This is a genomic window from Bradyrhizobium sp. BLXBL-03 (assembly GCF_051853015.1).
Lineage (GTDB): Bacteria > Pseudomonadota > Alphaproteobacteria > Rhizobiales > Xanthobacteraceae > Bradyrhizobium > Bradyrhizobium manausense.
In genome coordinates this window covers 4,619,954-4,842,383 of record NZ_CP182470.1, presented here as the reverse complement: position 1 = coordinate 4,842,383, position 222,430 = coordinate 4,619,954, and the positions used below count along the sequence as shown (strand labels likewise).

The window sequence follows — 222,430 nt, the reverse complement described above, 5'->3', positions numbered from 1 at the left end:
GCGGAGGAGGTTGCCGGCGAAGTTCGCGCTTTGGGGCAAAAGGCCGCGATCGTCAGGGGCGACATCTCCAGCCATGCAGACGTCCTGCACATCACGAAAACCTCCTTCGAAGCCCTGGGCGGCCTCGACATTCTCGTCAACAATGTCGGGGACATGGCGCTCGACCAGGTGTCCTGGCGCCAGTTCGACGAGAAGGTGATCGATCATACGCTCGCCGTCGACATCAAGGGGACGATGTTCATGATCCATGAGGTCGGTTCGCGAATGCTCGACGGAGCGGGCGGGGTCATCGTCAACATCGGGTCTCAGGTGGTGATCGCAGGAAGCCCGCGCGCGCCGCAATACGCCGCGGCCAAGTACGGCGTGATCGGCCTGACCAAGTCATATGCGCGAGCGTTGGCACCGAAGGTGCGGGTGAACACGCTGGGCGCGGCCTTCATGGAGACCGAGGCGCTGAAGAACCGGCACGACTGGAAGAACGGCCGCCGCGACGAGATCCTGAAGCAGACGCCGCTCGGCCGGATCGCGACGCCGGAAGACATGGTCGGCCCAACGCTATTCCTGGCAGGGGACGATTCGCGGCACATGACCGGACAATTCCTGCTCTGCAACGGCGGGCTTGCGATGGTGGGCGCCTAGCAAGGCGATTACTAGGCGGCAGTCGAACAGCAGAAATCGACGCCGCGAGGAAGCAACAAAGGAGGGAAACATGACGGCCGTGGACCGGGGAAGCGTGATCGAGACGTCGGTGCCAACCAAATCGTCGCCGGCTTTCAGGCGACTGGCGATCGCCTCGTCGCTTGGCTCGGCCATCGAGCACTATGACTTCTTCGTATACGCGTTCACGGCTCCCATCGTCTTCGACCGCTTCTTCTTCCCCAAGATGGACTCCGTCGCGAGCACGATGGCCGTCTATGCCACTTTTGCCGTCGGCTTTGTTGCGCGTCCGCTTGGAGGAATTGTCTTCGGCCATTATGGCGATCGCGTCGGCCGCAAGGCGATGCTGATGATGACCTTCCTGCTGATGGGCATCGCCAGCTTTCTGATCGGTTGCCTGCCGAGCTACGATTCGATCGGGCTCTTGGCGCCGCTAGGACTGGTGGCTCTTCGCTTCATCCAGGGCTTTGCGTTCGGTGGCGAATACATGAATGCGGTGTCTCTGACGCTCGAGAACGCGCCGTCGGCGCGGCGCGGCTTCTTCGCATCCTGGATCAATGCCTCGGGTCCCGTCGGCGTCGTTGCGGCCTCCGGCCTCATCGCTCTTCTCGGATTCATTTATTCGCCGACGGAATTTGCGAACTGGGTCTGGCGGGTGCCGTTCGCCCTGAGCCTGGCTCTAGTCCTGATCGGCACCTATGTGCGCGCTCAGGTGGATGAATCCGCGCTGTTTCTCGCGACCCGGGCCAAAGCGCAAGACGAGCGGACTCCTCTGCTGACGATTCTCAGGTCCTGGAAGAAGCCGGTCCTTCTGGCATGCCTCGTCAATATGGTGCACAGCTCGTTCAACTATATGAGCACGGTTTTCGTGCTCGGCTACGCCGTCAAGACCCTCGGCATGCCCCAATCGTCGATCACATCGGGCGTGACGGTCGCCAATATCCTGGAGATGTGCGCCGTTCCGTTGATCGCGGGGTTCAGCGACAAGCTCGGCCGCCGACCGTTTATCATGCTCGGCATCGTGGTCGCCGCCGCGTGGTATCCGATCTTCTTCCAGATATTGCTGACCAAAGAACCGCTGGCGATCGTGGCAGGCTTCGTCGTATCGCTCGGCCTGGTGCATGCGTTGATGTTCGCGCCAGAGGCGGCGTTCACCGCAGAGCTGTTTCCGACCAGGGTTCGCGTCAGCGGCAGCTCGCTGGGAAAGCAGCTCGGGATTGTGCTGGGAGGCGGACTGGCGCCTCTGATCGGAACCGCTCTGATGGGTTCAAGCACGAGCTTCACGCCGGTGATCCTGTACTTCGAGGTGATCGCCTGTCTGGCCCTGCTCGGCGTGTTCCTCGCACCCGAAAATTCGCGAAAAGCGTTGGAGTGAGCCGGTTTCTCGGAGCAAGTGTCCCGATGAACGGTCTCGGCCTGTCGCATCTGGTCGTGGACGGCATCGAGCTCTCGTTGACCGGTTTCGCGGAAGGTCTGACGCGGGAAGAGCTCCTCCGCGAGCTAAAAGAGCATGCGAAGGATGCCCCGGGGACCGGCGCGCGTCTCGAAAGTCCGTGGGTTGGCGAGCCTGCGTTGAGTCTCTCGTTCGGGACGACTGTAAAAAGACCGCTACTCGTTTGCGGTAGCGCTCATTGTTTTAGCGCAGCACGCGCGGTCTTGATGTAGTCCATGCATTCGGGCCAATCTTCCTCTCTCACCTCGTTCTCGGCACCGCCAAGCGCCTTGCGCAAGGTTGCCATCACCGGAGCCGGATGTTTTTTCCTGAGCTCTGCCTTGATCATCTCAAGACCTTTCTGACAATCGGATTTGCTGTCCGCCAGGACCGCGGTCGGGGTTATCATCACGGCTGCCAGTGCGACCAACAAGACTGAACGCAGCATATCTTCTCCTCCATTGCCTTTTGCTTGTTCGGCGGGCCAAGCTCGAAAGAGTCGGCCTGTCAGGCTACGATCCTTTTCGGGCTTTGTTCTGTTCGGCCGTGTGCATCCTCCATTCGGCAAACGGCAACCTGCCGGATCCATCGCAGGATGCAGCCAAGCTCGAGGGGACGAAAAAATAGGCCCCAGCTCGCGTGGTATCGGGGGGCATTGAGCTGGGGCCATTCGGGGTCGCCCTTGGGGAAGGGCATCGGGAAAACTCGGCAATAGCGGAGATGTTCCTGACCTCAACCGGCTTCCCGCGGTCGCTGGCGGCATCAAGCAGGGGGCGGCCTGTCGGCGCGTTTTGGCGCCCTTCAAGGGCGAAATCCGTACCCCGCCGGACTTCCCTTGGGCAGGGGCATGGCCTATTACGCTGCAACGCAAAATTCCCCCGAAAAGACCTCATGATCCGCCTCGACAACGTCAGCAAGCAAGCCGGCCACCAGATCCTGTTCATCGAAGCCTCCGCCGCCCTCAACAAGGGCGAGAAGATCGGGCTCGTCGGCCCGAACGGCGCCGGCAAGACCACTTTGTTCCGGATGATCGCCGGCGAGGAGCTGCCGGACGAAGGGCAGGTGTCGACCGATCGCGGCATCACGATCGGTTATTTCAACCAGGACGTCGGCGAGATGAGTGGCCGTAGCGCCGTCGCCGAGGTGATGAATGGCGCCGGTCCCGTCAGCGAGGTCGCGGCCGAGCTGCGCCAGCTCGAGGCTGATATGGCCGACCCCGACAAGGCCGAGCAGATGGACGAGATCATCGCCAGATATGGCGAGGTGCAGCATGCCTTCGAGGAGCTCGATGGCTATGCGCTGGACGGCCGTGCGCGCGAGGCGCTGTCCGGTCTCGGCTTCAGCCAGGAGATGATGGACGGCGATGTCGGAAAACTCTCCGGCGGCTGGAAGATGCGCGTGGCGCTGGCGCGCATTCTCTTGATGCGGCCCGACGTGATGCTGCTCGACGAGCCGAGCAACCATCTTGATCTCGAAAGCCTGATCTGGCTGGAAAAGTTCCTGCACGATTACGAAGGCACGCTGCTGATGACCTCGCATGACCGCGAGTTCATCAATCGCGTGATCTCCAAGGTGGTCGAGATCGATTCCGGCTCGCTGACGACCTATACCGGCAACTACGAATTCTACGAGCAGCAGCGTGCGCTGAACGAGAAGCAGCAGCAGGCGCAGTTCGAGCGCCAGCAGGCGATGCTTGCGAAAGAGATCAAGTTCATCGAGCGTTTCAAGGCGCGCGCCTCCCACGCAGCCCAGGTGCAGAGCCGGGTGAAGAAGCTCGACAAGATCGAGCGGGTCGAACCGCCGCGCCGCCGCCAGAGCATCGCCTTCGACTTCCCGCCGGCGCCGCGCTCGGGCGAGGACGTCGTGGCGCTCAAGGGCGTGCACAAGGGCTACGGCAGCAAGCGCATCTATGATGGCCTCGATTTCATGATCCGCCGCAAGGAGCGCTGGTGCGTGATGGGCGTCAACGGCGCCGGCAAGTCGACGCTGCTCAAGCTGGTCGCGGGCGCGAGCGAGCCGGACGAGGGCACCGTGGCGCTCGGGGGTAGCGTCAAGATGGGCTATTTCGCCCAGCACGCGATGGACCTGCTCGACGGCGAGCGCACCGTGTTCCAGTCGCTGGAGGACCAGTTTCCGACCGCGGGGCAGGGGAGCCTGCGCGCGCTCGCCGGCTGCTTCGGCTTCTCCGGCGACGATGTCGAGAAGCGCTGCCGCGTGCTCTCAGGCGGCGAGAAGGCGCGCCTGGTGATGGCCAAGATGCTGTTCGACCCGCCGAACTTCCTGGTGCTGGACGAGCCCACCAACCATCTCGACCTCGCCACCAAGGAAATGCTGATCAATGCGCTGTCGGATTTCGAAGGCACCATGCTGTTCGTCTCGCATGACCGGCATTTCCTCGCGACCTTGTCGAACCGTGTGCTCGAGCTGACGCCTGATGGCATCCACCAATATGGCGGCGGTTATACGGAATACGTGGCGCGTACCGGGCAGGAGGCGCCGGGATTGCGGAGCTAGGGCTGTTCGCGGATCCTGCAATGACGCAGCTCTCGCAGGGTGGGCAAAGGCGCGCGTCTTCGCGCGACGTGCCCACGTTCTGTCGGACTCATGGAAAGGTGGTGGGCACGGCGCAAGTGCGCCGATCGGTTTCCGTAGCCCGGATGGAGCGCCAGTGTAATCCGGGATCACTCGCCGCGTTCACCGAAATTGCCGGAGATTTCGCCGTTGCCACCCCAATCGGCGGGCAGGATGCCGTCACGAGCGTAGCGATGGAGCGACGAATGGGGCCAGTCGATCGGTGATGTGACGAGGCCGTGCTTGACGGGATTGAAATGGATGTAGTCGACACAGCGCTCGAAATCCGCATCGTTGCGAATTGTGTGCTCCCAAAATCGCCGCTGCCACAGCAAGGACTCGCCGCGATTATTGCGGGAGACAGTTGCTCCGGAAGCTGCCAGCCGGTGTGTGAAGACGCTCTTGATGCGCCTCCAACGACCCGAGAAGTCCGAGTCGTTGTCCGGGAGCTTCATGATGACATGCAGATGATCGGGTAGGATCACGATCGCATCGATCTCGAATGGTCGTTCGGCACGCGTTACGCGAAATGCATTGCGGAGCTTGTCGATATGATCGATCAGCACGGATGACCTTCGATCGTCCAGCGTGACGGTGAAGAAGAAGGTCCCTCCGAGAACGAAATTTCTCCGATAACGAACCATGTGAGAGGCTTTCCCGGATTACGCTTCGCTCCATCCGGGCTACAAGGAAGCAACGAACTCCGTAGCCCGGATGGAGCGTAGCGCAATCCGGGACTCGTGCAACAGCGGCTGACATGCGAGGAGTAGCCCCTGCAGGCGCTCTAATAGCTATAGAACATCCGCTGGATTTCCTTGGTGTCTGATGTCTTGGTCAGCGCCAGCATCAGCAGGATGCGCGCCTTCTGCGGATTGAGCGTATCGGAGACGACGAAGTCGTGCTCGTCGTCCTTGGCTTCGCCGTTGCGCGCGACGATGCCGTTGCCGACGCGGCTGCCGCGGACGATCACGACACCCTTCTTGCGCGCCTCGTCGAGCGCCGGCTCGACCGCGGGGCGGGCCAGGCTGCCGTCACCGACGCCGGCATGCACGATGCCCTTGGCGCCGGCGGCGACAAAGGCGTCGACCGCGACACGGTTCATGTTGGCATAGCCGTAGACGATATCGACCTGCGGCAGCGTCTCGAGGTTGGAGACGTCGAATTCGGAGTCCGCGGTGTGCCGGCGGGTCGATTGACGATAGAAATACGGCTTGTTGCCCTGCATGTAGCCGAGAAAGCCGAGCTCGGGCGTGCGGAAGGTGTCCGCGGTCGAGGTGTTGTTCTTGGTGACCTCGCGTGCCGCGTTGATCTGGTCGTTGAGAGCGACGAGCACGCCCTTGCCAACGGCCTCTTCACTGCCCGCCAGGATCACGGCATTGAAGAGGTTGATCGGCCCGTCGGCGCTGATCGCCGTCGACGGCCGCATCGCGCCGACGATCACGACGGGCTTCCTGCTCTTGACCACGAGGTCGAGGAAATAGCTGGTCTCCTCGATCGTATCGGTGCCGTGCGTGATGACGATGCCGTCGACGTCGTCCTGCGCGAGCAGCGCGTTGACGCGCTTGGCAAGCTTGAGCCAGTAGTCGTTGTTCATGTTCTCGCTGGCGATCTGGAAAACCTGCTCGCCCTTGACGTTGGCCACCGTCTTCAGCTCGGGAACGGCGTTGAGGAGGGTGTCGATGCCGACCGTCGCTGCGGTGTAACCGACCACCGTGGTGCTGCTGGCTCCCGTGCCGGCAATCGTGCCGCCGGTCGCCAGAACCATGACGTTGGGCAGACCAGGACTTCTCGCGTTCGCAACGTCGAGATTGATGAGCAGCACAAACAGCGTGCCCATCGTCACCATCATGTAATCACGCACTCGAAACCGCAACATCTCGACCACCCTTGGCTAGAATCTTCGTTGATGCGCCCCGGTTCGCTCAGCGCTGCATGATCCGCCAGCGGAGGCGTTCTGTCTAGGGTGGCGATGATCTGGCCTTACGCGCTCGGCGCGCGCAGGGCTGCGCTCGGCGAGGCGAAAGCCCTGAAACGCCAATGGCCGGGACATCTCGCGCGAAGACGCGCTTCTGCCCGGCCATGGCGGAGTTCGCTTGTTGATGGCTGGCGGAAAGCCGCCAACGCAGCGCCTTACGCGCCCATCTCGCACTTCTTCATAAAGCTGTTCTTGGCCGCGCCGGCGAGCGGCTTGCCATCGGAGCCGACGGCCTTGGGCGCGCAAGCATCTTCCTTGCACTTCTTCATGAACGAGGTCTTGGCCGCACCGGCGAGAGCCTTGCCGTCCTTGCCGACCGCCTTGCTTTCGCAGGTGTCGTCCGCAAGGGCCGAACCCGCCGCAAAGGTGGCAACGAGCGCAGCCAGGAAAATCCGTTTCATCATTGGGCGTCTCCCTAAACCAAAAATGGCGCATCGGATTGGAGCCCGGAATCATGGCGCAATCAAGCAGGATCGCGGCGCGGCATTGGTCGTCGCTTCATTTTTTCCAGCCGTTGACGATGGCAATGGCCTTGACGAGAGCGTCGTCCATCGCTGCCTGATTCCCGGGTGTGGACTGCCGCCGCGAGGACGGCTCGTCGAAACCATGGGTGGCGCCGGCGTAAACGGTGACGTCGATGGGACTGCCCGCCTGCCGTGAGCGGTCGGCAAAACGCAGGCAGCGCACCGGCGAGACCTCCTCGTCGTCGGCGCCGAGGAACATCGCAATCGGCGCCGTGTTCGAGATTTTTGATGCCAGCAGCGCGGACGGCCCGCAGCCCGGATAGAATGCGATGGCGCCGCGATAGCCCGCTTGGTTGCCTTGTTGATTTCCTTGCTGGTTGTCTTGCCGGATCATCACGTTGAGCGCGGTGCTGCCGCCATTGGACCAGCCTTGCAGATAGATCTGACCGGCGACGACGTCGTTGCGGCTATGCAAGTAAGCGAGTGCACCTTCGGCGTCGAGCGGGCGAACATTGGTCTCGTTGACGTCGGCGCGGTCAGGATCGCCATGCGTGAAGCGGCCAAAACCATGGGCCTTGCCGCGCGGGCCAAAGCTGTCCGGCAGCAGCGCGAGATAGCCACGCGCCGCCCAGTATTCGCCCCACATGGCGTGGCGCTTCGACAAGGTGTTCGCGTTGCAAGGCGAACTGGTGCCGGCGCCGACGAAGGTGCAATCGGCATTGACGTTGCTGGAATAAGGTCCGCCGCGCCCGTGCAGCATGACGATGGCAGGCCAGGGGCCCGGTGTGCTCGGCTCGAACACATAGCCCGTGAGCGCGGTCCGACCATCGGCGCTGTTGAAGTAGACGGTCTTTGCCGCCGCGGAAGCGGTTGCGACCGACAGCAGATTGGTCGCCACGCCGACAAGAATACCGATGACATGACGCGACACTTCGATCCGGCCGGTTGCAACGCGATCAGGCGCCGCGCGCCAGCAACGCGCCGAAATCCGTGCGTGCGCGCTTTGCTTCGGCGCGCGCTGCCTCCGAGGCATCGCCCATGCCGAAATAGCCGTGGATCAGGCCCGGGCCCTCGTGGTGCTTGACGCGCACGCCGGCGGCTTCCAGTGCCCGCGCATAGGCCGCGCCTTCGTCACGCAGCGGATCGAACCAGGCGGTGGTCACGACGGCCGGCGCGAGCCCGGCAAGCGATGCGGCGCGCAGCGGTGAAACCCGCCAGTCCGCGGCGTCAGCGGGATCAGCGAGATAGTGGCCGCAAAACCATTCCATCGTGGCGCGGGTGAGGAAGTAGCCGTCGGCATTGTCGGCACGAGACGGAAAGCGCGCGTTCTCGCGCGCGTCCGCGTAGCTGCCCACGGCGTCAACCACGGGATAGACCAGCAATTGCGCGGCGAGCTTGATGCCGGCATCGCGGCAGGCGATCGCGGTGGTGGCGGCGAGATTGCCGCCGGCACTGTCACCGGCAACGCCGAGCCGCCTGGCATCGCCACCAAATTCCGCGACGCGGTTGAAGACATCGCTCACGGCGCTGAAGGCGTCTTCGAACGCGCCCGGAAATCGGGTCTCCGGCGGACGCCGATAATCGACGGAAACGACGTCCGAACCGGTCTCGATGGCGAGATTGCGCGCCTGGCGGTCGTGAGTCTCCAGGTCGCCCGCGACCCAGCCACCGCCATGGAAGTACACCACGGTCGGCGCAGGCTTGGTGCCCACCCGGTAAACACGTGCATCGAGCGGGCCTGCGCCGCCTTTCACCTTGATGTCCTGGACTTCAGCGACGGGTGGTGGCGGCACGGCGGCGCGCGCGGCAGCCAGTGCGCGCAAGGAATCACGGGCGCTCTGTGGCGTCATGATCGCGGGATCGCGCATCGGCATGAGCGGAATGATCTGGGCGATGACGGGGTCGAGCGGCGCGGCCATCACAGCTCCTCCAGGATTCTTGCAGGGTTCTTGGTCTTGCTTGCGCCTTAGCATAGATTTCGCGCGCCGCATCGGCAACCGGTGCTGTTGCGGAGGACATCATGCGTTCCGACATCGTGCGCGAGGTCGCTGCGATTCCGGAAGACGAGGTCATCATGACCTGCGTTGCGATGGGTTATGCCACGACAACTTTGCCGCGAACGCCGTTCGTTCGGATCGCCAGGGTAACCACGGATTCGTGCGCCATGTCGGTTTCGCCGACTGAAAGCAGAGGCCGGAGGAGATTATTCCCCGCGCGATTTTTTTCGTGTGGAGTCATCGCGACCTCTTGCAATCTGCATCGTGCAGGAGGAACAATATACGGACTCAAGGGTTTGTTGCTGGCGCGAGGGAATTGACATGCGGCGGCTGGCTAGCCTGGTTCGATGGTTCTTCGGTCCGCGGATGCGGCACCCGATCGATGATGATCCCAGTCTTCCTTTTACCCCCGAAGAGTTCAGCAGGCTGATCCGCAGCGGCAAACGCGAGGATATGAAGCTGCTCGCCGAGGGACTGGCCTGTCGCTCGATCCCGCGCCGCATCAAATTCCGGGCGACGCACTAGAACGCGATGACCCGCGACGCGATTCCAGGCCGATGATCGTGCACGGGCTACCTTGAGAGTGCGACCTCCTTAAAGGAGGTGACCAGCGCCTTCTCGAGCTTTCCCGTCATCCCGCAGAGAATGTCATAGGCCTCGTTGCGCGGCATCGTCGGCTTGTAATGCCGGTGCTCGATCAGTGCGGCGAAGATGTCCGAGATCGTGAGAATGCGCACGATATCGTTGATGCTGTGTCCCGCCAGTGCGTCGGGATAGCCGCTGCCGTCGAGATATTCGTGATGGTGGCGGACCGCGTCGAGAATCTCCCGCGATATTTTCTCATGGTCCTTGAGAAAGTCGTAACCGGCTACCGGATGCGTCTCGATCATGGCGCGCTCGGCGTCGTCGAGCCGGCCCGGCTTGTCCAAAATGGCGAGCGGGATCCGGGCCTTGCCGATGTCATGGAACATGGCGGCCGAATATAGCCGCTCCAGGTCGGCTCGTCCGACGCCGAGGCTCAGCCCGAAGTCGATGGCCACGCCCGTGACCAGCAGGCAATGCTGGTAGGTTCCCTCATGGTGGCGCCGCACGGTCGTGAGCCATTCGGACAGGCCATGCTCGGTGATGCGATCGGCAATCCTGCGCCCGGCGTCCTTGGTGCCGTCGACGTCGAGCGGCTCGCCCATGGTGACGGCCGTGAACATCGACGCGATAGCGGTCGCCGCGGTCTCGACCGCGTTGTCCGGCTGCGTCGAGCAGCTGGCTGAATCCGCTGCCGGCTCGGCTGGCTCAGCCAGCGCGGCCAGCAGCCTGATCTTGTTGAGCGGGCCGGGAAGGACGAGGGTCGCGCCGAGCGCGTAGGCCTGCGAAACGCAGACGTGCGAGGGTTGCTCGACGAGGAAGATGCGCTTGGTGGCCTTTGCAAGCCTGGCGCTTCGCTTCTTGATCGCCGCGATGTTGTCGACGTCACGCAGCTCCGCGCGGATCACGATGGCGTAAGGCACCTGCGACAGCTTGGCTTCCGCGTCGAGCCGCTCGCCAGCAACGGCGAACCGCTGTTCGAGCACCGCGCAGATGCGGGACAGTTTGTCGGAGCAATCGGCCAGCACATGCACGAAAGGACGTGCCGATGCTGCCGCTCGATGGCGGTCGCCTTTGACGTAGCCGGTCATGGTTCGCGCGTTCTGCACGGAAGATCCGAACTATACTGGGGTTGAGCGAGCCTGATGATGTCTTGAGCCTTTGCTGCCTACTTGCTTTGCGCTACGGCGGCCGTCGCGTTCGCCGCTTTTCTCTTGGCGCCCGCGGTGACGAAGTGAACGCCGGCGGTGGTGCCGTCGATCCACACCAGCTCGCAGCGCCGATAGGCCAGCCCCGTGGACGACAGCACCAGGAAGAATTCCTTGGCTTGCAATACGTCGAGCGTGCCCTCGACCTCGAGCTTGGCGCCTGTTTGCGACACGTCGAGCAGCACGCAACTGCGCCGCCAGGTACCGTCCGAGCCCATCAAGTTGACGGGTTGTCGGTGGTCCATCTTCACGCGAGCGTTCTTGCGGCCATTTGATCTCATCGGCTATCTCCCCATTCCGGCGCCGCGATGTCCGGGATCGCGTGCGCTTGCGCTTGCTGCGATTTCGCCCCAACGCACCGTCCATTGGCTGGTCGACAGAAGAAGTGTCTCGAAAATATGTTGCGCGCGCTCCCGCTGGGCGAATGAGAGTCGCGTGCCGCCGCGGTTACTCAGGATTGCCAGCGTGGTCGCCCAGTTCAGGCGCGAGGCCCGACAAGCCATTACGAGGCCCTCGCAATCCTCGTCTCTCATGACATGCTCGACGATCTCGATGGGGGCGCCTGACAGCACTGATAAGGCCGTGAGCAGATTGGCGGTCTCGCCGCGGATCGCAAAACGGTTCACCGTTGAATCGTTGAGCCTTCCGACGCGGTTGAGGGCGACGATTTCGGGTCTTGCTTTCGCATAATCGTCTGCCGTGGGTAGCTTCAGCGCAACAGGCGCGGGGATCTGTGCCGGTGGCCCGGCGGAGGCATTGGGCTTGGCCGCAGCTCTCGGTCCGGGCGGAGCCGAGAGCAGCTTGCGCAAGACGTGGTCAGGCGTGCCCGGTCGGAGCGCCAGAAGCTTCGTGATTTCGTCGTCCGCCGCACCGGTCTCGACGAGCAGGGCGTAGACCGCTTCGGAAAATCTGGCTCGATCATTCTTGATCAGGGCGAGGCGAACCGCGCGCGTGCCGCGCGCGACGAGCGCTTCGGCTACGGCCCCTTCGATCCCATCACGGGTCGAGATCGCGAGTTGATGGGCTTCGCTGCATGACGTCGCGATCGCCGTGAGGTCGGCGGTCGAGAGCGCCTGCGATTTTCGCAGGAGCGGGCATGCGATGGCTGGATCATCATGCGATGCCAGATGTCGCAGCGTTTCTTGCGGTGCAACTTGCAGCGTCGCAAGAGCCTCACTCAGCTCCATCAGAGCGGCAGGCGCGACGCGCCCGGTCAGCCGGAGCAAGACGCCGTCGACCAGGTTGACCAGCAATTCCTGGGGCCTGTCGCGACCGGATAAGAGCAGGCGAACGATCCCTGCAAGGATACGGGCGCAGCGCTCCTGCGGGCAGGCCGCGACCGCTTCTTCCAACTCAACCAGGATATCGGCAGGCGAATTTGCCGTCATGGCAGGAGCCTGAACTCAAAAAAGACCTAAAAATATCAAACAGGGTCCATTGCAATCCAGAGATGTTAATTTAGATTTTATGCTTCGGTTTTGCGGGTATTCATGCACCACCTCGGAGGTAGGAAAAGATATCGAAATTTGGCGAGCTTTGACGGGCCGGCTTGTGCTTTCGACCGGACGCTCGCCAACTGGCCGAATAGGTCAGAATAATTCTTTCGAGCTAACGCGATACCTCAAAGGGGAGGATCGAGCCGGCACCGCCGCCGGACGGGCGTCGGTTTGGATGCGACCTTTCAAATTACCATGAACAGTATTGATGATGCGCCCGCGTTGGCTCTCAAGACATTTCGCTTCTCTGATGTCGATGAATTTCGAAGCGCCATACGGGGCCTGAATTTCGAGTTCACGCCTTTCGTCAGGCACATTTCGTCCGAGCAGACAATCCTGTCATTGCCGGGCTGCGACGTGAACGTGACGCGCGCGTTCCCTCGCGTTGTCGACGCACAGCTGGTCGACGACTGCACCGCGATCGGCTTCACGATGGACGACCTTGACGTGCCCATTTGCTTCAACGGTTCGCACCGCGCCCGTCCGGCCATCGTCATTGGCAGCAACGGCGCTGCCTACACCACGATCGAGGAAGTGCAGCGGCAGATTGCGTCGGTGATGTTCAGGCCGCAGGTGACGGGCCGCGGGTGGCCGGGCACGACATCGACCTTCAGGATCTACGAGACGACCGCAGCCAGCTTGAACCTGCTGCGTGATGTGGTCCGGGAGGTTTTGGCTGTTGCGACGGAACCGGTTGAGGCCGCGGCGATGCCGTCGAAGGCGGCGGCGATGAGGGAATCTCTGCTCGGCGCCGTCGACCAGGTGTTCGAAAACCTGGTCCCGGCACGATGGATCCTACGTCCGAACGATGAGCGCAACTTCAAGATCTTCCAGGACATCCGCGCGCTTCTGTCCGACGATTTGTCGCAGCCGATCTATAGCGAGGAGATCGCACGCAAGCTCGGTTTCTCCGTGCGCACGATGCATGACGTCGTCCGCCGCTATCGCGGCATGAGCCTGCATCGCTACTTGCGGGTCCACCGCCTGTGGCTGGTCCGCCGGCAGCTCCTCGCCGGCGCCGAGAGCGTGAAGGCCGTCGCGCTGGCCTTCGGCTTCTGGCATCTGTCAGATTTCTCCCGCAGCTATCGCGAACAGTTCGGCGAGACGCCGTCGGAAACGCTGGAGCGCGGACGCGGGCGATAGCACGATAAAGCGGCTGGGGACGGCCGCCGGATTCGTGCTAGCATGCCGCGATGAGCAACCGCATCCTCGTCCTCTACGGCTCCTACCGGTCCGACCGCATGGGCATTCGCCTGGCGAATTTCGTCATCGATCGCCTGCGCGGTCGCGGCGAGGACGTCGAGTTCATCGACGCCAAGGCCATCGGCCTGCCGATGCTCGATCGCATGTACAAGGAGTACCCCAAAGGCACGGCGCCGGAGGCGCTGGAAAAGCTGGCCGGCCAGATCCGCGGCGCGGACGGCTTCGTCTTTGTGACTGGCGAATATAATTGGGGCATCCAGCCCGGCTTGAAGAACCTCACCGATCATTTCCTGGAGGAGTGGTTCTGGCGACCGGCCGCGATCGTGAGCTACTCCGCCGGGCGCCTGTCGGGCGCGCGCGCCTCGACCGCGTGGCACGGCACGCTGTCGGAGATGGGCATGGTGGTGATCTCGAGCACCATCGGCGTCGGCCCGATCGCGCAGACGCTGTCTGCCGAAAGCGAGCCGATCGGTGAGGGCGGCAAGGCGCTGGAACGCTCCTTCCCGCGCTTTGCCGACGATTTGCTGTGGTGGATCGAGGCGGCCAAGGCGCAGCGCGCGCGCAAGGCGCCGCCGTATTAGGACGGCTCGGCGCCGGGCGCGGTTGCCCCCAGCGATCCGCTGGGCTAATCGTTCCGCACAATGGCCGTATATCGGGACACTGCATTTCTGCCGCGACTTGAAGCCATGCGCGGGTTTGCGGCCGTATCAGTGCTCGCGTTCCACGCCTGCATGCAGTCCTGGGAGACGATTGCAACCGGAATGGCGCCGGTCGTTGTCTTCTTCGTGCTCAGTGGTTTCCTGCTCTCGCGATCTCTGGATCGCGATCCTGATCCCCTCACATTCGTCCGTCACCGGCTGTTCAGGCTGCTGCCGGCGGCAATTGTGACCGTGCTGCTGCTGACGCTGGCGTATCGAAGCAGCGGCTTCCACGTGGGCTTCCTGCCCTCGTTCGACCCGCTCAACATTGTCCTTAATGCGCTTCTCATCAGGAGCGACATCAACGGGGTGATGTGGTCCCTGACCGTCGAATGCGTCGCAATTCCCGTGATCCTGATCTCGCATGCGCTGCTGAGGCGTCATGGCGCGACGCCGGTTTGGATGGTGGTCGGCTTTCTCGTCGCGATCTCGTTCTGGGGACCTTATGTTCACTTGTTGGGGGACTTCACCAATCTTGCGCCACTCTATGCATTCGTCGTCGGCTTGCTCACGCGATCGGGCGTCAACTTGCTTGTCGGACGAGTGCGACCGTCTCGGGCAAATGTCGTCGTCGCCACCGCTTTTGTCATGATGCTGGTTGTCGCGGTCCGGAAGCAGACTGCCGTAACGATCGCGTTCGAGACGCTCTGCGCGTCTGCGCTCGTCTGCTTTTCGGCCTTCGGCCCCGACAAGCTCGCAGCGCTGCGGCCGTTCGACTTCGATGTCGTCCGGTTGTACGGGCGAATATCGTACAGCTTCTATCTTCTTCACGCGATCGGACTTGCGATCGCTGTTCGCCTGTTGCCGTCCGACCTGCCGCCGACCATCCGCGCAGCGGCCCTGGCCGTGGTCGCCTTATTGATCACAACGCCGGCGGCATGGCTGATGTGGCGCTTTATCGAGGTGCCCTTCATCGAGTTGGGACGGCGACGGATGGTGGCAAAAGAGCGCCTGACGGATGGGCTGCTTCAGGCAGACCTGACTTCAGCGAGGAAGCGGTCGAACTGACCGGCGAGGTCGCGCGACTGCGTCGAGAGCTGCTGGGCGGCGCCGAGAACGTCCCTCGCAGCGCTGCCTGTATCACCGGCGGCGCGCTGCACGCCCGATATGTTGGCGTTGACCTCCTGGGTGCCGCGCGCGGCCTCCTGGACGCTGCGGGCGATCTCCTTGGTCGCCGAGCCCTGTTCCTCGATCGCGGCCGCAATCGCGGTGCCGATCTGGTCGATCTCGGCGATCACGTCGGCGACGTTGCGGATCGCGGCCACGGTCTCGTCGCTGGCGGTCTGGATCGCGGTGATCTGCTCGGAGATCTCGGTGGTGGCCTTGGCGGTCTGGCCGGCCAGCGATTTCACTTCGGATGCGACCACCGCAAAGCCGCGGCCAGCCTCGCCGGCGCGCGCGGCCTCGATGGTGGCGTTGAGCGCCAGCAGATTGGTCTGCTCGGCGATGCTCTGGATCAGGGTGACGACGTCGCCGATCTTCTGCGCGCCCTCGGCAAGCGCACGTGCGGTGTCGCCGGTGCGGCGGGCGTTGTCGACGGCGCGGGCTGCAATCTCGGTCGATTGCGCGACCTGGCGGCCGATCTCGGCGATCGAGGAGGTCAGCTCCTCGGTCGCGCTGGCGACCGTCTGCACGTTGGTCGAGGTCTGCTCGGAGGCGGCGGCGACGACCGCGGCCTGGCTGTTGGTCTGGGCCGCCGTCGAGGTCATCGACTGCGCGGTGGTCTCCATGGTGGAGGAGGCCTGCGATAGGCCGCCGACCAGTTCGCTGACCTTGGCCTCGAAGGCGCGGGTCAATTCGTCGAGCGCCAGGGCACGGCGCATCTTGCCGTCGTTCTCGGCCTGCTTCTCGGCGGCGAGCCGGTCGGCGCGGATCATGTTGTCCTTGAAGACCTGGACGGCGGCGGCCATCGCGCCGATCTCGTCGGAGCGTTCGGCGCCGGGAATGCCTTCGGCAACCTCGCCGTCTGCAAGTCGGGACATCCGGCTCGTCAGGCTGACGATCGGGGCGCAGACGCGGCGGCGGACAGTCACGATGAGACCTGCGCTGGCGATCAGCACGGCGAGCAGGCCGACGAGGGCGATGGTGAAGCTGGTGCGCGCGGCGGTAGACGCGCCGGCCAGAACCTGCTCGGCGTTGTCGTAGAAGGCGTCGCGGACCTCGATGATGGTGGCGAGACCGCGCTGCGTCGAGGCGAAGTAGGTCTCCATGTCGTGTTCGTACTTGCCGGTGACTGCACCGTCCTTCACGAGCTTGAGCTCGCGGCCGAACTCCTCGACATAGACCGCATTGAACTTCTCCAGCGCAGCGGCGACGTTGGCCGGGGTGGCCGGGTTGCCGCGCAGTTCCTGCAGCGACATCACGATCTGGTCGTTGCGGCCCTGCGAGCGGGCGATGTCGGCCTTCTCGGCGTCAGTCGCCGGCTTCTTGCCGCCGACGAGGTTCTTGTGCAGGCTGGAGTTGAAGCCGCCGACGTCGCGCAATGTCATGGCGATGTTGGCGTAGCTGGCCTGCCGGTAGGCGTCGCCGTTGAGGATCGCCATGCGGCGGACCTGCTCGTTCAGCAGCGCGGTGACGCCAGAGTTGAGCACGGCATTGTCGGCGACGATCTGCTTGGCCGCGTCCTTGCGCGCATCGGCCGGACCGCTCAGCGCCTTGTCGATGGCCTCGCGGAGCGACATGAACTTCGCATTGATACCGTCGATGTTGCTGCCGATGGTGGTGCCGTCATCGAAGGACGGAGGCAGCTCCCTGCGCAGCGCATTCATCCTGTCGCGGGCGCCGTCGGTCTGCTTGCGCAGCTTGTCCTGCTCGGCGAGCAGCGCGGGATCGATGGTCGCGGGCCCGTAGAGGATGTTGGTGGAAAAGCCGCGCTCGGGATTGAGATAACGCGGGATGTCGCTGACGGCGCGGACGATCGCGAGCCGGCCCTGTGCCTCGGTGATCCGCTCCATCGTCTGGTACTTCGTCACGGCGACATAGACGGCAAGGCCGCCGCCGACGGTCGAGAGCGAGACGATGGCGGTGGTCAGCAGCGTACCGATTTTCATGATTGTCCGGCAATGGGCGCGGGGAGAGAATGGTTTTCTCCGCGCAAAATAGGGGGAGCCTGTTAACCGCCGGTTTACGTTGCCACTTGCGCCGGTCAGGCCTTTCGATCGACAGCCGCCAGGATCTCCAGCGTCGAATCATCGCGCTTGCCCGCGAAATATCTGGCGAGCGCTTCGTCGAAGACGGGCTCGTCGGATACGGCGCCGAACAACGTCATCGACGAGCGGAATTTGGCATCGTCAGGCGCGCCGAGAATCGCGTTGATGGTTCGTCCCTGCACGGCGAGGACGAGGCGGGTGCATTCGATCAGGCGCGGACCGAGGACGGGGTGGGCGAGATAGGCCTGGGCCTCCGCCCGCGACCCGATCGCGTAACGCTGCGTCATGGCGCTGAAGCCGAGGCCGGCGATTTGCGGAAAAACGAACCACATCCAGTGGCTTTGCTTCCGGCCCTGGCCCAGCTCCGCCAAAACGGCGCGAAAAACCGGCTCCTGGGCCTTCAGGAAGCGCTCTAGATCGAAAGGATCGGTCATAAGATACCTCCAGAGGGCTTGCCGGCCGCGATTATGCCTAACTTTTGGCTCCCAATGTGGTAGCTGGTATAGAGAGTCTCCGGGTGGGGGTTGGGTCCCCCGGGGGTGTCGATTTGGGGATCTGATGGTTTCCGACCGCGTACGCGCCGACAGGCCGTTGTCGCGCCGCCGTATTGGGCGAGCCGAGACGGTACTGCTGTCCATGGCTGCGATCGCGCTGGCGCTGGGTGCCGCCGCGTGGGTCGCGGATATCGGCGTTTCGGATTCGGCCAACTCCAGCGCGCTGGTGACCGCCGCACTGCCGCCGGCCAATTCTCCTTCGTTCAATGATCGTTTCGCCTCGCTGTCCGGCAACAATCCGCCGACGCGCGAACCTGGCCTGCAGACCATGGAGCGCTCCGCCCTGAATGCGGTCCAGATCAAGCTGCGCGATGCCAAGGCGATGCTGGCCCAGAAGCTCCAGGGCGACGACTGGCGTTCGACCTTGATCGATAACGGGCAGCCCGCAACCGAAGAGACCGCAAAGCCCCCGCAGCGCGCCGATGCCGTGCCGATGCCGCGCTCGCGGCCGGTCCAGGCGGACTTCAGCGCGCAGATCGCCTCGAGTCAGGCCTATGCCGAGGCCAAACCCCGGGTCGACAACCGCAACTTCTTCGAGAAGTTCACCGACAAGATCAGGCTGGCCTCGCTGAACCCCGGCGACGGCCTGTTGGGCAGGGCGCCGGATCTCGCTGCGCTCGGCTACGATTCGAAGACGGCGGTCTACGACATCAAGGCCAAGGCGCTCTATTTGCCGAGCGGCGTCGCGATCGAGGCCCATTCGGGCATGGGCGCGCTGATGGACGATCCTGATCATGTCGACCAGCGCATGGTCGGTGCAACCCCGCCTGCGACTTACGACCTCAAGCCGCGCGAAAAACTGTTCCACGGCGTGCGGGCGCTGCGCATGACGCCGACCGACGGCACCAGCGCGCTCGGCCGCGTCGGCCTGCTCACCCACACCTACATGCTCGGCCCGCGCGGCGATTCCAATGGCTGCGTCTCGATCAAGGACTATGATCGCTTCCTCAAGGCTTACGACAATGGCGAGTTCAACCGCCTGGTCGTGGTGCCGAGCCTGAGCGGTGCGACCACCGCCTCGCAGCGCGCCAGCACCGACTCCTGACATTTGTCAGGTGCGGCCGGGCTGCCGTTTCCCCTTCGTTAAGCCGTTGTCGTTCAGAAGCAGCCCATGAGTGATCCACAGAGCTCCGAGACCCCGCTGCGCACGACGTTCAAGATCAAGCTGAACGGTGACACGCTGGCGATCGCGACCGTCGGCCAGGCCTATCAATTCCTCACCAACTTCAAATCGGTCGAGTGGATGGAATTCCGCTCGCTGCATGAAGAGGCCATCGCGGCGCTGGAGGGCGCTGCCGGCAACGCCATGCTCGCGGTCCAGGCGACCAATGCCGTGCGCGCCTTGTTCGTGAGCGCGAAGCTGCTCTGAGCGCTGCCTTCGCGGTCTTCGGTGCCCGGATGGAGCCAACGGGTCGGCGCGAAGCGCCGCCCGATGACAGGCTCCGCGCAATCCGGGACAGAGCATCGGCTAGCTCGAACCTGGATTACGCTCCGCTGAGCGATAGAAGGGCACGCCACCCTCGCTGTCGTAGGGTGGGCAAAGGCGCAAAGCGCCGTGCCCACGATCTCTCTCCGATCGCACGCGGAAGGTGGGCACGCTTCGCTTTGCCCACTCCACGGGTTTCGAGCGCCTGGCCCGGGCGCTCCTTCACGCCTCATCCACGTAACCCCACGGAGAATTAACCGGACATTAACCATATTGGCGGCATCGTTAACCATTCAATAACGGGGAACGAGTCGGCCACCATGGAGGCTGCAGCAAAAGTCCAACGCCAAATGGTGCGCCTGCGCGGGCGCTCCTACGTGGCCTTCGTCTTCGTGCCGACGGTTCCGATCCAGGACTGGCTCCAGGAAATCGACACCACCATCGCGCGCTCGCCAGGGTTCTTCGCCGGCCGGCCCGTCGTCATCGATCTGTCCTCGGTCGATCTCAGCCAGTCCGGCATCGGGCATCTGCTCACCAGCCTTCAGGACCGCAACATCCGCGTGCTCGGCATCGAGGGCGTGGAGGAGAGCCGGTTGACCCCGTCGATGCCGCCGTTGCTGTCGGGCGGGCGGAGCTGCGTGATCGAGCCGACCGCGCCGAAAAAGCCGCAAGCCAAGGTCGAGACCAAGCCGACCTCGCTGCTGCTCGAGAGCCCCGTGCGCTCCGGCCAAACCGTGATCTTCCCCGAAGGCGACGTCACCATTCTGGGCTCGGTCGGCTCCGGCGCCGAGGTCGTTGCCGGCGGCTCCATCCACATCTACGGCGCGCTGCGCGGCCGCGCCATGGCGGGCGTGAACGGACACACGAGCGCGCGCATCTATTGCCAGAAGATCGAGGCCGAACTGCTTGCGATCGATGGGTTTTATCAGACGGCGGACGACATCGACAGCGCCTTGCGCGGCAAGCCGGCCCAGGCCTGGCTGCAAGGCAACACCATGCGAATTACTGCGCTGAACTGACCAGAAGGAGAGATTTGAAATGGCCAAAGTACTGGTCGTGACATCAGGTAAGGGCGGCGTCGGCAAGACGACCACGACCGCCGCATTGGGGGCGGCGCTGGCGCAACGCGGCGACAAGGTCGTCGTCGTCGATTTCGACGTGGGCTTGCGCAACCTCGACCTCGTGATGGGCGCCGAACGCCGCGTGGTGTTCGACCTCATCAACGTGGTGCAGGGGGTGGCAAAGCTCCCGCAGGCGCTGATCAAGGACAAGCGGCTGGAGAATCTCTGGCTGCTGCCCGCCTCGCAAACCCGCGACAAGGACGCGCTGACGGAAGAGGGCGTCGGCAAGGTCATCGCCGATTTGCGCAGCCGGTTCGACTGGGTGATCTGCGACAGCCCCGCCGGCATCGAGCGTGGCGCCTCCATGGCGATGCGCTTTGCCGATGAGGCCGTCATCGTCACCAATCCGGAAGTCTCCTCGGTGCGCGATTCCGATCGCATCATCGGCATGCTCGATTCCAAGACGGTGCGGGCCGAGAAGGGCGAGCGCGTCGAGAAGCACATTCTCATCACGCGCTACGATCCCTCGCGTGCCGCGCGCGGCGAGATGCTGACCATCGACGACATCCTGGAAATCCTCGCAACGCCCTTGCTCGGCATCATCCCCGAGAGCCAGGACGTGCTGAAGGCCTCCAACGTCGGCACGCCGGTGACGCTGTCGAACGCGGAAGGCGCACCCGCGCGGGCCTATATCGATGCGGCGAGGCGGCTGTGCGGCGAAACGGTCGCCATGCAGGTGCCGACCGAGCGCAAGGGTTTCATGGATCGACTGCTGCGACGGAGGGCTGCATGAGCATGGGTCTGCTCCGGCTTCTCCGCGGCAACAAGGCGTCCGCACCCGTCGCGCGCGAACGGCTGCAGATCCTGCTGGCCCATGAACGCGGACTACGCGGCCAGCCTGATCTGCTCGGCGTGCTGCGTGAGGAAATTCTGGCTGTCGTCTCCAAGCATGTGAAGCTGGATCCGACCAAAGTGATCGTACGGCTCGAACGCGGCGACGAGGTCTCGACGTTGGAGGTCGATATCGAGGTGCCCAACGATTTCGAGCGCAAGAAAGTGGCGGTCGGGTAGGGGTGCCCGGCCGATGCCGCTCCCATTTGGGGTGGGTGCAAAGGCGGTCCGCTGGGCACAGCGGGCCGCCTTTGTCGTTCGCATGAGCGGAACGAGACGCGCTATTCGATCGTTGTCAGCAAGCCCGCGGAGCGCCGAGCCGCGCGCCGCGGTGTCCTCATGACGGGAGAACACCCATGATGTCCGAGGTCCAGGTCCATACCATCGCCCGGCAAATGCTGGAGCAGCATGGTTTCTCGGCGATCGCCAAGGCTGCCGAACAGGCGCAAGCCTGCGAGGGGCGTGGGGAGGCTGACGAGGCCAGGGAATGGCGTCACATCGCCGATGCCATGAAGATCATGCGCGGCCCGGCGCACAGCTGAGCAGCGTCAGCTCCTTCCGGTTCCATCCTTATGTCGAGGACGCGGCTCGCATGATCCGCGGCTCAGCGCTCGCCTTGCTCAGCGCCTTGCGGCGCCGGCTTGTGCTGGGTCTGCGGCTGCGCCCGCTCGCCGGTTTCCTTGCACGGAAGCGGCTCCCACGATCCGTTCGCTGCCTGCTGATAGGCGCTGCAGGATGAAGAAGTCGGTTTGTCCTCGCCCTTCTGGGCGTCGGCATTCTTCGCGACGGCTGGGGCGGTCAGCGCGGCGCCGATCGCGAGAGCACTTGCGAAAACAACATGGGCAATTCGCATGGGGATCTCCTGCTCGAAGACGCCGCATGCTGCCGAGGAATGTGACGATTATTTGCCGCGCCGGCAGTTCGGTCCAAGTTTCGTTAACGGCGCAATAGGGCCTAGCCGCCCTTGCTGCGGATCACACCGGCGAGGTTGGTCTTCTGCTTTTCGCACCAATTGCTCATGCCGAGCCGACGCTGGTCGAGGTCGGTCATCTGGGTTGCGACCGCGACCTCCGCCATGATGTCGTCGGCCTGCTTCTCGCCCATCTTGCCGCCGGTGTGCATCCAGGCAATCGCCTTGCGCACCTGCTCGGTGGTGCCGTCGGGCAGCTGCATCTGCTGGGCCTTTTGCACCAGATCCTGATAGACGACATCAGTACCAGGGCACTCGACCTTGGCGGCGAAGGCCTGCAAGACCATCGTCACATAGTTCGAGCGGGTGTGATCATCAGCTGCCCGGGCTGGAGCTGCGATGAGCAACAGGCCTGCCAACAGCAAAGCGGCGCGCATCCCTGGGTCCTCCTCGTTTTCCGGGGAGGCTAGCGTCCTGCGGGCCGCTCCGCAATGGTGGCGGGGCGCGATTGTCGCGTGCAGGTGCGGTGCAGACGCTTAGCGCCGCCAGGCCGGCACGGGATCGAGCGGGGTGCGATAGACCTCTTTGTGATCGCGATCGGTGACGCGCACCGAGCAACCTTTCCGCTGCAGCTCAGGCTTCACCTGCGACAGCTCGCTTGCGAGTTGAACGGCGCGATCGGAGGCGACCTCGATATCTTCGAGGATGATTCCGCCCTGGTTCTTGAACTCTTCACCGTCAACGAGATCGAAGGAGTAGTACGGCATCCGAATTCCCCGGTGTGACGACCCAAATCTTCACCAAGAAGGCTTCAACGGAAGTCTTCGACACAGGCTGGATCATAGCACTGAGTCGATCTCTAACCGAGAACGGAGCGCGCAATCTCTGTGCGTATGGCGCAGAAATGATGTGCAATGTTCGAACGCTTTAAGATTTTATTAAATATGTCCACATGATCATAAGGCATGGAATTGCAGCAGAACCGGGCTCCGGGAACCGGCAGCTGCAAGAGAAGGCCGGCGGCATAAATCCCGACGGCCTTTTCTCTTTTGGTTGAGTCGCGCATCCCCGTAGTTGCACGGACTCACATCATCACATCATCACATCGAACAGGATAGCTTGCATCGTTCGATTGGTGAGGCTCTCAAGCGCGATGAGGTCAGGATGAATCCTCATCATCATGCTTTAGCGCAGCGGCATCGGCGGACGTACGACGGGTCCGTCGTCATCGGCGACAGCTTGCGTCGTCGCGACCGGCGGTGCCATCGGTGGCGGCGGCACCGCGGCAGCCTGTGAAGGCGGCGGCGGTGGTGCCGATGGCGCGGGCGCATAAGCCGGCGCGTAGGTGTGCGATACCACGGGCTTCGGTTTGCGAACAGGCGGCATCGGCGCCGGAGCGCGCGGCGGTAGCGCCGACACGCGCGCGGGCGAGGTGACCGGTGGTTTCGCCTCAGTGATCGGCTTGGGCGCTGGCGGCTTCGCCATCTCGCGCACCATCTGTTCCTGACCTGCCTTCAACTCGGCGATGTTGGCCTTGAGCTGCTCGATCTGCTGCGCCATCGCGGCGATGTCGCGCGTCATCGATTCCACCGAAGACGCGGCATCGGTTGGTGTTGCTGCCGGTGCGGCACTTGCCGCCGGTGCGGCAGCGGCCGTCGCGACTGGCGGTGCAGCGGCTTGATCGGTTGCCTGATCCTGCGCGGCGGATGGCGCCGCCTGCGGGGCTGCGACCGGTGCTGTCTGCGCGGCTGCGACCGGTGCTGTCTGCGAGGTCGAAGGGAGCAGCGACATCAGGGCCGGTGTCCATTCGGCGAGCATCTGCGTCGCAGTGTCGCCGTGCCTCTCCCAGGCGATGGTCGCGGCGGCGCTGCCGCCCGCAAACAGAAACGTCACGAACGCGCCGCGCAGCCATTTGCCAGCCGCCGATCGCTTCGGCCTGATGTGATCATCTGATGCGGTGACGCGGACTGCGGTGTCGACCGAAGGTGCAGCTGCTTGGGGCGCCACTGCCGGCGGCTCCGAAACGGGGCTGAACTTCGGCTCGATCGTCAATTTCCGGTCCAGCGCGAATTTCGGCTCGGGGCGAGCCGTGAACTCCGGTGCCAGCGTGGGCGCCTGGCTGTTCACGCGCGATGCCCTGATCACATCGGGCGAAATCTGCACCGCATCATGCGGATCGTTGTCCTTGACCGTGTCCTTGACCGTGTCCTTCACGATCTCATCGACGATCTGGCGGCTGTTCAACGTCGCGAGCATCGCAGCTCCTCTGACCCCTTGGTCGTCCGCATTGGCGCGAGCCGATCTGTTGCATGAGCCCATCCGAGCTCCAGGCCCCACGAGTCCAGCCGGGTTTGACCAAAGCAAGGCGAGGCGATGGAGACATCGCGACCGTCTTCTGCCAGATGTGGTGATGGAACCTGATATGCCGAACACGGCCAATTGTTCCGCGTTGCCTTGTTTTCAGCACGATTTGGGCAGCATCTGAGGCTGCTGGGGGTGCTATCCGCTAATCGGGGGGCCGGCGGTGCCAAGATCTCTCCTCGTTTTGTTCGCCATTGCGCTGCTGCCGCTCGGCGGCTGCATGCAGACGACTCTCTCGCCATCGACGGATGCGAGCATGACCGCGCGCGACCGTCAGTTGCTCGCACACACGCCTTACGCCCAGGCAAACGTGCCCGAGCAATATCTCCGTCACATCGTCGATTATCCGCGCAAGGAGCAGCCGGGCACCATCCTGGTCGATACCAATGCGCGCTACCTCTACTACGTGCTGCCCGACGGCAAGGCGATCCGCTATGGCGTCGCGGTCGGCGAGGAGGCGATGGCCTTCTCGGGCGTTGCGCGCGTCGGCCGGCTGGCGGAATGGCCGGACTGGGTGCCGACCCCCGAGATCCAGGCGCGATTAGGGCCCTATCCGGCGCGCGTGCCCGGCGGTCCCGCCAATCCGCTGGGTGCACGTGGCATCTATCTCTATGTCGGCAACAAGGACACGCTCTATCGCATCCACGGCACCAACCAGCCGGAATATATCGGGCAGGCGATCTCGTCGGGCTGTATCCGGATGCGCAACGAGGACGTGATCGATCTGTTCGACCGGGTCAAGCTCAACGCGACCGTCGTGGTACTGCCGCCAGGCCAGAGCGCGCAGATCGAGTCGGGGCCGAGCTGGCACGGATAAGGCAACCGATCTGACCTGTCACGTCGGTCGGCATCACCGAAGCTTGATGGCCCGCCGGGCGAGGTGACTGCCGCAAGGGTGAATTGCTTCACAGGCGTTTTGCTGCAGTTGCGCTATGCCTCCATGGCTCGTTGCCATTGGAGGCATCATGCAGAATTTCATTGAGCAATTTGACGAGAACGATCGCCGCATCGTGCGCAGGTGGCGTTGGGCCACGCTCGGCTTCTACGGATCGATCCTGGCCGGACTGGTCGTCTACGCTGCGCTGCACTGGACGCCCGAGGTGAATTACGCCGCGGTCGATGCCACGGCTCACGCCAAGCTTGCGGGCGCGCCGAACGCTGGCGAACGCGCGCCGTTCGCGCCTTAATTGTCAGGCCGCGCTATGCGCCATTGCAGCGTCGTGGCGTTGCCGTTGACATCGCCCGGCGCCTTGTCGGCCGGTGACGTGTAGAGTGGGCGATAGCGGTACGCCCACATCTTGCTGCCGTCTGCACGATCGATCACGGTGAAATCGCCGATGGGCTTGGCTTCGGCGGTGGCGGCGAGCGGCACCCAATTTTCGGTGCACTTGCCGTTGCAGTTCGACGTCTTTCCATTGGTGTCGCGCTCGTAAGTGTAGAGCGTCATCCCCTTGAGATCGACGAGCTTGGGGCCCTGCTTGGTCAGGACCACCCTCGCGGGCGCCGTCGTCGCCTCGGCCTTCGGCGGAGGAGGGGCTTCGCCGCCGCCGTGCCCGTTCGCGAGCGCATGGCCGGCGGATAGCACGATGATTGCGGTCGCAATGACGAACCTGGACATCCGAAACTCCAAACGGCAAAGTTAATCGCGCGTTAAGCGCCGAATTGGCAGCGACGGTAGCAGCCGAAAGTTAGTTCCAGGTTTCGCCGCTCTGCGGCATCTACGTATTCCGGGAACTGGTCACGCCTTGAGATCGACCTCACGCAACGGGGCGCGGCTAAGCTCATTGCCGGCGGCGATGGCCTTGCGCAGCAGCCGCATCAGTTCCTCTCCTTCCCTGGCGCTGAGGCCGCGCAGCATGATCGCTTGGGCGGATTCAACCGCCGGCGTGATCTTGCGCAGCGTGCGCCGGCCCTCGTCGGTGATCTCCAGCGCGCGGGCGCGGCGGTCGCGGGGACTGGCGCGGCGCTCGACAAGGCCCTTCTGCACCAGGCGATCGACGACGCCGGTGATGGTGGTGCGGTCATAGGCGATCAGGCCGGCGAGCGTGACCTGGTCGAGTTCCGGATTGGCCTTGATGGTCGCAAGCGCCGCGTACTGCACCGGCGTGAGGTCGAAACCGGCTTCGCCGACCTCGGCCAAGAATACCGCCACCGCGATCTGCTGAAATCGCCGCGCCAAATGGCCGGGCATGTCGTTGTTGTCTTTCACCGAATTCTCCGTGAGGGCAGGGACGGTCGCGGATGATTGACGAGTATACTGATAGTCAGTATACTGATCAATATTGAACAAGTCGTCGACGGGAGAGGTGTGCATGCAATTCCATCTCAATGGATTCCAGCCGGGCGACCCTGAAATCGCCGATCCCGCCGAGCGCGTGCAGGCCGGAGGTGCCGAGGGCACCGTGCCAGGCGAGGTCGATGTCCTCATCGTCGGCTGTGGCCCTGCCGGCCTGACGCTTGCAGCGCAGCTCGCGCAGTTCGCCGATATCAAGACCTGCATCGTCGAACAGAAGCCGGGCCGGCTTACCGTCGGTCAGGCCGACGGCGTCGCCTGCCGCACCATGGAGATGTTCCACGCCTTTGGCTTCAGCGAGCGCGTGCTCAAGGAAGCCTATTGGGTCAACGAGACGACGTTCTGGAAGCCGGACCAGCACAGCCCCGAAAAGATCGTCCGCAGCGGCCGTGTGCAGGACGTCGAGGACGGGCTGTCGGAATTTCCGCACGTCATCCTCAACCAGGCGCGCGTTCATGACGGCTTTCTCGACGTCATGCGCAAATCTCGGGCCAAGCTCGAACCCCATTACAGCAGGCGCCTGCTCGACCTGCAGGTCGATCCGGCCGCAGGTCCCGCCGATCATGCGGTGACCGTGCGCCTTGAACGTGGCGATGCGGCGAACGAAGGCAAGGTCGAGACCATCAAGGCACGCTACGTCGTCGGCTGCGACGGCGCGCGCAGCACGGTGCGCAGATCGATTGGCCGCGAGCTGCATGGCGATTCCGCCAACCACGCCTGGGGCGTGATGGATGTGCTGGCGGTCACCGATTTCCCCGATATCCGCTTCAAGACCCTGATCCAGTCGGGGAAGGACGGTAGCCTTCTCATCATTCCGCGCGAGGGCGGTTATATGGTTCGCATCTATGTCGAGCTGGCAAAACTCGATGTCGGCGAGCGCGTCGCAAGCCGCAACATCACGGCTGACGACGTCATTGCGAAGGCGCAGCGGATATTGAAGCCGCACACGCTCGACGTGAAGGAGATCGCCTGGTGGTCGGTCTACGAGATCGGCCAGCGCCTGACCGACAAGTTCGATGACGTACCGGACGCCGAGACCGCGACGCGGCTGCCGCGCATCTTCATTGCCGGCGATGCCTGCCACACCCATAGTCCGAAGGCCGGGCAAGGCATGAACGTCTCGATGCAGGACGCCTTCAATCTCGGCTGGAAGCTTGCTGCGGTGCTGCGGAAGCAGAGCGCACCAAGCCTGCTGCATTCCTATTCGGCCGAGCGGCAAACGGTGGCGAAGGAGCTGATCGATTTCGATCGTGAATGGGCCGGGATATTGGCCTCGGCGGCGAAGGCCGGCGGGGCCGATGCGGCGAAGACGCAGGATTATTTTGTCAGGCATGGCCGCTACACGGCTGGCACGGCGACGCACTACGCGCCGTCGATCCTCACCGGCGCGGCTGCGCATCAGCATCTCGCGAAAGGCTTCGTCATCGGCAAGCGCTTCCACTCGGCTCCAGTGATTCGGCTCGGGGACGCCAAGCCCGTTCATCTCGGCCACGCGGCGCAGGCCGATGGCCGTTTCCGCCTCTATGCATTTTCTCCGGCTGAGAACCCTGCAATGACGGGGTCGGCTATTCATACCCTGTGTAAATTTCTTGCGGGGTCCCGGGAATCTCCGATCCGGAGATACACGCCCGTGGGCTCCGACATCGACAGTGTCATCGACCTGCGCGCAGTGTTTCAGCAAGGTCATCGCGAGCTTGCGATCGAGGCAATGCCAGCGCTGCTCCTTCCGCGCAAAGGACGCTACGGTCTGCTCGACTACGAAAAGATGTTCTGTCCTGACCTCAAGGGTGGCCACGACATTTTCGCCATGCGTGGCATCGACCGAAAGGCCGGCTGCATGATCGTGGTGCGGCCGGACCAGTACGTCGCGCAGGTGCTGCCGCTCAATGATTTTGCCGGGCTCGCCGGGTATTTCGACGGCTTTATGCTGCAAGCGAACTGAGGTCTTGCTCCGCTGATGAATGGCGGATGAATATTGAACTACGCCCAGCGCGGATCTCAATCTTTTGGCTGATGCGACGCTCGCGAGCGGAACGCTTTATTCCGCTTGCGCGTTCCGCCTCCCAGAGGAGGACTTCGCCATGAGACTGAAAACCGCTTTGATTGCCGCATTGCTGCTTGCCCCGACCGCTGTATCGGCCGCGCCTGGGATCGTCACCGTCTCGACGGGCTTGCGCGCCGGTCCGGGTGCGGGCTTTCCGCTGGTCGATCGCATCCCCGAGGGCGCCCGTGTCAACATCCATGGTTGCCTGCGCGGCCATGCCTGGTGTGACGTGAGCTTCTCGGACGACCGCGGCTGGGTGTCGTCGCAATATCTCGAATATCTCTATCGCAATCACTACGTCTATCTTCCTGATTATGCCGACGAGGTCGACGTGCCGGTCGTTCCCTTCGTGCTGAGCTCGTACTGGTCGAGCTACTACGAAGGACGTCCTTGGTATCGCCGCCATGCTTACTGGGATGGCTACTGGACGTCGCATGAGCGCTTCGCGACACGGATGACGATCGATCCGCGCGCCGCCCGCATCGGCCGCGCTGCGACGCGGGATGCTGCGATCGCGCTGGGCCGCGATGCGCACGTCAACGGCAATGTCGCGGTCTCCGGGCGCGACGCCGTGACGGCGCGGCATGATGCGACCATCGCCAAGCGCGAAGCTGCGGTTGGGATCGACCGGAATCGTACCGAACGAAGCCAGCGTATCGTCAATGAGCGCGCCGCCGTGCAGGCGCGCAATCCCCGCGACGCGCAGGCACGCATGATGCACGAACAGGCGGCGAGTCGTGCCGCGGTGCGTGCGCAGCCCATGTCGCGTCCACATGAAATGGCGCGTGCACATGAGGCGCCGCGCGTGGCAACTGCCCCGGCGGCGCGGCCCACGATGCCGCGCGTCGCTCAGCCGAATGTCAGCCATGGCGCGCCGATGAATGCGCACGCGCAGATGCCGGCGCCGCGAGCGGCCCCACCTGCGCCTGCGATGGCGCATCCCGGCGGCGGTGGTGGCGCTGCTCCGCACGTCAATGCCGCTCCCGCTCCACACGGTGGCGGCGCGCCGGGCGGCCACGAGAAACACTAGGCTCCGCTAACGAAAGCCCGGCCTTCGTGCCGGGCTTTCTTTTTGGCGCGGCTGGGGTTCCGGCCGCGTACAATTTAAGAAAGTTCTTCGCCCACAGATTTCATTGATCGTAATATCTCTATTCAAAGCTGTAAGCGTCCACTCGGGGCAGCGGGGCTACGGGAGGATGATGACGATGAGACAGAACCAGGCGGAGTCGCGCCGCCAAAGTGTCGCGAAGCGGTCGATGACGAGAGAGGCCAAGCAGCTGGCCGGCTTTATCGCCGGCTTGCGCGAATCCCTCGACGGCATCCACAAGGAACGGGCGAGCGCAAAACTATCCAGCGCGCAGATGGGTATGCTCGACGAGCGTCGCAACAATTTGCTGCTCACCATTGCGGCCCTGGACGACCGTCTATCGGCTGTGCAGGGTCTGATAGATCTCGGCCGGCCACATGTGATCCGCGTCCACTAAGGCGGAGCCCGGGTGCTATCGGTTCTGTCGCGGCGGCGATGGGCCAGCCCGGCTGGCAGCTTGGTACCTGCGCATCCGCGGGTGAGCCTTCGAACCGGCTTCTGGCAGGCAAAATCACATCACGATGCAGCACATCACGAGGCGCCCTCGCTCGGCTCGAGCAGGGCGGCTCACAATGCTGCCGCGGATGGCACCAAATTGCCACGCTCCCGGCGAAATGCCGCCAAAGGCGGCTGCCACGACGAGATCGGGTGCGGGGCAACGCTAGGGGGTGCACATTGGCCTATAAAATGATCGCAGAACGCGACAATGAGAAGTACAGTTTTGCCCGCGAGAGCCGATTGCTCATCGTGGCGAAGGCGAAGGTTTGGGCAAGCGAAGGGTGGCGCGTTGTCATCACCGATCAGGACGGCAAGGCCTACGCTCCGCCGGAGTTCGATCGATTGCTGGCGGCTTGACCACAGCACGGGCTGGGGACGACATTGAGATTGCTATTTCGACCGGGGCGCGAGGTCATCGCGCCTCTGATGATTCTTGGAATCTTTGCCGCGGCCGCCGCGGTGCTGACGACGCCGTTTGTCTCCGCGCAAAATCTCGATGCCGGCAAATCGCCCGAAAAGCTGTTCGCCGACGGCTGCGCGACCTGCCATCGCAGCCCCCGCGGGCTTGCCAAGGGGCGCTACACCCTGACGCTGTCCTGGTTCCTTCAAGATCATTATTCGGCCGGCCCGGATACGGCGAAGGCGCTCGCGGCCTATCTGGTGTCACTCGACACGCCGCCTCCGGGCCCTGCGGCGAAGCCCGGATCCAAGTCAGCAAAATCCAAACAGCGTCCGCCCAAGCCTGCCGTGCAGGGCCAATAGTCGCCTGAGTACTGGCGCTGATAGGTCTGTGCGATGAGGCGGTCGTGCACGGCGCGCAGATTGGCGTTGATGCGGGTCTGTCCGCCGCCGGCGTTACCAAGGGGGGTGTTTCACCATTTCGATTCGCCGGCATCAATGCGCCGTGGTCTGGGAGAACAGGTTGATGACGACGACGCCTGAGACGATCAGGACGATGCCGACGAACGCTGCGGCGTCCAGCATCTGGCGGAACAGCACGAACGAGACGGTGGCGGTCAGGATAACGCCGACCCCGCCCCAGATCGCATAGGCGATGCTCAAGGGGATCACCCGGATCGCGACCGACAGCGCATAAAACGAGGCGACATAGAACAGCACCATTGCCAGTGTCGGCCACGACCGCGTGAACTGCGCTGACTGCTGCAAAAAGGCCGATGCCGTCACTTCGAACACGATGGCGAGGGCAAGCGCAGCATAGGAGGTGAAAGCGGACATCATTGCGATCTCGAGCGTGCGCGGGAAAGATGCCTATGTTCGGCACGCGCAACATGGCTGTTGTGTCGAGAGCAGCTATCACGTGTGAATGACGAGCCTGCGACAAGGCGAGCCTGAAGGCCTCCGCGGCCGACGACACCAAGCCACCGCGCGACGAATCGTACGGCGGCTCCGGGATGCGCGATATGTTCGATGCGGTTCTAAATGATCCGCACGGAGAGCTCAACATCCTCTGCGAAGGGTGTGGACATGTAGCCGCTGCCGAGCGCGCGCACGCGCGCCAGATAATCGGGGCTGTCGTCGGCATTGTCGGCCACGATGATCGCGCCCGGCCTCAAGCGATCCTCGACCAGATCGAGGATTTCTGGATAGAGCGCCTTGGCGCCGTCGAGCAGCACGAGATCGATCTGCTCGGGTAAATCGACGCTCAGCGTCTTCAGCGCATCACCTTCGCGGATTTCGACCAGATCAATCAGCCCGCCGTCGCTGAGATTATCGCGGGCACGCGTGGCCTTGGATGGTTCGAATTCGCTGGTGATGAGGCGTCCGCCACCATTGTCGCGCAAGGCTGCAGCCAAATGCAGGGCCGAGATGCCGAACGAGGTGCCGAATTCGACGATCATCCTGGCGCGCGCGCTGCGCGCCAGCATGTACAGCAGGCTGCCCGTCTCGCGCGAGACGGCGAGTGGTGCGTCCTTCAGGCGGGCGTAGAGGTCGCGGTAACCCGTCTTGCTTCGCATCATCGTGACGCGTTCGGCGTCAGTCACACCGGCGAAGGCGGCTCGCAGGTCGCCGCGCGCTGCTTCGTCCTGGTCGAACAGACGATCCAGCAGCGGTGCCAGCGATATGATTGTCGGGGTGGTCATTTGGTATCTCCAGGTTCAGGGCAGGGCGCGTGCTTGCGTGCGAACTGAAATACGACTAATGCATCGCATTTCCTATTCGCATTCCCCTGGAAGCGTTGTGGCCGATCGTCGAAGCCGTTCAGTTTCCTCAAGAAAACAGCCGCAACAGGCGCGCTCCAACGAGCTCGTTGCGGCGATTCTCGATGCCGCGGTTCAGGTTCTGGCGAAGGAGGGCGCACAGCGCTTCACCACCGCGCGGGTGGCTGACAGGGCCGGGGTGAGCGTTGGCTCGCTCTATCAATATTTTCCCAACAAGGCAGCGATCCTGTTCCGCCTGCAAAGCGACGAATGGCGCAGCACGAGCGAGCTTCTGCGCGGCATTTTGGCTGATGGGACGAGGCCGCCACCGGCGCGGCTGCGCGCCCTGGTGCACGCCTTCATTCGCTCGGAATGCGAGGAGGCTGCGATCCGCGGCGCGCTCAGCGATGCCGCGCCACTCTATCGCGATGCGCCCGAGGCGCAGGAGGCGCGCGCGGCGGGCAAGGGCATCGTCGCGGCCTTCATGCGCGACGCGCTGCCAAACGCGCCGGAGGCAACGCGCGAGCTCGCCGGGGAGCTGATCAAGACGACGCTGACTGAAATTGGCAAGCGCTTCTCGGAGACATCACGCAGCGAGGCGGAGATCATCCGTCACGCCGACGGGCTGGCCGACATGTTCTGCGCCTACCTCAACGAGCTTGCGCACCGCGGAGGTCATTCCTGACATCCGTGGGTGCACTTGCCACCTCAGGCTTTTGATCTTACGGAGCTCTTGCATGCTCGTCATTTCGATTCAAAGCCAGGTCGTCCACGGCCATGTCGGCAACAGCGCGGCGGTTCACGCCATGCAGGCCGAGGGCGTGAACGTCGCCGCGGTGCCGACGACGCTGCTGTCGAACCATCCGCGTTACCCGACCTTGCGCGGGCGGGTGCTTGACGCCGAGCTGGTCGCCGATCTGCTGAGGGGCGTCGAGGAACGAGGCCTCGTCGATGAGGCCGCCGTGCTCGTCACCGGCTATCTCGGCTCACCCGACAACGCCGTCGTCATCGCCGATTTCGTCGAGCGGGCGCTGGCGCGCAATTCCAGGCTGGTCTATCTCTGCGATCCCGTGATCGGCGACGACGATCGCGTTTATGTCGCCGACGGAATCCTCGATGTGGTACGGCACCGCCTGGTGCCGGCGGCGCACCTGATCACGCCGAACCAGTTCGAGCTCGAGCTGCTCTCCGGCGTCAAGATTGCTGATACCGAGGGCCTGCGCGCAGCAGCGGCCGCGCTTGCAGGGCAACGCCGGATCGACGTCGTCGCCACCGGCTGCACGCTAGCGGACACGCAAGCGGGGCAGGTGGAGACGATCCTGTGTGCCGACGGGCAATTGTCGCGCTTTGCAAAGCCGCGCCTGCCGATCCGCCCCTATGGCACCGGCGATCTCCTGACCGGCCTGATCGCGGCGCGTCTTGCCAAGGGCACGGCGATCGAGGCGGCGGTGCGGCTTGCGGTCGAAACTATTTTTGCCGTGCTCGTTCGTACGCAAGCGGCAGGATCGGCGGAGATGCGTCTCGTGCCGCTGCCCGCATCAGGCACTTGAGGTCCGGATCAAGTCGTCCGCTTCCCGGCCGATTGCGCCGATTTTTGCGGTTTTGCAGAAGCCTTCTGCTCGCGTGCGGCCTGCGCCTTGGAGCGCTTGGCGCTCGCCACAACGCGCGCCTTTTTCGATTTGGTGTTGGCGGCCTCTTTGCGGTCGGTCGCGATGCCGCGCTTGGAGATATATTCCGGGCCATCGATCGGGCCGACATGCGGCGGATCGTGGTCGAGATAGGGCCGACCGATGCCGAGCGCCTTGCCGTTGGCGTCGACCCATTTCCACAGCACTTCCGTCGAGGTCCAACGCTGCGCGCGGTTGTTGCCCTTGGTGCTGACGATGTCTGCTGCGAGGCCGTGGCCGTAGCCACCGCGAAGGCTGCCGCCGTGATAGGAGCGGTTGGACGCCGCCTTCAGGCCGCTCGCAATCTCCTGGCGGTAATCGTCACGGAACGCGCTGGTGATGCCGGGCGACAGACCGGCAGCTTCCGCAGCAAGCAGCATGCGGAACAGCTTCTGCTTGAAGCTCTTGTCCATGCCGCCGATGACGTAATCCATCAGCGGCATCTTGGCGTGCTCGGCCGCCTTCGGATCCTTCCAGGCAAAATCCTCGTCGACGAGCTTCGTGAAGCTGCGCATCACGGTGACCATCTTGCCCCTGCGCTTGATGGTGACGGCACGGCGGTCCTCGACCTTGATCGAGTCTTCCTTCGGCGTGCGCTGATAAAGCGCCCAGAGATAGCGGTCGATGCAGGCATCCATCGAGAAGCATTCGTCGAGCACGGCCACCGTGTCGGCAGACGGCGAGGCCTTGCTCTCGGGCACGGGCCCGCTCGCGATGGCGGCGGGCGACAGCGTCTCCTGCGGCACGACGTCGCCGGGATCGGCAGAGGCGAGCTTGATTGCGGGCTCGGCCGCGGGTGCAGCCTCATTCGCGGTGGACGCGGCACCGTTGGTAACGGCCGCAGTTTCGTTGATGACGGCCGCAGCTTCGTTGGCGACGGGGGCTGGTTCGGGCGCGATCTGCGGCGCGGGCGAGGCTGCAGGCAGGACCTCGGTCGGATCGGCCGAGGCGAGTTGGACGGCGGGGGCGGGTGCTTCGGGCGGCGGCGGTTCGATGACCGCCAGGCGCGGCGTGGCAGCCGCGGCGATGTCGGCGGTCAGCGCGATACCATCGTCGATCGTTGCGGCGCGCGGGATGTCCGCAAGCTCGAGACGGGTGAGATCTTTGGCGCGGGAGACGGCGGCTGCATTGGCGCCGCTGTTCTCGATCAAGGCGGGGGCATAAGCAGAAAGGGAGAGCGCCAGCCAGCCGACCATCACGGCCGAGGGGCACGCAACAGCCACAAGAAGAGACTGCCGATCATTCATGATCCCTGCCTCCGAGGTTCGCGAACGAACCAGATTGCACAGAAAAGTACGCGGCGGCTCAATTGTTTGAGAGATGATGTGGCAGCGCAATGGCGCAAATCTCGCAGATCAGGCTTTTCAAGCCGGTGTTGCGCAAATGCAACTCGGGTTCCCCGAGGTTCCCGTGGCGCCGGGGCGTTGCGTCTCGATGCGCTGACTGAGAATTCCTCCGCGCAAAAATGTCTGGTCGCGCGCGACGTGTGTACCGCGGTTCAAAACGAGTGTGATCTGCTTAATAGTTGTTTTGCTGATCGCGGCGCTTGATGCGCGCGCCGCATATTGGCGGCCAAGAATCATTTTTCATAATGGAGCCGTCATGCCCGTTGCGCAGAAAGTCGTTGTTGCAGCCACCTCGCCGCGTGAGTTCATTGTCCGGCATCTCGCGATGTTCGCAGCTGCCGCGCTGTTCGTATTCGTGCTCAGCCTGACCTACGGGCTCGATCTAAGCCCCGGCTTCTTCTGAGCGCAGTCGACGACAGGCGCGTCAGAGCCAGTCTTTCACCCGGGGAAAGCAGGCCTGCTTGCGCGGGCTCCAGACATAGTCCGGTCCGCCGCAGGGCGGGCGTGGGCGCGTCGTGACAGGACATTCATTCCGGACCCGCGCGCCGGTCTCCCAGCCATCGACGACGCAGGCGCCGAACATGCTGGTGTGGCAGCCGGGACCGCAGAGGCCGTCGGCGCTGGCCGCGGTGACCGCGCCAAGCAGCAGCACTTGTGCCGCAGATGTCAGCAGGATTCGTCGAAAGATTGTCATGATGCGCTCCTCCGCCAGCCGGGCGGAGCTTAGCATCAAATCCGCCGGCCGAGAACGCCAGGGGGGTCCGCCTCAGGCCTTCTTCACGAACTCCGACTTCAGGTTCATGGCGCCGATGCCGTCGATCTTGCAGGCGATGTTGTGGCCGTCGGTGGCGTCCTGCAGACGGATGTTGCGGACCTTGGTGCCGCCCTTGACGACCGAGGACGAGCCCTTGACCTTGAGGTCCTTCATCACGATGACGCTGTCGCCATCGGCCAGAACATTGCCATGGGCGTCGCGCACGCCGGCCTCATCAGGCGCCTCCGCGGTGGCGCCGGGAAGCGGGCTCCATTCATGGCCGCACTCCGGGCAGATCCAGAGATCGCGATCCTGATAGGCGTGTTCGGAGCGGCAGGCGGGGCAGTGTGTCGAGGAGGTCATGGGCAGGCTCTTGGCGGGGAATCGGGTCCGATGTCTTGATGCAGGTCAATTTTCGCGAAAACAACCCCATGCACAGTAGAAACGGCTACGACTTTTCCGATTTCGGTAATGCAGAATATTTGTTGATCCGTCGGGCAAAACAGGCGTAGGATGGCAGGGTGGGCAGCTGCGACGGCGCGGCGGCTGTAGCCCGGATGGAGCGCAGCGCAATCCGGGGTTTTGTCCCAAGCCGCGCCCCTCCCGGATTTCGCTGCGCTCCATCCGGGCTACGGTTGCGGCTTACATGAACCGCGCCGTGCCCGATATCAGGATCGAGCTGCCTTTGGCCGGCCCGATCTCGGCGCGGATCAGCGAGCGCGCGCCCATGTCTTCGCCCTGGATGATGTCGATGGCGCCGCCATGCGGCCAGCCGATGTCGCGCAGATAGCCGGCGAACGCGGCGGCGGCCGCGCCCGTGGCGGGATCCTCGACCACGCCGCCGGCGGCAAAGGCATTGCGCACGTGGAACAGGCGCGGCGTCTCCACGTGCACCAGCGCGATGGTGATGAGGCCTTCCCGCGCCATCAGCGCGCGGCCGCGCTCGAAATCATAGGCCATGCGCGCCAGCGCCTCGCGCGATCGCAACGCCAGCAGGGCATGGTCGGCGCCGCCGTGGATTTTTGCCGGCGGAAGCTTTGGGTCGAGATCGGAGCTTGCGTAGCCGAACAGGTCGAGCAGTTCATCGCGCAAGCCAGGATCGAGCAGCGCGCTGCGCGTCGGCGGCGATTGCAGCGCGGCCGCGACGGTGCTGCCGTCGCGCCGGCCCGACACGGAGATCACTGAAGCATTCAGATGCAATTCGAACGTCCGGTCACCGAAGCGATGCGCGAGCGCGGCACCGAGCGCGATGGTGGCGTGGCCGCAGAACGGCACCTCCATGACAGGCGAGAAATAGCGGACGCGCCAGGCTTCGCCTTCGGGCGCGGCAAAGGCCGTCTCGGAGAAGCCGATTTCGGCCGCGATCGCCTGCATGGCAGCCGCATCGGGCAGGGCGTCGCCGATCCAGACGCCGGCGGGATTGCCGCCCCTGATGCCGTCGGAGAAGGCGGAGATGCGGAGGACCGTCATGAGGTGATTCCTGGTCTTGCGCGGGCTTCGTAGGGTGGGCAAAGCGACTTGTCCGCCGTAGCTCGAACAGCGAAGGCGGAAGCGTGCCCACGCATTCTTTGCGATCGAGAGAGATGGTGGGCACGGCGCGTTGCGCCTTTGCCCACCCTACGGCACTACGCCCGCAACTGCTATCGGGGCAAGCCTCGCATAAGCCGGCCTTGTGATAACGGCATCCGCACTCATCTTGAGGAGATTCTGCAAATGCCGATCGCGGGGCAAAAGCTGGCCTTTGTCATGGCCTCGTCCAACCACGGCACCATGATCGTCAACCGCTTCGACTATCGCATGGTCGGCCCCGACCGCGGTTACGGCGTCGGCTATCAGATCCTGGAAGCGGCGGCGTTCGATCCCGGCGAGGTCAAGATCGCGCTGGAGCTTTTGGCGTTGCGGCGCAAGCACCATGGCGACGGCCTCATCGCGATCGACTGCGGCGCCAATATCGGCGTGCACACGATCGAATGGGCATCCGCCATGACCGGCTGGGGCTCGGTGATCGCGATCGAGGCGCAGGAGCGGATCTACTATGCGCTGACCGGCAACATCGCCATCAACAACTGCTTCAACGCGCTGGCGGTGCACGCGGCGGTGTCGTCGGAGGCAGGCACGATGCAGGTGCCGAACCCGAACTATTTCACGCCGTCGAGCTTCGGCAGCCTGGAGCTGCGCCCGCGCCCCAGCAATGAATTCATCGGTCAGCTGATCGACTACACCAATAACACGGTGCTGGTGCGCAAGATGACGCTGGACGAGCTCAATTTGCCGCGGGTCGATTTCATCAAGATCGACATCGAGGGCATGGAGATGGAGGCGCTCGCCGGGGCGCGCGAGACGATCAAGAGCTATCGCCCGATCCTGCTGATCGAGAAAGATCAAGACGGATCTGAAGCAGCTCGAGCAATGGCTCGTGGACGTCGGCTACCAGCTGATGACGCTCGGCATCAACATTCTCGCCATCCATCAGAGCGATCCGTGCCTGAAGGAGATCAATGCCAGCCCGCAAACCCGCGCGGCTTAGGGGAAAACGAGGGTCTGGTGGAGCTGCGGTAGGGTGGGCAAAGCGTCCGCCGAAGCTCGCAGAGCGTAGGCGGACGCGTGCCCACGCATTTGATGTGACCGAGGGAGATCGTGGGCACGGCGCAAGGGCGCCTTTGCCCACCCTACGGCACTTCGCCTAGCCGCGATGAATTGACTTGCCTTGGCTGGCGTCCTTGCGCACTCTCGGCGGCAAAGGAGATCAACGCATGAAGATCATGACTGTCGCTTGTGCGCTCGGAACGGCGCTGGTGCTGCTTGGGGCGTCCGGCGCGGAAGCCCGCACACGGAAGGTCGTCGCCGTTCCGCAGGAGCGGCTCATCGTGACGGCGCCCGTGCTGAGGCCGACGCCGTGGGATTACAATGTCGTGCCGCGCTATCGTTATCGGCCCGAAGACGACAAGGTCGATCCGTATGGTCCGCCGTTTGTGCCGTCCTATGTTCGCTATGAGGGATGGCGTTGGCCGTATTGGTGGTAGGCCGAGGCACGCAGACGTGAGTTGCCGTGGCCGGATGGAGCGAAGCGCAATCCGGGACCGGTGGCCGGCAATTTCCCGGATTACGCTGCGCTCCATCCGGGCTACTTGATTTCGTGAGCAGTCTGAGAGCCGCGCGAACGGTTGCGTAGGGTGGGCAAAGCCACCGGGTCGCGCGAATGCGCGCCCGATGACAGGCTCCGCGTGCCGACGAATTTGATGTGACCGAGAGAGGGAGCGTGGGCACGGCGCTTTGCGCCTTTGCCCACCCTACGGCACCGGGATGGCCGCCCCATCGCGTAAGCGGGCGGCCGGCCATCAATAGCGGCCGCCGCTGCTCTTTTGCTGCGTGATCCAGTCCGACAATGTTTTCGGTGGTGATTTCGCAGCCCGGCTGGGTGATGCCTTCGGGTTGTCGCGGGCGCCTTGCGTCGGACGGGCGCGCGGCGCTTCCGTTTCATGGACGCGCTTCGACGCTTCCGCGGCCTCCCGCTCGAGACGCAGCTGTTTCAATCGCGCCATCTTGAGGCGTTCCGCCTCGACTTCGGGTCGTTCGGACAACAGCTTTCTGTGTTGCGCCAGCTCGGGGGCAACCACGACACCGAGGATGGTGGTCTCGCCGAGCGCCTTGCAGGCCTCCAGCCGATGCAATCCCTCGACCAGGACGAGGCGGTCTCCCTCGGTCCGGACGGAGATGGGGGCCTGCTGCCCGATGTCCAACATGCTTTCCGCGATCTCTGCGACGACCTCGGGCTTGATGTCCTTCTTCCGCTTCGTCGGAACGAAGATCTTCTCGATCGGGAAGCTTTCCGGCTTGGACATAGCTTCTCCTCCGCGCGTCTGACCGGTTCCGTTGCAAATCCGGTGGGATGGGAGTTGTAGAGGTGAAACGTGCCGTCGCAAAGGCTTTTCGAGAGGCGAGGCTGCCGGAATTGCACGCGCGAACTTCGTGCGCATGAAGGTGACGGCGCGTAGGGTGGGGTTAGCCGTGCGATTGCGCGAAGCGCAGATCGCGCGGCGTAACCCACCGATCTTGTCGCTGCGGGGAATAAAGAGGTGGGTTACGCCGAGCAGAAGCGCTGCGCGCATCTGCAGGGCTAAGCCACCCTACGCGCTGCGCGCTTCGCTGAAGGATGGCTCGTTGATCTGAATCAAGACGATGGCGCGACAGGACGTGAACCTCGCGGCATCAGTCGAGAGGAGAGATCATGTTTTTGTCAAAAGCGACCTTCGCCGCAATTCCAACCGTGGTCCTGATGGTCGCGCAGGCCGATGCCCAGGTGACGATCGATGTTTCCAAGATCAGCTGCGATCAATATCTCACCCAGCGCATCACCCATACGCGGACCGTGAACGTCTGGCTGGCCGGCTTCTACGCGGGTCGCCAGAACAATCCGGTCGTCGACGTGCAGGCCGTGGAGCGAAACGGCAACAAGCTCGCGCGGTTCTGCGAATCTCATCGCGACATGCCGCTGATGGACGCGGTTGGGGCTGCGAAATAGGAGAGAGTGGCGCCTCGCGCCGACGGGAGCCGCTTCGCTCAACCGCGCCGCAAAAAAGTCGCACCGCAGATGTGAATTACGCCACAGACGGCGGCCGTCCAGTCTGTTTATCTGCCGCCAACAGGCCTCTCATGCGCGCATTTGGCATTGCGCACCTGACGCCATCGCATTTCGAAATTTTGGGGTGATCGCCATGGGCGTTTTTTATCGCACGGCCATGCTTTGCAGCTGGTTCATTGAGTCCACCATGAGCGGGTGTACCGAGAGATTTCGTGTGCGCTGACCAGAGCGCACAGAGAGTTTCCCGAGGGCCCCGCCGGTGACGGACGGGGCTTTTTCATGTTCGCAATTTGCCCAGTCCGTCCGGCGGAGCCTTCGCGAGAAGGAGGCAGGGTCATGTGGGATTATTTTGGACCCGATTTCGCTTTCGACGTGGTCAAAGGAGTGGTCGCCGGGATGGCCTCAATAGCCTTTCAGGTCGTGGCGCCGCGAACTTTTCGTGCCGCCAAGCAGTTTCGCGCGCGCTGGGTTACGAGAAGGGCGGCCAGGCGGGCTGCACGACAGGCGCGTCGAGATGTGGTGGCGAATGATGAGGGGTGAGGAGCAGAAAGCCCGGGTGGAGCGTGAGCGACATCCGGGCTGTACGGCGTTCTCGCCGCCGTGCGCAATCACGCGCCCTGCGGGCTCACCAATACGGATCGCCGTAGTCCATATAGGGCGGGGGCATCCAGGGTCCTCGCGGCGGAGGCCTCGGCCGCCGGGGTGGCGCAGCTTGCACGTGCGGACGTGCAGGTGCAGCCGTCTCGTTGTTCATCACGCTCCGCATGGCGGGTTTCGTGGGTGCAGATGCGGATGATGACGTCACTTGCGTTTGCAATTGCGTTTGTAGCGCCTGGACCTGCGCAGCGAGGCGCGCATTTTCAGCCGCGTCCTTCTCCTGCGCCGCCTTGAGCTGCTGAATGGTGTCGGCCTGCTCGCGCAGCGCCTGCTCGTTGCGGCTCCTCAGTTGCTCGAGCTTTCCATTGATGCTCGCAAGCTCGCCTGTGATGGTCTTGAGCGATTGCGCGAGATCGGACGACGACTGGTCAGGCGCTGTGGTGCCGGTTTTTGAAGCGTCAGGACTTTGAGCGTCAGGTCTTGGAACATCAGGTTTTGGAGCATCAGGTTGTGCGTCAGGTCTTGGAGTGCTTTCCGTTTCCTTGCCGACCGGCGGCGCGGGGATCGAAGTCGGCTGATCGGCAGCAGCCAGTAGCACGGCCGGCGGCTGCGCCGGACTTTCAACCGCGGCTGCCTGCTGGGGTTGGCTTGTGGCCGGCGGAACCCATCGTGCCATGATCGACTTGCTGATCGATTTGACCTCATCGCGATACTGCGAAGCGAAGGCGGCACCGAGAATGCCGATCGCGAGCACGAGGCCAACCAAAGCACGCAGCATCGGCCGATCTCCCTTCAGGCCTCGCGCGCGAACGTTGCTATCGGTCGCCCCGTACTTGGGAGCCTCGTACGGGGGAGTCTCGGCCGCTTTCGCACCGGCACTTGCCGTCGAGGCTCGCGGGGCATCGTGTTCCATTCCCGAAACCAGCCGGTCGAGCCGCGCAAGATCTTCCCCGGCGCTCTTGATCTGATCAAAGGCCCGCGCCAGCCCATCGGCCCGCGCCTCGTTCGGCTTGGGGGCGTCAGGCTTTTGGGTCGCAGGTTTTTCGCTGTCAGGCTTTTCGCTGTCAGGCTTGGGGTCGTCAGCTTCAGGCACCGATGCGCGCTCCATCCAGTCGGGTCAATGGGAGTGCGGCAGTCCGATCGCTGCAAGGATAGGCCTCGCCGTCGTCCAACACAACGCGCGGGCAAAGGAGAAATTATGGCGGGGCGGAGGTGGGTCGGGGGGATCGAGGCCCAACGGCGAACTGTAGCGCGTAGGGTGGGTTAGCCGAAGGCGTAACCCACCAACTTTGACCCGCTCGGAAAGCGAAGAGGTGGGTTACGCTGCGCTAACCCAACCTACGGGCTGAGGGCTAACCATGTTGCCCGACCGTGGACTCCATTGTCGTGGTGGGCCAAACGGCATTTGCAAAAGTGCGAAGCTCCTCAATCTCTAGTGCCGGTGTGGGAGTCGTAAGTAGCAGCATCGGATTTTGATGAGAGGCAGATAGCTCTTTATGCAGCTGTCCCCATAATACCTTTCCCTTTGTCTGTTCAAAGGAGACGCGTTCTTTTGCAAGGTCCGTCGCAGACGGTACTCCTTCTTTGCCTCGCAGAGCCTTCGTTTTCAGATCAGCTCGTTTCTGCGCGAACTCCATCGCAAATTTCGCAGCATTGGAAACGATGATGCTTTCGATCAGATTGGTAGCCGCTTCGCCTGACATGGCGAGCGCTGCCGAAACGTGGTCGGGTTTGCAGAATTGATGCTCGACGTCTGTAAGAGGCGTTAAGAAAAGCGTGGTTCTTTCTGGAAGCTTCTTCTGCTCCTTCTCGACGAACCATTCGATTTCATCGGGCAACATACAGTCGCTGTCACGGTGAATTAGGACGTAAGTATTGTTTCCTTGCTTGATAAAGAATTCCGCGATTGCGGAGCACATATTGATGTTTTGAACGCCGTTGAACGGCTGGATGAAATATCCGCCCGCCGGAAAACCATTGGCGAGCAGAAGCTTGTCGAGCTTTTGAGATTTGGAATCTTCCGTCAGGACAACGACACGAGACTTGTCTCCTGCAAGAAACTCAAAGCTATCGAGCGCTCCGAGATCTAGTAGGATCGAGAGGTCGTCATTGTCAGTCGTATCCTGTCGGGCGCCACTCTTGAGCCATACGACCTTTGTGAGTTCTGATTTTGTAAGAGCGTCGAAGATGTGGCGAGAATGGGTGGCCAGAACAACTTTCGTTTTGCCTTGCTCGGCAATCTTCAGCAAGGTGGCTGCAAGGAGTCTCTGGTTCGAAGGATGAAGATGTGCGTCTGGTTCATCTAGCAGCAGCAAGGCTGGATCGTAGGCGGTTGCATACGCGACCAGCTGTAGCGCCTGAAGCGTGCCGGTACCTACCAGCTCCAACGGGGAAAGTTGATCTCCGACCCTAACAAGAATCTCTATGTGCTGGTGTACGCGTTCGTCGTAACCTGATTGGATCTTCAATCCTTCAAAGAGCTCACCGATAATGGCGTGAAATTGTTTCAGTCGTGGGGGGTCATCAAGTAAGCGGAGCAGTATGTTGCGCAGGTATAAATTCGCATCTCCTTGTGCCAAGCCGGCGGCTACGATGGCGTCAGTGCGACGTTCTTCTCGTAGGGCTACACCAGCAAGGCCTGGTACGAATACTGATAGTGGATGACTTCGATCAGAGGCCTGACCATAAAAGTAGTTGTTGTGTTGGAAGGCGAGACTAAGGTTGGCGTTCTTCCCCCGACGCATCGTGAGGCTAAACGTCTTGGGGCTATCTGGTGCTGCTGGCGTGGAATAGTCAAATGTGAATGCTGGCCCACGCGATGTGTTCATATCCGCTGCGTGGTGCAGCTTCATCGGATCGCTAGCCGGCTTGAAGATCAGTTGTTCAAAGCCAAGGGTATTTATTGGTTTGTTGGGCGAGAGGCTGGCCGATCTTGCCGACTGCAAGGTTGTTATGGCGAAATGGATGCCCTGCAAGACCGACAATTTGCCTGAGTTGTTTCCGCCGATAAGAATCGTGACGTCAGCCAAGCTAAGGTCGACGTGCTTTACTCGTTTGAAATTCTCAATTGTTATAGATGAGATTTGCATGGCCCCTCCCGTTCGGCTGAATTATCGAGCACAATTAGAGGCTGCAAGCCCTGCTTTAGGATGGTGCCTGAAGTCGATCCCACCGTGGGAGTAACATCGGCTAGTTATACGGCTACCAATCAGGCGAGGTTCGGCTCGCGGTTGTGGAGGAGCCCAGCGCTAAGTTAAAGGCCGCCCGTTCGGGCGGCCTTTACGATTCTTAGCTGGTGGGATCTAAGACCTCTCACGAACACCCCGTCGTGCTTCCGCACGTATCGCACTTCATGCAGGTGCCATTCCGCACCAGCGTGAAGTTGCCGCACTCTGAGCACATCTCGCCCTCGTAGCCCTTGGCCTTGGCCTCCGCGCGGCGCTCGGCCTTGGTGGGGGTGGCGGTCGCGGCGCTGCCGGCCTTGCTCCACTGCAGGGCCTCGAGCTTCTCGGTGGGCGAGAGGTCGTGGCTGGCTTCCTGCTTGAGGGCGACGGCGCCTTCGATGGCGTCGCCGACGCGGGAGGCGCCGTGGGCCAGCGCCGTGATCTTGCTGCCGCCTGACGGAGCGCTGTCGTTGCCTTGGGCGATCGCGGCGCTGCCGCCGCGCATCACGACCAAATTGTCGGTCCGCGAGCGGGTGAGGCCGCGCGAGACCAGCTTGGTGGCGTGGTGACCGCCGTCCTCGTCCGGCTCCTTGCCTTCCTCGACGCCCTTGCCGAGCGCGTCAAAGCCGGTCTCGTTGGGATCGACATGGGCGAGGTCGAAGCGAGAAAGGTAGCTCACCGCCAGCTCGCGGAAGACATAGTCGAGGATCGAGGTCGCGTATTTGATGCTGTCGTTGCCCTGCACGGGGCCCGCCGGCTCGAAGCGGGTGAAGGTGAAGGCGTCGACATATTCATCGAGCGGCACGCCGTATTGCAGGCCGAGCGACACGGCGATGGCGAAGTTGTTGATGAAGGAGCGGAGCGCGGCGCCTTCCTTGTGCATGTCGATGAAGATCTCGCCGAGACGGCCATCGTCATATTCGCCGGTGCGCAAGTACACCTTGTGGCCGCCGACGACTGCCTTCTGGGTGTAACCCTTGCGGCGGTCCGGCATCTTCTCGCGCTCGCGCATCACGATGATGCGCTCGACCAGCTTCTCGACGATCTTCTCCGAGACCTGGGCGGCACGCGCCGCCATCGGCTTCTCGTAGAGATGGTCGACCGCATCGTCCTCGTCCTCGTCGTCGCTGATGAGCTGCGAGTTGAGCGGCTGGCTGAGCTTGGAGCCGTCGCGATAGAGCGCGTTGGCCTTCAAGGCCAGCTTCCACGACAGCATGTAGGCGGACTTGCAGTCCTCCACCGTGGCGTCGTTCGGCATGTTGATGGTCTTGGAGATCGCACCCGAGATGAAGGGCTGCGCCGCCGCCATCATGCGGATGTGGCTCTCGACCGACAGATAACGCTTGCCGATCTTGCCGCAGGGATTGGCGCAGTCGAACACCGGATAGTGCTCGGCCTTGAGGTGCGGGGCACCTTCGACCGTCATGGCGCCGCAGATGTGGACGTTGGCCGCCTCGATCTCGCGCTTGGTGAAGCCGACGGCCTGGAGCAGGTCGAAGCCGGGGGCCGCAATGGCTTCAGCACCGATGCCGAGCTGGTCGCGGATGAAATCCTCGCCAAAGGTCCACTTGTTGAAGGCGAACTTGATGTCGAAGGCGGTCGGCAGCGCCTTCTCGACCTTGGCGATGGCTTCATCGGTGAAGCCTTTGGCCTTCAGGGTCGAGGCGTTGATGCCGGGCGAATTCGACAGCGAGCCGTGGCCGACGGCGTAGGCTTCGATCTCCGCGATCTCGCTCTCGCGATAGCCGAGCGCGCGCAGCGCCGCGGGCACCGCGCGGTTGATGATCTTGAAGTAGCCGCCGCCGGCGAGCTTCTTGAATTTCACCAGCGCGAAGTCGGGCTCGATGCCGGTGGTGTCGCAGTCCATGACGAGGCCGATCGTGCCGGTGGGCGCGATGACGGTGGTCTGGGCGTTGCGATAGCCGTGCTTCTCGCCGAGCTCGAGCGCCGCATCCCAGGCCGCCTTGGCATGGGCGACGATGTCTTGTTGCGGGCACGAGGCGTGGTCGAGCGGCACCGGGTTGACGCTGAGCGCCTCGTAGCCGGAGGACTCACCATGCGCGGCGCGGCGGTGGTTCCTGATAACGCGCAGCATGTGCGCGGCGTTCTTCTTGTAGCCGGGGAAGGTGCCGAGCTCGGCCGCCATCTCAGCCGAGGTCTTGTAGGTGATGCCGGTCATCACAGCAGTCAGCGCGCCGCAGAGCGCACGGCCTTCCTTGCTGTCATAGGACAGGCCCATGGTCATCAGCAGGCCGCCGATATTGGCGTAGCCGAGGCCGAGCGTGCGGAACTCGTAGGAGAGCTCGGCGATCGCCTTCGACGGGAACTGCGCCATCATCACCGAGATTTCGAGCACGATGGTCCAGAGCTGGCAGAGATGCTCGTAGCCCTTCACGTCGAACTGTTTTGTCTCGGTGTTGTAGAAGGTCAAGAGGTTGGCGGAGGCCAGGTTACAGGCCGTGTCGTCCAGGAACATGTATTCCGAGCACGGGTTCGAGGCGCGGATGTCGCCTGAGGCCTTGCAGGTGTGCCAGTCGTTCATGGTGGTATTGAAGTGCAGGCCCGGGTCGGCCGACGCCCAGGCGGCGTAGCCGATCTTTTCCCAGAGGTCGCGTGCCTTCAGCGTCTTCGTCACCTTCTTCGAGGTGCGGGCATTCAGATTCCAGTCACCGTCGGTTTCCACGGCGCGCAGGAAATCGTCCTTCAGCGAGACCGAGTTGTTGGAGTTCTGGCCCGACACCGTGAGATAGGCTTCGCTGTCCCAGTCGGTGTCGTAGGTGTCGAACTGGATGTCCTTGTAGCCCTGCTTGGCGAACTGGATGACGCGCTTGATGTAATTGTCAGGCACGAGGCTGCGGCGGGCGAGCTTGATCTCGCGGCGCAGGGCAGGGTTCTTCTCGGGGTCGAAGCAATCGTCGCCCGAGCCTTCGCAGTTGACGCAGGCCTTCAGCACCGCCTTGAGGTGCTTCTGGTTGATCTTGGAGCCGGTGACGAGGGCCGCAACCTTCTGCTCCTCCTTCACCTTCCAGTCGATATAGGTCTCGATATCGGGGTGATCGACGTCGACGACGACCATCTTGGCGGCCCTGCGCGTGGTGCCGCCGCTCTTGATGGCGCCGGCGGCGCGGTCACCGATCTTGAGGAAGCTCATCAGGCCGGACGAGCGGCCGCCGCCGGACAGCTTCTCGCCTTCGCCGCGCAGGCGGGAGAAGTTGGAGCCGGTGCCGGAGCCATACTTGAACAGGCGGGCTTCGCGGACCCAGAGGTCCATGATGCCGCCCTCGTTGACGAGGTCGTCACCGACGCCCTGGATGAAGCAGGCGTGCGGCTGCGGATGCTCGTAGGCGGACTTGGACTTGGTCAGCTTAGCCGTGAAGGGGTCGACGTAATAGTGGCCCTGGCCGGGGCCGTCGATGCCATAGGCCCAATGCAGGCCGGTGTTGAACCATTGCGGCGAGTTCGGCGCGACCATCTGCATGGCGAGCATGTAGCGGAGCTCGTCGTAGAAGGTCTGGGCGTCTTCGTCCGACGAGAAATAGCCGCCCTTCCAGCCCCAATAGGTCCAGCAGCCGGCGAGGCGGTCGAACACCTGCTTTGACGAGATCTCGCTGACATAGCGTTCCTTCTCGGGGAGAGCCGCCAGCGCCTCGGTATCGGGCACGGAGCGCCACAGGAAGGACGGGACGGATTCCTCCTCGACCTTCTTCAGGCGCGCGGCAACGCCGGCTTTGCGGAAATATTTCTGGGCGAGCACGTCGGAGGCGACCTGCGACCATGCGGCCGGGACCTCGACGCCGTCCATTTTGAACACGACCGAGCCGTCGGGATTCCTGATCTCCGACGTGGTGAGGCGGAATTCGATTCCCGCATAAGGTGATTGTCCCGAAGTAGTGTGGCGCCGCTCAATCCGCATGGTCTTGCCCCGTCCTTAATCTTGAGCCGGATCCGCCTCTCGTTGAAGGCGTCCGGCTCGACATTTCATTTCGCGTTTCCTTCAGGGCCTCATCGGCCCTTGGGCACCGCAGTTCAGCCGGTGGATCCGGCCCAGTTTCTCCCGACGTGACTCCTCGATGCGCGCACCGATCATCCGCCGGCATGCCCAGGCCCATCCGCCCCAAAGGGATGAGCCCGACATGCGTTCAAACGCCCCACAACTTCACTTCGTCTCACTTCACGCATGTGCCAGCTGGCCCGAGCGTGAAATCTGCCATCCGAGCCTGTTGCCGGCCCGTTCTGGCGCCCGAAAAATCCGCCTTCCGAGGGCAGACAAGCCCTCATCCCGCTGCCTTCGTCTGGCTTGGCGGAGTGCAGTTGTGCGGACCCTTTGGGGGAGTGCCGGCGGGACGCAAACTCACTCGCGCCGAACGGTCCGAAAGCTAGGACTCTCCAGTGCGCCCGTCAAGAACTAGTGCGAGTTCCTGAATCAAATACTAAATATGGTGGATTGCGGGGGATAACAGGGGGCAGGCCCGTGCCTGTTGTGGAGGCAAGTATCAGTGAGTCCTCAGGGATTCCCAACCGAAAAAATTTGCATCTCGCGCTGATCCGGACCCTTCATCCCGCTGTTCACAGGGCAGGTATATTTTTCGGGACCGGGATTGCGTCAGCGGGACTCACGTAGTGGTACGGAAGCTGAGGGCAGGCATGCCCGCCGCGGTGGTGGTCGCGGCCGCGAATCCGCGCCAAGCTGAGCGCTGATTTGCCGGACTGCCCACATGCTTGATTCGACTCGGCCGGTGCCGCGACCGCGCATCGCCCCGGCCGGCCTGATGTTCCTCGCCATCACCTCGATCGGCTGGGGATTCAATTGGCCTGTTACCAAATTCCTGATCGGCGAGCTGCCGCCGCTCACCTTGCGCGGCGTCACCGGCGTGCTCGGCGCCGCGCTGCTGGCGCTGCTCGCGCTGGTGCGCGGCGACAGCCTGAAGGTCGCGCCCGCGATCTGGCCGCGGCTGCTGACGGCCGCGCTCCTCAACGTCACCGGCTGGATGGTGCTGATGGGGCTGGCGCTGCTCTGGCTGCCGGCCAGTGAGGCGGCGCTGATCGCCTACACCATGCCGGTCTGGGCCTCGCTGATCGCCTGGCCCGTGCTCGGCGAGCGACCGACATTGCTGCGAACGCTGGGGCTGGTGATGGCCTTTGCCGGCCTTGCCTCGATCATGGGCGGCAACGGCATTGCCGCCAGCACCGAGAAGCTGCCCGGCATCATCATGGCGCTGTCAGGCGCGCTCGGCTTTGCAATCGGCACGGTGTTCTCGAAGAAGTACCCGATCCACCTGCCGCCGATCACGGCTGCGGCCTGGCAGATCGGCCTCGGCTGCCTGCCGATCTCGATCATCGGCTTACTCGTCGAGACCTCGCATCTGGACAAGGTGACGCCGGTTGGCTGGTGGCTGCTGGTCTATTCGACCGTGGTGCAGTTCTGCATCGCCTATGTCAGCTGGTTCGCAGCGCTGGCGCGCCTGCCGGCCTCGGTGGCGGCGATCGGGACGATGGCGGTGCCTGTCATCGGCGTGGTGGCGTCGGCGATCGCGCTGCACGAGCCGCTCGGGTCAGGGCAGATCGGCGGGCTGATCTTCACGCTCGCCGCGGTGCTGCTGGCGACGCGCTAGGCTTTTTGTTCGAGCATGATCTTGCCGGAAAACCGCTGCCCACTTTTCCGGATCATGCTCCCAGCGCCTTCCGGATCATCTCCGCGAGCTGGTTGCGGCGATAGGGCTTGGTCAGCAGCATGACGCCGTCATCCAACTTGCCGTGATGGACGATGGCGTTGTCGGTGTAGCCGGAGGTGTAGAGCACCTTCACATCAGGCCGACGTCTGGCCACTTCGTCGGCAAGCTCGCGGCCGCTCATGCCGCCGGGGATGACGACGTCGGTAAAGAGCAGGTCGAAGGCCTGGCCGGCGTCGATCAGCTCCAGCGCCGCCTTGGCGTCGGCGGCGGCGACGGTGTTGTAGCCGAGGCTCTGGAGCTGGGCGGTGACGAAGGTGCGCACCAGATTGTCGTCCTCGACGACAAAGATGGTCTCGGCGCCGCCTTCAGCCTGCGGCACGCTCACGCCGGCCGCTTCTGCGATGCCCTGGCCAGGCGGCAGATAGAGCTTGATCGTGGTGCCGTGGCCTTCCTCGCTGTAGATCTTGATGTGGCCGCCGGACTGCTTGACGAAACCGTAGACCATGGAGAGGCCGAGGCCGGAGCCCTTGCCGATCTCCTTGGTGGTGAAGAACGGCTCGAACGCGTTGTCCTGCACGCTCTGAGGCATGCCGGTGCCGGTGTCGCTGACGGCGAGCATGACGTAGGGGCCGGGCGTGACGTCCGCATTGGCCTGCGCATAGGCCTCGTCCAGCACGACGTGATGGGTCTCGAGCAGCAGCTTGCCGCCGTTCGGCATGGCGTCGCGGGCGTTGATCGCCATGTTGAGCACGGCATTGGTGAGGCGGGACGGATCGATGTGCGAGGTCATCGGTCCCTTTTCGAGCACGGTCTCGATCTGGATCTGCTCGCCGAGGGTCGGGCGCAGCAATTTTGCGATGTCGGCGATGGCGGCGTTGATCTCGACATCGCGCGGCTGCAGCGGCTGCTTGCGCGCGAAGGCCAGCAAATGCTGGATCAGGTCGGCGCAGCGCGCGGCGGCATCGTCGATCAGGCGCGCGGTGCGCTGCAGCTCGGGCTGATCCTTCAGCCCTGTCACCAGCGTCTCGGTATTGCCCGAGATCACGGTCAGCATGTTGTTGAAGTCGTGCGCGACGCCGCCGGTCAGCTTGCCGATCGAATCGAGCTTCTGCGACTGATACAGCTGCCGCTCGGTTTCGCGCGAGGCGGTCGCATCGTGATAGACCAGCACCGCGCCGGAGACGTTGCCTTGGCCGTCGCGCATCGGCCGGCCGCTGATCATCAGGTGGCGCGTGCCGTTGCCGCTGTGCGGGCGGACGATCATCTCGAGATCTTCGAACTCCTCGCCGCGCAGCACGCGCACCGATGGCAGCTCGTCGGACTTGAGCGGCGTGACGCCGTCGCCGTGGAACACGTCGGACAGCGCGCGCAGATTGCCGAGGTTCGTGCCGGCCCGATGCAGCAGCATGCGCTCGGCCGCCGGATTGGACAGCAGCACGGTGCTTTCCTTGTCGATCACCAGCACCGCCTCCGCCATGCTGCGGAACGTGCTCTGCAGCACGTTGACCGACAGACGCAATTCGTCGTGAGCGATGACGAGGTGCTCGGTGCGTTCGGCAACGGCGGCCTCGAGCGCCTCCTTGGCCGCTTGCGTCTGATCGAGCGAGCTTTGAAGTTGTACGGTGGCGCGCTGGCTTTCGCGCATCACCATCACGACCAGCAACAGGATCACCAGGGCGCCGGCGACGTCGATGCCGAGCAGCACGGTGCCGGTGCGGCGCGAAGCCTGCGATCGCTCGTTGAGCAACCGTTCTTCCCCTGAACTCAGGCGGTCGAGATTGCCCGTCACCATGTCCATCAGGCTGCGGCCTTCGCCCTTGCTCTGGAGCGCGGCGATGCCGTCGCTGTCATTGGCGGTGCGCAGGCGCATGGCCTCCGCGGCGATGTCGAGCCGGCGCAGCGCTAGCGGCTCGGTGCTCTCGAGCAGCGCGAGCTGATCCGGATTGTCGCGCATGTTGCGCTTGAGGTCGGCAAGGGCAGGCGCGATCCGGGCACGCACCGTCTGGAATTCGTCGTTGAAGCTTGAACTCCGGTAGATCTCGTAGCCGCGCGCGGCGCTTTCGGCACGGCGGAGCAGGATACGCAGATCCGAGACCTTCTTCAGCACCTCGACGGTGCGGCTGACCTGGGCGGCGTCCGACCGCGACTTGACATCGAGACCGATCGAGGCGGCGGTGATGAGCAGGAGAACGGCAAGTCCAGCACCGAGAATGACGCGCTGCGAGGGGATCAAGGGGCCTCTTTCTGGTCCTTTGGCGGCGCGCTCTCGCCGAGGCATTCCCGGATCGTGGCCAGCAGCGCTTCGGGCGTGAAGGGCTTGCGTAGGCAGCGCGTCGCCCCGAGCTCCAGCGCCATGCGCAGGAAGTCCGGGGAGGGCGAGGCGGATGAGGCGAAGGCGTAGCCCGACATGGCGATCAACGGAATCGCCGGCGCGCGTTCGTGGAAGATACGGATCGATTCAAAGCCGCGCATATGCGGCATGAAGATATCAACCAGCATCACGTCAAACGTCTGCGCTTCCAGCGCAGCAAGGCCCGTTTCGCCGCCGTCAGTCAACGTGACGTCGAAGCCCTGGCGCAGGAGGAGGACCTCGATGGTCGCGCCGACCATCGGATCGTCATCGACCACGAGAATACGCGGCATGACCTTTCCCAGTAGATCGAAGTCCCCACAGCGACTGCTGATATAGGCGAATCGTACGTCGGGTCAATTTTGGATTGGACCGAAAGATATGCACGGAGCAATGCATAGCGCCCTGCGAGTTCCCGATGCCGGCGTGGGTGCCCCAAGTGAATTTCATCGGGTTACAACGACAGGTTGAGGCGATGGCCCAATTGGCGAAGGCTCGTCAAGCAAAGAGCGGCGCCCGTCATCGGCGCCGCCCTTGAACGATGATCGTCACGCCGTATTACGGGCAGGGATGACGCAAGCCGTCATAGCCGAGATAGGTGCCCGAGGCCGGGTCGTAGGACCGGTAGCGCTGGGCGCAATAGGCCGACGAATCGCCACCTGTGTCGGGCACCACGGCGACGGTCGCACTGTCGTCATAATAGCCGTCGTCGTAGTAGCCATCGCCGTAATACGGGCCGCCATAATAGGCGTATGAGCCGAGTCCGCCGATCGCTGCGCCCGCCGCGAAACCCGGCCAGAAGCCGCCACCATGATGGCGATGCCAGCCGCCGTGCCAATTACCGCCGTTCCATTGGCCGCCGCCGCCATTCCATTGGCCTCCGGCTGCTGCGAAGTTGCGGCCCGTAAAGCCGGTCGCTCCTCCGGACGGCCGTACGGCTGCGCTGGCAGCGAAATTGCCACCGGCGGGGCGGGCGGCGCCAAAGCTGCCGCCGCCGAAGTGAGCACCGCCACCACTGAAGTGAGCACCACCTCCGCTGAAGTGAGCACCGCCACCGCCGCCGAAATGGCCGCCGTGGCCCTGGGCGAAGCTCGGCGTCGCCATCGGCAGAACGAGGGCCAGCGTTGCGGCCGCACCCAAAACTCTCAGACTGTTCATGTTCAAACTCCTTTTCCCGAAAAACAAATCCCTTGAGGGGGCACCAGTTCCTGGGATCACGCCGGTTTGCGCATGGACCGCAGATTCCCACCGGGCTGCTGTACCCAGCGTGAACGGATGGCGTCCGAGGCGCGGCGTTCTCTTTGAGGTCGTTCCGGCGGCCCCGTCACCGCATTTGGGCCGGGCATGGCCGCGCCCGCGGAACTGGACATTTGGCCGTCCGGATGGCATCAGGACCCCACGAAGCAGGGCCCTTGCCGCATGAAACAATTCTTCCTGAAGCTCTTCACCTGGTGGAACGGCCAGACCTTTGGCACCCAACTCTGGACCTCCAGGTTCGGGGAGCTGGTTGGCCAGGACGAGCAGGGCAACCGTTACTACCGCACCGGCGGCGGCAAGATCGACCCAACGCTCGGCTTCGAGCGGCGCTGGGTGATCTATAACGGCTATGCAGAGGCCAGCCGCATTCCGCCGGAATGGCACGGCTGGATCCATCACGTCGTCGACACCCCACCGACGGAGATCAATTACCAGCCGCGCGAGTGGGAAAAGCCGCACCAGCCGAATCTGACCGGCACGCCGAAGGCCTACCGGCCGGCGGGCTCGACGCTGGCCAGCGGCAGGCGGCCGAAGGCGACCGGCGACTACCAGCCCTGGACGCCCGGCTAAAGCGCGATGAGATTGGGTTGAACCGTCATCGCGCTTTAGCTCTTTGTTTGAACATGATCTTTTCGGAAAACCGCTTCACACTTTTCCGGATCATGCTTTAGCTCCAGCCTTCTTCATCTTCCGGATTGGATGCACGCGCATCCTGACGACGTCGCTGTGGACAACGGGATCAACGGGGATGCCGGTTGCCGCGCCGTTGCGTCCGCACGAGCGATGCGGCTCAATGAACCCATCTTACGGAGATGGGAAACCATCGCGTTCGGTTCGGGCAACAGTTCGCGACTGTCCCGAAATGCAGCGGCTGCCGAGGAAGGACTCGATCGGGAGATAGGCCCCCGGTCTGGAAGTTCCGACATCGCCCGATGAGAATGTGCGCCGCCGTGAGACAGGAAAGGCCGCTTGGGAAACCGAGCGGCCTTTTTCTGTTGGGTTGGGGGGAGAAGAGCGGGGCCGCGGGCTCTGTCATTGCGAGCGCAGCGTTGGGACACACTACATCAGCCGCTCAGCCGCCCGCTTGGCCGCATCCAAGCGCCGCGCCTGGAATGGCGCGATCCGCTCTTTCATGAGCGCGAGCACCTCGTCTGGCGCGGTCTCCGGCGAGCCAGCGTTGAAGGGCGGCGCGGGGTTGTATTCGAGGCGGAGCTGGATGGCCTCGGCGGTGCTGCGGTCGACCAGCAGCGAGACCAGCGTCAATGCGAAATCGATCCCCGCGGTGACACCGCCGCCGGTGACGCGGTTGCGATCGACGCAGACGCGCGTCTTGGTCGGTGTCGCACCGAACAAATTCAGCATCTCCATTGCGCTCCAATGGGTCGCGGCATTGTAGCCCTTCAGAAGCCCGGCCGCGCCCAGCACCAGCGATCCCGTGCAGACCGAGGTGACGAATTTGGCGTTCGCAGCCTGCTTGCGCACGAAGTCGAGCGTCTCCTCGTCATTCAGGAGCGCATCGGTGCCGAACCCGCCGGGAATGCAGATCACATCCAGTTGCGGACAGTCGGCAAATGTCACTGATGGTGTCAGCATCAGCACGGAATCGCTTGGCACCGGATCAAGCGTCTTCCAGATCAGGTGCACGGTCGCGCCGGGGAGGGATGAGAACACCTGCAGCGGGCCGGTGAAGTCGAGCTGGGTGACGCGCGGGAACACCAGAAGTCCGATCTGGAGCGGTGCCGACATGAGAGCCTCCGAAGAAGAACTTGACGGGCGCAGAATGGCATGGTGCCCTCCTGTCCAAAATGGCGTACTTCCCTCACTTTCGGACATGACCATGATCGGCATCCTGATCTTCCCGGACTTCCAGCTGCTCGATGCGGCCGGTCCCATCTCGGTGTTCGAGATCGCGGCACGCGCCAGCGGCAAGCCGCTGGCGCTGCGGGTGCTGGCGCTGAATGCGGGCGCCGTGCGCTCGTCCTCCGGCGTCGAGATGATGGCGCGCGATTTCAAATCTGCGAACGCGATCACGACGCTGGTCGTGGCCGGCGGCGCGGGCGTGTCGGCTCCGGCGGGCTGTCCTGCGACGCTCGCCTTCGTGCAGCGGCTGGCCAGGCGCGGCGTGCGCATCGCCAGTGTCTGCTCCGGCGCCTATGTGCTTGCGGAGGCCGGCCTGCTCGACGGCCGCCGCGCCACCACGCATTGGGGCCGCACCCGCGAATTCGTCGCGCGCTATCCCAAGGTGAAGTTCGAGCCGGACCAGATTTTCACCCGTGACGGCAACGTCTGGACGTCGGCGGGCATCAGCGCCGGCATCGATCTCGCGCTCGCGATGGTCACCGAGGACCACGGCGAGGAGATCGCGCAAGCGACCGCGCGCCAACTCGTGCTCTACCATCGCCGCAGCGGCGGCCAGTCGCAGTTCTCGTCGCTGCTCGAGTTGAAGACGCCGAACGGCCGCTTCGGTGGGCTGTTGTCGTGGGCGCGGGAAAATCTCGACGCGAGGTTGACCGTGGAAGACCTCGCCGATCGCGCCGGCATGAGCGCGCGACATTTCGCCCGCGCCTTTGCCGCCGAGACCGGCACGACGCCATCGAAAGCGATCGAGCGCCTAAGGATCGAGGTCGCGCGCGAACGCGTTCAGTCCTCGCGCGAGGCGATCGAACGCGTCGCCGAAACAACCGGTTTCGGCGACCCCGAGCGCATGCGCCGCGCCTTCATCCGCGCCTTCGGCCAGCCGCCGCAGGCGTTGCGGCGCGCGGCACGGGCGGGGCAGCGGTCCAATGGAGGCCGGTGCGCCTCAGACGAGAGGGTGGACGCGGCTCCGGATGCCTCGCGGGCCGATGTCGCTGTTTGAGACGACGTAGTCGATCTCGCCGCGCGAAGTGCCGATGTCCATCAACTCCCTATCACTCAAGTTAGACAACGTAGCGTGTAATTTCTGCTTATCACTCCATTCTTGGAAGGCATCCCAGCACCCCCAGAAAAGGCTGCAGACACACCGCGTTGATGCGGAGGTTCTTTCGAGCCAGCTGGTGCTGTCGATCGTGCTCATTGCCCTGTCTCCTCTGGAAGATCCGCACCCGCACGAGATTGCCAGGGGAGATCCAGCCGCGCTTGACCGGCAGCTTACATTTTCCTTTTCAGCAGCTTATTCTTGCGGTTTTCGCCGGGACCAACCTCCGGTCGGCCGGCTCACTCAACGGATCAGAATTTGCGCTATCTGTTCGAAGAGTACGCATTCGACATCGACCGGCGCGAGCTGCATCGCGGGGATAGCCTCATCGCGATCGCACCCCAGGTATTTGATCTGCTCGACTACCTGATCAGAAACAGGGATCGGGTCGTCAGCAAGGATGACCTGGTGAACGCCGTTTGGAAGGGCCGCATCGTATCCGACGCTGCGCTGACGACCCGCCTGAATGCCGCCCGAATTGCGATCGGCGATTCCGGTGAAGAGCAGCGCCTCATCAAGACCCTGCCGCGCAAGGGCGTCCGGTTCATCGGAACCGTGGCGGAGAGTGAGACCAGAGAGCCGATAGGCCCTGGGAGCAGGCCAGGACCGGAAGCACCCACTCTCGCGCTTCCCGATAGACCGTCCATCGCGGTGCTGCCGTTCGAGAATATGAGCGGTGATCCCGAGCAGCAGTATTTTGCCGATGGCATGACTGAAGAGATCACGACTGCACTGTCCCGGTTCAAATCGCTGTTCGTCATTGGTCGCAACACGAGCTTCACCTACAAGGGGCGCGTTGTCAGCGTAAAGCAGGTCGGTAGAGAACTCGGCGTTCGCTACGTATTAGAGGGAAGCGTTAGAAAAGCCGGAAGCAAGGTTCGCATTACCGGGCAGCTTCTAGAGGCTGTGACGGATCGACATTTGTGGGCTGACCATTTTGATGGTGCGCTCGAGGACGTTTTTGGTCTGCAAGACCAAATCACAGCAAAGGTCGTTGGGCTGATTGCTCCGAAACTCGAGCAGGCGGAAATCGAACGATCGAGACGGAAACCTACCGAAAAGCTGGACAGCTACGATTTCTTCTTGCGGGGTATGGCGCTGGGGACAAGTCGGAGGGCGCAACCTCTTGCGCGGGCCTTCTTTAAGGAAGCGTTTGAACGAGACGAAGAATACGCCGCAGCATTTGCCATGGCTGCGTGGACATTTCTCGTGCAGCAAGTGACCAGCGGCTTGCCTCTGACAGAGGAAATGCGAGCGGATGCGGTTCAGTTTGCTCGCTTTGGTGCAAGAGCGGCAAATTTCGACGCTTTCACATTGGCCAGGTGCGGCCATGTGCTGACGTACTTTGGGCAGGAATATGATCGTGGATTGTTGATGGTCGAGCAGGCTGTCGCTCTCAACCCAAATCTCGCCATCGCTTGGTACTCCCGGGGATGGGTGGCGCTGATGTGTGGTGAACCAGAACGCGCCATCGAGAGTTTCGACCGAATGATCAGGTTAAGTCCTTTTGATCCGTTACGAGCAACTGCTTGGTTGGGAATCTCGTTTGCACATTTTTGTCAGGGACGCTTCGAGGAAGGATGCGCCTTGGCGGTGAAGGCATTCCAGTTCACCGCCGATACGAATATGCTCGAAGCCTATATTGCGAACTCGGTCCGAGCTGGACATGCTGTCGAAGCCCGCGAAGCGGCGGCGCAATTGTTGAAACTTCAGCCGGACTACCATGCTTCGCGTGGCCGACAGGCTGTTCCTTTCCGTTCAAACGACGTGCGCAAGCAGATCGCATCGGCCTTGCGAGCCGCTGGCTTGCCGGAGTAGCCCCGCACATCTCCGTGCCGTAGGGGCCGGGATCGACAGCGGCACGGGTAGGGCGGGCACACGATCGTCAGCCAAAGGCCTTGCCGACCTCCCGACCAACGGATGCGATCACATCGTTTCGTCCGTTGGGATCGAGCGATGCGCCGGTGAGATAGACCGCGATGATGATCGGCGAACGCTCGGGCGGCCAAACGATCGCGACGTCATTGGCCGTCTCGCGTTGACCCGAACCGGTCTTGTCGCCCACACGCCATCCTTGCGGCAGGCCGGCCCGCAAACGACTGTCGCCGGTCTTGTTGGCCCCAAGCCATTTGACCAGTTGATCGCGCCCTTCAGGGACAAGGGCATCACCGAGCAGCAGACGCCGGAAATTTGCGGCCATCGCATTCGGCGTGGTGGTGTCGCGGGGATCGCCCGGCGCGGCTTCGTTCAGTTCGGTTTCAATCCGGTCGAGCCTGGTCGTCTCGTCGCCCAGGCTGCGCGCAAAGCTGGTCAAGCCGGCGGGACCGCCAATGTTTTTCAGAAGTGCGTTGCCGGCCGTGTTGTCGCTCAGGGTGATGGCAGCCTCGCAAAGTTCGCGAAGCGACATTCCCTCTCCGCCGACATGCTTGCTCGTGACCGGCGAGTACTCGACGAGGTCGGCCTGCTCGATACGAACGCGCCGTTCAAGGCCTTCCAGCTTGCTGCCCACGTCTTTCAATATTGCCGCCGCCGCCAGGACCTTGAATGTGCTGCACATGGGAAAGCGTTCGTCTCCCCTGTGATGGATGGGAACGCCGGAATTCGTGTCGAGCACGGAGACGCCGAGTCGGCCTCCGCTCTTCTGTTCCAGCTGCTTGATCGCCTCGATGAGCGGTGCAGTTCCACCTGACGCGGCAACCGAAACATCAGGCAGGAACAAACCTCCGGCGATCGCAAATGCGGATGAGCTGAATTGACGTCGTGTAAGCATCGAGAACTCCCCTGAATGCGGGAAGGTTTTGCGTCGCGCCCGGGCGATTGACAAACGATGGTTCGTAAGGCCATCCATAAGTAAAACTTGGATCGGAAAAACTTGGATCCGGACTTGGCCCGTCGCCCTGCCAATATTTCCAATCTACCCCTGAACGCGCTCCGCTCATTCGAAGCGGCCGCGCGCCATCTCAGCTTCACCAAGGCCGGTCTCGAACTGCGGGTGTCGCAGGCGGCCGTGAGCCAGCAGGTGCGGGTTCTGGAAGAGAGCCTGCGCGTCAAGCTTTTCCGGCGATTGACCCGCGGGCTCGCTCTCACGGAAGAAGGCGAGGCGCTGCAGCCTGCAATCTCGGATGCGTTCGGCCGAATCAATCAGGTGCTGGACCGGTTCGAGAACGGTCGAATGCGCGAAATGCTGACAGTTGGCGTCGTCGGAACGTTCGCATCCGGCTGGCTCCTTCCGCGTCTCAGGAGCTTCACCTCTGATCATCCGAACATCGATGTCAGAATCTTTGCGAACAACAACCGTGTGGACCTCGGCGGCGAAGGGTTGGACTACGCCATTCGATTTGGCGACGGCGCGTGGCATGGAACGAATGCCGAGCGGCTGGTCGAGGCCCATTTCACACCGATGTGCGCGCCTGATGTGGCCAAGCGCCTGAGAGATCCGGTCGACCTCCATAAGGAGGTGTTGTTGCGGTCGTACCGGCCGGGCGAGTGGGCGCAATGGTTCGAGGCGGTCAAATGCAGGCAACCGCGGATGACCGGACCGACCTTCGACTCGTCGGTCTCCCTGGCGCATGCCGCGGCTCAAGGCGCCGGGGTCGCGCTCCTGCCGGTCGCGCTGTTTTCGGACGATCTATCGCGCAAGCGGCTGGTTTGCCCCTATGACGACCAAGTCTTTCTGGGATCCTATTGGCTCACGTCGCTCAAATCCAAGAGGCTCTCGCATGGGATGAAGGCGTTCCACGACTGGATCTTGGCGGAGTGCAAGAAAAAGAAGTCGCGCAATCCATAATGCTTCCGCCCCCTCCGGACGGCAGCTTTTAAGTTGCGCTGCTTGGAGCCACCGGGCTGGACGTTTCCGCCCGCGCCGTCAGTCGCCGCGCGATCGGTGTCAGCAAGTACGGCGCCAGATGAATCGGAAACTGCGTCATCGCGAAATAGAGCCAAGTCGTCGGCGGCAGCGCGCCTGATGTCGCGGCCAGCATCAGGCCGAGATTGCGCTGTGACACCATCAGCCCGAGCGCCAGCGCGCGCTCGGTGCCGATGCGGCGGAACAGCAAGGTCGTGACGGCGAGCAGCGCAAAATAGATCGTGAAGGACAGGGCTGCGAGGCCGATGGTGAAGATCGGCCGCGCGATCAGGTCGCTGATCACGTCGCCCATCACGGCGGCCGCGAAGATGAAGAGGATGATGATGTTGAAGCCGTCGATCGGCTGCTTGTAGCGCTGGATCGTCTCGGTGCCGAACAGCCGACGGATGACGGTCGCGCCCAGCAGCGATGCCGCCAGGATGCCGAGCAGTTTCAGGCCAAGCGTGAGTGGGGAAATGCTGAGCATGCCGGCGAGAAACAGGCTTGCGAACAGCGAGGCGGTGAACGGCACGATGGCGGTTGCGGTCACCAGCGTGACCAGCACCAGCGTCGCATCGAGGCCCATCAGGGCGGCGAGCGCCGGAGAGGCCATCATCGGCGAGGCCATGCTCTGCAGCATCAGAGCCAGCGACAGGCCGGGCGCGTGGTCGGTGAGCCCGGTCGCATGCGCGATCAAGCCAACGATGACGGGCACGCCGATCGTGGTCCAGGCCGTGGCGGTCGCCACCAGCGCAGGCCGACGCAGATGGCCATAGAGCGCCACGAGATCGACCCGCATGAAAGAGATGCAGAGCAGGACGAGGATCGCCTCGGTGACGTAGGGACGCAGCAACGCGCCGAGCGGCGGCACGGCTGCGGCGATGAATACGACAGCCGCCACCGCGCGCGTGCCCTGGCTGCCGAGCCAGGTCAGGCCGCGCAGCGGAAGGGCGAAGAGGGATTGAAGCGCTGATGACATCAGGATGGTGGCGTTGTCAGCCCAACGCCTTCAGCCAGGCGCCGATCTCGCTCACGGCAACATTGGCCTGTTGCAGCAGTTTGCCCATGGTGAAGAAGCCGTGGAATTGGCCGGGATAATGCCTGGTGGTGACCGGCACGCCGACCTGCTTCAGCCGTGCGGCGTATTCCTCGCCCTCGTCGCGCAGGGGATCGGCGCCGGCGGTGAGCACATAGGCCGGCGGCAAGCCGATGAGCGTGGTCGCACGGGCCGGCGAGGCGCGCCAGTCATGGATATCGGCGGCGCCGTTGAGATAATGGTCGCGAAACCAGCGGACCACCGCATGCGTCAGCAGCACGCTGGTCTCTGGCTCGCTGTGCGAGCCGTGCGTCATGGCGAAGTCGACGGCGGGATAGATCAGCACCTGGCCCGCGAGCTTGGGGCCGTCGCCATCACGCGCGGCCAGCGCAACGACGGCCGCGAGATTGCCGCCGGCGCTGTCGCCACCAATCGAAAGGCGCGCAGGGTCGATGCCGAGCTCGCGCGCATTCGCAGCCACCCATTTGGTCGCGGCAATCGCATCATCGGTTGCGGCGGGAAACTTATGGTCGGGCGCAAGGCGGTAGTCGATCGCGATCACGATCAGCGCGCCTGCGTCGGCGAGCTGCCGGCAGACGACGTCGTGGCTGTCGAGATCGCCGATCACCCAGCCGCCGCCGTGGAAGAACACCAGCGCGGGCGCCAGCCCATCCTTGAGACGCGGCTGTTTCGGCACGTAGATCCGTGCCGAGATTGCGCCGTGGGGTGCCGGGATCGACAGCGGCGCGACGCGGGCCAGCTCGGGCGGCTCGGGGTTGGTGGCAAACCGGGCCCGGAGGTAATCGTCGCGCGCTTCCGCAGGGGACAGCGTCTCATAGGGAGGGCGGCCAGCCTCCTGGAAGGCGCGGTAGACGGCGGCGGCATCGGGATCGAGCACGACGGGCATGGGGGCGACCTCGGTGGTTTCTGGTTATCGTTGAACGGGGGGCAATGCCCGCTTCGGGCCCCGGGGAGAGGCCTCCAACTATCCCATCCAGGGGCCGGGATGGCCAGCGGGTGGCCGGCAGGGCAGGAATGCCGCCCTTTCCCCGCCGTATTCGCCGTGTTAACCGGTTGGCCTGCGAGCGGCGGTATCCCCTGTAGAATGTCCAACAAGCCCGATTCGCTGTTGAAGCCGCGCGAGATGTTCAAAACTTTTACCCTGACAGGCCTTGCGGCGCTGCTGGCTGCCAGCGCGCTGACGGTTGCAACGCCGGTGCAGGCGCAGATCGGCACGATCTTCTCCGATCCGCCGCCGCTGCGCCCGCCGGGGACCATTCCCCGTGGCGGACAGCCGCAGCCGGCCCCGACCCCCGACGACGACGAAGAGGTGCCTGAGCTGCCGCCGCAGGGCCGTGTGCTGCCGTCGCGCCCGATGCCGCGCCAGGGCAATGCCATGCCCGGACCGGTCGAAACCCAGCCGCTGGCGCCGCCGCCGGGCACCAGCATCGCGCCGCAGAACCAGCCCCCGGCCGTGGCGGTTGCGCCCCCGGGCGGGCCGGCCCAGCCGGGCGCAGCTCCCGGTGCTGTTCCTGGTCAGCGCCAGCCGCAGCAGAAGGGCGGGCCCCAGCAGGGTGCCATACCGCAGGCACCGGCAAGCCTGCAGCCGGGCGACGAGGTCGTCACCGAGCCGCCGGCCCAGAAGATCGTGAACAAGAAGGCGACCTTCTCCGGCCTCGACAAGATCACCGGCCGCATCATCAATTTCGACGAGGATATCGGCGAGACCGTGCAATTCGGCGCGCTCAGGGTGAAGACCGATGCCTGCTACACGCGCCCCGCGACCGAGGCCGCCAACACCGACGCCTTCGTCGAGGTCGACGAGATCACCTTGCAGGGCGAGGTGAAGCGGATCTTCTCCGGCTGGATGTATGCGGCAAGCCCCGGCCTGCACGGCGTCGAGCACCCGATCTACGACATCTGGCTGACCGACTGCAAAGAGCCGCAGCAGACCATTGCGACCGCAGCGCCGGATCCCGCAACCAAGCCGGCCGCGCCCCCACCACCGCCAGCGGCGCAGAAGAAGGCCGCGCCCAAGCAGGCCGTGCAGCAGCGTCCGCCGCAGCCTCTGCCGCCACCGCCGCAGGCGGCCCCGCCGCCACCTCCGCCGCCGGAGCAGCGACCCGGTCTGTTCGGTATTCCCGGGTTTGGCAGCCGGTAGGGCTGATCTACTGCCGCGAAGCGATGATCTCGAGCGCGCGTGCGCCGGGGATCGCATCGCCTGACGACAGTCGCAGGAAATCGCCGGGCTCGCCGGTGAGCGCCTTGTCGAGCAGCGCGGTGTAGCGCCGCCTCGAGATTTCGGTCGCACCAAAACTCTTCAGATGCTCGGTGACATATTGGGTGTCGAGCAGCTCGAAGCCGCCATGGATCAGCCGCGCGACCAGATGCACCAGCGCGACCTTGGAGGCATCGCGCGCGGTGTGGAACATGCTCTCGCCGAAGAAGGCGCGCCCGAGGCTCACGCCGTAGAGGCCGCCGACGAGATCGTCGCCCTGCCACGCCTCGACGCTGTGGCAATGGCCGAGCTCGTAGAGGCCGCCATAGAGGTCGCGGATGCGCTTGTTGATCCAGGTGTCCTCGCGCCCTGCCTGCGGCGCCGCGCAGCCGGCGATGGTCGCCTTGAACGCGGTGTTGACGGTGACGCGGAACGCGTCCGAGCGCACGGTGCGCGCCAGGCGCGAGGCGACGCGAAAGCCATCGAGCGGGATCACGCCGCGCATTTCCGGCTCGACCCAGAACAGGGTCGGATCGTCCGCGCTCTCGGCCATCGGAAAGATGCCGCAGGCATAGGCGCGCAGCAGCACGGCGGGTGTGATTTCAGATGAGGCGGAGTCGCGGGAAGTCATGATCGCTACAATAGCAGGATCGCGATGCCGGTGCGATGGGGCGGGGCCGGGATCAGCTTGCCGCCGCGGCGCTGTTCGCCTGGCCTGATACGGCGGGGGTGCGGCGGAACCGGAGGAGGATGCGGGTCCCGGAATGGTTCGGATCGCGCTCGACGGTGGCATCGAGCTTGGAAGCCATGGCCGCGACGATGCGCTGGCCCATGCCGGTGGAGCGCGGATCGGCCTTGACGTTGTCGCCGACGCCGTCGTCGGTGATGGACAGCAGGAGATCCTCGCCTTGCGAGGTCAGCTCGACGTGAATGGGCCCGGCGCCATCGGGATAGGCGTATTTCACAGCGTTCATCACCAGCTCGTTGACGATGATACCGACGGCGACGGCGCGGTCGGGGTCGATCTCGATCGGCTCGGCCTTCACCGTCAGGCGCGACATCCGGTTGCCTTCGGCGGAGCGGCGGAGGTCCTCGAGCAGGGAGTCGAGATATTGGTTGAGCATCACGCTCTTCAGATCCTGCGAGGTGTAGAGGCGGCGGTGCACCTGGGCGACGGCGGCAACGCGGCCCATCGCGTTGGTGAGGGCGGCCTTGACCTCGTCCTGTGCGGCGGAGCTCGCCTGCAGGTGCAGCAGCGAAGCGATGATCTGGAGCGAATTGCCGACGCGGTGATTGACCTCGCGCAAGAGCAGCTCGCGTTCGGCGGCAAGCGCGGCGTAGCGGTCGCGCGAGGCGTGGATCTCGGCCTCGGCTTCCTCACGCGCGCGCTGCAGCTCGGCCTGGCGCAGCGCGCCTTCGGCCGCGACATGCAGCAGCGGGATGAAGTCGCCCTTGACGTCCTTGACCAGATAGTCGGCCGCGCCTGCTTTCAGCGCGGTCACGGCGATGCTGGAATCCTGCGAGGCGGTGACGAAGACCACGGGCGGGGCGTCCGGGATCGCCATGATCTGCTCGAGCGTCTCGAGCCCGTCGAGACCCGGCATGTACTGGTCGAGCGCCACGACATCGATGCAGCCCTGAGTGCTGGCGTTGCGGATCCGCTCGAGGCCTTCCTCGCCGCTGGCGGCATGGACGACCTTGTAGCCGCGCCGAGTCAGGCCGCGATCGACCAGGCGCGCCAGTGCGTCGTCGTCATCGATATAGAGCAGTGTGGGTGTGCGGTGTTGGGTCATGAAGCGGCGGGCGGGACCTGGATGACCGAGAAGAACAGGCCGAGCTGCCGGATGGCATTGGCGAAATTCTCGTAATTGACGGGCTTGGTGATGTAGACGTTGCAGCCGAGCTCGTAGCAGCGCTTGATCTCCTGGCTGTCGTCGGTGGTGGTGAGCACCACCACGGGTGAGGCCTTGAGATATTTGTTTTCCTTGATCTGCTTCAGGATGTCGATGCCGCTCATGTCGGGCAGGTTGAGGTCGAGCAGGATCAGCAGCGCGTTGCCCTTCTGAGCGAGCCCGGTTCCGTCCGGGCCGAACAGATGCTTCATCGCCGAGTTGCCGTTGGTGAAGGAGAGGATCTCGTTGTTGACGCCGGAACGGCGGATATTGCGCTCAATCAGCCTGGCGTGGCCCTCGTCGTCCTCGATCATGATGATGGTGACGGGCATTGTCATCGGTCCGCGTTCCGGTTGCTGGCGTTCCAATTGATGGGCAGCGTGATCGTGAACGTGCTGCCCGCATTCAGTTCCGACGATACCGACATGGTGCCGCCGAGGCGGCGCACAAGTGCACGTACATGGGCAAGACCGATGCCCTGACCGGGCTTGTCCTGGGTTCCAGCACGCCGGAACAGGTCGAAAATCCGCTGATGATCCCTTGGATCGATGCCACGGCCATTATCGCTGATGTCGAAGATAGCGTAGCCAAGCTTGGTGCGCCCGCGAATTCTGATCTCGCCGGGGACCCCGGTCTTGAGGTACTTGATCGCGTTATCGATCAGATTGGAGAAAATCTGCTCCAGTGCAAGGCGGTCGCTGACAATATTCGGCAACGGCTCGATGTGGATCTCGGCCTGCGCTTCGGCCGCCTGGTGCGCCAGCGAGGAGACGATGGCCTCGATGAAGTCGCGGGTGTCGATCCGCTCCGGCTGAAACTCGCGCCGGCCCTCGCGGGTGAGGTTGAGGATCGCCGAGATCAGCCGGTCCATCCGGGCGATCGAAGATTTAATGAAGCCGAGCGCTTCGGAAAAATCCGCCGACAGCTGCTTGTCGGCGTCATCGAGCGGAATCTCTGCGGCCTCGACCGGTGGACCGCCGGCCGGCACACGCGTAAGCGCTCCGATCCGTCGGAAGATGTCCTTGCCCAATTCTTCGAGCTCGCTGGTGAAGCCCATGATGTTAACCAGCGGCGAGCGCAGGTCATGGCTGACGATATAGGCAAAGCGCTGGATCTCGTCGTTGGCTTCACGCAGGTCTGCCGTGCGTTCGTCTATGGTGGCCTCCAGGTTGACGTTGGCATCGCGCAGCTGTGCCTCGGCCTCGTCGCGGATGCGCGCCGAACGCCGCACCAGCCAGATCGAGATCAGGGCGAGGACCACCACGAGGCCGGAACCGATACCGGTGAGGGAGGCAGCCAGCGTCTGGCTGCGGTCGGCGTTGGCCGTGCGGAGCTGGAACAGCCGCTCCTCCTCGCGGATCATCGCGCTCCCGGCGCTGCCGATGGCAATCGTGGTGCCGGCGCTGGCGGCTTCGCTGACGAGCGCCGTGGCCTTCTCCGGCTGACCCTGGCCCACGAAATCGATCTCGCGCGCGAACTGGCCGAGGCGGGTTTCGATCGCGGCACTGAGCTGCTCGATATTCTGGCGTTGTGCCGGATTGTCGCCGATCAGGCGCGTCAGCCTGTCGAGCGCAGGGATGATCGCGGCGACGGCCTTTTCGTGATCGGTCCGGAAACCCGCCTCCCGCGTCAGCAGGTAGCCACGCGCGCCGCTCTCGGCACGGCGGACCTCGAGCAGCAATGCATTGACCTGGTTCTCCACCTCGATGGTGTGAACCACCCATTTGCTGTCGTTGCGCGCCTCGTTGACCAGATAGACCGAGCCTGCGCTGATCGCGGTCAGCACGACGAGGCCGGCTGCGAACAGCAGGATCTGCCCAAATGCGCGACGTCGCCGCCCCTCGGCGGTCACGACGATCTCGCTCGATCATATCTGGAAGTCAAAACGCCCCCTTGGAACTGCCCACCGTCCAGAACGCGATGGGGGCCAAGCGGTTCCCGACCTGGGTGACGATTATTTGGCTGGTGGTTCCGACTTGCCGGCGAGGTACTGTTCCAGCCAGTGGATGTGGTAGTCGCCGTTGATGATGTCATCCTGGCGGACCAGATCGCGGAACAGCGGGAGCGTGGTCTCGATGCCCTCGACCACCATCTCGTCCAGCGCACGGCGCAGGCGCATCAGGCATTCGGCGCGGGTCTTGCCGTGGACGATCAGCTTGCCGACGAGAGAATCGTAATAAGGCGGGATCTGGTAGCCCTGATAGACCGCGGAATCGATGCGCACGCCGAGGCCGCCGGGCGGGTGATACTGGAGAATCCGGCCGGGCGAAGGGCGGAAGGTCTGCGGGTTCTCCGCATTGATGCGGCATTCGATGGCGTGGCCGATGATCTGGATCTCGTCCTGCCTGGCCGGCAGCTCGCCGCCGGCGGCGATGCGGATCTGCTCCAGCACGAGATCGATGTCGGTGATGCTCTCGGTGACGGGATGCTCGACCTGGATGCGCGTGTTCATCTCGATGAAGTAGAACTCGCCGTCCTCGTAGAGGAACTCGATGGTGCCGACGCCGAGATATTTCATCTCGCGCATCGCCTTGGCGCAGGTCTCACCGATCTTGGCGCGCGCCGCCGCAGCCAGTACGGGCGAGGGGCCTTCCTCCCAGACCTTCTGGTGACGGCGCTGGAGCGAGCAGTCGCGCTCGCCGAGATGGATCGCGCCGCCGCGGCCGTCGCCGAGAATCTGGATCTCGATGTGGCGCGGCTTCTGCAGGTATTTTTCCAGGTAGACCGAGGCGTCGCCGAACGCGGATTTCGCTTCGTTGGCCGCCGTCGACAGCGCGATCTGCAGATCCGCTTCGCTCTGCGCGACCTTCATGCCGCGGCCACCGCCGCCGGCGGCCGCCTTCACCAGCACGGGGAAGCCGATCTTCCTGGCGATCGCCATCGCGTCGTCGTTGGGACCGACCGCGCCGTCGGAGCCGGGCACCACGGGGATGCCGAGCCGCTTGGCGGTCTTCTTGGCCTCGATCTTGTCGCCCATCAGGCGGATATGCTCGGCCTTGGGGCCGATGAATTGCAGGTTGTGCTCGGTAAGGATCTCGGCGAAGCGCGCGTTCTCCGACAGGAAGCCGTAGCCGGGATGCACGGCGTCCGCGCCTGTGATCTCGCAGGCCGCGAGCAGCGCGGGAATGTTGAGATAGCTGTCCTTCGACGGCGGCGGCCCGATGCAGACGCTCTCGTCCGACAGGCGCACATGCATGGCGTCGGCGTCGGCGGTGGAGTGCACGGCAACGGTCGCAATCCCGAGTTCCTTGCAGGCCCGCAGGATGCGAAGGGCGATCTCGCCGCGATTGGCTATGAGGATCTTGTCGAACATGTTGTCCTGCAGCGAATGGCGAGCGGCGAAGGCGAGTAGGGAGGGCTGGCGCCATTCGCTATTCGCAATTCGCCATTCGCGTTATTCTATGATGACGAGCGGCTCGCCGAACTCGACCGGCTGGCCGTCTTCGACCAGGATCTGCGTCACGGTGCCTGATCGGGTCGAGGGGATCTGGTTCATGGTCTTCATCGCCTCGATGATCAGCAGGGTCTGGCCGACCGAGACCTTGGAGCCGACCTCGACGAACGGCTTGGCGCCGGGCTCCGGCGCCCAATAGGCGGTCCCCACCATCGGCGAGGTCACCGCGCCTGGATGCTTGGAGACGTCTGCGACGCCTGAAGCCGCAGCCGCGGCGGCGGGAGCTGCGGCGACCCCGGGGGCTGCGGCCGCAACCGGCATCGGCATGGTCGCGGCGACGCTGATGTTGCGGGCGACGCGCAGGCGCAGGCCGGCGCGCTCGATCTCGATCTCGGTGAGGCTGGTCTCATCGAGCAGCAGAGCGAGCTCGCGGACGAGCGCGGAATCGTCGCTGGAAAACTTTGCGGCTGCTTTGTCGTCTGGCTGGCGCGCCATGTTCTTTGATCCGAATGTTCTGGGTGAAGAGAGAGCGTCAGGCTTTGAGCGTGGTGCCGAGCTTGGCGGCAAGCCCCTGGATAGCGAGGCGGTAGCCCTCGATTCCGAAGCCGCAGAGCGAGGCCAAGGCCGCGCGCGCGGTGTAGGAGTGGTGACGGAAGCCGTCGCGGGCGTGGATGTTGGTCACGTGCACTTCGACCGTCGGGATCTGCACGGCGAGCAGCGCGTCGTGCAGTGCGATCGAGCCGTGCGAATAGCCGCCGGCGTTGATGATGATGCCCTTCGTCTTGCGCCCATGTGCCTCGTGGATGAAGTCGATCAGCTCGCCTTCGCGGTTGGACTGCCGGCAGTCGGCCTTGATGCCGAAGCTCGCCGCGGTCTCCCGGCACAGTTTCTCGACCTCGGCCAGCGTGGCATGGCCATACGTCTCCGGCTCCCGCGTCCCCAACACATTGAGGTTCCGCCCGTTGAGAACGAGGATCGTGTCGGTCGCTGATTCGGCCATTCTGTCCCGGAAAGGTGTTTCGGCGTGGCGGGGTTATAGGTAACAAAGTGCGTGAGGGGAAGCCTTCAAGGGCTTCCCGGGCGGGTTCAGGCACCTCATCCAGCGTGCAAAAACCTGTGCGGAAACTACGGAAATTGCTTGCTAACCAGTTCCAAGCATGGCTGCCGGCCCAATGCAAAAGGGGCGGGCATCGCTGCCCGCCCCTGAGGTTGCCGTGTTCCGGCCTTAGACGTTCAGGACAGCCACGATCTCGTAGGTGTCCGGATTGATGATCACGATCTCATCCTTCACCAGGACGTACTTGTAGGTCCGCCACTCCGGATAGATCGTCACGACCCGCGACGGCAGGGCGTGCAGCTCGATGCCCTCGCGCGGAATCCGGGTACCGACCGAGATCGAGAAGTTCACGTTGCTCACGGGAGCGATGTGCTCCTCGCGGATCGCCGAGGTGATCTGGGTGCGCTGCTCGGTCGAGAGCTTGGCGCCGGCGCCGGCCTGGCCGACCGTCGTGTTGGTGCTGCTCTGGCCCTGCGCGTTCTGGTTAGCGCCGGGGCTGGTCTGACCCTGGGCCTTCTGGTTGGTGCTCGTGGTGCCCTTCTGGTTCTCGGCATTGTTGGTCGAGGTGCCGCTCTTGGTGCCCTCAGCCTTCATGTCCTTCTGGGCGCCGGACTTGCTGGTGTCCTGGCTCATGCTCTTGGACTTGTCCTGCGTGGACTTGTCCTGCGCGCTCTGGGCGTGTTCACCCTTCGCCGCGCCGGCCTTCTCCTCGGCCGCGTTCTTGTTCATCGCGCCGCCGGATTTCTCCGCGGTCCCGGACTTCTCCATCGCGCCAGACGACTTCTCTTCGCCTTGCTTCATGGAGCCGCCGGCCTGACCCACCGTGCCCTTCTGCGGACTTGCGGATTCCTTGCCGCGCTCGGTGGCGCCGCCCGAAGACTGCGAGTGCTCCATCGGCTTCGCACCGGCGCCGCTGTCATTCTTCATCGTGCCTTGTGCGTTCGCCAGACCGGTGCCCGCGATCAGCGCGAGTGCGGCAACCGAGATCATAAAGCGGTTCAACATCGTATTCTCCTCACGTGTTTCTTTGCGTCATTGCCCGCGCCGACAACGAGAGGAGGTGTCACTTGTTCCGGAACATCTGCTGTTCCCCGGCATTTGTTTCTTAAACGCGAGATGAACATCCGTGCCGGATTCGCGCCGGTTTTCGGCATGCGAAAAAGGCCGGCTTTTCAGCCGGCCTCGTTCCGTCCGCAAGTGGTGAAACGTCTCGCTAAAGCGCGATGAGATTGGGCTGAATCGTCATCGCGCTTTAGCTCTTGGTTTGAGCATGATCTTTTCGGAAAACCGCTTCCCACTTTTCCGCATCATGCTTTAGCAAGTCGCCTTGCCGCAGCGGGCCACGCCGATCTTTTCCTTGAGCCCCTCGAGGCCGATGGCGCCGACCACGATCTGCTTGCCGATCACGTAGCTCGGCGTGCCGTTCATGCCCATCGTCTCGGCGAGCTTGAAATTCTCCTCGATGGTGGAGCGCACCTCGGGGCTGGCGATGTCCTTCTCGATCCTCGCGGTGTCGAGGCCGGCTTCCTTGGCCGCCTGCATGGCGCGCGCCTTGTCGGCCGCGCCGCGACCGCCGAGCAGCTTCTGGTGGAAGTCGAGATATTTCTTGCCGGTGGGATCCTGCATGCGCACTGCGACCGCGACCTGGGCGGCCTCGACCGAGCCCTGGCTCAGCACCGGAAACTCCTTCAGCACCACCTTCAGCTTGGAATCGGACTTCATCAGGTCGAGCATGTCGCTCATCGCGCGTTTGCAATAGCCGCAATTGTAATCGAAGAACTCAACGAAGGTGACGTCGCCGTCCTTGTTGCCGAGCACGACCTGACGCGGCGAGTTGAAGATCGCATCCGAGTTCTGCGCGATGCTGGCTTCGTGCTTCTCGGTCTCTGCCGCGGCCTGCCGCTTGCTGAGCTCCGTCATGGCCTCCTCGAGCACCTCAGGATGGCTGACGAGGTAGTTCTTGATGATGGCCTCGATGTCGGTGCGCTGGGCATCCGAGAAGCTCTCGGCCGAAGCCGGTCCCGTTGCGCCGACGAAGGCGAGCGCAATGAGCGCGGAAGCAAGCAGGCGCAGCGAAGGCATTGGCAAATCCTCTTATCCAGAGCAGGTTTTGAAACAACGTCCCGGCGGACTTAGTCGTGGTGTCGTGACGTCAAATGAGCAGTTCAGGCTTCGGTCTGGAGCCCCGATCCGACGAGGTCGGAACGGGGCTCCAGCTTTTTGCTTTGACGCGTCTTCCTGGCGCGAACCGGTATCCGCTTCGCTTGAAAACGCTTTAGTTACGCGGCGGTTTCGACGCCACGATGTCGTCGGCCTTGACCCATCCGGGCGTGCCGACGGCGAAACGGGTTTTCGCGCGCGTGGCAAGCTCGCGAGCGGTCTTGTTGTCGCCGCGCAGATAAGCGGCCTGGGCAGAGGCGAGATCCGCCTCGGCATAGTCTGCCTTCCGGCCATAGGCCATCGCAAGCTGGGTGTAGCCGATCGGCGCCTCGGGCTCGCGCGCCACCGCTGCACGGAGAATCTTGATGGCGTCGTCCGTGTAGGCCTTATTATCGGTTCCAACCAGAGCCTGCCCAAGTAACATCTCGATGAGGGCCGAATTGTTCGAAAGTGCGACGGCCTTGCGCAGGGGGGCAATCGCATCGGCGGGCTTGCCGCTCTCCAGAAGGGCCTGGCCGCGCACCTCGTAGAAGTACGGGTTGTTGGGCTGCACCGCAATCAGGGCATCGATCTGGGCGAGGGCACTGCGCAAGTCACCATGCAGATAGGTGCTGATGGCGCGGGCATAGCGCGCCGGCAGGCTGTCATTGGTCAGGGGGTAGCGGCGATAGACCACCTCCTGCCGCTCCATGAAGGCGGAGATCTTGGCGCGCACCATGTCATGGCGCAGCTGGAGCGCGGGATCGTCCTTCTTGTCCCAATAGGGGCTGGTGCTGGCAAATTCCTGGAGCGCTGCAACGCGGTCGGCGGGCATCGGGTGCGACTGCAGATAGGGATCTGCGCCGCGCGCCGCGAACAGGCTTTCGCTGGTGAAGCGCTTGAAGGTCTCGTACATGCCCTTCGGCGACTGCTGCGTCGCGGTCAGGAACTTCACGCCGGCGCGGTCGGCGTTCTCCTCCTGCTGGCGCTGATAGGACAGCAGCGAGCGGCGGATCATCTCCTGCGGGCCGGCAACCGCGGCCGCGCCGGCGTTGGCGAGCCCATTATTGCCACCGCCGCGGGCACCGGCCGCGATGGCGCCGGCGCCGAGCAGCATGGCGATGATCATCTGCGTCTGGGCGCTGGCGAGCTGCTCGCGCATCTTGGCCAGATGGCCGCCGGCCAGATGCCCGGTCTCGTGCGCAAGCACGCCGATCAGCTGGTTCGGCGTCTCCGACTGCAGGATTGCGCCGTAATTGACGAAGATGCGACGGCCATCGGCGACGAACGCGTTGAACGAGTTGTCGTTGATGATCACCATCTGGATGTTCTGCTTCTCCAGACCGGCGACGCGCAGGATCGGGCGTGTATATTCGCGGAGCAGCTGCTCGGTTTCCGAGTCGCGCAAGGTCGGCGGCCCGCGGCCTTCCTGCGCCTGCGCCGCCGGGACCGGCAGCAGCGCGATTGCAGTCGCGGTAACGAGGGCGGTGAGGGCGGTGGCCTTCTTGCGCAATACGATCTGGAGCGACATCAAACGGGCTTGCAAACGGATTTGGATGCAGTTGTGTGATTGGTTTTGGCGATTGGCGGCGGACCGGATACGCGATATGCCCTTATGAGCCGTATAATGCGGCTAGTCTGGGGCGCAAGCGCCCTGTTTTGCCAGCGAAATAGCAGAAATCAATGCACGATGCGACACTAAGGAACCGGGTGGGACATTGGCTCGAGCCCTCCCGCCGCAGCGATGTTCCCCCGTTCATGGTGATGGACGTGATGGCGGCGGCGGCCCGTATGGAGGCCGCGGGCGGCCATGTCATTCACATGGAGGTCGGCCAGCCCGCGGCAGGTGCGCCGAAGACGGCGATCGCGGCCGCGCAGGCGGCGCTTGCGACAGGGCGGATCGATTACACCTCGGCGCTTGGCATTCCCAGCCTGCGTGAGCGCATCGCGCGGCATTATCGCGACGCCTATGGCTGCACGGTCAGTCCGGACAGGATCGTGGTGACCACGGGCTCCTCCGGCGGTTTCATCCTGGCTTTCCTGTCGATGTTCGAGCCCGGCGATCGCGTGGCCGTCACGGTGCCTGGCTATCCGCCGTATCGTCACATCCTCACCGCGCTCGGCTGCGAGCCGGTGCTGATCGAGACCACCCACGACAACCGCCACGCGCTCACGGGCGAGGCGCTGCTCGCCGCCCATCGCAAGGCGCCGCTGAAGGGCGTGCTGGTCGGCAGCCCCGCCAATCCGACCGGAACGATGATGTCCCGCGAGGCGCTCGCCGGCCTGATGGCAGCTGCGGAAGATGCCGGCATTCGCTTCATCTCCGACGAGATCTATCACGGGCTCGATTATGCGTTTCCTGCCGTGACGGCGGCCGCGCTGTCCGACCATGCCCTCGTGATCAACTCGTTCTCGAAGTATTTTTGCATGACGGGCTGGCGCGTCGGCTGGATGGTCGTGCCTGATATTCTGGTACGTCCGATCGAGCGGCTGCAGCAGAACCTCTCGATCTCGGTGCCCTCGCTCTCGCAGGTCGCGGCGGAGGCCGCCTTCGACGGCGCCGCCGAGATGGAGGAGATCAAGCATGGCTATCAGGAAAACCGGCGCATCCTGATCGAGGGATTGCCCAGGGCGGGCTTGGCGAAGTTCCTGCCGGCGGATGGCGCGTTCTACCTCTATGCCGACGTTTCGGATTTCACCTCCGACAGTTTGGAGTTCGCCAAGCAGATGCTGGAGAAGGCCCACGTTGCGGCCACGCCGGGCGTCGACTTCGATCCAATCCATGGCCGCTCGTTCATTCGACTTTCTTATGCGCGCTCGCTTCAGGAGATGCAGGAGGCAGTTGACCGGATCGCTCACTGGCTTAAATAGCCGCCAGTTTTTGCTAGCCTTCCGGAGTGCATCTTGTCTGACCGAACCGCCCAGTCCGGCGCCCCGTCGCGCTCTCCTCTCGCCGCTGTGATGTGGCCAACCCGGCCGGGCGAAGCGGTCGGGCACTTGCGCGCTGTGGTGCTTGTTGCACTCGGCTCCGCGCTGATGGCGCTGTCGGCCAAAGTCAATTTGCCGCTGCCTTACGTGCCCATGACGCTGCAGACGCTGGTCGTGTTGGTGATCGGCGCGGCTTATGGCTGGCGCCTTGGCAGCGCAACCATGATCGCCTACCTCGCCGAAGGCGCGATGGGGCTGCCGGTGTTCGCCGGCCCCGTCGGTGGAATTGCACCGCTGGTCGGCCCGACCGCCGGCTATCTCTTCGGCTTCGTGGCCGCTGGCTTCATCACCGGCTGGCTCGCCGAGCGCGGCTGGGATCGCAACGTCGTATTGCTGTTTGCGGCCATGGCCGCCGGCCATGTCGTCATTTTCATCGCCGGCTTCGGCTGGTTGGCCTACGGAATCGGCCTTGGTGCGGACAAGGCCTGGGCGGTCGGCGTCGCGCCGTTCATCGCGGCTTCGGTCATCAAGAACGCGCTCGGGGCTGCGCTGATGCCGGCGGTGCGCCGGATCGCCGACCAACGCTGCTAGAGCTTACCCACAGCGAACGGTTCCAATTGACAGGGCCGGCCAAGTTGATCTTGGCTGGCTCAGAGTTTCGAGGGGGAGGTAACAATGACAACGACAACGATGGCTGGCGCGCCGGCTGCACCTGCTACCGCCAAGCCGTGGTATAAAATTCTCTATGTCCAGGTGCTGATCGCGATCGTGCTTGGCGCGATCGTCGGCTGGCTGTGGCCGACGGTTGCCACCAACGACTGGATCAAGGCGCTCGGCGACGGCTTCATCAAACTGATCAAGATGGTGATCGCCCCGATCATCTTCTGCACCGTGGTCTCCGGCATTGCCCACATCCAGGACGCCAAGAAGGTCGGCCGCATCGGTGTCAAGGCGCTGGTCTATTTCGAGGTGGTCTCGACATTCGCGCTGATCATCGGCCTGATCATCGGCAATGTCGTGAAGCCGGGCGCAGGCTTCGGCAGTGCGGCAGCCAATGCGAATGCGGTTGCCAACTTTGCCAAGCAGGCCGAAGCGCAGAAGTCGGTCGACTTCATCCTGCATATCATTCCCGACACCGTGGTCGGCGCCTTCGCGCAAGGCGAGATCCTGCAAGTGCTGCTGTTCTCGGTGCTGTTCGGCTTCGCCATCATGGGTCTCGGCGAGCGCGGCCATGTGATCCGCAGCTTCATCGACGATGCCGCGCACGCGGTGTTCGGCGTCATCTCCATCGTGATGCGCGCGGCGCCGCTCGGCGCCTTCGGCGCGATGGCCTACACCATCGGCAAGTTCGGCACCGGCGCGATCCTCAACCTGATGGGCCTGATTGCGACGTTCTACCTGACCGCCGCGCTGTTCGTGTTCGTCGTGCTCGGCATCATCGCGCGGATCGCGGGCTTCTCGATCTTCAAGTTCCTGGCCTACATCAAGGACGAACTGTTGATCGTGCTCGGCACCTCGTCCTCCGAAAGCGCGCTGCCGTCCTTGATGGAGAAGCTGGAGCGGCTCGGCTGCTCGAAGTCGGTGGTCGGCCTCGTGGTGCCCACGGGCTATTCGTTCAATCTCGACGGCACCAACATCTACATGACGCTGGCGACGCTGTTCATCGCGCAGGCGCTCGGCTACGACCTCACCTTCAGCCAGCAGCTCACGATCCTGGTCGTGGCGATGCTGACCTCGAAGGGCGCGTCCGGCATTACCGGCGCGGGCTTCATCACGCTGGCGGCGACGCTTGCGGTGGTCGATCCGCGCCTCGTGCCGGGCATGGCGATCGTGCTCGGCATCGACAAGTTCATGAGCGAGTGCCGTGCGCTGACCAATCTCTGCGGCAACGGCGTCGCCTGCGTGATCGTCGCCTGGTGGGAGGGCGAGCTCGATCGCGACAAGCTCAACGCGCGGCTGAGCCAGCAGATCGATCCGACCGACATGGAAACCGCGGTCACGACGGACTGATCAGGGTCTAACGGCGCGTTGCGCCGTTAGACCTGGAAGTAACAGGGCTGGTCGAGATCCTCGATCAGCCCTTTTTCTTTGGGCTGCCAGCCGAGCAGGGCGCGCGTCTTGGCGCTGGACGTCGGCACATCGGCACCGGCGAATTGTGCGAACCAGCCGAAATGCTCGGTCGCTTCGTCCAGCGATTTCGAGACCACGGGCAGGCCCAGCCTTTTGCCGATCACCTCCGTAATCGTCTTGAACGGGATGCCTTCCTCGGCGATGGCGTGATAGCGCGGTGCCGTTGCGCCTTGCTCGAGTGCGAGGCGATAAACGCGAGCGGCATCGCAGCGGTGCCCGGCCGGCCAACGGTTCATGCCATCGCCAATATAGGCTGCCACGCCTTTCTGGCGCGCGAGGTTGATCAGGATCGGCACGAAGCCATGGTCGCCCTCGCCATGGGTCGTCGGCGGCAGACGAACCACCGCGGCGCGGACGCCTTCCAGCGACAGCGCGGTGGATTCCGACACCCGCGGAAAACGGTGCGCGGCCTCGTCGTCTTCCGTTGCAAGCCGCCCCGGCGCCAGCAGAGCCACGCCCGACGTGACGATGAGCGGACGGTCGGAGCCCTTGAGCTCCTCGCCGAGGGCGAGGATGGCGCGGCGGTCCAGCTCGCAATTGTCCAGAAACTTCGAGAAGTCGTGGTTGAAGCCGAGGTGCAGGACTCCGTCGGAGGAGGCCGCGCCGCTGCGCAAGGAGGCGTGGTCCTCCAGCGAGCCGCGATGGACTTTGGCGCCCATCGCGGTGAGGGCGGCCGCGCCGGCGTCGGACCTCGCAAGGCCCGTGACGCTGTGGCCGGCGGCGATCAGGTCCGCAACGACGGCGGAGCCGACGAAGCCGGTGGCGCCAGTGACGTATACACGCATGAGCAGGTCTCCAGTTGGTTGGAGCCAGCATCTGCGCTAGGATTATCCGGGTAAAGTAGTGACGTTATCAGGGTATAATAGCTAACAGGATGAGCGAGACCACCAGCGACAACCTGCTCGGCACCTACCTGAAGCACCGCCGTGTCAGGCTCGATGCGGCGGCGTTCGGCTTCAGCGGCCCTCGCAGACGCACGCCCGGGCTCCGCCGCGAGGAGGTGGCGCAGCGCGCCAATATCAGCCCGACCTGGTACACCTGGCTGGAGCAGGGCCGGGGCGGGGCGCCGTCGGCCGATGTGCTCGACCGCATCGCGCGTGCGCTGATGCTGACCGACGTCGAGCGCGAGCACTTGTTTCTGATCGGGCTGGGCCGTCCGCCAGAGGTGCGCTACCGGGCGAGCGAAGGCGTCTCGCCACGGCTTCAGCGCGTGCTCGATGCGCTGGAGACGAGCCCCGCCATCATCAGGACAGTGACCTGGGACGTCGTCGCCTGGAATCGGGCGGCCACGATCGTGCTGACCGACTATTCAAAGCTGCTGCCCGAACAGCGCAACATCCTGCGCCTGATCTTCTGCGAGCCGCGGGTTCGCGCCGCCCAATATGATTGGGAGAGCGTGGCCCGTTTCGTAGTCGCAGCGTTTCGTGCCGATGTGGCGCGCGCCGGCGCGGTCTCGCATGTCGCTGACTTCGTCGATGAGATGTGCCGTCTTAGCCCGGACTTCGCCAAGCTGTGGGCCGACAATGACGTCCGCTCCTATAGCGAGGGCGTCAAGCATCTGCGCCATCCGGTGCTCGGCCAGATCGCGTTCGAATATTCGGCCTTCGCAGTCGACGGCCGGCCCGATCTCGGCATGGTCGTCTACAACCCGGCGACGCCGGACGACGCCCAGCGCATCAGGAAAGTGCTCGTCGCGCGATCTGACGGCTAGAACCGCTCCGGACGGTATGGTGTCGGATCAATCGACGGCGTTTCGCCGTTCATCATCTCCGCGAGCAGGCGACCGGTGGCGGGGCCCAGCGTAAAGCCCTGGTGGCCGTGGCCAAAATTCATCCAGAGGCCGGGGTGGCGCGGGGCGCGCCCGAGCACCGGCACCATGTCAGGCGTGCAGGGGCGGGTGCCGAACCACGGCTCGGGCTCGGCGCGCTTGCCGAGATCGATCAGTTCGCGCGCGGAGGCTTCGGCACTGGCGAGTTGCACCGGCGTCGCCAGCGCATCGGGGCCCGTCAGCTCCGCGCCTGTGGTAATGCGGATGCCCTTGGCCATCGGACCCATGGCGTAGCCCTGGCCCTTGTCGACCAGCGGCAGATCGAGCGTGGCGCCGCCGGTGTAGTGCATGTGATAGCCGCGCTTGCGCACCAGCGGAATCCGGTAGCCGAATTTGTGCAAGAGATCCGGCGACCACGGCCCCAGTGTCACGACGGCTTTGGCGGCATCGATGCGGCCGTTGTCGGTGTTCACCGACCATCCGGTTGCGGTCTGTTGCAGCGACTGCGCATCGCCGAGCACGATCTGACCGCCAAGGCGCTCGAACAGCTCGGCATAGGCCGTCACGAGTGCGCCGGGATCGGACACGGTCCAGGTATCGAGCCAGTGGATCGCGCCGGGAAGATCGTTGCGCAGGATCGGCTCGGCTTTTGTCAACTCGCTGCCCGACAGCACGCGGAAATTCACGCCGAACTCGCGGCGGTCTGCTTCCGCCTCCTTGATCGCGTGGTCGAGCGCCGCGGCATCGCGAAACACCGCGCGATAGCCGGCGCGGCGGATCAGATTGTCGGCATGGGCCTCCCGGATCAGGACGTCGTGCTCGGGCGTCGCATAAGCGATCAGGCGCGCCCAGGCCGCGATCGCGTCGCGATGCCGCTTCGGCGCCGAATGCCACCAATAACGCAGCAGCGGCTCGACGTGACGATGCAGCGAGGAAAAACTGTAGCGCACGTCGTTGGTGCGGCCGGTCGCGATGTTCAGCAGCGAAGAGAGGTCGCGCGGCATCGGATAGGGCCGCACCGCTTCGGCCTGGATCATGCCGGCATTGCCGTAGCTGGTCTCGCGGCCGGGCTCCCGGCGGTCGACCAGTGTCACCGTCCAGCCGCGCTGGCGCAGATGCACGGCGGCGCCGACCCCCACCATGCCGCCGCCGAGAATGATTGCGCTTCGCATCCGCAGAACTCCCGTCAGGCCGGCTTCGGCGCCAGCTTCGGCTGCGCCGTGTTGATGGTCGCGGCGACGACGACCGACATCGCCGTCATCGTCACCAGGAAGCCGAAGGCCGCGTCGAATGATCCTGACCCCGTCACGATGAACCCCATGATGGCGGGTGCAACGAAGCCCGCGCTCTGGCCGCCCAGGTTGACCATGCCGATGCCCGATCCGATCTGGTCGTCACGCAGCAGCTTGGTCGGCAGCGCAATCACGGAGGCCAGGACGAAGGATTTGAAGAAGTAGACCACCGATTGATAGACGATCAAGGCGGTGATCGTCTCCGCCTTGTACATGGCGTAGAGGAAGATGCCCGTTAACGCGGAACTGCCGATCAAGAGATATTTTTCGCGCTCGGCAAAGAAGGTGGTCATCACCCAGCCGCCGATTGCGGTTGCAAATGTCGCCATCACGAACGGGATCGGCGCCACCACGCCGACGGTCTTGAGGTCGAGCCCGCGCTGCTGCAGCAGATAGAGCGGCATCCAGGAATCCAGGCCCTTGTTGACGCAGCTCAGGCCGAACCACACCACCATGAGCTGCCACAGCAGCGGATTCTTCATCAGCTCGCGCATCGGCGCGCGGGGCTTTGCCGTCACCGGTCCGACGCCGATACGCGCCAGATGCGGAACAAAGACGAAGTAGATCACCGCGAAGACGATGCCGGCGATGCCGATCGTATTGAAGGCGTGGCGCCAGCCCAGCCAGACGATGAGCGGCGCCATGATCAGCGGTGCGATCATGCTGCCGGCATAATTCGAAGACAGCAGCAGCGACGACATTTTGGGCCGGCTGTCCTTCTTGAAGAGCTCCGCGATGGCGCGAATGCTTGCCGGCGGAAAGCCGCCTTCGGCGATGCCGAAGATGAAGCGGATCGCGATCAGCGAGGTCAGCGACCAGGCAAGGCTCGTGAACGCGGTGAACAGCGACCACATCACGATGGTGACGATGACGACATATTTCGAGCCGAAGCGGTCGGAGAGCCATCCGCCGGGCACCTGCATGGCTGCATACCCCAGGAAGAATGCGCTGATGACGATGCCGAGATCGGCAGCCTGCAGATTGAAATCCTTGCCGATCTGCGCCAGCGCCAGCGAGATCGCGGCGCGGTCGATATAGGAGATGCAATAGGCGAGATAGAGCAGGACGAAGGCGACGATTCCGGTCTTTCGGTTCGACAATTCGGCCATGCTGATCTCCTCGATGCCGGCGAGCCGGCGGTCATGCCTGTTTGGTTTATGCGCCGGCTCTATTCCCAGGTGAGAAAGCCGGGCGCGGCCGACAGCGGCGGCGCTGCGGCGAGCCGCGCGAGGTCGGGCACCGGCCGGCACAGGTCCGGATCGTTTGCGAACGCAGCCTCGATGCTCGCGGCGACCGAGAGGACGATGGCATCGCCCCCACGCGGGCCGACGATCTGGAGGCCGAACGGCAGGCCGGCTTCATCAAGGCCGAGCGGAATGCTGATCGCGGGGTGGCCGGGAAGCGTCACGGCGTAGGCCAGCGCGAGCCAGTGGAAGTAGGATTTCGTCGGCACGCCGTCGATCTCGGCGGGATAGAGCTCCGACCAGGGCCGCGGGCTCAGCGTGATGGTCGGGCTGATCAGCACGTCGCAGGTTTCGAAGAAGCTTTGATAGGCGCGATAAATCCGCGTCTGCGTCGTGGAAGCGCGGGCGTGGTCTTCGAGCGTATAGCGGAGGCCTTCCTCGACATTGGCGCGGACGTTGGGGCCGAGCATCTCGGGCCGCTCTTTGAAGGTCTTGCCATGGGTCGCCAGGAACAGGCCCGCGCGCAGCACGGCGAAAGCATCGTCGGCGCCAGTGCAGTCGGGTGTCGCCTCGCAGCTCTCCGCGAACAGCGGCGCGAGCTTGCTCACGCGCTGGCGGAACACGCGGCGGATGGCCTGCTCGGTCGGCGCGAAGCCGAAATCCTCGGTGAAGGCGAGGCGCAGCTTGCCGAGCTCTGCCGGGCGCGGCGCGGCCCAGCGCTCGGCGCGCCCGCGCAAGGGCTCGTCGGGCAGGGTGTAGGCGAGTGGATCGCGGGGATCGTCGCTCGCCATTGCCGACAGCATCAATGCGGTGTCGGCAACGTTGCGCGCCATCGGTCCATCGGTCGACAGGTTGGACCAGCCGAAGATGCGCTTCTCGCTCGGCACCAGGCCATAGGAGGGGCGCATCCCGACGATGCCGGAGAAGCCCGCCGGATTGCGCAGGGAGCCGCCGGTGTCGGAGCCCGAGGCGAGCGGCGCCATGCCACAGGCGAGCGCGACCGCGGAGCCGCCGGAGGAGCCGGCCGCCGAGCGCATGGGATCGAAGGGATTGCCGGTCGCGCCGAATACGGGATTGCGGGTGTTGCCGCCTGCCGCCCATTCCGGCGTGTTGGTTTTGCCGAAGATGATGGCGCCGGCGGCGCGCAAGCGCGCGACCGAGCCCTGGTCAGCAGCCGGCACGTTGTCGCGGAGCAGCGGGCTGCCATAGGTCGAGCGCATCCCGGCGGTGTCTTGCGTGTCCTTGATCAGAACGGGGAGCCCGTGCAGCGGGCCTCGATCCTCACCGCACCGGATGGCGGTCTCGGCGGACTTTGCGGCGGCGCGAGCGCCCGGCTCGTCCAGGGTGACGACGGCGTTGACAGCGGGATTGACGGCGGCGATGCGGGACAGGCAGGCGTCGAGCAGTTCGACTGGCGAGATCGCCTTGCTGGCCAGCAGGCGGCGTAACTCAACGGCGCTGGAATCGCACAGGTCGGGCAAGGCCAATCCCTTTCAGATTATGAAAACGATTTAGCATATAGGAAAGGAGCTCCGACGCACCAATATTCGTCAAAACCGACCATTTCATGCACAAACCCTGGCCTGCATGCCCAGCCGGCAACCAGAAAGAGGTGTCGAAGGGTGCGGAGCATGGAAAAGATTAGGCCGATCAGCCAATATTTTTCCTTGGGTCCATGGTAGAGATGCTCGATGAGCGAGATCACGACGTCAGAGGGTGCCAACTCCCAGCTCGGCCAATGTCTCAAGGCCGCCCGTCAGGCGCGCGGCCTGACGCTCAAGCAGGTAGCGGAACGGACCGGGATGGCGCTGTCGACCTTGTCGAAGGTCGAGAACGGCCTGATGTCGCTGACCTACGACAAGCTGCTCCAGCTGACCTCAGGTCTGAAGATGGAGATCGCCGAGTTGTTCAATCCCGCAGTCGCGACGCCTGCGCAGGGCCGGCCGGTCACCGCGCGCCGAAGCATCAGCCGGGCCGGGCAGGGGCAATTGATCAACACGAAATTCTACACCTACACCTATCAATGCACCGACCTGATCGGCAAACGCATGGTGCCGATCGTCGCCGAGGTCCGCGCGCGCTCGTTGGACGAATTCGGTCCACTGCTGCGTCACGCCGGCGAAGAGTATTTTCTGGTGACGAGCGGGCGCGTGGCCGTCCACACCGAGTTCTACGCACCTGAGATCCTGGGCGAGGGCGACGGCATCTATCTCGACAGCACCATGGGCCACGCCTACCTCAACGCCGGCGAGGGAGCGTCTGCCAAGGGCGTCTGTCTCTGCACCAGCGAGGCGCCCGATCTCTACGACCAGCTTCGCCAGATCGCATCGCGCGATGTGGCCTCATCAGGTGATGGCGAACTGCCGCCGTAGCGGATTGGCGGGGCATGAAAACGAAAACGCCCGGCTTTTGGCCGGGCGTTTTGCATTGAGGGTGTTCGGCTTTATTGGCCGCCGCCGAAACGGCGCGACCACCAGCCGGCGCGGCGCGGGGCCGCCGGCGTCTCGGTTGCCGCTTCCGGCGCGGGTGCAGGGGCGGGCGGAGCAACCGGCTCCGGAGCTGAAGCAACCGGGGTTGCCGGCTCGCTCGGGCTGCTCGACAGGAAGCTCACCTTCTCGCGGACAGTCGACCGGCGACGTGCCGCCTTCCCGTCGCCGTCGACGACCGGCTCTTCCTCGGCCACAGCAGCAGCCGGTGCGGCCTGGACCGGCGCTTCAACCGGCGCCTGGTGGAATTGAGGCTCGGGTTGGGACGTCTCGTGCTCAGCAGGGGCGATCTGCCCTGAATGCGCAATCAAGGGCGCGGCCTCGCTGCCGGTGCTGTCGAAATCGGCCACAGCGTTGGTTGCTTCCGGCGGCGGATTGCCGCCGAGTTCGTCGCCGATGGATCCGGCGAGACCGTCCTCGCTGCCGCCGCGCCGACGACGTCCACCCCGACGGCCGCGCCGGCGACGGCGCTCGCCGCTGCCCTGCTGCTCGCCACGGGCGGCTTGCTCCTCACCATCCTCGCCGTCCTGCTCGGTGTCGCCATCCTCTTCGCCTTCGCCGGCGGCCAGGGCCGGCTCTGGAAGCGTGGCCGGACTATCTTCCCGAAGCTCGCCCTCGCGCTGACCGCCGCGACCGCGGCGACGGCGGCGGCGTTTGCGGCGCTGGCCGTCTCCTTCGGACGCGGCTTCACCGGACGCCTGCTCCTCGCCGAGACCTTCGGTCTCGTCGGTCTCGACCTCGGATTCGGTCTCGAGGTCGAAACCGTCCTCGTCGTCATAGGCCTCTTCGGGCAGGGGCGGCGGGCTTGCGGCCGCCTGTGCGGCCAGCAGCGCCTTGGCGGCTTCGAGCGTATGCACCTGCTCGCCGCGGTCGATCACATAAGCCTGTGGTCCTGAGACGCTGGGATCGGCGATCACCGACAGCGTGACCTTGAAGCCGTTCTCGAGGTCGCGCAGATGACCGCGCTTGTGGTTCAGCACGTAGAGCGCGACGTCGGTGCGGGTGCGGACCACGAGATTGTGGGTCGCGCCCTTCATCAGGATCTCTTCGAGGCCGCGCAGCAGCTGCAGGGCCACCGAGGACACCGAACGGACATGGCCGGTTCCGCCGCAATGCGGGCAGGGATCGGTCGAAGACTCCAGCACGCTGGCGCGGATGCGCTGACGCGACATCTCGAGCAGGCCGAAATGCGAGATGCGGCCGACCTGGATGCGCGCGCGGTCCTGCCTGAGGCAATCGGACAGCTTGCGCTCGACCGCACGGTTGTTGCGCTTCTCATCCATGTCGATGAAGTCGATGACGATCAGGCCGGCAAGGTCGCGCAGGCGAAGCTGGCGGGCGACCTCTTCGGCCGCTTCCAGATTGGTCTTGAGCGCGGTGTCCTCGATATGGTGCTCGCGGGTCGATCGTCCGGAGTTGACGTCGATCGAGACCAGCGCCTCGGTCTGGTTGATGACGATGTACCCGCCCGAGCGCAACTGCACGGTCGGCGAGAACATCGCATCGAGCTGGCTCTCGACGCCCATCCGCGAGAACAGCGGCTGGCCGTCGCGATACTGTTTCACCGCACTGACATTGGCGGGCATCAGCATCTTCATGAAGTCGCGCGCTTCGCGGTAGCCGGCTTCACCGGCGACCTGAATCTCGTCGATCTCCTTGTTGTAGAGGTCGCGCAGCGAGCGCTTGATCAGCGAGCCTTCCTCGTAGACCAGCGTCGGGGCCTGCGACTTCAGCGTCAAATCGCGCACCGTCTCCCACATCCGGATCAGGTACTCGAAGTCGCGCTTGATCTCGGGCTTGGTGCGGGCGGCACCCGCGGTGCGCAGGATGATGCCCATGCCCTCGGGCACGTCGAGATCCTGCACCACTTCCTTCAGGCGCGAGCGATCCTGCGCCGAGGTGATCTTGCGGCTGATGCCGCCGCCACGGGCGGTGTTCGGCATCAATACGGCATAACGGCCGGCGAGCGACAGATAGGTCGTCAGCGCCGCACCCTTGTTGCCGCGCTCCTCCTTGACCACCTGCACCAGCATCACCTGGCGGCGCTTGATGACTTCCTGGATCTTGTACTGGCGGCGCGGACGGAAGGTGCGCTCCGGCACTTCCTCGAGCACGTCGTCACCGCCGACGGATTCAACCACTTCCTCTTCGGCTTCTTCGCCGTCCTCGTCGTCCTCTTCGTCTTCTTCGGTTTCCGCAGCCTCGCCATGCGGCGCCTCCACCGCTTCGCCGGCGGCGTAAACGGCATCGGCCGGCTCGGTGACCGAGGTCACGACTTCCGCAAACGTTTCGCCATGGGCTTCGACGGCAGGAGCCCGCTCAGGCTCGGCAACCGTTTCGGCCGCAACCGCGGGCTCGGCGCCCACAGCCGCGACAGGCGCGGGCGTCTCGTCGGCGTGATGCTCGTGCTCGTCATGATCATGCTCGTGGTCATGACCATGATCGTCATGATCGTGCGCATGCGCGTCATCATGGGCGTGCGGATGATCGTGATGGCCGTGATCATCATGCTCATGATCGTCATGCCCGTGATCGTCGTGATCATGGTCGTGATCTTGAACCTCGTGGTGCTCGCCGTGATGCTCGGCATCAGCGTGCAGGTGCTCGCCCTCCTGCGGCGCGCCTTCGGCGTGCTCGGGCAGGGGCTGACCTTCGACCGGTTGGGCGGCGGGATCGGCGCCGGCGTCGAGACCCTCGACGATGTCGCTGCGGACCCGCTCGCCGTGACCGCGGCGGCGGGCATTGCGGTGGCGCGAGCGGCGGCGGCCGTGCGACCGGTTCTCGCTCTCCTCCTCGGCTTCGCGATGAGCCTGCTCTTCGGCCTCGATCAGCGCCTGCCGGTCGGCAACCGGGATCTGGTAATAGTCGGGATGGATTTCGCTGAAGGCGAGGAAGCCGTGGCGGTTGCCGCCATATTCGACGAAGGCGGCCTGGAGCGAGGGTTCGACCCTGGTGACCTTGGCGAGGTAGATATTTCCGCGCAGTTGCTTGCGTTGCGCGGTCTCGAAGTCAAACTCCTCGACGCGATTGCCGCGGACCACGACGACCCGGGTCTCTTCCGGGTGGGTGGCGTCGATCAACATCTTGTTGGGCATGTCTTAACTCTTGGCGGCGGCGGGCGCGGTTCACCGTGGGCGCGAAGAGCGCTGCCGGGTGACGCGACGGTCCACCTGATTCGGGGGTGAGGGGAAGGCCGAAACGCCGTCTCTCGCGCCTTGCCGAATCGGAAGCTTCAGAACCGAAGCGGCGCGCGGGATTTTCACTCCGCCGCGTCGCGAAAGGTCCTTCAGAATTCGTCGGCACAGTCTGGCGCATCAAGCGTCGGCCCGTATGAAACGTTGGACGGCGGGGCCGCCCCTAATCAGTTGCTGCTGGCCAGGCATGGCGCGTGCGCGCTCGCCCTGGATCAAGAACCGCCCCCTCTGGATTAAGGGAGTGGGTAACTGGCCGCGTCGCTGTCAAAACTGTTCCGGAAACAGTGTGGTAACCGGAAACCGTCCGCCGCCGGGGCCTGCCCCGTTCGCCTCGCTGCCGCGCACCGCGCTGGTCGTTGAGGGGAACAGAAAAACGCTGGAATTCCCGAACCTTGGGAGCTCCGGCGCTGCACCGGGAGGCTGAATGCGACACAACCGGAAATCATTGGCCGTCAGCATTCCGTACATACGAGGAATGGGCCATCCGTGCAAGGGAGCGTCGCACGCCGGTCACAGTCCGGGAGTTTTGCGTTTCCGTCATTAAGGACCGATTAACCCTGTGGTTCTATTGCGTTAAAGAGGGCTGCTCGGAGGCACGGATTCGGTGGCGAGCCGCACAAATCAACGGGTTTTGCTGGGATTTGCGCTTCTATGCGCCTCGGCCTTGCCATGCGCCGATTCCTCGCGCCTGAACGCGGCGGAAAGCCCCTCGCGGCCCTCCGTAGCGGCAGCAAATTTTCCTGTCGCCTCAGCCGCGCGCCTGGCCGGTGACGGCAAGCAGACTCGCTTCATTCTCGATCTCGACCAGACCGTGACCTTCCGCGCCACGACGCTCGCCGATCCCTACCGGGTGGTGGTCGATGTTCCCCAGGTCAATTTTCAGCTGGCACCGGGCACAGGAGCCGGGCGAGGGCTGGTCAAGGCCTTCCGGTACGGGCTGGTGATGCCTGGCGGCTCCCGAATCGTGTTCGACCTGACCGGGCCGGCCAAGATCGCCAATTCCTACGTGCTCGATGCGGCCAATGGCCAGCCAGCCCGGCTGGTGCTGGAACTCGAGGAGGTCGACCGCGCCGCCTTCGTGCAAACTCCCCCGCCGGAAAATCGCTCCGAGCTGCGGCCGACGATCGCCGTCGTTCCCCCGGCAACCCTTCCCGCCGCGCCCGAATCAGCGCAGCAGAAGCCGGGTGCACCTTCGGACGGCCGCCCGGTCGTCGTGATCGATCCCGGCCACGGCGGCATCGACAATGGCACCCAGTCGAGTGGTGAGAGCGAGAAGAATCTGGTGCTGGCCTTTGGCCTCGCCTTGCGCGACCGGCTGGAAAAATCAGGCAAATACCGGGTGGTGATGACGCGAGACGACGACACCTTCATTCCGCTGAATGACCGGCCCAAGGTCGCCCGCAATCTGAATGCCGCGCTGTTCGTCTCGATCCACGCCGATGCGCTGCCGAAGGCCGAGGGCGATGCCCAGGGCGCAACCATTTACACGCTGTCGGACAAGGCCTCCGACGCCGAAGCGCAGCGCCTGGCCGATGCCGAAAACCGCGCCGACGCCATCGCCGGCTTCAACCTGGCGGAAGAGCCGACCGACGTTGCCGATATCCTGATCGATCTGACGCAGCGGGAAACCCGTACCTTTTCAAGCCGTTTTGCCCATCTGCTGATGAGCGAAATGAAGACGACCATGCGGATGCACAAGCATCCCCTGAAGTCGGCCGGCTTTCGGGTGCTGAAGGCGCCCGACGTGCCCTCCGTGCTGGTCGAGATCGGGTACGTCTCCAACAAGGGCGATCTCGAGCATCTCGTCTCCGAGGGCTGGCGGTCCAAAGCCGTCGGCTCGATGGCCCAGGCGATCGACACGTTCCTGGCCAAGCGGATGGCGACGGCGGGGGCCAGCAATTAAGAAGAGAATGGCGAGTCAGCTGTTAAGCCCTAGTTTGGCCACAGCGGGCGCCTTATAAAAACGAGGCAGGGGGTTCCGGAATCGACGAGAATCCCGTTCGGCAAGCGTCTTTCGGTCCGGCATCGATGGTATTGGGTAGGCCGGTGAATTCGCGATGTGAGGACGGCGCCCGTTTGGGGCGCCTTGTTTAGGCGGCTTGGGCTGATCCTGGGATTAAACGGATAAACACATAATGCGCTTGCTTGTGCGGTTCATGGGCTTCCTGTTCGCCGCGGGAACGGTGGTGTTCCTTGTCGGTGTCGGTGCCGTGGCAGGCCTGATCTGGCATTTCTCCAAGGACTTGCCCGACTACTCTCAGCTCCAGGATTATGAGCCGCCGGTCATGACCCGCGTGCACGCGGTCGACGGCTCGCTGCTCGGCGAATACGCCAAGGAGCGGCGATTGTACCTGCCGATCCAGGCGGTGCCGAAGCTCGTGATCAACGCGTTCCTCGCCGCCGAAGACAAGAATTTCTACGAGCATGGCGGCATCGACTACACCGGCATGGCGCGCGCCGGCGTGCTCTATCTCCAGAACTTCGGCTCCAACCGCCGTCCGCAGGGTGCCTCCACGATCACCCAGCAGGTCGCCAAGAATTTCCTGCTGACCAACGAGGTCTCGTTCTCGCGCAAGATCAAGGAAGCCTTGCTCGCGATGCGCATCGAGAAGACCTATTCGAAGGACAAGATCCTCGAGCTCTATCTGAATGAAATCTATCTCGGCCTCGGCGCCTACGGCATCGCCGCCGCCTCGCTGGTGTATTTCGACAAGTCGGTGAATGAGCTCACCGTGGCTGAGGCCTCCTACCTCGCGGCGCTGCCGAAGATGCCGGCGACGCTGCATCCGGTGCGCAACCGCGATCGCGCCATCGAGCGCCGCAACTACGTGATCGACCGTCTCCAGGAGAACGGCTGGATCAAGCAGGCTGACGCCGACAAGGCGCGCAAGGAGCCCTTGGTCGTCACCAGCCGTTCCAATGGTGCCCACACCTTCGCCGGCGAATATTTCGCCGAGGAAGTCCGCCGCGACATCTTCGAGCGCTATGGCGAGAAGAAGCTGTACGAGGGCGGCCTCTCGGTTCGAACCACGCTCGATCCGAAGATCCAGGTCATGGCGCGCAAGACCATGGTCGCCGGCCTCGTGAACTATGACGAGCAGCAGGGCTATCGCGGCGCCATCAGCAAGCTCGATATTTCGGGCGATTGGGGCGTGAAGCTCGCTGAGATCAAGTCGCTCTCCGACATCTCGCCATGGCGTATGGCGGTGGTGCTGGAAACCAGCGACCAGTCGGCGCGCATCGGCTTCCAGCCGAACCGCGAGCTTGGCGGTGCCGTCAGCAAGCAGCGCGAGACGGGCCTCATTACGGTCGACGGCGTGCGCTGGGCGAGGCCGACCCAGGGCAACTTCAAGGGCAAGACGCCGACGTCTGTAGCGCAGGTGCTTCAGCCTGGCGATGTGATCTATGCCGATCCGCTCTACAGCAAGGAAGGACAACCGGTCGAAGGCCAGTATCGCCTGCGACAGATTCCCGAAGTCTCGGGCGCCATGGTGGTGATGGATCCCTGGACCGGCCGCGTGCTCGCGATGGTCGGCGGCTTCTCGTTCGACCAGAGCCAGTTCAACCGCGCCACCCAGGCCTACCGGCAGCCCGGCTCGTCGTTCAAGCCGATCGTCTATTCGGCCGCGCTCGACAACGGCTATACGCCGTCGACGGTCGTGCTCGATGCGCCGATCGAAATCGACCAGGGCCAGGGCGCAGGTGTGTGGCGGCCCGAAAACTTCGATGCCGGCAAGTATATGGGGCCGATGACCTTGCGCAATGCGCTGCGGCTGTCGCGCAACACGGTGACGGTGCGGCTTGCCCAGGACATCGGCATGCCCTTGATTGGCGAATATGCCCGACGCTTCGGCGTCTATGACGAGCTGCCCAATTACCTGTCCTACTCGCTGGGCGCCGGTGAAACCACGGCGATGCGCATGGTCACGGCCTATTCGATGCTCGCCAATGGCGGCCGTCGTGTGAAGCCGACGTTGATCGACCGCATCCAGGACCGCTACGGCCACACCATCTTCAAGCATGACCAGCGCGAATGCCGCGGCTGCGATGCGCCCGGCGGCTGGAAGAACCAGCCCGAGCCGCAGCTGATCGACCGTCGCGAGCAGGTGCTCGATGCCATGACCGCCTATCAGATCACCGAGCTGATGGAAGGCGTGGTGCAGGCCGGTACCGCGACAGTCGTCAGGGAGGTCGGCAAGCCGATCGCCGGCAAGACCGGAACCACCAACGAGGCCAAGGACGCCTGGTTCGTCGGCTTCTCGCCCGATGTCGCCGTCGCCATCTACATGGGCTACGACAAGCCGCGTCCGCTCGGCCGAGGCAATGCTGCGACCGGCGGCCATCTCTCGGCGCCGATCGCGCGCGATTTCTTCAAGCTCGCGCTCGCCGACAAGCCGGCGGTCCCGTTCAAGGTTCCGGCCGGCATCAAGCTGGTTCGCGTCGTTGCCAAGACCGGCATGCGCGCCGGTCCCGGCGAGACCGGTGGAACCATCCTGGAGGCCTTCAAGCCGGGCACGGCGCCGCCGGATAACTACTCGGTCATTGGCGTCGCCGATGCCGACGGACGCGGTGGCGTGTCGCCGCCGCAGCAGGCGCCGGATTCCGGCTTCTTCATGCGGCCCGGCACCGGCGGGCTCTACTAGGCCAGCGGATAAGACAGACGATCGCAGCTCCGGCGGTTGCGCTTTGCAGCCGCCGCCGCTACATCCCGGTCTCAATTGTGCGCGGAACCAGTTCCGCGAAACCAGAGAACGACATGCGCCCCGAAATTGAGCGGTTGGTAGAAGAGATCAAGCAGTCAGTCGGGCTGCTGAGGAGGCATCTTTGACGTCGAGAAATCGACGGCGCGCCTCGCTGAGCTGAACAAGCTCGCAGAAGATCCCAACCTCTGGAACGATCCCCAGAAAGCCCAGAAATTGATGCAGGAGCGGACCTCGCTGGAGGACTCGCTCTCGGGCATCGGCAAGGTCGAGCAGGAGCTCGAAGACGATGTCGGCATGATCGAGCTCGGCGAAGCCGAGGGCGATGACGGCGTCGTGGCCGAAGCCGAAGCTGCGCTGAAGAACCTGAAGAAGGAAGTCGCGCGGCGCGAGCTCGAAGCGTTGCTCTCGGGCGAGGCCGACCGCTTCGATTCCTATCTCGAAGTCCATGCCGGGGCCGGTGGCACCGAGAGCCAGGATTGGGCGCAGATGCTGCTGCGCATGTATACGCGCTGGGCCGAGAATCACGGCTTCAAGGTCGAGTATCTCGAAGAGTCCGAAGGCGAAGAGGCCGGCATCAAGTCCGCGACCATCCAGGTCTCCGGCCACAATGCCTATGGCTGGTTGAAGACGGAAGCCGGCGTGCATCGCCTCGTGCGTATCTCACCGTTCGATTCGAACGCGCGGCGCCACACCTCGTTCTCGAGCGTGCAGGTCTTCCCCGTCATCGACGACAGCATCAAGATCGACATCAAGGAATCCGACGTCCGCACCGACACGATGCGGTCGGGCGGCGCCGGCGGCCAGCACGTCAACAAGACCGAGTCCGCGGTGCGCCTGACGCATATCCCGACCGGCGTCGCGGTGGTCTGCCAGGCCGGCCGCTCCCAGCACAAGAACCGGGCCCAGGCCTGGGACATGCTGCGCGCGCGCCTGTATGAGATCGAGCTGAAGAAGCGCGAGGAGAAGGCCGCCGCCGACCAGGCCGCCAAGACCGACATCGGCTGGGGCCACCAGATCCGCTCCTATGTGCTGCAGCCCTACCAGATGGTGAAGGATCTGCGCACCGGCGTGCAGACCTCCGACACGTCGGGCGTGCTCAATGGCGAGCTCGACGAGTTCATGGCCGCGACCCTGGCGCAGCGCGCCTTCGGCACCACTGCAGGCGATGTCGAGGACGTGGATTAGCGATGACCCGCGTGGCCTTCATCGGGCTTGGGCGGATGGGCCATGGCATGGCCGTCCGCTATCTCGACGCCGGCTTCACGGTGACGCTGTGGAATCGCAGCAAGGCCAAAGCGGAAGACCTGATCGCGCGCGGCGCAAAATGGGCGACCTCGCCTGAGGATGCCGCGATCGACGCCGATGCCGTGGTGACCATGGTCGCCGACGACGAAGCCTCGCGCGCGGTCTGGCTCGGCCCCAATGGCGCCGCCAAGGCCGCGAAGGCGGGCACCATCGCCATCGAGTGCTCCACCATTTCCTATGACCACGCGCGCGAGATGGGCCGCGAGCTCAACGCGCGTGGCCTGATCTATATCGATTGCCCCGTGACGGGATTGCCGGATGCGGCAGCGGCCGGAAAGCTGACACTGCTGGTTGGCGCCGACCCGGCCGACCTCGAGCGCGCGCGGCCCTTCCTCGAACCGATCGGCTCGACCATCAGGCATTTCGGTGCGGTCGGCTCCGGCACGGTCTACAAGCTCATCAACAATCTGATGGGCGCGATCCAGATCGCAGGCCTTGCCGAGGGCCTCGCCATCGCCGAGCAGGCCGGGCTCGACATGAAGCTGGTGCTGGAGTCGATCCTATCAGGCGTTGCCGCGAGCCCGCAGGTTCAGCGCCACTCCAGGCGCATGGTCGCCCGCGATTTCAGCGGCGCGACGTTCACGACCGCGCTGCGGCACAAGGATGCCGCCTATGCCGTGAGGCTCGCCGAAAGCCTGCTCGCGGGCAAGCCGCTCGTCGCACGCGCCGCCGTTGATGCTTACGCGCGGGCGAAGGCCGCAATGCCCGACGACGACGAAGGCCGGATGATCGAACTGGTGTCGCGGCCGAAGCAGCCGTCTTGATTGGAATTTGACTTAACTGGAATTCAACATGGGGCAGCCTCGATCGGAACGCGGTCTCGGCATTGCCCTCGTGGCCGCGGCAGCGACGGCCTGGAGCACGGCGCCGTTCTTCACGCGGCTCTTGCCTTTTGATTCCTGGACCATCCTATTCTGGCGCGGGTTGTTCGGCGGCTGCCTCATCACCCTGCTTCTCGTCCTCATGCAGGGGCCGGGCGCGCTGCGGCAATTGGTGGTGCCGGGACGTGGCGGTCTGCTGGTCGCCTCCTTGTCTGCCATCGGCATGATCTCGTTCATTCCCGCGCTTCAGATGACCAATGTCATGAATGTCGCGGTGCTCATCGCGACGCAGCCGTTCGTTGCGGCGGCGCTGGCATGGCTGTGGCTCCGCGAAGCCGCGACACGGCGCACCCTGATCGCGAGCTTCGTCGCATTCGCGGGGGTGGTCGTCACAGTCGGTGGCATCAGAGCCGGCGCCGACATCGGCGGCCTCACGCTGAGCTGCCTCATGGTGTTCGCGATCTCGGCCATGACGGTGGTCGTTCGGCGCCATCGCGAGACGTCGATGGTGGCGGCGGCGGCATTGTCGAATTTCATCGGCAGCCTCGTCAGCCTGCTGCTTGCCCACGACATCGCCCATGTCGGCAGCCATGACCTGGCGATCCTCGCGATGTTCGGCTGCCTCCAGATCGCGCTAGGGCTGACCTTCTACATGCTCGGCTCGCGCCTGCTGCCGTCTGGCCAGGCGTCGCTGGTTGCCACGCTGGAGACGCCGCTGATGGCGTTCTGGATCTGGGTCGCCTTTGGCGAGGTGCCGGCCGTGCATGCGCTGATCGGCGGGGCGCTGGTGATCGGGGCGGTGATTGTGGACATCGTCGGAGAAACCAAGTCGCGCGGGCGTCCCTGAGTCAGGATCGGTTCCGTTTCGCGATGCGGAAATCCTGCTGCTTGCCAGCGGCCCGCCGCCTTGAGACACTCTCCCCAAAACAAGAACGACATAGGGGAGAGACCAATGCCGGGTCGTCGCAGGAAACTCGCTGCCCTCGCTATGCTTGCTGCAGGCGCGCTCGCCGCGACACCGGCGCTGGCGGAGAAGAAATATGATCCCGGCGCCAGCGACACCGAAATCAAGATCGGCAACATCATGCCCTATAGCGGACCGGCGTCGTCCTATGGCGTGATCGGCAGGACCGAGGCGGCGTTCTTCCGGATGATCAACGATCAGGGTGGCATCAACGGTCGCAAGATCAACTTCATCAGCTATGACGACGCCTATTCGCCGCCGAAGGCGATCGAGCAGGCGCGCAAGCTGGTCGAGAGCGACGAGGTGCTGCTGATCTTCCAGGCGCTCGGCACGCCCTCGAACTCTGCGATCATGAAGTACATGAACGCCAAGAAAGTGCCGCAGCTCTTCGTTGCCTCCGGCGGCACCAAGTTTGGCGACCCGAAGAATTTTCCGTGGACGATGGGTTTCCAGCCCAACTACCAGAGCGAGGGGCGGATCTACGCAAAATACATCCTCGACAATTTCCCCGATGGCAAGATTGCGGTGTTCTGGCAGAACGACGACGCTGGCAAGGATCAGTTCAAGGGCTTGAAAGACGGCCTTGGCGACAAGGCTGGCATGATCGTCGCCGACAAATCCTATGAGGTCAGCGATCCCTCGATCGACTCGCAGATTGTCGCGCTGCACGATTCGGGCGCCGACATCTTCTTCTCATGGGCCGCGCCGAAGGGCTCGGCCCAGGCGATCCGTAAAGTCGGTGAGCTCGGCTGGAAGCCCAAATTCTTCCTGGCCAACACCGCGACGTCGATCGCCTCGGTGCTCAAGCCCGCCGGGCTCGAATATGCCAAGGACATCATCTCGACCGCTTATCTGAAAGATCCGACGGATCCGACCTGGGACAAGGATCCGGCGGTGATCGCGTGGCGGGCGTTCATGGACAAGTATTATCCTGATGGCGACAAGGCCAACGCCAACAACCTCTATGGCTACGTGCAGGCCGAGGCGATGGCGCAGGTCCTGAGGCAGTGCGGCGACAATCTCACGCGCGACAACCTCATGAAGCAAGCGGCCAGCCTGAAGAACTTTCACACCGACCTGATGCTGCCGGGCATCATGGTCAACACCTCACCCGATGACTATTTCCCGATCGAGCAGATGCAGCTGATGCGTTTCAACGGACAGGCTTGGGAGCTGTTCGGCGACGTCATCACCGGCGAGGTCGGCCACGAGCACAGCCAGTAATCAGAGGTCGGCGGCGCGAAAAGCCGACGTGCGGGGCTTAACCGGCGCTGAGCCGCACACCGGCGCGCAAAAACTTCTGCGGATCGACGGCTTCGCCGTCGATGCGGGTCTCGTAGTGCAGATGCGGACCGGTTGAACGACCGGTCGAGCCGACGAGGCCGATGACCTGGCCGATCCTCACGATCTCGCCGACCTTGACGTTGATCTCGGAGAGGTGGCCGTAGCGGGTCGACAGACCGTTGCCGTGATCGACCTCGATCATGCGGCCGTAACCACCGGACCAGCCGGCCGAGACCACCTTGCCGTTGGCGGTGACGCGTGCGGGATCGCCGGTCGCGGCGCGGAAGTCGAGACCGGTGTGCATTGCCGGCCGGCCGAGGAAAGGGTCGCTGCGCACGCCGAAGCCGGACGTGAATTCGACCTCGCCGACAACAGGCTTGCGATAGGGCACCTGCGCCAGCGTGCGATTGAGCCGGTCCAATTCGGCGCGGGTGACGTTGATGCGATAGAGCTGCTTCTCGAAGGGGCCGGCGTTCGCCGTGAGCTTCACCGGCACGAACGGACCGCCCATCGGCGCGCGCGGCACCGCGGCCTCGAGGCTGGCGAGGTTCAGGCCGAGGTCGCTGACAACGCCGCGCATCCGCCGCATCCGAGAATCCATGCCTTCCTCGACGGCGTTGAGCGCCGCGACCTGGCGGCGCTCGACCTGATCGAGCGCGTTCGTGAGCCGGACCAGGACATCGTCAAAACCCTGGTTCTTGGCGAATTGATTGACCGGCGGGGCGATCACGGCAGGTGCGCGCGATTCGAGCCGCGCCTCTCGGTCAGGCGGCGCCACGAAGATCACGGTGTCGCTGATCGGCGACGGTTTGGGCGTGCCCTGGGTCGTCTGGTTCGCCTCGCCACGCTGCGGCGCCGCGCGGGGGATCGATCCAGTCACATCGGGCATGGCGCCGAGCGCCGTGGCCCGGGACTCCAGCGCCGTCTGGCGCTTCATGATCTGGTCGAGCTTCTGGTCGAACTGTTCCTGGTCGAGCAGTTGCCGGCTGGTGGCGCGATCGACCTTGGCGCGCAGCTCGGCGATGCGGTCTTCATAGGCGTACTGCATCTCGGCCTGGCGGGCGATCAGCCGTGTCAGCACGTCGTCGCGAAAAGCGAAATAGGTGGCGGTTGCCGCCGACCAGAGCCCGAGCAGAACGACGGTGCCGACCACGATCCAAAACACCACGGGCCCGAGGCGAACCTGCTTGCCGTGATGTTGGATGGTGTAGGCGTCGTCGGTATCGGAGAGGGGAATCGCTGCAGCTACTGCCGGAGCAGGGCGGCGGTGAAAGGACCGTCCGTGGTCGTGAGGATGATGCTGGGGGTACTGCGAATATTGGGCAGAACTTTTCGACATCGGCACTCCCGCGCCGGTCGGAACGGTTCCTTGCGGCTTAACTGCCGCGGCAATCTGGGCCAATCATGGTTAATTTTCCGGAAACGGGAGTGCTCGATTTTAGCGGGCTGGTTAAAGACTTCTTGCCGCAGCCAGCACCTCGTCGGCATGGCCGTCGACCCGCACATTGCGCCAGATCCTGGCCACTTTGCCGTCGCTCCCGATCAGCACCGTGGTGCGAAGAATCCCGAGGAAGGTCTTGCCATACATGGACTTTTCGCCCCAGGCGCCATAGACCTGCAGCATCTCATGGTGTTCGTCCGAGATCAGCGGGATGCCGAGACTGTGCTTGTCGCGGAATTTCTCCTGGGCCTTTAGCGGATCGGCCGAAATGCCCAGCACCGCGGTGCCGGCGGCCGCGAAGTCACCCTTGAGCCGCGTGAAGTCGATCGCCTCGCGGGTGCAGCCCGGCGTGTCGGCGCGGGGGTAGAAGAACAGGACAAGCTTCTGGTCGGCGTAATCCGACAGTGTGACGACGTTGCCACCGTCGCGACGGAGGCGGAACGCCGGGGCCTTCTGGCCCTCGGCCAAAGCGGATTTGGCGCCGGGAGCCGTAGCCGCGGGCTTGGAGGCCTTTTCAGAAGATTTTAACAGTTTCGATGGGGCCTTATGCGATGCTGGCTTTGCGCCCGTCCTGGTTGATGTGCCGGCCGATACCGGCTGTGTCTTTGCGCTGCGCGTTTGAGTCGTTGCCCGCGTTTTCACGGGCTTCTTTTTAGCGGTCAAACTGCCGGAGGGCGTTTTGGACGATTTCTTTCGGGATTTCTTGGACATGCGCCTTCCTTTCGTCGCTTTCGGCGGGTCAACCAAAGCGGTATTGCAGCTCTCGTCCGGTGTGCCGGATTCGCGCCCTCGGCTGGGCAATTTTGGCGGCGCCGGAGTATGGTTACAAGGAATTCCACGCACCACCCCACTGCTCGTTGAACGCGCTCCCGGGGCGAAATGACGAACAGCAGGAACATCAGAGGTATGGCGGCAATGCCGGGGCGGGGAGTGTCTATACCCGTCGATGGCTGCGGTCCCGGCGGCGCTCAATCCTACGACGGGCGCCTGTATCGAGAGGCAATGGCAAGGAATACGTCGCCCCAGGATCACACCCAGGATCACAATCGGGACTTCGATCGACACGCCGGCCATCACGAGCAGCCGGATTGGGACGAGGCCGACTGGGATCAGGACCAGGAGGAGGAGGCGGGCCACCGCGCACGCCGCCTGTTGTCCCGTTCCAACTCGCGCTTTCGCATCGGTGGGGATTTCTCGGCGTTCCGGAGGGTGCTGCCGAGCAGCCGCTGGCTTCGCCGGATGTCCGTCGTCCTCGGCTCCTTGATCGTCATCTTCGTCGGCTGCTTTGGCGCGCTGTGGTGGCGGCTTGGCGCCGGCCCCATCAATCTCGACATGGCGACGCCCTGGCTCGCCGCCGCAATCGAGGACAATATCGGCCACGGCAACACCGTGGAGGTCGGCGGCACCCAGATCGAACGGACCGGGCGCGTCGGGATCGCCGTGCGCATCCGCGACATCATCGTTCGTGATCATGACCATGCCATCGTCGCCAGCGCGCCGAAGGCCGAAGTGAGGCTGTCGGGAACAGCTCTTCTCACCGGTCGCCTGCGCGCCGAAAGCCTCAACCTGGTCGATGCCGAACTCGCGATCCGGATCGCGCCCGACGGCACCGTCACGGTCTCCGCCGGCGACACCGCCAAGCCGCTCGCGACCGGCGTCGCGTCCAAGAAGGAAGCGGGGCTGCCGCCGACCTTCCCCCGCAACGGCGTGCCGCCGCCGCCTTTCGGGATGGCGCCTGCAACGCCGGACGCATCCCAGGCCGCGCCCCAACCCGCCGCGCAAAGCGGCATTCTTCAGGGGCTCGACTGGCTCGACAGCCTGAGCATGACCGGCCTCGACGGCCAGAACCTCAACGAGATCGGTCTCAAGAACGGCAATCTGATCGTCGACGACCAGCAGCGCGGCGGCAAATGGACGTTTGAGAACATCACGCTCAGCCTGCGCCGGCCGAGCCAGGGCGGTGTGGCGCTCAGCCTCGGCGAAGAGGGCGCGCATCCGTGGTCGCTGCGCGCCACGATCGGACCCAGCGAGAATGGGGTGCGTTCGGTCGATATCCGCGCCGACAAGGTCTCGACCTCGAACATCCTGCTCGCGCTGCGCGTCAAGGACCTGACCTATACGGCCGACCTGCCGCTGACCGGCGAGCTGAAAGGCGAGCTCGGCCGCGACGGCGTGCCGACATTCTTCCGCGGCAAGGTCAGCATCGGCGCCGGCAACATCATCGACACCGACACGCCCGATTATCCGATGGCGATCGACCAGGCCGAGATCAACATCGAATGGGATGCCAATCGACGGGTGCTGGTCGCGCCGTTCAAGATCCTTTCGGGCGCGAACCGTCTGACGCTGCTGGCCCATCTCGAGCCGCCCAACGGCACCGTGAACGACTGGCAGCTCGGCTTCAGCGGCGGCTCGATCCTGCTCGGCGGGATCGACAACGAACCGCCGCTCGTCTTCAACCGCATCGCGATCGGCTTCCGCTTCGATACCGATCACAAGCGCATGCTGCTGACGCAGGCCGATATCAGCAACGGCGAGATCGGTGTCGCCGGCACTGGTGCGATCGACTATTCCGGCGAGCCGCGCCTGACGCTCGGCTTTGCGGGAACGCCGATGTCGGCCTCCGCCTTGAAGCGGATGTGGCCGACGCTGGTGGTGCCCGAATTGCGCCAATGGGTGATCGAGCGGATCGAGCGCGGCACGCTCCAGCGCATCGAGGTCGGCGTCAACTCGCCGACACGTAACCTTCCGCGCAAGGGACCGCCGATTCCCGACGACGGCCTCTCGGTCAACATCGTGGCCAGCGGCGTTGCGGTCCGGCCCGTCGACGGCATGCCTGTCGTGCACGACGCCGACCTCAAGGCGCACGTGACCGGACGCACGGCCACGGTGAATATCGCCCAGGGCATTGCCGACACGCCCGCGGGCCGCAAGATCACGATCTCCGATTTCACCTTCGAGGTGCCTGACATGGCGCCAAAGCCGTCGCCCTCGCGGACGCGCTTCCGCGTCGAAGGTCCGGTGCCGGCGGCGGCCGAAATGCTGTCCAATGACCGGCTGAGCGATCTGTCGTCGACCGTCGTCGACCCCAACACCAGCAAGGGCACGTTCACGGCGAATATCCAGCTCGGCCTGCCGGTCAAGGGCGAGCTGACCAAGGCGGACACCACCTACGCCGTCACCGCCGATCTCAACGGCTTCAGCGCCGAAAAGCTGGTGATGAACCAGAAGCTCGAGGCCAACAATCTCAGGATCGTCGCCAACAACGGGGGGTACCAGGTCAAGGGCGACGTCAAGATCAACGGGCAGGCGGCCGCGCTCGATTATCGCAAGGCGACCGATGGCGATGCCGACGTCAAGCTGCAGACGACGCTGGATGATGCCAGCCGCGCACGCCTCGGCTTCGACCTCAGTCCTGCCGTCAGCGGCTCGGTGCCGGTCAAGGTTTCGGGCAAGATTGCCGGCAGTCCCGACGCAACGACCAAGCTCGGCATCGAGGCCGACCTCACCTCGGTCAAGCTCGACAACATCCTCCCAGGCTGGGTCAAGCTGCCGGGTAAGGCGAGCAAGGCCACGTTCAAGCTGGTGCCGACGGCGCAATCGACGCGGCTCGAGGACATCGTCATCGAGGGCGGCGGCGCCTCGATCAAGGGCTCGCTCGAAGTCGACTCCAACGGCGACCTCATGAATGCGAACTTCCCGGTCTACTCGCCATCCGACGGCGACAAGACGTCGCTCAAGGTGGAGCGCGGTCAGGACGGCGTGGTCAGGGGCACCATGCGCGGCGACGTGTTCGACGGCCGCGGCTTCCTGAAGTCGGCGATCTCGGGCACTTCCAAGGACGACAAGAGCAAGCTGAAGAACATCGACTTCGACATCGATGTGAAGCTTGGCACGGTCGCCGGGTTCAACGGCGAGACGATGCGCAGCGTCGACGCCAAGATGTCGAGGCGCGCCGGCGCGATCAAGGCGTTCACGCTGAGCGGCAGGATCGGCCAAAACACCCCTGTCGCAGCGGATCTGCGCGGCGGGCGCGCGCAAGGCAGCCGCGAGGTGATCTATCTGCAGACCAACGATGCGGGATCGCTGCTGAAGTTCACCGACACCTACACCAAGGCAGTCGGCGGCCAGATGGTGGTAGCGATGGAGCCGCCGACATCGGAGCCCAATACCTCACGCGAGGGCCTTATCAATGTGCGCGACTTCACGGTGAAGGGCGAGGCGCAGCTCGAGCGGGTTGCGGCTGGTTCGCCCAACGGGACCGGGAACGGCGTTTCCTTCAGTGCATTGCGCGCCGAGTTCACGCGGCAGAACGGCGCGCTCACGGTTCGTGACGGCGTCGTCAAGGGGCCGATGATCGGCGCTACGATCGAAGGCTCGATCGACTATCCCGGCAACCAGGTTTGCATGAGCGGGACCTTCGTGCCGATGTACGGGTTAAACAACATGTTCGGACAGATTCCGGTACTCGGGTTGTTCCTGGGTGGTGGCAACAACGAGGGACTGATCGGCGTGACCTACGAGGTGATCGGCACCCCGGCTGCGCCCGTGATGCGTGTCAATCCGATCTCGGCAATATTTCCCGGCGTGACTCGGAAGATCATGGAGTTCAATACCGGTAAGCAGAACTCGCCGTTCGACGATCAGCTGCCGTCGGCGCAGGCGGGCGACAGCCCGACGGGATCATCGCGGCCACTGTCGAGCGGTTGCAGCCTCGCGCGGCGTTAGAGCATGATCCGGAAAGTGCGAAGCGGTTTTCCGAAAAAGATCATGCTCGAAAATGACCTAAAGCGCGATGACGATTCATCCTAATCTCATCGCGCTTTCGCGCGAAACCTGACTGCCGCAGCCTTGGCGCGATCAGCAATGAGCCGCTTCGTTCACCGCATCATCATGTTCGCGCTGCTCATGGCAGTGCTGGTCCTGATCTGGAACGTGCTGGGCCCGCGATAAAAAAGCGGCGCCACGATTGTCGTGGGCGCCGCCTCTTTTCATTGATCGAGGGCGCCTTAGCGTCGCGCGAAGGCGCCGCCGGTCGCCTCGCTCTCCTTGCCCAAGAGCGCATCGACGCTGACCACGCCGCCACCGGCGGCCGCGAGGTAGAGGCAAGCGAAGCAGAACAGAATCGCCGCGGTACCGCCGTTGAGCAGCGGCAGGAACACCGGCGGGCCTTCCTTCGAGATGTGGAAGACGTGACCGAGGAAATAGGCGAAGGCCATTTCACCGGAGAGGATGAAGGCCGAGAGGCGGGTGAACAGTCCGATCATCAGGGCTGCGCCAAGCACGAGCTCAATCAGGCCGGCCGTCCAGATCAGCGGCGGCGGATTGGCGAACATGGCCACCTGCGGGATGTGGAAGAGCTTGGTCATGCCATACTGGAACAACAGCAGTCCGGTGATGAAGCGAAACAGGCTCAAGAGAACCGGTTGATAGCGAGAGAGATAAGGAAAGTTCATTGGTTTGTGCCCTCCATCCAATGCTGCGACTAGGACCGCATGCGGCTCCGCCTCGCAAGCTGCGCCAGGTCAATTCACGCTGACATTTTCGTCATGTCGGACAAAACACCGCAGACTGTGGTTTCAGCCGCACGCTGTCTGCATTTTCTAAGCGTCTACGCGCAGTGCCGCCCGTAGTTCCCCGGTGGCACGAATGAGTGCAGGTTACCGTCGGGAAACCTAGCGCCGCAAGGCCGGCACAATCAGAAATGGAATCATCCCCAGCACGACGCTCGCAAGTGCGAAGGCGAGCAGCGCGTTGTAGCCATGGGTGGCGTCGTGGATCAGGCCGCCGCTCCAGGAGCCGAAGGCCGACCCGAGCCCGCTGCCGATCGAGATGGTGCCGTAGATGGTGCCGACCCGCTTGCCCTGGAAGATCCGCATCGCAGTCGCGCTGATCAGTGGGCCGCGCGAGCCCATCATGCTGCCGAAGCAGACGACGAAGCCGGTGAGCAGGAAGATGTTCGGCGAATACTGCAACAGCCAGAGCAGGATGATGCCGAGGATCGAGATCGCATAGCTCAGCAGCACGGACGGTCGCCGCCCGATCAGGCCGTCAAGCGCGGAGACACCCAGCATGCCGAACACCAGCACGACGCCGGAGAAGCCCCAGGCGGTCGCGGCCTGCAGCGGCGGGAAGCCGGCGTCGATCAGATAGGCCACGATCTGGGCTGCGATCGCGTACATGCCGACGGCGGTGAAGAAGAAGGTCGAGAATAGTGCCCAGAACGCGTGGTGGCGCATCGCGCCGAGGAGTGTCCAGCCGTTGTCGACGAAATCGGGATCGGTCCTCTTCACGACGTGCGGCGAACCCGCGGCGAACAGCCGCCATGGCAGCAGCAGCAGCGGCACCAGCAGCCCCAATGCAGCAAAGCCGAACAGCTGGTAGGTGTCGCGCCAGCCGACGTGATCGATCAGGAGTTGCGAAGCCGGCAACAGCGCCAGCACGCCGCCGCCCATCGCCGAATACACCACGGACATCGCGGTCGGCAGCCGTGGTCCAAACCAGCGGCCGAGCAGGATCGAGTTCGGCACGATGCCGATGAAGGCAACACCAATGCCGACGCAGAGGCCGATCGAGAGCTGGAATTGCCAGAGATGCTGGGCATGCGCCGCGATCAGGAACGCCGCGCCGAGCAGCAGAAGTCCGAGCGCATAGACGATGCGTGGTCCCGAATGATCGAACAGCCGTCCAACGAAGGGGGCGGTGAGGCCGCTGGCGAGCCAGGTGAGGGAATAGACCGAAACGATCTGCGCGCGATCCCAGCCAAAACTCTCCGAGATCGGCTTGAGGAACACCGTAAAACTGTCGCCGAGCCCGCGCCCGAGGACGGCCAGCGTGAAGCAGAGCGCCAGCACGGTGAGTGCGATGCGCACGGCGCCTTCCGGCGCCGCCGCGACGCCACCCTTGCTCGCCTCCGCCGACGTTTCCTTGGGCGCCTTCTGATCCATTGCCATCAGGGAGCGCGCATCCGCGCGCCCTGACAAGCATCAAAAGCTCATACGCCTATGCAGGCCTGAGGAGGACGTGCTTCTTCTTGCCGAAGGACAGCTTGATCACGCCTTCAGGCGTCAGATGGCCTGCCGACAGCGTCATTTTCTCGTCGGTGACTGCGACGTCGTTGACGCGCAGGCCACCCCCCTTGATCTGGCGCCGCGCTTCGCCATTGGAAGCAACGAGCCCTGCCTTGACGAAGGCGTTGAGCACACCGAGGCCGGACTCCAGCTCACCACGCGGAATTTCCACCGTCGGCAGGCTTTCGGCGAGTGCGCCTTCCTCGAAGGTGCGGCGCGCGGTTTCGGCCGCTTCATTGGCGGCATCGCGGCCGTGCAGCAGCGCGGTCGCTTCGGTCGCGAGCACCTTCTTGGCCTCATTGATCTCGGAGCCGCCGAGCGCCTCGAGCTTCTTGATCTCGGCCATCGGCAGTGTCGTGAACAGCTTGAGGAATTTGCCGACGTCGGCATCCTCTGTGTTGCGCCAGTACTGCCAGAAGTCATAGGGCGAGAACTGGTCGGCGTTGAGCCACACCGCGCCTTGCGCGGTCTTGCCCATCTTGGCGCCCGACGCGGTGGTCAGCAGCGGAGTCGTCAACGCGAACAGCTGATGCGTGCCCATGCGGCGGCCGAGATCGACGCCCATGATGATGTTGCCCCACTGATCCGAGCCGCCCATCTGCAATTTGCATCCCGTCCGCTTGGCGAGCTCGACGAAGTCATAGGCCTGGCAGACCATGTAGTTGAACTCGATGAAGCTCATCTCCTGCTCGCGCTCGAGGCGCAGGCGCACGGAGTCCATGGTCAGCATGCGGTTGACCGAGAAATGCCGGCCGACGTCGCGCAGCATCTCGATCCAGTTGAGCCTGGTCAGCCACTCTGCATTGTCGAGCATGATGGCGTCGCTCTTGCCATCGCCGTATTTCAGCACCTTTGCGAATACGCCGCGGATCGATTCCTTGTTGGCCTCGATCTCGGCAATGGTGCGGATCGCGCGGGTTTCGTCCTTGCCGGAGGGATCGCCGACCATGGTGGTGCCGCCGCCCATCAGCGTGATCGGCTTGTTGCCGGACTGCTGCAGCCAGTGCAGCATCATCATGGTCAGGTAGTTGCCGATGTGCAGCGAGGGGGCGGTGCAATCGTAGCCGACATAGGCGGTCGCCTCGCCCTTGGCGGCGAGGGCGTCCAGCCCCTCGAAATCGGAGCATTGGTGGATGAATCCACGTTCCTGCAGGGTATTGAGGAAATCCGATTTAAATGCAGTCATCTGTCGGCATGCCCAACAATTCTTGGTTTACTGTTTTGGGAGCAATTTAAGGGTCTACCTGGGAACTCGATTGCTGCCCGCCACTTGGCGCTGTGGCATTATAAGATGTGCCCCTCTGGCACAAGATCGGCATGCCGGAGGGGATGTTTGAGGACGCTGATCCCATGATGCTGACGGCACTCGGTTTGATGAGCGGCACCTCGCTGGATGGGGTGGACGTCGCGCTGATCGAAACCGATGGAAGGCAGGTGAAGGCGTTCGGGCCCTCCGGCTACCGGCCCTACAATCCGGCAGAGCGTAATTTGCTGCGCCAGGCGCTGAGCGAGGCGGTGAACCTGTCGCAACGCGATGCCCGGCCGGGTATTCTGGCCCAGGCCGAGCGGGTGGTGACGCGCGCCCATGCCGAGGCGGTCGCCGCCTTCGTCGCGCAGAACCGGATGAGGCCTGAGGACATCGACATCGTCGGCTTCCACGGCCAGACCGTGCTGCACCGGCCCGAGAAGCGGCTGACGGTGCAGATCGGTGACGCGCCGGCGCTGGCCAAGGCCATCCATATCCCCGTCATGCACGACTTCCGTGCCGCCGACGTCGAGGCTGGCGGGCAGGGGGCGCCGCTCGTGCCGGTCTATCACCGGGCGCTGACGCAATCGCTGGCGCGCGAGGGGCCGATCGTCGTGGTCAATATCGGCGGTGTCTCCAACATCACCTATATCGACGGCAACGACACGCTGATCGCCTGCGACACCGGGCCCGGCAACGCGCTGCTCGACGATTTCATGTACCGCATCATGAACCAGCCGTTCGATGCGGAGGGCAAGTTCGCGGCGCTCGGCAAGGCGGATGAAGCCTGGATCGCGCGCGCGCTGGAGCTGCCGTTCTTCACGCTGCCGCCGCCGAAATCGCTCGACCGCAACGATTTCGTGGCGTTGAAGCTTGGCGATGTGCTGCCTGCCGATGGTGCTGCGACGCTCACTGCCTTCACCGCCGCGGCGATCGCGCGGATCGTGCCGCTGCTGCCCAAGCCGCCGAAAAGCTGGATCGTTGCCGGTGGCGGTGCCCGCAACCTCACCATGCTCCGGATGCTGCGCGAGCGGCTGGCGCCCGCCACCGTCGAGGCCGCCGAGACGCTCGGCTGGGCGTCTGATGCCATCGAAGCCCAGGCCTTCGGCTTCCTTGCCGCACGCGGCCTGAAGGGTCTGCCGCTGTCCTATCCGGCCACCACGGGCGTGCCGATGCCTATGACCGGCGGGGTGATCGCGCGGCCGTGAGATCACGGTGATTGATGCAATAGCATCGATCTTGACGGATAAATGCAAGTGCATTTATATTGGATGCAGTTGCATCGAACCGTCGGGATCGCACCATGTCCGCCTCACTCAAGCTGATCAGCCACAAGCTTTGTCCCTACGTGCAGCGCGCGGTGATCGCGCTGAAAGAGAAGGGCGTGCCGTTCGAGCGGATCGACATCGATCTCGCCAACAAGCCCGAATGGTTCTTGAAGATATCGCCGCTCGGCAAGGTGCCGGTGCTGGTGGTGACGACGGACAAGGGCGAGGTCGCGCTGTTCGAGAGCAACGTGATCTGCGAATACATCGAGGAGACGCAAGGTGGCGCGAAGCTGCATCCGGCCGATCCGCTGAAACGCGCCGAGCACCGCGCCTGGATGGAGTTCGGCTCGGCGATCCTTGGCGACCTCTGGGGGCTGGAGACCACGACGGATCCCGCGACATTCGAGAGCAAGCGCCAGGCACTCGCCGCGAAATTCGCGCGTGTGGAAGCCGCGCTTGGCACAGGACCGTTCTTTGCCGGCGAAGCGTTTAGTCTGGTCGATGCGGTGTTCGCGCCGGTCTTCCGCTATTTCGATTTGTTCGACGAACTGACCGAGCACGGTATCTTCAACGATGTGCCGAAGGTGCGGGCGTGGCGAGCGGAGCTTGCAAAACGTCCAAGCGTAGGTGGTGCCGTCGGCGCGGACTATCCGCAATTGCTGCGGGCCTTCCTCGTTCGGCACGATGCCCATCTGCTCAAGCTCGCGGCCTGAGCACATGTCGCAATCTCTGGCCTGGCTGATGCTGGTGATCGCCGGCGCGCTCGATGTCGGCTGGGCGATCTCGATGAAGTACGCGGAAGGCTACACGCGCCTGGGCTGGAGCCTTGCTTCGCTCGTGCTGCTTGCGGCTTTTGTCTTTCTGCTCGGACGTGCCTTGAAGGTGCTCGAGGTCGGCGTCGCCTATTCGGTGTGGACCGGCATCGGCGCCGCCGGCACGTTCCTGATGGGCGTGGTGCTGTTCGGCGAGGCGCTCAGCGCGATGAAGCTTGTCGGTATCGTGCTGGTCCTGACGGGGATTGCCGCGCTCAAGCTCGCTTGAGCGGTGTCCCTGGCCCGGATTTCGCGCAGCGAAATCCGGGATCATGTCACAAGCGGCAGGGGTCCCGGATTTCGCTTCGCTCCATCCGGGCTACAAGACCTCAGACGAGGGTCTCAGCGCACATTGGCGAGGCGCATGTCGAGATAGGCCGTGATGGTTTCCATCAGCGGCTCGAGCTTGGCGTCGAAGAAGTGGTTGGCGCCGGGAATGACCTGCTGGTCGATCACGATGCCCTTCTGCGTCTTCAGCTTCTCGACCAGCGTGTTGACGTCCTTCGGCGGCACCACCGCGTCCTTCTCGCCATGCACGATCAGCCCCGATGAGGGGCAGGGCGCGAGGAACGAGAAGTCGTAGAGATTGGCCGGCGGCGCGATCGAGATGAAGCCCTCGACCTCGGGACGACGCATCAGCAGTTGCATGCCGATCCAGGCGCCGAAGGAGAAACCCGCCACCCAGCAGGCGCGCGCCTCAGGATTGATGGTCTGCGCCCAGTCGAGCGCTGCCGCCGCATCCGACAATTCGCCGGTGCCATGGTCGAACGAGCCCTGGCTGCGGCCGACGCCGCGAAAGTTGAAGCGGAGCACCGAGAAGCCGCGATGCGCAAAGGCGTAGTAGCACTGGTACACGATCTGATGGTTCATCGTGCCGTGAAACTGCGGATGCGGATGCAGGATCATCGCGATCGGCGCGTTCTTCTGCTTGGCCGGGTGATAGCGGCCTTCGAGACGGCCAGCGGGGCCGGCAAAAATGACTTCAGGCATTGATGATCTCTGGATTGACTTGCTGGAAAGCGGGTCCTTGGCAATCAACCGATTGTGGCCTCATCGGCGGATGCCGACGAAAGCGCGAATGGAAGGACGAGAAGGCCGTGCGCCTTGCGGTGATGCGCAGATGGCGCGCGGTGACTTGACGGTGCGGGTTCTAACATAGGCAGCGGGGCAAAAAGCAAGCATCTTCGACATCTGCCAATCTGCTCAAGACCTTAGCGGGTCGTGGCAGTGCGACGTCCGGCATGGTCCGGATCGAGCAGGGAGATCGCAGAGGCTGGCATTGAGGCGGCAAGCAATTGGAATCACGATCGTTTTATCGGCTGCCGGCCGATCCGAGCGGCGATTCACACGGGCGCAGCACGGCTTCCGAGCGAGGCGACGGCGGGCCGGTAGCGGCGGCTGCCGCCAAGCGTCTTGCCGTTGTCGAAGGTGAGTTCGAAATCCCCTGACGGCTTGAAGTCCACGCCGCTGACGCGGTCGAGATTGGCAAGCCGGGTGCGGTGAACGCGCACGATGGCGAAACGGGCCAGCTCGCTTTCGGTCGCGGCAAGGGTCCCCCGGATCAGGTGCTGGGTGCCGTTGGCAAGGCTGTACTCGATGTAATTGCCGGCGGAGGCGACCCACAGGATGTCGCGCGGCGCGACCCGAATCCGGCTGGTGCCGTCCCGCAGCCAGATCAGGTTCGGCGAGGATTGCTCCAGCGAAGCGGCCGGATTGGACTGGACTTCCTTCGCGGCCTTGCGGAGGTCGCGGCGGCTTTCGAACAGCCAGAGAGTTGCCCCAATCAGCAATGCTGTCACAGCGTCCTTGCGGAACTCGTAGAGGACGAACGCCGGCGAGAAATGGAACTCGTAAGCGCCGCCCGCGAGCCAGAGCAGGAACTTCCGCAAGCCCACCATGCCAGCGATGTGAAGCCCCGAGAACCCGAGCAAGGCGACTGCTGCGATTCCGATCCGCGCCGCGATGCCCGTTGTCCAGCGCATGCGCCGGACCGACAGCATCAGAATCGGCACCAGGGCCAAGATGACGACGATGCTCGTCATCTCCCAGAACAGGCGCCGGCCGATATCGGCGCTGTCACCGCGCCAAGCCGCGTCCTGAGCGCCGGAGAGCGCATTGACGATTCCGACGATGAGCGCGATGGCAGCGATCGCAGCGAACGTTGCCCAGTCGCCGCTGATCCCGCCGCGCCAACCGCTCGTCCCTGAGGACGACGCTTCGTCCCCTCGCGCTCGGTTCTGATCCCAAGCCGCCTCGACGCGCTCCGCTTCCGGCGCATTTTGGCCGTCAGCCATGGCCCCAAACCCACTGATATCGAGAGCCTAGGGAGCAGAGATCCATGTCAACATCACAGCAGGCATCAGGTTCGGAACGACGCATCGATCTGGACTGGGTGCGGATTTTAGCCTTTGGGCTGTTGATCTTCTACCATGTCGGCATGCTCTACGTGTCCTGGGGATTTCACATCAAGAGCGAGCACCGGCTGACCTTTCTCGAGCCGGCGATGCTGGTGCTCAATCCCTGGCGGCTGTCGCTCCTGTTCCTCGTCTCCGGGGTCGCCAGCCGCTTCATGCTGAGCAAGGTCAGGCTCGCGGCGTTCGCCCGGGCCCGGTCGGTGCGGCTCTTGATCCCGCTGATCTTTGGCATGGTCGTGATCGTGCCGCCGCAGTCGTATCTCCAGATCGTCGAGAGCTTCGGTTACCCCGAGGGGTTCGCCGACTACTACCTCCATCACTATCTGGCGTTCAGCGCGCAGTTCTGTCCGAACCCCTGCATCGTGCAGCCGACCTGGAACCACCTCTGGTTCGTGGTCTATCTCTGGGTCTACACCATGTCCCTGGCTGGCGTGCTGGCGCTGTGGCCGGCGGCGGCCGATTGGATCGGCCAGAGGCTCGCGGCCCTGCTCGCCGGGCCATGGTTGCTGGTGCTGCCGTGCCTGCTGTTCGCGGCCTGGCGGCTGTTCCTGTCGCCGATTTTCCCCTCGACGCATGCCCTGTTCGGCGACTGGTACAACCACGCCGACCATGCGACCGGGTTCTTGATCGGCTTCCTGCTCGCACGCGAGGGCGGCATCTGGCGCGACATCGAGCGGCAACGATGGGTGGCGCTGTCGCTAGCAGCCGTTTGCTTCACCGTCTTTGTTCTCGCTTACGCCGGCGTGTTGCCGCGCTCGCCGATGCTGCAGTGGATCGCCGGTTCGGCCTATGGCTGCTACCAATGGATCGCGATGGTCGCCGTGCTCGGCTTTGCGCGCCGCCATTTGACCTCCGATGGCCCCGTGCGCCGCTACCTGACCGATGCGATTTTTCCCTATTACATCGTCCATCAAACCGCGATCATCATGATCGCACACGCGCTGCGAGGCAGCGGGCTGTCTGCGGCAAGCGAGGCCGCCATCGTGATAGCAGGCACCGCGCTCACCTGTGCGGTGAGCTACGAGGTCGCGCGGCGCATCTTCTGGCTGCGCCCGTTGTTCGGGCTGCGGATGGAGCCGCGTTCCGTCGCCGGGATCGCGCGACAGCAGCCGGCCTGATGTGCGGCAGCGCCCGATTGGCGAGCGGACAAAAGGTGCTAAGAGGGCGCATGCCGAGCCGTGTCTATCTCGACTGGAATGCGACCACACCGCTGCGCACCGAAGCGCGCGCAGCGATGCTGGCCGCCTATGAGCTGATCGGCAATCCGTCCTCGGTCCATGCCGAGGGGCGGGAGGCGCGGCGGCTGGTCGAGGAGGCCCGAGCCGCGCTGGCGACGGCGGTGGGCGCGCCGCCGCGGAATGTGATCTTTACGTCGGCTGGAACCGAGGCCAATGCTCTGGCGCTGTCGCCCGGCCTACGCGGCCGATCGGGCGAGCCGGTGCGGCGGCTTCTGGTCTCTGCCGTCGAGCATGCCTCAGTGCTGGCGGGCGGCCGGTTTCCGGCTGAGAGCGTCGGCCAGATCAGGGTCACGCGTTCAGGCGTCGTTGATCTCGATCACCTCCGAGAATTGCTGAATGGTGGCCCCCCGGCGCTCGTCTCGATCATGGCGGCCAACAACGAGACTGGTGCGCTCCAGCCGGTGGCCGAGGCGGCAGGGCTGGTCCACGAGGCCGGCGGTCTTCTGCATGTCGATGCGATCCAGGCGCTGGGTAAAATTGCATTCAATCTTAACGCGGTAGGCGCCGACCTTGCGTCCTTTTCTGCGCACAAGATCGGCGGTCCCAAGGGCGTGGGTGCACTGGTCGTGGCGGAAGGACTTTCCGGATTGGAACCGGTCCTACGCGGCGGCGGGCAGGAGCTCGGCCGGCGGGCCGGAACCGAGAATGTCGCGGGAATCGTGGGCTTCGGCGCGGCGGTGAAAGCTGTCCTTCAGGCTCTGCCTGAGGATCTGGAGCGGATGGCAAGCCTCAGAGATCGGTTGGGAAATGGTCTTCGCGAAATTGCCGGAGCGACGGTCTTCGCCGAAGATGTGAAGAGGTTGCCCAATACCGTCTTGTTCACTGCGCCCGGGTTGAGGGCCGAGACCGCTGTCATCGGCTTTGACCTCGAGGGCATTGCCGTATCCTCGGGTTCCGCGTGTTCCTCGGGAAAGGTCCAGCCGTCCCATGTCCTTTCGGCGATGGGATATGATGCCACCGTGGCCCAGGGAGCGGTGCGCCTTAGTCTGGGCTGGTCCACGGGACCTGAGGACATCAATCGGGCGTTAGAGGCTTGGCGAAAGCTCGGTAATACCCTACTTAGAGGCTAAGCGACGAAACACGGCTTGAACCGTTCTAAGCCCGTGCTTTCCGCAGAGAAACATCGTAATAGTCGTTCGAGTTTGATCCACCGTGGTCCTTGAAACCACGAGCGGAGGATGGAATGCCAGCCGTTCAAGAGACGGTCGAGCGCGTCAAGCGCATCGACGTCGACCAGTATCGTTATGGGTTTGAGACCCTGATCGAGTCCGAGAAGGCCCCCAAGGGGCTGTCGGAAGAGATCGTCAAGTTCATCTCTCAGAAGAAGAATGAACCCGCCTGGATGCTGCAGTGGCGGCTGGAGGCCTATCGCCGCTGGCTGACCATGCAGGAGCCGACCTGGGCCCGCGTCGACTATCCCAAGATCGACTTCCAGGACCTCTATTATTACGCGGCGCCGAAGCCGAAGAAGACGGTGACCTCGCTCGACGAGATCGATCCGGAGATTCTGAAGACCTACGAGAAGCTCGGCATCCCGTTGCGGGAAGTCGCCATGCTGGAAGGCGTCGAGCCCAAGGTGGGCGAGGAAGATCCGGCCAGGCGCAAGATCGCGGTCGATGCTGTGTTCGATTCGGTCTCGGTTGCGACCACGTTCAAGGCGGAGCTGAAGAAAGCCGGCGTGATCTTCATGCCGATCTCGGAGGCGATCCGCGAGCATCCTGAACTGGTGCAGAAATATCTGGGCTCGGTGGTGCCGACCTCGGACAATTTCTACGCGACGCTGAACTCGGCGGTGTTCTCCGACGGCTCGTTCGTCTACGTGCCGCCGGGCGTGCGCTGCCCGATGGAGCTGTCGACCTATTTCCGCATCAACGAGCGCAACACCGGCCAGTTCGAGCGCACGCTCATCATCGCCGACAAGGGTTCCTACGTCTCCTATCTCGAAGGCTGCACCGCGCCGCAGCGCGACGAGAACCAGCTGCACGCCGCCGTGGTCGAGCTCGTCGCGCTCGATGACGCCGAGATCAAATACTCGACGGTGCAGAACTGGTACCCCGGCAACTCGGAAGGCAAGGGCGGCATCTACAATTTCGTCACCAAGCGTGGTGACTGCCGCGGCGCCAATTCCAAGATCTCCTGGACCCAGGTCGAAACGGGATCTGCGATCACCTGGAAATATCCGAGCTGCATCCTGCGCGGCGATAATTCGCGCGGCGAATTCTACTCGATCGCGATCTCGAACGGCTTCCAGCAGGTCGATAGCGGCACCAAGATGATTCATCTCGGCAAGAACACGTCGAGCCGCATCATCTCAAAGGGCATCGCGGCGGGAAAATCGCAGAACACCTATCGCGGTCTCGTCACCGCGCACCGGAAAGCCTCCGGCGCGCGCAACTTCACCGCCTGCGATTCGCTGCTGATCGGCGACAAATGCGGCGCGCACACCGTGCCGTACATCGAGGCCAAGAACTCCTCGGCGACGTTCGAGCACGAGGCGACGACCTCGAAAATCTCCGAGGACGTGCTGTTCTACTGCATCCAGCGCGGCCTCAGCCAGGAAGAGGCGGTCGGCCTCGTCGTCAACGGCTTCGTCAAGGACGTGCTGCAGCAACTGCCGATGGAGTTCGCGGTGGAAGCGCAGAAGCTGATCTCGATCTCGCTCGAAGGGTCGGTCGGCTGATTGCCGACCCCAGCGGTGCGCTCACGCGCTCCAACATGAATTGAATAAACTGGACACCAAAATGGCTTTGCTTGAAGTGAAAGACCTCAAGGTTCGTGTCGAGGAGCGCGAGATCCTCCATGGGCTGACGCTGACCGTGAACGAGGGCGAGGTGCACGCGATCATGGGGCCGAACGGCTCCGGCAAATCGACGCTCTCGCACGTCATCGCCGGCAAGCCCGGCTACGAGGTCACCGACGGCCAGATCTTTTTCAAGGGCGAGGACCTCTTGGAGATGTCACCCGACGAGCGCGCCGCCAAGGGCGTGTTCCTGGCGTTCCAGTATCCGGTCGAGATTCCCGGCGTCGCCACCATGACCTTCCTGCGCACCGCGCTGAACGCGCAGCGCAAGGCCCGCGGCGAGAGCGAGTATTCGACGCCGGACTTCCTGAAGAAAGTCCGTGAAGTCTCGAAGTCGCTGAATATCCCGCAGGACATGCTCAAGCGCGGCGTCAATGTCGGCTTTTCCGGCGGCGAGAAGAAGCGCAACGAGGTGCTGCAGATGGCGCTGTTCGAGCCGAGCCTGTGCATCCTCGACGAGATGGATTCCGGTCTCGACATCGACGCGCTGCGCATCGCGGCCGACGGCGTCAACGCGCTGCGTTCGCCGAAGCGCGCGATGGTCGTCATCACCCACTATCAGCGGCTGCTCAACTACATCGTGCCCGATGTGGTGCACGTGATGTCGAAGGGCCGTGTCGTGAAGAGCGGCGGCAAGGATCTGGCACTGGAGCTCGAAGCATCCGGCTACGCCCGGTTCGAGGATGCCGCGTAAGGAATTTTGCGATGAACGTTGCTGTGGCAAAGACCGGGAACGGCCGCGCGGTGAGCGATCTCTTCGCCAGCGCCGAAGGCCGCTTGCCTGGTTCGCCTGGTGTGGCAGCACTGCGCCGCGAGGCGTTCGAGACCTATGAGCGTCTCGGCCTGCCGCACCGCCGGATCGAGGAATGGAAATACACCGATTTGCGCGCACTGGTCGGCGAGGTGCTGCCGCTCGCAGCCGCGCCCGATGCCGCCGCGCTGAAGCGCGCCGCGGAGGCGGTGACGGCGCATGCGATTGCGGGCGCCCGCAAGCTGGTGCTGGTCGACGGCGTGTTCGCCGCCGACCTGTCGGACGTCAAGGCGCTTGCGTCCGAGGTCAGCATCAAGACGCTGCGTGAGGTTCTCGCTGATGAGGCCAACCCTGCCGCCGGCGATCTCCTCCGGACCGCCTCGACCGATGCGGTCATCTCGCTCAATGCGGCCATGGCGACGGACGGCGTCGTGGTTTCGGTGGCCGACGGCACTCATTTGTCGGCGCCGATCCAGCTTATCCATATCGCGACGGCGGCCGGGGCGTCCGCGTTCACCCGCTCGCATCTGCGAATTGGCAAAGGCGTGCGTGCTACTCTCGTAGAGACCTTCGTCGCGGCCGGGAAGGCGAGCGGCTACCAGGTCAACGACGCGGTGATCCTCTGGATCGGTGACGATGCCGACGTCGCGCATATCCGCCTGATGGACGACGCGCCTGATGCGGTGAACGTCTCCTCGCACTTCGTCACCGTCGGCGCCGCCGTGAAGTTCAACTTCTTCAACATGACGACCGGCGCTGCGGTCAGCCGCTTGCAGGGCTTCATCACGCTCTCGGGCGAGGGCAGCGAGCTCTCGGCCAACGGCGTGAACCTGCTGCAGAAAACCGAGCACGGCGACACTACGCTGGTGGTCGACCATGCCGTGCCGAACTGCGTCAGCCGAGAAACCTTCCGCGCCGTGATCGACGACCGCGCCCATTCGGTGTTCCAGGGCCGGATCATCGTCCGTCCCGACGCGCAGAAGACCGACGGCAAGATGATGACCCGGGCGCTGTTGCTCTCGGACGAAGCCGAGGCCGACAACAAGCCCGAGCTGGAAATCTTTGCCGACGACGTCTCCTGCGGCCACGGCGCCACCGCCGGCGCGCTGGACGACAGCCTCTTGTTCTACCTGAAGGCCCGCGGCCTGCCGGAGAAGCAGGCCCAGGCGCTGCTGATCCAGGCTTTCGTCGGCGAGGCGATCGAGCAGATCGCCGATGATGACTTGCGCGAGCACGTGATCGGCATTGCCGAGCGCTGGCTGGAGCGGCGGTCATGACGACGCATCCCGCAGTCAAGAACGGCGCCTATGACGTTGCGCGCGTGCGCCAGGATTTTCCGGCGCTCGCCATGCAGGTCTACGGCAAGAAGCTGGTCTATCTCGACAACGCGGCGTCCGCGCAGAAGCCGAGCGCCGTGCTCGACCGCATGACGCAGGCCTATACGAGCGAATATGCCAACGTGCATCGCGGGCTGCATTACCTCGCCAACGCTGCGACGGAAGCCTATGAGGGCGGCCGCACCAAGGTTGCGCAGTTCATCAACGCGCCGCGCACCGAAGAGGTGATCTTCACCCGCAATGCCACTGAGGCGATCAATCTGGTCGCATCGTCCTGGGGCGGGCCGAACATCGGGGAAGGCGACGAGATCGTCATCTCGATCATGGAGCACCACTCCAACATCGTGCCCTGGCACTTCCTCAGGGAACGCCAGGGTGCCGTGATCAAGTGGGCGCCCGTTGACGACGAGGGCAATTTCCTCATCGACGAGTTCGAGAAGCTGCTGAGCCCGAAGACCAAGCTGGTCGCGATCACGCAGATGTCGAACGCGCTCGGCACCATCGTGCCGGTCAAGGACGTCGTGAAGATCGCACACGGCCGCGGCATTCCGGTGCTGGTCGACGGCAGCCAGGGCGCGGTGCATCTGCCGGTCGACGTCCAGGACATCGGCTGCGACTTCTACGTCTTCACCGGCCACAAGGTTTATGGTCCCACCGGCATCGGCGTGCTCTGGGCCAAGTACGACCATCTCGTCGCGATGCGTCCCTTCAACGGCGGCGGTGAGATGATCCGCGAGGTCTCGCGCGAGATCGTCACCTATGGCGATCCCCCGCACAAGTTCGAGGCGGGAACGCCGGCGATCATCGAGGCCGTCGGCCTTGGCGCTGCGATCGACTACGTCAATTCGATCGGCAAGGAGCGCATCGCCGCGTACGAGGCCGACCTCACGGCCTACGCCCAGGAGCGCTTGCGCGAGATCAACTCGCTGCGGCTGATCGGCACGGCGAGGGGCAAGGGCCCGGTGATCTCCTTCGAGCTCAGGGGCGCGCATGCCCATGACGTCGCCACCGTGATCGACCGCCAGGGCATCGCGGTGCGCGCCGGCACCCATTGCGTCATGCCGCTTTTAGAGCGGTTCAACGTCACGGCCACCTGCCGGGCCTCGTTCGGCATGTATAATACGCGGGAAGAAGTCGATCATCTGGCACAGGCGCTGCTCAAGGCGCGGGATTTGTTCGCATGAGTGACACGGCCGAAATCAAAGCTAGTCCGATGGAGACGCATTCGGCGTTGCCGGCGGAGGAGACCGAGCGTCTGACCCGCGAGATCATTGCCGGGCTCAAGACCGTGTTCGACCCGGAAATTCCCGCCGACATCTATGAGCTCGGCCTGATCTACAAGGTCGAGATCAAGGACGACCGTTCCGTCGACGTGCAGATGACGCTGACGACGCCGAACTGCCCGGCCGCAGGCGAGCTGCCGACCATGGTTGAGAACGCGGTCGCCAGCGTGCCCGGCGTCGGCGTGGTCAACGTCAAGGTGGTCTGGGAGCCGGCCTGGACGCCGGAACGCATGAGCGACGAGGCCCGCCTCGTGCTCAACATGTGGTGACGGTCTCAACGCGCATTGAATTTCGTTCTGCAACGGACCACATAAACAACATGACCCAGGCAACTCCAGCTTCGACACCAAAGCCCCGGCGCCCGCGCCCGCAGGTGATGCGGCTGACGGACGCTGCCGCCCAGCGCATCAGCGAGCTGACCCAGCGCGCCGATTCCGAGATCGTGGGTCTGCGCGTTGGCGTGAAGAACGGGGGCTGCGCCGGCCAGTCCTACACGGTCGAATACGCCCACGAGATCCGCCCGACCGACGAGGTCGTCGAGGACAAGGGCGTCAAGATCCTGGTGGATCCCAAGGCCGTGCTGTTCCTGCTCGGCACCGAGATGGACTACAAGGCCGACAAGATGCAGGCCCAGTTCGTCTTCAACAACCCCAACCAGATCTCCGCCTGCGGCTGCGGCGAGTCCGTCGAGCTGCGTCCGGCCAAGATCGACGGGTAAGCCTCTTTCGTCGTTGCGAGGAGCACTTGCGACGAAGCAATCCAGACTGTCTCTGCGGCGACAGTCTGGATTGCTTCGCTTTGCTCGCAATGACGGCGGTGGTATGAACGCTGGCTTGCTTGCCTCGGGAAGCCAACCATGGACCGCGAATTTCTGATCGACCTGTTTGCCGATTTCGGCCCCGTCGCCATCCGAAAAATGTTCTCCGGCTACGGCATCTCCGCCGACGGCATCAATTTCGCGCTCGCCTTGCGAGCCGGCCTGTTCTTCCGCGCCGATGAGGTGACCATCCCGGATTTTGAAGCCGAGGGCTCGAAGCCGTTTCAGTATTCGACCCGCGCCAAGACCGTGCTGGTGAACTCCTACTGGGAGCTGCCGGCACGGCTGTTCGACGATTCCGAGGAGCTGGCGCAATGGGCGAGGGCGGCGCTCGCCGCCGCCCAGCGCGCCAAGGTCAAGAAGCGGCCGAGGGGGAAGAGGGCGACGAAGAAGGCGGCAAACAAGCCGACGAAGAAAATCGCGACGAAGAAGAAATCGGCCAGGAAAGTAGCGAAGAAGACGGTGCGGTAGGGTGGGCAAAGCGAAGCGTGCCCACGACTCAAAGATGGTGGGCACGGCACTTACGCGCCTTTGCCCACCCCTACGAGACCATTTGCTTAATCGACAGCCCTCGTCAAACCTACCCGCATGTCCTTCGCCACGAAAACGCAGGTGCCGTCGGTGATCACGCGCCCATCCGCAATGCCGAGCACCAGCTTGCCGCGGCGGACCATGCGCATGGTGACTTCGTAGCGCACGGATCGCGTCTGCGGCGTGATGGCTCCCGTCACCTCGACTTCGCCGACGCCGATGGCGCGGCCCTTGCCCGGCGAACCCGACCAGCCGAGCCAATAGCCGATCATCTGCCACATGGCGTCGAGCCCGAGAGTGGGCGGCATCATCGCGTCACCGCGATAGTGGCAATCGAAGAACCAGCACTCAGGCACAATATCGAGCTCGCCGACGATATGGCCCTTCGTATTCGCCCCCATCCACGCTGATCTCGGTGATGCGGTCCATCATCAACATCGGCGGGGCCGGCAATTGCGCGTTGCCCGGGCCGAAATAACCGCCTTCGCTCGATCTCAGAAGCTCGTCCTTGGTGTAGGACGGTTGCGGCGTGTGAAAATCACGGGGATTAGGCAAGCGACGGGTCCTCGCGATCACTTACGTTGATGCGGCGAGGAAGATGCTGGTCGTCAGATTGGAATGTCAAGCGGAGGCGGGCCTTGCAGCCCGTATCACGCCACCCGGCTGTGCGACTCGTTCGCAAACTCCGGATCGACTTCGCAGATCACGCGATTGCGGCCGTTGCGTTTGGCCGCGTAGAGACAGGCGTCCGCGCGCTCGATCAGCGCGTCGGTGTCGTCGCCCTGCTTCAGCAGGGAGACGCCGACCGAAATGGTCACGCGGCCGAGAATTTCGCCTGTGGACTTCTTCTTCAATTCCTTCGCCATCACGGCGCGGCGGATGTGATCGGCGACGGTGAGAGCCTGGCGCAGCGCCGTGTTGGGCAGCACCACCGCGAATTCCTCGCCGCCATAGCGCGCGGTGATGTCCTGGCCCTTGATGGTCTGCTTCAACGACAGGCCGACCAGCCGGAGCACCTGGTCGCCGGTGAGATGGCCGTAGGAATCGTTGAACGACTTGAAATGATCGATGTCGAACAGCAGCAGCGACAGCGGCTCGCCGCTCGCAAGCGCGCTCTGCACCGCCATGCCGATCATGCGGTCGAAATATTTGCGGTTGCCGAGGCCCGTCAGCGGATCGGTGAGGCTTTCGGCGCGGATTGCCTCCAGGCTCTGCTGGAGATTGCTGATCTCATTCTTCGAGAGCGTCAACCGGTCTTCCAGCGCCTTGTTGGTATCGCGCATCTCGCTGGTCGAGTGCAGCAGCTTTTCGACGATGGTCTTGATCTGCTCGCGGCTCTTGGCCGAGGATAGCTGCGCCGTCGCGTCCGATAGGCTGGCGTCATAAGAGTCAGTCATGCCGAGCGCATCGCCCAGCACCTTCATCACGTCGTCGATCTCACCGATGACGCGCGCGCCGACCTTGTCGATACGATCGGTCGTTTTGATGTGGGAGAGGTAGGTGTCGTAGATCTGCTCGAGATCGGCTTCGGACAGCTTGCCGTTGCGGGCCAGCGTCTCGTTGATGATCTTGTTGAGCGGCGCGTTATAGCCGGTCGCGTAGACGTACCAGATCTCGTAATTGCGGGGAATTGCGGTTTGCTTCAACGATCGGATCTGACCGAGCGCCACCTCGGCGAACGCCATCGTGCGTTCGTGTTCGTCGAGCATTTTGACCACGGAACATACCCCACAGCGGTCGGTGCGCCCATCGACCACGGCAATGCTTAAATTATATTCGTAGGCTAACGGACGATGATGAACGGTCGGTAAACGTTCGACCGCTCAACTCACGCGTGTATCGCGGGGTCAGGCTCCGGCCGGAGAGCGGACCGGACGCAACAGAAACGCTGGGAGATGCGAGTGATCGCCTGGCTCGGTGTCGACTTCCCGCTGCCGCCGCGGCTCGGGGCGGCCGATCGACGGTACGTGGGAATTGTTGGCCTGTTGGCGGGAGCCATGGCGACCCTCGGACGATGGCCTTGCTTTGCGCTGCGGCCGTGCCTCGCGTGCCGGCCGCTCGCCGGCGGGCCGTGCTTCTGCCTGATGTCTGGCCTCGCCGCGCGGCTCGTGGCTGCGCTCACGATCGCGACCGCCGCGCTGCGGCTTACCGCGTCCGCCGCGGGAACGCTCGCGTCCACGCTCCTCGCGCGGGCGATCACTTTCGGCGCTGGTAGCGTGCACCTCGTAGTCGCCTTCGGCGCGCGGAATGCTCTGGCCGATCAGCTTCTCGATCGCGACCATCGATTTCTGGTCGAGCGGCGTGACGATCGAGATCGCGGTGCCGGTGCGGCCGGCGCGTCCGGTGCGGCCGATGCGGTGGACGTAGTCGTCGGCGTGGTGGGGAACGTCGAAATTGAAGACGTGGCTGACCTCGGGAATGTCGAGGCCGCGGGCGGCGACGTCGGAGGCGACGAGGAGGGGAAGCTCGCCCTTGCGGAACTGGTCGAGCGCGGCCATGCGGGCCGGCTGGTCCATGTCGCCATGCAGGGCACCGACGCTGAAGCCATGCTTCTGAAGCGATTTGTGGACGATCGCGACCTCGCGCTTGCGATTGCAGAAGATGATCGCGTTCTTGAGATCCTTGGCCTCGCGCAAGAGGCGACGGAGCAGCTCGCGCTTCTCATGTGCCTCGCGCCCGGCCGGGACCTGGGACTGCGTGACGGTGACGGCGGTGGTCGCGGGCTTGGAGACTTCGACTTTCTGCGGATTGTGCAGGAAGGCCTCGGTGATGCGCCGGATTTCCGGCGGCATGGTCGCGGTGAAGAACAGGGTCTGCCGCGTGAAGGGGACCAGCTTGCAGATGCGCTCGATATCGGGAATGAAGCCCATGTCCAGCATGCGGTCGGCTTCGTCGATCACGAGCAGCTCGACGCCGGTGAGCAACAGGCCGCCGCGCTCGGTATGGTCGAGCAGCCGGCCCGGTGTGGCGATCAGAACGTCGACGCCGCGCGTCAGCTTGGCATCCTGGTCGCCGAACGAGACGCCGCCGATCAGCAGGGCGACGTTGAGTTTCTGGCCGGCACCGTAGCGGTCGAAGTTTTCCTTCACCTGCGCCGCGAGTTCGCGGGTCGGCTCCAGGATCAGCGTGCGCGGCATGCGGGCACGGGCTCTGCCCTTTTCGAGGATGGTGAGCATCGGCAGCACGAAAGCTGCGGTCTTGCCGGTGCCGGTCTGGGCGATGCCCAGCACGTCCTTGCGTGCGAGGACGTGGGGGATCGCCTGTTCCTGAATGGGGGTGGGGTTGGTGTAACCGGTGGCCGCCACTGCGGCGAGGACTTTTTCGGACAGTCCGAGATTGGAAAAGGACATTGAGCCTCTGGTCGAAACCGCCGTTCGGAATCGAGGGTAAAAAGGCTGTCGCGTTCCACCCCGAAACGGCGCGCTCTCAAAGAAGCTGGGGGTGCTGACTCACGCGAACAAAGCGCCAGGCTCAGGAATCGCTCTTCGATCTGAGCCGCGTCGCCTCGGAACATAGGGCGGAATCGACCAAAGTCAATGGAGCAGGCGCGGGAAGGTCCTAAAAACCCTAAGGTTTTTGCCCAAATAGCGGGCGCGGCTCGGCTTTTCGGCTGCGGCGGCCGAGGGGGTGGTTAACGGCCTCCTGCGGCGCGGGCGCGGAAATCACCGGGCGCCATGCCATAGGCGGCGTTGAAGACGCGGTAATAGGTTGCCAGGCTCTCGAAACCGCAGGCGGCGGCGATGTCGGCGATCAGCCGGTCCGGCGCTTCGCGCATCAGCTGGCGGCTTCTTTTCAGCCGTTCCTCCGTCACGGTCTGCCAGAAGCTGCGCTCGGCAACCTCGAACAGCATATGCAGATGGCGCACCGAGACGCCGAGCAGGTCGGCCACCCGTGAAGGCGCCAGATCCGGGTCCTGCAAATGGCGCACGATCAGGCGCCGCGCCAGCGACAGGCGGGCGGTCCGGAGCGCCGCCTGTCCGCGCCGGCTGCCCGGCCTGACGATGCCGCGCTCGATCAGTGCCAGATGCCCGAGCGCCTGCACCAGCGGGGCGGCGTCGGCCGAGCCCTCAATCGCGGCCGCCTCGCCGAGATCGGCGAAACAGGCATCGAGCAGGGGCGCCAGCGTGGCATCGTTGAACGTCTTGGGCGCAAGCTCGCGCATGCGCCTGTCCTGTGTCGCAAGGCCGCTGACGGGGATCTTCAGGATGCGCAGATGAAAGCCTGAAACGCCCAGCGGCCGCGTGCGGTAGGGCAGGTCGGTGTGGCTGGTGGCAAAGCTGCCATTGGCAATGGCGAAATCGCTCGAGCGCATGCCGCCGAACCAGCCGCCGCCGCCAAGCTGCTGGTAGACGCAGATGCTGTCGCTCGGCGCGTTGTTGATGTCGGACGGGCTTCGTTCGACCGCATAGGACGAGGCCTTCAGCTCGACGAGGCCGCCGGGGCCGACCTGGCTCAGCGAGAATTCCCCGTAAAACCCCGTGCGCTTCTCGCGCTCGAGCTCAGCGGTGACTCCGAACAGACCTTTTGCGCGCACCTCGCGCCAATAGTCGAAGCGGTCCTGAGGTTCGACTTCGTCGGTACACCAGCGATACACGGCAGCCCCTCACTCGCGCGCAATTGCCCAAGAAGAAAAAGCAGATTCCAGCAGAATCTGCCATAGGCCAGAGGATGGGACCGCGCCGATGGACTGGTTGAACCGCGGCCGTGGCTGGACCGACTATCAGAGCAAAGGCGCAAGGGGCCCGACCGGAGCCATGCTGCAAGGGGAATGTTAACATGACGCGTCGGCTTCTGAGAATTCTGGTGGCCCTTGGTGTGGCGGCGAGCCTCACAGGGGTGGCAAGCGTTGCACATGCCGAAAAGCGCGTCGCGCTCGTGATCGGCAACAACGACTACAAGAACGTGCCGAAGCTCGTGAAGGCCGTCAACGACGCCCGCACCATGGGCGACACGCTGAAGCAGCTCGGCTTCCAGGTGATGGTCGCCGAGAACCAGAACCGTCAGCAATTCACCGAGACGCTGCTCGCCTTCGACCGGGCGATCGAGCCGGGCGACACCGCGTTCTTCTTCTATGCCGGCCACGGATTCGAGATCGCGGGCCAGAACTATCTGTTGCCCACCGACGTGCCGGCGGCGACCGAGGGCCAGGAAGAGCTGGTGCGCGACGCCTCCATTCTCGCCGACCGTGTCGTCGAGCGTCTCCAGAACAAGAAGGCGCGCACCTCGATCCTGGTGTTCGACGCCTGCCGCAACAATCCGTTCGAGCGCGCAGGCACGCGCGCGGTGGCCGGCGGCGGGGGGCTCGCGCCGATGACGCAGCTGCCTGAAGGCGTGTTCTCGGTGTTCTCGGCCGGCCCGCGCCAGACCGCGCTCGATCGTCTCTCGAACGACGATGCCAATCCCAACTCGGTGTTCACGCGCACCTTCGCCAAGGAGCTGCTCCAGCCCGGCGAGAACCTCGTGCAGGTCGCGCAGCACACGCGCCGTCTGGTCAGCGAGATGGCCGACACCGTCAGGCACAAGCAGGTGCCTGTCTATTTCGACCAGATGGTCGACGACGTCTTCCTCAGCGGCGCGGCGAAGGATGCGGCGGCCGCGGCGCGGCCCGCCGATTCGCCGCCGCAGAAGGTCGCCGCGCTGCCGCCGGTGTCGGTGCCGCGCGTGCCGAAGGAGGAGAGCACCAATGCGCCGATCGCGAGCTTCTCCCGGCACAATGGCGGCTGGAGCGTGACGTTCTCCTTCGCCGATCCCACCATCGGAATTTCATGGCGCATGGCCGGCAACGGCGATTTCCGTGAGACCGGCTTCATCGATACGCTCGACCCACGGACCCGCAAGCGGATGCCGAACCCGTCGATCGAGCTGCCGCCGGATGCGCAGGCCGGCACCATCGAGGTCCGCTACGTCGATGCTTCCGGCGACATGCAGGGGCCGTTCCCGATCAAGTTCGATCCCGAGGCGGCTCTGATCCGCGACCAGCGCAAGATCCTCGACATGACCGCGACGAGCTGGCTGTCGTTCCGCCAGTTCAACGGGCTCCTGGTGTATTATTCCCACCTGGTGTCGTACCGCTGCGCGATCCGCGAGGCGCGCATCGGCATCGACACGGCGGTGCCGGACAGGGTGCTGAAGCTGCCGCCTTGCGATCTCCGCGATCCCTCGGCCATCACCGCCGGCATGCTGCTCTATGAGAAACTGCCGCCCGCGACGCAGTTCATGTCGGTCGAATTGACCTACCGTGACGGCAGCGTGTCGGAGGTCAAGAGTTTCCGCACGGCGAACCGCAGCAACAATTAAGCGGTTCGGTTTGATCGGTGAGGCGGCTTTGACTTCTGCCGATCCTCTGTCGCACGGTGCGTTGAAGTTTCGGGAGCGAGAGGAAATACGCGATGCGTATCCAGGCGCTCGTAGGGCAGGAGCCGGAGGTCGGCGACGCCGTGGTCGGGCGTATCCACCATCAGGATTTCCTCCGCCAAACCTTCGTAGAAGGCGCGGAAATGGGTCTTGGAACGAAGCACGATGATGTCGAAGTCTTCAGGGCGCAACCCGAACACGCCGAATGCATCACCATCGACCGCGAACGCAAAGGCGCTAACGACGCTCACCGATACGCCATCGACGTCGAGCAAGGCCGTCATTCCGAGGTCGACGGGCATGCCATGCATGTAGGACCCCGACACGCGGTATGACTTGGGGCCAGCCCACAGCACGCGTGCGATCACGTCCAAGGTCGGTCCCGCCTTCTCCGAGCTGTGGCCGCCAAGCTGAAGCTTCACCATCGCGCCAACACCGGCATCGAACGCCCTCTGCGCCGCGGCCGCATCCCAGAGGAATGGCACGGCAGCCCTTGCGACGCGGCGCTTCAGCAGCTCCGCCAGCAGGTACGTGGAATCGTTCATTCGGTCCGCGTGCTCGACCAGCACGTATGGACGTCCCTTTGCCTCGCGCCGTGTGAGGCCTGCACACGCCCGGGAGACCGCTGACTCTGCGGTGTAGACGTCGAAGGGCCTGTAAAGCGCGTGCCGTTCGCGCCAGACCCGCTCCGAAAGATGGTCCGCGATCCTCTGAGCGCGCGCCGGGTCGCCGTCCGTGACGCACAGCGCAGAGAAGCCCGCATTGTGCGCGTCCGCGTAGGAAAAGCCCGCCATCAGCGAAATGTCGGTGTAATGCTGGCTGTCGTGTTCGATCCGCTGTCCTTCCTCGATAATGTCCGCCAGGGGGCGCAGCGCGGTCGCACTGAAGATCGACGGAACGAGCACGCCCGGCTTTGCGATTGCCCATGCCGGCGAAATCTCTTCCCGCAGCGTGCGCAGCATGCAGATCGCGGCCCGGCGTCCCGTGTCACCCGTGTCCGTGTGCGGCGATTTCCGATAGGCGAACGCCGCGGTCGCGTTCTTCAACGTGTCCGCGTCGATGTTGCCATGGTAGTCCAGGGCGACGATCAAGGGCTTGTCTTTCCCCAAGACGCCACGCACCGTGTCGATGATGAAGCGCTCAGGGTCGGGATAGGATGCCGTCCAGCACGCGCCGTGGAGGAAGAGCAGCACGCCATCCAGGTCCGGCAGTGCGCGGACACTGACTGCCATCTCGTCCGCATAGCGTCTGACCGCCTCGTCGGTCGCAGGTCCGACGGCGCCGAGGGCGGTGTGGACGAGCGGGACCAACTCCACGCTATCCTGTTCGCAGACGTCGATGAAGCCTCCCATCACCGTGTTCGTGCCTCGGAGCTCGTCGACGATGCGATTCCCGCGCAGGGCCACTTGCTCGAAATCGTCCCAGGTCGAGGCGACCGGCAGAAAACTCACGGACTCAATATGAAATCCGGCGACAGCGATCCGAAATGGCTTGCGCGGGCGAGGGTCGGGAAGATGGGGAATTGGAGCCTTGTAGAGCACTACGACGCCTCCTAAGCCGAGACGACAGGCCGGGCCATCAGGTGCCGCGGAATCGCAAAGATCAGTCCGGCCGCGGCGAATAGCCCGATCGCCAGCAGCGAAACGCCGGCCGTATTGCTGCCGGTCAGTTGACCGAGAAGGCCCAGGATCGTCGGACCGGCAAATCCGGCAATGGCCGCCCCGATATTCACCAGTCCGGCACCGCTGGCCGCAGCGGTCCCGGCAAGCACGCGCGATGGCAGGCTCCAGAACATGGCGAGCGTGCACTGGATGCCGGAGATGCCGACGGTCAGGCACAAGAGGGAGAGCACCGGCACGTCTCGCATTGTCACACTTGCGACCATGGCGACTCCGCCAGCGATCAGGGGCAGCGCGGTATGCCAGAGCCTCTCGCCGGTCTTGACCGAGTGGAACGAATTGACCAGCATCGCGCAGGCGGCGATGAAATAGGGTAGGGCGGTTACGACGCCGATCTGGAAGTTCGTCAGCCCGCCGATCGACTTGATCATGCTCGGCATCCAGAACACGAGGCCGTAATTGCCGAGGTTGTAGAGAAACGTTGTCGCGAACAGAATCCAGAGCGTCGGCTCACGCAAGGCAGGTAACAAGCTCGTTTGTTTGTCCCGGGATTCCTGGGTGAGCTCCCGCAGCACCAAAGCCTTCTCGCCAGGTGTCAACCATTCGACACCGTCCGGTCGTTCGATAATCGCTTTGGTCGCGAACAGCCCGAGCAATATCGCCGGCAGCCCTTCGAGCAGGAACATCCATTGCCAACCCTTCAGGCCGTACCCGCCGTGGGTCGCATCCATGATCCAGCCGGACATCGGGCCGCCGACGATCACCCCGAGCGGCAGGGCGAGGAACAGCAGGGACATCACCTTGCTCAGCCTGTAGGAGGGAAACCAGAGGCTGAAGCAGGCGATCACGGCCGGGAAGAAGGCGGCCTCCGTCACACCGAGCAGGAATCGAAGTGCGTAGAAGCTGGCCTCGTCCCGGGTCAGCAAGGTCGCGACTGAGACGAGCCCCCATGCGATCATCGATCCCGCGACGCACTTCCTGGGGCCGTGGAGCTGAACCAGATAGCCCGCGGGCACCTGGAGCAGGAGATACCCGATGAAGAACAAGCCTGCACCGAGGCCATAGGCCGCCTCGCTCAGACTGAGGTCGTGGACCATGCCGAGCTTGGCAAATCCGACGTTCACCCGGTCCAGATAGCCAAAGAAATAACAGACCAGAATGAACGGAACGATGCGAAGCACGATCTTCCGATATGTGGCATCGGCCTCGGTCACATCGGATGGTGCGGCCGCCATCATCGGCATTGACGAGGCAAGTTGCTGCTGGGTGGGCATCGGTGCTACTTGTTCCCTTTGGTTCGGCGATCCCAGGGATCGTAGGAACCGCCATCATTGAGGTCCAATGCGGGTTCGCTTGCGACTGATGAGAGCGCCGCATGAAAGTCGAGAACGCTGAACTCGAGGCCTTCGTGATCGCGGCAGAGCTGCTGAATTTCCAGCGTGCCGCCGAGAAGCTTCATCTCACCCAGCCTGGTCTGTCGCGCCGGATCCAGAAGCTGGAGCAGACGCTGGGTGTCGAACTGTTCAGCCGCACCACGAGGTCGGTGGTCCTCACCGGGGCCGGACGCCACTTCCTTCCAATGGCTCGCCAGCAGATCAACAACCTGAACGGAATGCTGGATTCGATCCGCGAGGTCGCTGAGAAGCGCTTTGGCAAGATACGGGTGGCCAGCATCCCTACCGTGGTCTGCCAGGCTTTTCCGTCCTTGCTGAAGACGTTCAGTGGGCGTCATCCAAACGTCGGTGTGCAGGTCTTCGACGGCAATCAGGACTTTGTCGTTCGCCACGTATTGTCGGGCTTGGCCGAATTCGGGATCGGCGTTGACCCGGGAGAAGATCCGGATCTCACGTTCACGCCGTTGCTGGCTGATCGCTTCGTTCTGGCCATGCACAAGGATGACACGCTCGCCGCTCGCCAGGAGATCACTCTGCAAGAGCTTCAGGCTACGGCAAAGGTTCGGCTCGTCATCGGCGGGCGCGACAGCGGCAACCGGCTCCTGCTGGAGGTGTTGCTCGGAAATGCCGCCCTGAAGCTGCGATGGTTTTACGAAGTCGAACACGTCTCCTGCATCCTCGGATTGCTGGAAGCGGGTGTCGGCTGCGCGATCCTGCCGGCGACGGCGCTGCCGACAAGCTCCGGCTCCAACATCCGGGCCATTCCGATCGCTGCGCCCGAGATCAAGCGGACCGTGGGCGTCGTTCGGCACCGGTCCTTGAGCATTTCACCGATGGCCAGCGAGTTCCTCGATCTGGTGACCCGTCATCTTGGTTCCGGCACGGTGAGCCAATGAATGCGGGTAGCGATGTAAATTGGTGCTGTTATCCTGTTTACGGATCCACTTGCCAGTGAGGTCAGGATCATGGCGGCAGCGACCTCGGATCAATCCGCATCACGTTCCATAAAAGTCCGTTGCTGTATCGTCGGCGGCGGACCTGCGGGCATGATGCTCGGCTATCTGCTGGGACGCGCCGGCATCGACGTCGTGGTGCTGGAGAAACATGCTGATTTCTTCCGCGACTTTCGCGGCGACACCGTGCATCCCTCGACACTTCAGGTGATGGATGAACTCGGCCTCATCGACGGCTTCCTCAAGCTGCCGCATCAACGCCTGCAGAAGATGGACGGCCTGTTCGGTGGCACCAAGGTGCGGATCGCCGATCTGAGCCGGCTGAACACGAAATACCCTTTCATCGCCTTCATGCCGCAATGGGACTTTCTCAATTTCCTGCGCGAGGCCGGCAGGCGTTTCTCCTCGCTCGAAGTGCTGATGAGCACGGAGGCTGTCGACCTGATCCGGCGCGGCGAGACCATCGCCGGCGTCCGCGCAACGACGCCCGATGGTGACGTCGACATCGAGGCCGATCTCACCATCGCCTGCGACGGCCGGCACTCGACGGTGCGCGAGCGCGCAGGCCTTGCCGTCGAGGAGATCGGGGCTCCGATGGACGTGCTCTGGTTCCGCGCGGGCCGCAGGCCGGACGAGACCGAGAACCTGTTTGCGCGCATCGAGCCCGGCAAGATGATGGTCACCTTCGACCGCGGCGATTATTGGCAATGCGCCTATGTCATCGCCAAGGGACAGTATGATGCGGTGAGGGCGAGGGGACTACGGGCGCTGCTCGACGATGTCGTGCGCATGGCGCCGGTCCTCAGGCACGGCATCGCCGACGTCAAGAGCTTCGATGACGTGAAGCTGCTGACGGTCGCGATCAACCGTCTGAGCCACTGGACGCGACCCGGGCTGCTTTGCATCGGTGACGCCGCGCATGCGATGTCGCCGGTCGGCGGCGTCGGCGTCAATCTGGCCGTGCAGGATGCGGTCGCGACCGCAAACCTGCTCGCCGAGAAGCTGATGCGGGGCTGCCCATCCGAGGCTGAGCTCGATGCCGTCAGGCGTCGCCGCGAATTCCCGGTGAAGATGACCCAGGCGATGCAGGTGGTCGTGCAGAACAACATCGTCAGCAGCGCGCTGAAAGGCACAGGTCGGCCGTTCAAGGTGCCGCTGATCCTGCGCCTGATCTCCGCTTGGCCGTGGCTCCAGGGCATTCCCGCGCGCTTCATCGCAATCGGTGTGCGGCCCGAGCACGTTCATTCGCCGGCATCCTGACGCAGCGATTTGATAGGGATAACGCCGCGTTAAATTGCGGCGTCCGCGTTGCGCGCCTGCAACAGCGGTCCGGGATTCAAAGATCGCCAAATGCCAATCCGGCGCCTTAACTTTGTTGATTCAAATTTGAGTAAGAACTTGCGTGTGAGCGTGCGCCCATCAAAGGACACGGGATGTACCATGCGTAACAAAATGATTGCCGCCTTCGCCTGCACGACCGCTCTGGTTTCGACCGGCGCTGCTTCCGCCGCCGATCTCGCCGCGCGTCCTTACACCAAGGCGCCTGCTTACATCGAGCCGTTGTTCAACTGGACCGGCTTCTATGTCGGTGGCCACATCGGTGGCGCCTGGACCAACGAGCAGTTCATCAACAACGGGACCGGCGCGCCGTTCGGCGACCTCGTTCCGGGCCAGGGCTATCGCCAGCGCGGCGCCGGCATCATGGGCGGCGCCCAGATCGGCTACAACTGGCAGGCCAATAACTACGTGTTCGGCATGGAGGGCACGATCTCCGGCCTCGACAACAAGGGCACCGTCGTGAACACCGCGTTCGGTGCGGGCGATGACGTCTTCACCTGGCGTACGAACGTTCTCGCTACCGTCGTCGGTCGCGCCGGCTTCGCCGTTCAGAACAACCTGTTCTACGTCAAGGGCGGCTATGCCGGCGTGAACAACCGTCTCAACGTCAGCGACACCGTCGGCGCGGCTCAGGGCTCGGGCGGCCAGACTCACTGGGCCAACGGCTGGACTGTCGGCGCCGGCTGGGAATACGGCATCACCCGCAACTGGATCGTCGGCCTCGAGTACAATTACGCGGCCTTCGGCAGCCAGACCTATCAGCTCGGCGGCCTGTCCGGAAACTACACCTTCGACGCCAAGCCGCGCGACATCCAGTGGGCGGTCGTCCGCGCCAGCTACAAGTTCGACGCACCTGTGATCGCGCGCTACTGAAACCGAAAAAGAAAACGATCAGTGCCAGACTTCAAAGCCCCGGGCAGCGCCCGGGGCTTCTTTCTTTTGCGAAAGAAAGCGCACCGGGATCGGCTGACGCGTGCGATCTTTTTTCCGAAGCGAAGAAGAGACGTCGCGCTCTACCTCGGGGCATTGACGCCAACAGGACTATGATCCTGTTGCGTGTATAGGTCGGTACGTCTGACCTTTGCGTGCGGAAAATGTCACTGTTTCGCGGATAGTGCATGCGAGCGAGCGGGAACTGCAGATTGTGCCTCGCTGCCCGAGAGGCGCTTTGTATAAATCGACTCAACGGAGCGTTCGCTCTTGCAGTTCTTCCAGGGGGCATGGATGAAAAAGACATTTGCTTTGACAGCAGGAATGTCAATTCTGCTTGCGATTTCGGGCGCGGCGTCCGCCGCCGACATGGCGGTCAAAGCACCGCCGATGGTTCCGCCGCCGGTGTTCAACTGGACCGGTTTCTACATCGGGGGCTTCGTCGGCGGTGCGGTCGCAGACCGCGACGCATCCGCGAGCGAGCCGGCCAATGCCGCCGGTTTCTTCTACAACGGGACGGGGCTCAACACCCCCTATAGCCTCGGCGCGAGCTTCATCGGCGGCGGCACGATCGGCTACAACTGGCAGAAGCCCGGCACGAACTTCGTGCTCGGTATCGAAGGCGAGGCCGGCTATCTTCACCTGAATGGGTCAAGGCAGGACGTCAACGCCGCTGCATTTGGCCTCGCGCTTCCCGATAGTGTGAATACCACCCGCATCGGCGATGCCTATGGGGTGATCGCAGGGCGCGCCGGATGGGCCGTCAACCAGGCATTGCTCTATGTCAAAGGTGGCGTCGCTTTCGTCGCCAACTCCTACAGCTTCAATGATTCGTGTGTCGGCGCCGGCCCGCCCGGCTGCGGCGGTGGCGCGCTCATCACCCGCCACAGTGACACGCAGGTGACCTACGCGGTCGGAGCTGGTGTCGAGTATGCCTTCAACACCAATTGGTCTATCAAGGGCGAGTATCTCTATCTCGGTACGCAAAAGACATATACCCAGTCCGGCGTCCTCACCGCCGGAGGCGGCGTTGGCACCGTGTACACCAACAGCAACTCCGACCCAGGCGTTCACACGGGCAAGATCGGCGTCAATTATCGCTTCGGCGGCCCGGTGGTCGCAAGGTACTAGTCTCTCCGGAGTTGCGCTGCCTACGAAGCCCCGGCTGATGCCGGGGCCTTTGTCGTGAGAGCGTTCGTTACGCCATCACCGAGAAGCCGCCATCGACCGGGATCGCCGTGCCGGTGACGAAATTCGAGGCTGATGAGGCGAGGAACACGGCGATGCCCGCGAAGTCGTCGATGTCGCCCCAGCGTCCCGCGGGGGTGCGCGCGAGCACGCGCTCGTGCAGCCCTGAGACCTGCTGCCGCGCGCCGCGTGTGAGATCGGTGTCGATCCAGCCCGGCAGGATCGCGTTGACCTGGATGTTGTCGGGCGCCCAGGCGTTGGCGCAGGCGCGCGTGTACTGCACGATGCCGCCCTTGCTTGCCGCATAGGCGGTCGCGAAGCTCGCGCCGAAGATCGACATCATCGAGCCGATGTTGATGACCTTGCCGTTGCCCGATGCCTTCAGGGCCGGATAGGCCAGCTTCGAGCAGACGAAAGCGCTGGTGAGGTTGGTGTCGATCACCTTGTTCCACTCGTCGAGCTCGAGCTCGTGCGGCGGCTTGCGGATGCTCATGCCGGCATTGTTGATCAGGATGTCGATGCGGCCGAGATCTCTGACGACGCGGTCGATCATCGCCGCGACCGCGGCCTTGTCGGTCACGTCGGTGGTGACTGATATCGCCTTCACGCCGCGCGCCTTGAGATCGGCGACGGCCGCGGTGGATTTGGCTTCGTTGCGTCCGACCACGGCGATGTCGGCGCCGGCGTCGGCGAGCCCATGCGCAAGGCCGAGCCCGATGCCACCATTACCTCCTGTGACGATCGCGACCTTGCCGCGGAGATCGAACCGGTTGGATGTCATGCTTTGCTTCCTGGTTTCTTTTATTGGTTGCTCTGCCAGATCAGGACCAGCCCGAAGCCGGCCATGGCCGCGCCGTAGCCAGCCCATTGCAGCTGGTTGATCATGAAGCTCGATCGCGGCCAGGCGAGGGTGCCCGTACCCTGTCCGATCCAGAGCAGCCCGACAGCGAGGGCAAACAGGCCTGCGACTAGCAGAATTCTGCGCATGGATTCCTCCCTGTCGGTCTGATTCTGTCGCGACCCCCGGCAGGAACGATCGCCGCCGGTCACGAAAACTTCCCGCAAGACTAGCCGTAGCTTCAGTTCGGATACAATGGCCGCGGACGCGAGACTGCGGGGAGGATGTCCGTGCGCAAGCTGATCTCGAGGCGCAGGGTGATTTTGGGCACGGCTGCTGCGGCCGTCCTTGTCGCGGCTTATGCCGGTATTCCGCGCCAAGCGGATCTGCGGGCTTTCGATCCGGCCGAAATGGCCCGGCTCGAGACCGCGATGTGGCGCGACTATTACGACAAGCGCTATGCCGCGCTGTTCTACCATCTCTACGCCTCGACGCGGATGCAGTTCGGCTTTTCTCCGCTCAGGAGCCTGCACATCGCGTTCAGTGCCGCCGAGGCGGCCAAGACGTTCCAGCCGACGCACTCACGACAGGAAGCCGATGCGGCGCTGCCGGCTCTCGTGGCGTACTACCGCGATTACGCAGCGGCCGCCCCCGTGGCGTTTGACGTGGAGCAGGCAGCCCGGCTCGAGCTCGATTGGTGGCAGGCGCGACGGGAGGCGGTCGGGCCGAACGACTATGGCATCACCATCGCACGCGTGGCCGCGCTGACCTACGGCAAGAGCGTCGACGACGCAGGGATCAGGCACTTTGGGATCACGCGGGCAGACGCCATGGCGTTCCGCGATGCAAAGGGCGAAGCCATCACCGAAGCCGATTGGGTCGCGATCGAAACCAAGCTCGTGGACGCCTACCGGTCGTTAAAGGCGAGCGTTGCGCACTAGCAAGGCCCCACAACGAAAAAGCCCCGGCAATGCCGGGGCTTTGACGCTCGATCGTGAGATCGGATCAGTACTTGGCGACGACCGGACCGGTCCAGTTGAAGCGGTAGACCAGCGAGGTCGAGATCGTCTGGTTCCAGCTGTTGGCGCGGATGCTGTTGACGCCCGTCGGCAGGTTGGTTGCGTCGACGATTTCATCCCGCGTCTTCGCGTCGTAGAAGGCCGAGCGGTATTCGGTCTTCATGAACCAGCCGGGCGAGGAGATGCCGAAAATGTTCAGGCTGTTCTCGACACCGCCGCCGACGAACCAGCCGTTGCGGTTGTAGCCGTTGAGGTGAAGGCCGGTCGGACCGCCGGCCAGGTTGGTGAAGCTGGTGCTGCCGAAGTGGGCGCCCGAGTAACCGCCGTTGACGTAGGACAGCACGTTCGGAGCGACCAGCCAGCCGAGGCGAACGCCGGCGGCCCAGGAGTCTTCCAGCTTCTGGCGGCCGGTGAGGCCGAGGAGCGGATCCTGCACGGTGCCGCGGATGCTGCCGAACTGACCGTCAGCGAACACGCCGGCGACCCAGGTGCTGTTGAACTGCCAGTCGTAGCCGAGACCGACGGTGCCGAACCAGCCCGAGCCACCCTGACGCTGGGTGATGGTGAGGGGGGTGCCGGTCGTCGTCGAGACGATGCTCTGGTCGGAGTTCGAGAGACCGCCGCCGGCGCCGCCGAAGACGTAGAAGCCGGTCCAGTTGGCAACCGGTGCAGCCATCGGGGCCTTCACGTAGGGACGGGCAGCCAGGTCGGCCGCAGAAGCCGAACCGGTCATCGCCGCAACCGCCGTCAGAGCGAGTGCAATCTTCTTCATGATTAAATCCCCAACCTTGGCAGGCGCGAGCGCACTGGAGTCCGTGTGATCTGATGCCCGGACTATAGACGGTTCTCGCCGAAATGCTGTTGCAGGGCAGGCACAGTCGCCGGAAAACGCCCGTCGCCCGGGTTGCATGACGTCGTGGTAGGAATCCAGAAAACATGAGCGATTTCATATGATTGCATGTGTTTTGAGATTCGTGACCCGGGGTAGGTTTTCGTTAGGAGTTCGCCTTTGTCCGAAATGCAGGCACTCCTGCCTCAACCGTGGTGCTGCCTGGCCCTATGAGTCGCTGGCTGAGTCGCACTCTCGGGAGACGGATCGCCATGGTTGAACGACCGGGAAAGGCCGGTGCAGCGCCCCCAAAATGAAAAAGCCCCGGCCTGAAGCCGGGGCTTTTGAAAGGGAATCGCAGGGTCAGACGTCGAGCAGCTCGTCGCTGGCGAACTCGGCCTTGTCGGAGATGAAGGCAAAGCGCGCTTCGGCCTTGGTGCCCATCAGGCGCTCGACCGAATCCGCCGTGGTGTCGCGGTCATCAGGCAGCAGGACCACCTTGAGCAGCGTCCGCTTGCTCGGATCCATGGTGGTTTCCTTGAGCTGCGCCGGCATCATCTCGCCGAGGCCTTTGAAGCGGTTCACCTCGACCTTGGCGTTGGCGTTGAAGGCGGTCTTGATCAGCTCGTCCTTGTGCTTGTCGTCGCGCGCGTAAACCGACTTGTTGCCGTGGGTCAGCTTGTAGAGCGGCGGCACCGCGAGGAAGAGGTGGCCTTCGTCGATCAGCTTCGGCATCTGCCGGTAGAAGAAGGTGATCAGCAGCGAGGCGATATGCGCGCCGTCGACGTCGGCGTCGGTCATGATGATGATGCGCTGATAGCGCAGATCCTCTTCCCGATAGTGCAGAAGCTGTCCGCAGCCGATCGCTTGCACGAGATCGGAGAGCTGGGCGTTCGCGGTGAGCTTGTCCTTGCCGGCGGATGCCACGTTGAGGATCTTTCCGCGCAAGGGCAGTACGGCTTGCGTCTTGCGGTCGCGCGCCTGCTTGGCGCTGCCACCGGCCGAGTCACCCTCGACGATGAAGAGCTCGGAGCCTTCGGTGCCGGCATCGGTGCAGTCGGCGAGCTTGCCGGGCAGGCGCAGCTTCTTGCCCGCCGTCTTGCGCGCCGTCTCCTTTTCCTGACGGCGACGCAGCCGCTCCTCGGCGCGGTCGATGACGAAGTCGAGCAGCCGGTTGGCCATGTTTGGATTGCCCGACAGCCAATGGTCGAACGGATCCTTCATCGCCTGTTCGACGATGCGCTGCGCTTCGGCAGTGGCGAGACGATCCTTGGTCTGGCCCTGGAATTCAGGCTCGCGCACGAACACCGAGAGCATCACGGCGGCGCCCACCATCACGTCTTCCGAGGTGATGGACGAGGCACGCTTGCCCTGGCCGACGCGCTCGGCGTGATCCTTCAGGCCGCGCAACAATGCGCTGCGCAGGCCCGATTCATGCGTGCCGCCATCGGGCGTCGGTACGGTGTTGGTGTAGGACGACAGGAAGCCGTCGGCATCAGCGGTCCAGGCCACCGCCCATTCGCAGGCGCCGTGCGCGCCGTTGCGGCCTGACTTGCCAGAGAAGATATCGGGATGCACCAGCGTGTCGGCGTGGATCGCCGCGGCCAGATAATCCTTGAGGCCGCCGGGGAAATGGAAGGTTGCTTCCGCCGGCACGTCCTCGACGCCCTTGAGCAGCTCGGGCGCGCAATTCCAGCGGATCTCGACGCCGCCGAACAGATAGGCCTTTGAGCGCGTCATCTTGAACAGGCGCTGCGGCTTGAACGCGGCCTTAGGCCCGAAGATGTCCGTGTCCGGCTTGAAGCGAACGCGGGTGCCGCGGCGGTTGTTGATCTTGCCGAGATCCTCGAGCTTGCCCTTGGGATGGCCGCGCTCGAAGCTCATGCGGTAGAGCTTCTGGCTGCGCGCGACCTCCACCTCGAGACGCGAGGAGAGGGCGTTCACCACGGAGATGCCGACGCCGTGCAGGCCGCCGGAGGTCTCGTAGACCTTGCTGTCGAACTTGCCGCCCGAATGCAGCGTGCACATGATGACTTCCAGTGCCGACTTCTTCGGGAACTTCGGATGCGGATCGACAGGGATGCCGCGGCCGTTGTCGGTGACGGTGAGGAACCCGTCAGCGGAGAGTTCCACGCCAATGAAGGTTGCGTGCCCCGCCAGCGCCTCGTCCATCGAGTTGTCGATGACTTCGGCGAACAAATGATGCAGCGCCTTTTCGTCGGTGCCGCCGATATACATGCCAGGCCGGCGCCGCACCGGTTCCAGGCCCTCGAGCACCTCGATGTCGGCGGCCGTGTAATCGGCCTCGCCGCCACTGGTGCGCGGCGCGGACTTCGCGGCGTTTGCGCGCCCCTTTGGCTCATGGCCCTCGAACAAATCGTCTTTGGTTTTCGTTTTCAATTGTTTGGACATATATCTTGATGTGTTTTGAGGGCCGCGGAGGCGGCGAATCGGTTGGCCTGACTATGCCACTTCTGGCTGCCAAAGGTCACCGGTGGGCAGGCCCGGCGCTGTGGGTGGGAGTTAATGCCGGCAATTTTACGCCGCAAGCCGGCCAAGTCCCGGCAATTTGACGCCTCGGTCGGGTGCAGCCCGGTCTTTGTGACTTGATGTCACACAAGTCCTTGGCTTACCAGTCTTTCCTATCTGGCAGGACCTCAAGGCGGGGCGGGAAGGCTATTTCTTGAATGGAGCAGTTTGCGCATGCACTGGCCGATTTCGTGCGCCTCCATCAGGCCTGGGCTGCTCCGATCGTGTTCCTGCTGGCGTTCGGGGAATCGCTGGCCTTCATCTCACTCCTGATCCCCGCCTGGGGGGCGCTGGTCGCCATCGGCGCGCTGATCGGGGTGAGTGGCATCAGCTTCTATCCGATCTGGATTGCCGGTGCGATCGGCGCCGCCCTCGGCGACTGGGTCTCCTACTGGTTCGGCTATCGCTACAAGGAGCACGTCGCGCAGATATGGCCGCTCTCGCGCTATCCGGAAATCCTGCCGAGGGGCGAGGCCTTCGTACGCAGCTGGGGCGTGCCCAGCATCTTCATCGGCCGCTTCTTCGGTCCCTTGCGCGCCTCCGTGCCGCTCGCGGCCGGCATTTTCGAAATGCCGTATTGGAGCTTCCAGGCGGCCAATTTCGTCTCGGCGCTGGTCTGGGCCGCGGCGCTTCTGCTGTTCGGCGATGTGATCGCCAGGATCATGGAATGGATCTGGCGGCTGATTTAATTCCCGTCATTCCGGGGCGCTCGCAAAGCAAGCGAACCCGGAATCTCGAAATTGTGTCGCGAGATTCCGGGTTCGATGCTTTCGCATCGCCTCGGAATGACAACCATCACCTTGACGGGAACTGCATCTGGCCTTATAGCCGCGCGCCATGATCAACGCCGCGACCATCCTGTTCGCCCGTCGCCGCCGCCGCACTCTTGCGGTTTGGGCGGTCGATCGCGTTTGAGATCATCGTCTTTGCCGCTGGACCCGATCCGCGGCATTCTCTCTCCTGTCAGCGCGATCTGATCCGGCGGCCCCCGAGGAGGCCCAGCAGGAGACTACGATGTACACGCCACCCCATTTCAAGCCGGATCGCGCCGCGAGCCTGAAATTCGCAGGCGAACGCGGTTTCGGCATCATGTGTGCTTTCGACGGCAGGAAGCCGGTCGCTTCCCCGCTGCCGTTCTATTTGACCTATGCCGTCGACGGCACGCCGCAGGTCGCCTTTCACGTCGCCCGTCACAATCCGATGGTAAAGCTGGCAGACGGCACGGCGTCCTGGCTGCTCGCGGTGACCGGCCCCGATGCCTATGTCTCCGCGGACTGGTACGTGTCCCCGGATCAGGTGCCGACCTGGCTCTATCAGTCCGTGCATCTGAGCGGGCCGGTACGGGTGTTGTCCGACGACGAACTGTCGGTGCAGGTCGACACCCTCAGCGAGAAGTTCGAGAAGCGCCTGTTGCCGAAGAAGCCGTGGACGTCGGGCAAGATGACGGCGGGCCGGCTCGCGGCACTGAAGAAAGGGATCGTGGGTCTGGTCATGACGGTTGAAGAGGTCGAAGGCAGCTTCAAGCTCAACCAGCACAAATCGGACGCCGATTACACGGCGATTGCCAATGCGCTCGGCGCGCAAGCCGATGCCGACGCGAGAGAGATCGCGCAACTGATGCAGGACGTAAGGCCTGAGGCCTTCGCGAACGAAACCAACACGCTCGAAAGGACGGCACCATGAGCCTCACCGAGACGACGAAAGCCCCGACCTCGGGCGCAGCGAGGAAGCCTGCCACCGTCTTCGTCGATGGCGGCTCCGGCACCACCGGGCTCGGCATCAACGAGCGGCTGAAGCTCCAGAACGATGTCGCGGTGAAGACGCTTCCCGACGACAAGCGCAAGGATCCTGCGGCCAAGAAGGCGCTGATGGCGGAGGTGGATCTCGTCATCCTCTGCCTGCCCGACGATGCCGCCAGGGAGACGGTGGCGCTGATCGATAGCATGGGTCCCTCGGGGCCGAAGGTGCTGGACGCCTCGACCGCCTACCGGGTCGCGCCCGATTGGGCCTACGGTTTTCCGGAGCTGGCGCCGGACCAGGTCGGCAAGATCAAGGCCGCGAAGAAAGTCTCCAATCCCGGCTGCTATCCGACCGGCGGCATCGCGCTGCTGCGGCCGATCGTCGATGCCGGCCTGTTGCCGGCCGACTATCCGATCTGCGTCAACGCGGTGAGCGGCTATTCCGGCGGCGGCAAGTCGATGATCGCGAGCTTCGAAGACGGCAGCGCGCCGTCCTTCGAGCTCTACGGCCTCGGCTTCGAGCACAAGCATCTGCCGGAGCTGCAGCTCTATTCGAACCTGACGCGCCGGCCGATCTTCATCCCCTCGGTCGGCAATTACCGGCAGGGCATGCTGGTCTCGATCCCGCTGCAGCTCGACACGCTGCCGGGCAAGCCGACGGGTGCGGACCTGCAAGCCGCGCTCGCCAAGCATTACGCCGGCTCAAAATACGTCAAGGCGATGCCGCTTCAGAACGAGGCGAGCAAGGGCGGCCGGCTCGAGCCCGAGGCTCTCAACGAGACCAACATGCTCGAGCTCTATGTCTTCGCCAGCGACAAGTACCACCAGGCGGTACTGGTCGCGCGGCTGGACAATCTCGGCAAGGGTGCCTCGGGCGCAGCCGTGCAGAACATGCGGCTGATGCTGGGCCTGCCGGAGGAATAAGGCGACAGCCTATCCGTCGTCATTGCGAGCCACCGGGGCCGCGCGCAGCGCGGCCCGATGACAGGCTCCGCGAAGCGATCCAGGACCTCTCACCGCGAAGACGGTCTGGATTGCTTCGTCGCATCAGCGCAAAATTGCTTCGCAATTTTGTCGCGCGCTCCTCGCAATGACGGTGGAGAGAGCCTCAAAATACCTTGAAGATCGCCAGCGCCAGCACGGCCTGCGCCAGGAAGCCGACGGTGAAGGCGAGGGTGCGAAACACCGGAATGCCCAGCGCATAGACGATCAGATGCGCAACGCGCGCCCAGAAATAGACGACGCAGGCGAGCACCGTCCATTTCGTGGAATAGTCGATCGCATTGAGGATCAGCACCAGCGGTGCGAACAGCACGAGGTTCTCGACCGCATTGTCATGCGCGAACATCAAACGGTTCGCCCATTCGGCTTGCGGCTTGTCGCCGCGCGTGGGGTTGGCCATGGCGCCGCTGAGCCCGCGAACCTGGCAGCGGTTGATGGTGTAGGGAATCCAGAGGATCCCGGTCAGGATCACCGTACAGGTCAGCCAGAACAATTCACGCGTCATAACCCGGTCCCCTCTCAACTCGATGTCGTGAGCTTATACGAAAACGCGCAGCCCTGCCTATGCGCGCACCCTGACATAGCTGCCGGGCGCGTCCTCGATGGGCGGGAAGGCCTCGCTCCCGACGCTGCGCGCCGGCACTTCCTCCGGATCGAGCCCGCCCAGCCATTCGCGCCAGTCCGGCCACCACGAGCCCTTGTGCTCCACCGCGCCCTTCATCCACTCCGCGACGTTGGCGGCCTTGATGTTGTCGTTGGTCCAGTACTGGTACTTGCCCGAGGCCGGCGGATTGACGACGCCGGCGATGTGGCCGGAGCCTGACAGGACATACTTCACCGGCCCGCCGAAGAATTGCGAGCCGTACAGCACCGATTCCGCCGGCGCGATGTGGTCCTCGCGCGTGGCGAGGTTGTAGACCGGCACCCTGACCTTGGAGAGATCGAGCAGCGTGTTGTCGAGCACCATGGTGCCGGTCGACAAGCGGTTCTCCAGGTAGCAGTTGCGCAGATAGTAGGAATGGTTGGCCTGGGTCATCCGCGTCGCGTCGGAATTCCAGTGCAGCAGGTCGAACGCGCTCGGCTGCTGGCCCTTGAGGTAATTGCTGACGACGTAGGACCAGATCAGGTCGTTGGAGCGCAGCATGTTGAAGGCCATCGCCATCTTGGAGCCCTCGAGCACGCCTGAGGCCTTCATGTCCTGCTCGAGCGAGGCGATCTGGTCTTCGTCGACGAAGACGAGAAGATCGCCGGCATGGGTGAAGTCGACCTGCGCGGCAAAGAACGTCGCCGAGGTCACGCGCTGACGCCGCTTCTCGGCGAGCCAGGCCAGCGTGGTCGCGAGCATGGTGCCGCCGACGCAATAGCCGGCGGTGTGCACCTTCATCTCGCCGGTGATCTTCTCGATCACGTCCATCGCCGTGAGCGGGCCTAGCTTCATGTAGTCTTCCCAGCTCTTGGAACCGAGCTTCTTGTCCGGATTGACCCATGAGATCACGAACACGGTGATGCCCTGGTCGACGCACCATTTGATGTAGGATTTCTCCGGCTTGAGATCGAGGATGTAGAATTTGTTGATCCAGGGCGGCACGATCAGGAGCGGGGTGCGCAGCACCTTCTCCGTGGTCGGAGAATACTGGATCAGCTGCATCATCTCGTTCTGGTAGATCACCTTGCCCGGCGTCGTCGCCATGTTGACGCCGACGACGAGGTTGTCCGGGTTGGACTGGCGGATCTTCAACATGCCCTTGCCGGCCGCGATGTCCTCCGCCAGCATGGTCAGGCCGCGCGCCAGGTTCTCGCCGCTGCTGGCAACGGTCTCGCGCAGCACCTCCGGATTGGTCAGCACGAAGTTCGACGGCGAGATCGCGTTGGTGACCTGCTGGACGTAGAACTCGGCCTTGCGGCGCGTCGCCGGATCAAGCTCGGCGTCGCGGACCAGCTCCTGCGCCCATTTGCTGGAGAGCAGATAGAGCTGCATCACGAAATCGAAAAACTGGTTCGACTTCCATTCCGGATCGGCAAAGCGCTTGTCGCGCGGCGAGGGCGCGATCGCGGGCTGTGCCTCCTGGCCGGCCATTCGCCGTGCCGCCGAGCCCCAGAGATCGAGATAATCCTTGGCGAGCTTGGTCTGCAGGTCGGACGAGCGCGACTGGTCCGACAGCCAATATTCGGCGACCGTGGTGAAGGTCTTGACGACCTCGGTGAGCTCGGCCGGCGGGCGGTCCTGCACCTCGCCGCTTTCGCGCGGCTTCAGATACGCGGCGAGCGCCTTGCCGCCGCTCTCCATCGCCCGCGCGATATTCATCGCGAAGGCTTCCGCATCGAACTTCGTTTCGGACTTTGACCCTGACGTCGAGCCAGGCTTGGGCATGTCGGTCGTGACGGTACTCATGAGAACAACAGTAACGATTCATTCCGTATTCGTCACCGCGAAGCTCGCCGGTTTCGCGCGAAACAGGCGCGAAGATGTGCTGCACTGCGACAATGCTTCTTGCTTTTGTCACAATCGCGGTGCACGTCTCGTGCCGTGGGCCTTGGAAGATTTCTCGCTCGTGCCATTTGTGGGCAGCAATGGTTTGAGGTTGGGCAGGTTGTTGGCTAAGTTGCCGGCAGCCTTGCGTTGGGACGAGTAGGGGAATTCCCAAGTGTTGGCGTTGTGGGACCTGCAAAAGTCGCGGCTCGTGTGCTGTGCGCTGCTGATCGCTGCTTTCATGCTGGGCGGCTGTTCGAGCCAACTCGCGGATATGTCTGCCGCCGACACGCCCGCTCACCCCAAGGAGCCTGCCGGCTATTTGTCGGTGCACGATTTGCCGCCTGACCGTGATCAGGCCATCATCCCGCCGGACCAACGCGCCAAGATCGAGGCCGAGCTTGCGGCCGCGCGCGACCGTCAGGCCGTCGCGGCCAAGGATGCCAAATAAGGCCGCGTAATCGCTGGCGCCACCGCCACTCCGTGCTAAAAAGACTTCAATTCAGCCGAGAGTCAGGGCGAAGGAGTTCAGTCCTTGCCGCCGAAAATTACTCCAAGTATTTGATTTTGAGTGATTTTCGCGTGCCGGGCGATGTCTCCTGGAAGGAGTGTCATTGCTCCTCGATTCTGCCCTGACCGGTTGCCCGGAGCCCAGAGACCCATGGAAGAATTTTACCGCATCCGCCGCCTTCCGCCTTACGTGTTCGAGCAGGTCAACCGGGCCAAGGCGGCCGCGCGGAACGCTGGCGCCGACATCATCGATCTCGGCATGGGCAATCCGGACCTGCCGGCCCCGCCGCATGTGCTCGAGAAGCTCAAGGAGACGCTGGGCAAGCCGCGCACCGACCGCTATTCGGCCTCGCGTGGCATTCCCGGCCTGCGCCGCGCCCAGGCTGCCTATTACGACCGCCGCTTCGGCGTGAAGCTCAACCCCGACACCCAGGTGGTGGCGACGCTGGGCTCCAAGGAGGGCTTTGCCAACGTGGCGCAGGCCATCACCGCGCCGGGCGACGTGATCCTCTGTCCGAACCCGAGCTATCCGATTCATGCCTTCGGCTTTTTGATGGCGGGCGGCGTGATCCGTTCGGTGCCCTCGGAGCCGACGCCACAATTCTTCGAGGCGGTGGAGCGGGCGATCGTGCATTCGATTCCGAAGCCGCTCGCGCTCGTGGTCTGCTATCCCTCGAACCCGACCGCCTATGTCGCGAGCCTCGATTTCTACAAGGACCTCGTCGCCTTCGCGAAGAAGCACGAGATCCTGATCCTGTCGGATCTTGCCTATGCCGAGGTCTATTTCGACGAGAGCAATCCGCCGCCCTCGGTGCTTCAGGTACCCGGCGCGATCGACGTCACCGTCGAGTTCACCTCGATGTCGAAGACCTATTCGATGGCCGGTTGGCGCATGGGCTTTGCGGTCGGCAATGACCGCGTCATCGCAGCGCTCGCCCGCGTCAAATCCTACCTCGATTACGGCGCCTTCACGCCGGTGCAGGTCGCCGCGACCGCGGCGCTGAACGGCCCTGACGACTGCATCAAGGAGATGCGCGACACCTATCGCAAGCGCCGTGACGCATTGGTGGAATCTTTCGGTCGCGCGGGGTGGGAGATTCCGCCGCCTGAGGCTTCGATGTTCGCCTGGGTGCCGCTGCCGGAGGCGTTCCGCAGTGTCGGCAGCATGCAGTTCGCGACGTTGATGGTGGAGAAATCAGGCGTTGCGGTCTCGCCCGGCGTCGGCTTCGGCGAACATGGTGAAGGATATGTCCGCATCGCCATGGTGGAAAACGAGCAACGGATCAGGCAGGCCGCACGCGGCGTGCGCCGCTTCCTTGAAAGCGGCATCGAAACGTTGCACAACGTCGTTCCACTCGCCAACCGGCGCTAATTCTCTTCTGCAGGTTCACTCAAGCATCATGGTTGCACCCCTGAAAGTGGGCATAGCGGGGCTCGGCACCGTGGGCGCCGAAGTTGTCCGTTTGATCGAAACGCAGGCGCGCGTGCTCGCGGGCCGCAGCGGCCGCGGCATTCGCGTCGTCGCCGTCACCGCACGTTCGAAGGCCAAGAAGCGCGGCATCGACCTGCGCGGCGTCGAATGGGCCAAGGATCCGCTTGCCCTCGCCACGCATCCCGAGGTCGACTGCTTCGTCGAGCTGATGGGCGGCGCCGGCGATCCCGCGCTCTCGGCGGTCGAAGCCGCGCTGAGCACTGGCAAGTCGGTTGTCACAGCCAACAAGGCACTGCTGGCCAAGCACGGAATCAAGCTGGCAAAAGCCGCCGAAAAGCACGGCGGTGCGCTGAATTTCGAGGCAGCGGTCGGCGCTGCGATCCCCGTCATCAAGACGCTTCGCGAAGGTCTTGCCGGAACCGGCATCAATCGCGTCTACGGCATCCTCAACGGCACCTGCAATTACATCCTGACGCGGATGGAGCAGGAGGGCCTGTCGTTCGCCGAGTGCCTCACGGATGCGCAGCGGCTCGGCTATGCCGAGGCCGATCCGTCCTTCGACGTCGACGGCCACGACACCGCGCAAAAGCTCGCGATCCTCGCCAGCCTCGCTTTCGGCACGAAAGTTGCTCAAAGCGCGGTGTATGTCGAAGGCATCTCCTCCATCGCGCCGGAAGATCTTCGCGCGGCCGCCGATCTCGGTTACCGCGTCAAGCTGCTCGGCGTTGCCGTTCGCACCGCCAAGGGCATCGAGCAGCGCGTGCATCCGACCATGGTTCCCAAGACATCCTCGATCGCGCAGGTGATGGGTGTCACCAATGCGGTTACGATCGATGGCGAGGGCATTCCGCCGATCACGCTGGTCGGCCCGGGGGCGGGCGGAGCTGCGACCGCATCCGCCGTCGTTGCCGATATCGCCGACGTCGCGCGCGGCATTCGCGCCAATCCGTTCGGAAGGCCGATCGCGCAGCTGCACGACACCAAGAAGGCGCCGATGGAGCGCCACGAAGGCGGCTATTACATTCGCCTGCTCGCGCGCGATTTCCCCGGCACCGCGGCTGCAATCGCGACCCGGCTCGCAGAGCAGAAGATTTCGATCGAGTCGATCGTGCAGCGTCATCCCAATGGCGGCGCTGCACCTAGCGACGGCAAGGCGGTGCCCGTGCCCGTCATTCTGATCACCTATGCCACGCATGAGGACGCGGTGCGCCGCGCGCTCGCGGCCGTGCAAAAGGACAAGGTGATCAGCGGGCGGCCGCAAGTCATACGGATTGAGAAGAACTAGAGCATGATCCGGAAAAGTGTGCAGCGGTTTTCCGGAAAGATCATGCTCAAACCATAAGACAGTTCGAACGAACTGTGGGTGTTACGAGTTGATGCGGACGGAGATTTCCGTCCCGAACGCTTCGAAGGAGTTAGCCGATGTCGACCCATATTTCAGTGCCGCCGCAAGCATTGCTCGAGCGCATTCTCACGCTGGAGATCGTGCGTGTGACGGAGCGGGCGGCGGTGTCGTCGGCGCGTCTGCGCGGGCACGGGCAGGAGAAGGCCGCCGACCAGGCCGCCGTCGACGCCATGCGCCGCGAGCTCAACAAGCTGCCGATCCAGGGCACCATCGTGATCGGCGAGGGTGAGCGCGACGAGGCGCCGATGCTCTTCATCGGCGAGAAGGTTGGCGTCAACGCCGGCCCCGAGGTCGATATCGCGGTCGACCCGCTCGAGGGCACCACGCTGTGCGCCAAGAACATGCCGGGCTCGATCGCCACCATGGCGATGGCCGATGGCGGCACGTTGCTGCACGCCCCCGACGTCTACATGCAGAAGCTCGCGATCGGTCCCGGCTACGACAAGGGTGTCGTCGAGCTCGATGCATCGCCGGCCGACAATGTCCGCCGCCTCGCCAAGGCCAAGGGCGTCAAGCCCGAGGGCATCACCGTTCTCGTGCTCGACCGTCCGCGCCATGCCAGCATCATCGAGAGCGTGCGCTCGACCGGCGCTGCCGTCCGCCTCATCACCGACGGCGACGTTGCCGGCGTGATCCACACCGCCGACCCCGACAACACCGGCGTCGACATGTATCTCGGCACCGGCGGCGCGCCGGAAGGCGTGCTCGCGGCCGTGGCGCTGCGCTGTATCGGCGGCCAGATGCAGTGCCGCCTGATCCTCGATTCCGGCGAGAAGATCGAGCGCGCGGCCAAGATGGGCGTCAACGATCCCAAGATGATCTACGGCATCGAGGACATGGCGCGCGGCGACTGCCTGTTCGCCGCGACCGGCGTTACCACCGGTTCACTGCTGTCGGGCGTCAAATTCCGCAAGGACGGCGTGATCGAGACCGAGACGGTGGTGATGCGCTCCGTCACCGGTACCGTGCGCTACATCAAGGCCGAGCATCGCGAGCTCGCGAAGTTCCATCTGGATTAGCTCTGCCCGTCATTCCGGGGCGACGGGACCGCGCGGCCCGGAGAGCCCGGAATCCATCGGGCGGCGGAGTACGATGTGAAATGGATTCCGGGCTCGCGCTTCGCGCGCCCCGGAATGACAACGAGGAAGCGCCATGTCCGATCTCTCCGCCGTCAAAGCCCTGATCTTCGACGTGTTCGGCACCGTCGTGGACTGGCGCACCAGCCTGATCACCGACTTCATGTGGTGGGGCAAGGGCCGCGGCATCAGCGCCGACTGGACCGCGCTCGTCGACGGCTGGCGCGGCACCTATGTCGCCTCCATGCAGGACGTGCGCGAGCATCCCGAACGCGGCTATGTGATGCTCGACGATCTGCATCGCCGTTCCCTGGAAAAACTGGTCGAGAAATTCGCCATCAAGGGGCTCACGGACGCCGACCTCGATCATCTCACCAAGGGCTGGCATCGCCTCAATCCCTGGCCGGACAGCGTCGCCGGCCTGACACGATTGAAGACCAAGTTCGTGATCTCGCCGCTGTCGAACGGCAACGTCGCACTGCTCACCAACATGGCGAAGTTCGCAGGGCTCCCCTGGGACCTCATCATGTCGGCCGAGCTGTTCCAGCACTACAAGCCCGATCCCGAAACCTATCTCGGTGCCGCAAAGCTGCTGTGTCTCAAGCCGGCAGAGGTGATGATGGTCGCCGCCCACAATGGGGATCTCGCCGCTGCGCAGAAGAACGGCCTGAAGACCGCGTTCGTCGCCCGGCCGACCGAGTACGGGCCGCACCAGAAGGTCGATTTCGAGGCGACCGGCAATTGGGACATCGTCGCCAAGGATTTCGGCGGCATCGCCGACAAGCTCGGCTGCTAGGCGAGCCGCCGCCTCATGCAATCTTCAGCGCAGGCTCGCTCGTTTCCGTCTCCGCAAATCCCGCCTGCAAGACCTCCTCACGCTTGTGGCGCAGATGCGCGCGCAGGATGTGGGAGAGGCCGACGCCGTCGCGGCGCTGGAGCGCGTTGAGGATGGCCTCGTGCTCCGTCACCGCAAGCGCCCAGCGCTGCGGCGTCATCGGCGTCACATAGCGGGCACGGCGAATGCGCGCGGTCACGGATGCGTAGAGCCCGGTGAGGACAGGGTTGCCGGCTGCGTTGACGATCCCCTCGTGGATGGCGCGGTTGCCGCGATAATACTGGATCAGATCGCCCTCGCGATAATGCTGCACCATGGCTGCATGGGCCGCGGCGATCTCGGCGATCTCGTGATCGGTGATGCGCTCGCAAGCGAGCTCGCCCGCCAGCGCTTCGAGCCCCTGACAGACCTCGAACAGGTCGCGCATGTCCTTGTCGGTCAGCTTGGCTGCACGCGAGCCGCGATGCGGCAGCAGCTGCACGAGGCCCTCGGCGGCCAGCACCTTGAGCGCTTCGCGCAGCGGCGTTCGCGAAATTTCCAGCCGCTCGCACAGCTCGCGCTCGGGAATCCGCGCGCCCGGCGGGATCTCGCCGTCGAGCAGAATGTCGCGGATGCGGCCGACGACCTCCTCATGCAGCATGGGGTACTCTCTATTTTGAATGCAAAAATGATCCAATAGACGAAAGTTAGGTAATTATATCTTGAAAAACCAAAATTTTGCATTCAAAAATGCAAAAACAGCCGGAGATCGAGGAAATGGACCAAGCCGTAGCGGCGGACGACCTCGTTTTTGAATGCAGGGACGGGATCGGGCGGATCACTTTCAACCGCCCGCAGGCGCGCAACGCCTTCACTTTCACCATGTACGAGCGGCTCGCCGCCATCTGCGAACAGGCCAACGATGACAGGTCCATCAAGGTGCTGGTGTTGCGCGGCGCCGGCGACAAGGCCTTTGCCTCGGGCACCGACATCAACCAGTTCCGCGCGTTCCGGACGCCGCAGGACTCCATCGACTACGAGAACCGGATCGACCGGGTGCTGACCACGCTGGAGCAATGCCGGGTACCGACCATCGCGGCGATCAACGGCTTTTGCACCGGCGGCGGGGCGGGCATTGCCGCGGCCTGCGATCTGCGCATCGGCACGCGCAGCACCAGGATCGGCTTTCCCATTGCCCGCACCCTCGGCAATTGCCTGTCGATGTCCAATGTCAGTCGTCTCACCGCGCTGATTGGCGCCGCGCGTGTCAAGGACCTGATCTTCACCGCACGTCTCGTCGATGCCGCCGAGGCCGCAGGCATCGGCTTGCTCGGCGAGGTCGTCGACGATCTCACCGCGCTCGACAAGCGTACGGACGAAGTCGCGCGCCTCGTTGCCAGCCACGCGCCGCTGACGCTGAATGCGACCAAGCAGGCGGTCGCCCGGCTGCAACGGCGGCTGATGCCGGAGGAGGGCGAAGACCTCATCCTGATGTGCTACACGAGCCAGGATTTTCGTGAAGGGCTCGATGCTTTCCTCAGCAAGCGCGCCCCGCAGTGGCGCGGCCAATAGGACGCCCCGAATGCAAAGCGATCGATCGCAATCTATTTCACGCCGTTCGGGACCGCTCGCCGGCCTCAAGGTCATCGACCTCACCCATGTCATGGCCGGGCCGACCTGCACCCTGATGCTCGCCGACATGGGCGCCGACGTCATCAAGATCGAGAAATGGCCCGGTGGTGACGACACCCGCCATTCGGTGCCGCCGAAGATCGGCGACGAAGCCGCCTCGTTCCTGATGATGAACCGCAACAAGCGCGGCATCGTGCTGGACCTGAAGAGCGACGGCGGCAAACAGGTGCTGCGTCGATTGATCGCGGACGCCGACGTGCTGGTCGAAAACTTTGCGCCGGGTGCGATGGAGCGCCTGGGGTTCGGTTACGAGGAACTGCACAAGCAGTATCCGTCGCTGATCTATTGCTCGTTGTCGGGTTTTGGCCGCACCGGTCCCTACAAGCACCGCCGCGGGTTTGACCTCGTCGCGCAGGCCATGAGCGGCATCATGAGCTTCACCGGCGAGCGCCCCGATGGTCCGCCGGTGAAATGCGGCCCGCCGCTGTCTGACATCACCGCGGGCCTGCTCGCGAGCATGGGCATCCTCGCCGCCTACACGCACCGCCTCAAGACCGGCGAGGGGCAGTGGGTCGAGACCTCGCTGTTTGAGGCGGCACTGGTGCAGACCTATTGGCAGTCGACCATTGCGCTCGCCGCCGGCAGCGCGCCGCGCGCGATGGGCTCGGCCCATCCGCTCAACGCGCCGTACCAGGCGTTCGAGGCCTCGGACGGCTGGCTCGTCGTCGGCGGCGCCAACAAGAAGCACTGGCTCTTGATGCTGGAAGCGCTCGGGGCCAGCGAGCTCGCCGCCGATCCGCGCTTCGTCACCGGCGCCGACCGCATGGCCAACCTGAAGGAGCTGGAAGCCGTCCTGAGCGAGCGCTTCCGGACGAAGACGCGCGCGCATTGGCTCGCCGCGCTGGACGAGAAGGGCGTGCCTTGCGGGCCCGTGCACGACATGCTGGAGGCGCTCAGCGATCCGCAGACGCTGGCGCGCGAGATGGTCGTCGAGGTCGAGCATTCCACGCTCGGCCGGGTCAAGACGATCGGGCTGCCGGTCAAATTCTCGGAGACGCCGGGCAAGGTCGCATCAGGCGCGCCCGTCTATGGCGAACATACCCGCGAGGTGCTGGCCCAGCACGGGTTCGACCAGAGGCAAATCGAAGCGCTGGAGCAAGAAGGCGCAATCGTCTCGGCATCCAGGGAGCGCGAAGAAAGCGTCGCCTGAACGGACGTCGAGACGGCTGATCAAGCAAAACAGAAAAAATAAGTTGGAGGAAATCATGCGTGGGACGTCCCTCTTTTTGCTGTCCGTCGGTGCGGCCGTGCTCGCAGGCCCGATGCCGGCATTCGCGGCCTGGCAGCCGCAGAAGCCGATCGAGTTCGTGGCCACCGCAGGTCCCGGCGGCGGCACCGACAATCTTGCCCGCGCCGTGCAGAACATCATCACCAAGTACAAGCTGACGGAGCAGCCGATCGTCGTCGTCAACAAGGGCGGCGGCAGCGGCGCGGAAGGCTATGTCTACGGCAAGGCCTCTGCCGGCGATCCCTACAAGGTGGTCTTCGGCACCTCGAACGCCTGGCAGCAGCCGCTCGTCTCCAAGGTCGCCTTCAACTACACCGACCTCACTCCGATCGCGGCGATGGCGCAGGACGAATTCCTGCTCTGGGTCAAGCAGGACGCGCCCTACAAGACGGCCGGCGACTATCTGAAGGCGGCCGCCTCAGGCGAATTCAAGATGGGCGGCGCGCAGTCCAAGGACACCGATGAGGTCCTGACGCGCATGATCGAGAAGACGGGGCACGTCAAGCTCACCTACATTCCTTTCAAGAGCGGCGCCGAGGCCGCCGTGCAGCTCGCCGGCGGGCACATCGATTCCCACGTCAACAATCCCAGCGAGAGCCTCGGCCAATGGCGCGGCGGCACGCAGCGCCCGCTCTGCGTCTTCAGCCCGAAGCGCCTGCCTGAAGCGCCGAAGATCACCGCCACCGAGGGCTGGAGCGACGTTCCGACTTGCACCGAGCAGGGCCTCGACATCAAGCAATACGAGCAGCCTCGCACGGTCTGGCTGCCCGGCAAGGTCACGCCGGAGCAGGCGGCCTACTATGTCGATCTCATGAAGAAGGTGCAGGCGACGCCCGAGTGGAAGGACTACATCGAGAAGACCTCCCAGGTCGACACGTTCCTGACCGGCGCCGAGTTCGACAAGTTCATCAAGGAGGACCTCGAGCACGTCAAGCAAGTCGCGAGCGAGCAGGGCTGGCTGGTCAAGTGAGGATCTGGAGTCTTCAATGATCTCACGCCGCGCCCTCGAACTTGCGACCGCCATCCTCACCGGCAGTTTTGGCGTTGCGGTGGTGGTCCAGAGCCTGGACAACGGCATCGGCTGGTCGAGCGAAGGTGTCGATGCAGGCACGTTCCCTTTCCTGACCGGCATCATCATCGTCGTCGGCAGTCTCTACAATCTGGCGCGCGGCGTGGTGCCGGCGGCTTCGCTGGCGAGCGTTCCCATCGCCATCACGTCGATTGAGCTGCGGCGGCTGGCGGGCCTGTTCGTGCCGGCAGCGATCTTCGTCGGCGCGATTCCGCTGCTCGGGATGTACATCGCCTCGGCGGCTTACGTCTTCGCCGTGCTCGCGATCCCCCGGCATCAACAGGTGCTGTGGTCGGCGATCACGGCAGCGGCAACGGCGCTCGCGCTTTACGTCGTATTCGAACGCATGTTCCAGGTCAGCCTTCCGCACGGCGCGCTCGCCGCCGCGCTCGGACTCTGAGGGAGCAGGCGATGGATAATCTCTCGGAGCTCCTGCACGGTTTCACCATCGCGGTTACCGTGCCGCACCTGGCCTTGATGGCGACAGGCGTGCTGCTCGGCATTCTCGTCGGCGTGCTGCCGGGGCTCGGCGCGCCGAACGGGGTGTCGCTGCTGCTGCCGCTGACCTTCGGCATGCAGCCGGTCTCGGCGATCATCCTGCTCTCCAGCATGTATTGGGGTGCGCTGTTCGGCGGCTCCGTCACCTCGATCCTGTTCAACATCCCCGGCGAGCCGTCCTCGGTCGCCACCACGTTCGACGGCTATCCGATGGCGCGCGACGGACGGCCGACCACGGCGCTCGCCACCGCGTTCGGCTCGGCGGCGTTCGGCGCGCTTGTCGGCGTCATCCTGATCACCTTCCTGGCATCCTGGGTGGCGCAGGTCGCGCTCGCTTTTGGGCCTCCGGAATATTTTGCCGTCTATTTCCTCGCTTTTGCGAGCTTCGTCGGCATGGGCGGCGCGGCGCCGATCAAGACGGTCGTGGCGCTTGCGATCGGCTTTGCCATCGCCGCCATCGGCATCGACACCGTCTCCGGCAGCGTCCGCCTCACCATGGGCATCGACGAACTCGTCAAGGGCGTGAATTTCGTCGTCGCGGTGATGGGCCTGTTCGGCATCGGCGAGCTGCTGGTCGCGGTCGAGGAGGAGTTTCATGCCCGCGCCGTCTCCTCGAAGATCGACTGGCGCGAGGTGTTTCGGGCGGTTGGCCGCCTGCCGCGCCACAGTGTTGCGTTGCTGCGTAGCGCTGCGATCGGCTGCTGGATGGGGATCACGCCGGGCGGCCCGACCGCGGCATCGTTCATGAGCTACGGCATCGCCCGCCGCTTCTCCCGCCGTGGCCGCTACTTCGGCACCGGCGAGGTCGAAGGCATCATCTCGCCGGAGACCGCCGATCATGCCGCCGGCACCAGCGCCCTGCTGCCGATGCTCTCGCTCGGTATTCCCGGCTCGGCGACCGCCGCCGTCATGATGGGCGGGCTGATGATCTGGGGCCTCAATCCGGGTCCGATGCTGTTCGTGGACCAGAAAGACTTCGTCTGGGGCCTGATTGCCTCGATGTATGTCGGCAACATCGTCGCGGTCGCCCTGGTGCTGCTGACCGTGCCTGTGTTCGCCGCCTTGATGCGGATTCCCTTCGTGGTCATTGCGCCGCTGATCGTGATCATCTGCGTCGTCGGCGCCTATTCGGTCTCGAATTCCTATCTCGACGTGGTCATGATGCTGGGCTTCGGCGTCGTCGGCTATCTCTTCAAGAAGCTGTTCTATCCGCTGGCGCCGCTGGTGCTCGCCATCGTCATCGGCGACAAGGCCGAGGATGCGTTCCGGCAGTCGATGCTGATGTCGAAGGGATCCCTCGGGATCTTCTTCGCCAACAAGCTGGTGACCTGTCTCGTCATATCAGGCGTCGCATTGCTGCTGTTGCCGCTGCTGTTGCTGCTGTTCGCACGCATCTTCCGCAAGCCCGCCAGTTTGGAAACGACGAACCAGGAAAAGGTGATCATATGACCGGAAAGCCGCTGATCGCGCTGGCGATGGGAGATCCTGCCGGCATCAGCCCGGAGCTGACGGCAAGGCTCGTGGCGCAGGATGATATCCGCGCGCGGTGCCGGCTCGTGGTCATCGGCGACGTCAGGGTGTTCGATGAGGGTGCGAAGATCGCAGGCGTTGCGCCTGAAATGACCGCGGTGGAGCAGGGCGCCGATTTCGATGAGTTGAAGGACGATGCGCTCTTCCTCGATCTCGGCCACCTCGATCCCATCAGGGTCGAGCGGGGCGTGGCGAGCCTTGAGGGCGGGCAATTTGCGCTCGCCAACTACAAGCAGGCGCTCGAATTTGGCAGGGACGGACGGGTCGATGCCGTCTGCTTCACCCCCTTCAACAAGGCGGCGATGCGACTGGCGCGCTCGGACTATGACGACGAGATCGCCTTCTCCGCGGAGGTGGTCGGCCTGCGGACGCCGGCCAGCGAATTCAACGTGCTGGGCGAACTCTGGAACGCACGCGTGACCTCGCACATTCCGCTGAGGGATGTTGCTGCAAAACTGTCGAGCGAGCGCATCCAGCGCGCCTTGAGGCTGACCAATACCTGCATGCGCAATGCCGGCTTCGCGCGCCCGCGCATTGCGGTCGCCGGCCTCAATCCGCACGCCGGCGACGGCGGCAATTTCGGCCGCGAGGAGATCGATGTCATTGCACCCGTGGTGGAAGCCGGCCGGCGCGCCGGCATCGCCGTGGAGGGCCCGTTTCCCGCCGACACCGTGTTCCTGCGTGCCAAGGCCGGCGCCTTCGATGCGGTGCTGACGATGTATCACGACCAGGGCCAGATCGCGATGAAGCTGATGGGCTTCGATCGCGGCGTCACCTTGCTCGGCGGCTTCCCGTTTCCGATCTGCACGCCCGCGCACGGCACGGCGTACGACATCGCGGGACGAGGCATCGCATCGACGGGCGCCGCCCGCGCCGCAGTGCTGCTCGCGGCGGAGATGGCCGGGCGGCGCGACGCCTGACCGGCTTTCGCGGCTCAGGAAAAACTGGAAACTTCTGCCGTCGAGCCGAGTTGGCAATCCGACGAACCTATCCACGTCGGAGCTGGAACATGCCAGCAATGAAGATGGCGCTCGCCGCCGCATGCTTTGTCCTGGCGGCCACACCGGCGCTCGCCGCGGGGATGGATGCGGCCGCCATCGCGTCCGCCGAGCCTTCGAAGAAGACCCTGTCGAACGACAGGCCGACCGCGGCGGGCGTTCGTCTGCAGGTCTTGCTGGACAGAGCCCATTTCTCGCCCGGCGAGATCGACGGCAAGTTCGGCGAGAATGCCAGGAAGGCGCTTCGCGCCTATGCGGAAGCGCGGCAATTGCCTGCTTCGGATGCGGTGACGGAAGACCTCTGGAAGGCGCTCCAGGCGGACGCGCGATCGCCGATGACGACCTACACCATCACCGACAAGGACGTCGCAGGCCCGTTCCTGCAGAAGCTTCCGTCCAGGATGGAAGACATGAAGGACATTCCGAAGCTCGGCTACACCAGTCCGCGCGAGGAGCTGGCCGAGAAGTTTCACATGAGCGAGCAGTTGCTCGCGGCGCTCAATCCAGGGCACCGCTTCGACCGCGCCGGCGAGACCATCGCCGTCGTCGACACCGGCGAGGGCACTGCGCCTGCCAGGGCCGACAGGGTCGAGATCGACAAGGTCAGGCAAACCGTGAAACTGTTCGACAAGTCGAATGCGCTGATCGGCTTCTATCCCGCGAGCGTCGGCAGCGAGGAAAAGCCGTCGCCCTCAGGCACCCTGAAGGTCACCGAGATCGATCCAAATCCGACCTATCGCTACAATCCCGCCTATCACTTCAAGGGCGTTCATTCCAAACAGCCCTTCAAGATCATGCCCGGCCCGAACAATCCGGTCGGCTCGATGTGGATCAATCTGTCCGCCGACGGCTACGGCATCCATGGCACGCCGTCGCCGCAAAACATCTCCAAGGGACAGTCGCATGGCTGCGTGCGTCTGACCAATTGGGATGCCGAGCGGGTCGCTGCCAGCGTCGTGAAGGGAACGCCTGTGGTATTTACCGAAGGCGGCGCCTCTTCGGCCGCTGCCAGGTAAACCTCAGGGATCACGCCGCGGCGCCCGTCCCCTGGGCAGCGTTGCGAAACCGCGTCGCGTGAAACCGCGCGACACTGTCTCCGGGGTAATCGTGCAGGAAGCCGGAAAGCCGGACGAGAGTAGCTTCCGCTGCGCCGTCCTGCGCAATGCCCGCAAAGACTTCGTCCAACGATCGGCTTGCTCGGTCTTGGCATGAAGTCGGCCACGTCTGTGAAGAGGACCGTAACCTCGCGCCTGGAGCCGCCAAGATGCGGCGAGGCGCCGGTCTCGATCAGCTGTCGCACGATCGGCCGACGCGAAGCTGAGATAAACGAGCGTCAGGCCGACGAGCAGCACCACGCCCACGAACACCGTGATGATCGATGTCTGGAAGCCGATCCGAAAGGTGCGCCTGGTGTTCTCTCCGGTCATCGGAGCCGTGAGCGCCTCCGTCAGTATTTCCGAACGATGGGCTTGGTCGCAGCCGGTGGCGATGCGGCCTGGGAGAGCGAGAAGGTCACCCAGGTCGACCAACTGCTCGGCCGGTTCTCAACTTCAAGGTCCTTGTAGCCGCGGATGTTCAGATAGCCCTGATAGCCGTCGGACATCGGGATCATGAACCCGATCTGTGGGCCGATACCGACCGACATGCCTCTGAAGCCGCCGAGCCTGGCGCCCGGTCCGCTGTCATCCGTGATCTGCTGGAAGTAATAGCCGGCGATGCCGACGTGGACGGTCTTGCTGACGAATTGCGAGGCGGCCCAATCGAGATGAAAATCGATGCCGTTCTGGTATCGCAGCGCGCTGTTCGTGAAATTGTAGGTGAGGCCGCCCACGATCGAAAACTCATGGCCGCTTTTGGGATCGAGATAAGTGTAACCGGCACCCGCATCGATCGCCGGGAATCCAAAGCTCAAGTTTGCGAGCCGGCTGGAATCGTAGGTGCCGCTCGGGATGTTGCCGGTGAGATAGACCAGCTCGTTGTGGACGCCCTGGTTCCATTTGAGCGTGCCCTGGTAGAACACATCAGTCAGCGTGGTGCGATTGTCGGACGCGCCGCCGGAGATGGTGTTGCCGCGTGGTCCGGTCAGGGTCGCATCGATGCCGACGCCGACATTGCCGGGCGCGGTCAGCAGCGTGAAGGCGGCCTGGCCGCCGAGCACGGGCATCGGCGAGGTGTAGGTGATGCCCTTCACGAGCACATCGGCATGCGCATTGAGGCCGGCGGTAACGGAGCCGGGGATGCCGCCGCTGGTCACAAAATTCTGTCCGCCGCCCGCCTTATCGTTGAGGTGGATGTAGATCGTCGAATAGGCCCATCCCGGCGCCGCCGGCACGGCGGCGAGGCTGCCGAAGATACCCGGCAACCAGAAGCTGACACCGCCGGAATCGGCGAGGGCGGGTGACACGGCGAATCCGGTCAATGCCACAGCAATCGTCAGTCCGACCTTACGAATGTGTCCCGTCATGTCGTGTCTCCAAACCCCTGCGCGCGTCCAACCAAACGCACTACGCGCGCCCGATGCGCTACTTCGTTGTGCCCCCAATCGTCGCGGCGACGCGTTCGACATCGGGCAGCTTCCAGCTGTGATCGAACAGCGGCGGCTCGGGCCCGTAGAGGCGAAACAGCAGTTCGAATTTGCGCGCGGGATCGGTCGGCACCCAATTGGCGTCCTTGCCCTCCGGCGCCTTGGGGCCGAAATAGAGGTCGACCGAGCCGTCGGGATTGGTCTGGATGCCGGCGCTGATCGAGGCGCGGCTGGCGCTCGCCATGTTGCGCACCAGGGCATGCGTCTCGCGGTCGTAGACCGTTGCGGACCAATATTGCTTGACGGGTGCGTCAGGCGGCACCGTCAGGCGATAGGTGGCAGCGCCGTCGAACGGCTGGCCGTCCTTGTCCTTGTTGGCCATCAGATAGAACTGTGCGGTTCCGAGTCGCTTGATGCCGGTAAAGCCCAGCGTGTAGGTGACGCCGCGCATGTCGAGCGGATAGGCGTTCGGATCGGCGTATCCCGTGCTTGCCGCCTTGACCATCTCCGCCACTGCAGCCGGAAACCAGCGGATGCCGGGATTGATGACGGGAAAGCCCGCGTCATAAGTGCGCTCCAGGATCGCGTGAGCTTCGCGGGCGGCCTGATCAAGCAGCGCAACGGTCTTCTGATCCGGATCGAAAGCCTTGCCCTTTTCGATGCCGATGCTCGCGAGCTGATCGATCATGGCTCGATCGCGATCGAGCCAGGGCTCGTTCTGCACCACGCGGTTGAGGCTGCGATAAAAGCTCGCATCGTAGGGAATCGTGGAATCGAACAGGACGTCGTACGCGTCCGTGAAAGTGGTTGGAGGCGGAGCTTCGGCCTGCGCGAGCGGATAGACCTTGATCTGCTTGCCATAGGCGACCGACTTGGCGACATCGGCATCGCCATGGCTGGCGAGATTGGCGCGCAGCAAGGCAAAGCCGCTGAACGTGTCGGAGTGAAGCGCGATATAGCCCGCCGGCACCTCGCCCTTGTAGCCGGGCGGCAGGATCAGATATTTGCCGCCTTGTCCCTTGTCGGCGCCCTCGGGCCCCGCGTCTTCCAGCGGCATCTGCCAGAGCGTGACGATGTTGCCGGCGATCGAGCCGCCTTGCGCCGGTGGAATCTCGATGACGAGGGGACCATCCTTCACGTTCCAGAACGACATGAAGTAAATCGAATCCGGATTGGGTGTCAGCGTCTGGTTCTTCCAGTTTACCGGCTTTGACCAGTAGATGATCTCGTTCGGCTTCGCCTTGGTCGTTCTCAGCATGGTCTGGAGCATCAAATCGGCGTTGACTGCCGGCATGCCCCAGATCATGGCCTCGACGGCTCGGCGCTGGATGTTACGCGCGGCGAGATCATCGGATGAGGACGATCGTGCCGACGCGTTCGCGAGCATCAGCAGGTTAGCTGCAAGGGCTACGGCCGCACCTTTCATCATACCCCCCTTCATGACCCGCTCACCGGCTTCGGCTCGGGGAATTTCCACTTGCCGTTCAGGATTTCGGGCCGAGGCCGATAGAGCCGCACCGTGTAGTTCCAGCCCTTCATGACCGGCAGGCAGTTCGGGATCTTGCCGTCGCAGCCGCCAAACTGCACCATGGTCGACCCGTCAGCCGATTTCGCCGCGGTCAGATTGTTCAGCGCATAGGCACCGTATTCGTTCTTCTCGAAATAGCCTTCGGCGTTGTAGAGGCTGATCGACCAGAAGCCGTCGACCGGAACGTTGGCGGGAACAGTCAGCCTGTAGATTATGCTGCCATCGTTCTTCTCGGGCGAGAAACTGAGATAGGTGGCGTCCTTGTCGGGATTGCCACCCCAGCCTGCGGCAGTCCCGAGCAGATGCTTGACCGGGTCGACCTGTCCCTTGGCACCAAATGCATTCTTGAAACCGCCCGCGGTTGACGCCAGCACCAGAAGGGCGTCACGCACTTTCTTCTGACTTACCGGATCCCAATTCGGAATCTCGAACTTGCCGGGCGCCTTCTGGCTGATTGTCACCGCATCCTGGATGGCGTGGACCTGCTCTACATCCCTGGGATCGTTTGGATCGACCAGAGTCCTGATCCCGATCAGCCCATAGCGCGTCCCGACCTTGGCCCGGTCGTAGGTGTATTTGCCGGCGCGATACTCGATGTCGCCGACGATGTAGTGATCCTCGTTCACCACCATCAAGGAGCGGAATCGCTTGCCGGCGTCGGGCAAGGTCACGGTCACCGGCCCGGCGTCGAGATCGACCACAGCCATCGAATACAGAGTATCCCGGTTCGACCGGACGACGCTCTGCTTGTCCATCGCCATCGGCTCGCGATGGTGAAACAGCTTGCCTGGGCCACCGGCGTCCTTGATTGCGTTATTGAAATACAGGTCGGACTCTGCGCGGGCAAAATTGTCGATCGTGACGGGAACAGGCGACTGCGTGTATACGGCCGACATGAGGAAGGGGAACCAGGCCGTCAGGACTGCTTTTTTCATTGCTGGGTCTCTGCTCACAATGGATTGACCTAAGTCAGGATTGCGATCTGTCGCAGGATCACGGTCGATAACGTGTCGAGCCTGTCGCTTCGTCGACGATATGACCGGCCGCGCTTCCGGGATCGTGAGCTGCCGGTCAGTGCGGCACGGCGCTATTGCGTGGTGGCCTCAAACCCCCGCTGCAGCTTTTCGACCATCTGATCGATGCCGAAGCTTGATGGCCGCTGGCTCGGCGGAAACTCTTTGAAGGTAGCGAGGAACTCGGCCACCACCCGCGGAGCTGCAAGGAAGACACCCGCTCCATCGGACATGAGCCAGTCATAGTAGGTGTTCGACGTGATGTCTGCGCGCTCGTACGGGTCCGACCGCAGATCGAAGATCTTTGGCACGCGCAGCGTGGTGAAAGGCTCGGCCCAAATTCGCAGGGTGCCTTGCACGCGCTGCTCTTCGAAGACGACTTTCCAGTTCTCGTATCGCAAAGCCACGAGCTCGCCATCGTCGTTGAAATAGACGAACTCCTTGCGCGCACCGCGCTCCTGCTGGCCCGTGAGGTAAGGAAGCTGGTTGTAGCCGTCGAGATGGACCTTGAAGGTCTTGCTTCCCGCCTGATGTCCTTTCAGGAGCTTGTCCTTGATGTCGGGATCGCCAGCCGCAGCCAACAAGGTCGGCATCCAGTCGAGCCCGCTGATGGTCTCATTCGAGATCGAGCCGGGTTGAATGTGTCCCGGCCAGCGGATCATGCAGGGGACGCGGAATGCGCCCTCCCAGTTGGTGTTCTTCTCGCTGCGAAATGGCGTCGTTCCGGCATCCGGCCAGGAGTTCTGATGCGGACCGTTATCCGTGGTGTAGATCACGATGGTGTCGTTGCCGATGCCGAGATCGTCGATCGCCTTGAGCACCGCTCCGATCGTTGCGTCATTCTCGATCATGCCGTCGGCGTATTCGGTCCTGGCCGTTAGTCCCGGCGGGCCACGGTGCTCGGCCCGGACATGCGTACGGAAGTGCATGCGGGTGGTATTTAACCAGCAGAAGAAGGGCGTGGTTGCCCTGGCCTGGCGCTGCATGAAGTCGATCGCGGCCGCCGACGTTTCGTCGTCGATCGTTTCCATCCGCTTCTTGGTGAGCGGGCCGGTGTCCTCGATAATCTGCCTGCCGACCTTGCCCCAGCGTGGATGCTCGGTCGGGTCGTCGCGATCGGACGCCTTACATCGTAACACGCCACGCGGACCGATGGCCTGACGGACAGCGGGATCGGTCGGGTAGAACCGGTTCTCCGGATCCTCCTCTGCGTTTGAGGTGATAGAGATTGCCAAAGAATTCGTCGAAGCCATGGACCGTCGGGAGATACTCATTGCGGTCGCCGAGATGATTCTTGCCGAACTGGCCCGTCGCATAGCCGAGCGGTTTCAGCAGCTCGGCTATGGTTGCGTCTCGTGCTTGCAGACCGACCGTTGCGCCGGGAATGCCGACTTTTGAAAGGCCCGTTCGCAGCGTGCATTGACCGGTGATGAAGGACGAACGGCCCGCCGTGCAGCTCTGCTCGGCGTAGTAGTCGGTGAACATCATGCCTTCCTTGGCGATGCGGTCGATATTCGGGGTGCGATAGCCCATCAGGCCGAAGGAGTAGGCGGAGATATTGGTCTGGCCGATGTCGTCACCAAAAATCACCAGAATGTTGGGTTTGCGGCCGGAAGGTGTAGCTGCTGGGGAGCTTGGCGCCGGCCCGGGCGCTGCTTTCTGCCCCTGCGCCAGGGCTTCGGAAGTCAGCGCCGCCGCAGCCACGATGGACGACGTTCCCAAAAGAACCTTTCGGCGATCGATCGACTGGTCAGCCCCGGTTTGGTTGTTCTTGTTCTCTACCTCGCTGCTCATGCGATACTCCCTATGTTGCATCAGATCCTTCTTTTTCGCGCTGAATGCCTATTGGCGTGCGCACCACGCAGCGGAAGCCGACATGGCTGGCCGAGGTGTCGATCGGCTCGGCGTGGCGCGCGGCGGGGCGATAACGGCGGCAATAGTTCGGCGCGCAAAGATGCGAGCCGCCCTTGAGGACCTTGCGGGGAATCCTGATGTCGGGAAGGCGAGGGTCGTAGCTTGTATCTTCACGACCGCCGCGTGGGTTACTTGGAATGCAGCAAGGCTTTGCGGCGTCGGCGATGCGCCGATCCGACCACCAGTCAGCAGTCCACTCCCAGACGGTGCCGATCATGTCATAGAGGCCGTAGCCGTTCGGCGGGAAGGCCAGGACCGGCGAGGTACGCTCGAACCCATCCTCGCCGAGATTCTGGACAGGGAAGTTGCCCTGCCAGATGTTGGCCATGTGCTTGCCGCCGGGCATCAGCGCATCGCCCCAGGCAAACTCCTCGCCGTCGAGGCCGCCGCGCGCGGCGAATTCCCATTCGGCTTCTGTCGGCAAATCCTTGCCGGCCCAGCGTGCATAAGCGGCGGCATCGCTAAAGGAGACATGGACGACCGGATGATCGTCGAGGCCTTTGATGTTGCTGCCGGGGCCGTAGGGGTGGCGCCAGTTCGCGCCTCGCATGAACGACCACCACTGACTCCAGTCGGTGAGATCGGTGATGCGGGGCAGCGGCGAGAACACCAGCGAGCCCGCGTAGAGCGTCTCCTTCAAAGCCCCGGGATAGTCCTTCGCGTCAGGAATGATCTGGGCTTCAGTGACATGGCCCGTTGCGTTGACAAATTGCTTGAACTGCCTGTTCGTCACAGGCGTGCGATCGATCCAGAAGCCGTCGACGCAGACGCGATGGCTCGGCGCCTCCTCCGGATAATGATGGTCGGATCCCATGCGAAATGTACCGCCGGAAATGAAGACCATCTCGCCGGTCTTCGCGTCATCCGGCAACCACTCGCAGTGATCCGGATCCGCCCGCAGCATGGTGGAAATTCCGATACGCTTAGTCCACCTGTCGCTACGGCGCAGACGCTGGCAGGCTTCGACGACGGCAAGTTGGACTCATTGTCTGGTCCCCCCTTTTTGGCGTTCGGGAGAGCACGACGCCTCATTGCGTCAAGATCTCTTTCCCATCGCGCAGACACTCTCGAGCACGCGGAAAATACTCTCGGCGTGCGCTCAACCATCCGCAGAGCGCTTTTGGTCGATATCGCTAAGGTTGAAAAGGGTATCCGAAGATCGGCCGGCTGTGATGTGCAGTTTGTGCCACGACGCGACAGCACTGGGTAAGCATAACGCCCCCTCTCGAGAATCCGCGAAATTGCAGCCAAGGGAGGCGCATTTGACGAGACGGATTTCAAAAACGTTGGCCTCAACACGAAGTCAGATTGTCGCAGCTACTTCGCGTTATGGTAGTATTCCCTTGCCCCTGCCGCAGAATAGTCGCGCTTCAGTAACAGGGTACGGTATGGAGCCATTTCTTTTGGTTGATTCGAAGCGGCTGGACGGTTTCGAGGATCTTCACCAGGCCGTCCATGGCTCGCATGTCGACGTAATGCAACTCGGTCGCGGGCGATTGCACGGACGCTTGTCCCATGTCGGCATCGGCGATTTCTCGCTGAGCATCGGCGCGTTCAACGTCGGCATGCGGACCCAGCGTGTCGCGAGTGATGACAAGTTGATCATCGGAATGCTGCTGTCGGCCCAGGAACGCGTCGCGCACTGGTCGTTCGACATGCAACTCAACGACGTGCTTGTGATCCCGCCACTGGTGGAGCACGACGGGGTTTTTCACGGCGCATCCGCTTATGCCGCCGTGCGGTTCGATCTCAATGAGGTCGTCCCGCTGTTCGGCGGGGAAGCGCGGTTGAGCGATCCCGACACCTGGCGCAGCCGCGGCCATTTCCGTGCGGATACCGAGATCGGCGCGATTGCATCGCGCCGCCTGGTTCGCATCATGTCGCATTTGCGCACGCATCGCGGGGCGCTGACGCCAGCCACCGCCAATTTCTGGAAACGATCGATCGTCGATTGCATGGCGGCGAATGTCATGTCGTCGCTGCCGCCCGACGATGAGGGTTGGCTGCGGTCGGCAAGGCGGCTGATCCGCCGGGTCGAGGAGCATCTCGAGGCGGCCGGCAATCGCCCGGTGCATGTGTCGGAAATCTGCGCAGCGCTCGGCGTCCCGCGGCGCACTCTGCACCGCGCCTTTCAGGAGGTGTTCGGCCTCGGCCCGGTCAGCTTCCTCCGCCACAAGCGGCTCTGCGCGGTCCATTCGATCCTGCGCGATAGCGCGCCCGGCTCGGTCACCGTATCAGCCGTCGCGATGGAGCAGGGCTTTTATGAGCTCGGCCGGTTCGCGCAATATTACCAGGCGATGTTCGGGGAGCGCCCGTCGCAGACGCTCGGCGGGGCGACCTTGCTGATGGAAGGGGATGACGTCGCCAGAGCCCAGCTGGAAGGGTAGCTCGGCCGGCAGAATTACGCAGCCTGGCTGCTCAAGCCGACCGAAGCAAAGCAGCGCCCACGGACGTCGATCGGCGGCTTGCAAGTGTCCTCGATCCTGGGATTGACGACTGTCGGCGCCTGCGCGGGCGCGTTGTCGCGCGCGTGAGATCTGCTCAGCTTGACGGGCAGTCTGTCGCTCTTGGTTGCGCGAAGAACAATCTGGCGCGTGTCCGTCTGGTCTGCTCCGAGGCTCCAAAGGGCATTCTGGTAGACCGCGACCGAACTGCTAATCCCCACCAGGTAGGTCAGGGAGTGCAATGTGAGCGTCTTGACGAGCATGACCATTCCTCCCATTGGCCTTGCAGACGGCTCTCGCCCGGCCCAGCCAAGGCGACGTCCGCTGCAACATCAGGCGTCGAGCTTCGAAAGCCGGTTTCGATCAAGCACCTCGACCCGTCGCTGGGTTGCTCCGTCAAATCGCAAGATCTGGTCGTCCCGCAAGATCGACAGGGCGCGCGAGACGGTTTCGAGCGTGAGTCCGAGGTAGTCTGCAATGTCGCGACGCGTCATCGGCAGGTCCATGACTCTGGGATGTGCCAGCCGGTCGTCCATTTCGAGCAGGAATGCAGCGACCCTCTCCAGGGATGTCTTCCGCCCCAGGAGCAGCATGTGGTTCTCGGCGTGCTGAAGATTTTGTGTGACGAATCCGATCAGGTGCTTTGGTCCGGTGGCTCGATCGGGCATCGCGCCCAGGAGATTGCTTTGCGTCATGATGCGCACGTCAGTCTCGACGATGGCTTCAGCGGTAAAGCGATGCGTTTCGTTGTTCTCGAAACCGAACATGTCGCCGGGCAAATGAAACGCATTGATTTGGCGCCGACCGTCCGGAAGCAGCTTGTAGGTGCGCACCGCTCCGGAGTTGATCTGGTAGACGTATTCCGCGTCCTCGCCCTCGCCGAAGATCTCGCTGCCTCTGCGATAGCAGAACTCGCTGCAGAACGCGCGATCGCCGGCAACGGCAGCCAGATGCCCATCGATCGGACGGCGCTGCGCGGTATTGATTCTGACCAGCATGAGCCAACCTCCCGTTATTTTCGGGAATAATTGGCAGAGACGGCCGTGCCGGACTTGATACGGCGCAAACTGGAGGCGACCTAGGTATTTATCCGTAGGCAGAGGAGGTCTCAGACCTCGCGTTGATCCCAGGGCGGCAGTGTTTTGCCCGACGTGTCAAATGGCAATGCAAGCTTCGTGGAACCAGCATGCTCTACTGTGCATGGGGTTGTTTTCACGATTTGGATTGAGGAGCCGGGACACCCGGCCCAGCCCTTCACGCCCCGCAAACGATGACGCCGTACCAGCCGAGCCCCCGATAGGTTTCGTAGCCCGGCGTCGCGTGGAAGGCGATCATCGCGCCTGTCCGGTCATTGTAGAAGCCGGAGCGCTGGCCGTCGAGCGAGAGCGGGATGCGCTCGCTCAGGATGCCCTGACCGTCGGAGGCGGCGATGACGCGAAAATGCGAGTCGACCAGCAGCACGCGGGCCTTGTCGCTGTCGCCGACGCGCACGCCTTGCACGATCGCGCGCGCCTGCGGCTCCCAGTCGAAATGGATGGCGAGCACGCCAAGCGGCGCACCGTGGGCCTCTCCGCCGGCGCGGACGCTGGCGCAGTAAGTTGCGACCTGGGCGTTGCCGAGCAGCGGCTGGTTCTCGATGTCGCCGGCGACATAATCGTCACCGGAGCGCAAGGCCTTCGCCTCGCGAAACCATTTGGTGTGGGCTACGTTCTGGCCGACGACGCGAAAGCGATCCGCGCGGCCATTGGCGATGACATTGCCGTCGAGGTCGCAGAGCCAGAGGTCGAGGTAAACGGTGTAGGCGCCGAGGATGACGCCGAGGCGCTGGGAGGCATGGGTGACCGCGGCAGGGGCGGGCGAGGCGGCACAATCGACCACGGCGGAATCGGTCGCCCACCAGCGCACGTCGCAGGTGCGCTCATAGAGGTTGCGGTCGATCAGCTCGATCGCGTTCAGCGACAGATCCATCATGCGCTCGCCGCGCGAGCGCTGGCTCATGCGCTCGATCGAGGCGACGAGATCGCCGGTGCGCCTGGTCAGCTGGGTCTCGAGCTCGCGCGCGATGGTCTCGACCTGCTGGCCGACGCCGCGCACCTCCTGCGCCACCACCGCAAAGCCCGCGCCTTGGGCGCCGGCCCGCGAGCTTTCGATCAGCGCGTTCAGCGCCAGCATCTTCATCTGGTTGGTGATCTGCTGGATCGACTTGGTCTTGTCGACCGCGATCTGGTTGACCTCCGCGGTCAGTCGGTTGATCAACGCGGAGATATCGGAATCGTCGTCGGCGGGTTCGGTGGCAACCGATTTGGTTTTCAGACCCAGCGCAGCAGACATCGGGGACTTCCCTTGGCAATGAGGTCTTGATCTGCAATGAACCCGGAACAATCAACTACAGATCGAATACAATTCTTTTTCGAGGATTCCGCCTAACGCCTGCTTAATTTGCTGTTCGGCGGAGTGCCTAAATGGTAGTCACGCCGGCCGGTTGGGCAACCATCCACCGCTTTGTGCGGCCGGGCCGTTGCAAATCCGCAGGGATTGCCGGCCAATCCCTTGACGTACCCGGCCTCCGTGATCACCCGGGTCCCGAGTTCCCAACAGCCAGCTCTCGCCATGACGCCGCCCACCACCGCCTTGCCCGTCGAGATGCCCCAGGCCTTCCTGGGCGTGGCGCGTTCGCTCACCGACAAGCTCTGGCGCGACCGGCTGGACGCAAGAGGGGCAGCCAAGGCGCTTGCCATCGTGCAGCAGCACCAGCTGCCGGAACTGCTGGCGCGGGTGCTGGCAGGCCGCGGTGTCGACATCGATGCCGTTGCTGATTTCCTCGATCCGACCATCCGAAAGCTGCTGCCGGACCCCTTCACGGTGACGGAGATGGAGGCGGCCTCAAGGCGCATCGCCGATGCCGCCGCGAAGGGCGAGACCGTCGCGATCTTCGGCGACTACGACGTCGACGGCGCGACCTCTGCTGCGCTGCTGGCCTGGCACCTGCGCCATTGCGGGCTCGACCCGCTGATCCACATTCCCGACCGCATCTTCGAGGGCTATGGCCCCAACGTGGAAGCAGTTCGCGGGCTCGCGGCCAAGGGCGCCACGCTGCTCGTCACGGTCGATTGCGGCACCACCAGCATCGAGCCGCTCGCTGAAGCAAAACGGCTGGGCATGTCCGTGGTGGTGATCGATCATCATCAGGCCGGCACGGAGCTGCCCGAGGTCGATGCGCTGGTCAATCCGAACCGGCTCGACGATCTCTCGGGTCTTGGACATCTCGCTGCGGTCGGCCTCGTGCTGGTCACGCTGGTCGCGGTCAACAGGGAGTTGCGCCAGCGCGGCTTCTGGAACGCGGGGATGCCCGAGCCCGATTTGCTCGGCATGCTGCATCACGTCGCCCTCGGCACCGTCGCGGATGTGGCGCCGTTGATCGGGCTGAACCGCGCTTTCGTCGCCAAGGGGCTGATCGCGATGCGGCGGCGGGACCATGTCGGCCACACGGCGCTGATGGATGTGGCGCGGCTCAACGGCCCGCCCGAAGCCTGGCATCTCGGTTTCATGCTGGGACCGCGCGTCAACGCCGGCGGCCGTATCGGCCGCGCCGATCTCGGCGTGCGGCTACTGCTCGAGGGCGATAGCGTTGAGGCTGCGCGGATCGCCGCCGAGCTCGACCGCCTCAACAGCGAACGTCGGGTGATCGAACAGGCCGCCGAAGCGCAGGCCGAAGCCGAGGCGCTGGCCTCGATCGGGCTGGAGGACAAGCTCGCCGTCATCGTCACGGCGTCCGAGGGTTGGCATCCCGGCGTGGTCGGCCTCGTTGCCTCGCGGCTCAAGGAGAAGTTCTCGCGGCCCGCCTTTGCGATTGCGCTCGAGCCCGGCGGCATCGGCACCGGCTCGGGACGCTCGATTGCCGGCGTCGATCTTGGCAAGGTGGTGCGGCAGGCCGTAGCTGACAGCCTTCTGCTGAAGGGCGGCGGCCACGCGATGGCCGCTGGCGTGACCCTCCGAAAGGAGAAGCTCGCCGAATTCCGTGCCTATCTCGAAAACGCACTGGCGCAGGACGTCGCCGAAGCACGCCACGTCAACGAGCTCTATATCGATGGCGCGGTCTCGGCGCGAGCGGTGACAACGGAGCTTGCGGGCACGCTAAATCGTGCCGGACCGTTTGGGAGCGGCAATCCCGAGCCGGTGCTGGCGCTGCCGGCGCATCAGCTCGTCTTTGCCGAGGAGGTCGGGCAGGCGCACTTAAGGCTGCGCTTCAAGTCCGGCGACGGCGCGATCGTCAACGGTATCGCGTTCCGTTCGGTCGGGCAGAAGCTGGGCCATGCGCTTCTCGCCAATCGCGGCCAACAACTGCATGTCGCGGGGTCATTGTCAGTCGATCGCTACCAGGGCGCCGAGCGCGTGCAATTCCGCGTCATCGACGTCGCGCTTCCGGACCAGGGGCCATCCGTGATTAGGTAGCGCATGGTAATAAATCGCCTCAAACAATAAACCTCGAACAACAAAAAAGGGAGTGAACATGGCAGGGCAGGTTGAGGGCAAGATAGCGCTGGTGACGGGCGGCGCCTCAGGCATTGGCGAGGCGATCGTCGAGCTGTTGGCACGCGAAGGCGCGACCGTCGTCATCACCGACATCGACGAATTGCGCGGCCCCGAACTCGCCACGCGCGTGACAAAGGCCGGCGGCAAAGCGATCTTCCTGGAGCAGGATGTCAGCAGCGAAGAGCGCTGGATCGAAATCGCAGCCGAGATCGCCAGGCGCTACGGCCGGCTCGATGTGCTCGTCTCCAATGCCGGCATCGGCATCCACGTATCCTCGATCGTCGACATGACGCTCTCTGACTGGCGCAAGCAGAACGCAATCAATCTTGACGGCGTGTTTCTCTCGGTGAAGCATTGCCTGCCGCTGATGCGCAAGCATGGCGGCGGTTCGATCGTCATGATGTCCTCGCTGGCGGGGCTGCGCGGCGCGCCCGGATTGTCGGCCTATTCGGCGACCAAGGGCGGCGTCCGGCTGTTCGCTAAATCGATTGCGATGGAGTGCGCGGCCGCCGGCGACGGCATCCGCGTCAATTCCGTTCATCCCGGGATCATCGATACACCGATCTGGGGCAAGATCCCGACCGGTGCGACGGGCGCCGGCCAGAACGCGCCAATCGATCCGGAAGAGCGCGCCAAGGTCGCAACCCCGCTCGGCCGTGCCGGCCAGGCCGCGGAGATCGCCTCCGGTGTGCTGTATCTGGCGTCAGATGCCTCGCGCTACGTCACCGGCAGCGAGTTCGTGATCGATGGCGGCATGAATGCCGGCGGGGTGCCGCGGCGGGCGTGAAAGGCGCAGGGCAGGGCGGCGGCCGCAGGGGCTGACGCGCAGGCGTCGGCGCTGTAAAACGCTGCCGTCTCCCGCTCGAAAGAGGTCTCCTTCGCCATGGCGCACAGCCTTCACGCCTCCTCACCCGCAGCCGTTCGCTCGAACCGTCCAGACCTTGCGACCGACGCGATCCGCGCCGCGCGCGAGGATCTCGCCGCATGCTTCCGCATGGCTGCGCGTAACGGCTTTGAGGAAGGCATCTGCAATCACTTCTCGGCCGTGGTGCCCGGGCACGATGATCTCTTCCTCGTCAATCCTTACGGCTACGCCTTTCGGGAGCTGACGGCGTCAAAGCTTCTGATCTGCGACTTCCACGGCCACGTCCTTGACGGTGAAGGTGAGCCCGAGGCAACCGCATTCTACATTCATGCCGAGATGCACAAGCGCCTGCCGCGCGCCAAGGTCGCGTTCCACACCCACATGCCTTATGCGACCGCGCTGTCGATGACCGAGGGCGATCCCTTGATCTGGGCGGGTCAGACCGCGCTGAAATTCTACGGGCGCACGACCGTCGACCGCGACTACAACGGCCTTGCGCTTGACAACCGCGAAGGCGCGCGCATCGCGGCTGCCGTGGGCGATGCCGACATCGTCTTTATGAAGCATCATGGCGTGATGGTGCTGGCGCCGACCATCGCGGAAGCGTGGGACGATCTCTACTACCTCGAGCGCGCCGCCGAAGTGCAGGTGTTGGCGATGTCGACGGGACGCAAGGTGTTGCCGGTCGATCCCGCGATTGCGGCCGCGACCTACCAACAAATGCGCGAGGGCGATTCCGAATCCGCCCGGTTGCATCTGGCCGCGATCCGCCGCCAGCTCGACGCGGAAGAGCCGCAGTACAGGCACTGAAATCAAAAAAGAGGTCATTCCGGGGCGAGGTGAAGCCTCGAAGCCGGAATCCGGAGATTGTCGCGCGAGATTCCGGGTCCTCGCTACGCGAGCCCCGGAATGACAGGTACCTACGATCCCTGCCGCAGCTTCGCCAGCACCTTCAGCCCGCCGTAGCCGTCGGCGGGCGTGATGCCGGCGCTCAGCTGGAAATCCTTGATCGCCTTCATCGTGTCGTTGCCGACGCGACCATCGGTGCCGCCGGTGTCGAAACCGGCCTTGGTCAGCCGCGTCTGCATCTCCTGCACCTCGGCAAGCGTCAGCACGCGCTCGGAGCCGGGGAAGGGCTGGATGAAAGGCGGCGCGCCGAGGCAGCGGTCGCCGAGATGGCAAATCGCCAGCGCATAATTCATCGAGGGATTGTAGCTCTTCACCGCATAGAAGTTCGGTCCCAGCAGGAAGGTCGGCCCGCCCGCGACCGGCGTCCACATCTGGGCGGTTGCATTTGGCTGCGGGAACGGCTGGCCATCGGCGCGGGTGACACCGGCCGCCTGCCACGCCGCATAGGTGCGGCTGCCGCTCATCTCGCCGGACGCGCGCACCTCATAACCCCAATGCTCGCCACGGCGCCATTTGCCGCGATTGACGAGATATTTTGCCGTCGATCCCAGCGCGTCGTCGGGCTTGCCGAACGGCGAGACCTTGCCGTCGCCGTCATAGTCGATGCCGACATTGAGCCAGACCTCCGGCATCCATTGCGAATTTCCCATCGCGCCGGCCCAGGAGCCGCGCATCTCTTCGGGCGTGCTCCAGCCCTTGTCGACGATGCGCAGCGCGTTGATGAGCTCGGCCTCCCAAGAGGCCTTGCGCCGCGGCTCATTCCAAGCAAGCGCAGCAAGCGAGGGAAACACCGGCGTCATGTGGTTCTGCTGCACCAGCGGATCGCCGTAAGCGGACTCGACGCCCCACAGCGCCAGCAGCGTGCCGCGCTCGACGCCGAAATCACGTTCGATGCGCGCGAACAGCGCCTCGTTGTTCTTCAGCGCGATCTTGCCGTTGATGATGCGCCAGTCGGAGACGCGGCGGTTGATATATTGCCAGACCTGCTCGTGAAACTCCGGCTGGTTGCGCATTTGCCTGAACACGCTCATGTCGGGTTCGATCCGCGCCATCGCGCGTTGCCACGTCGCGGCCGAGATGCCTTTTGCCATGGCGCGCGCACGAAAGCCTTCGCGCCATTCGTCAAAGCCGGGAGGCGATGCGAGGACACGCGTCGGAGCTGCGAATAGCGCGGTTGCGCCAAGCGTGGATTGGAGCAGGGCGCGCCGGGTGACGCGATTGGCGGAGGAATCAGCTTGTTTCATAGCGCCATTCTAGCGGGAAACATGGCTGCTGTGAGCCGGTTCCTGGAACGCGAGGAACCGGCCGTTCCTCCGGAACAAAGGGTCGCGCTCTTGCATTCCTTTCGAAGATGGTTGGTTCATCGGAATATTCGAGGTCGAATGCAGATACGCGCGCATGCGGAGAGCCATGTCGTCGAGCTCGACGACGGATCGTGCTGGCGGATTTTTCCTGGCGATCTCGCGACAACGCTGAGCTGGAAACCTGAAACGGATTTGCGCCTGGAGCAGAGCGGCGACCGGGTGAGTTCGCATGTGCTGGTCAATGGCACGGACCAAAGCCGCGTCCGCGTGATTGCCGCAGGCGAAGACTGGCCGGACGGTGAGGTCAAAAAAGAGTTGAAGGGCGGATAGGCCGCGCCTGCGCCGCGCCGGATATCCCCATTTTTAAGCGTGTCGATTTACGCTCGGTTCGCTTCTGTCTGCGCATGATGCGTCCATGCGCGAGCTGTTCGACATCATCCGTGCCAATCCCTGGCCGTTTGGCGCCGGGCTGTTGGTCGTGGTCCTGATGATCATCGCCGAGAATTTTGGCCGCGGCATCCAAGGAGACGGCGCCGCGGGCGGTGATTTCGGGGTTTCGATGGTGGCGGGGACGGAGGAAGCTGTGACTAGCCTCGCCTAGTCCTCCTGCAGCTCCGTCGCGACATTGGCGAGCCAGCGGCGAATGCTTGCCTCCGCCTTGGCATCGAGGCTACTGGCCAGACGCTTCTCCAACCCGATCACGCGCTCTCTGCAAGCCTTCAGGAGCGTCGATCCGCGCGGTGTCAGCGTCCATTGCTGGATACGGCCATGGACGGGATGCGGCGTCATCACAATCGCGCCGTCGCGCTCGAGGTTTCGGATGATCACGCCGACGGTCTGCGGCGTCAGGAAGGTGAGGCGGGCGACGTCGGCGCCTGACAGGCCCGGATAGGCATTCAGCATGGTCAGCACGGCGAATTGCGGCGAGGTCACGCCGAGATCGGCCAGTGTCCGTTCCATCTTCAGCCGGACGGCAGCATGGGCCTGGCGTAGCAGGTAGCCAAGATAGCCCTGCTCGCCGCGCTTGCCCTCGCCGGGCGCGGGAACGCGCACCGCGACCTCCTCGCCGGACGCCCTCCGCTCCGGTTTCGATTTCGTGATGCTGGCCGGCTTGCGCATAATATACGAGCTCTTATAGGATATAAGTAGTCTTACAATATCACGAGGTGAACCGCAATGTCACACGCGCGCAGCGAATACGAGGATTTCAAGCGGATCGCGCCCGATGCGTTCGATCTGGTGCTGGCACTCGGTCAGGTCGCGGCGAAGGCCGGGCTCGACAAGCAACTGCTCGAGCTGGTCAAGTTGCGTGCCTCGCAAATCAATGGTTGCGCCTTTTGTGTGCAGCATCATGTTCTTCTCTCGGAGCGGCTCGGGATACCTGCGGACAAGCTCCACCTGGTCGCCGTCTGGCGCGAGGCACCGATCTATTCAGCGCGCGAGCGTGCCGCGCTGGCTTGGGCCGAGGCTCTGACCCTGCTGCCCGATCGCTTCGGCGACGAGGTCTACGACGAGGTGCAGCGTGAATTCTCCGAGACCGAACTGATGTACCTGACGTCGGCCATTGCCTCGATCAATGTCTGGAACCGTTTTGGCGCGGCCTTTCGCTGGACGCCGCCGAAGCGGCAGGTCGCGGCCAATGCCGCGGCATCCTGAGTGAAGCGGGGGAATGACCATGACGGCTTTGAGTTTGGCGGCTGCGCCACGTCAATCGCCATCGATGGTTTTGGCCATCGTCGGCGGGCTTGCTTGTGCATTCGCGATTGGCAAGGCGCTGCCGGTGACGATGGATACGGTCTCAGGCGCGCTTTCGCCGCTCTGTGCGACCGCTGCAGAAAGCTCGCCGCTCGACAAGGTCGAGCCGATCGGCTCCTACGCGCTGCCCAATGTGCCGGGCAAACGCGTCACTATCGTGCGCGTGTTCTACGGCCCCGGCGGGTTTTCGCGGCCGCACCGGCATGCGGGTTCAGTGACCGCTTACATCACCAAGGGCGCGATCCGCTCCCAGCTCGGTGGCGGTCCGGTCGAGACGTTCGGCGTCGGGCAGTCCTTCTTCGAGCCGCCGGGCGCGACGCATCTGGTCTCCGCAAATGCCAGCATCACGGAGCCTGCCGAACTGATCGCCGTGTTCGTGGCGGACGAGGGCGCCGAGCTGACGACCTATCTGGACTGACCGCCATAGTCCGGATGTCGTTACGCGCCATCCGGGCCGCGTAAATTATCCTCAGCCTCCGTAAGACGCGGGATCCGGATTGTCGGACGGATTTTCGAACGACTTCTTCAGCGAAGCCGGCATCGGGACGTGGAAGTTCAGGCCGCGCGGCGGCACCGGCTCCATGAACCATCTGTTGTAGATCTTTTCGATTTCTGGGCTCTTGTAGAGGTTTGCGGTCGCCCGATCGACCACCGTCTTGAACGGCACGTCATCCTTGCGCAGCATGATGCCATACGGCTCCGGATCGGAGAACGCGCCGTTGCTGATGGCGTAGAGCGACGGGTCTTTCGAAGAGGCGATCATGGCCGCAAGCTGGATATCGTCCATGACGAAAGCCGCGGCGCGGTCGGTCTCGACCATCAGGAACGCCTCGGGGACATCCTTGGCGCTCATGACGGTGATGCCGAGCGAGCGGGCCAGGTTGGCCTTGGTGAGCTGGTTGATGTTGGTCGTGCCGGCGACCGAGACGACGGCCTTGCCCTTGAGATCGTCGACCTGGTCGAGCTTCAGCGCCTTCTTGGACACGAAGCGGCTTGCCGTGAGGAAATGCGTGTTGGTGAACCATACCTGCTTCTGGCGGTCCGCGTTGTTGGTCGTCGAGCCGCATTCGAGATCGACCGTGCCGTTCGCCATCAGCGGGATGCGAGTGGATGACGTGACGATGCTCTCGTTGACCTCGAGCCTGTCCAGCTTGAGCGCGGTCTTGATCTCGTCGACGATCTTCATGCAGATGTCGACGGCGTAGCCGACGATCTTCTGCTTGTCGTCGATGTAGCTGAAGGGCACGGCGCTGTCGCGTATCCCGAGCGTGATCGCGCCGGTGTCCTTGATCTTCTTCAGCGTGCCGGTCAGCTCCTGCGCGTGTGTCGGCGCAGCGAGAGCAGTGGCCAGAATAGCCACCGTGGTGAGATAACGCATGTGCTTCCCCTCGTCCTGTTTGTCCGGGAGGGAGCAAAGCAATTCTGGGGCCAGTGGAAGGTCTGGCGGTGCGGGGCGGGTCCGAAATCCGATCCGGCGGCCTGGGGCGCTGGCATCGACGGGTCATCAAAGCGCGGCGGCGGGAGCCGGCCGTTCAGTTCTCTTCGCTGCTCGATCCCTCGCGCAGGTCGGGCTTGACGACGTCCTCGGGCAGCGCGTGCGCGACCGGTTGCGGGGTGCCGGCGATCTCCGTGCCGATCTCGCGCCCGCGGGCGCGGATCAGGCGCTCATAGGCCGAGACCAGCGTAACGTAGGGGCTGACCCAGATCCAGCCGTCACGAGTGAACACCTGGACGTCGAAATGCAGGTGCATTGACGTGCCTGCGGGATGATCGAGATAGTTCGAGATCACGCCAATCTTCTCGCCCTCGGCGACGATGCGGCCGTTGAGCACCCCGTCGGCGTTCAACGCCTGCGGATTCATATGCATGTAGCGAAAGCGGATGTGCTCGGTGCGGCTGTTCACTTCGAGCGTCGCAGCCTGATCCTTGGAGGTCCGGATCACCATGGCGTCGCGCACGGCAACGACGCCGCGTTGCTTGGGATCGCAGGGCTCGCGGGCATCGCCGGGCGAGGGGCAGTCGGCGGCGCGGATGTCCTCGCCCTGGTGACCGAAGCCGCCGCCGCATTGCCAGACCTCGAAGCTGCGGGACTCGCAGAAATTGTCACGCCAGGGATAGGCGGTCGGGCGGTCATCCTTGTTGCGCTTGGCGTGGGATTGCGAATGCACGTAGGCCGGCGCCTTCTCGAGCGGGAAGCGGATCTGCGCATAGGCCATCACATCAGGGTGGCCGCCCTGTTTGCGATAGCCGGTGTTCGGGATGATGTCGCCGCTGGGTCGGTAGCCGAAATCCGCCGAGCGCGCGGCGGGGCGATCGATCACGTAGGAGGCAACGTCCATCAGCGGCCGCATGCGCTGGCCGCCGGCGACGTGGAGCGCCTTCAGGAAGCGCTCGGCGACCGGATAGGCCTCCTTGCACGCCAGCCGCCGCGGTTTTGCGACGCTGTCGAGGCACTGAATGGACACCACATAGGCCACACCAAACCGCGTGAAGGCGTAGCGCACATAGCCCTCGCGGATGAACTTCCGCAGATCCGGATAGATGGATGCCAGCGGTTTGACCGGCTCGCCCTTGCCGCCGGCGGGATCGGCGATGTCGTAGACGAGCGCGGATCCCGTGATTTGAATCTCGACCGGCTTTGCGAACACGCGGGCCGGCATGCCGTCGCCGGCACCGGGCTCGAGTGAGAACGTTGCGCTGTAACCGGCGGGGCCGGCGTCGAACATGTCGACGGGATTGAAATCGGCCTGGTAGCGCGAAAGCACTGATGTGGCCGGGGCACCGTTGCGTTGCGCCTCGAGATAGGTGGCAGCATCGAACGGCAGCAGCACGGGAACCGAGCTGCGGGCGATGCCGGTGTAGAATTGCGAGGAGATCGCATTGAGCTGCACCAGCGCCGGCATCCCCCGCGGATCAAAACGCGGCACCGACCGACGCGGCACGAAGATGAAATCGCCCGCGATCTGCGGGCGGCTGTTGATCTCGGTGCGGAGCTGGTCCAGCGCTGCGCGCCAATCGACGCGCAGGGCTGTGAGCGAAGGGCTGCGGATCTCGTCCGCAGCGACCGACGTGGCGGTGAGGAGTGCGAGCGACGCCAGAAACAGCGAGACGAAGCGGAAACTCTTCCCAACCACTGTCTCGCCCCCCGGCGGCACTTGCCCTGATCCCCGATCCCTTGGCCCAGCCCCCGGCTTAGTCCTTGGCGCGCTCGGAGTAGGAGCCGTCTTCGGTCATCACCACGATGCGGGTGCCGACCGTGATGTGCGGCGGTACGGTGGTGCGGACGCCGTTGGACAGCACCGCCGGCTTGTACGAGGAGGAGGCGGTCTGGCCTTTGGTCACGGGCTCCGTGTCCACCACCTCCAGGGTCACGCGCTGCGGCAGCGCGATCGACACCGGGTTGGTGTCGTGCATGGACAGCTTGACGGTCATATCCGGCTGGAGATAGGCGGCGGCATCGCCGACGACGTCCTTGGAAACCTGGACCTGATCGAAGGTCTCGGGGTTCATGAAGTGGAAGCCGTCGCCATCTTCATACAGGAAGGTGTAGTTGCGCTCTTCGATCGTCGCCTTTTCGACCTGATCGGTGGTCTTGTAGCGCTCGGAGATCTTTACCCCGTCCGAGATTCGGCGCATTTCGATCTGGCTGACCGGCGTGCCCTTGCCGGGATGGATGTTCTCGGCGCTCACGACGACATAGAGCTTGCCGTCTTGCTCGATCACGTTGCCCTTGCGAATAGAACTGGCGATGACTCTCAAAGCTGTATTTCCTGCTTGCTTGGCCCGGCTCAGGCCAGGACGTGGTCAAATCGATGGGGGACTTGGGGCCTCAAATCAGACCTCGGCGCCCGTTTCGGGCCGCAACATACTGATTTTGCCGTTGGATGCCAGCACTTTGCTGGTGCAGGGGACGTTCGGTTGATGGCTGGGGACAAGCCGATATCGCCGTTCTGGACCCCCTCGCGGCACCTCGACCGGCGGCCGTTCCTCCAGTCCAGGGCGGCCGTTACCGGATCTGTCAGGGGCTTTTTCGCCGAGCAGGGCTTTGTCGAGGTGGAAACCTCGGTTCTCCAGGTCTCCCCGGGCAATGAGACCCATCTGCACGCCCCCCGGACCGAGATCATCCGCGCCGACGGCAGCCGAGCCTGCCGATACTTGCGGACTTCGCCCGAATTCGCCTGCAAGAAGCTGCTGGCCGCCGGCGAGCAACGGATTTTCGAGTTCGCCCGGGTGTTCCGGGACCGCGAGCGCGGCGACCTGCATCTGCCCGAATTCACCATGCTGGAATGGTACCGGGCGGGGGCGCCCTATGATGCTATCATGGCGGACACGGTGGTCGTGATCGCCAGTGCGGCCCAGGCGACCGGAATCGGGACCTTCGCCTTCCGGGGCCACACCTCCGACCCATTCGCCGAGCCGGAGCTGTTGACAGTTGCCGGCGCGTTCGAGCGTTTCGCTGGAATCGACCTGCTATCGACAATCTCGGGTAACAGCGGTAACCGGTGCGCGCTCGCTCAAGCGGCCGACGGCAAGGTCCGGGTCGCCGAGGACGACACCTGGTCGGACATCTTCAGCAAGGTCCTGGTTGAACATGTCGAGCCGCATCTGGGGCAGGGGCGTTTGACCATTCTGTTCGAATACCCGTCTCCAGAGGCGGCGCTGGCGCGGGTGAAGACTGACGACCCACGGGTCGCAGAACGGTTCGAGGTCTATGCCTGCGGCGTCGAGCTCGCCAACGGCTTTGGCGAATTGACCGACGCTGAAGAGCAGCGCAAGCGCTTCACGGAGTCGATGGCAGAGAAGCAGCGACGCTATGGCGAGGCCTATCCGCTGGACGAGGACTTTTTGGCCGCTGTCGCCCAAATGCCTGACGCCAGCGGCGTCGCGCTCGGCTTCGACCGGCTGGTGATGCTGGCAAGCGGCGCAACACGGATTGATCAGGTGGTATGGACACCGCCTGCGGATGAGAGATGACCAAGACCAATCTTGCAAAGACATTGCGCGAGCCGGCCGAGCTCGTGGCTGCGGACCTCGCCCCTGTCACGGCGCTGCCCGCGCTGGAACGCGTGGCCGCGCGTTATGCAGTTGCGATCACGCCGGCGCTGGTCGATCTGATCGACCCCGCCGATCCCGATGACCCGATCGCGCGCCAGTTCGTTCCCGCCGCTGCGGAGCTCCAGATGCAGCCGGGCGAGAATGCCGATCCGATCGGCGATCACCCGCATTCGCCCGTATCGGGCATCGTGCACCGTTATCCCGATCGCGTGCTGTTCAAGCTCGTCCATGTCTGCGCGGTCTACTGCCGCTTCTGCTTCCGCCGCGAGATGGTCGGCCCCGGCAAGGAGAACGCACTTTCGGACAGCGCCTATCGCGCGGCGATCGACTACATTCGTGCGCACAGCGAGATCTGGGAGGTGATCCTGACCGGCGGCGACCCCCTGATGCTGTCGCCGCGTCGCATGAGCGAGATCATGGCCGATCTTGCTGCAATCGATCACGTCAAGATCATCCGCCTTCACACCCGCGTGCCCGTGGCCGACCCTGCGCGTATCAGCGAGGACATGGTCGCAGCACTCAAGGCCGAGGGCGCGACCACCTGGGTCGCGCTGCATGCCAACCATGCACGCGAGCTGACGGATACGGCCCGCGCCGCCTGCGCGCGGCTGGTCGATGCCGGGATTCCCATGGTGAGCCAGTCCGTGCTTTTGCGCGGCGTCAATGACAACGTCGCCGCTTTGTCGGATTTGATGCGGGCCTTCGTCGAATGCCGGATCAAGCCCTACTATCTGCATCACGGCGATCTCGCGCCGGGCACGGCGCATCTTCGGACAACGCTGGCGCAAGGGCAGGACTTGATGCGGCAGCTGCGTGGACGGGTGTCAGGACTGTGTCAGCCCGAATACGTGATCGACATTCCCGGCGGCGTCGGCAAATCACCGATCGGGCCGAATTATGTGTTGGCGGCACAAAATACCGCAGTCGATGCTGGTGATGCGAGGACGGAAACGCGCTATCGTATCGTCGACTATTGCGGCGATGTTCATCTCTATCCGCCCGAAGCGTGAACGGGTCAGGGGGACGGCGGTTTGAGGAATGGAGGTACGGATATGAAGAAGATCATGGTGGCGGCATCGCTCGTGGTCTTGCTTGGCGGAGCGGCGATTGCCCAACCCGCCGCCAAGGGATCGACGTCAGGTGGCGCAAGCTCGGGATCGGTGCCGCAGGCGCCCGTCGGCCATCGACAGCCCCGTGCCGGCGACGTTCCGAACGAGAAGAATATCAGCAGCGATCCCAACGATCCCCTGAGCAAGGAAAACCTGGCACTCGACAAGAAGATCAAGAGCATCTGCCGCGGCTGCTAGCAACAAGAGCGGGCAGGGCGCGAGCAGCGTCGCCCCGCCCGCGTTGGTCCCTGATTACGCGGAGCGCTCGTGCAGTCCGGCGCGCGCAGTGTTGCGGCGGATTTCGACCGCATCAGCGAGCTGCTCGAGCACGGTGGCCGTTGTCGCCCAATCAATGCAGCCGTCGGTAATGCTCTGGCCGTACACGAGCGGCTTGCCCGGTACCACATCCTGACGGCCCGCGACGAGATTGCTCTCGATCATCACGCCCATGATGCGATTCTCGCCGCCCGAGATTTGGCCCGCGATGTCGGCCATGACCAGCGGCTGGTTTTCCGGCTTCTTGCTCGAATTGGCGTGGCTGGCATCCACCATCACCAGCGGCGCGACGCCTGATTTTGAAAGTTCGTTGCACGCTGCCGCGACGCCTGCCGCGTCGTAGTTCGGCTTGGCGCCGCCACGCAGGATGATGTGGCAGTCCTCGTTGCCCGCGGTCGAGGCGATCGCCGAACGGCCGAGCTTCGTCACCGCCATGAAGTGATGCGGATGCGAGGCCGACTTCACCGCGTCCGCCGCGATGCGCACGTTGCCATCGGTACCGTTCTTGAACCCGACCGGGCAGGACAGACCCGAGGCCAGCTCGCGATGGATCTGGCTTTCGGTCGTGCGCGCGCCGATCGCAGCCCAGGAGACGAGGTCGGCGATGTATTGCGGCGTCGTCATGTCCAAAAATTCCGTGCCGGCGGGGAGGCCGAGATTGTTGACGGCCGAGAGCACGTTGCGCGCGAGGCGCAGGCCCTTGTTGATGTCGAAGCTGCCGTCGAGATCGGGGTCGTTGATCAGGCCCTTCCAGCCGACTGTCGTCCGCGGCTTCTCGAAATAGACCCGCATCACGATCTCGAGCTGGTCGGCGAGGTCTTCGCGCAGCTTAGCGAGGCGCTCGGCGTAGTCGAGCGCGGCCCTGGGATCGTGCACCGAGCAGGGACCGACGACGACCAGCAGCCGGTCGTCCTGGCCGCCCAGGATGGCGTGGATGGCGTTGCGCGCCGCCATGACCACACGCGTGGCTGTGAGGGTGCGCGGAACCTCCCGCATCACGTCCTCGGGCGTGCTCAGCTCTTTCAGTTCGCGGATACGAAGATCGTCGGTCGTGCTCAGCACGGCGGGCTCCTGTCTGTTTCGAGAACCTGCCGGCCAATAAAAAAGCCGCCAGGTCTGGCGGCTGTTCGGACTTTTGCTTCAATACCTTAGATTGAGCGCGATCCTCCTGCCGCCAGCAAGCTGTCGTAGCTAAAGTACCAAAAATAGCTGGTGGCGACGGTGATCATGGCCGGTCATATAGCGCGCCGCCAGCGGGTTGTCACCCCCCAATCGGCGCGCATGCGCCAGGTGCTCAGCTGCTGCTCTTGCGCGCCGCCAGCGCCATGCCGATCAGGGTGGCGCCGCCGAACAAAAGATTGATGCCGACGAGCACGCCGATGGCCCATTCCGCCGAGCTAGGCAGTCCCGTGATCACCATGAACGCGATCGCGATGTCGACCAGGCCCGAGATCAGCAGCCACGACCAGCGCCCGCTCAGCTCGCGGCGGTGCTCCAGGGCGTACATGATGGTGGTGACGCCCTCGGCGAGGAAATAGGCGCCGAGCACGATGGTCAGCGTCAGCACGGCCTGCATCGGGCGCGCCAGCAGTAACATGCCGGCAAGTACGGCGAGCGCCGCAGAGATCAGCGACCACCAGAAGCCCGGCGTGGCGCGCGCCCAATAGGTCGCGATCAATCCGCCGATGCCGCTGATCAGGAACATCCAGCCGAGGAAGATCGTGACGGCGAGGCTCGCGAGCGGTGGCAGGATCAGCGCGGCAATGCCGAGCACGGCGAGCAAAATGCCTTCGAACAGAAAGGCCTTCCAATGCGCCTTGACCGCCTTGCTCATCGCAGATTGCAGCCGTGAAAATTCCTCAGGCGATGTCATCGGCAAGCTCCAGATCGAAGATGTACATTCAATCTAGTACGCACACACGACGCTTGCCATGCGGTGGATCAACCGCCGCCGTGCGCTGACGAAAAACCTTCGCCAGTTGTGCGGATGCGGTTGCGGCCGAGCACGTAGATCGCGGTCGTAACGACCAACAGCGCAAGGCCGAGCAGAATCGAGACGAAGCCGATCGGGATCAGTGCCAGCGTCAAATTGCGCTCGGGGTTGATGAGCCAGTGGTGGATCGAGGTCAGCACGAAGGCGAGGCCGAGGAAGCCGACGCCGCCGCCCGCCAGCCACAGCGCCCACATCCGGCGCAGCTGGCTGAGACGTTCCCGCGCGATATCGGTGCGGGGCGCGTGATGGCGTGCGACGCGGCGCACCAGACGCATGGCGAAGGCAATCGAGCTGAAGCCGATCAGCAGGCTCGCGCCGCCGAGCCACATTCGCAAGGTAGGATCGAGGTCCGGCATGCGTTGGAGCGTGAGCAGCGGGAAGTCGAAGGCCGAATGCAGTGCCAGCGGGCCGGCGAAGATCAGCAGGCGGCTGGAGAGGCGGGCCCAGTCGCGGTGATGGCGGTTCGCGCCCAGTGCCGTGCCGGCACGCGCGATCGTCAGGTAAGCGCCAGCGATGATGCCGAGTGCGCCATGGAACGGGACGGTGAGCACGCTGCGCAGCGCCGCCAGCGATCGCCACATCTCGGCGTGCTGGACCAGATAAGCGAGGTTTTCGTACGCCGCGAAACCGAGGCCGACGGCGGCGCCGTAAACCACGGTATCCATGGGATTGGCGAAGGTCCGCCGCTTGGTCGAGGAGACCAGCACGATCGCGATCACCTTCACCGCCTCCTCGGGCAGCGCGACGCCGAAGACCGAATGCATGGCAAGCTCCGCCCAGGGATTTTCGGGCGCGGCGACCATCTTGGCGAACGGGGCCCGGGCGAGGCCGAGAAGCGAAATGCTGGCTGCGCCAAGCAGGAATGCCGTCCAGACCTGGGCTGGCGGTCCGGGACGTTCCTCAGCCGCAATCACAAGCCACAGCATCAGCAGTGCTGGGGCGACGGCCGCCGTTCCGATGACGGTGGGTAACGCTTCAATCAGGTACATCGGCGTCGAAATAGGTTCCCTTGGCCGGCTTATCCACTCGCAGCAGTGCGACCATCTGTCATGCACCGGCTATCGCGTCGCTTAACAAGCGTGACAGCTGGCGTTCATCAGGGCCCTACGTGTTAGAATACCAGTGCGATCAACTGCATGACACGACCGCCCTATCGTCCTTGGTAACCGTCCCCCGGTTGCGCTTGGACTGGGATTGCTAAGTTGGATCAAGGTGGTGTGCCAGTTTCTTCACGATGCACGTCTGCGGGCTTCGAGTCCAGAGGCGAGCGTGAAGTCTCGCCCGGACAGCGCGAGTCCCTAGTCGCGCTTGGTTACACGTTGGCGCGGCGGTGACGCAATTCGGCGGGCTCGGATCTGCTCCAACTCCCAAAGGGCGCGTACGAGGCACGTGCCGAGACAGGAGACGAGAAGGAACAGCAGGAAGGCCTGGTCGACGGCTGGGATCTGCATCATGGCAAATATTAAGCAATGCGCATGCCATGCGTTCCCGTTCTCGCCTGCGCCGAGCGCATAGACGACCACGCCGCCGCTTGCGGCGCTCAATGCGTGGTGAACGGCGATGGGGCGTCGGGCGCGACGTCGAAGGCGCCGAGATGGAATTCCCCGGCGATGGTCTGGTCCAACTCGGAAGCGTTTGCGAGCAGCGTGAATGCGGCTTGCGGGTATTGCTTCCAGATATCCAGATCGCCGGCCGTGATCGTCAGCCAGCCGAATGTGTACATGTAGCGTCCAGGCTCGGTCACCCGGCCGACCCGGTCCCAAGTGATCTTGTCAACTGTGATCCTGTCGACTGCCATCCGGTCCCCCGATCGCAAGTCTGCAAATGACGGTCCGGCGCGCCGGACCGTCGAAGGCTGATCCTGCATTGGGGCCGGGATAGGGCAGCGATGCTTGGGCAAGTCGCTTGGGCAAGTCGCTTGGGCAAGTCGCTTGGGCAAGTCGCTTGGGCAAGTCGGTTGGGCAAGTCGGTTGACCGCAGGAGGCTGAGCTTCGGCGTCAAGCCGGCTGCGGCGCGGCCTGCCGCACGAGCAAGCGGACGAGGTGGTCGCGCTGCTGCTTCTCGGCGAACTTCACCGCAAAGCCATTGTCGAACTTGCGGATGACGCGCCCGACGCAGGCGCCGACTGCAAGCGGGGTACCTATCGTCGGGTCATATTCGCAGGAGATGGCGACGCCGGCGGTGGAGACGTCGATGATGAAGCAGGAATGACCGCTGCCGTCGGCCAGCGTCAGAGTGGTGTGGGAGGCCTGCGGAACGAAGCGCGCCTCGCGCCGCAGCTCCCGGACGCTCTCATCCCTCTGCTTTTTCTCGAGCCAGGTCAGCTTTTCCGACATCCAGGCGCGACGCGCCCGCGTCATCTCGAGTTCCATCAGGAAGCCCGACTTCAGCGTTGCGCTGATGGTGCCCTGGAATTCGCCGAAATCCTGGAAGTAGGAGGTCACGCGCTCGCCGATCTTGCCGACGACCGGCACGTCCACGATCATGCGGAATGGCGAGACACGTTTGGTGCGGCAGGCGAAGTTTCGCAACTTGCCCTCGCAATCGTACCAGCGTGGCAGCGAATAGCTGCCGTCCACCGTCACTTCCACTGCACGCTGCCTGAGGAACTCTGCGACGGACATGGGCGCTCAAATTGTGTTTCGGATTGTTTCCGTACTTCCACGGTAGCAATCGAATTCTAAGCAAATGATACCGGCGCTCAGGAGCAGGGGTAAATTTCCGGTAAACGGGCGGCCTCGCCCGGACCGGACCAGGTCTTCAAACGGCGCCGAGCAGCACCACCAGCAGCAACGCACCGATGGCGATCACGAATTTGATGGTCGTAACAGTCAGGCCGTCGAGCCCGACCTCCCATCCGAACCGCAGCCGAGCACGTCGCATCGCAAGCGATCCGAGGGCTTCGACCACGGAGAGCGCAAGGGCAATGCCGGCGATGTTGGCCCACGACTGCGCCGGCGGCAGGAGCGGCGCAAGCCAGACCGGGGCGGAAGTTCGCAAGCACGCGAGCAGGGCGATCCATCCGAACCACGACGCGAACGCTTTGATGAGGTCGGGCCCGACCGTATCGGGCTCGAAGCGGACGCCGACCGCCGCGAAGGCGCCTTCGATGCGCGCATCGTCGGCCAGGAACAGAAACGCGCCGAGATAGAGGGGAATGCGCGACATGCACAGAATGGCGATCGCGCCGAACAGGACGATATAGCCGAACAGATCGCCGAGGATGTCCAGGCGGCTCTTTCGTGCCGGCACCGGTGCGACAGCGGGCTGATGCTGGGGCACCGATCTGGCGCGCGCCATGTGCTCCAGCATCTTGGCGCGCCGGTCGGGCGAATAGGACGTCGCACGATGCATCCAAGTGGGAGGCGCGCTCGTCGCCGACGGGACGCCCGACTGGTCGTTCTTGGTGGATTTGCGCTGCTCCATGGGCCGAACCGATCTTGCCGTCCGTGACGCCATCGCGGCGGGCGGGGCGGTTTCCTTCCGACGTTGGTCGGAGGTGAAGGGCGGGGAGGTTCAAGCCTGGATGGCGGATTTCGACGGGCCCGAGACCCGATCTCGCGTCGTCGCTCGCCGACCATCTTCCTGTTGATCTCGTCTCCCAGTTGCGCTTGTGTACCGCGAGGTCTGGGGGGACCATGTTGATGGCTATTTTCATGGCTGTGTCGTCTTGCGCAGCCGCGTTTGGTTTCGCGATTGGTTTCAGTTCGAGCGGGCTCAACCAGGCCTGTGTCTTGCATTGGACATGACCGTGACGTCCGGCTGCCTGTCGCCGCGGAAAGCGGGCATTCTCGATCACGCTGAGCGCATTGCTACGGATCGCGTGGCATGGCGGGAAAAGAACAGCTTTTTCCACCACGAGGATGAGCGCTATCTCCAGTTTCTGATCCCGGCCGGCACTCGCGTGCTCGACATCGGCTGCGGCGTCGGTGATACGCTTGCGAGCCTCGCGCCGTCATATGGCGTTGGAATCGATTTCTGTCGCAAGCAAATTGCGATCGCGCGGCAGCGCCATCCTGATCTCATTTTCGTCGATGGCGATGCCGAGGACCCGGTGACGCTCGAGGCGCTGCAGGGCCCGTTCGACTACATCCTCGTCCTCGATACGATCGGCTCGCTTGAGGATTGCCAGAAATTCATCGCCCAGCTCCATCCGCTCTGCACCCGGGATACGCGGCTGGTGATCGGCTACTTCTCCCATCTCTGGTACCCGGTGCTCAAGTTCGCCGAATTCGTCGGCCTGCGGATGCCGCATCCCGAGCAGAACGTGCTGTCGCCGCCTGATTTGCGCAGCCTTGCCAGGCTTGCGGATTTCGATCCGGTGAAGTGGGAGCAGCGGGTGCTCTTACCGGTCCGGATGTTCGGGCTCGGACGCCTTCTCAATCGTTTCGTCAGCGTGTTGCCGGGGATCCGCCAGTTGGCATTGCGACACTATCTGGTGGCGCGCTCCAGCCTCAAGGCGAGGGAAGAATTCGCCTCGGCTACCGTCGTCGTTCCGGCGCGCAACGAGCGCGGCAATATCGAGCCTGCGGTCCAACGCATTCCCGATTTTTGCAACGATATCGAGATCATCTTCGTCGAAGGCCACAGCCAGGACGGTACCTTCGAGGAGATGGAGCGGGTCAAACAGGCCTACCCGTCCAAGGACATCAAGGTGATGCGTCAGTCCGGCAAAGGCAAGGCCGACGCCGTCTTCACCGCCTTCGATGCTGCGCGCGGCGACGTGCTGGTGATCCTCGATGCCGACCTGACCATGCCGCCGGAGCAGATTCCGAAATTCGCCGAGGCGTTGCTGTCGGGCAAGGGCGAATTCATCAACGGATCGCGCCTGGTCTACCCCATGGATGACGGCGCGATGCGCTTCCTCAACCTGATCGCCAACAAGATCTTTTCGTATCTGTTCTCCTGGCTGCTCAATCAGCGCTACACGGACACGCTGTGCGGCACCAAGGTTCTGCGCCGCAGCGACTATCAGCGCCTGAAGGCCGGCAAGGCCTATTTCGGCGATTTCGATCCGTTCGGCGATTTCGACCTGATCTTCGGCGCCTCGAAGCTCAATCTGAAATCGGTGGATCTGCCGATCCGCTACGCCGCGCGCACCTATGGCGAGACCCAGATCTCGAGGTTTCGACATGGCTGGATGTTGCTGAAGATGGTGGCTTTCGCCTTCCTCAAGATCAAGGCGATCTAGATCGGGCCGGCTGCGTGGCGCTCCCTAGCGGAATCGAACCGCTCTCTCCACCGTGAAAGGGTGGCGTCCTAACCGATAGACGAAGGGAGCAAACGCAAGGCCACGCCGCTGATGACGACAGGCCCGCTGGCCGTCCGAGTCGTGCCCGGCGGCTTGCAGCGGGCGAACGTATAGTGGCCTTTGCGGCCGCGGGCAAGCCGTTCCGGCAGGCTCTTTGGCCGGCGGTGGATAGAAGGCCCCGGGCTGGTTCGGGCCGCGATTTCAACGGTTTCTTAGGGTTCCTTGCGCTAGCGCTGACGCGGGAGATATTTTTGCCGATGCCTCAGCCCAAGAAGCGCGCAGCCCGCAAGCTGCTGTCGCAGCACGCCTGGATCACGCTGGACGGCGGATTCGCGGCGCGGCATTGCCTGGTCCGGGACATCTCGCCCTCGGGCGCCAGGATCACGCTGGACGAGGATGCCAGCCAGCTTCCGGGCGTGATCCGGATGGCCTTTGCGCGGGACGCGCGGACCGGGCGCAGCTGCCAGGTGGTCTGGCGCCGCGGCAAGTCGGCCGGCGTCAGGTTCCTCTGACCGCCGCCGGATGGCGCCAGGTAGCGCGCCACGCTACAAGGGCCGCATGCGTGCTCTCCTCATCCTCGCCTCGCTCGCGATGACCCAAGCCGCCGGCGCCGAGACCCTGCGCCTGCCGCCGGCCGACCAGGCGCAGTCCGCCAAGACCCTGCCGCTCAAGGGCACAAGCGGGACGGCGAAGGCCAATGCCTGCGCCGCCTATGGCCAGGGCTTCACCATGGTCGAGGGCAGCTGCGTGAAGATCGGCGGGGCGGTCCGCCTCGACACCACGGTCAGGCACTGAGGTCGATGTCACCGGATCTGGTGCGGCTCGATCTTCTGGTGCCCGTGCTGATGTATTTCGCGCTGCTGTGGTGGGTCGGCCGCGGGCTGTCCTGGACCGCAAGGATAGCCACGGTGGTGGTGACGCTGGCGCTGATCGCCATCGTCGTGACCGTCGAGCGCACCTGGCACTAGGCCTTCAAACCAAAACGCGAAAACAACCCCATGCACAGTAGGCGCTAGGTGCGGGCCATTTTGCGCGCTCACGGCGATTCATCGTGCTCTCGCCAAGCCTTAAGCCGCGCCAGCGCGGCTCACGACATCGGCGGGGCCACATGCTCGGCAAATCCGGGCCGCTTGCCGAGCGCGGCGAGCCACCGCGTCAGGTTCGGCTGCGCCGGACGGGTGATGCCCTCGACCCCGAGCCAGCGCCGCGCATAGGCGCCCACGGCGATATCGGCGAGCGTGAAGGCGTCGCCCTCCATGTAGGGCCGGCTCGCCAGGAGCTGATCGGCGATCGCCCAGACCTCGGCGGCGGCATCGGCATCCTTCTGCACCTGGATCATGTCGCGCTCGGCGGGCGGCGTGCGCACGATGCCCCAGAACACCGGGCGGTCGACCGGCTGCACCGTCGACAGCGTCCAGTCGAGCCAGCGGTCGACGCCGGCGCGCAGCTTCGGCGCCTCCGGATAGACAGGCGTGCCGCGCCCATGCGCCATGCAGAGATAGCGCATGATCGAATTGGACTCCCACAGCGAGAAGTCACCCTCGACCAGCGTCGGCACCCGCGCATTGGGGTTCATGGCGAGATATTCGGGCTCGCGGGTCTTGCCGTAAGCCATGCCGGCATCGATGCGCTGATAGGGCAGCGCGAGCTCCGTCAGGCACCACAGCACCTTCTGCACGTTAACCGAATTGGCGCGGCCCCAGATCGTCAGCTGTGTGTCCGGCATCGAGCGTCTCCCGCGGCATGATGATTGTCGTAGCCCGGATGGAGCGCAGCGAAATCCGGGACCGCCGCCGCGGAAAGCGCCCCGGATTACGCTTGCGCTCCATCCGGGCTACGAGTTCTGCGGGTGATAGCCGAAATCGCCGCACGCAGCGACGCCGATTGCCGCGCGCCCCTCATGCAAAAAGCTCCGCTCGGCCGAGCGGAGCTTTCATTGCGGGGTGCCGAATGCGACATCAGCAAGATGCGTATGGGTTTGCGCTGGAGCGACAAACGCTAAACGCGTTTGCGCTGATATCAACGGCCGAAAAACAGCCACAACAGAATGATCACCGGGATCGGCACACCCAGCAGCCACAGCAAAATTCCGCGTCCCATTGCGTTCTCCTCCATTGCATTGTCGTAGGGGTGAACGCTAGGGAGCGGCCGTGGTTCCTGCTGGCAGGGCCTACCAGTGCCCGGTGTTCGGCATTGAAACCCAGGGCTCGGCGGGCGCCTTCGGCTCGCCCTTCTGCAGCAGCTCGATCGAGTGCAGATCGGGCGAGCGGACGAAGGCCATGTTGCCGTCGCGCGGCGGCCGGTTGATGGTGACGCCGGCCTTCTGCAGCTTCTCGCAGGTGGCGTAGATGTCGTCGACCTCATAGGCGAGATGGCCGAAGAAGCGGTCCTCGCCATACTTCTCCTCGTCCCAATTGTAAGTGAGCTCGACCAGCGGCGCGCCGCGCGTCGGCGGCTGCTTTTTCAGTGCCTCGAGATCGTCAGGCGCGCACAGGAACACCAGTGTGAACCGCCCCTTCTCGTTGTCGATCCGCCGCACCTCCTTCAGCCCCAGCGCATCCTGGTAAAACTTCAGCGCGACATCGAGATTGCGCACGCGCAGCATGGTGTGGAGATAACGCATGGTTGTTGCTCCCTTTGGGTCGGAGGGTTTTGCTTTGGGCCGGAACGGCGGGGGGAGAGATAGCAGGAAAGTGGGGGGAGGGGCAGGGGGCGGGGGAACCTGAGGCAGGGTTGGCCTATCGGAAAATTGCGGTCAAACTGTTTGGTTGGATAGAGACTTCTTCTGCTGCAACGCCCATAGCGAGTGCTGGAGCAACAGACGGCGCGGTTGCCGAAGCCAGCCAAGCTTGATGGCAGGGCCACCGCTACGACGCTGACGATTTTTCATAAGACCGGGAAAACTCGGCAAAGACGTTTGCGTTATAGGACCAATGGGAGACGCCCAAGAGGTGAGGAGATGAGCAATTTTCCAATTTTCACCCTATTCAGTGCCGGTCTGTTCGTCCTGCTCATCCATGGTTTGGTCGCCTCCGACGCATCGCAAAGGGAAGATTTGGACACTGCTTCCCTGCGCCGAATTTGCGAAGCGGAAAACGTAACCGATGTCCAAATTCATGAATGCACAATCAGACACAGAATGCAGCACGCCGTCGAAGCACGATTGAATCGACGAATTGCGGTGACAGTGCCCTAAATTGCTTTTCCGCCGCGCACCATTCGAGGTCGCTGCAAACGTGACGCCGGGGCACCATTCGAAAGCCGCTGCAAGGGTATACAGCCCGCAGGACGGGTTGAGCCCTTGCGGAAGCCATCGCTTTTGTTGCCTGGTAGTGTCGCGCCATGACCGCGGACCTCGGCTTCGTTTCGTGTGGAGGCTTCTTCACCGTCAATCGGGAATTACGGTGACAGTGCACTCAGCTGCTTCCGCCGAGCATGTCGAAGTCGCGACGGGATGAATTGAGCACTGTCACGGTCATGCGCAATTCTATGTTCAAATGAACAGTCATCATCCCGCGTACAGGTTTGTCATTACGGTGACAGTGTACTCAATCCAATGTCTGTTATGCGCCCCTCCGTCGCTGATGCATCGAGTTTAGTGCACTGTCACCGTAATCTGTCACTGCAATTATCGTGTCTCACTTCTGGGGTGCAGTCCAGCACTGTCACCATAATTGGACACACCGCGCATATCTCCTCTACTTGCACTCGAAACTCCCCGCGCTCTCCGGATCGCCTTGGCCCTTGTACTGCGCATGTTGCGGATAGGCGCAAAGCGGCCGGCTGCGGCCGGGGAAAGCTGGTCCCGTTGCGACCACCGCATCGGGCGCCTTGCCGTCTTCGACCCAGTTCACGACCGCGCTGAGCAGATCGAAACGATCGAGCGTTGCGCCGCTCGAGCAGTGGCCCATGCCGGGTACCAGGAAGGCCCGGCTCGATGTCTCCCGCACCATCTCCATGCCGCCGGACTCCGCCGCCATGCGCTCGTAGTAATTCACGGTGTCTTCAGCCGAGAACCAGGGATCGCTCACACCGTGGTAAAACAGCAATTTGCCGCCACGGCCGAAATAGCTCGACAGGTTGGTCCAGTAGGCGGTGTTGGCGAGGCGATCCATCCCGCTGGCGTTGACCCGGTCTTCGAGTTGATCGACGTCGATGCTGTCCCAGACAGGCGGTCCGACCGGACTGCGCGCGCCTGTCGCCAGGATGCCGGGAATGGCAACGCCCTCGGCTGCCACGCCGCTGTCCCACGGGAACGGCGGGTAGACCGGCGTGCCGCGTGAATTCTTTGGTCCGGCAAAAGCCTTCCTGAGGGCATCGACCTGTGGCGGCGCCAGGCAGGAATCCGTCTTGCTGCCGTTGCAGGTGAGGACCCCTGGATCGAATTGACAGGCCTTGCCGTCGAAGATCAGGCCATCCTTGACGCCATCCTTGGCATCGCAGGCCTCGAGGATTGCGTTCGTGATCAGCTTGCGCTCATCAGCGGAAAAAGTTTTTGCGGGCTCCGGCTTGCCGGACGCATCTTTCGGCGCGATCTGGCTGAAAGCAGCGTTGGCCCAGGCGAGACCGATATTGGAGTTGCCGGTGCGCATCGCGGGCGCGCCGGCGACGATGCCGTCGAATTGTTCGGGATAGCGCGCCGAGGCCAGCATGCCTTCGCGGCCCCCGGTCGAGCACCCCGTGAAATAGGAATGTTTGGCGGGCTGGCCGTAGTAGTGCGCGACGATCGCCTTGGCGGCTAGCGTCACCTTGCCGACGGATGCAGTGGCGAAGTTGAGCGCGGCTTCCTGGTCCTTCAGGAACGAGGCATCGAACACCGCGCCCTGATGACCGCTATCGGTCGAGACGACGGCGAAGCCGCGCGCCAGCGCCGGCACCTCGCCGGCCGCCTGGTAACCCAGCGGCGGCCGGATCGAGCCGTTCAAACCGCCGCCGCCCTGAAACAGAAACCGGCCGTTCCAGCGATCGGGCAGGGCGACGGCAAAGCCGATCGCGTAAGGTTTGCCCTCGACCCCCACGCGCTGATCGATCACGCCATCCGCGCGGCAGTTTTGCGGAAGCGCCACCGATATTGTGGCCGGCGCCGGCGGCGACGGCTGCACGGTGCCCGGCGGCGCCTCCGGCACGATTTCGGCCTTGGTGACAGACGCCGTCGATCCCGGCAGCTTCCAGCCGGTCAAGTCAGCGCATTTGAGCGCGGGTGGGATGTTGGCTGAATCGTCGGCGCTGGCCGGCGAGATAGCGATGACCGTGATGGCTGCTACGAGAGCCAGGCAAGCCATGGCAGCATCATCAGCCACATTTCTGTTTCGCTGCATCGTTTCTTCCCTGCTGTTTTTGTATTGCGGTGCACGTGACTCACGCCGGCCCCGGATGATCTGGTGCACCGACACTGAAACTATCTTGAGATATTCGGGAGGTGCCGTCCAGCGGCGCAGGCTTCGAACCGCTCTCGCCGTTCGCCCTTGCCGATGAAGTCGATCGAACGGGACCGCGGATGCTACGGCGCTTGCAGACGTCGGGCACAGAATGACGCTGCAATTCTTCCAGTCTCCGCGAACCGAAAGTGAATTTGGATTACGTGGCAGCACCGTGACCGACTTTATTTCGGAAGGCACTCCACGTTGTAAGCGATGATGATCTGGGCAGGGTCGGCTTTTCCGATGCTCTTCAGGTCCTCCAAACCGCTTCTCAGCTTGGTTCCAGCTTCCTTCAAGCTGCCCTCAAGTGCCGACTTGGCCGCTTTGCATCGCTCTTCGCTCGTGAACTCCTGAAACACCACCGTCGGAAGCAGCCTCCATTCCGCCTTGTCGCTGGCGGCGGCCGGGCTGACCGAGTAGGAGAAAACGTACATCAGCACCCACATTGCCATCCCCGTGCGGTGTCCGCGATGACGAATGCGCGAAGTCGGATACCGAGCGAGAGAGTCCACTTCGCGCCTATTTGAACCCCGGCAATTTGACGTCGCGGCGGCAGTGTGGCGTCTGCCGCGCGCGATCGAGTTTCGTCAGTAGCTGTATCCGTAAGGATATTGGCCGGGACAAACGTAGTTGCCAGAGGCGTCGTAGTAGCAGCCGCTGTTGTAGTTGTTGTAGTAGCCGTAAGCTCCTGCCGCGGCTGCTGCTCCCGCAGCGGCGGCACCGTAGCCCCAACCCGGGCGATAGTAGCCGCCACCATATCCGGGGTAGCCGGCGATTGGACGGCCCGGACGGCCCGCGATGGGACGGCCCGGATAGCCGGGGCGACCAGGCCGGCCCGCTATTGGATGCGACGGCCGAGGACCTCCGGCGACGCGGTAGCCGCGGCCACCGTGGACACGCCCGGCATGAACGGCACCGCCGCGGACGTGAGCTCCGCGCATGCCGCCGCCATGAAAGCCCCCGGCACGCATGCCGCCACCACCACGGTACCCGCCACCGCCGCCACCTCGCCGGGCGAACGCGTCATCGGGAATGAGACTGGCGGTCACGAGAATGAGTGCTGCCAAAGCAGTGAGGATGTATCGAAGCATGATCTACCTCCATGTGGATGGCTCTAATCGTCGTCGTCCTCGGCTTCGACGCTGTGCTCGATCACATCGTGCATGCCCCGCACGACGACATAGGAAGCAAAAGACATTCTCCTCTTCTGATCATCACTCAATGTTTTGTAGAGCGGCTCCCAGGCATCGGCGAGCTTCTTGAGATCGGCTCCGCGCTGAATCAGCCGGTCCGCCCTGCGTTGCATGAGCTCGACCGGGTTGCCTTGGTGGAGGGGATCCGTGGCGTCGTCATGCAGTTCGGCGATCCGCTCCAGGCGGGCCTGCCGGTTCTTCGCTCTGTTGCGGATGGCTTCCTCGACGGCCGGCCAGAGTTTTTCCTGCTCGGACGTCAATTGCAACGCGGCCTTGACGATGCCGACACGCATGTCCGTCAGGCTTTTCAGGTCGGCGGCGCTCGGCTGCGCTACTCCCACCGTCGATGGCGTCTCGGCTGCGAAGGTGAGAGATGAAGTCGTCGCCAGCAGCGCGATCGCCGCAAAGCTTGCTTTGCTGCCCATGGCACACTCCTGAGCTTTGTATCCTGCGCCCCCGAGTAGAAGGAGCTGTGCGGGCGGGCGCTATGTTGACCTAAGTCAAAGGACAGGTGACCGGCCTATAGATGCGCTTCCGAAGGTTCCCCGCAGCTGGATGAAGGGCAAAGGCTCCATCAAGACTTCGCAGTGAACGGTGGAAGCCGACTGAACCCTTGTCGAGCGAGCGCGACTAAGCTGCATGGTTCGGACAAAGACGCTCTTCCTGCTGCTTCTGCTTTTCGCGATGCCCGCGGATGTCTGCTTCGCGCAGACACCGCCGCCGCCACTCGATGAACATGCGCTCGAGCGCGTGCCGCCGACCGTCGCGAAGAGATTGGCGACCCGATTTTCGCTGGGCGGATTCGCCGGCCGCTTCGAGGAGACGCCGCTCGGTGCTATCAGCGAAGCCGTGGGCGAGGGGACCATGCAACAGCAGGGCGACGCTGCAGCTAGCATCTACTGGCTGTGTTATCGGCAACCGCAGCATCTGATATGGGTGGTGTCCAGCGGAGAGATGGGCGGCGCGGACCATCGCGTCACGGAGATCGTCGAGGCGCTCGCCGAGAAAGACGCCGGCGCCTCGACCGATTGCGCCATCATCCCGGACAAGTTCTCGCCCGTCGTCTTCGACGGCAAGCTGCATTTGGGTATGTCGCGTCAGCAGGTCATCACGGCGCTGGGACCACCGTCGAAGTCGGAAGCTGCCCAGATGGTATATTCTCACGCGGGAAAGCGCCCACACGGTTTCGATGAGACCGCATGGCTCATTCTCGGATTTCGTGAGGACAAGCTCGTGTCCATGCGCGGCGGCAAGACCACGACGAATTGAAGTGGCTGCTGGCAGCGTTCATGCTTCACCGCGTGATGTGAGCGAGGTGCGCCCGCTCCCGCCATGATCCCCATCGGATAACCAGCTTCTCCACCATCTTCGAAACGGTGACAGTGCACTTGCAAGGGCGCAACTCATCCGACGCGCTTGCAGCGGCTGCACGCGAAAGGCGTCTTTCACACCTGCTCCGGCTGATGTATCGTCAGGACGAGCCGCCAACGAGGTGTGCCGAAATCTCGTCGGTTACCGGCGGCCTTTGTGCCCACGGCGGGCAAGTACTCCATCATTGTTCGCAAGCCTACGCTCGTGACGACCAACTCGTCGCGGCCAGATTTTCATGAGTTCAGAAGGAATTCAGTCATGCATTTCTGTATCACAGGGCAATACACCCCGCGTTCTCTCAATGCGATCCTGGAAAACCCCACGACCAATCGCCAGGAAGCGGCAGCAAAGGTGATCGAAGCCGGCGGTGGCAAGCTGGTCTCGATGTACAGCGTTGCTGCCGACGGGCCCGGTGTTCTCGTGATCTTTGACGTGCCTGATCCGAGCATTGCACCGGCGATTTCGGGGCTGACCGTCGCCACAGGTGCGCTGCAGAACGTGAAGCTGACGCGCCTGTTCACCCAGGACGAGATCAAGCAGGTGCGGCAGAATGCGGTCAAGCTGCGCGCGTCCTACAAGCCGCCGGGCAGCTGATCTCTGTGAACCACCGCTGTCGCAGGGTGGGTTAGCCCTGCGACCGCAAAGCGCTGACCGCACGGCGTAACCCACCATGCTTTTCGCAAATGCCGACCGAAGTTGGTGGGTTACGCTCAACGGACTGCGCTTCGCGCATCCGCGGAGCTAACCCACCCTACAAAGCACCCCACGACAGGCGGGCCCTCGGGATGAGGGCAGATTTGCGTGGCAGCACTGCCAGTCCGTTGGGAGTTCCCCGTCACTTCACCAGGGTTTCGCCGCGACGCGCTCGCTTCGCTGCCCTGCCGCGATTGATGAATTGAACGCCGACGAATTCGCCATTGATCCAGGCAAGCTCGCAGTGTCGGTAGGCGAGGCCGATGGGGGACAGCACCAGGAAGAATTCCCTCTGGCCGATATCCGTCACGGCGCCGTCGATCACCAGCTTCGCCCCCATTTCGGAGACGTCGTGGATCTTGCAGGCGCGCTGCCATGTGCCGTCGATCGCCATGACGCGCGCATCGAGCGGCCGTTCGAACGCGACGCGCCTGTCCTTGCGTAACTCTCCCTCGCTCATCGAGCACCCCCGGTGATGATCTCCAAGCGGCGGTGCAGGCTAGGGCAAGAAGCTTGATCTTCGGTGAACAAGGCGGCGGCGGAGGCTTAAGATCAAGGTGAGATTTGCATGGGATTGTTGCCCAGCGTCGCACTGATCCAGGTCGAGGCGAGCCCTGAACGGCGCCTCATGAACCCTGGCGGGCCAGGGCGACCAAGTCACATGCTGAAGGGCTTGCAATTGCGGTGACGACGTCAGGCAAAGCGAAGCGGGGACAGTGTTGGCCTCTCCCGCAAGCGAAGCAAGCATGAACCGGGATGGCGCTTGAGGCGACGAATGCCTGGAAACGAGGGCATTTCGCCGTGACATGGTTCAAACGATACGTCGTCAGTTACCTGATCGCGGTGGTCTTTTTTGCCGGCTACGATGCCTATCGGCGGCCTGGCGAGGACGCGCATTTGGCGACGATCCTGGTCGTGTCTGCAGGCTGGCCGGTGTTCGCTGCGCTGGTCGTGGGCGGCTCGATCGGCGACGCGGTGCACGGCATCAAGTCTGGCAGGGCTGGATGAGCCGCCATGCTTGACGCCTTGTTCGGCTTCGTCTTCGAGATGGTCCTCAACCTGGTTGGAGCCGCCATCGCCAAATTGTTCGGCGCGGACGACGTGGCAGAAGCCGGGAGCATGATCATCGGCATCGGCATTCTCGCGATCGGATTCGCCATCGCGATATGGGGGCACTGAAGGGCGATCGTCCCGAGGACGATCGCTCGATGTGTCGGCGCTCGCCGCCTATGCCGCGATCCGTTGCTCTGGCGGCGTCGTCAAATATTTCAGTGCTTCGGCATGCTCGAGGTCAGGCACCGCGATCGCCGTGTGGCTGTAGATCGCGTGCGTGCGCGACTTTGCGATGTTGTCCAGGATATCTTTGCCCTTGATGACGTGAAGGCCCATGCCGTCTCCGGACGGGAAGATCGCCAGCACCACGTCATAGGCCCTGATGACCGACCTCAGCGCTTCGGCCTTGTCTTCGGCGACATCGACAAATACGCGGACATCGGCCGCGAGTTCACGCAGCTCATCAAAATTCAGCACTTTTCGGGTACTCCAACGCAACAAGACTGCATGAAAGAGTGGATGCGTTAGGTTACCAGAGTCTGAACAACATCCATCAAGATCAAAGTTTCCCGGTGAGGTGAGGCCTGGTGTGGAAAACTCCCGCGACGGTCAACGCGCGGACCTCCCTCACGCGGGTTCAAGCACGCCGAAGCATCGGACGTGCGCCATCCTCAGCACTGTTGCCGCGGCGACGTCATCGCCACGGCCAGACGGAAACAGGACGGAACCCGAGCCGAACTGCTGCTTGCGTTTTCGCCCCTGATGGGCTCTAAGCCCGGCTGCTTCGTGGCCTTCAGGCACGAACAGACGCGGCGCGCATGGTTTTACCGTTTCCGGGACGAAGCTACAGCGCAGCTCGCGCGCACCCCATTCAGAGGAATTCCAGACATGGCGAAGATGACCAAGACTCAATTGATCGATGCGATTGCCGAGGGCACGCAGCTTGCGAAGAACGACGTAAAGTCGGTCATCGAGTACATGGCGACGGTCGGCTACAAGGAGCTCAACGAGTCCGGCGAGTTCGTTATTCCCGGTTTCGTGAAGATGTCGGTCGTCAACAAGCCGGCGACCGAGGCCCGCATGGGCATCAATCCCTTCACCAAGGAGCCGATGCAGTTTGCTGCCAAGCCGGCGAGCAAATCGGTCAAGGCCTCGCCGCTGAAGGTGGCCAAGGACGCCGTCTGATCCGGCTGTGGCGCGTCATCCGCGCCTCCGGGCGCGGCGTGACAATCTTCTAAAGCGCGATGAGAGTGGGTTGAATCACCATCGCGCTTTAGCTTTTGGATTGAGCATGATCTTTTCGGAAAACTGCTTCAGACTTTTGCGGATCATGCTCTAAGACTGATGTCGTCACGTTCTGCGTGGAATTCTCCAAGGCCATCCCTGCACAATGAAAAAACCCCGCGCTTGCGCACGGGGCTCTCTCGCTGACGGCGTTGGGATTTCAGCGCCTGGCCGCCAGCCGCTCTCTAACTTAAGGTTGAAAATCCAAAAAGCAACAGCGCCGCGGTGACGGAATATGTTCGTCCATCGCGGCGCTGCCAATCTGACTGGGCGCTGAAATCCCCAGCTTCCATAGGTCTTGGGCGCGCCGAAAAGGTTCAACGCGATACGCACAGGAAATTCGCGTGCGGGCTGGACTTTATGTTCTCATTTTGTTCTAGTGAGTCATCCAGCTCAAGGAGATGATTCATGACCGTTGAGAAGCAGCGCGAAGTGATCCGGCTCTGGAACCAGCTCAGGAAGGTCGAGGGCCCGGCCGCAGAGGAAATCCGCATCCAGATCCTGGAATGCTTTGCGGAGAAGCCGAGCGCCCGGCGCGCGGCGGCCTGAAGGCCTCCGCTCGAGGCGGTGGCGATCCCCTATGACGCCGCGTCGCTTCATCGCTCGTTAGGAAATGCCTGCCACCGAATGACTCGCCTCCGATTCGTTCTTCAGGAACGAAATGGAGTCGGATGCAGAACGGGTCGTGTGTGAGGAGGCATCGACGCCGCGGCCTGTGCCAAACGAGTCGATCGACTCCTTTGAAAGGCCGACCGGCTGGTACGTACGGCAGGTGACGTGCGGCAGGCCAATTAGCGTTTGCTGCGGCAGGTCTCGTCCTCGGCGGAGTCGTGCGAGCACCCAGCGCCGCTTGTTGCGAGCGCCACGAAGCCGGCATAGCCGGAGAGGTTGAGCAAGACTTCGAGCCAGACGGGCATGATGAGCTCCTCTTGCGGGAAGACGATTTCAACCCGCGCGCGAGGCGCCTGTTCCCTTGCGAAGAAACGCCGCTCAAAGCGGCGAGGTGGGATCGAGCCGCCGACCGAGCGTCGCAACCGCCTCCGGGGACGGCGATGATTTGAGGAACTCGGCGATGGCGCGGGCGAGCTCGCCGTCGCTCATTGGCGTCGGGGGCGGGCGAAGCGCGCCTGTGCCGAAGTTCCGGACGATCTCGTCGTAATGCTGCGTGTCGTTTGCGGGAACGAGCCTGCGGATGCGGGCAAGCAAAGCGGATATCGGCAATCTTGTCTCCTCGGCCTCCCGCCCCGTTGGCAGCCATTGATGTCTGCTGCCATTTTGTCCGCGAAACTGAAAACCCCGCCAGCACCGCGGAGATGCTGACGGGGTCGTCATGCTCTTGCCCCACCGGATGGCGGAGGCCTTCGCATGTATGGCGTCAATCCATCGCAGTTCAAAACGTTCCGCCCGCCGGGAGATTATTTTCTGCCCGTCGCGGTTCCATCCGCGGCGAACCAATGCGCCGGGGCTGCGTTGTCCGACCAGATGCGAAGGAGGAGATCATGAAAAAGACACTCGCCGTCCTTGCCACCGTCGCCGCCGTCGGCGTGACCGCGGTTGCGGCACCTGCACAGGCGCACGACTACGGCCCAGGCCTTGCGTTCGGTCTCGCCGCCGGCGCGATCACCGCGGGCGCCGTCGCAGCGTCCCATCCGTACGGCTATTACGGACCCAGATACGGCTATTATGGCGGCCCGGTCTATTATGAAGGCTACGGCCCGGGCCCGTATGCGTATTATGGCGGACCGTACTACCGGCACCACCGCTACTACCGTCACTGGTAATGGCCCAAGGAATCGAAAAGCCCGGAGCGATGCTCCGGGCTTTTTTTCGTTCGCAGGCACCGCGCGATGCGCTCACGGCCAAAGCGAGGGTCGTTCCACCTTGCGTGCGTTCTCCAGCGTCGAGACGAAATACTCTTCGCGCTCGCGCTTGAATTTCTCCTGCGTGGCTCGGAAGGCGGCGACACGGGCGGCGATCTCTTCGCGTTCGCGGATCTTGCGTTGTTCGGCTTCGGTCATGTCAAATCCCCACTCCACTTGAGTCTATGTGCGCGTCTGAACTCAAGTACTGCCGCCGCAATCACGTTGAGTCGCGTCAACACATGCATTGGCGCTTCTGATTGGGGCGTCAATGGGGAGGAGGCATTGCAGGATTGTGATAAGCGAGGGTCGGGAAGAAATTGCCGCCTGATGACAGTGCATGCGCGGCGGGGGATAAGAGCGTCAACAATCCTGCCGCTTGCAAATGGCGCAGCAGGCGCGACTTTGAATCGGGAGGTGGCGCATGATTGCAAAGGACCTTCAGAGCGGCGTCGAGCAACTCGGCGACATGATCGCGCGTGCCAGGATCATCGTGCCGTTTACCGGTGCCGGCATCTCGACCGAATGCGGCATCCCGGACTTCCGCTCACCGGGCGGCATTTGGACCCGCCACCGGCCGATCCAGTTCGAAGAGTTTGTCGCGAGCCAGTCGGCACGCGATGAATCCTGGCGCCGCCGTTTCGCGATGGAAGAGGTGTTCGCCGCGGCAAAGCCCGGCCGCGGTCATCGTGCGCTGGCGGCACTGCATCGTGCCGGGAAGGTTCCGGCAGTGATCACCCAGAACATCGACAATCTGCACCAGGCCTCCGGCTTCGCTCCCGATTGCGTGATTGAACTTCATGGCAATACCACTTACGCGCGCTGCATCGGATGCGGGCAGGTCTATCAGCTCGACTGGGTGAAGCGCCGCTTCGACCAGGACGGCGCGGCGCCTGACTGCACCGCATGCGACGAGCCGGTGAAAACCGCAACGATCTCATTTGGTCAGGCAATGCCCGAGGATGAAATGCAGCGCGCGACCGAGCTGTCGCAGTCTTGCGACCTCTTCATCGCCATCGGTTCCTCGCTCGTGGTGTGGCCGGCGGCCGGCTTTCCAATGATGGCGAAGAATTCGGGTGCACGTTTGGTGATCATCAATCGCGAGCCGACCGAGCAGGACGACATCGCCGACCTCGTCATCCGCCACGACATCGGCGAGACGCTCGGGCCCTTTGTCGGCAATTGAGGCGTTAGTTTGATTCGCGGCCGTGCAAGCTGTTCATAGGTTCCGGCGAATCACTTTTTTATCTATGCGTCTCAACCGGGAGTGTTATCTTTTGAGTCGAAAGATTCGCGTCGCGTCGAATGAGAAGATTCTCTTAAGACGCGTGATTCGAGCACCGCCGATGTGGCGGGTTGCATGACAGTTGCGGGGTCCGGGGTTATGGGGTCGTCGGACGGATTTGAGTCCAAGAAGCTGGGAGTTCCCGCGTCGGGTGAGCACGGCGCCGGTCGCGACAACGCGCTCAGTCCCTTCACCGGGCTGGGTGAGGGCAGCGCCAACCTCGTCGAGGTCCATGGCGTGATCAAATGGTTCGACGCCTCAAAGGGCTACGGCTTCATCGTCCCCGACAATGGCTGGCCCGACGTCCTCCTGCACGTTACCGTCCTCAGACGCGACGGCTTCCAGACCGCTTACGAGGGTGCCCGCATCGTCGTCGAGTGCGTCCAGCGCGCCAAGGGCTACCAGGCTTTCCGCGTCGTCTCGATGGACGAGTCGACCGCGATCCATCCCGCACAGATGCTGCCGCCGCGCACCCACGTCACGGTCACCGCGACCAGCGGCCTCGAGCGGGCCCAGGTCAAATGGTTCAACCGGCTGCGCGGCTTTGGCTTCCTGACCTGCGGCGAGGGCACGCCCGACATTTTCGTGCACATGGAGACGCTGCGCCGCTTCGGCATGACCGAGCTGCGCCCGGGCCAGTATGTGCTGGTCCGCTTCGGGCCCGGCTCCAAGGGCATGATGGCCGCCGAGATCCACCCCGAAACCGGCTCGCCAGGCCTCCAGTCGCACTAGCGGCTTCAAATTTTCGTATTCGTCAGCAGAAGCGCGCAGGGGCCTTGCGCGCTTCTGGCTTTTGCGGCGGTGGCCGCGTAAGGATGTCGCAGTCCCGCAACCGCCGGGCCGTCATAATCGTCCCCGCGTTTCCTGCCGAGTTTTCTGCCGAGTATCCCGTCATGAGCTTTGATCGAAAGGCCGCCCGGTCCGTTGCCCGGGGCTTTCTTGCCGCCGCTCTCGTCATTGTCGGCTTCGCCGTCGCTCCCGTTCGCGCCGCCAGCTTCCAGCCGCTCGAGATCGTCACCAAGAACGGCGTGCAGGTGTTCTCGGTGGAGATGGCGACCACGGAGGAGGAGAAGCAGACCGGGCTGATGTACCGCAAGGAATTGGCCGACGGCAAAGGCATGCTGTTCGACTTCAATCCCGAGCAGGAAGTGTCGATGTGGATGAAGAACACCTATGTCTCGCTCGACATGATCTTCATTCGCGCCGATGGCCGCATCCTGCGCATCGCCGAAAACACCGAGCCGCTCTCGACCAAGATCATCTCGTCCAAGGGGCCCGCCCGGGCCGTCCTCGAGGTCGTGGCGGGAACAGCCCAGAAATACGGCATCCGCCCCGGCGACCGCGTCGGGCACCCCCTGTTCGGCAGCAAATAGGCTCTTAAGGCCCTGTCTCGGCCGCCGAAGCCGGGCAGTTTGGACGCTTGATGGCCCTCCAGGAAGCGTGTATCGACGGGGCTCGCCGGACATTCGGGGTATAGCGCAGCCTGGTAGCGCGGCAGTTTTGGGTACTGCAGGTCGTTGGTTCGAATCCAGCTGCCCCGACCAGTCCCGGGCTTAGGCCTGCTCCATTTTCCCTGGAGAATGAGAAGCATATCCGCCGCCATTGGCTTGGTCAGGCCGGCGGAACTGTCGCCGCGACATGGTGGTCGCGCCACAACCTCCGCGTCAGCTTCGCGTGCTTTACCTCTGCGCATGCAATGGGGACGACCGGATATGTTTAGAACTCTCTGCACTACGGCGCTTCTCGCCTTCTCCGCGACGACGGCAACGGCGGCCGACTATGCGCGGCCGGTACCTCCGATGGTTCCGCCCACCTTCAACTGGACCGGCTGCTATCTCGGAGCTCATCTCGGCGGCGGCGCGAGCGACGACCGCACGATCAGCAACGCCGGCGGTACGGTCGATTTCGGCGCAGGCGGCTTTATCGGTGGTGGACAGGTGGGCTGCGATCATCAATTTGCATCCAACTGGGTCGTCGGCGCCGAAGGCCGGGCCGCATGGTCAGGCCTGTCGAGCCAGCACGCGAGCCATGTGGTCTTTCCAGCGCTCGGCAATCTTGCCGTGCCCTCGCAGTTCGGCATCAAGAACGATTTTCTCGCCTCGATCACCGCGCGTTTCGGCTACGCCTATGGCTCAGGCTGGCTGTTCTACGGGCGAGGCGGCGTCGCCTGGACTCACGAGAAGATCGATGAGGGGTATATCAATCCGACCACCGGTTTCGCGGTCGATCCAAGCGCGTCCGTCATGCGGACGGGCTGGACGTTGGGGGCCGGCGTGGAATGGGCGTTTGCACCGTGCTGGTCGGCCAATGTCGAATACAACTACCACGACTTCGGCACCAAGAGCCCGATCCAACTGATCAGTCCTACCGAAGGCGTCACCGTGGCCCATCTCAAGGACACGATCCATGCTGCGACGATTGGCGTGAACTATCACTACTAAGCTGCATCGTTGCTTGGACGCCGCCAAAGCGAAGATACTCCGCTTGCGCGGCGCTGCGCTTTTCAAGGCTTAGCCCGAGGCGTACCAGCCCGCCGGAAACGGGACCAGCGGCCAGACAGGATGATTGTCGTTGGCAGCCTTCGGCGATTGATCCGGCGGCTGTATGGCGACCGGTGTCGAGAGCGGCCAAATCATAGCCAGACGCAAATATCCACATTGCAAATTCATGATGGTCGACCTGCGCAAGTCAGTCGCTTGAAAAATTCAGCCTGAAATCAGCCCGGCGCGCTCTTCGGAAACGGCGCATTCATTCTCAAATCGCGCTTGTATCTTAAGAAAGATAGGCAGGCGTTTCAACCGGCAACGCGGCTGTCCGTCGCCGGGTAAGGTTGATCGGTTAGGTTAAGCAGGGAGCGTCGTTGCGGCCATTTTGACTGATGGTATCAACCGGTTCGGCACGCGACGACCCGGCAGTGGCTCACACGAGATCACATTCGTCGCGGCGTTTCGCGCGAGTTGTCCGTCATGGCTTTCGATCTCACGAAAACATCCCGCCAACGGCCTGATTGGACCGAGATCTGGCATCTCTGGACCGTCATCGTGCCGCGCCGCTCAATCAATGGGCAACTCGTCTACGGCAAGGTTTGGCGTCGTCACGACGGCCGCGACTGGATCTACAAGAAATTCACCGAGTACGACGACGAGGCGGCGGCGGCCTGAAACGGAGGCGCGTTGCCTAAAGCGCGATGTGATTGGGTTGAATCGTCATCGCGCTTTAGCTCTTTGTTTGAGCATGATCTTTTCGGAAAACCGCTTCACACTTTGCGCTAACGCGGCCCTTCGGGTCCGGATCATGCTCTAGCCGGCGTGCCTTTCACCCGCGGCGGCGCCGGGGGGCTGCACGCGCGGCAGCGGCAATTTGAAGTGACGCTTGGCGTAAGCGACGATCTCGTTGTCGGTGGGATGATCGGCCGCTTCCACCGCGACGATCCGCTTGGCGAGATCGGGCGCATGGGCGCGAATGTGGCTGGCGAGCTCGGTCTTCGCGTTCGCCGGACCAATGATGAGGATTTCTCCGGCGTCGGCGAGAGCTTTGGTCACCTCGGCGAGGAAGGTTGCGTCGGGCGCGGCGTGGCCGCTGCCGATTTCGTTGGCCTTGTGATGAAGATGCCGTGTTGCCAGCTGCGGATGCAGCGTGACTTCGTCGGAGCCGCTCAGGCCAAGATGGAAGATCCGGGCCTGCGAATGATCGATCCAAACCACGGCGTGAAAATGAGAGGGCATGTGCTTGTGCCTTGTCCGAGGGGAGGCCGCCGACATCGGTGCGGCGGCGCGTGTCCTCGTGACCCTAGGCCGGTCGGCGTTGCTCCCGGTTGACCCAGGTCAAGCCGATCCAAGTCAAGCCGATCGCTGTCAAGCCGATCCCTGACAAGCCGGGCACGGCAACGCATGTCGAACGCAAGCGCGCGTTCGACGCCTTAGGCGGCCTTTGCCGCCGGGGGAGCTGCGGGCTTTGCCGGCGGCGGCTTCAGCGGCTTGTCCTGCCGCTTCGACCAGGAGATGTAATAGGCGACCGTCGTCATGATCGCGATGCCGGCAATGGAGACGAACAGCTGCGCAAACAGCGAGCCCGAGCTCATCGACAGCTCGAAACGGCCGACGAAGGACAGGAACACGCCGACGCAGAATACGGCGAGCGATTGCTGGCCGCAGACGATCACGGGATCGAAAATCTTCCACTCCAGCCCCGGCCAGTCCTTCGGCACGAAGCGGATCACCAGGATCACGATCACGACGAAATGGATGAAGCGATAGGGCGCAAGGTTGGTCTTGTCGTTGGGATTGAAGGCCGAGAACAGCCATTCCGGGAACAGGCCGCCGAGCGCCGGGAAACGACCGGCCATGGTCATGACCAGCGCGAAGGCGAGATAGGCCAGGCAGACCCACAACGTGATCTGCGAATTGATCAGCCAGCCCGAGCGACGTGCGCCGCCCATCGCGCACCAGGCGCCGAACACGAACAGCACCTGCCAGCAATAGGGGTTGAAGTACCACTGGCCGGCCGGATAGGCGGTCAAATTCCAGCCGAAGTGCCGTGCCGAGAGCCACAGTACGATGGACGCCACCATCGTCAGATCGGGCTTGCGCAGCATGAACCACAGCACCGGCGGAAACAGGCCCATCAGCACGATGTACAGCGGCAGCACGTCGAGATTGAGCGGCTTGAAGCGCAGGAAAAGGCCCTGGCGCAAGGTCTCGGTGGCGTTGTCGACCAGGCCGGCGACGTTGAACTCGTTGATCATCTCTGAATCGCCAAAGCGCAGCGCCAGATAGCTGATCGAGGCGATGTAGATCACGAACAGGATGATGTGGGCGACATAAAGCTGCCAGACCCGCTTGGTCAGGCGGGTGGCGCCGACGATGAAGCCGCGCTCCAGCATCATCCGCGCATAGACGAACGAGGCCGTATAGCCGGAGATGAAGACGAACAGGTCGGCGGCGTCGGAGAAGCCGTAGTTGCGCGTCGTGATCCAGTTCACGACGTTGTCGGGGATATGGTCGAGGAAGATCGCCCAGTTGGCGATGCCGCGAAACAGGTCGAGCCTGAGGTCACGGCCCTTGTCTGGGAGCGTGGCATTGATGTTCAGGAAGGCCATGCGACGAAAGCTCTCGAAGGGGGCAGATACCCTGAAGGCGGCGAGGTGGGGCCGCCGGGCGGGATTCCCGGGCGGAGGGCGGGTACGCAATTGTCACAGTGCAGCATAATGACTATACCCGTCGGTGAGAGACCCGGGAGGGCCGGAATCACCGATCAGTTCCCGAAGGTGTCTCTATACTATGCCCGCGGTTTGCACCAATCGCTACCGTGACGCACGAAAATCGAACGAAAGACGAAGAGGCCGGACCGCCAATGACCGCACGCATTTTCAAGCCCGCCAAGAACGCGATGCAATCCGGCCGGTCCAAGACCAAGGAATGGCAACTCGATTACGAGCCGGAGCAGCCGCGCGCGGTGGAGCCGCTGATGGGCTGGACCTCATCGGGCGACATGAAGCAGCAGATCACGCTGCGCTTCCACACCAAGGACGAGGCGGTCGCCTATTGCGAGCGCAAGGGCATCGCCTACCAGGTGATCGAGCCCAAGGAATCCCTGCATCGCCAGGTCGCCTATGCCGACAATTTCTCCTTCCGGCGCGGCGAGCCCTGGACGCACTGAGGGGCTTCCTTTCGGCGGTCCGAACGGACAGCCCTTGGCACCCCTTGGCACCCCTTCCGCCCCGTGCTTCGCTAACTCGCATGACGGGACCATGACGGGGTTAAGGGATGGCCGGGCGTGTCCAGCTCGACAGCGTCGATCTGAAGATACTCTCCGAATTGCAGCAGGACGGGCGCGTCCGCAACAACGAGCTGGCGCTGCGCATCGGCGTATCGGCGCCGAACTGCCTGCGGCGGCTCAAATCACTGTTCAGCCGCGGCGTGATCCGCGCCGTGCGCGCCGTCATCGACGAGCGACTGCTCGGCTATGAAGTGGTGTCGTTCGTCTCGATCCAGCTCGGCAGCCAGGCTCAGCCGGTGCTGGAGGCCTTCGAGGGCTCGATAGCAGCGATCCCGCGCATCCAGCAGTGCTGGCGCATTTCGGGCGACACCGACTATCTGCTCAAATGCGTGGCGCCGAGCGTCGAGAGCATGCGCCAGCAGCTGTTGCATTTCGCCGCCATGCCCAACGTGAAGAACGTGCGCAGCTTTCCAGTGCTGGGTGTGGCAAAGGACGTGCCGCTGCCCGTAAAGGAAATCGCGGTCGCGCCGGCAGGCTAGGGCGATGGGAGACGACGCGACTGCGCGCTTCAGCGATAGCGGTCGCGAAACTCGCGCGGGCTGGCGCCGGTCCAGGAGCGGAAAGCCCGCGAAAAGCTCTTTTCGTTGCGGAAGCCGGCGATCTCGGCGATCCGCTTGATCGGGTTGCGGCCGCGCATCAGTTCCTGCTTGGCGAGCTCGAGCTTGGCTTCTTCCTTGAGGTCGCGCAGCGAGGTGGCTTCTTCGCGCAGCCGCCGATGCATGGTGCGGGTGGAGAGCGCGAGCTCGCTCGCGACGTCCTCCGCGCCGAGAATGCGTCCGCGCGCCTCGCGCAGCACGCGGCGGACGCGCTCGACCAGCAAGCGGTCGCGGCGATAGGGCAGCACGGTCAGGCGCAACGCTCCCTTGAGCATGCTGTCGAGATCGGCGGGGCTGCGGGTCAGGGGCAGTGAGAGATAGTGCTTGTCGAAGATGATGCGGGCGGCCTCCGCATCGAAGCGGATGTGCTTGCAGAAGATGGTGGGATAGACCGAGACGTGGGCGGGCTCCGCATAAGGGAATTCCGCCGCACGCAGTGCGATTGCGGAATCCACCGCCCAGCAGGAGAAGCCGAGCACGTAGCGGAGCAGGGTGACGAGGCAGAATTCGCGGCAGTCGGCGAGATCGCGCTGCTCGCGAAGCGAGATGGTCGCGGTCTCGCCGCTGACCTCGAGCTCGAACAGCACGTCCTCGGTCAGCAGGCGATGATGCCGGCACCAGCGCTTCAGCGCGACCTCGAGATTGGGCGCGGTGATGGAGGCACGGCACAGCATGCCGTAGCTGCCCCAGGGCAGGCGGCGCGAGAACCAGCCGAGCGCCTCGTCGTCGAGCTCGCGCATGGCGTGGCCGGCCAGCGCCTCGAACTGGACGGCCGTGATCCGCCCGTCGGCCGACCCGACCAGGTCAGGCTGGACCTGTCCCTTGGCGAGCGCCTCGGTCGGATCCCGCCCATAGCGGGCATAGGCCGCGGCCACGCCGCGGACGAAGGCGGCGGGGGTCATGGCGCGGCGGGGCGTCGCGGTTACAGCCTGGAAGGGCATCGGAAAATCCTCGCCAAACTTGGCGGAAAATGCAACCTTTTCGACCGCCGGAGCGCCCGGGCAGGGGTAGGTTCGGACCCGACAAGAAACTTGCAGGATCCTTGGAGGAATCGCCTTGAACATCCCGAGCATCGACTTCGATCTGGGCGACGACATCAGCATGCTGCGCGATACGCTGCGCGCCTTCGTCGAGGCGGAGATCGCCCCGCGCGCTGCCGAGATCGAGAAGGCCAATCTGTTCCCTGCCGACCTGTGGAAGCGCCTTGGCGACCTCGGCGTGCTCGGCATGACCGCGCCGGAGCAGTATGGCGGGTCCAACATGGGCTATCTCGCCCATATCGTCGCCATGGAGGAGATTTCGCGCGGCTCCGCGGCCGTAGGCCTGTCCTACGGCGCCCACTCCAACCTCTGTGTCAACCAGATCCGCCGCAACGGCAATGACGCGCAGCGCCAGCGCTATCTGCCGAAGCTGATCTCAGGCGACTATGTCGGGGCGCTCGCGATGTCCGAGCCCGGCGCCGGCTCCGACGTCGTCTCGATGAAGCTGCGCGCCGACAAGCGCGGCGATCGCTATGTGCTGAACGGCTCGAAGATGTGGATCACCAATGGCGGCGATGCCGACGTGCTGGTGGTCTACGCCAAGACCGATCCGGAGGCCGGCCCGCGCGGCATGACCGCATTCCTGATCGAGAAGGGTTTCAAGGGCTTCACCCATGGCCAGCACCTCGACAAGCTCGGCATGCGCGGCTCCAACACCTATCCGCTGTTCTTCGACGAATGCGAGGTGCCGGAGGAGAACGTGCTCGGCAAGGTCGGCGAGGGCGTCAAGGTGCTGATGTCCGGCCTCGACTATGAGCGCGCGGTACTGTCGGGCGGCCCGCTCGGCATCATGGCGGCCTGCATGGACGCGGTGGTGCCTTACATGCACGAGCGAAAGCAGTTCGGACAGCCGATCGGCGACTTCCAGCTGATGCAGGGCAAGCTCGCCGACATGTATGCGACCTGGCAGGCCACGCGCGCTTACGTCTACGCTGTGGGAAAGGCCTGCGATCGCGCCGACCACGCGCGCACGCTGCGCAAGGACGCGGCGGCCGCGATCCTGTATTCCGCGGAGAAGGCGACGTGGATGGCGGGCGAGGCGATCCAGGCGCTCGGCGGCGTCGGCTATACGTCCGAGTTTCCGGTCGGCCGGCTCTGGCGCGACGCCAAGCTCTACGAGATCGGCGCGGGCACGTCCGAAGTGCGCCGCATGCTGATCGGCCGCGAGCTGATGTCGGAAACCGCTTAAACCCTCAACCACGTCATCAGAAACGCGGGACCACATGCCGCTCCATTCCAGCATCGACCCATCGTCATCCGATTTTGCCCGCAATGCGGACGCCATGCGCGCGCTCGTGGCGGACTTGCGTGAAAAGCTCGCCGAGGTCGCCGGCGGCGGCGGCGAGGCCTCACGCAACCGCCATACCTCGCGCGGCAAGATGCTGGCGCGCGAGCGCGTCGATCTGCTGGTCGATCCCGGCACCTCGTTCCTGGAGCTGTCGCCGCTGGCGGCCCATGGCCTCTATGGCGGCGACGTGCATTCGGCGAGCATCGTCACCGGCGTCGGGCGCATCTCGGGCCGCGAATGCGTCATCGTCGCCAACGACGCCACCATCAAGGGCGGCACCTATTATCCCATGACCGTGAAGAAGCATCTGCGCGCGCAGGACATTGCGCGGCACAACAATCTGCCCTGCGTCTACATGGTCGATTCGGGCGGCGCCTTCCTGCCGCTGCAGGACGAGATCTTCCCGGACGAGCGGCACTTTGGCCGCATCTTCTACAACCAGGCGCAGATGTCTTCAGCCGGCATCCCGCAGATCGCCATCGTGATGGGCTCCTGCACAGCCGGCGGCGCCTATGTGCCGGCGATGTCGGACGAGAGCATCATCGTGCGCAATCAAGGCACCATCTTCCTCGGCGGCCCGCCGCTGGTGAAGGCTGCGACCGGCGAGGTCGTCAGCGCCGAAGAACTCGGCGGCGCTGACGTGCATTCGCGGCAATCCGGCGTCACCGATCACTACGCCCAGAACGATGCCCATGCGATCGGCATCGCGCGCCGCATCGTCGGCACCTTGAAGCCACCGGCGCGGCCTAACCTCAACATGCATCAGCCGCGTGATCCGCTTTATGCGGCTGAGGAGATTTACGGCGTGGTGCCTGTCGATGGCAGAAAACCGTTCGACGTGCGCGACATCATCGCGCGCGTGGTTGACGGGTCCGAGTTCGACGAATTCAAGAAGCTCTACGGCACGACGCTGGTGTGCGGCTTCGCCCATATCTGGGGCTTTCCGGTCGGCATTATCGCCAATAACGGCATTCTTTTCAGCGAGAGTTCGCTGAAGGGCGCGCATTTCATCGAGCTGTGCTGCCAGCGCGGTATTCCCCTGGTGTTCCTGCAGAACATCACCGGCTTCATGGTCGGCAAGAAATACGAGGCGGGCGGCATCGCGCGCGACGGCGCCAAGCTCGTGACGGCGGTCGCAACGGCGTCCGTGCCAAAATTCACCGTGGTGATCGGCGGCTCCTACGGCGCCGGCAATTACGGCATGTGCGGCCGCGCCTATTCGCCGCGCTTCCTCTGGATGTGGCCGAACGCGCGCATCTCGGTGATGGGCGGCGAGCAGGCCTCGATGGTGCTGAGCCAGGTCCGCCGCGATAACATTGAGGCCAAGGGCGACAGCTGGTCGAAGGAGGAGGAGGACAAGTTCCGCAAGCCGATCCGCGACCAATATGAGAGTCAGGGCCATCCCTATTATGCCACCGCGCGCCTGTGGGACGATGGCGTGATCGACCCTGCCGACACGCGCCTCGTGCTCGGCCTCGGCCTGTCGGCGGCGTCGAATGCGCCGATCGAGCCGACCAAGTTCGGCCTGTTCAGGATGTGATGCGATGGACCGCACAAGACTCTACCGCCGTTTTCGCACGCTCCTGATCGCCAACCGCGGCGAGATCGCCTGCCGCGTCATCCGCACGGCGCGTGCCATGGGGCTGCGCACCGTCGCCGTCTATTCCGAGGCCGACCGCGACGCGATGCATGTGGCGCTCGCGGATGAGGCCGTGCTGCTCGGACCCGCGCGGGCTCGCGACAGCTATCTCGACATCGAGCGGCTGATCGAGGCCGCGCGCAAGACCGGCGCCGAGGCCGTGCATCCCGGCTACGGCTTCCTGTCTGAAAATGCCGAATTCGCGCAGGCCTGCTACGACGCCGGCCTCGTTTTCGTCGGCCCGACCGCCGAGATGATGAATGCAATGGGCTCGAAGTCAGGCTCGAAAGCCTTGATGGAGAAGGCCGGCGTGCCGCTGGTATCAGGCTATCACGGCGAGGCGCAGGACGATGCGACGCTGGCGATGGCGGCCGAAAAGGTCGGTTTCCCGATCCTGGTGAAGGCATCGGCCGGCGGCGGCGGCCGCGGCATGCGCATCGTGCGCTCGGCGGCCGAACTCGGGCCGGCGATCGTCAGCGCCAAGCGCGAGGCCAAGGCCGCGTTCGGCGATGACCGCATGCTGATCGAAAGGTACGTCGACAATCCCCGGCATATCGAGGTGCAGATCATCGGCGACAGCCACGGCAATCTGCTGTCGCTGTTCGAGCGCGAATGCACCTTGCAGCGCCGCCACCAGAAGGTGATCGAGGAGGCGCCGTCGCCGACGCTCAATGCAGCCCAGCGCGAAACGGTCTGCGCCGCCGCGCGCAAGGCGGCGGGCGCGGTGAACTATGTCGGCGCCGGCACCATCGAGTTCGTCTCCGACGGCAAGGACGTCTTCTTCATCGAGATGAACACGCGTCTTCAGGTCGAGCATCCCGTGACCGAGTTGATTACCGGCGTCGACCTCGTCGAATGGCAGCTGCGCGTCGCGTTCGGCGAGGCGCTGCCGCTGAAGCAAGACGAGATCAAGCTCAACGGCCACGCCATCGAGGCCCGTGCCTATGCCGAAAATCCCACCAAGAATTTCATGCCCTCGGTCGGGAGGATCTCGACCTGGCGGCTGCCTGCCGAGACGGGCGGCCTGCGCATCGACGCCGGCTATCGTGAGGGCGACAGCGTCTCGCCGTACTACGACGCCATGCTGGCAAAGATGATCGCCTGGGCGCCCACGCGCGATGTGGCGATCGATCGGCTCAACCGCGGGCTGGAAGACTCCGACGTCCGTGGCATCGTCACCAACATCCCGTTCCTGTCGGCGCTGATCACGCATCCGAAGGTGCGGGCCAATGCGATCGACACCGGATTCATCGAGCGTGAGCTGGCGGTCCTGACATCGGCGGCGCCGGCACCGGGCGAGCTCGAGCTCTGTGCCGCGGTTGCCGCCATCGTCAATGACGAGCGGCAGGCGGCGCAAGGCGAGCCGCGTTCGCCATGGCAGACCTTCGGCTGGCAGCCGGTCGGCCGCCGCCAGCGCAATTTTGCCTTCCGCGTCGGCCATGGTGTTGGTCATGGCCCCGAGCAGAAAATCGCGCTGAATTATGGCAGCGGGCCATCGACGCTGGTGATCGGCGAGCGCGAGCTGGCGTTCGCGGTTGCGCCGAAGGATGGCGGCTTCGATCTGACGCTGGATGGCGTCAAATCATCCGTTGCCGCCGTGATCGATGGCCACGAGCTTTACCTGCGCACACGCAACGGCCGCTTCGACCTGCACTGGGTCGATCCGTTCGGCGGCGAGAGCGAGGAACATGTCGGAGAAGACAAGATCGCAGCGCCTCTGCCGGGCACGGTCGTCGCCGTTCTGGCCGAGGAAGGCGCAAAGCTCGAGAAGGGCGCGCCCATCCTGACGCTGGAAGTGATGAAGATGGAGCAGACGCTGCGGGCACCCTATGCCGGCGTGCTGAAGTCCATCAAATGCAAAGTCGGCGACATCGTGCAGGAAGGCATCGAGCTCGCCGTGGTCGAGGCCTCCGGAGAGTGACATGAGTGACCCCGTCCGCATCATCGAGATGGGGCCGCGCGACGGCCTCCAGAACGAGAAGGCGCCTGTCAGCGTCGAGGCCCGGATCGCCTTCATCGAGGCGCTGGTTGCGGCCGGGCTCGATACGGTCGAGGTCGGCGCCTTCGTCTCGCCCAAGGCGATCCCGCAGATGGCGAGCTCCGATGCCGTGCTGCGCGGCGTCAGCCACATCAAGGGTGCCGAATTCCACGTGCTGGTGCCGAACGAAAAGGGCTACGACGCTGCGCGGGCTGCCGGCGCGAAAGTCGTCTCCGTGTTCGCGGCAGCCTCGGAAGGCTTTTCGCGCGCCAACATCAACTGCACGATTGCGGAGTCCATCGAGCGCTTCAAGCCCGTGCTGACGCGCGCCAAGGCCGATGGCGTGCCCGTGCGCGGCTATATCTCTTGCGTGCTCGGATGTCCGTTCGACGGCGAGATCAAGCCGAAGGCGGTCGCCGATCTCGCCAGCACGCTGTGGGATCTCGGCTGCTACGAGATCTCGCTCGGCGACACCATCGGTGTCGGCACGCCCACCAAGGCCAAGGAGATGCTGCGCGCGGTCGCGGCGAACGTTCCGGCCGCAAAGCTCGCGATGCATTTCACGACACCTATGGCCAGGCGCTGGCCAATCTCTATGCTGGGATGGAGGAGGGCGTCCGCGTGATCGATGCCGCCGCCGGCGGGCTCGGTGGCTGTCCCTACGCGCCGGGGGCAACGGGGAATGTGGCGACGGAGGATGTGGTCTACATGCTCGAGGGCATGGGCGTGAGGACCGGCGTCGATATGGAGAAGCTGCTGGCGGCGACGAATGAGATGAGCGCGGTGCTGGGCAAACCGCCGGTGAGCCGCGTGGCATCGGCGCTGAATGCGAAGAAGAAGCGGGCGACGCCCTGAGGCTCAGTGCCGTAGGGTGGGCAAAGCGAAGCGTGCCCACGCAATCTACCCGATCATTGAGACGTGGTGGGCACGGCGCTATGCGCCTTTGCCCACCCTTCGGACTACCGCACCTGTGTTTGCCGCTACCTGCTTCCGTCCGGTCCCATCACCAGATCCGGCAACCAGGTCGAGATCTCCGGCACCAGACACAGCAGCAGCACTGCGCCCATCATCAGGAGCACGAAGGGCAGCGTGCCCCAGATGACCTCGCTCAGCGGGATGTCAGGCGCGACGTTGCGGATGACGAAGATGTTGAGCCCGACGGGTGGATGGATCAGCCCCATCTCCATCACGATGGTCATGACCACGCCGAACCAGATGATGTCGAAATTGGCAGCGCGTAACGGCGGCAGGATGATCGGCGCGGTCATCAGGATGATCGAGACCGGCGGCAGGAAGAAGCCGAGCACGACGACCATGACCAGGATTGCGAGCAGCAGGCCCCAGCGCGGCAGGTGCATCGCCACGACGGATTCGGCGGCCGATTGCGAGATGTGCAGATAGCTCATCACGTAGGAATAGAGCAGCGACATGCCGATGATCATCATCAGCATGGTCGATTCGCGGATCGTCGACTTCATGATGGGGCCGAGATCTTCCGGCCGCCACACGCCGTAGATCGCCGCGATCAGCCCCAGCGCCAGAAGTCCGCCGAGGCCGGCGGTCTCCGACGGCGTGGCAAAGCCGCCATAGAGCGCGGCCATGACACCGGTGAGCAAGAGGACGAACGGGATCACGCGTGGCAGCACGCTGAAGCGTTCGGCCAGCGTGTACTCGTCGCGGGCGAGGATTGCCGTCTCCGGCCCGCCGTTCTTGTAGATCGCTTCGGCCGCAGCATATTCCCGGCGGAAGCGGTACACCGCATAGAATCCGAACAGCGAGACCAGCAGCAGGCCGGGCCCGATGCCGGCGAGGAACAGGCGCCCCAGCGACTTCTCGGCGGCGACCGCAAACAGGATCATGGTGATCGAGGGCGGCAAAAGAATGCCGAGCGTGCCGCCGGCGGCGATGATGCCGGCCGCGAAGCCGCCGGAATAGCCGCGCTTGCGCATCTCGGGGATGCCGGCCGAACCGATGGCCGAGCAGGTCGCGGGGCTCGAGCCCGCCATTGCCGCAAAAAGCGCGCAGGCAAACACGTTGGCGACGCCGAGGCCGCCGGGCACGCGATGCAGCCAGGCGTGGAGCGCGGAATAGAGATCCTGGCCGGCGCGCGATTTGCCGATCGCCGCGCCCTTCAGGATGAACAGCGGGATCGACAGCAGCGTGATCGAGGCCATTTCCTCGTAGACGTTCTGCGTCACCGTATCGAGCGAGGCCGAGGGCATGTAGATGCCCATGAACACGACCGCGACGGCGCCGAGCGCGAACGCAATCGGCATGCCCGAGAACATCACGATCAGCGTCGCGACACCGTAAGCGATACCGATGCCGAAAATGCTCATGGCCGCTTGGCTCCTGCGAAGGGCAGCGCCAGCTGCACGAGGATCTGGAGGCAGAGCAGGCTCATGCCAAGCGCCATCAGGGAATAGGGAATGGCGAGCGGCGGCGACCACATCGAGTTCGAGACCTGGCCGTCGACATAGGCCTCATGCGTCAGCGTCCACGACTTCCAGGTGAAGAAGGCGCAGAACAGGAACGTTGCGGCATCGACGATCCAGAGCCGGACCCTGTTCGCCAGCGGCGACAGCAGGCCGACGAAGGCCTCGATGCCGATATGGCCGCGATTCTGCTGCACATAGGCGGCGGTCATGAAGGTGGCGCCGACCAGCAGAAACACGGCGGCCTCGTCCTGCCAGTAATTTGCGGCCTTGAACAACGCGCGGCTGAGCACGCTGTAGCTCAGGATGGCGCACGCCGCGACCAGCGCCAGCGCCGCGAACACGATGATGATGCGGTTGAGGATGGCGAGGCCGCGATCGAGCGCTGCCGCAAGGCCGGTCCTTGCGGCAGCATTGGCCTGATCGTCACGATCCGGCTGAGGACCGCGGCTCATGCAGCGACGTCGGAGGCAAGCTTGAGCAGGTTGGCGGCGGTCGCCGTCTTGGCACCGTAATCCTTCCACGCAGTGTCGCGGGCGATGTCGCGCCACTTGCCGACGGTGGCGGCATCGAGCGCGCTCACCTTGGCGCCGGCCTTCTCGTAGACCTTGGCGACCTCGACGTCGTCATCCTGCGCGCCCTTGCGGCCGAAGGCTTCGAGCTCTTGACCCACAGCGACCAGGATGTCCTGCTGGTTCTTCGGCAGCTTGTCGAAGATCGCCTTCGACATCATCAATGGCTCGAGCATGAACCAGTAGGACGCGCCGGCGCCCGAGGTCAGCGACTTCGCGACCTCTTCGAGGCGGAACGAGATCAGGCTGGTGGAGGAGGTGATGCCGGCATCGCACGCGCCGGTCTGCATCGCCGCGTAGATTTCGTTTGACGGTACCGACAGCACCGAGGCGCCTGCGGTCTGCAGCACCATGTCCATCTCGCGCGAGCCGCCGCGCACCTTCATGCCCTTGGCATCTTCCGGCGCCACGATCGGCTTGGAACGGCTGGCGACGCCGCCGGCCTGCCAGACCCAGGTGAGCAGGATGATGCCCTTGTCGGCGAGGAAGTCGGAGAGCGCCTTGCCGACCGGCTCCTTCTTCCAGCGCATGCCCTGGTCATAGGTGGTGACGAGGCCGGGCATCAGCCCGATATTGGTCTCCGGCAATTCGCCACCGGCATAGGGCATCGGATACAGCGAGATGTCGAGCGCACCCTTGCGCATCGCTGAGAACTGCGCGTTGGTCTTGATCAGCGACGAGTTCGGATAGATCTCGGCGGCGATGTCGCCATTGCTGCGCTTGCTGACTTCGGCTGCGAACATGCGGCAGAGCCGGTCGCGGAAATCGCCCTTGTCGATAGTGCCGCCGGGGAATTGGTGCGAGATCTTCAGCGTGGTCGCGGCATGCGCGGTGCCGATGCCGAAGCGGAGAATGGCGGGGGCTGCGACTGCTGTCGCGAGCAGGTGACGACGCGTGAACATGAAGTATCCCCTTCGACGGTTCTTTGAACGCTTCTCATCTGAGTGATCTGGCGGGTCGTGAGACCGGCACGGAGCCCCATTCTAGCCGGTCTAGACCCTGAGTTCTCTCACCTGATAGTTCGAGATGGAAGGCCGCGGCAAGTGTTCGCCTTGCTGCGCTGCACTCGCCGAGCCCTCGTGTTTCGGCCAATAACGCTTTTGGTCAGGGAAACGATCGCCCAACCGCGCGGCGGCTGACGAAAAAAACTTCGCAACGTCGCGTAACAAGCGCGCGTGTCGATCCGTCGAGATTGAGTAGCGGCACCTGTCGCTTTCACAACACCATCTCGAAGGGATTGTCTCTCATGACCATTCGCACCCGTATCCTGCTCGGCGTCTCGGCTGCCGCTCTCTCGCTTGGTCTGGCGCTGTCGCCGGCCGCTTTTGCCCAGGACAAGATGGGCAAGGACGACGGCATGATGAAGAAGGACACGATGTCCAAGGACAGCATGAAGAAGGATCACATGTCCAAGGACGACGGCATGAAGAAGGATACGATGGCGAAGGATGGCATGAAAAAAGACGACGGGATGATGAAGAAGAACTGATCTTCCGCCGTCATGCCGGCCGCCTCCAGCGGGGCGAGCCCGGCATGCCCAGCATCTGCCTCGTCCATCCACGGCCCGTCGTCGCGTTTCGCGTTCGCGGCTGGTGCGGCGCGATTTGACCTGGAGCCGGTGGGCCCCAGGTCAAATTTTGATGTCAAATTTTGAGGTCAAATTTCAGGTCAAATTTTGTTGAAGCTTACTTCCGCTTGGCCTTGCGGGCGGCGTAACGCGCGTCGCGCTTGGCCTTCTGCTCGGCCTCGAGCGCTGCCGCCTTGGCAGCCGCTTCCTCGGCCTCACGCGCAAGGCGCGCGGCTTCAGCGGCCTTGGCTTCTTCCTCGCGGCGCTTCTGCTCGGCTTTTTCGGCCTCGCGCGCAGCCTTCGCTTCGGCGCGCTTGGCCGCGAGCGCCTCGCGCTCGGCGCGCTTCGCCACCACAGCGGGATCGTCAGGTCCGGGCTGCGACTTGAATTTGTTCAAAAGATTTTTGCGGGCTTCCAGCGCCGCCTTTTGCCGGTCTGCGAAGCCGGGTTCCCTAAATCCACTCATTCGACGAGCCTTGTCTTCCTCGCTTTCGATCCTAAATCACTGCCTGTTGGTACGTCGGCTGGGCACAAGCAGGCGCCACGCGACGCAGAAGCGTGTACATCGCCACGCGTCGCGAAGCCACCCATATTCGCAGCCGATCAGGTCCACGAAATCGCTGAACCAGCCGACCCTTCGTAGCCCGGAAAAACTGCCGAATTGTGATGTCCCTCATAAGGGCACCCAGCGGCGGCGCCTAGCGTCCGCCATACGAGACGGAGCACGGGCATGATCTTTTTCCGGCTGAGCCCGAAAGCCCTTTCGATCGTGGTCGCAGCAGTGGCGGTCGTAGGCGCGGTCCTGGTGGCTGCCCGTCCGCAGCCGATCGAGAGTGCGGTTCTTGGAGCCGCTTGGGAGTGTACTCAAACCGCGTTCATCCTGACGAGCTGCGCGCCGCGCGCCCAGCAGGCGATCCCGGCGGTCGAGACCTTGCGCAAGGAAGCGGTGCGGCAGACCAAGGGTTGAACGGTCAAAGTTGAGCGGCCAAGGGTCGAGCGGCGACGGCTGCGCGAGGATGTGACGTGACGTCGCGGAGGTGATAAACGGCCTCAGCGAGCGCCAAGGTCGCCCTGTCCGAGCCTGACTTGATGCCCGAACCCGTAGAGAAGCCCAAAGCTTCGCCCAAACCCCAATCCCCCAAATCCCAATCCGGCGACAGCCGTCGCGGCGCGGTCGCGGGGCTCATCATTGCTGCCGCCCTTCTCGCAGTTGGCCTGTGGCTCGCTCGGGACCTCACCGCCGCCAGCAAGATGCAGGATTGCCTGATGTCGGGGCGACGCAATTGCGATGTGATCGAGCCGGCGCGCTAGTGCCGGGTTCACCGGGCGTCCCGGCGAAAATTCGCCGCGATCTTAAACAGATGTAACGGGACATTACCGGCCTGGCGGGTCAATCTGGCAGGTCAGTTATCAGGCGGCATCAGCCAAAGGCGATCCGAATCGTCTATCGCGCATGGGCCACGGCAATTTCTGAAAGTTAAGGGGTAGGCACGAATGAGTGCGTCCAGCCGTATGAAGATCATCATTCCCGTGGTTTCGGCGATGTCGTTGCTGGCATTGTCCGCCCAGGCGCAGGACGCGGGTCCCCCCAAGGGCGCAGGTCAACCGCCAGGGCAGGGCGCAGCTACTCCGCCACCGGCCGACCAGAACACCCGCAAAGGTCCACCACCGCAGGCAGGGCGATCCGGCTCCCAACCTGGCGGTCAGGCCCACGCGCCCGGAGCCGGTCCGCACCATGCCGATGGTCCGTCCCCGAGGCCCGGCCGTACCATGGCGCGCGGTCCGGCGCCCGCGCGCGACTGGGGTGGACATACCTACCGTGGCAATCTTGCCTGGGAGGGCGGCCGCTGGCGTCATGAGGTCCATAATGGCCGTCCCGGCTGGTGGTGGGACGTTGGCGGCGTCTGGTACTATTATCCGCAGCGGATGGACGGCCCACCCGCTTATATCTCCGAGGAATATGTGGACGACGTGCCGGTGGCCTACGCGCCGCCGCCGGGTCCGCCCGTGGCTTACGAACCACCTCCGCCGCCGCCGGCGCCCGATCCCGGCGCGAGCGCGCTGGGCGGCGCCATTGTCGGCGGTGTGCTCGGCGGCCTGCTTTCGGGCAACGCCTCGGGTGCGGCTGCGGGCGCGGTCATCGGCGGTGCAACCGGTGCCATCGCGGGAGCAACGGCCGCTTCACGTCCGGGCTACTATGTCGCCGAAGGGGTTTGTTATTACCGCTATCCTAGCGGCCAGTATGTGCAGGTCGATCCGCGCGCCTGTTACTGAGCGCCTGAGCGAGATCTGAATTGAATGAGGCGGGCTCAAGCCCGCCTCATTTGTTGCGCAAATGACAGAAGGCTGTTGTTTGCGGAAATGACAGAAGGCCTTTTTGCAAATCAATCTCTGTGGCGACGCACAACAACTGCCCTTAATTTCCACTGGCGCTCATTGTGGCGTCACGCAATTGATCAAAGAAAAAATCAAAAGTGAGTCGCAGGGGACGGGATCATGCTGGACGCGATCCAGATCAGCTTGGCGCTATGGGCCATGATCGTTTGCGGGGGTATCAAGGGGGTGCAGATCGTGCACCTCCTGTTTTAGCGCGCCATTCGCGCTACGAGACAAGCCAGCTCAGGAACGCCATCGCAGCCCAGACCAGGGCACCGATCCAGGCGGTCATCACGATGGCTATGGTTGCGAGAAAGGCGAAGCCTTGCAGGTCGGCTTTGCGCATCGACGCGGGCGCTTGCGCTTCG

The 222,430-nt window shown here is 63.8% G+C and carries 218 protein-coding genes, 2 tRNA genes and 6 pseudogenes (2 of these 226 cut by a window edge); 116 read left to right on the top strand and 110 right to left on the bottom strand.

Annotated features, from left to right (window positions below; all coding sequences use genetic code 11):
* Positions 1-639: the 3' portion of an SDR family NAD(P)-dependent oxidoreductase gene (locus tag ACNJX9_RS23310; RefSeq protein WP_057757722.1), read on the top strand. The gene continues 129 nt to the left of window position 1, outside the view; 639 of the gene's 768 nt are visible here — the last part of the coding sequence; its start codon lies beyond the left edge, outside the window; the stop codon is at positions 637-639.
* On the top strand, positions 620-2,032 hold the full coding sequence (locus tag ACNJX9_RS23305) for an MFS transporter (RefSeq protein ID WP_439404363.1): 1,413 nt from the start codon (positions 620-622) through the stop codon (positions 2,030-2,032). Before ACNJX9_RS23310 ends, ACNJX9_RS23305 begins: the two co-directional genes overlap by 20 nt.
* Positions 2,033-2,285: 253 nt before the next feature.
* Here the strand turns inward: ACNJX9_RS23305 and ACNJX9_RS23300 are convergent, their stop codons facing one another.
* Positions 2,286-2,537, bottom strand: a complete 252-nt coding sequence (locus ACNJX9_RS23300) for a hypothetical protein (protein WP_057757719.1) — start codon at positions 2,535-2,537, stop codon at positions 2,286-2,288.
* 443 nt (positions 2,538-2,980) lie between these two features.
* On the opposite strand from ACNJX9_RS23300, the gene ACNJX9_RS23295 reads away from it, so the two are divergent.
* Positions 2,981-4,603 (top strand): ABC-F family ATP-binding cassette domain-containing protein, encoded by a 1,623-nt coding sequence (locus ACNJX9_RS23295; protein WP_439404361.1) that lies wholly within the window; start codon positions 2,981-2,983, stop codon positions 4,601-4,603.
* A gap of 167 nt (positions 4,604-4,770) precedes the next feature.
* Here ACNJX9_RS23295 and ACNJX9_RS23290 read toward each other — a convergent pair whose 3' ends face one another.
* From ACNJX9_RS23290 to ACNJX9_RS23270, 5 genes are all read right to left on the bottom strand, one after another.
* Positions 4,771-5,304 (bottom strand): REP-associated tyrosine transposase, encoded by a 534-nt coding sequence (locus tag ACNJX9_RS23290; protein ID WP_439404359.1) that lies wholly within the window; start codon positions 5,302-5,304, stop codon positions 4,771-4,773.
* A 140-nt stretch (positions 5,305-5,444) separates the two neighbouring features.
* Positions 5,445-6,536 (bottom strand): type II asparaginase, encoded by a 1,092-nt coding sequence (locus tag ACNJX9_RS23285; protein ID WP_439404357.1) that lies wholly within the window; start codon positions 6,534-6,536, stop codon positions 5,445-5,447.
* A gap of 254 nt (positions 6,537-6,790) precedes the next feature.
* Positions 6,791-7,039, bottom strand: a complete 249-nt coding sequence (locus tag ACNJX9_RS23280) for a hypothetical protein (RefSeq protein WP_057757713.1) — start codon at positions 7,037-7,039, stop codon at positions 6,791-6,793.
* A gap of 94 nt (positions 7,040-7,133) precedes the next feature.
* A complete protein-coding gene (locus tag ACNJX9_RS23275; protein WP_439404355.1) occupies positions 7,134-8,030 on the bottom strand; it encodes a dienelactone hydrolase family protein in 897 nt (298 codons plus the stop codon).
* Positions 8,031-8,055: 25 nt separating this feature from the next.
* Complete coding sequence (locus ACNJX9_RS23270; RefSeq protein ID WP_439404353.1) at positions 8,056-9,018, bottom strand: alpha/beta hydrolase; 963 nt, start codon at positions 9,016-9,018, stop codon at positions 8,056-8,058.
* 399 nt (positions 9,019-9,417) lie between these two features.
* Here ACNJX9_RS23270 and ACNJX9_RS23265 point away from each other — a divergent pair, with 399 nt between their 5' ends.
* On the top strand, positions 9,418-9,621 hold the full coding sequence (locus ACNJX9_RS23265) for a hypothetical protein (RefSeq protein WP_057757707.1): 204 nt from the start codon (positions 9,418-9,420) through the stop codon (positions 9,619-9,621).
* A gap of 47 nt (positions 9,622-9,668) precedes the next feature.
* Here the strand turns inward: ACNJX9_RS23265 and ACNJX9_RS23260 are convergent, their stop codons facing one another.
* Genes ACNJX9_RS23260 through ACNJX9_RS23250 form a run of 3 tightly spaced genes read right to left on the bottom strand, consistent with a single transcriptional unit; the run spans position 9,669 to position 12,274 of the window.
* Positions 9,669-10,787: an HD-GYP domain-containing protein gene (locus tag ACNJX9_RS23260; RefSeq protein ID WP_057757704.1), complete on the bottom strand. Its 1,119-nt coding sequence runs from the start codon at positions 10,785-10,787 to the stop codon at positions 9,669-9,671.
* A gap of 59 nt (positions 10,788-10,846) precedes the next feature.
* Positions 10,847-11,167 (bottom strand): PilZ domain-containing protein, encoded by a 321-nt coding sequence (locus ACNJX9_RS23255; RefSeq protein WP_057757701.1) that lies wholly within the window; start codon positions 11,165-11,167, stop codon positions 10,847-10,849.
* 3 nt (positions 11,168-11,170) lie between these two features.
* On the bottom strand, positions 11,171-12,274 hold the full coding sequence (locus ACNJX9_RS23250) for a DUF2336 domain-containing protein (protein ID WP_439404351.1): 1,104 nt from the start codon (positions 12,272-12,274) through the stop codon (positions 11,171-11,173).
* 303 nt (positions 12,275-12,577) lie between these two features.
* Between ACNJX9_RS23250 and ACNJX9_RS23245 the strand changes: the two genes are divergently transcribed.
* The 3 genes from ACNJX9_RS23245 to ACNJX9_RS23235 all read left to right on the top strand — a co-directional run bounded on the left by ACNJX9_RS23245 (position 12,578) and on the right by ACNJX9_RS23235 (position 15,291).
* On the top strand, positions 12,578-13,525 hold the full coding sequence (locus tag ACNJX9_RS23245; RefSeq protein WP_439404349.1) for a helix-turn-helix domain-containing protein: 948 nt from the start codon (positions 12,578-12,580) through the stop codon (positions 13,523-13,525).
* Positions 13,526-13,575: 50 nt separating this feature from the next.
* Positions 13,576-14,166, top strand: a complete 591-nt coding sequence (locus tag ACNJX9_RS23240) for an NADPH-dependent FMN reductase (RefSeq protein WP_439404347.1) — start codon at positions 13,576-13,578, stop codon at positions 14,164-14,166.
* 105 nt (positions 14,167-14,271) lie between these two features.
* Positions 14,272-15,291 (top strand): acyltransferase family protein, encoded by a 1,020-nt coding sequence (locus ACNJX9_RS23235; protein ID WP_439404345.1) that lies wholly within the window; start codon positions 14,272-14,274, stop codon positions 15,289-15,291.
* Here the strand turns inward: ACNJX9_RS23235 and ACNJX9_RS23230 are convergent.
* Entirely contained in the window at positions 15,252-17,333 is a 2,082-nt protein-coding gene (locus tag ACNJX9_RS23230; protein ID WP_439404343.1) for a methyl-accepting chemotaxis protein, read from the bottom strand. The genes ACNJX9_RS23235 and ACNJX9_RS23230 overlap by 40 nt on opposite strands.
* Before the next feature lie 95 nt (positions 17,334-17,428).
* A complete protein-coding gene (locus tag ACNJX9_RS23225; RefSeq protein WP_439404341.1) occupies positions 17,429-17,866 on the bottom strand; it encodes a DUF1810 domain-containing protein in 438 nt (145 codons plus the stop codon).
* 193 nt (positions 17,867-18,059) lie between these two features.
* Here ACNJX9_RS23225 and ACNJX9_RS23220 point away from each other — a divergent pair, with 193 nt between their 5' ends.
* From ACNJX9_RS23220 to ACNJX9_RS23195, 6 genes are all read left to right on the top strand, one after another.
* Complete coding sequence (locus ACNJX9_RS23220) at positions 18,060-19,031, top strand: DUF2778 domain-containing protein (RefSeq protein WP_057758993.1); 972 nt, start codon at positions 18,060-18,062, stop codon at positions 19,029-19,031.
* Positions 19,032-19,097: 66 nt separating this feature from the next.
* Complete coding sequence (locus tag ACNJX9_RS23215) at positions 19,098-19,355, top strand: hypothetical protein (RefSeq protein ID WP_057757683.1); 258 nt, start codon at positions 19,098-19,100, stop codon at positions 19,353-19,355.
* A 377-nt stretch (positions 19,356-19,732) separates the two neighbouring features.
* A complete protein-coding gene (minC, locus tag ACNJX9_RS23210) occupies positions 19,733-20,431 on the top strand; it encodes a septum site-determining protein MinC (RefSeq protein WP_057757680.1) in 699 nt (232 codons plus the stop codon).
* Between the two features lie 19 nt (positions 20,432-20,450).
* A complete protein-coding gene (gene minD, locus ACNJX9_RS23205) occupies positions 20,451-21,266 on the top strand; it encodes a septum site-determining protein MinD (protein WP_057757677.1) in 816 nt (271 codons plus the stop codon).
* On the top strand, positions 21,263-21,544 hold the full coding sequence (gene minE / locus ACNJX9_RS23200; RefSeq protein WP_057757674.1) for a cell division topological specificity factor MinE: 282 nt from the start codon (positions 21,263-21,265) through the stop codon (positions 21,542-21,544). Before minD ends, minE begins: the two co-directional genes overlap by 4 nt.
* A 176-nt stretch (positions 21,545-21,720) precedes the next feature.
* Positions 21,721-21,906 (top strand): hypothetical protein, encoded by a 186-nt coding sequence (locus ACNJX9_RS23195; protein WP_057757671.1) that lies wholly within the window; start codon positions 21,721-21,723, stop codon positions 21,904-21,906.
* 62 nt (positions 21,907-21,968) lie between these two features.
* Here the strand turns inward: ACNJX9_RS23195 and ACNJX9_RS23190 are convergent, their stop codons facing one another.
* The 4 genes from ACNJX9_RS23190 to ACNJX9_RS23175 form a co-directional block, all read right to left on the bottom strand.
* Positions 21,969-22,217 carry a hypothetical protein gene (locus ACNJX9_RS23190; RefSeq protein WP_057757668.1) on the bottom strand — a complete coding sequence of 83 codons (249 nt, stop codon included), beginning with the start codon at positions 22,215-22,217 and terminating at the stop codon, positions 21,969-21,971.
* A gap of 101 nt (positions 22,218-22,318) precedes the next feature.
* On the bottom strand, positions 22,319-22,711 hold the full coding sequence (locus tag ACNJX9_RS23185) for a hypothetical protein (protein ID WP_439404337.1): 393 nt from the start codon (positions 22,709-22,711) through the stop codon (positions 22,319-22,321).
* Between the two features lie 99 nt (positions 22,712-22,810).
* Positions 22,811-23,041 (bottom strand): DUF6894 family protein, encoded by a 231-nt coding sequence (locus ACNJX9_RS23180; RefSeq protein WP_057757659.1) that lies wholly within the window; start codon positions 23,039-23,041, stop codon positions 22,811-22,813.
* A 418-nt stretch (positions 23,042-23,459) separates the two neighbouring features.
* A complete protein-coding gene (locus ACNJX9_RS23175) occupies positions 23,460-24,530 on the bottom strand; it encodes a hypothetical protein (RefSeq protein WP_439404335.1) in 1,071 nt (356 codons plus the stop codon).
* Positions 24,531-24,855: 325 nt separating this feature from the next.
* Here ACNJX9_RS23175 and ACNJX9_RS23170 point away from each other — a divergent pair, with 325 nt between their 5' ends.
* On the top strand, positions 24,856-25,452 hold the full coding sequence (locus tag ACNJX9_RS23170; protein WP_167354021.1) for a L,D-transpeptidase: 597 nt from the start codon (positions 24,856-24,858) through the stop codon (positions 25,450-25,452).
* Between the two features lie 148 nt (positions 25,453-25,600).
* Positions 25,601-25,822 (top strand): hypothetical protein, encoded by a 222-nt coding sequence (locus ACNJX9_RS23165; protein WP_439404333.1) that lies wholly within the window; start codon positions 25,601-25,603, stop codon positions 25,820-25,822.
* On the opposite strand, the gene ACNJX9_RS23160 is transcribed toward ACNJX9_RS23165, so the two are convergent.
* Together ACNJX9_RS23160 and ACNJX9_RS23155 are read right to left on the bottom strand one after the other, a co-directional pair.
* Complete coding sequence (locus ACNJX9_RS23160; RefSeq protein WP_057757648.1) at positions 25,819-26,253, bottom strand: COG4315 family predicted lipoprotein; 435 nt, start codon at positions 26,251-26,253, stop codon at positions 25,819-25,821. The two genes, ACNJX9_RS23165 and ACNJX9_RS23160, sit on opposite strands and share 4 nt — an antisense overlap.
* A 120-nt stretch (positions 26,254-26,373) precedes the next feature.
* Positions 26,374-26,844 (bottom strand): MarR family winged helix-turn-helix transcriptional regulator, encoded by a 471-nt coding sequence (locus ACNJX9_RS23155; protein ID WP_057758991.1) that lies wholly within the window; start codon positions 26,842-26,844, stop codon positions 26,374-26,376.
* 103 nt (positions 26,845-26,947) lie between these two features.
* On the opposite strand from ACNJX9_RS23155, the gene ACNJX9_RS23150 reads away from it, so the two are divergent.
* The 5 genes from ACNJX9_RS23150 (at position 26,948) to ACNJX9_RS23130 (ending at position 31,319) form a co-directional block, all read left to right on the top strand.
* Positions 26,948-28,870, top strand: coding sequence for an FAD-binding monooxygenase (locus ACNJX9_RS23150; protein ID WP_439404331.1), 1,923 nt, complete (start codon positions 26,948-26,950; stop codon positions 28,868-28,870).
* A gap of 139 nt (positions 28,871-29,009) precedes the next feature.
* On the top strand, positions 29,010-30,002 hold the full coding sequence (locus tag ACNJX9_RS23145) for an SH3 domain-containing protein (RefSeq protein WP_057758989.1): 993 nt from the start codon (positions 29,010-29,012) through the stop codon (positions 30,000-30,002).
* A gap of 175 nt (positions 30,003-30,177) precedes the next feature.
* Complete coding sequence (locus tag ACNJX9_RS23140; protein ID WP_057758987.1) at positions 30,178-30,456, top strand: hypothetical protein; 279 nt, start codon at positions 30,178-30,180, stop codon at positions 30,454-30,456.
* A gap of 251 nt (positions 30,457-30,707) precedes the next feature.
* A complete protein-coding gene (locus ACNJX9_RS23135) occupies positions 30,708-30,914 on the top strand; it encodes a hypothetical protein (protein WP_057757642.1) in 207 nt (68 codons plus the stop codon).
* A gap of 69 nt (positions 30,915-30,983) precedes the next feature.
* Positions 30,984-31,319 (top strand): hypothetical protein, encoded by a 336-nt coding sequence (locus ACNJX9_RS23130; protein WP_439404328.1) that lies wholly within the window; start codon positions 30,984-30,986, stop codon positions 31,317-31,319.
* 132 nt (positions 31,320-31,451) lie between these two features.
* Here ACNJX9_RS23130 and ACNJX9_RS23125 read toward each other — a convergent pair whose 3' ends face one another.
* Together ACNJX9_RS23125 and ACNJX9_RS23120 are read right to left on the bottom strand one after the other, a co-directional pair.
* Positions 31,452-31,796, bottom strand: coding sequence for a DMT family transporter (locus tag ACNJX9_RS23125; protein ID WP_439404326.1), 345 nt, complete (start codon positions 31,794-31,796; stop codon positions 31,452-31,454).
* Positions 31,797-31,993: 197 nt separating this feature from the next.
* Positions 31,994-32,659 (bottom strand): O-methyltransferase, encoded by a 666-nt coding sequence (locus ACNJX9_RS23120; RefSeq protein WP_439404324.1) that lies wholly within the window; start codon positions 32,657-32,659, stop codon positions 31,994-31,996.
* Positions 32,660-32,756: 97 nt separating this feature from the next.
* On the opposite strand from ACNJX9_RS23120, the gene ACNJX9_RS23115 reads away from it, so the two are divergent.
* Positions 32,757-33,401, top strand: a complete 645-nt coding sequence (locus ACNJX9_RS23115; RefSeq protein ID WP_271602920.1) for a TetR family transcriptional regulator — start codon at positions 32,757-32,759, stop codon at positions 33,399-33,401.
* Positions 33,402-33,453: 52 nt separating this feature from the next.
* Entirely contained in the window at positions 33,454-34,266 is an 813-nt protein-coding gene (pdxY, locus tag ACNJX9_RS23110) for a pyridoxal kinase (RefSeq protein ID WP_057757627.1), read from the top strand.
* Between the two features lie 8 nt (positions 34,267-34,274).
* Here the strand turns inward: pdxY and ACNJX9_RS23105 are convergent, their stop codons facing one another.
* On the bottom strand, positions 34,275-35,630 hold the full coding sequence (locus ACNJX9_RS23105) for a hypothetical protein (RefSeq protein WP_439404321.1): 1,356 nt from the start codon (positions 35,628-35,630) through the stop codon (positions 34,275-34,277).
* 355 nt (positions 35,631-35,985) lie between these two features.
* On the opposite strand from ACNJX9_RS23105, the gene ACNJX9_RS23100 reads away from it, so the two are divergent.
* Entirely contained in the window at positions 35,986-36,132 is a 147-nt protein-coding gene (locus tag ACNJX9_RS23100; RefSeq protein WP_167354016.1) for a hypothetical protein, read from the top strand.
* A gap of 21 nt (positions 36,133-36,153) precedes the next feature.
* Here ACNJX9_RS23100 and ACNJX9_RS23095 read toward each other — a convergent pair whose 3' ends face one another.
* The 3 genes from ACNJX9_RS23095 to ACNJX9_RS23085 all read right to left on the bottom strand — a co-directional run bounded on the left by ACNJX9_RS23095 (position 36,154) and on the right by ACNJX9_RS23085 (position 37,953).
* Positions 36,154-36,423, bottom strand: a complete 270-nt coding sequence (locus ACNJX9_RS23095) for a hypothetical protein (protein WP_057758985.1) — start codon at positions 36,421-36,423, stop codon at positions 36,154-36,156.
* Positions 36,424-36,495: 72 nt separating this feature from the next.
* The gene (locus ACNJX9_RS23090; protein WP_057757619.1) at positions 36,496-36,846 is read right to left on the bottom strand and encodes a zinc ribbon domain-containing protein YjdM; all 351 of its coding nucleotides are present in this window, start codon (positions 36,844-36,846) and stop codon (positions 36,496-36,498) included.
* 279 nt (positions 36,847-37,125) lie between these two features.
* Positions 37,126-37,953: a PhzF family phenazine biosynthesis protein gene (locus ACNJX9_RS23085; RefSeq protein WP_439404319.1), complete on the bottom strand. Its 828-nt coding sequence runs from the start codon at positions 37,951-37,953 to the stop codon at positions 37,126-37,128.
* Between the two features lie 243 nt (positions 37,954-38,196).
* Between ACNJX9_RS23085 and ACNJX9_RS23080 the strand changes: the two are divergent.
* Together ACNJX9_RS23080 and ACNJX9_RS23075 are read left to right on the top strand one after the other, a co-directional pair.
* Positions 38,197-39,010 (top strand): annotated as a pseudogene (locus tag ACNJX9_RS23080) (FkbM family methyltransferase).
* Between the two features lie 226 nt (positions 39,011-39,236).
* Positions 39,237-39,506: a hypothetical protein gene (locus ACNJX9_RS23075; RefSeq protein WP_439404317.1), complete on the top strand. Its 270-nt coding sequence runs from the start codon at positions 39,237-39,239 to the stop codon at positions 39,504-39,506.
* A 315-nt stretch (positions 39,507-39,821) separates the two neighbouring features.
* On the opposite strand, the gene ACNJX9_RS23070 is transcribed toward ACNJX9_RS23075, so the two are convergent.
* Entirely contained in the window at positions 39,822-40,325 is a 504-nt protein-coding gene (locus ACNJX9_RS23070; protein ID WP_439410113.1) for a ParB N-terminal domain-containing protein, read from the bottom strand.
* Positions 40,326-40,711: 386 nt separating this feature from the next.
* Here ACNJX9_RS23070 and ACNJX9_RS23065 point away from each other — a divergent pair, with 386 nt between their 5' ends.
* Complete coding sequence (locus tag ACNJX9_RS23065; protein WP_083514079.1) at positions 40,712-41,005, top strand: HdeA/HdeB family chaperone; 294 nt, start codon at positions 40,712-40,714, stop codon at positions 41,003-41,005.
* 685 nt (positions 41,006-41,690) lie between these two features.
* Here the strand turns inward: ACNJX9_RS23065 and ACNJX9_RS23060 are convergent.
* From ACNJX9_RS23060 to ACNJX9_RS23050, 3 genes are all read right to left on the bottom strand, one after another.
* Positions 41,691-42,755, bottom strand: coding sequence for a hypothetical protein (locus tag ACNJX9_RS23060; protein WP_439404315.1), 1,065 nt, complete (start codon positions 42,753-42,755; stop codon positions 41,691-41,693).
* A 259-nt stretch (positions 42,756-43,014) separates the two neighbouring features.
* On the bottom strand, positions 43,015-44,751 hold the full coding sequence (locus ACNJX9_RS23055; protein ID WP_439404313.1) for an AAA family ATPase: 1,737 nt from the start codon (positions 44,749-44,751) through the stop codon (positions 43,015-43,017).
* 223 nt (positions 44,752-44,974) lie between these two features.
* Positions 44,975-48,739: a vitamin B12-dependent ribonucleotide reductase gene (locus ACNJX9_RS23050; RefSeq protein WP_439404311.1), complete on the bottom strand. Its 3,765-nt coding sequence runs from the start codon at positions 48,737-48,739 to the stop codon at positions 44,975-44,977.
* Between the two features lie 802 nt (positions 48,740-49,541).
* Here ACNJX9_RS23050 and ACNJX9_RS23045 point away from each other — a divergent pair.
* Entirely contained in the window at positions 49,542-50,438 is an 897-nt protein-coding gene (locus ACNJX9_RS23045; protein WP_439404309.1) for a DMT family transporter, read from the top strand.
* A gap of 52 nt (positions 50,439-50,490) precedes the next feature.
* Here ACNJX9_RS23045 and ACNJX9_RS23040 read toward each other — a convergent pair whose 3' ends face one another.
* The 3 genes from ACNJX9_RS23040 to ACNJX9_RS23030 all read right to left on the bottom strand — a co-directional run bounded on the left by ACNJX9_RS23040 (position 50,491) and on the right by ACNJX9_RS23030 (position 54,006).
* Positions 50,491-52,731, bottom strand: a complete 2,241-nt coding sequence (locus tag ACNJX9_RS23040) for a CHASE3 domain-containing protein (RefSeq protein WP_439404307.1) — start codon at positions 52,729-52,731, stop codon at positions 50,491-50,493.
* A complete protein-coding gene (locus ACNJX9_RS23035) occupies positions 52,728-53,141 on the bottom strand; it encodes a response regulator (RefSeq protein ID WP_057744844.1) in 414 nt (137 codons plus the stop codon). Before ACNJX9_RS23035 ends, ACNJX9_RS23040 begins: the two co-directional genes overlap by 4 nt.
* 265 nt (positions 53,142-53,406) lie before the next feature.
* Positions 53,407-54,006: a BA14K family protein gene (locus ACNJX9_RS23030; RefSeq protein WP_057744847.1), complete on the bottom strand. Its 600-nt coding sequence runs from the start codon at positions 54,004-54,006 to the stop codon at positions 53,407-53,409.
* Positions 54,007-54,267: 261 nt separating this feature from the next.
* Here ACNJX9_RS23030 and ACNJX9_RS23025 point away from each other — a divergent pair, with 261 nt between their 5' ends.
* On the top strand, positions 54,268-54,675 hold the full coding sequence (locus ACNJX9_RS23025) for an NADH:ubiquinone oxidoreductase subunit NDUFA12 (RefSeq protein WP_439404304.1): 408 nt from the start codon (positions 54,268-54,270) through the stop codon (positions 54,673-54,675).
* Positions 54,676-55,164: 489 nt separating this feature from the next.
* On the opposite strand, the gene ACNJX9_RS23020 is transcribed toward ACNJX9_RS23025, so the two are convergent.
* Positions 55,165-55,851 carry a DJ-1/PfpI family protein gene (locus ACNJX9_RS23020; protein WP_439404302.1) on the bottom strand — a complete coding sequence of 229 codons (687 nt, stop codon included), beginning with the start codon at positions 55,849-55,851 and terminating at the stop codon, positions 55,165-55,167.
* Positions 55,852-55,942: 91 nt separating this feature from the next.
* Between ACNJX9_RS23020 and ACNJX9_RS23015 the strand changes: the two genes are divergently transcribed.
* Positions 55,943-56,962: a GlxA family transcriptional regulator gene (locus ACNJX9_RS23015; protein WP_439404300.1), complete on the top strand. Its 1,020-nt coding sequence runs from the start codon at positions 55,943-55,945 to the stop codon at positions 56,960-56,962.
* On the opposite strand, the gene ACNJX9_RS23010 is transcribed toward ACNJX9_RS23015, so the two are convergent.
* Positions 56,906-57,160, bottom strand: coding sequence for a DUF1127 domain-containing protein (locus tag ACNJX9_RS23010; RefSeq protein WP_083514081.1), 255 nt, complete (start codon positions 57,158-57,160; stop codon positions 56,906-56,908). The two genes, ACNJX9_RS23015 and ACNJX9_RS23010, sit on opposite strands and share 57 nt — an antisense overlap.
* 159 nt (positions 57,161-57,319) lie before the next feature.
* Here ACNJX9_RS23010 and ACNJX9_RS23005 point away from each other — a divergent pair, with 159 nt between their 5' ends.
* Complete coding sequence (locus ACNJX9_RS23005) at positions 57,320-58,879, top strand: winged helix-turn-helix domain-containing tetratricopeptide repeat protein (protein WP_439404299.1); 1,560 nt, start codon at positions 57,320-57,322, stop codon at positions 58,877-58,879.
* A gap of 67 nt (positions 58,880-58,946) precedes the next feature.
* On the opposite strand, the gene bla is transcribed toward ACNJX9_RS23005, so the two are convergent.
* A complete protein-coding gene (bla, locus tag ACNJX9_RS23000) occupies positions 58,947-59,831 on the bottom strand; it encodes a class A beta-lactamase (RefSeq protein ID WP_439410112.1) in 885 nt (294 codons plus the stop codon).
* 102 nt (positions 59,832-59,933) lie between these two features.
* Between bla and ACNJX9_RS22995 the strand changes: the two genes are divergently transcribed.
* Positions 59,934-60,848, top strand: a complete 915-nt coding sequence (locus tag ACNJX9_RS22995; RefSeq protein WP_283809587.1) for a LysR family transcriptional regulator — start codon at positions 59,934-59,936, stop codon at positions 60,846-60,848.
* Positions 60,849-60,876: 28 nt separating this feature from the next.
* Here the strand turns inward: ACNJX9_RS22995 and ACNJX9_RS22990 are convergent, their stop codons facing one another.
* Both ACNJX9_RS22990 and ACNJX9_RS22985 read right to left on the bottom strand, forming a co-directional pair.
* Positions 60,877-61,884, bottom strand: a complete 1,008-nt coding sequence (locus ACNJX9_RS22990; RefSeq protein WP_439404297.1) for a Na+-dependent transporter — start codon at positions 61,882-61,884, stop codon at positions 60,877-60,879.
* A gap of 16 nt (positions 61,885-61,900) precedes the next feature.
* Positions 61,901-62,848, bottom strand: a complete 948-nt coding sequence (locus ACNJX9_RS22985) for an alpha/beta hydrolase (RefSeq protein WP_439404296.1) — start codon at positions 62,846-62,848, stop codon at positions 61,901-61,903.
* A 198-nt stretch (positions 62,849-63,046) separates the two neighbouring features.
* On the opposite strand from ACNJX9_RS22985, the gene ACNJX9_RS22980 reads away from it, so the two are divergent.
* On the top strand, positions 63,047-64,102 hold the full coding sequence (locus ACNJX9_RS22980; protein ID WP_439404294.1) for a DUF2155 domain-containing protein: 1,056 nt from the start codon (positions 63,047-63,049) through the stop codon (positions 64,100-64,102).
* A gap of 7 nt (positions 64,103-64,109) precedes the next feature.
* Here the strand turns inward: ACNJX9_RS22980 and aat are convergent, their stop codons facing one another.
* From aat to ACNJX9_RS22930, 10 genes are all read right to left on the bottom strand, one after another.
* The gene (aat, locus tag ACNJX9_RS22975) at positions 64,110-64,790 is read right to left on the bottom strand and encodes a leucyl/phenylalanyl-tRNA--protein transferase (protein ID WP_439404292.1); all 681 of its coding nucleotides are present in this window, start codon (positions 64,788-64,790) and stop codon (positions 64,110-64,112) included.
* A gap of 52 nt (positions 64,791-64,842) precedes the next feature.
* Positions 64,843-65,952: a sensor histidine kinase gene (locus ACNJX9_RS22970; protein ID WP_439404291.1), complete on the bottom strand. Its 1,110-nt coding sequence runs from the start codon at positions 65,950-65,952 to the stop codon at positions 64,843-64,845.
* Positions 65,949-66,389, bottom strand: coding sequence for a response regulator (locus ACNJX9_RS22965; protein WP_057744874.1), 441 nt, complete (start codon positions 66,387-66,389; stop codon positions 65,949-65,951). Before ACNJX9_RS22965 ends, ACNJX9_RS22970 begins: the two co-directional genes overlap by 4 nt.
* A complete protein-coding gene (locus ACNJX9_RS22960) occupies positions 66,386-67,903 on the bottom strand; it encodes a sensor histidine kinase (protein ID WP_057744877.1) in 1,518 nt (505 codons plus the stop codon). Before ACNJX9_RS22960 ends, ACNJX9_RS22965 begins: the two co-directional genes overlap by 4 nt.
* Positions 67,904-68,005: 102 nt before the next feature.
* Positions 68,006-69,364, bottom strand: coding sequence for an acetyl-CoA carboxylase biotin carboxylase subunit (gene accC / locus ACNJX9_RS22955; RefSeq protein WP_439404288.1), 1,359 nt, complete (start codon positions 69,362-69,364; stop codon positions 68,006-68,008).
* 81 nt (positions 69,365-69,445) lie between these two features.
* Positions 69,446-69,940, bottom strand: coding sequence for an acetyl-CoA carboxylase biotin carboxyl carrier protein (gene accB, locus ACNJX9_RS22950; protein ID WP_057744883.1), 495 nt, complete (start codon positions 69,938-69,940; stop codon positions 69,446-69,448).
* Positions 69,941-69,977: 37 nt separating this feature from the next.
* Positions 69,978-70,445, bottom strand: a complete 468-nt coding sequence (gene aroQ / locus ACNJX9_RS22945; RefSeq protein ID WP_439404286.1) for a type II 3-dehydroquinate dehydratase — start codon at positions 70,443-70,445, stop codon at positions 69,978-69,980.
* A gap of 225 nt (positions 70,446-70,670) precedes the next feature.
* Positions 70,671-71,507 (bottom strand): DUF1236 domain-containing protein, encoded by an 837-nt coding sequence (locus tag ACNJX9_RS22940; protein WP_439404285.1) that lies wholly within the window; start codon positions 71,505-71,507, stop codon positions 70,671-70,673.
* A gap of 309 nt (positions 71,508-71,816) precedes the next feature.
* The gene (locus ACNJX9_RS22935; protein ID WP_057744892.1) at positions 71,817-72,584 is read right to left on the bottom strand and encodes a DsbA family protein; all 768 of its coding nucleotides are present in this window, start codon (positions 72,582-72,584) and stop codon (positions 71,817-71,819) included.
* 193 nt (positions 72,585-72,777) lie between these two features.
* Positions 72,778-74,172 (bottom strand): M48 family metalloprotease, encoded by a 1,395-nt coding sequence (locus ACNJX9_RS22930; protein WP_057744895.1) that lies wholly within the window; start codon positions 74,170-74,172, stop codon positions 72,778-72,780.
* 152 nt (positions 74,173-74,324) lie between these two features.
* Between ACNJX9_RS22930 and ACNJX9_RS22925 the strand changes: the two genes are divergently transcribed.
* The 3 genes from ACNJX9_RS22925 (at position 74,325) to ACNJX9_RS22915 (ending at position 77,579) form a co-directional block, all read left to right on the top strand.
* Positions 74,325-75,512 (top strand): pyridoxal phosphate-dependent aminotransferase, encoded by a 1,188-nt coding sequence (locus ACNJX9_RS22925; RefSeq protein WP_439404283.1) that lies wholly within the window; start codon positions 74,325-74,327, stop codon positions 75,510-75,512.
* 90 nt (positions 75,513-75,602) lie between these two features.
* On the top strand, positions 75,603-76,160 hold the full coding sequence (locus ACNJX9_RS22920; RefSeq protein WP_439410111.1) for a biotin transporter BioY: 558 nt from the start codon (positions 75,603-75,605) through the stop codon (positions 76,158-76,160).
* An 84-nt stretch (positions 76,161-76,244) separates the two neighbouring features.
* Positions 76,245-77,579, top strand: a complete 1,335-nt coding sequence (locus ACNJX9_RS22915; RefSeq protein ID WP_271618664.1) for a dicarboxylate/amino acid:cation symporter — start codon at positions 76,245-76,247, stop codon at positions 77,577-77,579.
* Positions 77,580-77,605: 26 nt separating this feature from the next.
* Here ACNJX9_RS22915 and ACNJX9_RS22910 read toward each other — a convergent pair whose 3' ends face one another.
* Positions 77,606-78,484, bottom strand: coding sequence for an SDR family oxidoreductase (locus tag ACNJX9_RS22910; protein WP_439404281.1), 879 nt, complete (start codon positions 78,482-78,484; stop codon positions 77,606-77,608).
* Between the two features lie 89 nt (positions 78,485-78,573).
* On the opposite strand from ACNJX9_RS22910, the gene ACNJX9_RS22905 reads away from it, so the two are divergent.
* Positions 78,574-79,410: a helix-turn-helix transcriptional regulator gene (locus tag ACNJX9_RS22905; RefSeq protein WP_057744912.1), complete on the top strand. Its 837-nt coding sequence runs from the start codon at positions 78,574-78,576 to the stop codon at positions 79,408-79,410.
* On the opposite strand, the gene ACNJX9_RS22900 is transcribed toward ACNJX9_RS22905, so the two are convergent.
* The 3 genes from ACNJX9_RS22900 to ACNJX9_RS22890 are packed head-to-tail and all read right to left on the bottom strand — an operon-like array spanning position 79,407 to position 83,424.
* On the bottom strand, positions 79,407-80,639 hold the full coding sequence (locus ACNJX9_RS22900) for an NAD(P)/FAD-dependent oxidoreductase (RefSeq protein WP_439404280.1): 1,233 nt from the start codon (positions 80,637-80,639) through the stop codon (positions 79,407-79,409). The genes ACNJX9_RS22905 and ACNJX9_RS22900 overlap by 4 nt on opposite strands.
* A 14-nt stretch (positions 80,640-80,653) precedes the next feature.
* Positions 80,654-81,868, bottom strand: a complete 1,215-nt coding sequence (locus ACNJX9_RS22895) for an MFS transporter (protein WP_057744918.1) — start codon at positions 81,866-81,868, stop codon at positions 80,654-80,656.
* A gap of 59 nt (positions 81,869-81,927) precedes the next feature.
* Positions 81,928-83,424 carry an amidase gene (locus ACNJX9_RS22890; RefSeq protein WP_439404278.1) on the bottom strand — a complete coding sequence of 499 codons (1,497 nt, stop codon included), beginning with the start codon at positions 83,422-83,424 and terminating at the stop codon, positions 81,928-81,930.
* A gap of 210 nt (positions 83,425-83,634) precedes the next feature.
* Between ACNJX9_RS22890 and ACNJX9_RS22885 the strand changes: the two genes are divergently transcribed.
* Entirely contained in the window at positions 83,635-84,315 is a 681-nt protein-coding gene (locus ACNJX9_RS22885) for a helix-turn-helix domain-containing protein (RefSeq protein ID WP_057744921.1), read from the top strand.
* A gap of 71 nt (positions 84,316-84,386) precedes the next feature.
* Here ACNJX9_RS22885 and ACNJX9_RS22880 read toward each other — a convergent pair whose 3' ends face one another.
* A complete protein-coding gene (locus tag ACNJX9_RS22880; RefSeq protein ID WP_439404276.1) occupies positions 84,387-87,524 on the bottom strand; it encodes an Rne/Rng family ribonuclease in 3,138 nt (1,045 codons plus the stop codon).
* A 703-nt stretch (positions 87,525-88,227) separates the two neighbouring features.
* Between ACNJX9_RS22880 and ACNJX9_RS22875 the strand changes: the two genes are divergently transcribed.
* The 6 genes from ACNJX9_RS22875 (at position 88,228) to ACNJX9_RS22850 (ending at position 96,640) form a co-directional block, all read left to right on the top strand.
* Complete coding sequence (locus tag ACNJX9_RS22875) at positions 88,228-89,526, top strand: N-acetylmuramoyl-L-alanine amidase (RefSeq protein WP_057744928.1); 1,299 nt, start codon at positions 88,228-88,230, stop codon at positions 89,524-89,526.
* A 232-nt stretch (positions 89,527-89,758) separates the two neighbouring features.
* Complete coding sequence (locus ACNJX9_RS22870) at positions 89,759-92,266, top strand: penicillin-binding protein 1A (protein WP_057744931.1); 2,508 nt, start codon at positions 89,759-89,761, stop codon at positions 92,264-92,266.
* A gap of 113 nt (positions 92,267-92,379) precedes the next feature.
* Positions 92,380-93,511 (top strand): peptide chain release factor 2 gene (gene prfB, locus ACNJX9_RS22865; protein WP_439404275.1). Its coding sequence is split into 2 segments (ribosomal slippage): positions 92,380-92,448 and positions 92,450-93,511, totalling 1,131 coding nucleotides; the frame shifts between segments, so codons are not numbered across the junction.
* A 2-nt stretch (positions 93,512-93,513) separates the two neighbouring features.
* Positions 93,514-94,395, top strand: a complete 882-nt coding sequence (locus tag ACNJX9_RS22860) for an NAD(P)-dependent oxidoreductase (RefSeq protein ID WP_057744937.1) — start codon at positions 93,514-93,516, stop codon at positions 94,393-94,395.
* Positions 94,396-94,423: 28 nt separating this feature from the next.
* The gene (locus tag ACNJX9_RS22855) at positions 94,424-95,299 is read left to right on the top strand and encodes a DMT family transporter (protein WP_439404272.1); all 876 of its coding nucleotides are present in this window, start codon (positions 94,424-94,426) and stop codon (positions 95,297-95,299) included.
* A 105-nt stretch (positions 95,300-95,404) separates the two neighbouring features.
* Positions 95,405-96,640 (top strand): ABC transporter substrate-binding protein, encoded by a 1,236-nt coding sequence (locus ACNJX9_RS22850; RefSeq protein ID WP_439404270.1) that lies wholly within the window; start codon positions 95,405-95,407, stop codon positions 96,638-96,640.
* Between the two features lie 37 nt (positions 96,641-96,677).
* Here the strand turns inward: ACNJX9_RS22850 and ACNJX9_RS22845 are convergent, their stop codons facing one another.
* Both ACNJX9_RS22845 and ACNJX9_RS22840 read right to left on the bottom strand, forming a co-directional pair.
* Positions 96,678-98,039: a peptidoglycan DD-metalloendopeptidase family protein gene (locus ACNJX9_RS22845; RefSeq protein WP_439404269.1), complete on the bottom strand. Its 1,362-nt coding sequence runs from the start codon at positions 98,037-98,039 to the stop codon at positions 96,678-96,680.
* Positions 98,040-98,150: 111 nt separating this feature from the next.
* Positions 98,151-98,852 carry a redoxin domain-containing protein gene (locus tag ACNJX9_RS22840; protein WP_439410110.1) on the bottom strand — a complete coding sequence of 234 codons (702 nt, stop codon included), beginning with the start codon at positions 98,850-98,852 and terminating at the stop codon, positions 98,151-98,153.
* Between the two features lie 204 nt (positions 98,853-99,056).
* Between ACNJX9_RS22840 and ACNJX9_RS22835 the strand changes: the two genes are divergently transcribed.
* On the top strand, positions 99,057-102,869 hold the full coding sequence (locus ACNJX9_RS22835; protein WP_439410109.1) for a YhdP family protein: 3,813 nt from the start codon (positions 99,057-99,059) through the stop codon (positions 102,867-102,869).
* Between the two features lie 281 nt (positions 102,870-103,150).
* Here the strand turns inward: ACNJX9_RS22835 and ACNJX9_RS22830 are convergent, their stop codons facing one another.
* The 3 genes from ACNJX9_RS22830 to tyrS form a co-directional block, all read right to left on the bottom strand.
* Positions 103,151-103,597, bottom strand: coding sequence for a DoxX family protein (locus ACNJX9_RS22830; RefSeq protein WP_057744948.1), 447 nt, complete (start codon positions 103,595-103,597; stop codon positions 103,151-103,153).
* Between the two features lie 219 nt (positions 103,598-103,816).
* The gene (locus ACNJX9_RS22825; RefSeq protein WP_439410108.1) at positions 103,817-105,088 is read right to left on the bottom strand and encodes an MFS transporter; all 1,272 of its coding nucleotides are present in this window, start codon (positions 105,086-105,088) and stop codon (positions 103,817-103,819) included.
* 55 nt (positions 105,089-105,143) lie between these two features.
* Entirely contained in the window at positions 105,144-106,397 is a 1,254-nt protein-coding gene (gene tyrS, locus ACNJX9_RS22820; RefSeq protein ID WP_439404266.1) for a tyrosine--tRNA ligase, read from the bottom strand.
* A gap of 164 nt (positions 106,398-106,561) precedes the next feature.
* On the opposite strand from tyrS, the gene ACNJX9_RS22815 reads away from it, so the two are divergent.
* From ACNJX9_RS22815 to ACNJX9_RS22805, 3 genes are all read left to right on the top strand, one after another.
* A complete protein-coding gene (locus ACNJX9_RS22815) occupies positions 106,562-107,665 on the top strand; it encodes an anhydro-N-acetylmuramic acid kinase (RefSeq protein ID WP_439410107.1) in 1,104 nt (367 codons plus the stop codon).
* A gap of 95 nt (positions 107,666-107,760) precedes the next feature.
* Complete coding sequence (locus tag ACNJX9_RS22810; protein ID WP_271618676.1) at positions 107,761-108,438, top strand: glutathione S-transferase family protein; 678 nt, start codon at positions 107,761-107,763, stop codon at positions 108,436-108,438.
* Positions 108,439-108,442: 4 nt separating this feature from the next.
* A complete protein-coding gene (locus ACNJX9_RS22805; RefSeq protein ID WP_439404264.1) occupies positions 108,443-108,766 on the top strand; it encodes a DMT family transporter in 324 nt (107 codons plus the stop codon).
* Between the two features lie 113 nt (positions 108,767-108,879).
* Here the strand turns inward: ACNJX9_RS22805 and ACNJX9_RS22800 are convergent, their stop codons facing one another.
* Together ACNJX9_RS22800 and ACNJX9_RS22795 are read right to left on the bottom strand one after the other, a co-directional pair.
* The gene (locus ACNJX9_RS22800; RefSeq protein WP_008143006.1) at positions 108,880-109,527 is read right to left on the bottom strand and encodes an alpha/beta hydrolase; all 648 of its coding nucleotides are present in this window, start codon (positions 109,525-109,527) and stop codon (positions 108,880-108,882) included.
* Positions 109,528-109,880: 353 nt separating this feature from the next.
* Positions 109,881-110,831: a LytTR family DNA-binding domain-containing protein gene (locus ACNJX9_RS22795; RefSeq protein ID WP_439404262.1), complete on the bottom strand. Its 951-nt coding sequence runs from the start codon at positions 110,829-110,831 to the stop codon at positions 109,881-109,883.
* A 44-nt stretch (positions 110,832-110,875) separates the two neighbouring features.
* Between ACNJX9_RS22795 and ACNJX9_RS22790 the strand changes: the two genes are divergently transcribed.
* The 9 genes and pseudogenes from ACNJX9_RS22790 to ACNJX9_RS22750 all read left to right on the top strand — a co-directional run.
* Positions 110,876-112,069, top strand: coding sequence for an acyltransferase family protein (locus ACNJX9_RS22790; protein WP_439404260.1), 1,194 nt, complete (start codon positions 110,876-110,878; stop codon positions 112,067-112,069).
* Positions 112,070-112,119: 50 nt separating this feature from the next.
* Complete coding sequence (locus tag ACNJX9_RS22785; RefSeq protein ID WP_439404258.1) at positions 112,120-113,259, top strand: cysteine desulfurase family protein; 1,140 nt, start codon at positions 112,120-112,122, stop codon at positions 113,257-113,259.
* Between the two features lie 113 nt (positions 113,260-113,372).
* Positions 113,373-114,869 (top strand): Fe-S cluster assembly protein SufB, encoded by a 1,497-nt coding sequence (sufB, locus tag ACNJX9_RS22780; RefSeq protein ID WP_271602866.1) that lies wholly within the window; start codon positions 113,373-113,375, stop codon positions 114,867-114,869.
* A gap of 61 nt (positions 114,870-114,930) precedes the next feature.
* The gene (gene sufC / locus ACNJX9_RS22775; RefSeq protein ID WP_439404256.1) at positions 114,931-115,683 is read left to right on the top strand and encodes a Fe-S cluster assembly ATPase SufC; all 753 of its coding nucleotides are present in this window, start codon (positions 114,931-114,933) and stop codon (positions 115,681-115,683) included.
* 11 nt (positions 115,684-115,694) lie between these two features.
* Positions 115,695-117,017, top strand: coding sequence for a Fe-S cluster assembly protein SufD (gene sufD / locus ACNJX9_RS22770; RefSeq protein ID WP_439404254.1), 1,323 nt, complete (start codon positions 115,695-115,697; stop codon positions 117,015-117,017).
* Positions 117,014-118,261, top strand: coding sequence for a cysteine desulfurase (locus ACNJX9_RS22765; RefSeq protein ID WP_439404252.1), 1,248 nt, complete (start codon positions 117,014-117,016; stop codon positions 118,259-118,261). The genes sufD and ACNJX9_RS22765 overlap by 4 nt, the downstream gene beginning before the upstream one ends.
* Complete coding sequence (locus ACNJX9_RS22760; RefSeq protein WP_057744982.1) at positions 118,258-118,629, top strand: SUF system Fe-S cluster assembly protein; 372 nt, start codon at positions 118,258-118,260, stop codon at positions 118,627-118,629. Before ACNJX9_RS22765 ends, ACNJX9_RS22760 begins: the two co-directional genes overlap by 4 nt.
* Positions 118,630-118,679: 50 nt before the next feature.
* Complete coding sequence (locus ACNJX9_RS22755; RefSeq protein ID WP_083514086.1) at positions 118,680-119,078, top strand: HesB/IscA family protein; 399 nt, start codon at positions 118,680-118,682, stop codon at positions 119,076-119,078.
* Between the two features lie 138 nt (positions 119,079-119,216).
* Positions 119,217-119,673: pseudogene (locus tag ACNJX9_RS22750) on the top strand (TfoX/Sxy family protein); the annotation flags it as partial.
* Positions 119,674-119,734: 61 nt separating this feature from the next.
* Here ACNJX9_RS22750 and fabA read toward each other — a convergent pair.
* The 4 genes and pseudogenes from fabA to ACNJX9_RS22730 form a co-directional block, all read right to left on the bottom strand.
* A pseudogene (gene fabA / locus ACNJX9_RS22745) lies at positions 119,735-120,263 on the bottom strand (bifunctional 3-hydroxydecanoyl-ACP dehydratase/trans-2-decenoyl-ACP isomerase).
* Between the two features lie 95 nt (positions 120,264-120,358).
* Positions 120,359-121,426 carry a GGDEF domain-containing protein gene (locus tag ACNJX9_RS22740; protein ID WP_057744988.1) on the bottom strand — a complete coding sequence of 356 codons (1,068 nt, stop codon included), beginning with the start codon at positions 121,424-121,426 and terminating at the stop codon, positions 120,359-120,361.
* 129 nt (positions 121,427-121,555) lie between these two features.
* Complete coding sequence (locus tag ACNJX9_RS22735) at positions 121,556-123,058, bottom strand: DEAD/DEAH box helicase (RefSeq protein WP_439404250.1); 1,503 nt, start codon at positions 123,056-123,058, stop codon at positions 121,556-121,558.
* A gap of 281 nt (positions 123,059-123,339) precedes the next feature.
* Entirely contained in the window at positions 123,340-124,302 is a 963-nt protein-coding gene (locus ACNJX9_RS22730; RefSeq protein WP_439404248.1) for a helix-turn-helix domain-containing protein, read from the bottom strand.
* Between the two features lie 182 nt (positions 124,303-124,484).
* Between ACNJX9_RS22730 and ACNJX9_RS22725 the strand changes: the two genes are divergently transcribed.
* Positions 124,485-126,005: a caspase family protein gene (locus tag ACNJX9_RS22725; protein ID WP_439404246.1), complete on the top strand. Its 1,521-nt coding sequence runs from the start codon at positions 124,485-124,487 to the stop codon at positions 126,003-126,005.
* Here the strand turns inward: ACNJX9_RS22725 and ACNJX9_RS22720 are convergent.
* Both ACNJX9_RS22720 and ACNJX9_RS22715 read right to left on the bottom strand, forming a co-directional pair.
* Positions 126,002-127,603 (bottom strand): M81 family metallopeptidase, encoded by a 1,602-nt coding sequence (locus ACNJX9_RS22720; protein ID WP_439404245.1) that lies wholly within the window; start codon positions 127,601-127,603, stop codon positions 126,002-126,004. The genes ACNJX9_RS22725 and ACNJX9_RS22720 overlap by 4 nt on opposite strands.
* 11 nt (positions 127,604-127,614) lie before the next feature.
* A complete protein-coding gene (locus tag ACNJX9_RS22715) occupies positions 127,615-128,955 on the bottom strand; it encodes an MFS transporter (protein WP_439404244.1) in 1,341 nt (446 codons plus the stop codon).
* 101 nt (positions 128,956-129,056) lie between these two features.
* Here ACNJX9_RS22715 and ACNJX9_RS22710 point away from each other — a divergent pair, with 101 nt between their 5' ends.
* From ACNJX9_RS22710 to ACNJX9_RS22695, 4 genes are all read left to right on the top strand, one after another.
* A complete protein-coding gene (locus ACNJX9_RS22710) occupies positions 129,057-129,971 on the top strand; it encodes a LysR family transcriptional regulator (protein WP_271602855.1) in 915 nt (304 codons plus the stop codon).
* A 69-nt stretch (positions 129,972-130,040) separates the two neighbouring features.
* Positions 130,041-131,288: an FAD-dependent oxidoreductase gene (locus ACNJX9_RS22705; protein WP_439404243.1), complete on the top strand. Its 1,248-nt coding sequence runs from the start codon at positions 130,041-130,043 to the stop codon at positions 131,286-131,288.
* Between the two features lie 180 nt (positions 131,289-131,468).
* Positions 131,469-132,239 (top strand): outer membrane protein, encoded by a 771-nt coding sequence (locus ACNJX9_RS22700; protein ID WP_439404241.1) that lies wholly within the window; start codon positions 131,469-131,471, stop codon positions 132,237-132,239.
* Positions 132,240-132,566: 327 nt separating this feature from the next.
* The gene (locus tag ACNJX9_RS22695) at positions 132,567-133,427 is read left to right on the top strand and encodes an outer membrane protein (protein WP_205668211.1); all 861 of its coding nucleotides are present in this window, start codon (positions 132,567-132,569) and stop codon (positions 133,425-133,427) included.
* A gap of 67 nt (positions 133,428-133,494) precedes the next feature.
* Here ACNJX9_RS22695 and ACNJX9_RS22690 read toward each other — a convergent pair whose 3' ends face one another.
* Both ACNJX9_RS22690 and ACNJX9_RS22685 read right to left on the bottom strand, forming a co-directional pair.
* Positions 133,495-134,265 (bottom strand): SDR family NAD(P)-dependent oxidoreductase, encoded by a 771-nt coding sequence (locus ACNJX9_RS22690; protein ID WP_271602851.1) that lies wholly within the window; start codon positions 134,263-134,265, stop codon positions 133,495-133,497.
* 20 nt (positions 134,266-134,285) lie between these two features.
* Positions 134,286-134,471, bottom strand: coding sequence for a hypothetical protein (locus ACNJX9_RS22685; protein ID WP_057745043.1), 186 nt, complete (start codon positions 134,469-134,471; stop codon positions 134,286-134,288).
* A 141-nt stretch (positions 134,472-134,612) separates the two neighbouring features.
* On the opposite strand from ACNJX9_RS22685, the gene ACNJX9_RS22680 reads away from it, so the two are divergent.
* On the top strand, positions 134,613-135,263 hold the full coding sequence (locus ACNJX9_RS22680) for a hypothetical protein (protein ID WP_439404240.1): 651 nt from the start codon (positions 134,613-134,615) through the stop codon (positions 135,261-135,263).
* A gap of 64 nt (positions 135,264-135,327) precedes the next feature.
* Here ACNJX9_RS22680 and ACNJX9_RS22675 read toward each other — a convergent pair whose 3' ends face one another.
* A complete protein-coding gene (locus tag ACNJX9_RS22675) occupies positions 135,328-136,113 on the bottom strand; it encodes an outer membrane protein (protein WP_057745019.1) in 786 nt (261 codons plus the stop codon).
* 420 nt (positions 136,114-136,533) lie between these two features.
* Positions 136,534-138,582 carry a DNA topoisomerase IV subunit B gene (gene parE, locus ACNJX9_RS22670; protein ID WP_057745022.1) on the bottom strand — a complete coding sequence of 683 codons (2,049 nt, stop codon included), beginning with the start codon at positions 138,580-138,582 and terminating at the stop codon, positions 136,534-136,536.
* 275 nt (positions 138,583-138,857) lie between these two features.
* On the opposite strand from parE, the gene ACNJX9_RS22665 reads away from it, so the two are divergent.
* The 3 genes from ACNJX9_RS22665 (at position 138,858) to argC (ending at position 141,362) form a co-directional block, all read left to right on the top strand.
* On the top strand, positions 138,858-139,388 hold the full coding sequence (locus ACNJX9_RS22665) for a DedA family protein (protein ID WP_057745026.1): 531 nt from the start codon (positions 138,858-138,860) through the stop codon (positions 139,386-139,388).
* 325 nt (positions 139,389-139,713) lie between these two features.
* Positions 139,714-140,382 (top strand): FMN-binding negative transcriptional regulator, encoded by a 669-nt coding sequence (locus ACNJX9_RS22660; RefSeq protein ID WP_057745029.1) that lies wholly within the window; start codon positions 139,714-139,716, stop codon positions 140,380-140,382.
* A complete protein-coding gene (gene argC, locus ACNJX9_RS22655; protein WP_439404239.1) occupies positions 140,379-141,362 on the top strand; it encodes an N-acetyl-gamma-glutamyl-phosphate reductase in 984 nt (327 codons plus the stop codon). The genes ACNJX9_RS22660 and argC overlap by 4 nt, the downstream gene beginning before the upstream one ends.
* A gap of 184 nt (positions 141,363-141,546) precedes the next feature.
* Here argC and ACNJX9_RS22650 read toward each other — a convergent pair whose 3' ends face one another.
* Together ACNJX9_RS22650 and ACNJX9_RS22645 are read right to left on the bottom strand one after the other, a co-directional pair.
* A complete protein-coding gene (locus tag ACNJX9_RS22650) occupies positions 141,547-141,945 on the bottom strand; it encodes an MAPEG family protein (protein WP_057754556.1) in 399 nt (132 codons plus the stop codon).
* A 57-nt stretch (positions 141,946-142,002) separates the two neighbouring features.
* A complete protein-coding gene (locus ACNJX9_RS22645; RefSeq protein ID WP_205668284.1) occupies positions 142,003-143,811 on the bottom strand; it encodes a PHA/PHB synthase family protein in 1,809 nt (602 codons plus the stop codon).
* Here ACNJX9_RS22645 and ACNJX9_RS22640 point away from each other — a divergent pair.
* From ACNJX9_RS22640 to ACNJX9_RS22615, 6 genes are all read left to right on the top strand, one after another.
* A complete protein-coding gene (locus tag ACNJX9_RS22640) occupies positions 143,711-144,073 on the top strand; it encodes a hypothetical protein (RefSeq protein ID WP_439410254.1) in 363 nt (120 codons plus the stop codon). The genes ACNJX9_RS22645 and ACNJX9_RS22640 overlap by 101 nt on opposite strands.
* Positions 144,074-144,085: 12 nt before the next feature.
* Positions 144,086-144,361 carry a hypothetical protein gene (locus ACNJX9_RS22635; protein WP_439404238.1) on the top strand — a complete coding sequence of 92 codons (276 nt, stop codon included), beginning with the start codon at positions 144,086-144,088 and terminating at the stop codon, positions 144,359-144,361.
* 210 nt (positions 144,362-144,571) lie between these two features.
* On the top strand, positions 144,572-145,792 hold the full coding sequence (locus ACNJX9_RS22630; protein WP_057754565.1) for an LL-diaminopimelate aminotransferase: 1,221 nt from the start codon (positions 144,572-144,574) through the stop codon (positions 145,790-145,792).
* 28 nt (positions 145,793-145,820) lie between these two features.
* A complete protein-coding gene (locus ACNJX9_RS22625) occupies positions 145,821-147,137 on the top strand; it encodes a homoserine dehydrogenase (protein WP_439404237.1) in 1,317 nt (438 codons plus the stop codon).
* Positions 147,138-147,274: 137 nt separating this feature from the next.
* On the top strand, positions 147,275-148,276 hold the full coding sequence (gene glpX, locus ACNJX9_RS22620) for a class II fructose-bisphosphatase (protein WP_057754573.1): 1,002 nt from the start codon (positions 147,275-147,277) through the stop codon (positions 148,274-148,276).
* A 133-nt stretch (positions 148,277-148,409) separates the two neighbouring features.
* Complete coding sequence (locus ACNJX9_RS22615; protein WP_439404236.1) at positions 148,410-149,129, top strand: haloacid dehalogenase type II; 720 nt, start codon at positions 148,410-148,412, stop codon at positions 149,127-149,129.
* 13 nt (positions 149,130-149,142) lie between these two features.
* Here the strand turns inward: ACNJX9_RS22615 and ACNJX9_RS22610 are convergent, their stop codons facing one another.
* The gene (locus ACNJX9_RS22610; RefSeq protein WP_057754579.1) at positions 149,143-149,808 is read right to left on the bottom strand and encodes a GntR family transcriptional regulator; all 666 of its coding nucleotides are present in this window, start codon (positions 149,806-149,808) and stop codon (positions 149,143-149,145) included.
* Positions 149,809-149,924: 116 nt separating this feature from the next.
* On the opposite strand from ACNJX9_RS22610, the gene ACNJX9_RS22605 reads away from it, so the two are divergent.
* From ACNJX9_RS22605 to ACNJX9_RS22575, 7 genes are all read left to right on the top strand, one after another.
* Positions 149,925-150,719, top strand: a complete 795-nt coding sequence (locus ACNJX9_RS22605; RefSeq protein ID WP_057756611.1) for an enoyl-CoA hydratase/isomerase family protein — start codon at positions 149,925-149,927, stop codon at positions 150,717-150,719.
* A gap of 10 nt (positions 150,720-150,729) precedes the next feature.
* Positions 150,730-151,989 (top strand): CaiB/BaiF CoA transferase family protein, encoded by a 1,260-nt coding sequence (locus ACNJX9_RS22600; protein WP_439404234.1) that lies wholly within the window; start codon positions 150,730-150,732, stop codon positions 151,987-151,989.
* Between the two features lie 55 nt (positions 151,990-152,044).
* A complete protein-coding gene (locus ACNJX9_RS22595) occupies positions 152,045-153,037 on the top strand; it encodes a Bug family tripartite tricarboxylate transporter substrate binding protein (RefSeq protein ID WP_439404232.1) in 993 nt (330 codons plus the stop codon).
* A 16-nt stretch (positions 153,038-153,053) separates the two neighbouring features.
* Positions 153,054-153,536, top strand: a complete 483-nt coding sequence (locus tag ACNJX9_RS22590) for a tripartite tricarboxylate transporter TctB family protein (RefSeq protein ID WP_057754587.1) — start codon at positions 153,054-153,056, stop codon at positions 153,534-153,536.
* Positions 153,537-153,547: 11 nt separating this feature from the next.
* Positions 153,548-155,083, top strand: a complete 1,536-nt coding sequence (locus ACNJX9_RS22585; RefSeq protein ID WP_439404231.1) for a tripartite tricarboxylate transporter permease — start codon at positions 153,548-153,550, stop codon at positions 155,081-155,083.
* Entirely contained in the window at positions 155,080-156,084 is a 1,005-nt protein-coding gene (locus ACNJX9_RS22580) for a 4-hydroxythreonine-4-phosphate dehydrogenase PdxA (RefSeq protein ID WP_439404230.1), read from the top strand. Before ACNJX9_RS22585 ends, ACNJX9_RS22580 begins: the two co-directional genes overlap by 4 nt.
* 89 nt (positions 156,085-156,173) lie before the next feature.
* The gene (locus tag ACNJX9_RS22575; RefSeq protein ID WP_439404229.1) at positions 156,174-157,178 is read left to right on the top strand and encodes a L,D-transpeptidase family protein; all 1,005 of its coding nucleotides are present in this window, start codon (positions 156,174-156,176) and stop codon (positions 157,176-157,178) included.
* A gap of 431 nt (positions 157,179-157,609) precedes the next feature.
* Here ACNJX9_RS22575 and ACNJX9_RS22570 read toward each other — a convergent pair whose 3' ends face one another.
* From ACNJX9_RS22570 to ACNJX9_RS22550, 5 genes and pseudogenes are all read right to left on the bottom strand, one after another.
* Complete coding sequence (locus tag ACNJX9_RS22570) at positions 157,610-158,626, bottom strand: SphA family protein (RefSeq protein WP_439404228.1); 1,017 nt, start codon at positions 158,624-158,626, stop codon at positions 157,610-157,612.
* 58 nt (positions 158,627-158,684) lie between these two features.
* Positions 158,685-160,127: a DUF1254 domain-containing protein gene (locus ACNJX9_RS22565; RefSeq protein WP_439404227.1), complete on the bottom strand. Its 1,443-nt coding sequence runs from the start codon at positions 160,125-160,127 to the stop codon at positions 158,685-158,687.
* Positions 160,124-161,149, bottom strand: a complete 1,026-nt coding sequence (locus tag ACNJX9_RS22560) for a DUF1254 domain-containing protein (protein WP_439404226.1) — start codon at positions 161,147-161,149, stop codon at positions 160,124-160,126. The genes ACNJX9_RS22565 and ACNJX9_RS22560 overlap by 4 nt, the downstream gene beginning before the upstream one ends.
* 152 nt (positions 161,150-161,301) lie before the next feature.
* A pseudogene (locus ACNJX9_RS22555) lies at positions 161,302-163,021 on the bottom strand (arylsulfatase).
* 10 nt (positions 163,022-163,031) lie between these two features.
* On the bottom strand, positions 163,032-164,045 hold the full coding sequence (locus tag ACNJX9_RS22550) for a formylglycine-generating enzyme family protein (RefSeq protein WP_439404225.1): 1,014 nt from the start codon (positions 164,043-164,045) through the stop codon (positions 163,032-163,034).
* Between the two features lie 484 nt (positions 164,046-164,529).
* Between ACNJX9_RS22550 and ACNJX9_RS22545 the strand changes: the two genes are divergently transcribed.
* The gene (locus tag ACNJX9_RS22545) at positions 164,530-165,528 is read left to right on the top strand and encodes a helix-turn-helix domain-containing protein (RefSeq protein WP_057754613.1); all 999 of its coding nucleotides are present in this window, start codon (positions 164,530-164,532) and stop codon (positions 165,526-165,528) included.
* Between the two features lie 14 nt (positions 165,529-165,542).
* On the opposite strand, the gene ACNJX9_RS22540 is transcribed toward ACNJX9_RS22545, so the two are convergent.
* The 3 genes from ACNJX9_RS22540 to ACNJX9_RS22530 form a co-directional block, all read right to left on the bottom strand.
* On the bottom strand, positions 165,543-165,848 hold the full coding sequence (locus tag ACNJX9_RS22540) for a hypothetical protein (RefSeq protein ID WP_439404224.1): 306 nt from the start codon (positions 165,846-165,848) through the stop codon (positions 165,543-165,545).
* Positions 165,849-165,917: 69 nt separating this feature from the next.
* Complete coding sequence (locus tag ACNJX9_RS22535; RefSeq protein WP_439404223.1) at positions 165,918-166,583, bottom strand: helix-turn-helix domain-containing protein; 666 nt, start codon at positions 166,581-166,583, stop codon at positions 165,918-165,920.
* Positions 166,584-166,839: 256 nt separating this feature from the next.
* Entirely contained in the window at positions 166,840-167,916 is a 1,077-nt protein-coding gene (locus ACNJX9_RS22530; RefSeq protein ID WP_439404221.1) for a methyl-accepting chemotaxis protein, read from the bottom strand.
* Between the two features lie 279 nt (positions 167,917-168,195).
* On the opposite strand from ACNJX9_RS22530, the gene recJ reads away from it, so the two are divergent.
* The 3 genes from recJ (at position 168,196) to ACNJX9_RS22515 (ending at position 171,793) form a co-directional block, all read left to right on the top strand.
* On the top strand, positions 168,196-170,037 hold the full coding sequence (gene recJ / locus ACNJX9_RS22525) for a single-stranded-DNA-specific exonuclease RecJ (RefSeq protein ID WP_439404220.1): 1,842 nt from the start codon (positions 168,196-168,198) through the stop codon (positions 170,035-170,037).
* A 58-nt stretch (positions 170,038-170,095) separates the two neighbouring features.
* Complete coding sequence (locus tag ACNJX9_RS22520; protein WP_439404219.1) at positions 170,096-170,905, top strand: SDR family NAD(P)-dependent oxidoreductase; 810 nt, start codon at positions 170,096-170,098, stop codon at positions 170,903-170,905.
* 96 nt (positions 170,906-171,001) lie between these two features.
* Positions 171,002-171,793, top strand: a complete 792-nt coding sequence (locus tag ACNJX9_RS22515; RefSeq protein WP_057754632.1) for an aldolase — start codon at positions 171,002-171,004, stop codon at positions 171,791-171,793.
* 110 nt (positions 171,794-171,903) lie between these two features.
* Here the strand turns inward: ACNJX9_RS22515 and ACNJX9_RS22510 are convergent, their stop codons facing one another.
* Positions 171,904-173,136, bottom strand: a complete 1,233-nt coding sequence (locus ACNJX9_RS22510) for a lytic murein transglycosylase (protein ID WP_439404217.1) — start codon at positions 173,134-173,136, stop codon at positions 171,904-171,906.
* Between the two features lie 138 nt (positions 173,137-173,274).
* On the opposite strand from ACNJX9_RS22510, the gene ACNJX9_RS22505 reads away from it, so the two are divergent.
* On the top strand, positions 173,275-173,526 hold the full coding sequence (locus ACNJX9_RS22505) for a hypothetical protein (RefSeq protein ID WP_271618708.1): 252 nt from the start codon (positions 173,275-173,277) through the stop codon (positions 173,524-173,526).
* 85 nt (positions 173,527-173,611) lie between these two features.
* Entirely contained in the window at positions 173,612-173,797 is a 186-nt protein-coding gene (locus tag ACNJX9_RS22500; RefSeq protein WP_439410253.1) for a hypothetical protein, read from the top strand.
* Here the strand turns inward: ACNJX9_RS22500 and ACNJX9_RS22495 are convergent.
* Positions 173,794-174,318 carry a MarR family winged helix-turn-helix transcriptional regulator gene (locus tag ACNJX9_RS22495; protein ID WP_439410106.1) on the bottom strand — a complete coding sequence of 175 codons (525 nt, stop codon included), beginning with the start codon at positions 174,316-174,318 and terminating at the stop codon, positions 173,794-173,796. The genes ACNJX9_RS22500 and ACNJX9_RS22495 overlap by 4 nt on opposite strands.
* 54 nt (positions 174,319-174,372) lie before the next feature.
* Between ACNJX9_RS22495 and ACNJX9_RS22490 the strand changes: the two genes are divergently transcribed.
* Together ACNJX9_RS22490 and ACNJX9_RS22485 are read left to right on the top strand one after the other, a co-directional pair.
* A complete protein-coding gene (locus ACNJX9_RS22490; protein ID WP_439404216.1) occupies positions 174,373-174,852 on the top strand; it encodes a carboxymuconolactone decarboxylase family protein in 480 nt (159 codons plus the stop codon).
* A gap of 19 nt (positions 174,853-174,871) precedes the next feature.
* Complete coding sequence (locus tag ACNJX9_RS22485; protein WP_439404215.1) at positions 174,872-175,369, top strand: cupin domain-containing protein; 498 nt, start codon at positions 174,872-174,874, stop codon at positions 175,367-175,369.
* A 51-nt stretch (positions 175,370-175,420) separates the two neighbouring features.
* Here the strand turns inward: ACNJX9_RS22485 and ACNJX9_RS22480 are convergent, their stop codons facing one another.
* The 3 genes from ACNJX9_RS22480 to efp all read right to left on the bottom strand — a co-directional run bounded on the left by ACNJX9_RS22480 (position 175,421) and on the right by efp (position 178,710).
* Positions 175,421-176,329: an amino acid ABC transporter substrate-binding protein gene (locus ACNJX9_RS22480; protein ID WP_439404214.1), complete on the bottom strand. Its 909-nt coding sequence runs from the start codon at positions 176,327-176,329 to the stop codon at positions 175,421-175,423.
* 154 nt (positions 176,330-176,483) lie between these two features.
* Positions 176,484-178,106, bottom strand: coding sequence for a M23 family peptidase (locus tag ACNJX9_RS22475; RefSeq protein ID WP_439404213.1), 1,623 nt, complete (start codon positions 178,104-178,106; stop codon positions 176,484-176,486).
* Positions 178,107-178,143: 37 nt separating this feature from the next.
* The gene (efp, locus tag ACNJX9_RS22470; protein WP_057754657.1) at positions 178,144-178,710 is read right to left on the bottom strand and encodes an elongation factor P; all 567 of its coding nucleotides are present in this window, start codon (positions 178,708-178,710) and stop codon (positions 178,144-178,146) included.
* Between the two features lie 162 nt (positions 178,711-178,872).
* Between efp and epmA the strand changes: the two genes are divergently transcribed.
* The 3 genes from epmA to ACNJX9_RS22455 are packed head-to-tail and all read left to right on the top strand — an operon-like array spanning position 178,873 to position 181,313.
* On the top strand, positions 178,873-179,925 hold the full coding sequence (gene epmA, locus ACNJX9_RS22465) for an EF-P lysine aminoacylase EpmA (protein ID WP_439404211.1): 1,053 nt from the start codon (positions 178,873-178,875) through the stop codon (positions 179,923-179,925).
* The gene (locus ACNJX9_RS22460) at positions 179,922-181,016 is read left to right on the top strand and encodes a lysine-2,3-aminomutase-like protein (RefSeq protein WP_439404209.1); all 1,095 of its coding nucleotides are present in this window, start codon (positions 179,922-179,924) and stop codon (positions 181,014-181,016) included. The genes epmA and ACNJX9_RS22460 overlap by 4 nt, the downstream gene beginning before the upstream one ends.
* Positions 181,017-181,058: 42 nt before the next feature.
* Entirely contained in the window at positions 181,059-181,313 is a 255-nt protein-coding gene (locus tag ACNJX9_RS22455; RefSeq protein WP_057754665.1) for a hypothetical protein, read from the top strand.
* 54 nt (positions 181,314-181,367) lie between these two features.
* Here the strand turns inward: ACNJX9_RS22455 and ACNJX9_RS22450 are convergent, their stop codons facing one another.
* The 6 genes from ACNJX9_RS22450 to ACNJX9_RS22425 form a co-directional block, all read right to left on the bottom strand.
* Positions 181,368-182,453, bottom strand: a complete 1,086-nt coding sequence (locus ACNJX9_RS22450) for a 3-deoxy-7-phosphoheptulonate synthase (protein ID WP_057754668.1) — start codon at positions 182,451-182,453, stop codon at positions 181,368-181,370.
* A 232-nt stretch (positions 182,454-182,685) separates the two neighbouring features.
* Positions 182,686-183,264, bottom strand: a complete 579-nt coding sequence (locus ACNJX9_RS22445; protein ID WP_057754671.1) for an HdeD family acid-resistance protein — start codon at positions 183,262-183,264, stop codon at positions 182,686-182,688.
* 68 nt (positions 183,265-183,332) lie between these two features.
* Positions 183,333-184,373 carry a PrsW family glutamic-type intramembrane protease gene (locus ACNJX9_RS22440; protein ID WP_439404207.1) on the bottom strand — a complete coding sequence of 347 codons (1,041 nt, stop codon included), beginning with the start codon at positions 184,371-184,373 and terminating at the stop codon, positions 183,333-183,335.
* A gap of 551 nt (positions 184,374-184,924) precedes the next feature.
* Positions 184,925-185,182 (bottom strand): hypothetical protein, encoded by a 258-nt coding sequence (locus ACNJX9_RS22435; protein WP_057754680.1) that lies wholly within the window; start codon positions 185,180-185,182, stop codon positions 184,925-184,927.
* 199 nt (positions 185,183-185,381) lie between these two features.
* Positions 185,382-186,008, bottom strand: a complete 627-nt coding sequence (locus ACNJX9_RS22430) for a PilZ domain-containing protein (RefSeq protein ID WP_057754684.1) — start codon at positions 186,006-186,008, stop codon at positions 185,382-185,384.
* Between the two features lie 136 nt (positions 186,009-186,144).
* Complete coding sequence (locus ACNJX9_RS22425; RefSeq protein ID WP_439404205.1) at positions 186,145-186,810, bottom strand: hypothetical protein; 666 nt, start codon at positions 186,808-186,810, stop codon at positions 186,145-186,147.
* Between the two features lie 319 nt (positions 186,811-187,129).
* On the opposite strand from ACNJX9_RS22425, the gene ACNJX9_RS22420 reads away from it, so the two are divergent.
* Positions 187,130-188,575 carry a glycosyltransferase gene (locus tag ACNJX9_RS22420; protein ID WP_439404204.1) on the top strand — a complete coding sequence of 482 codons (1,446 nt, stop codon included), beginning with the start codon at positions 187,130-187,132 and terminating at the stop codon, positions 188,573-188,575.
* Positions 188,576-188,590: 15 nt separating this feature from the next.
* Here the strand turns inward: ACNJX9_RS22420 and ACNJX9_RS22415 are convergent.
* Positions 188,591-188,665: transfer RNA gene (locus tag ACNJX9_RS22415), tRNA-Glu, on the bottom strand.
* A gap of 227 nt (positions 188,666-188,892) precedes the next feature.
* On the opposite strand from ACNJX9_RS22415, the gene ACNJX9_RS22410 reads away from it, so the two are divergent.
* The 3 genes from ACNJX9_RS22410 to ACNJX9_RS22400 are packed head-to-tail and all read left to right on the top strand — an operon-like array spanning position 188,893 to position 189,603.
* On the top strand, positions 188,893-189,147 hold the full coding sequence (locus ACNJX9_RS22410; protein ID WP_057754690.1) for a PilZ domain-containing protein: 255 nt from the start codon (positions 188,893-188,895) through the stop codon (positions 189,145-189,147).
* A 46-nt stretch (positions 189,148-189,193) separates the two neighbouring features.
* Complete coding sequence (locus tag ACNJX9_RS22405; protein ID WP_439404203.1) at positions 189,194-189,430, top strand: hypothetical protein; 237 nt, start codon at positions 189,194-189,196, stop codon at positions 189,428-189,430.
* Between the two features lie 5 nt (positions 189,431-189,435).
* A complete protein-coding gene (locus tag ACNJX9_RS22400) occupies positions 189,436-189,603 on the top strand; it encodes a hypothetical protein (protein ID WP_439404201.1) in 168 nt (55 codons plus the stop codon).
* Positions 189,604-189,722: 119 nt separating this feature from the next.
* Here the strand turns inward: ACNJX9_RS22400 and ACNJX9_RS22395 are convergent, their stop codons facing one another.
* The 7 genes and pseudogenes from ACNJX9_RS22395 to ACNJX9_RS22365 all read right to left on the bottom strand — a co-directional run bounded on the left by ACNJX9_RS22395 (position 189,723) and on the right by ACNJX9_RS22365 (position 195,673).
* The gene (locus ACNJX9_RS22395; protein WP_439404199.1) at positions 189,723-190,361 is read right to left on the bottom strand and encodes a glutathione S-transferase family protein; all 639 of its coding nucleotides are present in this window, start codon (positions 190,359-190,361) and stop codon (positions 189,723-189,725) included.
* Positions 190,362-190,805: 444 nt separating this feature from the next.
* Entirely contained in the window at positions 190,806-191,258 is a 453-nt protein-coding gene (locus ACNJX9_RS22390) for a VOC family protein (protein ID WP_057754696.1), read from the bottom strand.
* A gap of 1,075 nt (positions 191,259-192,333) precedes the next feature.
* Positions 192,334-192,750 (bottom strand): tannase/feruloyl esterase family alpha/beta hydrolase, encoded by a 417-nt coding sequence (locus ACNJX9_RS22385; protein WP_439410105.1) that lies wholly within the window; start codon positions 192,748-192,750, stop codon positions 192,334-192,336.
* A 120-nt stretch (positions 192,751-192,870) separates the two neighbouring features.
* A pseudogene (locus ACNJX9_RS22380) lies at positions 192,871-193,917 on the bottom strand (tannase/feruloyl esterase family alpha/beta hydrolase); the annotation flags it as partial.
* A gap of 320 nt (positions 193,918-194,237) precedes the next feature.
* On the bottom strand, positions 194,238-194,501 hold the full coding sequence (locus tag ACNJX9_RS22375) for a hypothetical protein (protein WP_439404197.1): 264 nt from the start codon (positions 194,499-194,501) through the stop codon (positions 194,238-194,240).
* A gap of 141 nt (positions 194,502-194,642) precedes the next feature.
* Positions 194,643-195,146, bottom strand: a complete 504-nt coding sequence (locus tag ACNJX9_RS22370; protein ID WP_439404195.1) for a hypothetical protein — start codon at positions 195,144-195,146, stop codon at positions 194,643-194,645.
* A gap of 23 nt (positions 195,147-195,169) precedes the next feature.
* On the bottom strand, positions 195,170-195,673 hold the full coding sequence (locus tag ACNJX9_RS22365; protein WP_271618723.1) for a Spy/CpxP family protein refolding chaperone: 504 nt from the start codon (positions 195,671-195,673) through the stop codon (positions 195,170-195,172).
* A 325-nt stretch (positions 195,674-195,998) separates the two neighbouring features.
* Here ACNJX9_RS22365 and ACNJX9_RS22360 point away from each other — a divergent pair, with 325 nt between their 5' ends.
* Both ACNJX9_RS22360 and ACNJX9_RS22355 read left to right on the top strand, forming a co-directional pair.
* Entirely contained in the window at positions 195,999-196,517 is a 519-nt protein-coding gene (locus tag ACNJX9_RS22360; RefSeq protein WP_439404193.1) for a hypothetical protein, read from the top strand.
* Positions 196,518-196,877: 360 nt separating this feature from the next.
* Entirely contained in the window at positions 196,878-197,213 is a 336-nt protein-coding gene (locus ACNJX9_RS22355) for a GYD domain-containing protein (RefSeq protein WP_057754711.1), read from the top strand.
* 241 nt (positions 197,214-197,454) lie between these two features.
* Here the strand turns inward: ACNJX9_RS22355 and ACNJX9_RS22350 are convergent, their stop codons facing one another.
* Entirely contained in the window at positions 197,455-197,772 is a 318-nt protein-coding gene (locus ACNJX9_RS22350; RefSeq protein ID WP_057754719.1) for a PilZ domain-containing protein, read from the bottom strand.
* 296 nt (positions 197,773-198,068) lie between these two features.
* Here ACNJX9_RS22350 and ACNJX9_RS22345 point away from each other — a divergent pair, with 296 nt between their 5' ends.
* Together ACNJX9_RS22345 and ACNJX9_RS22340 are read left to right on the top strand one after the other, a co-directional pair.
* Positions 198,069-198,320, top strand: coding sequence for a hypothetical protein (locus tag ACNJX9_RS22345; protein WP_057754724.1), 252 nt, complete (start codon positions 198,069-198,071; stop codon positions 198,318-198,320).
* Between the two features lie 6 nt (positions 198,321-198,326).
* Positions 198,327-198,491 (top strand): hypothetical protein, encoded by a 165-nt coding sequence (locus ACNJX9_RS22340; RefSeq protein WP_157083694.1) that lies wholly within the window; start codon positions 198,327-198,329, stop codon positions 198,489-198,491.
* A 48-nt stretch (positions 198,492-198,539) separates the two neighbouring features.
* On the opposite strand, the gene ACNJX9_RS22335 is transcribed toward ACNJX9_RS22340, so the two are convergent.
* A complete protein-coding gene (locus tag ACNJX9_RS22335) occupies positions 198,540-198,842 on the bottom strand; it encodes a hypothetical protein (RefSeq protein WP_057754726.1) in 303 nt (100 codons plus the stop codon).
* A gap of 411 nt (positions 198,843-199,253) precedes the next feature.
* On the opposite strand from ACNJX9_RS22335, the gene ACNJX9_RS22330 reads away from it, so the two are divergent.
* Together ACNJX9_RS22330 and ACNJX9_RS22325 are read left to right on the top strand one after the other, a co-directional pair.
* Entirely contained in the window at positions 199,254-199,550 is a 297-nt protein-coding gene (locus ACNJX9_RS22330; RefSeq protein WP_057754729.1) for an HU family DNA-binding protein, read from the top strand.
* Between the two features lie 507 nt (positions 199,551-200,057).
* Positions 200,058-200,198 (top strand): hypothetical protein, encoded by a 141-nt coding sequence (locus ACNJX9_RS22325; protein WP_167354004.1) that lies wholly within the window; start codon positions 200,058-200,060, stop codon positions 200,196-200,198.
* Between the two features lie 242 nt (positions 200,199-200,440).
* Here ACNJX9_RS22325 and ACNJX9_RS22320 read toward each other — a convergent pair whose 3' ends face one another.
* Together ACNJX9_RS22320 and ACNJX9_RS22315 are read right to left on the bottom strand one after the other, a co-directional pair.
* Complete coding sequence (locus tag ACNJX9_RS22320; RefSeq protein WP_271598732.1) at positions 200,441-200,566, bottom strand: hypothetical protein; 126 nt, start codon at positions 200,564-200,566, stop codon at positions 200,441-200,443.
* A gap of 73 nt (positions 200,567-200,639) precedes the next feature.
* Positions 200,640-200,870, bottom strand: coding sequence for a hypothetical protein (locus tag ACNJX9_RS22315; RefSeq protein WP_057754732.1), 231 nt, complete (start codon positions 200,868-200,870; stop codon positions 200,640-200,642).
* Positions 200,871-201,148: 278 nt separating this feature from the next.
* Here ACNJX9_RS22315 and ACNJX9_RS22310 point away from each other — a divergent pair, with 278 nt between their 5' ends.
* Entirely contained in the window at positions 201,149-201,430 is a 282-nt protein-coding gene (locus tag ACNJX9_RS22310) for a hypothetical protein (protein ID WP_057756625.1), read from the top strand.
* Between the two features lie 72 nt (positions 201,431-201,502).
* Here ACNJX9_RS22310 and ACNJX9_RS22305 read toward each other — a convergent pair whose 3' ends face one another.
* The gene (locus ACNJX9_RS22305) at positions 201,503-201,667 is read right to left on the bottom strand and encodes a hypothetical protein (RefSeq protein WP_167354005.1); all 165 of its coding nucleotides are present in this window, start codon (positions 201,665-201,667) and stop codon (positions 201,503-201,505) included.
* Positions 201,668-201,932: 265 nt separating this feature from the next.
* Here ACNJX9_RS22305 and ACNJX9_RS22300 point away from each other — a divergent pair, with 265 nt between their 5' ends.
* From ACNJX9_RS22300 to ACNJX9_RS22275, 6 genes are all read left to right on the top strand, one after another.
* Entirely contained in the window at positions 201,933-202,694 is a 762-nt protein-coding gene (locus tag ACNJX9_RS22300) for a Sir2 family NAD-dependent protein deacetylase (protein WP_439404189.1), read from the top strand.
* Between the two features lie 198 nt (positions 202,695-202,892).
* Positions 202,893-203,525 carry a cold-shock protein gene (locus ACNJX9_RS22295; protein WP_220004806.1) on the top strand — a complete coding sequence of 211 codons (633 nt, stop codon included), beginning with the start codon at positions 202,893-202,895 and terminating at the stop codon, positions 203,523-203,525.
* 161 nt (positions 203,526-203,686) lie between these two features.
* Positions 203,687-204,166, top strand: a complete 480-nt coding sequence (locus ACNJX9_RS22290) for a DUF192 domain-containing protein (protein WP_439404188.1) — start codon at positions 203,687-203,689, stop codon at positions 204,164-204,166.
* Positions 204,167-204,260: 94 nt separating this feature from the next.
* Positions 204,261-204,337: transfer RNA gene (locus ACNJX9_RS22285), tRNA-Pro, on the top strand.
* A gap of 168 nt (positions 204,338-204,505) precedes the next feature.
* A complete protein-coding gene (locus ACNJX9_RS22280; protein ID WP_439404186.1) occupies positions 204,506-205,234 on the top strand; it encodes an outer membrane protein in 729 nt (242 codons plus the stop codon).
* Positions 205,235-205,759: 525 nt separating this feature from the next.
* The gene (locus ACNJX9_RS22275; protein WP_439404185.1) at positions 205,760-205,954 is read left to right on the top strand and encodes a hypothetical protein; all 195 of its coding nucleotides are present in this window, start codon (positions 205,760-205,762) and stop codon (positions 205,952-205,954) included.
* A gap of 138 nt (positions 205,955-206,092) precedes the next feature.
* Here the strand turns inward: ACNJX9_RS22275 and ACNJX9_RS22270 are convergent, their stop codons facing one another.
* Together ACNJX9_RS22270 and ACNJX9_RS22265 are read right to left on the bottom strand one after the other, a co-directional pair.
* On the bottom strand, positions 206,093-206,518 hold the full coding sequence (locus ACNJX9_RS22270) for a hypothetical protein (RefSeq protein WP_057754806.1): 426 nt from the start codon (positions 206,516-206,518) through the stop codon (positions 206,093-206,095).
* Positions 206,519-206,712: 194 nt separating this feature from the next.
* Complete coding sequence (locus ACNJX9_RS22265; protein ID WP_439404183.1) at positions 206,713-207,891, bottom strand: OpgC domain-containing protein; 1,179 nt, start codon at positions 207,889-207,891, stop codon at positions 206,713-206,715.
* Positions 207,892-208,145: 254 nt separating this feature from the next.
* On the opposite strand from ACNJX9_RS22265, the gene ACNJX9_RS22260 reads away from it, so the two are divergent.
* Both ACNJX9_RS22260 and ACNJX9_RS22255 read left to right on the top strand, forming a co-directional pair.
* On the top strand, positions 208,146-208,451 hold the full coding sequence (locus ACNJX9_RS22260) for an ETC complex I subunit (protein ID WP_057754809.1): 306 nt from the start codon (positions 208,146-208,148) through the stop codon (positions 208,449-208,451).
* A gap of 107 nt (positions 208,452-208,558) precedes the next feature.
* A complete protein-coding gene (locus ACNJX9_RS22255) occupies positions 208,559-209,050 on the top strand; it encodes an Lrp/AsnC family transcriptional regulator (protein WP_057754812.1) in 492 nt (163 codons plus the stop codon).
* Between the two features lie 29 nt (positions 209,051-209,079).
* Here the strand turns inward: ACNJX9_RS22255 and ACNJX9_RS22250 are convergent, their stop codons facing one another.
* On the bottom strand, positions 209,080-210,108 hold the full coding sequence (locus ACNJX9_RS22250) for an AraC family transcriptional regulator (protein WP_439404181.1): 1,029 nt from the start codon (positions 210,106-210,108) through the stop codon (positions 209,080-209,082).
* A gap of 160 nt (positions 210,109-210,268) precedes the next feature.
* Here ACNJX9_RS22250 and ACNJX9_RS22245 point away from each other — a divergent pair, with 160 nt between their 5' ends.
* The 4 genes and pseudogenes from ACNJX9_RS22245 to ACNJX9_RS22230 all read left to right on the top strand — a co-directional run bounded on the left by ACNJX9_RS22245 (position 210,269) and on the right by ACNJX9_RS22230 (position 215,967).
* A complete protein-coding gene (locus ACNJX9_RS22245) occupies positions 210,269-211,396 on the top strand; it encodes an isovaleryl-CoA dehydrogenase (protein WP_083514683.1) in 1,128 nt (375 codons plus the stop codon).
* 34 nt (positions 211,397-211,430) lie between these two features.
* Positions 211,431-213,035 carry a carboxyl transferase domain-containing protein gene (locus ACNJX9_RS22240; RefSeq protein ID WP_439404179.1) on the top strand — a complete coding sequence of 535 codons (1,605 nt, stop codon included), beginning with the start codon at positions 211,431-211,433 and terminating at the stop codon, positions 213,033-213,035.
* Positions 213,036-213,039: 4 nt separating this feature from the next.
* Entirely contained in the window at positions 213,040-215,055 is a 2,016-nt protein-coding gene (locus ACNJX9_RS22235; RefSeq protein ID WP_439404178.1) for an acetyl/propionyl/methylcrotonyl-CoA carboxylase subunit alpha, read from the top strand.
* A 1-nt stretch (position 215,056) separates the two neighbouring features.
* A pseudogene (locus ACNJX9_RS22230) lies at positions 215,057-215,967 on the top strand (hydroxymethylglutaryl-CoA lyase).
* A 125-nt stretch (positions 215,968-216,092) separates the two neighbouring features.
* On the opposite strand, the gene ACNJX9_RS22225 reads toward ACNJX9_RS22230, so the two are convergent.
* The 3 genes from ACNJX9_RS22225 to ACNJX9_RS22215 are packed head-to-tail and all read right to left on the bottom strand — an operon-like array spanning position 216,093 to position 219,021.
* On the bottom strand, positions 216,093-217,451 hold the full coding sequence (locus tag ACNJX9_RS22225) for a TRAP transporter large permease (protein ID WP_439404177.1): 1,359 nt from the start codon (positions 217,449-217,451) through the stop codon (positions 216,093-216,095).
* Positions 217,448-218,002: a TRAP transporter small permease gene (locus tag ACNJX9_RS22220; protein WP_057754833.1), complete on the bottom strand. Its 555-nt coding sequence runs from the start codon at positions 218,000-218,002 to the stop codon at positions 217,448-217,450. Before ACNJX9_RS22220 ends, ACNJX9_RS22225 begins: the two co-directional genes overlap by 4 nt.
* Positions 217,999-219,021 carry a TRAP transporter substrate-binding protein gene (locus ACNJX9_RS22215; RefSeq protein ID WP_057754836.1) on the bottom strand — a complete coding sequence of 341 codons (1,023 nt, stop codon included), beginning with the start codon at positions 219,019-219,021 and terminating at the stop codon, positions 217,999-218,001. The genes ACNJX9_RS22220 and ACNJX9_RS22215 overlap by 4 nt, the downstream gene beginning before the upstream one ends.
* A 344-nt stretch (positions 219,022-219,365) precedes the next feature.
* On the opposite strand from ACNJX9_RS22215, the gene ACNJX9_RS22210 reads away from it, so the two are divergent.
* Positions 219,366-219,608 (top strand): pentapeptide MXKDX repeat protein, encoded by a 243-nt coding sequence (locus ACNJX9_RS22210; protein ID WP_439404176.1) that lies wholly within the window; start codon positions 219,366-219,368, stop codon positions 219,606-219,608.
* Positions 219,609-219,804: 196 nt separating this feature from the next.
* Here ACNJX9_RS22210 and ACNJX9_RS22205 read toward each other — a convergent pair whose 3' ends face one another.
* Complete coding sequence (locus ACNJX9_RS22205; protein ID WP_057754842.1) at positions 219,805-220,152, bottom strand: DUF6481 family protein; 348 nt, start codon at positions 220,150-220,152, stop codon at positions 219,805-219,807.
* A 264-nt stretch (positions 220,153-220,416) separates the two neighbouring features.
* On the opposite strand from ACNJX9_RS22205, the gene ACNJX9_RS22200 reads away from it, so the two are divergent.
* The 3 genes from ACNJX9_RS22200 (at position 220,417) to ACNJX9_RS22190 (ending at position 221,960) form a co-directional block, all read left to right on the top strand.
* Entirely contained in the window at positions 220,417-220,653 is a 237-nt protein-coding gene (locus tag ACNJX9_RS22200) for a hypothetical protein (RefSeq protein WP_057754845.1), read from the top strand.
* A 122-nt stretch (positions 220,654-220,775) separates the two neighbouring features.
* A complete protein-coding gene (locus ACNJX9_RS22195; protein ID WP_083514684.1) occupies positions 220,776-220,997 on the top strand; it encodes a hypothetical protein in 222 nt (73 codons plus the stop codon).
* Between the two features lie 183 nt (positions 220,998-221,180).
* On the top strand, positions 221,181-221,960 hold the full coding sequence (locus ACNJX9_RS22190) for a hypothetical protein (protein WP_439404174.1): 780 nt from the start codon (positions 221,181-221,183) through the stop codon (positions 221,958-221,960).
* 328 nt (positions 221,961-222,288) lie between these two features.
* Here ACNJX9_RS22190 and ACNJX9_RS22185 read toward each other — a convergent pair whose 3' ends face one another.
* Positions 222,289-222,430 carry the 3' portion of a hypothetical protein gene (locus ACNJX9_RS22185; protein WP_057754854.1) on the bottom strand. 29 nt of this gene lie beyond the right edge of the window, so only the last 142 of its 171 coding nucleotides appear in the window; the start codon falls outside the window, past its right edge; it ends in the stop codon at positions 222,289-222,291.

Coding starts and splice junctions, on each gene's coding strand:
- ACNJX9_RS23300 (WP_057757719.1), bottom strand. CDS start 2,537: ATGCTGCGTTCAGTCTTGTTGGTCGCACTGGCAGCCGTGATGATAACC.
- ACNJX9_RS23295 (WP_439404361.1), top strand. CDS start 2,981: ATGATCCGCCTCGACAACGTCAGCAAGCAAGCCGGCCACCAGATCCTG.
- ACNJX9_RS23290 (WP_439404359.1), bottom strand. CDS start 5,304: ATGGTTCGTTATCGGAGAAATTTCGTTCTCGGAGGGACCTTCTTCTTC.
- ACNJX9_RS23285 (WP_439404357.1), bottom strand. CDS start 6,536: ATGTTGCGGTTTCGAGTGCGTGATTACATGATGGTGACGATGGGCACG.
- ACNJX9_RS23280 (WP_057757713.1), bottom strand. CDS start 7,039: ATGATGAAACGGATTTTCCTGGCTGCGCTCGTTGCCACCTTTGCGGCG.
- ACNJX9_RS23270 (WP_439404353.1), bottom strand. CDS start 9,018: ATGGCCGCGCCGCTCGACCCCGTCATCGCCCAGATCATTCCGCTCATG.
- ACNJX9_RS23265 (WP_057757707.1), top strand. CDS start 9,418: ATGCGGCGGCTGGCTAGCCTGGTTCGATGGTTCTTCGGTCCGCGGATG.
- ACNJX9_RS23255 (WP_057757701.1), bottom strand. CDS start 11,167: ATGAGATCAAATGGCCGCAAGAACGCTCGCGTGAAGATGGACCACCGA.
- ACNJX9_RS23250 (WP_439404351.1), bottom strand. CDS start 12,274: ATGACGGCAAATTCGCCTGCCGATATCCTGGTTGAGTTGGAAGAAGCG.
- ACNJX9_RS23245 (WP_439404349.1), top strand. CDS start 12,578: ATGAACAGTATTGATGATGCGCCCGCGTTGGCTCTCAAGACATTTCGC.
- ACNJX9_RS23240 (WP_439404347.1), top strand. CDS start 13,576: ATGAGCAACCGCATCCTCGTCCTCTACGGCTCCTACCGGTCCGACCGC.
- ACNJX9_RS23235 (WP_439404345.1), top strand. CDS start 14,272: ATGCGCGGGTTTGCGGCCGTATCAGTGCTCGCGTTCCACGCCTGCATG.
- ACNJX9_RS23230 (WP_439404343.1), bottom strand. CDS start 17,333: ATGAAAATCGGTACGCTGCTGACCACCGCCATCGTCTCGCTCTCGACC.
- ACNJX9_RS23225 (WP_439404341.1), bottom strand. CDS start 17,866: ATGACCGATCCTTTCGATCTAGAGCGCTTCCTGAAGGCCCAGGAGCCG.
- ACNJX9_RS23215 (WP_057757683.1), top strand. CDS start 19,098: ATGAGTGATCCACAGAGCTCCGAGACCCCGCTGCGCACGACGTTCAAG.
- minC (WP_057757680.1), top strand. CDS start 19,733: ATGGAGGCTGCAGCAAAAGTCCAACGCCAAATGGTGCGCCTGCGCGGG.
- minD (WP_057757677.1), top strand. CDS start 20,451: ATGGCCAAAGTACTGGTCGTGACATCAGGTAAGGGCGGCGTCGGCAAG.
- minE (WP_057757674.1), top strand. CDS start 21,263: ATGAGCATGGGTCTGCTCCGGCTTCTCCGCGGCAACAAGGCGTCCGCA.
- ACNJX9_RS23195 (WP_057757671.1), top strand. CDS start 21,721: ATGATGTCCGAGGTCCAGGTCCATACCATCGCCCGGCAAATGCTGGAG.
- ACNJX9_RS23190 (WP_057757668.1), bottom strand. CDS start 22,217: ATGCGAATTGCCCATGTTGTTTTCGCAAGTGCTCTCGCGATCGGCGCC.
- ACNJX9_RS23185 (WP_439404337.1), bottom strand. CDS start 22,711: ATGCGCGCCGCTTTGCTGTTGGCAGGCCTGTTGCTCATCGCAGCTCCA.
- ACNJX9_RS23180 (WP_057757659.1), bottom strand. CDS start 23,041: ATGCCGTACTACTCCTTCGATCTCGTTGACGGTGAAGAGTTCAAGAAC.
- ACNJX9_RS23175 (WP_439404335.1), bottom strand. CDS start 24,530: ATGCTCGCGACGTTGAACAGCCGCCAGATCGTCGATGAGATCGTGAAG.
- ACNJX9_RS23170 (WP_167354021.1), top strand. CDS start 24,856: ATGCAGACGACTCTCTCGCCATCGACGGATGCGAGCATGACCGCGCGC.
- ACNJX9_RS23165 (WP_439404333.1), top strand. CDS start 25,601: ATGCAGAATTTCATTGAGCAATTTGACGAGAACGATCGCCGCATCGTG.
- ACNJX9_RS23160 (WP_057757648.1), bottom strand. CDS start 26,253: ATGTCCAGGTTCGTCATTGCGACCGCAATCATCGTGCTATCCGCCGGC.
- ACNJX9_RS23150 (WP_439404331.1), top strand. CDS start 26,948: ATGCAATTCCATCTCAATGGATTCCAGCCGGGCGACCCTGAAATCGCC.
- ACNJX9_RS23145 (WP_057758989.1), top strand. CDS start 29,010: ATGAGACTGAAAACCGCTTTGATTGCCGCATTGCTGCTTGCCCCGACC.
- ACNJX9_RS23140 (WP_057758987.1), top strand. CDS start 30,178: ATGAGACAGAACCAGGCGGAGTCGCGCCGCCAAAGTGTCGCGAAGCGG.
- ACNJX9_RS23130 (WP_439404328.1), top strand. CDS start 30,984: ATGATTCTTGGAATCTTTGCCGCGGCCGCCGCGGTGCTGACGACGCCG.
- ACNJX9_RS23125 (WP_439404326.1), bottom strand. CDS start 31,796: ATGATGTCCGCTTTCACCTCCTATGCTGCGCTTGCCCTCGCCATCGTG.
- ACNJX9_RS23120 (WP_439404324.1), bottom strand. CDS start 32,659: ATGACCACCCCGACAATCATATCGCTGGCACCGCTGCTGGATCGTCTG.
- pdxY (WP_057757627.1), top strand. CDS start 33,454: ATGCTCGTCATTTCGATTCAAAGCCAGGTCGTCCACGGCCATGTCGGC.
- ACNJX9_RS23105 (WP_439404321.1), bottom strand. CDS start 35,630: ATGAATGATCGGCAGTCTCTTCTTGTGGCTGTTGCGTGCCCCTCGGCC.
- ACNJX9_RS23100 (WP_167354016.1), top strand. CDS start 35,986: ATGCCCGTTGCGCAGAAAGTCGTTGTTGCAGCCACCTCGCCGCGTGAG.
- ACNJX9_RS23095 (WP_057758985.1), bottom strand. CDS start 36,423: ATGACAATCTTTCGACGAATCCTGCTGACATCTGCGGCACAAGTGCTG.
- ACNJX9_RS23090 (WP_057757619.1), bottom strand. CDS start 36,846: ATGACCTCCTCGACACACTGCCCCGCCTGCCGCTCCGAACACGCCTAT.
- ACNJX9_RS23085 (WP_439404319.1), bottom strand. CDS start 37,953: ATGACGGTCCTCCGCATCTCCGCCTTCTCCGACGGCATCAGGGGCGGC.
- ACNJX9_RS23075 (WP_439404317.1), top strand. CDS start 39,237: ATGAAGATCATGACTGTCGCTTGTGCGCTCGGAACGGCGCTGGTGCTG.
- ACNJX9_RS23070 (WP_439410113.1), bottom strand. CDS start 40,325: ATGTCCAAGCCGGAAAGCTTCCCGATCGAGAAGATCTTCGTTCCGACG.
- ACNJX9_RS23065 (WP_083514079.1), top strand. CDS start 40,712: ATGTTTTTGTCAAAAGCGACCTTCGCCGCAATTCCAACCGTGGTCCTG.
- ACNJX9_RS23055 (WP_439404313.1), bottom strand. CDS start 44,751: ATGCAAATCTCATCTATAACAATTGAGAATTTCAAACGAGTAAAGCAC.
- ACNJX9_RS23050 (WP_439404311.1), bottom strand. CDS start 48,739: ATGCGGATTGAGCGGCGCCACACTACTTCGGGACAATCACCTTATGCG.
- ACNJX9_RS23045 (WP_439404309.1), top strand. CDS start 49,542: ATGCTTGATTCGACTCGGCCGGTGCCGCGACCGCGCATCGCCCCGGCC.
- ACNJX9_RS23035 (WP_057744844.1), bottom strand. CDS start 53,141: ATGCCGCGTATTCTCGTGGTCGATGACGATCCGATGGTCGGCGCGACC.
- ACNJX9_RS23030 (WP_057744847.1), bottom strand. CDS start 54,006: ATGAACAGTCTGAGAGTTTTGGGTGCGGCCGCAACGCTGGCCCTCGTT.
- ACNJX9_RS23025 (WP_439404304.1), top strand. CDS start 54,268: ATGAAACAATTCTTCCTGAAGCTCTTCACCTGGTGGAACGGCCAGACC.
- ACNJX9_RS23020 (WP_439404302.1), bottom strand. CDS start 55,851: ATGTCGGCACCGCTCCAGATCGGACTTCTGGTGTTCCCGCGCGTCACC.
- ACNJX9_RS23015 (WP_439404300.1), top strand. CDS start 55,943: ATGATCGGCATCCTGATCTTCCCGGACTTCCAGCTGCTCGATGCGGCC.
- ACNJX9_RS23010 (WP_083514081.1), bottom strand. CDS start 57,160: ATGAGCACGATCGACAGCACCAGCTGGCTCGAAAGAACCTCCGCATCA.
- bla (WP_439410112.1), bottom strand. CDS start 59,831: ATGCTTACACGACGTCAATTCAGCTCATCCGCATTTGCGATCGCCGGA.
- ACNJX9_RS22990 (WP_439404297.1), bottom strand. CDS start 61,884: ATGTCATCAGCGCTTCAATCCCTCTTCGCCCTTCCGCTGCGCGGCCTG.
- ACNJX9_RS22985 (WP_439404296.1), bottom strand. CDS start 62,848: ATGCCCGTCGTGCTCGATCCCGATGCCGCCGCCGTCTACCGCGCCTTC.
- ACNJX9_RS22980 (WP_439404294.1), top strand. CDS start 63,047: ATGTCCAACAAGCCCGATTCGCTGTTGAAGCCGCGCGAGATGTTCAAA.
- aat (WP_439404292.1), bottom strand. CDS start 64,790: ATGACTTCCCGCGACTCCGCCTCATCTGAAATCACACCCGCCGTGCTG.
- ACNJX9_RS22970 (WP_439404291.1), bottom strand. CDS start 65,952: ATGACCCAACACCGCACACCCACACTGCTCTATATCGATGACGACGAC.
- ACNJX9_RS22965 (WP_057744874.1), bottom strand. CDS start 66,389: ATGACAATGCCCGTCACCATCATCATGATCGAGGACGACGAGGGCCAC.
- accC (WP_439404288.1), bottom strand. CDS start 69,364: ATGTTCGACAAGATCCTCATAGCCAATCGCGGCGAGATCGCCCTTCGC.
- accB (WP_057744883.1), bottom strand. CDS start 69,940: ATGGCGCGCCAGCCAGACGACAAAGCAGCCGCAAAGTTTTCCAGCGAC.
- aroQ (WP_439404286.1), bottom strand. CDS start 70,445: ATGGCCGAATCAGCGACCGACACGATCCTCGTTCTCAACGGGCGGAAC.
- ACNJX9_RS22940 (WP_439404285.1), bottom strand. CDS start 71,507: ATGTTGAACCGCTTTATGATCTCGGTTGCCGCACTCGCGCTGATCGCG.
- ACNJX9_RS22935 (WP_057744892.1), bottom strand. CDS start 72,584: ATGCCTTCGCTGCGCCTGCTTGCTTCCGCGCTCATTGCGCTCGCCTTC.
- ACNJX9_RS22930 (WP_057744895.1), bottom strand. CDS start 74,172: ATGTCGCTCCAGATCGTATTGCGCAAGAAGGCCACCGCCCTCACCGCC.
- ACNJX9_RS22925 (WP_439404283.1), top strand. CDS start 74,325: ATGCACGATGCGACACTAAGGAACCGGGTGGGACATTGGCTCGAGCCC.
- ACNJX9_RS22920 (WP_439410111.1), top strand. CDS start 75,603: ATGTGGCCAACCCGGCCGGGCGAAGCGGTCGGGCACTTGCGCGCTGTG.
- ACNJX9_RS22915 (WP_271618664.1), top strand. CDS start 76,245: ATGACAACGACAACGATGGCTGGCGCGCCGGCTGCACCTGCTACCGCC.
- ACNJX9_RS22910 (WP_439404281.1), bottom strand. CDS start 78,484: ATGCGTGTATACGTCACTGGCGCCACCGGCTTCGTCGGCTCCGCCGTC.
- ACNJX9_RS22905 (WP_057744912.1), top strand. CDS start 78,574: ATGAGCGAGACCACCAGCGACAACCTGCTCGGCACCTACCTGAAGCAC.
- ACNJX9_RS22900 (WP_439404280.1), bottom strand. CDS start 80,639: ATGCGAAGCGCAATCATTCTCGGCGGCGGCATGGTGGGGGTCGGCGCC.
- ACNJX9_RS22895 (WP_057744918.1), bottom strand. CDS start 81,868: ATGGCCGAATTGTCGAACCGAAAGACCGGAATCGTCGCCTTCGTCCTG.
- ACNJX9_RS22885 (WP_057744921.1), top strand. CDS start 83,635: ATGAGCGAGATCACGACGTCAGAGGGTGCCAACTCCCAGCTCGGCCAA.
- ACNJX9_RS22880 (WP_439404276.1), bottom strand. CDS start 87,524: ATGCCCAACAAGATGTTGATCGACGCCACCCACCCGGAAGAGACCCGG.
- ACNJX9_RS22870 (WP_057744931.1), top strand. CDS start 89,759: ATGCGCTTGCTTGTGCGGTTCATGGGCTTCCTGTTCGCCGCGGGAACG.
- ACNJX9_RS22860 (WP_057744937.1), top strand. CDS start 93,514: ATGACCCGCGTGGCCTTCATCGGGCTTGGGCGGATGGGCCATGGCATG.
- ACNJX9_RS22855 (WP_439404272.1), top strand. CDS start 94,424: ATGGGGCAGCCTCGATCGGAACGCGGTCTCGGCATTGCCCTCGTGGCC.
- ACNJX9_RS22850 (WP_439404270.1), top strand. CDS start 95,405: ATGCCGGGTCGTCGCAGGAAACTCGCTGCCCTCGCTATGCTTGCTGCA.
- ACNJX9_RS22845 (WP_439404269.1), bottom strand. CDS start 98,039: ATGTCGAAAAGTTCTGCCCAATATTCGCAGTACCCCCAGCATCATCCT.
- ACNJX9_RS22840 (WP_439410110.1), bottom strand. CDS start 98,852: ATGTCCAAGAAATCCCGAAAGAAATCGTCCAAAACGCCCTCCGGCAGT.
- ACNJX9_RS22835 (WP_439410109.1), top strand. CDS start 99,057: ATGCCGGGGCGGGGAGTGTCTATACCCGTCGATGGCTGCGGTCCCGGC.
- ACNJX9_RS22830 (WP_057744948.1), bottom strand. CDS start 103,597: ATGAACTTTCCTTATCTCTCTCGCTATCAACCGGTTCTCTTGAGCCTG.
- ACNJX9_RS22825 (WP_439410108.1), bottom strand. CDS start 105,088: ATGGATCAGAAGGCGCCCAAGGAAACGTCGGCGGAGGCGAGCAAGGGT.
- tyrS (WP_439404266.1), bottom strand. CDS start 106,397: ATGACTGCATTTAAATCGGATTTCCTCAATACCCTGCAGGAACGTGGA.
- ACNJX9_RS22815 (WP_439410107.1), top strand. CDS start 106,562: ATGATGCTGACGGCACTCGGTTTGATGAGCGGCACCTCGCTGGATGGG.
- ACNJX9_RS22810 (WP_271618676.1), top strand. CDS start 107,761: ATGTCCGCCTCACTCAAGCTGATCAGCCACAAGCTTTGTCCCTACGTG.
- ACNJX9_RS22805 (WP_439404264.1), top strand. CDS start 108,443: ATGTCGCAATCTCTGGCCTGGCTGATGCTGGTGATCGCCGGCGCGCTC.
- ACNJX9_RS22800 (WP_008143006.1), bottom strand. CDS start 109,527: ATGCCTGAAGTCATTTTTGCCGGCCCCGCTGGCCGTCTCGAAGGCCGC.
- ACNJX9_RS22795 (WP_439404262.1), bottom strand. CDS start 110,831: ATGGCTGACGGCCAAAATGCGCCGGAAGCGGAGCGCGTCGAGGCGGCT.
- ACNJX9_RS22790 (WP_439404260.1), top strand. CDS start 110,876: ATGTCAACATCACAGCAGGCATCAGGTTCGGAACGACGCATCGATCTG.
- ACNJX9_RS22785 (WP_439404258.1), top strand. CDS start 112,120: ATGCCGAGCCGTGTCTATCTCGACTGGAATGCGACCACACCGCTGCGC.
- sufB (WP_271602866.1), top strand. CDS start 113,373: ATGCCAGCCGTTCAAGAGACGGTCGAGCGCGTCAAGCGCATCGACGTC.
- sufC (WP_439404256.1), top strand. CDS start 114,931: ATGGCTTTGCTTGAAGTGAAAGACCTCAAGGTTCGTGTCGAGGAGCGC.
- sufD (WP_439404254.1), top strand. CDS start 115,695: ATGAACGTTGCTGTGGCAAAGACCGGGAACGGCCGCGCGGTGAGCGAT.
- ACNJX9_RS22765 (WP_439404252.1), top strand. CDS start 117,014: ATGACGACGCATCCCGCAGTCAAGAACGGCGCCTATGACGTTGCGCGC.
- ACNJX9_RS22760 (WP_057744982.1), top strand. CDS start 118,258: ATGAGTGACACGGCCGAAATCAAAGCTAGTCCGATGGAGACGCATTCG.
- ACNJX9_RS22755 (WP_083514086.1), top strand. CDS start 118,680: ATGACCCAGGCAACTCCAGCTTCGACACCAAAGCCCCGGCGCCCGCGC.
- ACNJX9_RS22735 (WP_439404250.1), bottom strand. CDS start 123,058: ATGTCCTTTTCCAATCTCGGACTGTCCGAAAAAGTCCTCGCCGCAGTG.
- ACNJX9_RS22725 (WP_439404246.1), top strand. CDS start 124,485: ATGACGCGTCGGCTTCTGAGAATTCTGGTGGCCCTTGGTGTGGCGGCG.
- ACNJX9_RS22715 (WP_439404244.1), bottom strand. CDS start 128,955: ATGCCCACCCAGCAGCAACTTGCCTCGTCAATGCCGATGATGGCGGCC.
- ACNJX9_RS22710 (WP_271602855.1), top strand. CDS start 129,057: ATGAAAGTCGAGAACGCTGAACTCGAGGCCTTCGTGATCGCGGCAGAG.
- ACNJX9_RS22705 (WP_439404243.1), top strand. CDS start 130,041: ATGGCGGCAGCGACCTCGGATCAATCCGCATCACGTTCCATAAAAGTC.
- ACNJX9_RS22700 (WP_439404241.1), top strand. CDS start 131,469: ATGCGTAACAAAATGATTGCCGCCTTCGCCTGCACGACCGCTCTGGTT.
- ACNJX9_RS22690 (WP_271602851.1), bottom strand. CDS start 134,265: ATGACATCCAACCGGTTCGATCTCCGCGGCAAGGTCGCGATCGTCACA.
- ACNJX9_RS22685 (WP_057745043.1), bottom strand. CDS start 134,471: ATGCGCAGAATTCTGCTAGTCGCAGGCCTGTTTGCCCTCGCTGTCGGG.
- ACNJX9_RS22675 (WP_057745019.1), bottom strand. CDS start 136,113: ATGAAGAAGATTGCACTCGCTCTGACGGCGGTTGCGGCGATGACCGGT.
- parE (WP_057745022.1), bottom strand. CDS start 138,582: ATGTCCAAACAATTGAAAACGAAAACCAAAGACGATTTGTTCGAGGGC.
- ACNJX9_RS22665 (WP_057745026.1), top strand. CDS start 138,858: ATGGAGCAGTTTGCGCATGCACTGGCCGATTTCGTGCGCCTCCATCAG.
- ACNJX9_RS22660 (WP_057745029.1), top strand. CDS start 139,714: ATGTACACGCCACCCCATTTCAAGCCGGATCGCGCCGCGAGCCTGAAA.
- argC (WP_439404239.1), top strand. CDS start 140,379: ATGAGCCTCACCGAGACGACGAAAGCCCCGACCTCGGGCGCAGCGAGG.
- ACNJX9_RS22650 (WP_057754556.1), bottom strand. CDS start 141,945: ATGACGCGTGAATTGTTCTGGCTGACCTGTACGGTGATCCTGACCGGG.
- ACNJX9_RS22645 (WP_205668284.1), bottom strand. CDS start 143,811: ATGCCCAAGCCTGGCTCGACGTCAGGGTCAAAGTCCGAAACGAAGTTC.
- ACNJX9_RS22630 (WP_057754565.1), top strand. CDS start 144,572: ATGGAAGAATTTTACCGCATCCGCCGCCTTCCGCCTTACGTGTTCGAG.
- ACNJX9_RS22625 (WP_439404237.1), top strand. CDS start 145,821: ATGGTTGCACCCCTGAAAGTGGGCATAGCGGGGCTCGGCACCGTGGGC.
- glpX (WP_057754573.1), top strand. CDS start 147,275: ATGTCGACCCATATTTCAGTGCCGCCGCAAGCATTGCTCGAGCGCATT.
- ACNJX9_RS22615 (WP_439404236.1), top strand. CDS start 148,410: ATGTCCGATCTCTCCGCCGTCAAAGCCCTGATCTTCGACGTGTTCGGC.
- ACNJX9_RS22610 (WP_057754579.1), bottom strand. CDS start 149,808: ATGCTGCATGAGGAGGTCGTCGGCCGCATCCGCGACATTCTGCTCGAC.
- ACNJX9_RS22605 (WP_057756611.1), top strand. CDS start 149,925: ATGGACCAAGCCGTAGCGGCGGACGACCTCGTTTTTGAATGCAGGGAC.
- ACNJX9_RS22600 (WP_439404234.1), top strand. CDS start 150,730: ATGCAAAGCGATCGATCGCAATCTATTTCACGCCGTTCGGGACCGCTC.
- ACNJX9_RS22595 (WP_439404232.1), top strand. CDS start 152,045: ATGCGTGGGACGTCCCTCTTTTTGCTGTCCGTCGGTGCGGCCGTGCTC.
- ACNJX9_RS22590 (WP_057754587.1), top strand. CDS start 153,054: ATGATCTCACGCCGCGCCCTCGAACTTGCGACCGCCATCCTCACCGGC.
- ACNJX9_RS22585 (WP_439404231.1), top strand. CDS start 153,548: ATGGATAATCTCTCGGAGCTCCTGCACGGTTTCACCATCGCGGTTACC.
- ACNJX9_RS22580 (WP_439404230.1), top strand. CDS start 155,080: ATGACCGGAAAGCCGCTGATCGCGCTGGCGATGGGAGATCCTGCCGGC.
- ACNJX9_RS22575 (WP_439404229.1), top strand. CDS start 156,174: ATGCCAGCAATGAAGATGGCGCTCGCCGCCGCATGCTTTGTCCTGGCG.
- ACNJX9_RS22570 (WP_439404228.1), bottom strand. CDS start 158,626: ATGACGGGACACATTCGTAAGGTCGGACTGACGATTGCTGTGGCATTG.
- ACNJX9_RS22565 (WP_439404227.1), bottom strand. CDS start 160,127: ATGAAGGGGGGTATGATGAAAGGTGCGGCCGTAGCCCTTGCAGCTAAC.
- ACNJX9_RS22560 (WP_439404226.1), bottom strand. CDS start 161,149: ATGAAAAAAGCAGTCCTGACGGCCTGGTTCCCCTTCCTCATGTCGGCC.
- ACNJX9_RS22550 (WP_439404225.1), bottom strand. CDS start 164,045: ATGCTGCGGGCGGATCCGGATCACTGCGAGTGGTTGCCGGATGACGCG.
- ACNJX9_RS22545 (WP_057754613.1), top strand. CDS start 164,530: ATGGAGCCATTTCTTTTGGTTGATTCGAAGCGGCTGGACGGTTTCGAG.
- ACNJX9_RS22540 (WP_439404224.1), bottom strand. CDS start 165,848: ATGCTCGTCAAGACGCTCACATTGCACTCCCTGACCTACCTGGTGGGG.
- ACNJX9_RS22535 (WP_439404223.1), bottom strand. CDS start 166,583: ATGCTGGTCAGAATCAATACCGCGCAGCGCCGTCCGATCGATGGGCAT.
- ACNJX9_RS22530 (WP_439404221.1), bottom strand. CDS start 167,916: ATGTCTGCTGCGCTGGGTCTGAAAACCAAATCGGTTGCCACCGAACCC.
- recJ (WP_439404220.1), top strand. CDS start 168,196: ATGACGCCGCCCACCACCGCCTTGCCCGTCGAGATGCCCCAGGCCTTC.
- ACNJX9_RS22520 (WP_439404219.1), top strand. CDS start 170,096: ATGGCAGGGCAGGTTGAGGGCAAGATAGCGCTGGTGACGGGCGGCGCC.
- ACNJX9_RS22515 (WP_057754632.1), top strand. CDS start 171,002: ATGGCGCACAGCCTTCACGCCTCCTCACCCGCAGCCGTTCGCTCGAAC.
- ACNJX9_RS22510 (WP_439404217.1), bottom strand. CDS start 173,136: ATGAAACAAGCTGATTCCTCCGCCAATCGCGTCACCCGGCGCGCCCTG.
- ACNJX9_RS22505 (WP_271618708.1), top strand. CDS start 173,275: ATGCAGATACGCGCGCATGCGGAGAGCCATGTCGTCGAGCTCGACGAC.
- ACNJX9_RS22500 (WP_439410253.1), top strand. CDS start 173,612: ATGCGCGAGCTGTTCGACATCATCCGTGCCAATCCCTGGCCGTTTGGC.
- ACNJX9_RS22490 (WP_439404216.1), top strand. CDS start 174,373: ATGTCACACGCGCGCAGCGAATACGAGGATTTCAAGCGGATCGCGCCC.
- ACNJX9_RS22485 (WP_439404215.1), top strand. CDS start 174,872: ATGACGGCTTTGAGTTTGGCGGCTGCGCCACGTCAATCGCCATCGATG.
- ACNJX9_RS22480 (WP_439404214.1), bottom strand. CDS start 176,329: ATGCGTTATCTCACCACGGTGGCTATTCTGGCCACTGCTCTCGCTGCG.
- epmA (WP_439404211.1), top strand. CDS start 178,873: ATGGCTGGGGACAAGCCGATATCGCCGTTCTGGACCCCCTCGCGGCAC.
- ACNJX9_RS22460 (WP_439404209.1), top strand. CDS start 179,922: ATGACCAAGACCAATCTTGCAAAGACATTGCGCGAGCCGGCCGAGCTC.
- ACNJX9_RS22455 (WP_057754665.1), top strand. CDS start 181,059: ATGAAGAAGATCATGGTGGCGGCATCGCTCGTGGTCTTGCTTGGCGGA.
- ACNJX9_RS22445 (WP_057754671.1), bottom strand. CDS start 183,264: ATGACATCGCCTGAGGAATTTTCACGGCTGCAATCTGCGATGAGCAAG.
- ACNJX9_RS22440 (WP_439404207.1), bottom strand. CDS start 184,373: ATGTACCTGATTGAAGCGTTACCCACCGTCATCGGAACGGCGGCCGTC.
- ACNJX9_RS22435 (WP_057754680.1), bottom strand. CDS start 185,182: ATGGCAGTCGACAGGATCACAGTTGACAAGATCACTTGGGACCGGGTC.
- ACNJX9_RS22430 (WP_057754684.1), bottom strand. CDS start 186,008: ATGTCCGTCGCAGAGTTCCTCAGGCAGCGTGCAGTGGAAGTGACGGTG.
- ACNJX9_RS22425 (WP_439404205.1), bottom strand. CDS start 186,810: ATGGAGCAGCGCAAATCCACCAAGAACGACCAGTCGGGCGTCCCGTCG.
- ACNJX9_RS22420 (WP_439404204.1), top strand. CDS start 187,130: ATGACCGTGACGTCCGGCTGCCTGTCGCCGCGGAAAGCGGGCATTCTC.
- ACNJX9_RS22410 (WP_057754690.1), top strand. CDS start 188,893: ATGCCTCAGCCCAAGAAGCGCGCAGCCCGCAAGCTGCTGTCGCAGCAC.
- ACNJX9_RS22405 (WP_439404203.1), top strand. CDS start 189,194: ATGCGTGCTCTCCTCATCCTCGCCTCGCTCGCGATGACCCAAGCCGCC.
- ACNJX9_RS22400 (WP_439404201.1), top strand. CDS start 189,436: ATGTCACCGGATCTGGTGCGGCTCGATCTTCTGGTGCCCGTGCTGATG.
- ACNJX9_RS22395 (WP_439404199.1), bottom strand. CDS start 190,361: ATGCCGGACACACAGCTGACGATCTGGGGCCGCGCCAATTCGGTTAAC.
- ACNJX9_RS22390 (WP_057754696.1), bottom strand. CDS start 191,258: ATGCGTTATCTCCACACCATGCTGCGCGTGCGCAATCTCGATGTCGCG.
- ACNJX9_RS22385 (WP_439410105.1), bottom strand. CDS start 192,750: ATGGATCGCCTCGCCAACACCGCCTACTGGACCAACCTGTCGAGCTAT.
- ACNJX9_RS22375 (WP_439404197.1), bottom strand. CDS start 194,501: ATGTGGGTGCTGATGTACGTTTTCTCCTACTCGGTCAGCCCGGCCGCC.
- ACNJX9_RS22370 (WP_439404195.1), bottom strand. CDS start 195,146: ATGCTTCGATACATCCTCACTGCTTTGGCAGCACTCATTCTCGTGACC.
- ACNJX9_RS22365 (WP_271618723.1), bottom strand. CDS start 195,673: ATGGGCAGCAAAGCAAGCTTTGCGGCGATCGCGCTGCTGGCGACGACT.
- ACNJX9_RS22355 (WP_057754711.1), top strand. CDS start 196,878: ATGCATTTCTGTATCACAGGGCAATACACCCCGCGTTCTCTCAATGCG.
- ACNJX9_RS22350 (WP_057754719.1), bottom strand. CDS start 197,772: ATGAGCGAGGGAGAGTTACGCAAGGACAGGCGCGTCGCGTTCGAACGG.
- ACNJX9_RS22345 (WP_057754724.1), top strand. CDS start 198,069: ATGGCGCTTGAGGCGACGAATGCCTGGAAACGAGGGCATTTCGCCGTG.
- ACNJX9_RS22340 (WP_157083694.1), top strand. CDS start 198,327: ATGCTTGACGCCTTGTTCGGCTTCGTCTTCGAGATGGTCCTCAACCTG.
- ACNJX9_RS22330 (WP_057754729.1), top strand. CDS start 199,254: ATGGCGAAGATGACCAAGACTCAATTGATCGATGCGATTGCCGAGGGC.
- ACNJX9_RS22325 (WP_167354004.1), top strand. CDS start 200,058: ATGACCGTTGAGAAGCAGCGCGAAGTGATCCGGCTCTGGAACCAGCTC.
- ACNJX9_RS22320 (WP_271598732.1), bottom strand. CDS start 200,566: ATGCCCGTCTGGCTCGAAGTCTTGCTCAACCTCTCCGGCTATGCCGGC.
- ACNJX9_RS22310 (WP_057756625.1), top strand. CDS start 201,149: ATGAAAAAGACACTCGCCGTCCTTGCCACCGTCGCCGCCGTCGGCGTG.
- ACNJX9_RS22305 (WP_167354005.1), bottom strand. CDS start 201,667: ATGACCGAAGCCGAACAACGCAAGATCCGCGAACGCGAAGAGATCGCC.
- ACNJX9_RS22300 (WP_439404189.1), top strand. CDS start 201,933: ATGATTGCAAAGGACCTTCAGAGCGGCGTCGAGCAACTCGGCGACATG.
- ACNJX9_RS22295 (WP_220004806.1), top strand. CDS start 202,893: ATGGGGTCGTCGGACGGATTTGAGTCCAAGAAGCTGGGAGTTCCCGCG.
- ACNJX9_RS22290 (WP_439404188.1), top strand. CDS start 203,687: ATGAGCTTTGATCGAAAGGCCGCCCGGTCCGTTGCCCGGGGCTTTCTT.
- ACNJX9_RS22280 (WP_439404186.1), top strand. CDS start 204,506: ATGTTTAGAACTCTCTGCACTACGGCGCTTCTCGCCTTCTCCGCGACG.
- ACNJX9_RS22275 (WP_439404185.1), top strand. CDS start 205,760: ATGGCTTTCGATCTCACGAAAACATCCCGCCAACGGCCTGATTGGACC.
- ACNJX9_RS22270 (WP_057754806.1), bottom strand. CDS start 206,518: ATGCCCTCTCATTTTCACGCCGTGGTTTGGATCGATCATTCGCAGGCC.
- ACNJX9_RS22265 (WP_439404183.1), bottom strand. CDS start 207,891: ATGGCCTTCCTGAACATCAATGCCACGCTCCCAGACAAGGGCCGTGAC.
- ACNJX9_RS22260 (WP_057754809.1), top strand. CDS start 208,146: ATGACCGCACGCATTTTCAAGCCCGCCAAGAACGCGATGCAATCCGGC.
- ACNJX9_RS22255 (WP_057754812.1), top strand. CDS start 208,559: ATGGCCGGGCGTGTCCAGCTCGACAGCGTCGATCTGAAGATACTCTCC.
- ACNJX9_RS22250 (WP_439404181.1), bottom strand. CDS start 210,108: ATGCCCTTCCAGGCTGTAACCGCGACGCCCCGCCGCGCCATGACCCCC.
- ACNJX9_RS22245 (WP_083514683.1), top strand. CDS start 210,269: ATGCTGCGCGATACGCTGCGCGCCTTCGTCGAGGCGGAGATCGCCCCG.
- ACNJX9_RS22240 (WP_439404179.1), top strand. CDS start 211,431: ATGCCGCTCCATTCCAGCATCGACCCATCGTCATCCGATTTTGCCCGC.
- ACNJX9_RS22235 (WP_439404178.1), top strand. CDS start 213,040: ATGGACCGCACAAGACTCTACCGCCGTTTTCGCACGCTCCTGATCGCC.
- ACNJX9_RS22225 (WP_439404177.1), bottom strand. CDS start 217,451: ATGAGCATTTTCGGCATCGGTATCGCTTACGGTGTCGCGACGCTGATC.
- ACNJX9_RS22220 (WP_057754833.1), bottom strand. CDS start 218,002: ATGAGCCGCGGTCCTCAGCCGGATCGTGACGATCAGGCCAATGCTGCC.
- ACNJX9_RS22215 (WP_057754836.1), bottom strand. CDS start 219,021: ATGTTCACGCGTCGTCACCTGCTCGCGACAGCAGTCGCAGCCCCCGCC.
- ACNJX9_RS22210 (WP_439404176.1), top strand. CDS start 219,366: ATGACCATTCGCACCCGTATCCTGCTCGGCGTCTCGGCTGCCGCTCTC.
- ACNJX9_RS22205 (WP_057754842.1), bottom strand. CDS start 220,152: ATGAGTGGATTTAGGGAACCCGGCTTCGCAGACCGGCAAAAGGCGGCG.
- ACNJX9_RS22200 (WP_057754845.1), top strand. CDS start 220,417: ATGATCTTTTTCCGGCTGAGCCCGAAAGCCCTTTCGATCGTGGTCGCA.
- ACNJX9_RS22195 (WP_083514684.1), top strand. CDS start 220,776: ATGCCCGAACCCGTAGAGAAGCCCAAAGCTTCGCCCAAACCCCAATCC.
- ACNJX9_RS22190 (WP_439404174.1), top strand. CDS start 221,181: ATGAGTGCGTCCAGCCGTATGAAGATCATCATTCCCGTGGTTTCGGCG.